The following is a 172,155-nucleotide window of genomic DNA, read 5'->3' as shown; positions in this document are numbered from 1 at the left end:
GCCGGTCAGCCACGACCTGGCGCACTGCCACGCCCGGCTGCCCGTGCAGTACGTGATCCGCCCGCGGACCGCCGAGCACCCCGACTACCGCGGCTACGCCGGCCAGATCGCCGCCGGCACGTTGCACGTCGGCGAGCCGGTGACCGTGCTCCCGTCCGGCCGCACCAGCACCGTCGAGGCCATAGACCTGCTCGGCCGGACCGTGGACTGCGCATGGGCTCCGCAGTCGGTGACCGTGCGGCTGCGCGACGGCATCGACATCTCCCGCGGCGATCTCATCGTGCCGACGGACGAGGCGCCCGCTCTCACGCGCGACGTCCGGGCGACCGTGTGCCATCTCGCCGATCAGCCGCTGACGGCCGGCCACCGGGTGCTGATCAAGCACACCACCCGTACGGTCAAGGCGATCGTCGAGGAGATTCCCTCACGTCTCGCCCTGGACGACCTCTCGCAGCAGCCGGCGCCCGGTGAGCTGCTCGCCAACGACATCGGGCGGGTCCGGTTGCGTACGACCGAACCGCTGGCGCTGGATTCCTACGCCCGGTCACGGCGTACCGGTTCCTTTCTGCTGATCGATCCGGCGGACGGTACGACGCTGGCGGCCGGCATGGCCGACGGCGTGCCGGACGGCAGTGCGGAGGGCGTCGGGTGAACCGCCCGGGTCTCACGATCACCCGCGGGGACGATCACCAGCAGGGACACCGCCGCGAAGCCGTGCGCGCATTGGAGAGGGGGCGTTGCGGGCTGCTCGTGGAAGCCCGCAACGCCCCCTGGCACTGGCCCGAGAGGCGGTGCCCCTCAGGAAACCGATGGGACCTACGAGTTGACCTGGGCGGTCACCTGCACGGAGAAGGTGGTCAGCCGGGTGTAGACGCCGGGGGAGCCGGCCGCCGCGCAACCGTCGCCCCAGGAGGTGATGCCGGCCAGCCGGCCGTCTATGAGCAGCGGGCCGCCGCTGTCGCCCTGGCAGGTGTCCACACCGCCGGAGGCGTAGCCGGCGCACACCATGTCGCTGCTGACGTAACGCGAGCCGTAGGAGCCGCGGCAGCTGGTGTCGGAGACGGTCGGCACGGTCGCGGTGCGCAGCTGGTTGGAGGAGCTGCCGCCGGAGGAGGTGGTGCCCCAGCCGAGGATGCGGGCGGTGGTGCCCGGCGCGTACACGGAGGTGTCGGAGGAGGAGACGTACGGGGCCGTGGCGTACGGCATCGAGGTGGACAGCGTCAGCACGGCCACGTCGTCGCCGCGGGTGACGCTCCGGTAGTCGGGGTGGATCCAGATCTTGCTGACCCTCGCCACGGTGCCGTTGGTGCCGTTGCGGTAGGTGCGCCCGCCGACCACCCGCACGCTGCTGGTGGTCTCGCCGACCATGCAGTGCGCGGCCGTGACCACCTTGGTGGGAGCCACCAGGGTGCCGCCGCAGAACTGCCGCTGCGAGGAGTCGGTGATCTGCATCATGAACGGGTACGCCGACGTGGTGGTCGTCGTACCGCCGACGATCGGCTGGGGAGCGGCACCGGCGGCCGGGGCGGTGAACAGCGCGGTGGCGGCGGCCGCGGCGGTCGCGGCGGCGAGGGCGGCGGTGCGTCTGGCGCGCGTGAGGCGGGACATGGGTCTCCTCAGGGGTTGCCGGTGGGGGGTCGCGCGGGGTGGGGGGTGGTGCACGAGGGCCTGGTCAACCGGCCCCCGTGTGCCCGGGCGAGCGGCACGCACTTACGCTACGACCTGGAGCGCGGCGCCCCAATGAGGGACTCCCCTAAGGGAGTTGTGGAGGGAAAACCCTATGTCCCGCCGGCCACCTCATGTTGATCACGTGTGCCCGTTCGTGGGGTACCCACAGCTGAGTCGGTGTCAGTTCCGGCAACGGTTCGGTGACTTCGGACCCCATGAGGCCGAGCCCGCCTCACCCGGCCGGGCCCGAACCTCACTTCGTGTTGCGCCCCGCCGCCAGCCGGACGATGTCCACCCGGGAGCGGATGCCGAGCTTGCGGTACACGCGGGTGAGGGTCGCCTCGACCGTCTTGACGCTGATGAACAGGCGCGCGGCGATCTCCCGGTTGGTCGCGCCCTCCATCACCAGCGCGGCCACCTGGCGTTCCATGGCCGCGAGACCGTCCAGCGCGGCCGGGGTCGCGGCGGGTGCCGCCTCCGGCTCCGGGGGGCCCGCGGCGGCCGCCGCCTCCACCTGGCGCAGCCAGGGCAGCGCACGGCAGCGCCGGAACAGCCGGGCCGCCTCGTCGTAGGCCGGCGGCCCCGGGCGCCGGGAGCGCAGCCGGGCCAGCGCGAACGCCGCCCGCGCCTCCTCGAGGCCGTAGCCCAGCTTGCCGAGCCGGTCCCGCGCCGACGCCAACTGCGCCTCGGCGGCGTCGTGTTCGCCGCGCGCGGCGCGCACCAGCGCCTCGGCGCGGTCCAGTACGGCGAGCACGCCCGCCCGGTCCAGGCGCAGCGCGTGCACCCGGGTGAAGTTGATCAGCTCATGGGCCTCGCCCGGCTCGCCGATCCGCACCAGCGCCTCGGCGAGGTCGCCCTGCCAGCGGCCGCGCGCCGGGTCGCTGATGCCCATGCCCTGCTCCAGCTCCCGCACCCGCCGCAGCGAACGCACCGCGGCCGCCGCGTCCCCGGAGACCAGCTGGGCGTAGCCGAGCGCGGCCAGGGCGCGCGAGAGGTACATCTGGTCGCCGTCCACCTCGGCGTGGTCCGCGGCCTCGCGGGCCAGCGCCAGCGCGCGGTCCACGTCCCCGCCGGACGCCTCGGCGAGCGAGGCCAGCATGGCGGAGGCGCCCTCGCCGATGCCGGAGTCGCGGGCCAGGCGCAGGCTCTCCCGGGCCAGGTCCAGGGCCCGGCCGCAGTGCCCGGAGCGCAGCTCGGTGTCGGCGAGGAAGCGCAGGAAGTGCACCTCGCTCTCGACCATGCCGCGCCGCCGCGCCTCGCGCAGCAGGGCGGTGATGGACATGCGGGCCTGGGACAGCTGATCGCTCATCAGCAGCCAGCGGAAGCGGGCCATGCCGGCGCCGTTGTGGTGGCAGGCGACGTACGGGTCCTGCGGCTCGCGCAGGGCCCGCTTGATGGTGACGGGGGCGTCGGGGTGGCCCATCAGCGTCTCGGTGGACGCCTGGAAGGCCAGCGACATCAGCTCGGTGCGCCGGTCCCCGCCCCGGGCGGCCAGTTCCGCCGCGTGCGCGGCCTCCCGGCGCGCCTTGTCGAAGTCGCCGTCGACGACCAGCTCCCGCCAGGCCAGCTGGTAGTGGACCAGCGCCAGCAGCCGCGGGTCGTCGCCGGCGTCGGCCAGCACCTGCGGGAAGACCGCGTCGACCTCGCCGAGCGCCTGCCCGGCCGCCTCGATGACCACCATCCAGGCCCGCACCCGCTCCGCGGGCACGGTGGCCCGGGTGAGCACCTCGCGGGCGATGTCCCGCGCCAGGTCCGCCTCGCCGGCGGTGATCGCGTCCTCCGCGGCCTGCAGCCGCCGCTCGTCCGGTCCGGGCGAGCTGCCGGCGGGGGTGTGCCGGGCGGCGAGCAGCCCCAGTGAGGCGGCGACCGAGGGCGCACCGCGGTCCCGGGCCAGCGCGGCGGCCTCCGCGAGCCGGGCCGCCACCTCCGGGTCGGTGCCGGTCGTCGCCAGCGCCAGATGCCGGGCCCGCTCGATCGGGTCGGAGGCGGCCCGGGACAGCGCGGTGTGCACCGCCCGCCGCTCGTGCGCCGGGGCCTCCGCGTACAGGGCCGCCGAGATCAGCGGATGCGCGAACCGCAGCGCCGGCTCCTCCGGGTCGGTCGCCAGCAGCCCCAGGGCGGCGGCCTGCGCGGTCTCCGCCTCGGCGTTCTCCCGGCCCGCCGCGTGCAGCAGCGCCAGCGTGGGACGGGCGCCCGCGCTGGCCACCAGCAGCGTGCGGCGCGCCTCCGCCGAGAGCATCTCCAGGCGGCTGAGGACCAGTGCCCGCAGCGAGGTCGGCACCGGCAGCGGCTCGCCCGGCCGGGGCCTGGTGGGACTCTCGGCGAGGGCACGGCCAAGCTCCAGCGCGAACAGCGGGTTGCCGCCGCTGGTGCGGTGGATGTCGCGGGCCGTGGAGCGGGACAGGCCGGTGTAGCCGCGGTGGTCGAGCAGCGCCGACACCTGGGCGCGGGAGAACGGGCCCAGCCGCACGGCGAGCGTGTCCGGCGGGCAGGCCCGCAGATGCCGGTCGTACTCCTCGTCCTCGGTGCGCACCGCGCACAGCATCTGCACCGGTGTGTCGCCGAGCCGCCGGGCGGCGAAGCCCAGCAGCTCGGCGCTGGCCGAGTCCAGCCACTGCAGATCGTCGGCGACCACCAGCACCGGCCCGTCGGCGGCGAGCGCGCGCAGCGCGGACAGCACCGCCAGGCGCAGCGCGAGCCCGTCCCGCTGCAGGGTGGACTCGCGGCCGGTGAGCGCCGACTCCAGGGCGGTGCGCTGGGCGGCGGGCAGCCGCGGGGCGACCCGGTCGAGGACCAGACCGAACAGATCGGCCAGCGCCAGGAACGGCAGATGCGATTCGGACTCGGTGGCCGAGCAGCGCAACACGGTGCGCGGCGCGGCGGCGTTTTCCGCCGCAAGTGCCCGCAGCACGGTCGATTTTCCTATTCCCGCGGGGCCGTGCAGCAGCACGCTGCCCCCGCGGGCCAGCTGCTCACGGGCGTCGGAGAACAGCTCCTCCCGCCCGATGACCAGGTCGGGGCGGCTCCTGGCAGGCTCCTGGAAGTCCCGTCGCACGGTCACCGCTCCCCTCCGTGTGGCGTGTCCCGGCCAATATTAGGCAACGGGCTGTTTATTTCGGACCGACGGTCTCGTGAGGGAAATAACAGCGGCCGCCGCAACGGGTAAATCCAAAACGCTCGTCGGCGGTAATCACGACCGTGCAACGATCGCTGACGGAAATCGCCGCAAACCTACGGCAACCACCCGGCCCGGCGGGCCGCCACGACGGCCTGGCCGCGGGTGCGGGCGCCCAGCTTCCGCATCGCGGAGCGCAGATACGCCTTGACGGTTTCGGCCGTCACGCCCAGCTGGCGGGCGGCCGCCGCGTTGGTCGCGCCGGCCGCCACACAGGCCAGCACGTCCAGCTCGCGGGGCGCCAGCCGCACCGGCGCCGAGGGGTCGGGCCCGGCCGTCAGCAGGGAGCACGCCTGCAGCAGCTCGGCCCGCAGGGCCGGGTCCGCGATCCGCGGGGCGAGCGCCCGCAGCGCCGCGTGCGCCTCCCGCACCTGCTCCCAGGCGGCCCCGGACGCCGCGTCCGGCCCCGGCTGCGGGCGGGCCGCCGCCAGCAGCTCACCCGCCTCCTCCCGCACCACCAGCGCCTGCTCGACGTCCCGCGCCGCCTGCACGGCCAGCCCGAGCACCCGGTCGCCGAGCGGCTGCGCCGCGCGCAGCGCCCCGTACAGCACGCCCCGCACCCGCCGCCGCACCACCACCGGGACGGCCACCACCGCGCGCAGGCCCTCGGCGGAGACCGGGCCGTCGTACTCGTGGCTGATCTGCCGCGACGACGAGTAGTCCGTCACCGCGCACGGGCGGGCCAGCGCCAGCGCCTTGCCGCCCAGTCCATTGCCCGAGGTCACCGCGAGCGAGCTCAGCGCGGGCGTGGCCGTGCCGCTGAGCTCGCTGATGCGCACCTGCTGCCGCCCGGGCTCCACCAGACCGCCGAAGGCCACCGGCAGGCCGGTGGTGCGCCGCAGCCGGGCCAGCGCACCGCGGATCTCGGCCGCGTCGTCGACCACCGTCATCCGGTCAGCTGTCACCTGTTCGCCCCTCCACCGCGGCTTCCTGCGGGCGCACCCCCCCTTTCGGGGGTAGTGAGACCTGCATCACGGATTACACGATGGCGACGAGCCGCTCGGCAAGGCTCCGGGACAGGCCGGGGAAGAGTCCGGGACCGAAGGAGGACACATGACGGCGACGGAGGAGTTCCGCAGGGCCAGGGACTTCCTGCTGGAGCACCGGGAGGACTACGCCACGGCCTACGAGGAGTTCCGCTGGCCCCGGCCCGAGCGGTTCAACTGGGCGCTCGACTGGTTCGACGTGATCGCCGACGGCAACGACCGCACCGCGCTCCACCTCGTCGAGGAGGACGGCAGCCAGACCCGGCTGTCCTTCGCCGACCTCGCCCGCCGCTCCGACCAGGTCGCCAACTGGCTGCGCGACCAGGGCGTGAGTGCCGAGGACCGGGTGCTGGTGATGCTCGGCAACCAGGCGGAGCTGTGGGAGACCGCCCTCGCCGCGATGAAGCTGCGCGCCGTCGTCATCCCGGCCACCCCGCTGCTCGGCCCCGCCGACCTGCGGGACCGTGTCGACCGGGGACGCGTGCGGCATGTGATCGTCCGGGCCGCCGACACCGCCAAGTTCGACCAGGTGCCCGGCGACTACACCCGCGTCGCCGTGGGCGAGGGCGCCGGTGACAGCTGGCTGCCGTACGCCGACGCCTACGGCTCCGCCGAGCACTTCGCGCCGGACGGGCCGACCCTCGCCGACGACCCGCTGATGCTGTACTTCACCTCGGGCACCACCGCACGGCCGAAACTCGTCGAGCACACCCATGTGTCGTACCCGATCGGCCATCTTGCGACGATGTACTGGATCGGCCTGAAGCCCGGCGACGTGCACCTCAACATCTCCTCGCCCGGCTGGGCCAAGCACGCCTGGTCCAATCTCTTCGCCCCGTGGAACGCCGAGGCGACCGTCTTCCTGCACAACTACACCCGCTTCGACGCGGCCCGCCTGATGGCCGAGATGGACAAGGCCGGCGTCACCACCTTCTGCGCCCCGCCGACCGTGTGGCGCATGCTCATCCAGGCCGATCTGACCCAGCTGCGCACCCCGCCCCGCGAGGTCGTCGCCGCGGGCGAACCCCTCAACCCCGAGGTCATCGAACAGGTGCGGCGCGCCTGGGGCGTGACCATCCGGGACGGCTTCGGGCAGACCGAGACCGCCGTGCAGGTCTCCAACAGCCCCGGCCAGGTCCTCAAGACCGGCTCCATGGGCCGCCCCAGCCCCGGCTACCGCATCGAACTGCTCGACCCCGTCTCCGGCGCGCCGGGCGCCCAGGAGGGCGAGATCGCCATCGACCTGTCCCAGCGCCCGGTGGGCCTGATGACCGGCTACCACGGCGACCCCGACCGCACGGCGGAGGCGATGGCCGGCGGCTACTACCGCACCGGCGACATCGGCTCCCGCGACGCCGACGGCTACATCACCTACGTGGGACGCGCCGACGACGTGTTCAAGGCCAGCGACTACAAGATCAGTCCATTCGAGCTGGAGTCGGCGCTGCTGGAGCACGAGGCGGTGGCCGAGGCGGCCGTGGTGCCCGCGCCGGACGAGCTGCGCCTGGCGGTGCCGAAGGCGTACATCGTGCTGGCGGAGGGCTGGGAGCCCGGCCCGGACACCGCGAAGGTCCTGTTCGAGCACTCCCGCGAGGTGCTCGCCCCCTACAAGCGGATCCGCCGGCTGGAGTTCGGCCCGCTGCCCAAGACCGTCTCCGGCAAGATCCGCCGCATCGAACTGCGCGAGGCGACGGCGGCCGGTTCGGACAACGAGTACCGCGAGGAGGACTTCCGGTGAGTGCGCTCTCCTATACCCACGGCACCGGCGGCACGGCGCTGCTGGGCGACACCATCGGCGCCAACCTGGACCGCGCCGTCGCCGCCTGGCCGGACCGCGAGGCCCTGGTGGACGTGCCGTCCGGGCGGCGCTGGACCTACGCCGAATTCGCCGCCGAGGTCGAGCGGTTGGCGTCCGCGCTGCTCAACTCCGGCATCGCCAAGGGCGACCGGGTGGGCATCTGGGCGATCAACTGCCCGGAGTGGGTGTTCGTGCAGTACGCCACGGCCCGCATCGGCGCGATCATGGTGAACATCAACCCGGCGTACCGCACCCACGAGGTCGAGTACGTCCTCAAGCAGTCCGGCGTCCGGATGCTCATCGCCTCCCTCAGCCACAAGACGAGCGACTACCGGGCCATGGCGGAGGACGTGCGCGGCCGGTGCCCCGAGCTGCGCGAGGTGGTCTACATCGGCGACCCCAGCTGGGACGCGCTGATCGCCCGCGCCACCCCGGACCCCGTCCACCCGGAGCTGTCCTGCGACGACCCCATCAACATCCAGTACACCTCGGGCACCACCGGCTTCCCCAAGGGCGCCACCCTCTCCCACCACAACATCCTCAACAACGGGTACTTCGTGGGGGAGTTGATCGCCTACAGCGAGCAGGACCGGGTCTGCATCCCCGTGCCCTTCTATCACTGCTTCGGCATGGTGATGGGCAATCTCGCGGCCACCTCGCACGGCGCCTGCATGGTCATCCCCGCCCCGTCCTTCGACCCGGCGGCCACCCTGCGCGCCGTCCAGCAGGAGCGCTGCACCTCGCTGTACGGGGTGCCCACCATGTTCATCGCGGAGCTGAACCTGCCCGACTTCGCGGACTACGACCTGTCCTCCCTGCGCACCGGCATCATGGCGGGCTCGCCCTGCCCGGTGGAGGTGATGAAGCGGGTGGTCGCCGAGATGCACATGGCGGAGGTGTCCATCTGCTACGGCATGACCGAGACCTCCCCGGTGTCCCTGCAGACCCGGCGCGACGACGACCTGGAGCACCGGACCGGAACCGTCGGCCGCGTCCTGCCGCACATCGAGGTCAAGATCGTCGACCCGGCCACCGGCATCACCCAGCCGCGCGGCACCGCAGGCGAGTTGTGCACCCGCGGCTACAGCGTGATGCTCGGCTACTGGGAGGAGCCGGAGAAGACCGCCGAGGCGATCGACGCCGGCCGCTGGATGCACACCGGCGACCTCGCGGTGATGCGGGAGGACGGGTACGTCGAGATCGTCGGCCGCATCAAGGACATGATCATCCGCGGCGGGGAGAACATCTACCCGCGCGAGATCGAGGAGTTCCTCTACGGCCACCCGAAGATCCGGGACGTGCAGGTCGTCGGCGTCCCGCACGAGCGGTACGGCGAGGAGGTCCTGGCCTGCGTCATCCCGCGCGACCCGGCCGCCCCGCCGACGCTGGAGGAGGTGCGCGCGTTCTGCGAGGGCCGCCTGGCCCACTACAAGGTGCCCAGCCGCCTGCAGATCCTGGACTCCTTCCCGATGACGGTCTCCGGCAAGGTCCGCAAGGTCGAACTGCGCGAGAAATACGCAGGGACGACCGCCGGTCAGGCCGTCGGCTGACAGCCGCCGCCGGGCCCCGGGAACGCGGCAGCCGGCCGCCGGTGACGGTCAGCCGGCCGGCCGCCGCATGCAGACCCGGGGCCAGAGGTCCAGGCCGATCCGCGCCTCATGGGCGCGGATCTCCCGCAGCCCCTCGGTGAGTTCGCCGTCCGCGAGGGTGCGGAAGCCGAGGCGCGCGTAGTACGGCGCGTTCCACGGCACCTCGGCGAAGGTGGTCAGCGTGAGACCGGCCAGCTGCTCCTCGCGCGCCCGCTCGGCGGCGTACGCGAGCAGCGCCCGGCCCACACCCCGCCGGGCGGCTCGGGGATGCACCGAGACCTGCTCGACATGCAGCGCCCCGTCCACGGGCTCGGCCATCAGATACGCGTCGGCGACGTCCCCGTCGTCCAGCACACCGACGGCCACCCAGAGCCGCCCGGCCCGCCGGTACCCCTCCAGCACATCGGTCCCGGGCGGTTCGTCCTCGGCGACCCGATCCATCCCGAGCCCCCGGAAGGCCTCACCGGCGGCCCGCTCGATCTCCTGAAGCCGGCCCAGGTCACCGGGTCCGGCGGGACGTATGCGCATCCGCCGAGTATCGCCCTGGTCAGCCCTGGCCGCCCCTCGTTTTCCGCGCGCTCCGCATCCGTTCGCGTGTCCTCGCAGCCGTTTCCGCGTGCCCCGCACCCGTGCTCCGCACGCAGGACCTCTGCTCACGCCCCGCTGCCGTCCAGCTGGTCCGCCGGGGGGTTGACGGGGGTGACCGTGCCGCTGCGTTCGAGGAGGAAGAGGGGGATGCCGAGGGTGTCCGCGCGGGTGTGGGACTCCTTGGTGTAGCCGGTGAGGGAGAAGTAGAGGCAGCCGACCGACTCCGTCATGGCCGTCAGCCACAGGCACTCCACGTCGCGCAGGGTGGCCGGGCGGGCGGAGGGGTCGACATGGGCGAGGACGCCGCGTCCGGCCAGGCCGATGCCGGAGGGCGGGCGGCGGTCCGCGCGGCGGATGCCGCCGTAGCCGAGCCGGTGCATGTAGAGCACGACGGCGGTGACCGCGTCGCGTGCCGTGCGGATGGTCACGGACGGCAGGGCCGGGCGTTCCGGGGCGTCGGCCGTCACCGGGATGCGCAGCACGGTGCCGCAGGGGCAGCCGAGCTCCGGGCGGGGCCACTGCCCGCGCCGCCCGCAGCTGCCGCAGGGCACCGTGATCCAGTCCTCCTGCCAGGCCCGGTGCACAACCCGGGTGGCCACCCCCTGCTTGTCCAGCGGGGGGACGACGGGCGCGCCGCAGGCGCAGGGGTACGAGGGTGCCGTGTAGCGGTGCGCACGCCGGCACGCGGGGCAGCGCACCGCCAGGCTCTGGGGCATGGCCCACTCCCGGATGTCTCTCGGCTCAGGGCAGCGCCCCCATGGTGCTCCACCGCCCGGGCGCCTGTCCGGCGCTTGGCCGCTCTCTTGACGGGCTTCCGCCTGCCCGCCTACATTCCTTTCAGATCGTAGAAACTGGTTTCCGTAATGCGGAAGTACGGAAACTCTGGAAGTTCACGGAGACAGCTCACCGCGTGGGCGCGACGGGAGTGCGAATCCGATGGCCGAAGCAGGAGTACTCGATGGCTCGAATGACCGCTGCCCGCGCGGCAGTTGAGATCCTCAAGCGCGAGGGCGTCACCGACGCGTTCGGCGTCCCCGGCGCGGCGATCAACCCGTTCTACGCGGCGCTCAAGGCCTCCGGCGGGATCACCCACACCCTCGCCCGCCATGTCGAGGGCGCCTCGCACATGGCCGAGGGCTACACCCGGACGCACCCCGGCAACATCGGCGTGTGCATCGGCACCTCCGGACCGGCCGGCACCGACATGATCACCGGCCTGTACTCGGCGACCGGTGACTCCATCCCGATCCTGTGCATCACCGGCCAGGCCCCGACCGCGGTGATCCACAAGGAGGACTTCCAGGCCGTCGACATCGCCGCGATCGCCAAGCCGGTCACCAAGATGGCCGTCACCGTCCTGGAGGCCGCGCAGGTCCCCGGGGTCTTCCAGCAGGCCTTCCACCTGATGCGCTCCGGCCGGCCCGGACCGGTGCTGATCGACCTGCCGATCGACGTCCAGGTGACCGAGATCGAGTTCGACCCCGACACCTACGAGCCGCTGCCGGTCTACAAGCCCGCCGCGACCCGCGCGCAGATCGAGAAGGCGATCGGCATGCTGAACGCCGCCGAGCGCCCGCTGATCGTCGCGGGCGGCGGCATCATCAACGCCGACGCGGCCGATCTGCTCGTGGAGTTCGCCGAGCTGACGGGCACTCCGGTCGTGCCCACCCTGATGGGCTGGGGCGTCCTGCCCGACGACCACGAGCTCAACGCCGGCATGGTCGGCCTGCAGACCTCGCACCGCTACGGCAACGCCACCTTCCTGGAGTCCGACTTCGTCCTGGGCATCGGCAACCGCTGGGCCAACCGCCACACCGGCAAGCTGGACGTCTACACCGCCGGCCGGACCTTCGTGCACGTCGACATCGAGCCCACCCAGATCGGCAAGATCTTCGCCCCGGACTACGGCATCACCTCCGACGCCAAGGCCGCGCTGGAGCTGTTCGTCGAGGTGGCCAAGGAGCTGAAGGCGGCTGGGGCCCTGCCCGACCGCTCCGCCTGGGCCGCCTCCGCACAGGAGCGCAAGGCGAAGCTCCAGCGGCGCACCCACTTCGACGACATCCCGATCAAGCCGCAGCGCGTCTACGAGGAGATGAACAAGGCCTTCGGCCCCGAGACCCGGTACGTCTCCACCATCGGCCTCTCCCAGATCGCCGGCGCACAGATGCTGCACGTCTACCGCCCGCGGCACTGGATCAACTGCGGCCAGGCGGGCCCGCTGGGCTGGACCGTCCCGGCCGCGCTCGGCGTCGCCAAGGCGGACCCCGAGGCACAGGTCGTCGCCCTCTCCGGTGACTACGACTTCCAGTTCATGATCGAGGAACTGGCGGTCGGCGCCCAGCACAAGATCCCCTACGTCCACGTCCTGGTGAACAACTCCTACCTGGGCCTGATCCGCCAGGCGCAGCGGGCCTTCGACATCGACTTCCAGGTCAAGCTGGAATTCGAGAACATCAACTCGCCCGAGCTGGGCGTCTACGGCGTCGACCACGTCAAGGTCGCCGAGGGACTCGGCTGCAAGGCGATCCGGGTGACCGATCCGAACGAGCTGGGCGAGGCCCTGGAGCAGGCCAAGAAGCTCGCCGCGGAGCACCGGGTCCCGGTCGTCGTCGAGGCCATCCTGGAGCGCGTCACCAACATCTCCATGTCGGGCACCAACGACATCTCCGACGTGGTGGAGTTCGAGGAGCTGGCGACCCGGCCGGAGCACGCGCCGACGGCGATCAAGCCGCTGAAGGTCTGACGCCCGCGCAGGAACGAGGGGCGGTCCCGCAGGGGGCCGCCCCTCACTGCCGTGTCCGGCCCCCGCACACTGGAGCAGCTCAGTCCCCTCCGCCTCCGCCGCCCCCGCCGCAGTAGTAGACGCCCCCGCCGTTGCCGGTGCCGCCCCTGGGGTGGTGGCGGAGCATCCCCCGGTCCCGCACCTCGGCCCGCGGCACCAGACCCGCCCGCAGGGCGAACCGCGGCACCAGCACCCGCAGCGCCGGCTCGCCGTGCAGGGCGACGGCGAGCAGCTTGGCGTGGTCCGGCAGACCGCGCCGGCTCGCGGGCACGGGGTACGCCTTGCGCAGCACCCGCAGCCGCCGGCGGGCCGCCCGGGTCGCCCAGAGCGCCGGCCACCCCACCAGGCCCGCCGCCGCGAGGCCCACGCGCACCTCGGCGACCGCCCATGTCACCACCGGGTCGCGCACCAACTCCCGCAGGCCGGACGGCTCATGGAGGCACTGATACACGGCGCTCTCCAGATACAGGGCCCGCCAGTCGCTCCCCACCGGGTCGTCCGGGAGGTCCGCCTCCGGGGCGTCCGGCAGCTCCTCGTCGGACGGCGGCTCTTCGTCGTACCCGGCCCAGGCCGCCTGCCCCAGCTCGGGCGGCGGGTCCAGGGCGACTCCCGGCGGCGGCAGCTCCGGCAGCGCGTCGCCCGCCTCGGACTCGACGGCCAGCATCGTCCCCGGGGCGCCCGCCACCACCGCGCCCCGCAGATACAGGGAGACGACGGCGACCGTGACCGCGGCGCGCGGGCCGCCGCGCAGCAGTGCGAGCTCGTGGGGCGTCCGGCGTACGCCGGGAAGCGGGTTCATGACGGCACCCCCCTTGGACACGGAGCCCGCCGCCCCCGTGTCGGCGGGCTCCGTGTGCCGGAAGTGTGCCCGCCCGAGGGGGCGCCCCAAGCCTCGCCGGCCCGGTTCAGAGATTGATTTGAGCATGCCGTAGGCGGGCTACGACGCCTGGCGTAGGTGCGCTCGCGGTATCACCGTCCCGGCGCCGGGGCCCGCCGTCCCTCAGTGCTCGTGATGCTCGTGCTGTTTCTCGTGCTGCTGGTGGTGGTGCTCGTGGTGCTCCGAGAGGCCCGGCCAGTCGTCGGGGCCGCCGCCCTGCCATTCGATGAAGTCGGCGTCCTCGAGGTCGGTGACGTACAGATCGGCCAGCCGCAGGATCTCGCTCACGTCGTCGGCGTGCGTGGCGATCCCCAGGGTCTCGTCGTCGTCCGTGGTGACCCGCCGGGAGCCGTCCATGGCCGGGGGATGCACCACGATGTGCGGATGCTCCGTCGGATGTGCCATGCCCCCAGACTGCTGCGCACCGCGCCGTTCCGCACGCCGGGGCCACGGCGACCGCCGGGAACGACGAGAAGCGCCCCGGACGCGGGACCGTCCGCGTCCGGGGCGCTTGCCCGATGAGGCCGTGAGGGTCGTCGTACGGCCGCCCTCGGGCTCTGGTGCCGTGCGGTGCGAGGCCGGCGCGACGGTACATTCGCGCCGCCGGACGGGGCCGGTGGGGGATCGGGACCGCGGCGGATGCGACGGCACCGGGAGTTCCTCCCCTCAGGTCGAAGGAGGAGACTCCGGGCCTGCACCACCGCACTGGCTCGCACGCCGCCGCGGTCCTCGCCCTGCCCGCCGTACCGGTCGACCACCCCTCATCCGGGTCGCCGGCACGGCGGGTCCGTGCGTCCGGTGCCGGGCCTCCCCGCCGGGCCCCGGACGCAGCTCATGGGGGCCAGTCCTCGCGCAGGGCGCGGACCGCCTCCTCCACGCGCCGGCCGTACTCGGGGTCGGCGGCGTGGAAGTGGGCCAGGTTCTTCTCGATCACGTCGTCGCGGCTGACCTGGGAGAGGCTGCCGGCGATGTTGGCGACCAGGCGGGACTTCTCCTCGGCGGACATCAGCCGGTAGAGCTCACCGGCCTGGAAGAAGTCGTCGTCCTTGGTGTGCTGCGGGGCGGCGTGCGTGCCGGTGTGGCCGGACACGGCGAGCGGCGCCGACAGCGGGCGGCCGGTCTCGAAGTGGTGGGCAGGCATGGTTCCCGGACGGCGCCGGCGCCTTGGGCGCGACAGGGACAGGTGTCGGCGCCGGCGCCGCCCGGAGCTCAGGGGCCGGGCCGGCCGCGGGTCGCCGGCCTCGGTCGGTCAGACCTGGGCGCCGGAGAGGCGCTCGACCGAGCGCAGCAGCGCGGAGTGGTCCAGGCCGCCGTCGCCCTGCGCGCGCAGGCTGGCGACCAGCTGGGCCACCACCGAGCCGACGGGCAGGACCGCGCCGACGTTGCGGGCGGCGTCGGTGACGATGCCCATGTCCTTGTGGTGCAGGTCGATGCGGAAGCCGGGCTTGAAGTCGCGGTTGAGGAAGTTGTCCTTCTTCCGCGTCAGCACGGTGGAGCCGGCCAGGCCGCCGTTGAGGACGTCCAGCGCGGCCTTGAGGTCCACGCCGGACTTCTCCAGGAAGACCACGGCCTCGGCGCAGGCCTGGATGTTGACGGCGACGATCAGCTGGTTGGCGGCCTTCACGGTCTGGCCCGAGCCGTGCGGGCCGCACAGCACGATGGTCTTGCCGAGCGCCTCGAAGATCGGCTTCGCCTCGTCGAAGTCGGCCTGCTCGCCGCCGACCATGACGGACAGCACGGCCTCGATGGCGCCGGCCTCACCGCCGGACACGGGCGCGTCCAGGACCCGGATGCCCTTCTCCTTGGCCGCCGCGGCCAGGTCGATCGAGGTCTGCGGGGTGATCGAGGACATGTCGATCAGCAGCGTGCCGGGCCGGGCGTTCTCCAGGATGCCGTCCGGGCCGTAGGCGACGGCCTCGACCTGCGGGGAGGCCGGAACCATCGTGATGACGACATCGGCGTCCTTGACGGCCTCGGCGACCGAGGAGGCGGGGGTGCCGCCCGCGGCGGCCAGCCTGTCCAGCTTCTCCTGCTCCAGGGTGTAGCCGGTGACCTGGTAGCCGGCCTTGATCAGGTTCTCGGACATGGGGGAGCCCATGATGCCGAGGCCGATCCAGGCGATCTTCGGAAGTGTGCTCATGGGGTGCCTCTCTGGGGCTGCTGGGTCTGCGTGTCGGTACGGGCCGGTGAGCGACCGGCCTTTCGGAAGTGCCCTCAGCGGGCGGCGCGCTGCTCGGCCGGCAGCCAGTCGAAGGACTCGGCGCTGCCGCGGTCGCCGGGCTTGTACTCCAGGCCGACGTAGCCCTCGTAGCCCGCCTTCCGCAGCTGCTCCAGCAGGTCCTCAAGGGGCAGCGAACCCGTGCCCGGGGCGCCGCGGCCGGGGTTGTCGGCGATCTGCACATGGCCGGTCCTCGCCGCGTACTGCTCGATCACCGACGGCAGGTCCTCGCCGTTCATGGACAGGTGGTAGAGGTCCATCAGGAAGCGCGCGTTGTCCAGGCCGGTGGCCGCGTTCACCTTGTCCACGACGCCGACGGCGGCGGGCGCCGACACCAGCGGATACAGCGGGGACTCGGGCTTGTTCAGCGCCTCGATCAGCAGGATCGCGCCGATCCGGTCGGCCGCCCGGGCGGCGAGGGCCAGGTTCTCGAGGGCGAGCGCGTCCTGCTCGGCCGGGTCCACGCCCTCGACGCGGTTGCCGTAGAGCGCGTTGAGCGCCGTGCAGCCGAGCGACTGCGCGAAGCCGGCGGCCACGTCGATGTTGGCGCGGAACCGCTCCGACTCCTCGCCCGGCACCGACAGGGCGCCCCGGTCGGGGCCCGGCAGCCGGCCGGCGTAGAAGTTCAGCCCGGTGAGCCGGACGCCGGCGTCCTCGATCGCCTTGCGCAGCGCGTCGAGTTCGGACTGCTCGGGGGTGGGCGTGTCGATCCAGGGCCACCACAGCTCGACCGCGGTGAAGCCGGCCGCGGCGGCGGCCGCGGGGCGCTCCAGGAGCGGGAGTTCCGTGAAGAGGATCGACAGGTTGACGTTGAAGCGCTGGTCTGCGAATCCCATCGGTCGCCGCGCTCCCTTCCGTTGAGCTATTTCCGTATTACGGAAGTTCGTTTCTGTGTAATGGAAGACTGCATGGAGGGTTCGCGCCTTGTCAAGAGAGGTCGGCGAGGTGACGTGCCGCGCGTTAGGTTGAGCGCGTGCGATTGAGAGTGGAGTTCACGACCGAGCCCTTCGACCTCGACGAGCCCCCCGCGCACGCGGTGGTGGCCCGTGAGGTGGTAGAGACGGCCGACCTGGACGCCGTGGACGTCGGCCCGTTCGGCAACACCGCCGAGGGGTCCGCGGACGCGGTGCTCGGTGCCGTGGACGCGCTGCTGCGCCGCACCCTCGCGGCGGGCGCGACCCGGGTCACCCTCCAGGTCAATGTCATCGGGGAGGACGAGGGATGAGCGGTGCGGGCGACGAGCCGTTCATCGCGGCCGTCAAGCCACTGGTCGACGCCATCGGCGGGCAGCTGATCCCGCCCGACGAGGCCGGCATCGACGACGTGGTCCTGCAGTGGGAGGGCGCCGACGCCGTCGCGGTGCGCCTGCCCCAGCTCGCGGACTCGCTCGACCACATCCTCGCCGCGCTGGAGCGCCGCAAGGGCATGCCGCTCGCCGATCTGGACCGCCGGTCGAAGCAGGAGATCGTACGCAATCTGGAGGCGCGCGGCGCCTTCGCGGTGCGCCACGGAGTGGAGACCGTGGCGAGCGCACTCGGCGTCAGCCGGTTCACCGTCTACAACTACCTCAACCGCGAGAAGGGCTCCTGAACAGCACTTTCGTGGTGTGCCTGCGGGCCGTCGCCCCCTGTGCGGGCGGCGGCCCGCACGGCATCGGGCGCATCCTGGAACCAGCCGGCGTGGGACTCATATGTGTTCCCCCGAATTTTCAACAAAGTGTTGACGTGCTGCCCGCGGCGGCGTTCACTATCGGCACGCCCGTCAGCACAAGGCCACGGAGGCTCCCGTGACGTCCACATCCACGCCGCCGGGCCTGGCCCGCTTCAACGCACTCGAGGAGTCCGCGGCCCACGCCGCGCTCCACGAGGTGTGTGCCTCCACGGCGTGGGTCCGGCGCCTGCTCGCCCACCGCCCCTACGCCGGCCCCGAGGAGCTGTACGCCGCCAGCGACGCCGCCATGGCCGAGCTGACCACGGCGGACCTCGAGGAGGCGATGGCCGGTCACCCGCCCATCGGCCGCCCCAGGCCCGGCGATCCCACCTCCTCCCGCGAACAGGCCGGCATGGCCGGCGCCCCGGAGGAGCTCAAGGCGGAGATGCTCGAACTCAACCTGGCCTACCAGGAGAAGTTCGGCCATGTGTTCCTCATCTGCGCCACCGGCCGGACCGGCGAGCAGATGCGGGACGCCCTGAAGGAACGCATCGGCAACGCGCCGGATCAGGAGCGCGAGATCGTCCGCACCGAACTGGGGAAGATCAACCGCATCCGCCTCGCCCGACTCGTCGAACAGGACTGACGCACGCATGAGCACCGAGACCACCGCTTCCGTGTCCACGCACATCCTGGACACCAGCGCCGGCCGCCCCGCCGAGGGCGTCGCCGTCCGCCTCTCCGCGCTGCGCGGCGCCGCCCGCTACGGGCAGGGAGGGGAATGGCAGGCGCTCGGCGGATCCGTGACCGACGCGGACGGGCGGTGCAAGGACCTCCCGGCACTGCCGGAGGGCACCACCCATGTCCGGCTCGACTTCGCCGTCGAGCCGTACTTCGAGAAGAAGCAAGCCGAGGCGCAGCAGGACGCCCCCGCGAATCGGGACAGCGGTGCGTTCTTCCCCGAGGTCGTGATCACCTTCGCGGTCACGCCCGGCGAGCACTACCACGTACCGCTGCTGCTCAACCCGTTCGGCTACTCCGTTTACCGAGGGAGCTAGCTATGCCGACCATCCTGGGACAGAACCAGTACGGCAAGGCCGAGAACCGAGTCGTCAAGATCACGCGGGACGGCGCCACCCACCACATCAAGGACCTCAACGTCTCCGTCTCCCTGTCCGGCGACATGGACGAGGTCCACTACTCCGGCTCCAACGCCAACGTCCTGCCGACCGACACCACCAAGAACACGGTGTTCGCGTTCGCCAAGGAGTACGGCATCGAGTCCGCCGAGCAGTTCGGCATCCACCTCGCCCGTCACTTCGTCACCAGCCAGGAGCCGGTCCACCGGGCCCGCATCCGCATCGAGGAGTACGCCTGGGAGCGGATCGAGACCTCCGACGCCAACAGCAAGTTCACCGGCGCCGACGAGGTCAAGCACTCCTTCGTCCGCAAGGGCCAGGAGATACGCACCGCCCAGGTCACCTTCGACGGAGAGAAGTGGGAGGTCATCTCCGGTGTGAAGGACCTGACGGTGCTGAACTCCACCAACTCCGAGTTCTGGGGCTACATCAAGGACAAGTACACCACCCTCAAGGAGGCCTACGACCGCATCCTGGCCACCGACGTCTCCGGCAAGTGGCGGTTCAACTGGACCGACGACGAGCAGAAGATGCCCAACTGGGAGAAGTCCTACGAGCAGGTCAGGAAGCATCTGCTGCAGGCCTTCGCCGAGACGTACTCGCTGTCGCTGCAGCAGACGCTGTACCAGATGGGCGCGCGCATCATCAACAACCGCAGTGAGATCGACGAGGTGCGCTTCTCCCTCCCGAACAAGCATCACTTCCTGGTGGACCTGGAGCCGTTCGGGCTGAAGAACGACAACGAGGTGTACTTCGCCGCCGACCGCCCCTACGGCCTGATCGAGGCCACCATCCTGCGGGACGGCTGCGAGGCGCGGATCCCGGTGGACCTCACCAACCTCTGACGCCTCACCCTCTCGGCACCGCGGCCGGGGAGACACGGCGCATCTCCCCGGCCCCGGCTCTCAAGGCTCCCAGGGTCCTGCCGTGCCCTGCCCGTGAACAGGACAAGACAGCAAGGGACGCACCATGGCAGCAGCCCCGCGCATCGTCATCGAGAACTGCGCGATCGCGACCGTCGACGCCGAGGACACCGAGTACGCGTCCGGCCATCTGGTCCTCGCCGGCAACCGCATCGAGTCCCTCGGCGCGGGCCCGGCCCCCGGGGACCTCCAGAACGTCGTCCGCCGCATCGACGCCTCCGGGCACCTGGCCACTCCCGGTCTGGTCAACACCCACCACCACTTCTACCAGTGGCTCACCCGGGGCATGGCCACCGACCACAACCTGTTCGACTGGCTCGTCGCCCTCTACCCGGTCTGGGCACGCATCGACGAACCGATGGTGCACGCGGCCGCCCAGGGCTCGCTCGCCATGATGGCCCGCGGCGGCGTCACCACCGCCATGGACCACCACTACGTCCACCCGCGCGGCTCCGGCGACCTGTCCGGCGCCGTCGTCCGCGCCGCCCGCGACATGGGCGTGCGCCTCACCCTCGCCCGCGGCTCCATGGACCGCGGAGAGAAGGACGGCGGCCTGCCCCCGGACTTCGCCGTCGAGACCCTCGACGAGGCCCTCACCGCCACCGAGGAGACCGTCGCCCGGCACCACGACCCCTCCTTTGACGCGATGACCCAGGTCGCCGTCGCCCCCTGCTCGCCCTTCTCCGTCTCCACCGAACTGCTGCGCCGGTCCGCCGGACTGGCCCGCCGGCTCGGGGTGCGCCTGCACACCCACGGCTCGGAGACCGTGGAGGAGGAGAAGTACTGCCACGAGCTGTTCGGCATGGGTCCCACCGACTACTTCGAGTCCACCGGCTGGCTCGGCGAGGACGTGTGGATGGCGCACTGCGTCCACATGGACGACTCCGACATCGCCGCCTTCGCCCGCACGAAGACGGGCGTCGCTCACTGCCCTTCCTCGAACGCGCGGTTGGCGGCCGGAATCGCCCGCGTCCCCGATCTGCTCGCCGCCGGCGTCCCCGTCGGCCTAGGGGTGGACGGCACCGCCTCCAACGAGTCCGGCGAACTCCACACCGAACTGCGCAACGCCCTGCTGATCAACCGCCTCGGCCCGCACCGCGAGGCCGCGCTCACCGCCCGGCAGGCGCTCAGGCTCGGCACCCACGGCGGCGCCCAAGTGCTCGGCCGCGCAGGCGAGATCGGCTCCCTGGAACCCGGCAAGCTCGCCGACCTGGTGCTGTGGCGGATGGACACCCTCGCCCACTCCTCCATCGCCGATCCGGTCACCGCGCTGGTGCTCGGCGCCCCCGCCCCGGTCACCGCCTCCTTCGTCGGCGGCCGGCAGATCGTCGAGAACGGCCGGCTGCTCACCGCCGACGAGGACACGATCGCCCGTACCACGCGTACGGAAGCGCAGCGACTGGCACGGATCGCCGCGCAGAACTGAACACCGAAGACTCCGGCCGGGAGGGACGGCTCCCGGCCGGTACCGCGGACCCGAGCGGGGCCCGCGGCGGCCGTCTCCGGGACGCGCGTGTGATCGAGCGCGCGCGTCCCGGAACGGTCACCCCGCACCCGGGGCACCCAGATGCGACCCATACGGGAACCGGATGCGGCCCACTCCGTCCTCCCGGTCCCTCCCCGACGCTCGGCCCCGCCCGAGCGGGAGGCACCCCACCCCGCCCCGCACCACCTCCCTGAAACCCGCGTCAGAGCCGACGCGCACCCGACCGGAGGAGAGCCGCAGTGGCCGACCACCCCGTAGACGAAACGCTTCCACCACTCAAGATGGCGACCACCGGCCTGCAGCATGTGGCCGCCATGTACGCCGGAGTCGTCGCCCCGCCCCTGATCGTCGGCGCGGCCATAGGCCTGTCCGCCACCGACCTGACCTTCCTCACCGGCGCCTGCCTGTTCACCGCGGGCCTCGCCACCCTGCTGCAGACCATCGGCATCTGGAAGATCGGTGCCCGGCTGCCCTTCGTCAACGGCGTCACCTTCGCCGGTGTCGCCCCCATGACCGCCGTCGTCGCCGCCACCCCCGACAAGGACGACGCCCTGCCGATCATCTTCGGCGCGGTCATCGTCGCCGGACTCCTCGGCTTCCTCGCGGCGCCCTTCTTCAGCAAGGCGGTCCGCTTCTTCCCGCCGGTCGTCACCGGCACCGTCATCACCCTGATCGGCATATCCCTGCTGCCCGTCGCCTTCGGCTGGGCGCAGGGACCCGACCCCTCCGCCGACGACTTCGGCTCCGCCACCAACCTCACCCTGGCCGCCGTCACCCTCGTCATCGTGCTGGTGCTGCGCCGCTTCACCTGGGGCTTCGTCAAGCAGATCGCCGTACTGCTCGGCCTGGTCGCCGGCACCCTCATCGCCATCCCGTTCGGCGTCACCGACTTCTCCCCGGTCGCCGAGTCGGCCGTCGTCGGCTTCCCCACCCCGTTCCACTTCGGCGCGCCGCAGTTCCAGCTCGCCGCGATCGTCTCGCTGTGCGTGGTGATGGTCGTCTCCATGACCGAGTCCACCGCCGACATGCTCGCCCTGGGCGAGATCGTCGAGCGCCCCGCCGACGAGAAGACCATCGCGGCCGGCCTGCGCGCCGACACCCTCGGCTCGGCCCTCAGCCCGGTGTTCAACGGCTTCATGTGCAGCGCCTTCGCCCAGAACATCGGCCTGGTGGCGATGACCAGGATCCGCAGCCGCTATGTCGTGGCCACCGGCGGCGGCTTCCTCGTCCTGATGGGCCTGTGCCCCATGGCCGCCTCCCTGATCGCCGTCGTCCCGCGCCCGGTGCTGGGCGGCGCCGGTGTGGTCCTGTTCGGCTCGGTCGCCGCCAGCGGCATCCAGACCCTGGTCCGCGCGGGCCTGGAGAAGGACAACAACGTCCTGATCGTGGCCGTCTCGCTCGCCGTCGGCATCATCCCGATCAGCGCGCCGCAGTTCTACCACGCCTTCCCGGAGACGGCCCGCATCGTCCTCGACTCCGGCATCTCCACGGGCTGCGTGGTCGCCGTCCTGCTGAACTTCGTCTTCAACCACATCGGCAACGGCCGCCGCGACGCCGCCGAGGTCACCCATCCCATGGAGACGGACGTCACCCATCCCACGGAGACGAACGCTCCTTCCACGGAGACGGACGCTCCTTCCACGGAGACGGAGGAGGAGATCACCGGCCCGGCGAAGACGGCCCGGACCACGCCATGAGGTTCGCCAGCAGCTCCGCCTGCTCGATGGCGTCGTCCAGTGCATGGTGCGTGTGCCGGCGCCGGGACAGCAGCTCCCGCGGCATCGTCCCCTTGACCACCGCCCGCAGCGGCAGCCCCGCCCGGGCGGCGTACAGGGTCTTCATGTCCAGGCATCCCGAGTGCCCGAAGGGGCTGGCCCCGGTGAACCGGATCAGATACCAGTACAGGAACGTCCAGTCGTAGGAGGCGGGGTAACCGCACATCACCGGCTGCGCGCCCGCCTCCGCGGCGCACTCGCGCACCCACGCGGTGAACTCGCTCATCGCCCGGCCCGGCTCGGCACCCTCGGTGCCGAGCCGGTCGCGGTCCAGCCCGCTGACCGCCAGCGCCTCCGGCACGAACTCGCCGCTGATCGGCTTCAGCTCCCGGTAGAACGTCCGCTCCTCGGGATCGGCCGCTGCGAACCCGTCGGCACTGTGCACCCCGGCCACGGCCGCCCCGAGGCTCAGCATCGAGTACGGCCCGGGGATCGGCCCGTCGGCCTCGATGTCGACGGAGATGTACAGGCTCGGTTTGAGGCGTCGTGGGGCCATGACAGCAAAGCATTCCAGGCCGCGAGGCCCCACCGCACCCGCGTTTCGCCCTACAGCCTGAACAGCGCCGGGTCCTTGGCCAGCTCCCGGAACACCTTGTCGGGCTCCGCCACCAGCCTGCGCTCCTTGAGGTCCAGCAGTCCGCCGACCGCGGTGATCTCGGCGGCCACCGTGCCGTCCGTCTTGGTGACGGCCTGCTCGATGCTGAACGTCTTGCCGCCGCCCCAGGTGAACACGCAGCTCACATCGACCTCGTCACCGGCGAGCAGCTCCCTGCGGAACCGGATCGTCGTCTCCAGCGCGACCGGCCCCACCCCGTGCGCCTGCAGCCCCGCCTGGGTGATCCCCGCCTCCTGGAGCAGCGACCAGCGGGCGTGCTCCGCGTAGTTGAGATACACGGCCTGGTTGAGGTGGCCCTGCACATCGGTCTCGTAACCCCGCACGGTCACCCGGACGGTAAACGGCTTGCTCACTGCGTCCCCTCACGCTGCTGTGCTCGACTGACCTGTCCGACGATCCTGACACGGCGCCTCAGACGCGACGCGGCGAGGCCAGCACATACCGCACCCGCGTCCTCGGCTCGGTGTACTCCCCGGCCTGCCAGCCGGCCCGCTCCAGCGTCGCCGCGCAGGCGCTCAGCTCGGCACCGTCGGGCGCGTACACCGCGACCGCCTCCGGCTGCGGCGTCTCCCGCACCCGGTAGCCGTCACCCTCCGGCCCGGCCGGCCGGTGCCCGGCCGCCTCCAGCGCCAGCGCGGCGGCCTGCACCAGATGCGTGCGCTCCCACGGGCAGGGCCGGTCCGTGGCACCGTCGGGGTGGGTCATGCGCCGCAGCTCCAGCATCCCCTGCCAGGCGCTGTGCACCTCCCGCCGCCGCGCCGGCCCGGACTCGGGAGCCGTCTCCTCACCCCCGGCCCGCGCGGTGAACACCCCGCCGGAGGAAGCGGCCGGCTCGGACGCGGGCGCCGGCTCGGGCTCCTTCTCCCGGATCCGGTGCCCGGCCGGTGTCAGGAAGTGGTCGTGCGGCGGCCGCGGATGCCGGAACGCCAGCCCGCTGCGGACCAGCGCGGCCAGCTGCGCCTCGGTGCCCTTCAGCCGCCCGGTGACCGGATCGGCGCTCTCGATCACACGCCGCTGCGCGGCGGTCGGCGGTCGCGACACGGCATGCTCCTTCCCTCTCCCGACGGCACCCGGAAACCAGGCCCCACCGGCTCGAAGCCTACGACCGGGCACCGACAGTCCGGCCCGCTCCGGCGTGCGGTGACCGGCGCGCGGGTGAGCTTGATCTCATGGACGCCCGGCAGCAGGCGAGGGGGCCGGGTGCGTGACCGGGCCGTGCCATGATGGATGCGCAGGGTTCGCATACCTGCACGTCGGAAGGCCGACACAGTACAGCGAGGAGTTCGCCATGGCCACCGGATCCGCAGACAGCCCTGCGACTCTCTACGGGCCCGTATCACTCGTTCTCGGTGTCCTCGCGCTGCTCACCGCGGTGTTCGCCGGCTTCATCGGGATCGCGTTCCCGCTCCTGTTCGGCAGCCTCGCAGTCACCTTCGCTCTGCTCGGCCTGGGGCGGAAGCTCAACCGGCGGCAGTGCTTCATCGGCCTCGTCCTGGGGTCCCTGAGCGTGCTCTACCCGATCGTCGCCACTGCTTTCGTGACCGCCTGATTCTGTGAGCCTGATTCTGTGACCGTCTGACGTCTCGCCGCCGTCGGTCGCGGCGACTCGTGCCTCGAGCCCTGGCATCGGCGATCCCCTGAAGGGCTCGGAAGTGTCATGTTCGTGACAAGCCCCTGCCCTTTGAGGCACTGCCTGACGGGGCACTGCCCGACAGGGCACTGCCCAAGGAGACACTTACGCCGCAATCCCCGTCCTTTCTAGGGTCGTTGGCATGCCCCCTGCCAGACAGAAGCTGTGGCGGTCAGCCACCTCGCACGGCCGTTGACGCCGTAGGCCTCACTCCACCCTCGTCCGACGCCGCGCGCCTGCCCGGATCCGATCCCTCGGCAGCGCGCTGTGCGTTCAGCTCTTTCAACCGCGCCGACCGGGCGTGCCTTCGCCTGCCGCAAAGCAACGGCGGATGCCCCTCGGCCACGCGGACCGGAGCGGTGAGGCCGGGAGCGCCTGGCAGGGAGGTGCGGGAACCGCCCGCGCCCATCGGATCAGCAGTGGCACGCAGAGTACGGAAGGACAACCCATGCACCTTTCTCGTTCCGCCAGGACGGCAGCCCTGTCCCTGGCGCCGCTCACCCTTCTCGCGGGCGGAGTCCACGCGGCTGCCGCACCTCAGCCCGACCCCCGGCCCGGCACCGCCGCGTTCTCCCTGTCCGCCGTGTCTGCCGACGGGCTGAAGGACGTGACCGGCGTCGGCAAGAGCAGCGCCCAGGGCAGGATGCTGGCGGCGCAGGGGTTCGGCGTGATGCGGGCGGACTCGGGAGAGACCGCCGTCGTCGACCGGTCCTCGGCGCGCGAGGGGATCGTCGCCGCAGCCGGCAGCTCCTTCGTGGAGCTGTCGTGGAAGGCGTACGCGCCCGACGCCCGTTATGTGGTGACCCGGGACGGCAAGGAGATCGCCCGCCTGGCCGCCGGGCAGGAGTCCTTCCGCGACACGGACGTGGTACCGGGCGCGGACTACCACTACCAGGTCGCGCCGGAACTGCCGGAGAACGGAGCCCCGGGAGCGAGGCTGTGGGGCATGAACGTTGCCGTCCCGGCCGCCGGGTCGGCCAGTGCTCTGCGTGAGCACGCCGTCTCCCGGGCCGCCGCCGCGGGCGTCGCCAAGACCTCCACCCTCTCCTGGATCGCTTTCATCCCGCAGAAGCGCATCGACGCCCCCCTCGCCGGCTGTGACTACGGCCGCAAATTCCAGTTCGGCGGCGACGGACGGAGCAAGTTCGACTGGAAGTCGGACAAGTACCGCACGGCCCTGCACGCGACCATCACCTGGAAGACGAAGAAGGTGCAGGGCAACAAGCACATCAACCCGACCAATGTGTATGTGAAGAAGACCGGCAAGAAGGTCGCCACCAAGACGGCCACCACCAAGCACATGTCGGTCAAGAAGCTCGGATCCGGCTCGAACTACGTCGACGTCCGGATGAATCTGCACGCCACCAACCCGTTCTGCAAGGGCCTCGGCGGTGTCAAGGGCGCCATCGACGGGGCCCTGACGATGAATCTCACCAAGAGCGGCAACTACACCATCCGCTCGGGCAAGCACCGCCTGATGCCCAATCACCACATCTACATCTACGACGGCGGCAAGGTCACCAACGTCTACACGCGGAAGTACGCCGACCCCAAGTGCCTCGTCGGTTCGATAGCCTGCCCCGAGGCCGATCTGACGGGCCGTTACGGCAAGTTCTGAGTCACGCGGTCGCAGGGGCCCGGCGCCCGGATACCGGCGTGCTCCTGTCAGAGCGGGCGGCTAGGTTAGGTCTTGATCGCTGGTGCCACCAGACCACGGGGGTCTGCTGGAGAGGAACCGCGATCAGGAGGGACCACCATGACCAAGCGGTCCGATGGGGGAATTGCGCCGTGTCCGTATCTGCGTACGGGACATGATCCCGGTTTCGGGGTGTGGCGGCTGGAGAGTCTCACCGACCGGGAGAGGGAAGTCCTCCTCCTGCTGGGCACAGGCCTGGGCAACCGGGAGCTGGCACGCCGACTGGGCATCGCCGAACGGACGGTGAAGGCGCACATCGCGAACATCGTGGAGAAGACCGGGCAGGAAACACGAACGCAGGCCGCGATCGTGTCCGCACTCGCCCATGACGCGCTGTGCTCGGACGACTCATGCACGCGGCACCTTGCCGGTGGATCCGGCCGGCGCCGGTCCAACGCCGCATGACCGAGAGCCTTGCGCCCGCACTCGACCAGTGCGGGCGCAAGGCCGCATGGGCGCCCGCACACATGGTCCGTGAAGCCCAATTCCCCTGCGCTGAAGGGCCCGTTGGCCGGGTACACCCGTCGGTTCAGTCCGGCTGGATGCACTGTGCCGTCTGCTTGACCGGGGCGACGAGCGCCGACAGTTCGATGAGTGCGGCATCGGGAGCGCTCATCGACCCCGTGAAGGTGACCTCCGTGGCCGGACTGCGGCCGTAGGTGGTGATCACCTTCTCGCCCTCGGTGCTCCTACTGTCGTCCAGCACCCAGTCGACTCCGTCGGCGGCGAAACACGGGTCGGTGGTGGGGCCGAGTTCCGGCACACCGCAGCGCAGGACGATCTCGTTGTCCCCCCAGACGACCACGCCGGGTATGCCCGTGCTGTGGTGCGGTTTTCCGGCCAGTCGGTCCGGGGCCTCCTCGACCATACGGGCGCAGTGGGCGTTCTGGGCCCTGGCGCCTGGCCGAATGTCGTAGTGAGGGTCCTTCGTCGCGATGAAAGCGAGCGCCGCGACGACGGCAAGGGCCGCGGCTGCCAGGGGCAGCGTCGTGCGTTTTCTGGGGATGCTCAACGGTCCATTTCCCGGCGAGTGGTGGCAGTGGTCGGATGCCACGCTATTGCATGCACCACGGCCGGCCGTACACCGGCCGGGCCCCTTGCCCCCTCGGGCAATGACCTTTTGGTCACCTCCCCAACAGACCTGGTGGGAGTTGGACTTCGAATCTAGCTTCGAGTGCGACGGTCGTCTTTCCGGTCATTCCATGAGGGAGTAATTGATGCGTAAAGCAGTCGGGTCGTTGGCCATGGTCGCGATAGCCGCGGGCTCGATGACGGTCCTGTCCGCGCCTGCGCATGCGGCCGCCCCGGCGAAGAAGGATCCGTACGCGCACACGCGGCTCGAGCGCGTCTGGGCGCCCGGCAAGTGCCTGTCGATGGGCGGCAGCAAGAAGAACAACGCGCGGTTGGTTCTCGGTAAGTGCGCCAAGAACGACAAGACGCAGCGCTGGACTCTGAAGCGGCTCTCCAAGAACAGCTCGGTGTTCACCATCAAGAACGACAAGTCGGGGAAGTGCCTGGCCGTGGGGGCCAAGAACCGCCTGGTGCAGTACACGTGCAGCTCCGGCAAGAAGAGCCACCAGTGGGTGCTGGGCGGTTCGAAGATCTACAGCAAGGCGAATGGCAAGGTCATCGCATCGAACTCGACGAAGGCCGGTTCGCACCCCTACCTGGAGAAGAGCGGTGGGTCCGACAAGGCGCGTGTCCGCCAGGAGTGGGGCCTTTCCTGAGCCGACGAGGGAGCCGAACGCCGGGAGGGGGAGGCCACAGCCAGTGGCACTGCTCCTCCCCGGGGCGTGACGCGCTGCCAGGGATGCGATGCTGACCTGCATGAAGAGCATGCGAGCCGCAACCACCGTCGCCCTTCTGCTCGCTGGGCTGGCGGCCTGCTCGGCACCCGCTCCCGCGCCCGAGGCGGACGCACCCGCGGTCTCCCCGCTGAAGCAGTACGCGCCCGCGAAGCGGGTCGCGATGCCGGAGCTGTCGGGGGAGACCGTGGACGGCGGCCGGGTGAGCATCGAAGGGCTGCGCGGCAAGGTCGTCGTGGTCAACGCCTGGGCGTCCTGGTGCGGGCCGTGCCGTGTGGAGGCCCCCGGTCTCTCGCGGGTGCACAAGGAGTTGTACGGCAAGGGCCTGCGGGTCGTGGGGGTGAACGCCGACACCTCGCTCGCCGACGCCCGCGCCTTCGAGAAGGAGGCGAAGCTCGCGTATCCGAGCCTGCACGACCCGAAGGGGCGTCAGCTGCTGCGCCTGCCGAAGGACATGGTGAATCTCACCGCGTATCCGTTCACGATCGTCGTCGACCCGGAAGGCCGGATCGCGGCGGCACGGATCGGGGCGATCGGCGAGAAGGAGCTGAAGCGGGTCGTCGCGCCGTTGCTGCCGTAGGGCGCGTGCTCATCCTGCCTGCGGACGCCGCACCACCCTGAAGCCCGTGTTCCCGCTGGAGCTGTCCGGTGGGAGCCGCCCTTGAGGACGCGGGTTCCTTGACCAGGGAGGCGGCCATGTCGACGCGGAAGCCGGCGAGGCCAAGGTCCAGCCAGTGCTCCATGATCTCGCGCAGAGCCCTGCGGTTGGCGCGCGGCCCTTCGGCGTCGACGGGCTGCCGCCAGGGCTCGTCCGGGTGGGGCGGACGTAGCCGGAGTTGAGGGCGGGCCGGCTGAGGAAGAAGTTCGGCAGGTACCAGCCGGGCCGGGTGCCGGGGGAGGGCTCGAAGCCGTCACCGGGGCGGGTACCGGTGTCCGCCCAGATGTAGCGGTGGTCCGAGGGGTCGTTCGCGGACGCCGTGAACCACGGGTGCTGGTCGGAGGTGTGACCGGCCACCAGGTCGAGCAGTACGCGGATGCCCCGGCGCCGGGCGCTGTCCACGAGGCGGGCCAGGTCGTCGTCGGTGCCGTAGCGGGGGGCGACGGTGGAGCAGCCGGAGACGTCGTAGCCGGCGTCCCGGAAGGGCGAGGCGAAGCACGGGTTGAGAAAGCACGGGTTGAGCCAGATCTCGTACGCGCCGGACCGGCCCAGGTCTCGTACGCAGGGAGCGGCCTGGCACTCATCGGCGCCGGGCCGCTCCCGCGAATCGTGTGCTGCTGTCCTGCTGCGGTGCTGTGCTGCTGTGGTGCGGTACGTGACGTCGGGCGCTGACTACCGGGCTGCGGCCACCTCCTCGCGCAGCCGGGGCAGCATGTCGTGGTACACGCCCGGGCAGAGGGTGGTGCCGTGGTCCTTGTGGCCGGTGATCTGCGCGGGGGCGATCCCGTACTGGGAGCAGACGTACGCGCACAGGGTCACCAGCACGTCCCACTGGGCGTCGGGCGGCAGTGCGCCCGCATGGTAGGAGCCCTCGTTGGCGATGCCGATGGTGCGGTCGTTCTGACCGGAGGTGTGCGCACCGAGCACGAAGCTGCTTCCGCCGGTCAGGGCCGAGAGGCTGCCGTGCCGCCCCTCGGTGATCCAGCCGCCCCGGCTGACCAGGAAGTGGTAGCCGGTGTCGGCCCAGCCGTTCTTGTCCAGGTGCAGATCCTGCACCCAGCGGGCGTGGGCGTGCGCCTGGGCGCGGGAGAAGTCGGTGGAGTTGGTGCTCGCCGTGTGGTGGACGACGATGCCGCTCGGCCGGTAGCGCAGCAGTGTGATGGTGCCCTGCGGGGCGCGGGCGCCCCAGGTGCGGGTGCTGTCGATGTCCGGCTGGACGGCACCCGCGCCCGCCCCGGTGCCCTGCGCGCGGGCCGTGCCCGGCAGCAGGGCGGCGGCCAGACCGGCGACTGAGGCCGCACCGGCGCGCAGCAGCCTGCGGCGGCGGAAGCCGGTCGGCTTGAACGGGCCGCCGGGGCTGTCCGTGTTTGCTGGGGCGGCCTGATTCGGTGGGGTCGCTGGTGTCACGAACACTCCTCGGGAAGTGGGGGGAGGGGAGTGAGGAGAGGCGGGGCGGGCGGGTGCCGTCCTGCGGCAAGCGGCTGGTGCGAGGGGCCGGCCTATGTGTTGTTGGCCAGCGCCAGCAGCCGGTCGCGCGAGCCGTTGAACTTGTTGCGGTCGACGTTCCCGGACACTCCGGAGACCGAGCCGGTGCTGGTGTACTGCCACACGGTCCAGGTCGGGAAGCCGACGGGGAGGGTCGGCGAGGAGGCCGAGGTCCAGTGCGCCACCCACAGCGGGCTCTTGGCGGACATGCCGGTCCAGTTGCCGGTGCAGGTGTTCCACCAGCTCGCGGTCGTGTAGATCACCACGTCACGGGTGGTCCGTGCCTTGTAGGTGGTGTAGAAGTCGTTGATCCAGTTGCGCATCTGGGTGGTGGACAGGCCGTAGCACATCGCCCCGTACGGGTTGTGCTCGATGTCCAGGACACCTGGGAGGGTGAGGTTGTCGCGCGACCACGCGCCGCCGTTGGACGCGAAGTAGTTCGCCTGGACGGCGCCGCTGGAGACGTCGGGCCGGGCGAAGTGGTAGGCGCCGCGGATGACTCCGGCGGCGTGCGCGGCCGGATAGTTGGTGTTGAACCGGCTGTCCTTGTAGCTGGTGCCCTCGGTCGCCTTGATCCAGGCGAACTGGATGCCGGCGTTGCGCACGGAGGTCCAGTTGATGGCGCCCTGCCAGTGCGAGACGTCGATGCCCTGGACGCCGTCGGTGGGGGCGAGGGCGCCGAGGGAGTCCTGGGCGGCCGGGACGTCCTGGTGCACCTTGATGCCGACGCCCATGTAGGCCTGGCCGGGGGTGACCCGGACGCGGTCCGGGTCGGGCGGCGGTGCCGCGACGGAGCTGCCGGCCGTGCCGGCCAGGAGGGTGAGGGCCGCGCCGAGGACTCCGGCCGCGGTGGCCGTGCGTCTGGCGGGACGCCTGAGCAGGGAACGGAACGCGAACATGTCTGCCTCCGGATACGGGTGGGGGGACGGAACTGGAGGTGACGTCGACGTTTCTTGACGTGCGCGCGTCATCAGTTACGCACGTAGATTCTCCGTGTGTAAAGGGCTTACAACCTTCTCTGGTGGTCTGGTCCACTGTAAGAGTGGATGGCCTGGAAGCTTGTGATTTGAGCGTGCGAAAGCTTCATCGGATGAAAATGGAATCGCGCGTCTGGAGCACCCTGAACGCGCGTCGGCAGCCGTGGTCGGGAGGGCGAGCCGGGGTGTGTCGGGGGGCAACGGAGTGTCAGGAAGCAGTCGGGGAGAGGTTTTTCACGGCTGCGTCGCCCAGTCGTCGCTGACGGACCATCACCGATCCGGCTGGTTCACGGCTTCGCACCGACTGCTGATTGCCCCTTGGCCCCGCAGCTCTGCAAGGCGCACAAGGTCGTCGTGGACCGAGTCCCGTTCCTCGGTGGTGAGCTGGGTCGCGGCGGCCTTGGTGAGTGTCGACGTCGCGGTCTCTTCGTCGCCGAGGCGCCTGGCCACATCCGCGCGCAGCACCAGGAGGCGCAGCAGTTGCTCAGGCGTGGGCCGCTCGTCCTCCCTGTGCAGTGCCTGGTCGAGGACCTTTGCGGCGGCCGCCGGGTCCTCCCTGGAGTCTGCGAAGAGTGAGGCGTAGTGAAGGGGCCGGGAGAAGGTCCTTCGGCGCGGGCCGGTGGTGCAGGTCATCGCTCATCGGCTGGCCGACTCGGATGCAGTTGCCGCCCGGGTCGGTCATCAGGAGGAGCAGGGCGCCTGCGGTGAGGACGGCTGAGAGCCAGGGGCGGTTGAGGGTGCGGAGGGTGATGAGCCAGACGGTGAGGGGGAGCAGGGCGCCCCCCAGGGCGATGAGCGGGAGGCCGATGTAGAGGACGCTCAGGTCGCGGTGTATCCCCTCGAAGCCGCCGTGGACGTTGACGCGTGCCTCCGGTGCCCAGGCGAGCGAGGTGGTGGCGGCGCCGACCGCGGCCCAGAGGACGGTCACGCAGCCGTTCGCCGCCTGGTTCTCGTGTCTCATGAAGCGTCGGGACGCCGGCGCCCAGCCGCTGGTTCCCCGGACCCCGGACCCCGGACCCCGGACCCCAGACCCCAGACCCCGGGCCGGGCCCTACTGCCGGTACCCGCTCAGGAACCGGCCGATGCGGCCGATCGCCGCCTCCAGGTCCTCCGCGTACGGGAGGGTCAGGATGCGGAAGTGGTCGGGGGTCGGCCAGTTGAAGCCGGTGCCCTGGACCACCTGGATCTTCTCCCGCAGCAGCAGGTCCAGGACGAACTTCTCGTCGTCGTGGATCTTGTGGACCTTGGGGTCCAGACGGGGGAACGCGTACAGGGCGCCCTTGGGCTTGACGCAGGTCACGCCCGGGATCTCGTTCAGCTTCTGCCAGGCCACGTCCCGCTGTTCGCGCAGCCTGCCGCCCGGGGCGGTCAGCTCGCGGATGGACTGACGGCCCCCGAGGGCCGCCTGGATGGCGTACTGGGCGGGCGTGTTGGCGCACAGGCGCATGGAGGCCAGCATGGTCAGGCCCTCCAGGTAGTCCTTGGCGTGCTGTTTCGGGCCGGTGACGACCAGCCAGCCCGAGCGGAAGCCGGCCACCCGGTAGGTCTTCGACAGGCCGCAGAAGGTGAGAACCACCAGGTCGGGGGCGAGGGCGGCGGCCGGGTGGTGGACGGCGTCGTCGTAGAGGATCTGGTCGTAGATCTCGTCGGCGAAGACCATCAGGCCGTGGCGGCGGGCGAGGTCGAGGATGCCCTCGACGATCTCCTTCGGGTAGACCGCGCCCGTGGGGTTGTTGGGGTTGATGATGACGACCGCCTTGGTGCGGTCGGTGATCTTCGACTCCATGTCGGCGAGGTCCGGGTACCAGTCGGACTGCTCGTCGCACAGGTAGTGCACGGCCTTGCCGCCCGCCAGGGTGGTCACCGCCGTCCAGAGCGGGAAGTCGGGGGCCGGGATGAGGACTTCGTCGCCGACCTCCAGCAGCGCCTGCACGGCCATCGAGACCAGCTCCGACACGCCGTTGCCGAGGTAGACGTCGTCGACGCCGACCTCCAGGCCCAGGGTCTGGTAGCGCTGGGCGACGGCCCTGCGGGCGGAGAGGATGCCGCGGGAGTCGGTGTAGCCGTGCGCCTGCGGCAGCATCCGGATCATGTCCTGGACGATCTCCTCCGGCGCCTCGAAGCCGAACAGTGCCGGATTGCCGGTGTTCAGCCGCAGCACATGGTGCCCCGCCTCCTCCAGCGCGTCGGCCTGCTCGATCACCGGGCCGCGGATCTCGTAACAGACCTCGTTGAGCTTGCTCGACTGCCGGAACTCCATGCGCCGCCACCTCTCAGGTCACTGGTGTTGCTTGGTTTTACCAAGTAGGCGCTTGGAAAGTCCAACAACTTGTCTAGACTGCGCCGCATGTCACCTCGCGCTCGCCGTAGCTACGACCAGTACTGCTCCGTCGCCCGTGCCCTCGACGCCGTGGGCGACCGCTGGACCCTGCTGATCGTCCGGGAGCTGCTGGCCGGCCCGCGGCGCTACACCGACCTGCACGCGGACCTCCCCGGTGTCAGCACCGACGTCCTCGCCTCCCGGCTGAGGGACATGGAGCGCGACGGGCTGTCCACCCGCCGGCGGCTGCCCCCGCCCGGTGCCGCCTACGTCTACGAACTGACCGCGCGAGGCCGGGAGTTGCTGCCCGTGCTGCAGGCGCTCGGGGCCTGGGGGCAGGACGCGCTGGGGGAGCGGCGGCCCACCGACGCCTTGCGGGCGCACTGGTTCGCCCTGCCGCTGCTGCGCTCGCTGGAGGGCGAGGGGCTGCTCGAAGTGCGGCTGGAGGAAGGGCAGTTCCATGTCCATGTCGGTGCCGAGGGCGGTCCCGTCTACGGCGACGGTCCGGCGCCCGCCGAGCCCGACGCCGTGCTGGTGCTCGACACCGCGACCTGCACCGCGATCAGCCGCGGCGAACTCCCGCTCGGCGAAGCGGTCGGCACCGGCCGGGTCGAGGTGACCGGCGAGGGCACCCTCGCCAAGCGGCTGCGGGAGAACGCGGCAGAAGGCACCGCCGGGGCGACGCCGGAGACCTGAGCGGACTGCCGGCGGCCGCTGGCAGGATGACCGGCATGACGATCATGAATGGGGCCCGGCACGAGGTCGGCGCGGCGGCCGTGGAGCGCGCGCTGACCGACATCGAGGGGCGGGCCTTCGGCCGCTGGCACCGGATGGAGTACGACTGCTACTCCGACGCCGAGTTGCGCGCCCTGCGCGACGACCTCCTGGATCACCTGGCCGCCCGCACGCTGTCCGACCCCCGGCTGCGCACCGAACGGGCCGTCATCGTCGCACGCACCGCGGCGGAGTGCGCCCTCGGCTATCTGGACCCGGCAGTTTCCCCGCCGGGGACCAGGAGATCCGTTTCCCGCTGATCGGGAAGAGCCTCAGCAGCGAGGACCACGTCTTCGAGCCCACGGTGGAGCACGCCTCCACCGCCGGCGAGCGAGCGGGCCCTGGCCGAGCGTCTGGACCAGTACCGGCAGAGCGTGTCAGCCGAGGCCGCCCCGCGCAGCCTGCTGCCGTACCGGACCGTGGCCCTGGCCGCCCTCGCGGTGCGGGTGCACGGATGGGACCTGCGGGTGCGTTCCCCCTATCTGCCGCCGGGGCTTCTCCAAGCCCCGGCTCACGCCGCATCGGTGTGAAGGGGGTTGGGCAGTTCGGTCCACAGGTCGCCGGGGGCGCGGGGTGACAGGCGCATCAGGGTGAGTGCCTTCGCCGAGATCGGTTCGTCGAGCAGCGCCGGCAGGTCCGCCGTGCGGGGCAGGTCGTCGGTCACGGCCGCCCGCAGCGCGGCCCCGAGGCGCCGTGCCGAGCCGGTGGTGCCGGCGAGCGACCCCGCCACCAGAGACCCGAACAGCTTGCGGCGCAGTACCCGTTCGTCGTCCGTGAGCATGCGGGCGGGCAGATCGGGGACGGGGATGCCGTGGAGGGTCAGCCGTGCTGGGCTCACTCGCAGGTCGGCCAGGTCCCGGTAGACCAGCCTCAGCGGCTCGCTCTCGCCGGACAGCACGACGAGGAGGTTCTGGCCGTGTGCCTCGAGGGCCACGCCCAGCTCCAGCAGCCGCAGACCGACGGTGAGCGCCAGCCGGGTGAAACGCGCCGACCAGGCGGGGGAGCCGGGCAGCCCGGTCGTCGCCAGGACGGCCACCGGGAGGACCCGTTCACCCGTCCCCGCGTACTGCTGCGGTGACTCGCGCAGCACCGCGGCGAGGTCGGGGGAGCCCGCCGCGGCCGCGCCCAGCGTGCGGGTGATGTGCAGCAGACCGCCGGTGTGCTCCGCCAACGCCTCCCCGAACCGCGACAGCTCCGCGGAGGCGATGATCGAGCCGAGCGAGATGTCCCGCACCGAGGACGTCAGCCGGGCGCTCAGCGCCGTCTTGACGTGCGGGCCGCCGCCGGGCAGCGCGAGGGTGCGCAGCGCCATCAGCGGATGCGCCCCCAGCCGCGTCTCGCAGCCGCGCTTGAGCACGTGCTCCTCCTGCCAGGGATGGACCGGGATCAGCAGCCGCTCACCGTCCCGCAGCCAGCCGGGCCAGTTGCCGCTGACCACGCATTCCCCGGCCGGCACCGGGAGCAGGCCCAGGCCGACCACCGGCCCGTGCTCGGGCGCGTAGGCCAGCTGCTCGGCCACCGAGAAGCCGGGCCGGGAGCGGCAGTTGGGGTGGAACGGGTGCCCGTCGGTCACCCGCTGCTCCCACTCCCAGTCGGTGTCCGGCCACTCGTCCGGGTGATCGTCGCCGGCCCGTGAGAGGGCCAACGAGGCGACGCTGTGGGCGAGTTCGGCCGCGAAGGCCGCCGACCGGGGTACGGCGAGATCGGTCATCAGCCGCGCCGGATCGTCGTAGTCCGTCTCCCCGAGCCGTACGACCGCGGCATACGCGTCCGTCGCGTAGGGATCCGCGCACGGGCCGTGCAGCCGGCGCCCGTCCGTCAGGTGCAGGGTGAGCCCGTCACCGCCGCGTTCCCGGCGGTCGATCCACGGCAGCGGCTCATGCGCGAGGCCCCGCCACAGCCGGGTCAGCACGGCCGCACGGGCCCCGGGCAGCTCCCGCTCGTACCGGGGCAGCAGGGCGGGCCGTACGGCGGCCAGCTCGTCGGCCACCGCGGTCTCGGCGGCGGAGGGACGGTGCACGGGCGGACTCCTCGGGGTACGCAGGGTGGACGGACGGGACGAAGGGGAGGTGCGCGGCAGACATACTGATCGTCTCCGCCCGGACAGACCGTAGGGAACCAGTGGAACGCGTTGACCGCATGCCCCCGCACGCAGACGACGACTCGGGGTTGCGCGCCGATCAGGCCGGGCGCGCCGACGCCTACGCGGCCGTGCCCCTGCTGAACAGCCTGCTGCGGGAGGTGGCCGAGCCGCTCCCCGGGGACGGCACCGGCGACCGCCGCACCTACCGGCTGCCCGGCACCGGGCGCCTGCTTCGGGTCCGGGGCAGGCGGCGCCCCACCGGACCCGAGGTGTTCACCGACGGCGCCTGGCAGCGCATCGGCCACGTCGAACTGGTGAAGCTCGCCGCCGAGGAGCTGCGCCGCCACACCGGTGTGTCCAACCACGAGCTGCCCGGCGAGATGATCGACAGCCGGGACGCGGTGGCCGCGCTGCTCGCCGCCCGCGCCGCCGCCACCCCGCCCGACGATCCCTACCTCCGCTCCGAGCAGAGCCTGGTCACCGGCCACACCCACCACCCGGCACCCAAGGCCCGCGGCGGCGGCCCCGCGGCCAGCTGGCTGCCGTACGCGCCCGAGGCGCACGCCCGGTTCCCGCTGACGCTGCTCGCCCTGCGCGAGGACGCCGTCGTCGAGGACGGCGACACCGCCGCGCTGGACCTCCTCGGCACTGCCCCGCCCGGCTACCGGCTGCTGCCCGCCCACCCCTGGCAGCTGGAGCTGGCGGCCCGCGATCTCGCCCCGGCCTTCGCCGACGGCCGGCTCCTCCGGCTCGGCACCACCCCGTTCCCGGTCTGGCCGACCGCCGCGATCCGCACCGTGTACGCGCCGGAGCTGGACCTCTTCTGCAAGTTCAGCCTCGATGTGCGCATCACCAACGACATCCGGCGGCTGTGGCGGCACGACCTGACCCGGCTGCGCGCCACCGACGACGCGGTACGCGCCGCCTTCGCCCGCTGTGCCGGGCCCGCCGTACCGGGCGCCGGCACGGCGGCCTGGCTCAGCGACCGCGGCCACCGCACCGCCGATTTCGCCTACGAGCAACTGGCCGTCGTCGTCCGGGACGGGCTGCGCGCCCATCTGCTGCCCGGCGCCACGCCGTATCTCGCCGCCGCGCTGGTCGAGGGCTTCGACGGCAGCCCGCTCCCCGCGGACACTCCCGGCCCGGACGCCTGGTGGCAGGCGTATCTGACCCAGGTGGTGCCGCCCGTGCTGGCCGTCTTCGCACGGCACGGAGTGGTCCTGGAGGCGCATCTGCAGAACACCCTGATCGCCGTGGACGGCAGCGGCACCCCCGTACAGGCCCTGTTCCGGGACGCCGAGGGCGTGAAACTCGTGCGAGGGGCTGCGGGGACACCGGGCCCGCCCGAGGTCTCCCGGGAGGCCGGCTGGGAACGGCTGGTGTACTGCCTGATCGTCAATCACCTCGCCGAGGTGGCCGCCGCCCTCGCCGACCTCCACCCCGGATTCGACCCCTGGCCCGCGGTACGTCATGAGGTCGCCCGCCACGACCTGCCCGAGGCCGCCGCCCTGCTCACCGCGCCCACCCTCCCAGGCAAGACGAACCTCCTGCTGCGCTGGACCGCCGCGGACGGCGCCGCCGCCCGCTACCGCCCCCTGCCCAACCCGCTGCGCGCGCCTGCCCCGGGCGCGCCTGCTTCAGGGGATCGTGGCCCCAGTTCATGAGCGAGTGACGCAGGTCGTGCCGGTGACATCGCCGCCCGGCCGCTGGGCGAGGTGCCGGTGGACGGTCCGCTCCGTGATCTTCTTCTTGACCCTGCCCGGCACGTCCTGCCCGTGACTGCTCCACGAGACCTTCTCGCCCCTGCTGAGGTCGTCCTTGTCCTTCTTCTCGGCCACGTTCCACTCCTTCGCCGGCACCGGAGGCCGGTCCTTCTTCAGGTTGTGGCACCACCTGCGGGACTGCATCAGGGCACGGAGGCGGCACGCGGGCGGACGCGGTCACGGCGGTAGAGGCGCTGGTCGAAGGTGACCCTCGGTTACGGCCCTCGGTTACCATGCACTCTTCGTGCCGAACGCCGGGAGTCTGGGAGATGCTGACCGAGGTCACCGCGACCCGCTATGTCGAGCCCCTGCACACCGGCGGCAGCGTGCCCGGTGTGGTCGAGACCGATGACCTGGGCACCTACGTCGTGAAGTTCACCGGCTCCGCGCAGGGGCGCAAGGCGCTGGTCGCCGAGGTGATCGTGGGGGAGCTGGCGCGGGCGCTCGGGCTGCGGTTCCCGGAGCTGGTGCTGGTGCACTTCGACCCGTCGATCGCCGGGGACGAGCCGCACCAGGAGGTGCGGGAGCTGCACGCCTCCAGCGCCGGGGTCAATCTCGGCATGGACCTTCTGCCGGGGGCGCGCGACTTCACCCCCGAGGTGGCCGAGGAGTTCACGGTCGACCCGGTGGAGGCCGGGCGGATCGTCTGGCTCGACGCGCTGACCGTGAACGTCGACCGCACCGTGCACAGCTCCAACCTGGTGCTGTGGCCGACGCTGGGCGTGGCCCCGCCCCGGCTGTGGCTGATCGACCACGGCGCGGCGCTCGTCTTCCACCACCGCTGGGACGGCAGCGACCCCGCGAAGGCGTACGACTTCCGGCATCACGCGCTCGGCCGCTACGGGCCCGATGTGCGGGCCGCCGACGCGGAACTCGCGCCCAGGGTGACCGAGGAGCTGCTGCGGTCCATCGCGGCCGAGGTGCCGGATGCCTGGCTGGCCGACGAGCCCGGGTTCGCCACGCCCGACGCGGCCCGCGAGGCGTATGTGAGCCACCTGCACGCGCGGGCGCGGGCCTCCGCCGCGTGGCTGCCGACCGACTTCCCCTCGGCCGAGGAGATCGCCGCGGAGAACGCCCTCCGCGCGGCACGGACACAACAGGGCCGCCCGGACTGGCTGAAGCAGGTGCCCGACCTGCACGGCCGGCCGGCGGTGGAACAGGACGGGACGGTGCACCTGCGATGACGACCGGCGACCGGCGCGTGGAGATCGAGTACTGCACCCGGTGCCGCCGGCTGCCCCGGGCGGCCTGGCTGGCGCAGGAGCTGCTGACCACCTTCGAGCAGGAGCTGACCGAGCTGGCGCTCAGGCCCGGCACCGGCGGCGTGTTCGTGGTCCGGGTCGGGGACGAGGTGGTGTGGGACCGGCGGGAGCAGGGCTTCCCGGAGCCCACGGCGGTGAAGCGGGCCGTACGCGACCGAGTGGCCCCGGGGAAACCCCTGGGCCACTCGGAGAAGTGAACCGCCCGAACGGCCGCGCCGGCCCTCGAGCCGCCGTCAGCCCTTGAGCTGCTCGTACGCCGGCAGGGTGAGGAAGTCGGCGTAGTCCTCGTCGAGGGCGACCTTCAGCAGCAGGTCGTGCGCCTGCTGCCAGTTGCCCGCGGCGAACGCCTCCTCGCCGATCTCCGCGCGGATGTTCGCCAGCTCCTCGGCGGCGACCTTGCGGGCCAGGTCGGCGGTGACCTTCTCGCCGTTGTCGAGGACGACACCCGCGTTGATCCACTGCCAGATCTGCGAGCGGGAGATCTCCGCGGTGGCCGCGTCCTCCATCAGGTTGAAGATGGCGACCGCGCCGTGGCCGCGCAGCCACGCCTCGATGTAGCGGATGCCCACCTGGACGGCGTTGACCAGGCCGTTGTACGTCGGCCTGGCGTCCAGGGAGTCGATGGCGATGAGATCCTCGGCCGTGACGTGGACGTCCTCGCGCAGCCGGTCCTTCTGGTGGGGCCTGTCTCCGAGGACCTTGTCGAAGGACTCCATGGCGATCGGCACCAGGTCGGGGTGGGCGACCCAGGAGCCGTCGAAGCCGTCGTTGGCCTCGCGGTCCTTGTCGGCGCGGACCTTCTCGAAGGCGACCTTGTTGACCTCCGGGTCGCGCCGGGAGGGGATGAAGGCCGCCATGCCGCCGATGGCGTGCGCGCCCCGCTTGTGGCAGGTGCGGACCAGCAGTTCGGTGTAGGCGCGCATGAACGGGGCGGTCATGGTCACCGCGTTGCGGTCCGGCAGCACGAACTTCGGCCCGCAGTCACGGAAGTTCTTGACGATGGAGAACAGGTAGTCCCAGCGGCCGGCGTTCAGCCCGGAGGCGTGGTCGCGCAGCTCGTAGAGGATCTCCTCCATCTCGTACGCGGCCGTGATCGTCTCGATGAGCACGGTGGCGCGGACGGTGCCCTGCGGGATGCCAAGGTAGTCCTGCGCGAAGACGAAGACGTCGTTCCACAGGCGGGCCTCGAGGTGGGACTCCGTCTTCGGCAGGTAGAAGTACGGGCCCTTGCCGAGGTCGAGCAGTCGCTGGGCGTTGTGGAAGAAGTACAGGCCGAAGTCGACGAAGGCGCCCGGGACCGGGGTGCCGTCGGCGTCGACGAGGTGACGCTCATTCAGATGCCAGCCGCGCGGGCGCACCACGACCGTGGCCAGCTCCTCGTTCGGGCGCAGGGCGTAGGTCCTGCCGGTGCGCTCGTCCGTGAAGTCGATGTTCCGGGTGAAGGCGTCGATCAGGCTGAGCTGGCCGAGGACCACGTTCTCCCAGGTGGGGGCGGAGGCGTCCTCGAAGTCGGCGAGCCACACCCGGGCGCCCGAATTGAGGGCGTTGATGGTCATCTTGCGGTCGGTGGGGCCGGTGATCTCGACGCGGCGGTCCTCCAGGGCCGGGGGAGCCGGGGCCACCTTCCAGGAGTCGTCCGCACGGATGGCGGCGGTCTCCGGGAGGAAGTCGAGGGTGGAGGTGCGGGCGATCTCGGCGCGGCGTTCCGCGCGGCGGGCGAGGAGCTCGTCACGCCGGGGCGTGAAGCGCCGGTGCAGCTCGGCCACGAAGGCGAGGGCCGGCTCGGTGAGGACCTCCTCCTGCCGGGGCAGGGGCTCGGCGTCGACGATGGCCAGCGGGGACGGCGCTGGTGCGGACATCAGCTGTCACTTCCTTACGCGTGCAGGGCGTGGCACCGGGTGCCAGTCGACCCGGGTACCGCTGGGAACGCCCGGAGACGGGCCGGGCCCTTCTGAGCAGTGGATAGTAGTTTCCTCATAGTGGAAGTTCAATGGTTTGTTGATGTCGAGATTCTCCGGGTCGAGCGAAGGTGGCGCTGAGTGCCACGCCGCTCACCCGGGGTGCGACTCGCTCAGGATGGGGCGGGCCGGTTCACTCAAGGTGCGCCAGGTCGGCCTCGGTGTCGATGTCGTGGGGATCGGCCACGTCCCCGCACTCGACGAGCGCGATCCGCTCCTCGTGCTCCTTCAGATAGGCGCGTGCCCCCCGGTCGCCGGCCGCAGTCGCGGCGATACCGGCCCAGTGCGCGGCGCCGAGCAGCACGGGATGCCCGCGGACCCCCCGGTAGGTGGCGGAGGCCAGCGAATCCGGTGTCTCGTACGCGGCGAGCACCCGGGCGACCGCCCGCTCGCCGATGCCGGGCTGATCGACCAGCGCGACCAGCGCTGCCCGGACACCGGTCCCGGCCAGCGACTCCAGCCCCGCCCGCAGGGAGGTGCCCATGCCCTGCTCCCAGCCGGGGTTGTCCACGAGCACACAGCCGGTCAGCGCGGCGCGCTCCCGCACCTCCTCCGCCCGCGCACCCAGCACCACATGTACGCGCGCACAGCCGCCCTCGCGCAGCACCCGCACCGCGTGCTCCACCAGCGGCCGCCCGCGGTGGGTGAGCAGCGCCTTGGGTCTCCCGCCGAGGCGGCGCCCGCCGCCGGCCGCGAGCAGCAGCCCCGCGACCGGGGCGCGTCCACCATCCGTCCCTTGTGTCGTCATGCCCCCTCCCTACCCCACGCTCGCCCGGACCCCGATGTCACGCTGCGGAGCAACTCGATGACGCAGCGGGCTGGCGCGCGGGGCACTGGGTGGCGTTTACTGACGCGCACCGAAACCGGCGGGGTGACGGAGTGCCGGGGGCGGCAAGCGCACAACGACGTGCCTGGGGGAGGACTGTGTTGCGGAGCGTGGAGCAGAGACGCGTGGCCGGCGGTCACGAGGATCCGCGGGTGACGGAGCTGCGCACGGCCGTGTCCCGGCTGTGCCGCCAACTCGCCGCCCATCCGGCGGAGTTCCCCGACCGGGGCATCGCGGAGGAGGAACTGGCCGCCCTGGACGCCATGGCGCTGAGCGGCACCCCCGACGTGCCCCGCCTGCGCCGTTCCTTACTTCTCATCGCCGCCGCGATCGGCTCCGTGAGCGCCCTGCGGGGCGCCCTCCGCGAGGTCCGCGAGGCGGTGGAACTCTTCAGCCCGTCATCCCGCAATTGACGCACACCTGTACGAGCCCTTTCGGGCGGGTGAAGCGGGGTGACCGTCGCCTACGCGGGGTGACCGCTCTCCCGTTTCAGGAAGCCTGTGTGTTTCAGGAAGCCTGTGTGCCGCCCGAGCTCGTGAGGACCTCGGAGAGTTCCGTGGCCACCTGCTGCAGGACCGGGACGATCTTGTCCGTGGCCGACTCGGTGACGCGGCCCGCCGGACCGGAGATGGAGATGGCCGCGGGCGTGGGGGAGTCGGGGACCGGGACGGCCAGGCAGCGGACGCCGATCTCCTGCTCGTTGTCGTCGATCGCGTAGCCCCGGCGCCGTACCTCCTCCAGGGCCGTGAGGAAGCCCTCCGGTGTGGTGATGGTCCTGTCCGTCGCCGCCGGCATGCCGGTGCGGGCGAGCAGGGCCCGTACCTCCTCCGGCGGGAAGGTGGCCAGCAGCGCCTTGCCGACGCCGGTGGAGTGCGGCAGCACGCGCCGGCCGACCTCGGTGAACATCCGCATCGAGTGCTTCGACGGCACCTGCGCCACGTACACGACCTCGTCCCCGTCGAGGAGCGCCATGTTCGCCGTCTCGCCGGTCTCCTCGACCAGGCGGGCGAGGTAGGGGCGGGCCCAGGTGCCGAGCAGCCGGGACGCCGACTCGCCGAGCCGGATCAGCCGCGGCCCCAGCGCGTAGCGCCGGTTGGGCTGCTGGCGGACGTAGCCGCAGGCCACCAGGGTGCGCATCAGACGGTGAATGGTGGGCAGGGGCAGCCCGCTGCTCGCGGACAGTTCGCTCAGACCGACCTCCCCGCCCGCGTCCGCCATCCGTTCGAGCAGATCGAAGGCGCGCTCGAGGGACTGCACGCCACCGCTGGGGGCGGCGGTCCGGGCGGAGTCGGTGGTGCTGGCGCTGGACGTCGGCACGGCGCGTTCCTTTCGGGACTGGCAGGAAGGGCCAAAGCCTACCCGGCAGCAGGTTGACTGCCCGTTTGTGCCTCACTACGTTCTGTGTGGCGGAATTCTATTTCCGTGTTGTGGAAATGTCCAGGGCTGCTGCCGGTGGGCTCCGGAGGGGAAGTGTGCCCTTGACGGGGCCGGAGCGGGAGTGAAGACTCCTTCAACAGAACGTTGAATTTCGCCAGGTGGAAAACCGTCAGATGGAGGGCCACCGAGCGGGAAACCCGCCGGGCCAGGCGGGAATCCGCTGGGCCAGGCGGGAATCCGCCGGGCGGCCACCGCGAACAGGTCAGGAGGGTCCGGGTGTCCGACGCCGAACTGGTGCTGCGCTCGACGCGTGTCATCACCCCCGAGGGGACGCGCCCCGCGACCGTCACGGTCGCCGGCGGCACGATCACCGCCGTCGGCCCGCACGACGCCCCCGTGCCGGCCGGCGCCCGCCTGGAGGACCTCGGCGACGACGTCCTGCTGCCCGGCCTGGTCGACACCCACGTGCATGTCAACGACCCCGGCCGCACCGAATGGGAGGGCTTCTGGACCGCCACCCGAGCCGCGGCGGCCGGCGGCATCACCACGATCGTCGACATGCCGCTCAACTCGCTCCCGCCCACCACGACCGTCGACCACCTGCGCGTCAAGCAGAAGACCGCCGCCGACAAGGCGCACATCGACGTCGGCTTCTGGGGCGGCGCCCTGCCCGGCAACCTCGCGGACCTGCGCCCGCTGCACGAGGCCGGTGTCTTCGGCTTCAAGGCGTTCCTGTCGCCGTCCGGCGTGGACGAGTTCCCGCACCTCGACCAGGAGCAGCTCGCCCGCTCCCTCGCCGAGATCGCCGCCTTCGACGGGCTGCTGATCGTGCACGCCGAGGACCCGCACCGCCTCGCCGCCGCCCCGCAGCAGGGCGGACCCAGGTACGCCGACTTCCTCGCCTCCCGTCCGCGCGACGCCGAGGACACCGCCATAGCCCACCTGGTGGCGCAGGCGAAGCGTTTCGGCGCCCGCGTGCACATCCTGCACCTGTCCTCCGGTGACGCGCTGCCGCTGATCGCCGAGGCGAAGGCCGAGGGCGTGCGCGTCACCGTGGAGACCTGCCCCCACTACCTGACCCTCACCGCGGAGGAAGTCCCGGACGGGGCCAGCGAGTTCAAGTGCTGCCCGCCCATCCGCGAGGCCGCCAACCAGGACCTGCTGTGGCAGGCGCTGGCCGACGGCACCATCGACTGCGTGGTCACCGACCACTCCCCGTCCACCGCCGACCTCAAGACCGACGACTTCGCCACCGCCTGGGGCGGCATCTCCGGCCTCCAGCTCAGCCTCGCCGCCGTCTGGACCGAGGCCCGCAGGCGCGGCCACACCCTCGAGGACGTGGTGCGCTGGATGTCCGAGCGCACCGCCCGCCTGGTCGGCCTCGACGACCGCAAGGGCGCCATCGCCCCGGGCCGTGACGCCGACTTCGCCGTCCTCGCGCCCGACGAGACCTTCACCGTCGACCCGGCCGCCCTCCAGCACCGCAACCGTGTGACCGCCTACGCGGGCAGGACCCTGTACGGCGTCGTCAGGTCCACCTGGCTGCGCGGCCGGCGCATCGTCGCCGACGGCGAGTTCACCGCACCGCAGGGCCGGCTGCTCACCCGCACCCGCTGACGACGCCCAGAAGACGAAAGGCAGGAACACACCACCGTGACGGCGATCGAGACCTTCACCGGCGACGCCAGCCCTTACCAGGGCGGCGACCCCTACGCGGACTACCGCACCGCCGACTTCCCCTTCACCCACTACGCCGACCTCGCCGACCGCCGCCTCGGCGCCGGTGTCATCGCCGCCAACGACGAGTTCTTCGCCCAGCGGGAGAACCTTCTGCTGCCCGAGCGCGCCGAGTTCGACCCCGAGCACTTCGGCCACAAGGGCAAGATCATGGACGGCTGGGAGACCCGCCGCCGGCGCGGCCGCTCCGCGGACCATCCCTGGCCGGCCGAGGACGACCACGACTGGGCGCTGATCCGCCTCGGCGCACCCGGCGTGGTCCGCGGGATCGTCGTGGACACCGCCCACTTCCGCGGCAACTACCCGCAGGCCGTGTCCGTCGAGGGCACCTGCGTGCCCGGCTCCCCGTCACCCGAGGAACTCCTCGGCGACGACATCAAGTGGACCACCCTCGTCCCGCGCACCCCGGTCGGCGGCCACGCGGCCAACGGCTTCGCCGTCTCCGTCGAGCAGCGCTTCACCCACCTGCGCCTCAAGCAGCACCCCGACGGCGGCATCGCGCGCCTGCGCGTCCACGGCGAGGTCGTCCCTGACCCCGCCTGGCTCCAGGCCCTCGGCACCTTCGACGTCGTCGCCCTGGAGAACGGCGGCCAGGTCGAGGACGCCTCGAACCTCTTCTACTCACCGGCCACCAACACCATCCAGCCGGGCCGCTCCCGCAAGATGGACGACGGCTGGGAGACGCGCCGGCGCCGCGACCGGGGCAACGACTGGATCCGGTACCGGCTGGTCGAGCAGTCCCGGATCCGCGCCATCGAGATCGACACGGCCTATCTGAAGGGCAACAGCGCCGGCTGGGCGTCGGTGTCCATCAGGGACGGCGAGGACGGCGAGTGGGTCCGGGCCCTGCCGCGCACCCGCCTCCAGCCCGACACCAACCACCGTTTCGTGCTGCCCGAGCCGGTCACCGGCACCCACGCGCGGCTGGACATCTACCCCGACGGCGGCATCTCCCGGCTGCGCCTGCACGGCTCGCTCACGGAGACCGGCGCCGGTCGCCTGACGGCCCGTCACCAGGAGCTGGGCGGCTGACCTTTGACGAAGTTCTGGAAAACTGACTGACCCTCACCGGGTCGTTGGGCGGCCGACCCGCATCGCTGACCGGTTGCGTGAGAAGGTCACGGTGCGGGCGGTCGCCGTGCGGCATCGCGGCCAGGCGCGCGGGCACGGGGAAGCCGGTTCCCGGCGCCCGCGCCTACCGCTTCTCCTCGGCCCCCACCGTGATGAACACCTGCTGCAGGGAGCGGCAGGCGCCGTCGAGATGGTCGCGCATCCGGGCGATCGCCTCGTCGGCGTCTCCGGCCTGGAGCGCCTGCAGTATCCGGCGGTGCTCGGCGACGATGCGATCGCGTCCCAGGGTGTGCCGGGTCTGCACCATGCACAGATGTATCTCGCCCTTGATGCCCCGGTACAGCCGGCTGAGCCGGGGGCTGCCGACGGCATCGATCAAGGACTGGTGGAAGCGCAGATCCGGTTCGACGAAGGCGCTGTGCGGCGCGTCCTCCGCCAGCCGGTCGAGGTCCTCGAGCGCGCGCTCGGCGGGGCCCACGGGCACGGTGCCGCGCTCGAGCAGAACCCGCACCACCTCGGTCTCCAGCGGAGTGCGGACCAGGAAGAGATCCTCGACGTCCTCACGGGTCAGGCGGGGCACATAGGCGGCCTTGTTGGCCTCGCGGTGCAGGAGTCCCTCGTACACCAGGGCGGTGATGGCGCTGCGGGCCGTAGGGCGGGAGACACCGTACTCATTCGCGATCTCGGTCTCGGCGAGGGTGGTGCCGGGCGGGATCTGCCCGTCGAGCACGCGGTCGCGCAGTGACGCGGCGAGGGCCTCGACGACCGAGACCGTGGACAGCCTGAGGGCGGCGTCCTGGGCCATGAACACCTCCGTGAAGGGACGGCCTCATTCTCCCATATGTCAGGTCAGACCCGTTGATGGACAGGGGTCATTGTCTGACAATCGCCGGACAGCGTGAAACGGGGGCCGTGCAGAGGCGCCCGTTGAGGCGAGGAGCTCGCCATGGCCGACTCCCCTTTATTGCCGTTGCCGATCGTGTCGGCGGCCCGGTCGCCGGGTCGCCCCGGAGGCGTGCGCTGTGTGCCGCGCCGTCCCTGCCGCTCGGCTGAGTCCGCCCCACGTCGCGGCTCTGAATCGCCATCTGTGACCCGCGAGCATGTCGTGCCGGATCCATTGACAGACAGGAGTCATTGTCAAACAATCAACCCGCCCTGAGGAGTGACGGGGGCCACAAGCAGCCCATCGAGAGAGGCAAGGATCTGCCATGACCGGTTACCAACAGGTTTTCGACCCTGTCGCCGGATCCCTGGGGTGGAGCGCGCTGTGCGCCGCACTTCCCCTGGTCACGCTGTTCGTACTGCTGGGCGGTCTGCGCTGGAAGGCATGGCAGGCCTCACTGGTGGCGCTCGCCGCAGCCCTCGGCGTCGCCGTCTTCGCCTACGAGATGCCGGTGGGCCAGGCGGCCCTGGCGGCGGGGGAGGGAGCCGCCTTCGGTCTGTTCCCGATCATCTGGATCGTGCTGAACGCCCTGTGGATCTACAAGCTGACCGAGCTCACGGGCTGGGACGCGGTGCTGCGGCGGGCGTTCGGCTCGCTCTCGGACGACCAGCGCGTCCAGGCCGTGATCATCGCCTTCTGCTTCGGCGCGCTCCTCGAGGCGCTCGCCGGCTTCGGCACCCCGGTCGCGGTCTCCTCGGTGATGCTGATGGCGGTCGGGCTGCGGCCCATGAAGGCGGCGGCGGTCTCGCTGGTGGCCAACACGGCGCCCGTGGCCTTCGGCGCCATCGCCGTCCCGATCACCACCCTTGCCAAGATCACCGGGCTGGACGCCGCGGACCTGGGCGCGATGGTGGGTCGTCAGACGCCGCTGCTGGCCCTGTTCGTGCCGCTGGTGCTGGTGTTCATGGTGGACGGCAGGCGCGGTGTGCGGCAGACCTGGCCGGTCGCCCTCGTCGGCGGATTCGGCTTCGCCGCCGCCCAGTTCGTCAGCGCCAACTTCCTCTCGTACGAGATCGCCGACATCGTCGCGGCCTTCGCCGGCGCCCTGGCCGTCGTGCTGATGCTGCGCGTCTGGCAGCCCAAGGAGACGCTGGCCGCGCGGGCCGAGACACCGGCCGCCGTCAGCGGTGGCTCCGCAGGCACGGGCGGCGCCACGGACTTTGGCTCCGACTCCGGCTCCGGGGGCTCCGGCTCCGGGGACGCGGGCTCCACGAACGCGGGCTCGACCGGCGCGAACTCCACGGACGCGGACCGGCGCAGGCGCACCGGTGAGGGATCCGCCCTGATGGCGTTCGCTCCCTACCTCGCCGTGGTCGTGCTGTTCGCGGTGGCCACCTTCGGACCGGTGAAGACCTGGCTGGACGCGCACTCGGGGTGGAAGTTCGCCTGGCCCGGCCTGGACGTGACCGACGGCTCCGGCAAGCCGCTGGCCTCCGCGACCTTCACCTTCAACCTGCTCAACGCCGGCGGCACGATCCTGCTGCTGGCCGGTCTGATCACCGCCGCGCTCTACGGCATCGGCGTCATGCGGGGCGTGCGGGCCTACGGCGACACCGTGCGCCAGTTCCGCTGGACCGTGGTCACGGTCATGGCGGTCCTCGCCCTGGCCTACGTGATGAACATGTCCGGCCAGACCGTCACCCTCGGCCTCTTCCTGGCCCAGACCGGCGCGGCGTTCGCCCTGCTCTCTCCCATCGTCGGCTGGCTGGGTGTCGCCGTCACCGGCTCCGACACCTCCTCCAACTCCCTGTTCGGCCTGCTGCAGCTCACCGCCGCCCAGAAGACCGGGATGTCCCCCTATCTGCTCGCCGCGGCCAACACCACCGGTGGCGTGCTGGGCAAGATGATCTCCCCGCAGAGCCTGGCCATCGCCGCCGCCGTGGTCGGGCTGGAGGGCCGCGAGGGCGAACTCTTCCGGCGGGTGGTCGGCTGGGGCCTCGGCCTGCTCGCCGCGATCTGCCTGCTGATCTACCTGCAGTCCACCCCGGTGCTGGACTGGATGGTGGTGCGCTGATGGACCGCACGGACCTGGCCCGGGACCTGGCCGCCATCGTGGGGCCGGACCACGTACGGGTGGACGACGGCGCGCTGGCCGCCTACGCACGCGACGCCACACCGCTCTTCCACTCCCTGCCGCAGGCGGTGGTGCTCCCCGGCAGCACCGAGGAGGTCGCCGCCGTCCTCAAGTACGCCACCGAGCGGGCCGTCCCGGTCGTGCCCCGCGGCGCCGGCTCCAACCTGTGCGCCGGCACCGTGCCGCTGACCGGCGGCATCGTCCTGGCCCTGACCCGGCTGGACCGCATCCTGGAGGTCAGCTCCGAGGAGCTGCTGGCCCGCGTCCAGACCGGGGTGACCACGGCCCGGCTCGCCGACGCCGCGGCCCAGGCCGGGCTGCTCTACGCGCCGGACCCCGGAAGCCGCACCGTGTCCACTGTCGGGGGCAATGTGGCCACCTGCGCCGGCGGTCTGCGTGGGCTGAAGTACGGAGTCACCCGCAACTATGTGCTCGGCCTGGAGGCCGTGCTGCCCACCGGTGAGATCATCCGCACCGGCGGGCGGCTGTGGAAGGACGTGGCCGGATACGACCTGACCCGGCTGCTGACCGGCTCCGAGGGCACCCTGGCGGTGATCACCGAGGTCACCGTGGCCCTGCTGCCCGCACCCGCGGAGACCGGCACCGGCGTCGCCTACTTCGCCTCCCTCGCCGACGCCTCCCGGGCCGTGGCGGATGTCATCGCCTCCGGCATCGTCCCGGCCACGCTGGAGTTCCTGGACCGCAAGTGCATCTCCGCGGTCGAGGAGTTCGCCGGGCTCGGCCTGCGGCAGGACGCCGGGGCACTGCTGCTGTTCGGCGACGACGGCGATGCCCGGGCCGTGGCCACCAACCTCGGCCGCATCCAGGAGGTGTGCGGCCGGGCCGGTGCGCTGGAGGTCACCCTCGCCGAGGACGTGGCCCGCGCCGACGCCCTGCTGGCCGCCCGGCGCTGCTCGCTGCCGGCCCTCTCCCGCCTGGGCTCGGTGACCATCCTCGAGGACGCCACCGTGCCCCGGCACCGGCTGGCCGAGATGGTCGACCGCATCGACGAGATCGCCGCCCGCCACGATCTGACGATCGCCACCTTCGGGCACGCGGGGGACGGTAACCTCCACCCCACCTGCGTGCTCGACCCCGACGACCACGAGGCCGTCGACCGCGCCCACGCCGCGTTCGCGGAGATCTTCGCCGCCGCCATCGCCCTGGACGGCACCATCACCGGCGAACACGGAGTGGGCGCCGCCAAGCTGCCGTATCTGGCCGACCGGCTCGGCGCCGACCAGGTCGCACTGCTGCGCCGCATCAAGAACGCCTTCGACCCGGCAGGAATCCTCAACCCCGGAAAGCTCGGCTCATGACCGATCCCACCAACGACCACGGCGCCGGGCCGGAGAAGAACGACCACGGCGCGGGGCCGGAGAAGAACGACCACGGCGCGGGGCCGGAGAAGAACGACCACGGCGCCAGCCCGGAGAAGAACGACCACGGCGCGGGGCCGGAGAAGGGCCGCGGCATCTTCGACAAGGACCTGCTGGACCGGTGCATCTCCTGCGGTTTCTGTCTGCCGGCCTGTCCCACCTACGCCCTGACCGGCGAGGAGACCTCCTCGCCCCGCGGCCGCATCACCCTGATGCGAGCGCTGGAGACCGGCCGCCTCGACGAGGACGATCCGACCCTCGCCGAGGAGTCGTCCTTCTGTCTGGGCTGCCGTGCCTGCGAGACCGTCTGCCCGGCGGGCGTGGAGTACGGGCTGCTGCTGGAGCAGTGGCGCGACCACCAGTGGCGTGGCCGCCACCGGCCCTGGCTCGCCCGCCTCCTGATGGCCCTGGTGTCACGCCCCTGGCTGCTGCGGCTCCAGGGCCTGGTACGGCGCCACGCCCGCGCCGGGGACAGCCCCGCCGGGAAGCCATCGGAGACACAGACCGCGGAAGAGCCCGCGTCCCTGATGCTCGGCTGCGTCGAACGAGGCCTGTACCCGAAGGTCTCGCGCGCCGTCCAGCAGCTGTGCCCCGAGGTCACCGTCCCGCCCGGGCAGGGCTGTTGCGGTGCGCTGCACGCCCACAACGGCGACTCCCGCACCGGCGCGGAGCTGGCCGAGGCTCTCGGCGAGCGGCTGCCCGGCACCATCGTGACCACGGCCGGCGGCTGCGCCGCCCATCTGGCCCACCACCTCGGCCGGGACCGGGTCCGGGAGCTGAGCGAGTACCTCGACCGGGACGGCCACCGGCCCACCGGTCAGGTCACGGTCGACGGGCGCAGGGCCAGGGCCACCCTCCAGGACTCCTGCCATCTGCGGAACGGGCTCGGCGTGAGCCGTCCGCCCCGTGACCTCATCGCCGAGGTCGCGGACTTCGTCGAACTGCCCGGCGCGGACCGGTGCTGCGGCGCCGCCGGCACCTACTCCCTGCTCCGGCCCTCCGACAGCCGTGCCGTGCTGGACCCGAAACTCGAGGATCTGGACCACATGGACGTCGACTTCATCGTCGCCGTCAACCCGGGCTGCCTGCGGCAGCTCCAGCAGGGACTGCGCCGCCGCCGCTCCCGGGTGCGCGCCGTGCACCTCGCCGAGTTCCTCGTGATGGCGGGCGCACCCGGCGCCGTGGGCGAGACCGGAGCTCAGGAGCCCTGAGAAAGCCGATGCCCACCGGTCAGGCTCCGGGCCGCGACCGCACTCGCGGCCCGGAGCCCGTGACGGCCGCAACCCGCCTCGGACTCAGGCCGCGTGGCCGCCGTCCACCGCGAACTCCGCGCCGATGCCGCGGCCGCCGCCGGTCACCAGGGCGGCCTTGCCGGTCAGGTCCGTTGTCACGTTCGTCCGTGTCTTCATGCCTCCATCCCAGCGGCCCGGATCCGGCGGCACCGGCGGCGAACGGACATCGAATCCCGCCGCACCGATGAGTTGCGGGCCCCGCCGCGGTCTGAGCTGATGACCGAGAGACCACACCGGAGAGACCGCCCCGGAGACAGCACTCCGGGAAGGCACACCGAGAAGGGCAGGCACCCGTCATGGGCAAGCTCGTTGTCACCACCTTCGTCACCCTGGACGGCGTCTACCAGGCACCCGGCGGGCCCGACGAGGACACCCGCGACGGCTTCGAGCACGGCGGCTGGAGCGTCCCGTACGGCGACGAGGACTTCGGCCGGTTCATGGGCGACGTCTTCTCGCGCGTGGGCGCCTTCCTCCTCGGCCGGCGCACCTACGACATCTTCGCCGCCCACTGGCCGAAGGTGACCGACCCCGAGGACCCGGTGGCCGGCAAGCTGAACTCCCTGCCGAAGTACGTGGCCTCCAGCACCCTCACCGACCCCGGGTGGTCCAACACCACCGTGATCGCCGGTGACCTCGCCAAGGAGGTCACCGCGCTGAAGGAGCACACCGAGGGCGAGCTCCAGGTGCACGGCAGCGGCGCCCTCGCCCAGTCCCTGTTCGCCGCCGACCTGGTGGACACCCTGCATCTGCTGACCTTCCCGGTCGTCCTCGGCGCCGGCCGCCGCCTGTTCCCGGAGGGCTCCCGGCCGACCGCCTTCCGGCACACCGGCGGCAGCATCACCAGCACCGGCGTGTCCATCCAGTCCTACGACCGGGTCGGCCGCCCGGAGTACGGCACCTACGAGCTGCCGGAGAACGCGTGAGCGCGCGGCTCCGGTGACGAGCGCCGCCGCCCGGCGCGGGGGACCGGGCGGCGGCGCGCGGTGAAGGACTTGCGACCGCGACTTGCCGATAGGGGGGAGAAACGGGGAAGGTCATGACGCCCAGCCTCGCCCGTGCCGGTCGCGTGCACATCGGCCGCCGGGCGGGAGGCGGAGCTACGGAAGAAGGCGTTCCGCGGCGGCCGGTGCGCCGAAAGTCTGCGTCGCCGCGACTTTGGTCGCCGATCCGGGCCGCGCGGCAGCTCAGCGACCTCGCCCTGCGTAGATTTGCCGACCGTGAAGTCAGACGAACAGGCCCCGGCCACCGCGGTGTTCCCGTCGCGGCGCTGGCTGCTGCCGTCGGCACTGGTCGCGGCGCTCGATCCGGAGTCGCAGCGGGAGGGCGGCCGGCGCCCCCGCCGCACCGTGCGCGACTGGGTCGTCGACCCGCCGCCGCTCAGACACGCGGCTTTCGCCGCATGGCCGTTGCTACCGCGGCAGGGGCGTGCCTGCCCGGCCGCCGCTCCCGCTACACGGCGGCTGTTGCTACGGCAGCAGGGGCGTGCCTGCCGCATGGTCGCCGTGCCCGCGGTACGGCCGCTGCTACCGCTGCACGGTCGCCGTTCCCGACGCACGGTCGCCGCTCTCGACGACCGTGCCGCACCCCTGACATCCGTCCCTCTCCGGACGAAGGTTCCGCAACCCAGCAGGCGCGGCCCCTCAACCGCCGTTCCGCAACCCCGAAGGCGGCCCCCAACGGCCGTTCCGCAACCCCGAAGGCGGCCCCCAACGGCCGTTCCGCAACCCCGAAGGCGGCCCTCGACGGGCGTCCCACAACCCCGGAGGCCGCGCCTCATCCGAAGGGCACCGGTGCCCCGCCCTGGATCTCCGCCAGCCGGACCGGGCGGTGCTCGCGCCGGGAGATCTCGCACGCCTCGGCGATGCGCAGCGCCTGCAGGGCCTCGCGCCCGTCGCAGGGGTTGGCCCGCTCGCCCAGCACCACCTCGACGAAGGCGCTCAGCTCCGCCTCGTAGGCAGGGCCGAACCGCTCCAGGAACCCGGTCCACGGCTTGTCCGCGGCCGGCGGCCCGGTCGGCTCGGTGGACGCGATCGGGGTGCGGTCGTCCAGCCCGACGACGATCTGGTCCCGCTCACCGGCCAGCTCCATGCGCACGTCGTAGCCGGCGCCGTTCAGCCGGGTCGCGGTGACCGTGGCCAGCGTGCCGTCGTCGAGGGTGAGCAGCGCCGCGCCGGTGTCGATGTCGGCCGCGTCCCGGAACATCGCGGGCCCGGCGTCGGAGCCGGTGGCGTACACCTCGGTGACCTCCCGCCCGGTCACCCAGCGCAGGATGTCGAAGTCATGGATCAGCGTGTCCCGGAACAGCCCGCCCGACTGCGGCAGATACCCGGCGGGCGGCGGCTCCGGGTCACTGGTCATCGCCCGCACGGTGTGCAGCCGGCCCAGCCGTCCCGACCGCACCGCCTCGCGTGCGCCCGCGTACCCGCGGTCGAACCGACGCTGGAACCCCATCTGCAGCACGGTCCCCGCCGTCTCCACCTCCCCGATCGCCTGCAGGGTGCCCGGCAGGTCGAGGGCGATGGGCTTCTCGCAGAACACCGGCAGACCGGCGCGCGCCGCGCGTCCGATCAGCTCGGCGTGGGCCGAGGTGGCCGCTGTGATCACTACTGCGTCCACACCCCAGGTGTAGATCTCGTCCACGCCCGGCGCCGCGGTCTCGCCGAGCCGGTGGGCGAGCGCCTGGGCGCGCTTCGGATCGGCGTCCGTGAGGATCAGCGAGCCGACGTCGCGGTGCCTGCTGAGCGTGTGGGCGTGAAGGGTGCCGATGCGGCCTGTACCGATGACCCCGATGCGCATGGAAACAAAGTGCGGGTCGCACCCCTCCCTGTCAATCAGTATGTCTGGACAATGTGACTTCACAACTTCCCGTCAACAGCTCACGGAGCTACGCTCGGGCCGTGCCGAAACCAGATGTCGACCCGACCGTGCAGCTGGAGCTGAGCGTCGACCGCAGCTCCCCCGTGCCGTTGTACTTCCAGCTGGCCCAGCAGCTGGAGGCCGCGATCGAACACGGCACGCTGACCCCAGGCAGCCTCCTGGGCAACGAGATCGAGCTGGCCTCCCGGCTCGGCCTGTCCCGCCCGACGGTCCGTCAGGCGATCCAGTCGCTGGTCGACAAGGGCCTGCTGGTCCGCCGCAGGGGGGTCGGCACCCAGGTGGTGCACAGCCAGGTCAAACGCCCCCTGGAGCTGAGCAGCCTCTACGACGACCTGGAGTCGGCCGGCCAGCGCCCCGCCACAAAGGTGCTGGTCAACACGATGGTCTCGGCCTCCGCCGAGGTCGCCGCCGCGCTCGGCGTGCCCGAGGACAGCGAGGTCCACCGCATCGAACGCCTCCGCCTGGCCCACGGCGAGCCGATGGCGTACCTGTGCAACTTCCTCCCGTCCGGACTGCTCGACCTGGAGACCGCCCAGCTGGAGGCCACCGGCCTGTACCGCCTGATGCGCGCCGCCGGTATCACCCTGCACAGCGCCCGCCAGACCATCGGCGCCCGGGCCGCCACCCCGGCCGAGGCCGAGCGCCTCACCGAGGAGCCCGGCGCCCCCCTGCTCACCATGCAGCGCGTCACCTACGACGACACCGGCCGTGCTGTGGAGTACGGCACACACACCTACCGCCCGTCGCGCTACAGCTTCGAGTTCCAGCTGCTGGTCAGGAGCTGAACCGCCGGGACACCCGCGCCCGCCCGGCACCCGGCCGCCCGGCACCCGCCCGCCCGGCACCCGGCCGTTCGGCACCCGGGGGAGCGGTACGGCAGAATCGCACCCGATGAGCACCTACCGCGACTTCACCGCCCCCATCGGCTCCCGGCGTGCACCGGTCCTCAGAACCGTCGGCACCCGGGAACGCCGGTCCCACCTGTCGGCACCCCGCGTCCCGACGGTGGGCATCGACATCGGCGGTACCAAGGTCATGGCAGGTGTGGTCGACGCGGACGGCAACATCCTCGAGAAGGTCCGCGCCGAGACCCCGGACAAGTCCAAGAGTCCCAAGGTCGTCGAGGACACCATCGTCGAACTGGTCCTCGACCTCTCCGACCGGCACGACGTGCACGCCGTCGGCATCGGCGCCGCCGGCTGGGTCGACGCCGACCGCAACCGGGTGCTGTTCGCCCCCCACCTCTCCTGGCGCAACGAGCCGCTGCGCGACCGCATCGCCGGCCGCCTCGCGGTGCCCGTCCTGGTGGACAACGACGCCAACACCGCCGCCTGGGCCGAGTGGCGCTTCGGCGCGGGCCGCGGCGAGGACCACCTGGTGATGATCACCCTCGGCACCGGCATCGGCGGCGCCATCCTGGAGGACGGCCAGGTCAAGCGCGGCAAGTACGGCGTGGCCGGCGAGTTCGGCCATATGCAGGTCGTCCCCGGCGGGCACCGCTGCCCCTGCGGCAACCGCGGCTGCTGGGAGCAGTACAGCTCCGGCAACGCCCTGGTGCGCGAGGCCCGCGAGCTGGCCGCCGCCGACTCGCCCGTCGCCTACGGGATCATCGAGCACGTCAAGGGCAACATCGCCGACATCACCGGCCCGATGATCACCGAGCTGGCGCGCGACGGCGACGCCATGTGCATCGAGCTGCTGCAGGACATCGGCCAGTGGCTCGGCGTCGGCATCGCCAACCTCGCCGCCGCCCTCGACCCGTCCTGCTTCGTCATCGGCGGCGGCGTCTCCTCCGCCGACGACCTGCTCATCGGCCCCGCCCGCGACGCCTTCAAACGGCACCTCACCGGACGCGGCTACCGCCCCGAGGCCCGCGTCGTGCGCGCCCAGCTCGGCCCCGAGGCCGGCATGGTCGGAGCGGCAGACCTGGCCCGCCTGGTCGCCCGCCGGTTCCGCCGGGCCAAGCGCCGCCGCGTCGAGCGGTACGAGAAATACGAGAAGTACGCACAGTTCCGCAGGACGACCCGGGAGGCCCTGTGACCAGTGACCTTCCCCGTCAGAGCGGCGTCCCCGAGCGGCCCCGGCCGCCCGAGGACCGCCGGCACATGATCCGCCGCCGGGCGCTCACCCTGCTGATCATCGTGCTGCTCATCGGCATCCCGGCCGGCTACCTGGTGATCTCCGCGAACCAGAGCCGCGCCAGCGGCAAGGACAAGGAGGCCAAGTACGCCTCCACCGGCCTCGCCGAGGGCTGGCCCTCCAAGGTGCAGCGGCGCATCTACGAGGTGCCGATCCCGCACCCCGCATGGTGGGTGGCCTACTACGAGACCAACAACTGGAAGACCAGCCGCCTCTACGTCGAGTTCGAGACCACCGACGCGGGCCTGGACGCGTTCCTCACCAGCATGGGCGTCACCGAGGCCGACCTGAACCGCGGCGACGTCACCATCGGCGAACGCGACCGCAGGATCACCGGCTGGCGCTTCGACGGCCCCGGCATTTGGTCCGGCCTGGTCCACAAGCAGAAGAACCCCAAGCCCACCCGGGAAGTCATGGTCAACCACAACAAGCCCGGCTATCCCAGGGTGTACGTAGTCTCGCGGACCGTGCCCTGACAGGGCCCGTGCCCTGGCGACGGACCATGCCCCGAGGGCGACCGCCCCGGCGGTGAACGGCGGCCGCTCGAGGCGGTGAAGTCCGGCGCGGCCGATCGGGCTCGTCCGCCGCCGACCGGCCGCCGGGGCCGGTTGTCAGACCCCGCCCGTAGAGTCGAAGACGACTGACCGGGCAGACGGGCGGGAGGTGACAGGGCGTATGACCGAAGGGGCCGCGGCGGCCGCGGTGGCCGAGCGTGCGACCACACCCCGGTCCGTGCCCGGGTCCACCGGCTCGGGCGGGCCGGACGCGCCGCTCCACCTCCCGGCCGTCTTCCAGCCCGCACCTCTCCCACGCGACGGACGCATCACCTTCTACGACCCCGAGGGCGACCCGCCGCCCGGCCCCGGAGGCGGAGGAGCGGAACGGGCCACGGAGCTGACCGTCGTCCGCCCCCACGGCACCGGAGTGCGGCGCCGCACCGTCCCCGCCCTCTCCCTGCCCCTCGACGAGGCCCTCCCGCTGCTGGTCCGGGCGCGGCACCATCCCGGCGCCCATCCGGCAACCGCCTGCTGGGGCGCCGCCGCCCTGCACGCCCTGCGGCTCACCGCCCGCGGCCGGCTGCTCCCCGGGCTCACGCCCACCGGACACGACGCCTGGCGGGCCGGCCCGCTGGAACCGGACGACGTGGCCCACCTGCGAGCCGTGGCCGCCGCCCTGCCCTACGAGGGACACGCCGTCCCGCTCCCCGGCCCCGGCCCGGTCCGCCTGCCCCAGCCCGAGGCGCTGGTGCGCGCCTTCCTCGACGCCGTCGCCGACACCCTGCCCCGCACCCCGGCCGCCCCCTACGCCGCCGGGCTCCCGTTCGCCGCGCGAGCACCCCAGCGGCTTCCCCAGGCGCGCGACTGGGCCGCCGAGGTCGCCGCCGGCATGGACGCGGGCGTCCGCATCTCCCTGCGCCTCGACCTGTCCGCCTACGACCTCTTCGATGAGACCGACCCCTCCGGTGCCTCCGCCGGCACCCGCAGCGCGGGCGCGGCGATCGTGCAGGTGCACAGCCTCGCCGACCCCACCCTCGTTGCCGACGCGGCGGCCCTGTGGGCGGGCGAGGCCGACGGCGCCTTCGGCCCCCGCGCCCGCGTGGACACCGCCCTCGCCGTCCGCCGGGCGGCACGGGTCTGGCCCCCGCTTGACCGGCTCTCCGACCAGGACGTCCCCGATGTGCTGGCCCTGTCCGAGGACGAGCTGAACGACCTGCTGGGCGTGGCCGCCACCCGCCTCGCGGCCGCCGGAGTCGCCGTGCACTGGCCGCGCGACCTGGCCCAGGACCTGACCGCCAAGGCAGTGGTCCGCCCCGCCCCCGGCTCGGCGACCGACGGCACCGGCTTCTTCGAGAGCGAGGACCTGCTGCGCTTCGGCTGGCAGCTCGCCCTCGGCGGGGACCCGCTCACCGACGCGGAGATGGACGCCCTCGCCGAGGCGCACCGCCCCATCGTGCGGCTGCGCGACCAGTGGGTGCTCGTCGACCCGGCGCTGGTGCGCAAGGCCCGCAAACGGGACCTGGGCCTGCTCGACCCGGTCGACGCCCTGTCCGTCGCCCTCACCGGGAGCACCGAGGTCGACGGCGAGACCGTCGAGGCCGTGCCGACCGGCGCCCTCGCCGCCCTGCGCGACCGCCTCACCACCGGCGTACGCCCCGCCGAACCACCGCCCGGACTCGCCGCCACCCTGCGCGACTACCAGCTGCGCGGCCTGGCCTGGCTGGAGCTGATGACCTCGCTGGGCCTGGGCGGCTGCCTCGCCGACGACATGGGCCTCGGCAAGACCGTCACCCTCATCGCCCTGCACCTCAAACGCGCCCGCAGCGAGCCGACCCTGGTGGTCTGCCCCGCCTCCCTGCTCGGCAACTGGCAGCGGGAGATCACCCGCTTCGCGCCCGGCGTCCCCGTGCGCCGCTTCCACGGCCCCGACCGCACCCTGGAGGACCTGGACGGCGGCTTCGTCCTCACCACCTACGGCACCATGCGCTCGGCCGCCCCCGAGCTGGCCGCCCAGCGCTGGGGCATGGTCGTCGCCGACGAGGCCCAGCACGTCAAGAACCCCCACTCGGCCACGGCGAAGGCGCTGCGCACCATCCCCGCACCCGCACGCGTGGCGCTCACCGGCACCCCCGTCGAGAACAACCTCTCCGAGCTGTGGGCCCTCCTCGACTGGACCACCCCCGGACTGCTCGGCCCCCTCAAGTCCTTCCGCGCCCGGCACGCCCGCGCCGTGGAGACCGGCGAGGACGAGGAGGCGGTGCAGCGCCTCCACCGCCTGGTGCGGCCCTTCCTGCTGCGCCGCAAGAAGTCGGACCCCGGCATCGTCCCCGAGCTGCCGCCGAAGACCGAGACCGACCACCCCGTGCCGCTCACCCGCGAACAGGCCGCGCTCTACGAGGCGGTGGTGCGCGAGTCGATGCTCGCCATCGAGACCGCCCGGGGCATGGGCCGCCGCGGCCTGGTGCTCAAGCTGCTGACCTCGCTCAAGCAGATCTGCGACCACCCCGCCCTCTACCTCAAGGAGGAGCCCACCAGCGCCGGCGCCGACCGGCTCGCGGCCCGCTCGGGCAAGCTCGCCCTGCTGGACGAGCTGCTGGACACCCTCCTCGCCGAGGACGGCTCGGCCCTCGTCTTCACCCAGTACGTCGGCATGGCCCGCCTCATCACCGCCCACCTCGCCGAGCGGGCGGTCCCGGTCGACCTGCTGCACGGCGGCACACCGGTACCGGAACGGGAGCGCATGGTGGACCGCTTCCAGTCCGGCGCCACCCCGGTGCTGGTCCTCTCCCTCAAGGCCGCCGGCACCGGCCTGAACCTCACCCGAGCCGGCCACGTCATCCACTTCGACCGCTGGTGGAACCCGGCCGTCGAGGAGCAGGCCACCGACCGCGCCTACCGCATCGGCCAGACCCAGCCCGTCCAGGTCCACCGCCTGATCACCGAGGGCACCGTCGAGGACCGCATCGCCGAGATGCTCCACTCCAAGCGCGCCCTCGCCGACGCCGTCCTCGGCACCGGCGAGTCCGCCCTCACCGAGCTCACCGACCGCGAGCTGGCCGACCTGGTCTCCCTCCGGAGGCCGTGATGACCGAGCGCCGCCCCTCCGACAAGGTCCGCGAGGCACTGCGCGCCGCCCGGGAGCGGGAGAAGGCCGAGGAGGCTTCGCAGCGGAAGGAGCAGCAGGAGGCTGCCCGGGAGCAGGGCCCGGCCGCCGCGGCCCGCGCCGCCCTCCGCGAGGCCCTCCGGGCGAACTCCGAACGGTCCGAACGGGGTGACTCCGAACGGGGTGACACGGACACCGACACCGAGGCATCCATCAGCGGTAGCCCTGGTGGGGCCGTCGGTGGCCCGGGCGCCCACGGGAACGACGCCGTTGCCGCACCGGATGCCCCTGCCGACGAGTGTGGTGCCGCCCCCGGTGCAGCAGCGGCCGCACCCGAGGCCCCCGCAGCCGCCGGCAAGCCCGGCCACCCTCCCGCACAGCGCCCCGGTGACATCGCCCGCGAGGCCCTGAGATCGGCCCGTGCGGCGGCACTGCGAGCGCGCAGGGCCGCCGAGGGCCACGGCACCGACGACACAGGGCGCGGTACGTCCACGCCGTCGGCCCTTCCCCGGACACCCCGCACACCCCGCACATCCCACTCGTCTCGCACGCCGAAGGCCGACCGCACCGCCGAGAACCGTGCGCGCGAGCTGCGGAGGCTGCTCGCCGACGCCTTCCGCATGCCCGCCTCCGCCGACGAACCGGACACCGCCGAGGAGCGGGGCACCGGCACGCGGGACACCGCACCCGCAGCAGACACCGCCCGTCCCCCGACGGACAGCCCCCGCCCCCGCCCCCGCCCACGGCCCGCCGGCGATGCGAAGCCCGCGGAAACAGCGGCAAGGCACGAATCCGCCCCCACCCCCGCCTTCACCGCCCCGCGCTCCATGGCCGCCCCCGCCCGCGACTCGGACGTCCGCCGGACCTTCCCCGCGTTCCCGGCCCAGCCCTCCGGCGAGGGGACACACAGGGGCACGTTCGCCGAGACCTGGTGGGGCAACGCCTGGGTCACCGCGCTGGAGGAGGGCGCCCTGGACGCGGCCCGGCTGGCTCGGGGGCGGACGTATGCCGACCAGGGGAACGTCGACGCGATCACCGTGACTCCGGGGCTGGTGCTCGCCTACGTCCGGGGCAGCCGGCCCCGCCCGTACCGGGTCCAGGTACGGCTGCGCACCTTCACCGACGCCGACTGGGAGCGCTTCCTGGACACCGCCGCCGACCGGCCCGGTCACATCGCGGCCCTGCTGGACAAGGAGATGCCCCAGTCCCTGGCCGACTGCGGCGTCCCCCTGCTGCCCGGCCCCCGCGACCTCGATCCGCACTGCAGCTGCCCCGACCGGGGCCACCCCTGCAAGCACGCCGCCGCCCTCTGCTACCAGACCGCCCGCCTGCTCGACGCCGACCCCTTCGTCCTGCTCCTCCTGCGCGGCCGGGGCGAACGCGCGGTCATCGACGACCTGTCCCGCCGCAGCGCCGCCCGCGCGGCCCGCGCCGCCCAGGAGAAGGAACCGGAGCCGCTGCCCGGCGTACGCGCCAGCGACGTCCTCGCACGAGGCGCCCGGCCTCCGCTCCCCGCCCCGCTGCCGCCGCCCCCGCACCCCGAACAGCCGCCGGCGTATCCGCCGGCGCCCGGCGGCCCGGACCCCTTCGCGCTGGACCAGCTGGCCAGTGACGCCGCCGCACGCGCGCATGCCCTGCTGACCACCGGCCGCGACCCGGTCGGCGGCCTCAGCCTGTGGCAGGACGCGGTGCGGCTCGCCGCCGCCCGCCCCGGCTCCGGCCTCACCGCGGCCACCCGCTCCCTCTACGCCTCCCTCTCCAAGGCCGCCGGCCGCAGCCCCGCCGAGCTGGCCCGTGCGGTGGCCGCCTGGCGGCAGGGCGGCCCCGAGGGACTCCGCGTCCTGGAGGAGCCCTGGGACCCGCCGGCCGGCCGCTTCGACCGGGCCCGCCCGCAGCTCCTCGCCGCCGACCTGCCCGCCTTCCGCCCCTGGCGCAACCGGCTCACCCACCCCCGCGGGCACGTCCAGCTCCGTTTGGGCCGCGACCATCTCTGGTACGCGTACGAGTCCGAGCCCGGCCAGGACGACTGGTGGCCCCGCGGTACCCCCGACTCGGACCCGGTCGGCGCGCTGACCGGCCTGGACACGCCGGGCGACCTGTAACAGGGCCGACGGAAAAGGCCCTCCGGCACCGCCTCCCGCGGCCGCCTAGAATGGTCACAAACAGTCACGGGTCACGTGTCCGGGCGTCCGCCACCGCGGAAGGAGGCAGGCCGATGATCACCGAACTGGCTGTGGAGCGTGTCGAGTTCACCTGCGGGCACTGCTGGCACAAATGGAGTGCCGACTACGACGTGCAGTACTACCGCGACGACAACGGCGACGAATGGGAGTACTTCACCCGCGACGGACTTCCCGTGCCGTCCCCCTACGACCCGCAGGGCGCGCCGCCCTGCCCGATCTGCGGCCGCCGCTGGGTGGGCCGCCTGATCGCCCGCAGGCCGATCCCGGTTCCGCCGGGCGACGCCGACACACCCCGGAGCCGGGTCACCGTGCCGCGCGACCAGCACCGCATGGACCGCTACACCGCGCCCCCGCTGGGAGCGGACGCTCACGACCAGCCTGCCCAGCAGGCCTCCGCCGGCTCAGCCGGCGACCACTGACCCGCCACTGACCGACGACCTGTCCCACCGCCCGGCGGCCGCGCCCACCCCGACCGGCGCGACCGCCGGGCGCCCACCACATCCCGTGACCGACCCCGCCCCGTCCCCTACCGCCGTGCGCGCCGCCACGCAATGATCAAGCCGAGCAGCGCGCCCACGAGCAGTGTCACGGTCAGGATCCCCCACATCGGCAGCGTCACGTCGGACACCCACAGCGTGACGGTGACCGAACCGGTGTTCGCGGCGATGAACCAGATGGCCACGGCGGCGAGCACGACGAACCCGATCGTCCGCAGCCGGATGTCCCGCCCCTTGACGGTCAAGGTCGACGGACCGTGCGCATGTGCGGCATTCCGGGCCATGAGGCCATTATCGTCGGGTTCAACAGGGCCGGCGACTTGGAGACATATCGAAGCTTGTCATTCCAAGTGCACGCGCTGGAGGGATGACTCCAAAAAGACGATGCCAGCCGGTGAACTTGCGAGGTTCCCCAAGGGAGAAAGCAGAAGGCGGCGGTTTCTGACAGGCCGTCAACCTTCAGGTTCACAGCAGAATTCGTTCACTGCGTCCGGTCGCCCTCTCGCGGCCGGACGCGACCCCTCACGCCGCGCTGTACATGCCCTGGAGTTCGCGCCCGGTGACCAGCTCCGACTCGATGCGGATGATCACCGAATCCGGCAGCGGCATCCAGGACGTGGGACCGGTGCCCGACAGCCGTTCCAGTTCGGCGGGGTCGGTCACCACCGCGGCCCGTCCGGTGACGATCACGCTCCAGCCGGTCCGGGTCACCGGGTCGAAGCCGTCCGCCTCGAAGGCGACCACGAAACCGTCCACCGCGCGCACCAGCTCGGAGCCGGGCGAGGTGCGCAGCAGCACGGAGGCGTCCGTGTCGAGGACGAAGTTGATGGGCAGCACGGCGGGCAGCGCGCGCAGGGTGTAGACGACGCGGCCCACCGGGACCTTGGCGAGGAACCTGAGGCACTCCTGCCGGTCCAGGGAGCGGAAGGCGTCGTCGGTGAACACGCCTTCATGCTTTCCGCGGCGGCGTTCGCCCGATAGGGCCGACAGGCCCCTCTCGCACCTTCGGGGCCGTCCGTCCGGTCATAGGGACCTACGACCCCTGCCCGCGCGGCGGCGAGACGCGGAGTGTGGTGACAGGAGGCCGCACGGCAGCCACATCGGCAGCACCGCTGCCGTCGGCGGCCGACCCGAGAGCACGGTCAGAGCACTGTCAAGGTCACCCACGACGCATGGGACGGACGAGATGGTCCAACCAGTGAAGTCCGAGCAGGGCAGGCACCCCTCGAAACCCGCGGTGCCGGGCCGGGCCTGGCTGATGCTGGCGCTCGCCACGATCGGCTTCGCCCTGAACTTCTGGGGCTGGGCGCTGCTCAGCCCGCTCGGTCCGCGGTTCAAGGACGACCTCGGCCTGTCCTCGTTCGAGCAGTCGCTGCTGGTGGCCGTGCCGGTCGTGGTGGGCTCGCTCGGCCGGATCCCGGTGGGCGCGCTGACCGACCGGTTCGGCGGGCGGGTGATGTTCCCGCTGGTGTCGGCGGCGACCATCGTGCCGATCCTTTACCTGGGCCTGGCGGGGCATTCCTCACTCGCCGCGCTGCTGGTGGGCGGCTTCTTCCTCGGCATCGGCGGCACCGCGTTCGCCGTCGGCGTGCCCTTCGTCAGCGCCTGGTTCCCGCCCGAGCGGCGCGGCCTGGCCAACGGCGTCTTCGGCGCCGGCATGGGCGGCACCGCCATCAGCGCCCTCACCACGGTGAAGCTCGTCGACGCCGGGAGCATGCCCACGCCGTTCCTGATCACCGCGGGTGTGCTGGCGCTGTACGCGGTCACCGCCGCCCTGCTGCTGCGTGATGCGCCGGGGCGTACCGTGCCGACGGAGTCGCTGGTCCGCCGGATGGCCGCCACTGCCCGGCTGCCGCTCACCTGGCAGGCCTCCGCGCTGTACGCGGTGGTCTTCGGCGGCTTCGTCGCCTTCTCGGTGTATCTGCCGACGTACCTCAAGACCGGTTACGGGCTGACGCAGGCCGACGCCGCCGACCGGATGGCCGGGTTCGTGCTGCTGGCGGTGGCGATGCGCCCGGTGGGCGGCTGGCTGTCCGACCGGCTGGGGCCGGTGCGGGTGCTGGCCGGCTCGCTGGCGGTGGTGATCGCCGGCGCGGCCGTGCAGGCGTTCAGCCCGGCTCTCATGCCGGTGGGCACCATCGCCTTCCTGTCGATGGCCGCCGCGCTCGGCGCCGGCAGCGGGGCGACCTTCGCGCTGGTGGGCCTGCTGGCCCCGGCGAACAAGGTCGGCGCGATCACGGGTGTGGTCGGCGCCGCGGGCGGCCTCGGCGGGTTCCTGCCGCCGCTGGTGATGGGCGCTCTGTACGGCGTGTACGGCACGTACGCCATCGGGCTCGCCCTCCTGGCCGTGGTGGCCGGCGCAGCCCTGGTCCTCACCCTGACCGGGGTCAGGGCGGCGGCCCGGGGCGGGGACACCGGGGGCCGGGAGACCGGCACGGGCCAGGGCGGACGCGGGGACGGTGGGCGGCTCACCGGCCGCGCCGGATCCACCGGCCGCGCCGGATCCACCGGCCGCGCCGGATCCACCGGCCGCGCCGGATCCACCGCCCGCGCCGGGTCCGGCGGCCCGCCGGGCCGAGCGGCGACGACGACGTCGGACCCGGCCTCGGGCACTGGCACCGGCACCGGCACGCAGTGAACCCAGCCCGAGGTGAACCGACCGAAGCCGACCGGCCCGAGGTCAACCGGCCCGAGTGAACCAGCCCATGAACAGCCCGGAGTGTGAAGGAGCAGAAGCCGTGTGCGAGTACTGCGGCTGCCAGTCGCTGACGTCGATCGACGAGCTGACGCGTGAGCACGATGAGGTGGTCCGGCTGATCAGCCATCTCCGCCCCGGAGAGCAGCCGGCCCGGTGGCAAGCGGGCGATCCTGGCGCCGCCGTCCGGGTTGCGTGGTGTCGCAGGCCCCGTCGCGGGGCCGTACGGCCGTAGAGTCGAGGCGGCCGTAACCGATCACAATTCGAACGGGTGTCAGGGCCCGGAGCGGAGTCGCGCGGTGAGTACGGAGACCGGTAAGCGGGCGCGGGCCGAGACGGGCACCGAGACGGGCATGGACGGTGCCCTCGCGGAGGCGCTGGTGAGCAGCCGCCGCTACTTCACCCGGGCGGAGGTCTCCGACGACCTGCGCACCCTGCACAAGAAGGGCGGCCGGCAGGGCGACGAGTTCTACCGGGACCGCTGGTCCCACGACAAGGTGGTCCGCTCGACCCACGGGGTGAACTGCACCGGCTCCTGCTCGTGGAAGGTGTTCGTCAAGGACGGCATCATCACCTGGGAGGCGCAGCAGACCGACTACCCGTCGGTGGGCCCGGACCGGCCCGAGTACGAGCCGCGCGGCTGCCCCCGCGGCGCCGCCTTCTCCTGGTACACGTACTCGCCGACCCGGGTGCGCTACCCGTACGTACGGGGTGTGCTGCTGCAGATGTACCGGGAGGCCAAGGCCCGGCTCGGCGACCCGGTGGCGGCCTGGGCGGACATCGTCACCGACCCCGAGCGCGCCCGCCTGTACAAGCGGGCCCGCGGCAAGGGCGGCCTGGTGCGGGCGAGCTGGGCCGAGGCGGCGGAGCTGGTGGCCGCCGCGCACATCTACACCATCAAGCGGTACGGGCCGGACCGGCTGGCGGGCTTCTCCCCGATCCCGGCGATGTCGATGGTGTCGCATGCGGCGGGGGCGCGCTTCTACTCCCTGCTCGGCGGGGCCATGCTCTCCTTCTACGACTGGTACGCCGATCTGCCGGTGGCCTCGCCGCAGATGTTCGGCGACCAGACCGACGTACCGGAGTCGGGCGACTGGTGGGACGCCGGCTACCTGATCATGTGGGGGTCCAACCTGCCGGTGACGCGCACCCCGGACGCGCACTGGATGGTGGAGGCCCGCTACCGGGGGCAGAAGGTCGTGGCCGTGTCGCCCGACTACGCGGACAACGTGAAGTTCGCCGACGAGTGGCTGTCCCCGCAGCCGGGCACCGACGGCGCGCTGGCGATGGCCATGGGGCATGTGATCCTCAAGGAGTTCTTCGTCGACCGGCCCACGCCGTACTTCACCGAGTACGTCAAGCGCTACACCGATCTGCCGTTCCTGGTGACCCTGGAGGAGCTGGGCGACGGCGTGTTCGCGCCGGGCAAGTTCCTCACCGCCGCCGATCTCGGCGGCGAGCACGCGCGGGCCGAGCACGCCGAGTTCCGTACGGTGCTGCTGGACGGTGCCACGGGCGCGCCCGTGGTGCCCAACGGCACCCTCGGCGACCGCTTCGGCGAGTCGGGCGCCGGCCGCTGGAATCTGGACCTGGGCGACATCCGGCCGTTGCTCTCCGCCGAGGGCGGCGAGGAGCCGCCCGTGATCGCCGAGTTGCCGCGCTTCGACGGCCTGGACGGCGGCGCGGGATCGCTGCGGCGCGGGGTGCCGGTGCGCCGGATCGGCGGCCGCACGGTGACCACGGTGTACGACCTGCTGCTGGCCCAGTACGGAGTGGTCCGCGAGGGACTGCCGGGCACCTGGCCGTCCGGCTACGACGACGCCTTGGAGCCCTGCACTCCCGCCTGGCAGGCGGCGATCACCGGTGTCGACGCGGGCAGGGCGGCGCGGATCGCCCGGGAGTTCGCGGCCAACGCCGAGGAGTCCAGGGGCCGTTCGATGATCATCATGGGGGCGGGCACCAACCACTGGTTCCACTCCGACACCATCTACCGCTCCTTCCTGACCCTGACCACGCTCACCGGCTGCCAGGGCGTCAACGGCGGCGGCTGGGCCCACTACGTCGGGCAGGAGAAGGTCCGCCCCATCACCGGCTACACGGCGATCGCCACGGCCGCCGACTGGAACCGCCCGGCCCGGCTGATGATCCAGACCGCCTACTGGTACCTGCACAGCGACCAGTTCCGCTACGACCCGTTCTCGGTGGACACCCTCGCCGCCGCCGGAGCGGGCACAGCCGGAGCGGGCACAGCCGGAGCGGGCACAGCCGGAGCGGGCACAGCCGGAGCGGGCACAGCCGGAGGGGGCGCTGCAGCGGGGGCCGGCCGGGCCGCTCCCTTCGCCGGGAAGACGACCGCCGACGTCATCGCGGCCTCCGCCCGCCTGGGCTGGATGCCCTCGTACCCGACCTTCGACCGCAACCCGCTCGACCTGGCCGACGAGGCCGAGGCGGCCGGCCGGAGCGTCGCCGAGCACGTGGTGGAGGAACTCAAGGCCGGGCGGCTGCGGTTCGCCTGCGAGGACCCGGACGCGCCCGAGAACTTCCCGCGCGTCCTCACCGTGTGGCGGGCCAATCTGCTCGGCTCCTCGGCCAAGGGCAACGAGTACTTCCTGAAGCATCTGCTGGGCACCGACTCCTCGCTGCGGGCCGCCGAGGCACCCCCGGAGGCCAGGCCCCGGGACGTGGAGTGGCGGGAGGAGGCCCCCGAGGGCAAGCTCGACCTGCTGCTCACCCTCGACTTCCGGATGACCAGCACCACCGTCTACTCCGACGTGGTGCTGCCCGCCGCCACCTGGTACGAGAAGCACGACCTGTCCAGTACGGACATGCATCCCTTCGTGCACGCCTTCGCCCCGGCGATCCCGCCGCCCTGGCAGACCCGCACCGACTTCGACATCTTCCGCACCCTGGCCGAGGAGTTCAGCCGTCAGGCCGCCCGTCATCTCGGGGTGCGCAAGGACGTCGTCGCCGCGCCGCTGCTGCACGACACCGCCGACGAACTGGCCACTCCGCACGGCCGGGTGAGGGACTGGAAGGCGGGGGAGTGCGAGCCGGTGCCCGGCCGTACCCTGCCGAAGCTGATCACGGTGGAACGCGACTACCCGGCGGTCGCCGAGAAGATGGGCGCCCTCGGGCCCCTGCTGGACACCCTCGGTGCCACCACCAAGGGGGTCACCTTCACGGTCGACCGCGAACTGGAGTATCTGCGGCACAAGAACGGCACGGTGCGCGGCGGGGTGGCCGACGGCAGGCCCTCGATCGCCCGCGACACGCAGGTGTGCGAGGCGATCCTCGCCCTGTCCGGCACCACCAACGGACATCTGGCCACCCAGGGTTTCCACGCGCTGGAGGCGCGTACCGGCACCCGGCTGGCGGATCTCGCCGCCGAGCACGAGGGCAAGCAGATCACCTTCGCCGACACCCGCGCGGCCCCCGTCCCGGTGATCACCTCACCGGAGTGGTCCGGTTCGGAGACCGGAGGACGCCGCTACTCGCCGTTCACGGTCAACGTCGAGCGGCTCAAACCGTGGCACACCCTCACCGGCCGCCAGCACTTCTACCTGGACCACGACTGGATCCTCGCGCTCGGCGAGCAACTGCCCGTCTTCCGGCCGCCGTTGCACATGGACGCCCTGTTCGGCGAGCCGGGCCTCGGCGAGGTCGGCGAACTCGGCGTCACCGTGCGCTATCTGACCCCGCACAACAAGTGGTCCATCCACTCCGAGTACCAGGACAACCTGTTCATGCTGTCGCTGTCGCGGGGCGGCCCGACGATCTGGATGAGCACCAAGGACGCGGCGAAGATCGGGGTGAGGGACAACGACTGGGTGGAGGCGGTCAACCGCAACGGCGTCGTCGCCGCCCGGACCGTCGTCTCGCACCGGATGCCGGAGGGCACCGTCTACATGCACCACGCCCAGGACCGCCTCATCGACGTGCCCCGCACCGAGACCAGCGGCCGGCGCGGCGGCATCCACAACTCCCTGACCCGGCTGCTGATCAAACCGAGCCATCTCATCGGCGGCTACGCCCAGCTGTCGTATGCCTTCAACTACCTCGGCCCGACCGGCAACCAGCGCGACGAGATCACCGTCGTCCGCCGCCGCGCCGACCAGGAGGTGACGTACTGATGCGCGTGATGGCCCAGATGGCGATGGTGATGAACCTCGACAAGTGCATCGGCTGCCACACCTGCTCGGTCACCTGCAAGCAGGCGTGGACCAACCGCACCGGCGTCGAGTACGTGTGGTTCAACAACGTCGAGACCCGCCCCGGCCAGGGCTACCCGCGCCGCTACGAGGACCAGCAGCGCTGGCGCGGCGGCTGGCAGCTGAACAAGCGGGGCCGGCTCACCCTCAAGGCGGGAGGCCGCTTCAAGAAGCTGGTCACCATCTTCTCCAACCCTGTCCTGCCGTCCCTGGACGACTACTACGAGCCCTGGACCTACGACTACGAGACCCTCACCAACGCCCCGCTCCAGGAGCACACGCCGGTCGCCCGCCCCAAGTCGCTGATCACCGGCAAGGACATGAAGATCTCCTGGTCGGCCAACTGGGACGACGACCTGGGCGGCTCGGAGACGACCAAAGAGAAGGACGTGCTGCTCGGCCAGGTCTCCGAAAGGATCAGGTTCGAGTTCGAGCAGACCTTCATGTTCTATCTGCCGCGCATCTGCGAGCACTGCCTCAACCCGTCCTGCGCGGCCTCCTGCCCCTCCGGCGCCATCTACAAGCGCGAGGAGGACGGCATCGTCCTCGTCGACCAGGAACGCTGCCGCGGCTGGCGGATGTGCATCACCGGATGCCCGTACAAGAAGGTCTACTTCAACCACCGCACCGGCAAGGCCGAGAAGTGCACCTTCTGCTTCCCGCGCGTCGAGGTGGGGCTGCCCACCGTCTGCTCCGAGACCTGCGTCGGCCGCCTGCGCTACATCGGCCTGGTCCTCTACGACGCCGACAAGGTCCTGGAGGCCGCCTCCGCGCCCGACGAGACGGACCTGTACGAGGCGCAGCGGCAGGTGTTCCTGGACCCGCACGACCCGCAGGTCGCCGAGGCGGCGGAGCGGGCGGGCATCCCGTACGACTGGATGGAGGCCGCCCGGCGCTCCCCGGTGTACGCGCTGATCAACACCTACCGGGTGGCGCTGCCGCTGCACCCGGAGTACCGGACGCTGCCCATGGTCTGGTACATCCCGCCGCTGTCGCCCGTGGTCGACGCGGTGCGCGAGACCGGCCACGACGCCGAGGACCACCACCATCTCTTCGCCGCCGTCGACGCCCTGCGCATCCCCGTCGACTACCTCGCCCAGCTGTTCACCGCCGGCGACCCGGCCCCCGTGGACCTGGTGCTGCGGCGCCTCGCCGCCATGCGCTCCTACATGCGCGACATCAACCTGGGCCGCGAACCGCAGGACGCCATCGCCGAGGCGGTCGGCATGACCGGGGAGCAGCTCTACGACATGTACCGGCTGCTGGCCCTCGCCAAGTACGACGAGCGGTACGTCATCCCGCCCGCCCACGCCGAACAGGCCCACCAGCTGGAGGAGCTGGCCACCGAGTGCAGCCTGGACTACGAGGGCGGCCCCGGCATGGGCGGCTCCGGCCCCTTCGGCGAGACCTCCGGCGGCGCGGCCCCCGTCGCCGTGGAGAACTACCGCGCCCTGCGCGACCGGCAGACCTCCGACACACCCCGCAGCGGCCCCCGCGTCAACCTCCTCAACTGGGACGGCAGAGGCACACCTCCGGGCCTGTTCCCGCCCAGAAGCACCGACGGCGACGACGACAGCGGAGGGGAGCCGAAGCCGTGAAGCGGACGATCAAGCCGGCGGCACGTCAGCGGATCGAGTCCTGGCATCCGTACGCCTGGCAGATCCAGTCACTGCTGCTCGGCTACCCCGACGACACGCCGTCCCGGACGGCGCTCGCCGAGCGTGTGGCACCGGTCCTGCCGGCGCAGGTGCGGGAGCCGCTGCTGCGCTTCACCGCCCACGTGCGTGCCGTCCAGCCGGACGACCTGGCCGCGGCCTATGTGGACACCTTCGACCACCGCAAACGCTGCTGCCCCTACCTGACCTACTACGCGCACGGCGACACCCGGAAGCGGGGCCTCGCCCTGCTGCGGCTCAAGCAGGCCTACGCCAGGGCCGGTTGGCGGCTCGGCGACGAGGAGCTGCCCGACCATCTGGCCGTGCTGCTGGAGTTCGCGGGCGCGGAGCCCGCCGCCGGGCACCGCCTGCTCACCGAGCACCGGGCCGGCCTGGAGCTGCTGCGGCTCTCCCTGCGGGACACCGGCTCGCCCTGGGCGCACCTGCTGGACTCCGTGTCCGCCACGCTGCCGCCCCTCGCGGGCGACCAGCGCCAGGCCGTGGCCCGGCTCGCGGCCGAGGGCCCGCCCGAGGAGCAGGTCGGACTCGATCCCTACGGCCTCGACCCCTCCGCACCGCCGCCGTACCTGTCCGCCCCGCAGGCTGGAGGTCCCCGATGAGCACCGCACCCGCGCACCCGGTCACCCTGGCGGTGGAGTCCGGCACCGGCGGGATCCTGCTGTGGGTGGCGCTGCCCTACGTCAGCCTCGCCGTGTTCGTGCTCGGCCACATCTGGCGCTACCGCTACGACAAGTTCGGCTGGACCACCCGCTCCTCCCAGCTGTACGAGAACCGGCTGCTGCGGATCGGCAGCCCCCTGTTCCACTTCGGCATCCTGATCGTGGCGCTTGGCCACGTCGGCGGGCTGCTGATCCCGGAGAGCTGGACCGAGGCGGTGGGCATCAGCGAGCGCACGTATCACGTCCTCGCCGTGGTCCTCGGCACGGTCGCCGGGGTCGCCACCGTCGGCGGCATGGCCATCCTCATCTACCGGCGCCGCACGGTCGGCCCGGTCTTCTCCGCCACCACCCGCAACGACAAGGCGATGTACCTGGCGCTGGCGGTGACCATCGGACTGGGGCTGGCGGCGACCGTCGCGGCGAACATCGCCGGCGGCGGCTACAACTACCGCGAGACCGTCTCCCCGTGGTTCCGCTCGGTCTTCTCCCTGCAGCCGGACCCCGACCTGATGACCGGCATCCCGGTCCTCTTCCAGCTGCACGCCCTCAGCGCCCTGCTGCTGTTCGCGTTCTGGCCCTTCACCCGGCTGGTGCACATGCTGACCGCGCCGCTGGGCTATCTGACCCGCCCGTACATCGTCTACCGCAGCCGCGACACCCGGCTCGGCACCCGCGCCCCGCGCCGCGGCTGGGATCGCGTGGGCTGACCGCACCCGACCGAAGGCGGCCGGCTCAACCGAAGGCGACCGGCTCACGCGCGGGCCGCGCGCACCACCGCGACCGGGCAGTACGCGTGGTGCAGCATGGCCTGGCTGACCGAGCCGAGCACCAGCCCGGTGAAACCGCCCCTGCCGCGGGCGCCCACGACCAGCATCCGGGCGCTCCGGCTCGCCTCGATCAGCGCCTCCCGGACACCGCCCCGCACCACCTTGCGCTCGACCGGGACGTCGGGGTGCTTCTCCTGATGGCCCGCCAGGGCCTGGGACAGCAGCTGCTCCTCCTCCTCGCGGAGCGCCCCCGGCTCGTGGGCGTACGGCTCCGCCGGGTCGGGCGGCGGCAGGGGAGCAATCCAGGTGCTCCAGGCGTGCAGGGCGAGGACCGAGGCACCGCGCAACTCGGCCTCGGTGAAGGCGAATTCGATGGCCCGCTGCCCGGCAGGGGAGCCGTCCACGCCCAGCACGATCGGGCCGTCGGGATCCGGCTCCCTGCGCACGACCAGCACCGGGCACTGCCCGTGCGCCGCCAGATGGATCGCGGTGGAGCCGACCAGCAGCCCCACGAAGCCGCCCATGCCCCGGGTGCCGACGACCACCAGCTCGGCCGCACGGGACTGGGCCTCCAGCACCGTCAACGGCTCCCCGGTGACCATCAAGTCGGTGACGTCCACCTCCGGCTCGGTGGCTTTCGCCCGCTGCACCGCCTCGTTCAGCAGCCGCTCGGCCATGTTCTGCAGGCCGCCCTCGGCCGGGCCGTAGGGCGACGGCCCCAGCGGCACATGCAGCGCCGGCCAGAAGAACGCGTGCACCACCCGCAGTCCCGCACCGCGCAGCCGCGCCTCGCGCGCGGCCACGTCCACGGCGGCAAGGCTCGACGCCGAGCCGTCCACGCCCACGACCACCAGTCCGCCGCTCACCGGAGCCTCCTCGTCTCATCGGACTTCCTGTCACGAAGCTCACGAAGCCCTGCCATCAAGCCTCGCCCGGACCCCTCAGTGCCGCCACCAGAGTCGTGCGGCGCGGTGCCGGGAGACCGTTCCGGTCTCAACCGGGTCTGCAGCCGCATCACCACATGGCCGAGGCCGGACAGCAGGAACGCGATCACCAGGTCGGCCGGCGCCAGCGGCTGAGTGCCCAGCAGCTCCTGCAGCGGGGGCAGATAGACGCCGGCCACCTGAAGGGCCAGCGCCGCGCCCACGGCGACCAGCAGGAACGGGTTGGCCAGGCTGCCGGGGCGGGCCCGCGAGCCGAGCGCCACACCGAGCTGTGTCGCACCGAGCACCAGGAACAGCATCGACTGCCAGGGGCGGCCCGTCTCCCGCGCCCAGACGCCCACCACCAGCGTCACCGTGGCGATGAACGCCCCCATGAGCAGGATCCGCGGCCACAGCCCGGCGCCCAGCACGCTCTCCTCCGTCGGGCGGGGCGGCCGGCGCATCGCGTCCGGGGCGACCGGCTCGGCGCCCAGCGCCACCCCCGGAATGCCGTGCGTCAGCAGATTGATCCACAGGATCTGCGCGGGCAGCAGCGGCAGCGGCATCCCCAGGAAGGGACCGAACAGCATCACCAGGATCTCCGCGGTGCCGCCGGCCAGCCCGTACAGCAGGAAGCGGCGCACATTGTCGTAGACCCGGCGCCCCTCCTCCACGGCCACCACGATGGTGCCCGGATTGTCGTCCGCGAGCACCAGGTCGGCCGCCTGGCGGGCGACCTCCGTGCCCCGGCGGCCCATCGCCACACCGATGTCGGCCCGGCGCAGCGCCGGGCCGTCGTTCACGCCGTCACCGGTCATCGCCACCACGTGCCCGGCGCCGCGCCAGGCCTCGACGATGTCCAGCTTCTGCTCGGGAGTGGTGCGTGCGAAGACCCGTACGCCCGTCAGATCGCCCGCCCGGCCCTCCCGGATGAGCCGGCCCGTGGTGACCTCTTCGTCGCGGGAGGCGATGCCGAGCCGCTCGGCCACGGCCCGCGCGGTGAGGGGGTGGTCGCCGGTGATGAGGACGGGGACGATCCCGGCGCGTTTGCAGGCGGCCATCGTCCCCGCCGACCTGCTGCGCGGCGGGTCCACGATGCCGACCAGGCCCAGCAGGGACAGGCCCGACTCCCAGGAGGGCGGCTGCTGAGCCGTTCGGCGTTCGGCGGAGGCGACGGCCAGCACCCGGTAGCCGTGCCGGGCGAGCCGTTCCGCCTCGGCCGCCGCCCGGCTCAGTGTCCCGGGGCCGTCGGACAGCACGTCGGGCCGCAGCAGTACTTCCGGGGCGCCCTTGCAGGCGATGAGCACTCCGCCGCCGGGTCGGCGGTGCACGGTCGTCATGCGCTTGCGTCCGCTGTCGAAGGGGATCTCGCCCACCCGGGGCAGCGTCCGGTCCAGCTCCTGCCGGTCGAGACCGAGACGGGCCCCCGCCACCAGCAGGGCCGCCTCGGTGGGGTCGCCCAGCGCGCTCCACTCGTCGGAGCCGTCCGCCACCGGCTTGCGCTCCGCGTCGCCTTCACCGGATGCGCCCCGCGGAGGCTGCAGCGCCGCGTCGTTGCACAGCATCGCCACCCGCAGCAGCGCCGCGAGATCGGGCGCGTCGTCCACGCCGACCGCACGGCCGTCGCGGAGCACCCCGCCCTCGGGCGCGTAGCCCTCGCCGGTCACGGTCGCCGCGCCGTGCGGCGTCCACAGCCGCTCGGCCGCCATGCGGCCCTCGGTGAGCGTCCCGGTCTTGTCGGTGGCGATCACCGTCACCGACCCGAGCGTCTCCACCGCCGGCAGCCTTCGGACGATGGCCCGCCGGTCCGCCATCCGCCGCGCCCCCAGCGCCAGCGCCAGCGTCACCACCGCGGGCAGGGACTCCGGGACGGCGGCGACCGCCAGGCTGATCGCCGCCACGATCATCAGCTCCACGGGCTGCCCCCGCACCAGCCCGAGCGCCAGCACCACGGCGCACAGCACCACGACGGCCGCGGCCAGCACCCGGCCGAACCGCACCAGGCGCCGCTGCAGCGGAGTGAGGCCGGGACCCGTGCCCATCAGCGCCGCGATCCGGCCGAGCGCGCCGGCCGCCCCGGTGGCGGTGACCTCCATCCGGCCCCGGCCGCGCACCACGACCGTGCCCGCCGACACCGTGCCGCGCGGGCCGTCGGCATCGGGAGCCTTCTCGACCGGTACGGACTCGCCGGTGAGCGACGACTCGTCCGCGAGCAGCTGCGCCGCGTCCACCACCTTCCCGTCGGCGGGGACGATGTCGCCCTCGGCCAGCAGCACCAGATCACCGGGTACTACCTCGGCGGCCGGGACGGAGCGCTCCGCGCCGTCCCGCACCACCCGGGCCTCCGGCGCGCTCATCGCGGACAGCGCCCTGACCGCCTGCTCGGCCCGCACCTCCTGCACCACACCGACGACGGTGTTCACGACGATCACCAGCAGGATCACGGCGGCGTCGGACAGGTCCCCGGTAGCGATCGTCAGGGCGGCGGCCACCAGCAGCACCAGGATCAGCGGATCGCGCAGCTGCTGCAGCACCCTCCGCCAGACGGGGGTGGGCGGCCGGGAGGGGATCTCGTTGGGACCGTGCACCCGGAGCCGCCGCGCGGCCTCGGCCGAGGTCAGACCCGTCGTCTCCATCACGAGCGGATCCGCCTGCCTGCCGTCAGCCATCAGCTGCTCCCTTCCGAAGACGCCGGCGCGGGCCGGGGCCGGGTCATCCCTCGATGTCGAGCACGTCCGGCACCGGGCGGCGCGGCGTCCTGGGGCCCTTGGGGCCTGGCAGCTGCGCGACCCGGTGTCCGGGACCGGGGTCGTGCAGGTCGTGCTGCGGCTCGGATACGGACACGGCGTCGGGGCGGGTCCAGCGGGCCAGGTCCTCCTCGCTGCCCTGATCGTCCTTGTTGCGGACCTCCGCCTCCGCCATGAGGTCCAGTACCTGCTCGAGGTGCCACGGGGAAGGGAAGGCCAGCCCCGCCCCCTCCTTGCGGGCGGCGTCGGCCAGGGCGGCGCGCAGCTCCTCGGGGAGAGGCGTCTCCTCGAACGGGAAGCGGCTGCTGTGCCGTTCGGGGATCGCCGGGTGCAGCGCGGCCAGTTCGCCGGGATCGCCGTCGCCGCTGTCGGCGGCGGCCGCTCGTACGGTGGCGAGCAGGTCCGGGTCGGACGGGTCGGGCAGCAGCCGGATCCCGGGGGAGCGGCCCAGGTGGGCCAGTGCCACCCGCAGATTGAACAGGGCGGCGCCGCAGCCCAGATGGAGGGCGCGGCGGTCCGGGTCGGCGTGCGGCAGGACCCGGTCCGGGTCGGCGCGCAGCTGGAACTCGCCGCTGCCGCGCAGATAGCGGAACCGCCACGGCTGGGCGTTGTGCATCGACGGGGCGGCACAGGCGTCCCGGACGAGGGCCCTCACCTGCTCGTCGGAGAGGCCCGGGGTGGTGGAGTGGTCCTGCTCGGACATGGTGGCCTCCCTCGTGAGGGCGGTGGTGCCGTTCACCGGTCGGCCGGCAGGATGCGGCGCCCGGTGAGGCGGGTGGGCCGGATCGACACCCACATCTCGCGCTCGCCGCCCGCCCACGGCGAGCTGCGCGCCCGTTCGGTGAGCCGTCGCACGGTCGCCGGCTCGGTGACCGGCTGGGCCGGGCCGACGGCGAGCACGCTCCAGCCCTGGCTCATGGCCTCGTCCAGGTGGTCCACCTCGAAGGCGACCTCGGAGCCGACGGCCTGTGCCGGGACGGAGTGCGGTGCGGTCCGGAAGACGATCGCGCCGTCGACGACGTCGTAGTTGACCGGGACGACGGCCGGGCCGTCCGGCGTCGTCACGGCGATGCGTCCCACCCCGTGGGTGGAGAGCCTGGCGCGGCACTCCTCGGGACTGAGGTCCCGCAGCTCGGGGTGGAGCAGTGCGGAGCCCCGGCCGGGCGGCAGATCCGTGCCGCCGCCGCGGAGGGACTGCACGTCGGTGCCGAGCGCGGCCGCCAGGCTGATCAGCGTGGCCAGGCTGGGCGCGGCCGGCTGCTCCTCGATGTAGGCCAGGTACTCCGGGGCGATCCGGGCCCGGCGGGCGGTCTCCTCCCGCGACAGCCCGAGCCGTTCGCGCTCGGCGGCCACCCGCCGCCCGATGTCTCCCGGATTGGGGCCGCCGTCCGGCGGCGCGGCCGTGCCGGACGCCTCGCCCGCGCCGTCGGTGGACGAAGGTGCTTGCTCAGCGGTGTCCGTGGCCTTCGCGGGCGAAGAGACCCGCCGGCCGGCGTCCGCGGCCTTGGCGGCCGAAGGCGGACGCTGCCCGGCGTCCGTGGCTCTCGCGGACGAGGGCGCCGGCTCCCCGGTGTCCGCGGTCCTCGCGGACGAGGGAGCCGGCCGCCCCGTGTCCGGCGCGTGACCCACGTGCCGGATGTGCGCGTCGGGCCCGGGGAACACCAGCGTCACCTCGTCGGTGTCCGACCAGCGCACGTCGTACGGAGGTGTGCCGTCTGCGTGGTGCAGCCCGACGATCTCACCGTCGCGCCGGACGGCGCCGGTGGCCGGACTCTCGACGACGAGTTGATCGCCGAGGTGTGCTCGCATGATCAGGCCCTTTCGTCGCGCCGCAGGCGCTCAGCCGCGGATCTCGATCCGCTGCGGCTTGCTCTTCTCGGCCTTCGGGACGCGCACGGTGAGGATCCCCTCGGTGAGTTCGGCACCGATGTGCTCCGTGTCGACGTTGCTCGGCAGGGCCATGCGGTAGTCGAACCGGCCGATGCGGCGGGTGTTCCGCCGGATCACGCCCGTGCGTTCCTTCTCCTTGATCTCGCCGTGGATCGCCAGCTCGCCCTCGCTGACCTCCACGGTGATCTGATCCTTCTTCACCCCCGGCAGCTCCAGCTCGACCAGGTAGGCGTCCTCGGTCTCCTCGACGTCGGCCGCCGGTATCCACGCGTCGGTCCCGCCGTTCTCGGGGAAGCCGGCTCCCGGGAAGGGGAAGGTGGTGCGCAGCAGGTGATCCATCCGCGCCTGCAGATCCTCCAGCTCCCGCAGGGGGTTCCAGACGGTCAGCGCGTTGTGCTGGGTGGGCTGCGTCATGTTTGTTCCTCCTCGTTCTCCTCGTTCTCCTCGTTCTCCTCGTTGCGAGTTGGCCTTCTCAAGGCCGGCTTGCAGGGGTACCGCCCGGGCCGGGTGCTCCCGGCCCTCACCGGTGGAAGCGCGCCGCCCATTCGGGCTCCACCGCACTCCACTCGGCCTCCCACTGCGCGTACCGCCGCCGGTCCAGTGCCGCGCGCAGCAGTGTCTGTGCCGCACTGGTCGCGGCCACCACGCCGAGCGCGGTCAGACCGCCCGTGAACGAGGCGTTGGTCACCGCCTGCATGTCGGTCATCGGCGGGCTGGTGACGTAACCGTCCCGGTCGACCCACACCTTCACGGTGGCCCCCTTGGGGGTGTCGGCGTCGACCAGGGCGGTGCCCGTACGGACGGTGCCGTCCTCCTCGGACCAGCGGACCTGCGCCTGCTGTTTGGCCCCGTGGTACGCGTCCACGGTGCCGGAGATCAGCTCGGCACTGACCTGCTGCCGATCGGCCGCCTGGACCCGCACGGTGTGCATCGCCCTTTCGTACGCCGCCGTGCCCGCGGCGATGGCGGCCAGCGGCATACCGGCGACGAGGACCAGCAGCAGGGCACGGCGGAACCAGGCCTCCACCCGGTCCGACGTCCGGATCAACGGGTTCCTGCCCCTCGGCGCGGGCTCCTCGGGCGGTGGCCGCCCGGACGCGTGCGGTGGCTGTGCTGCACTCATCGTCCGGCCTCCAGAGGAAAGCTGATCGTCCGGCCTCCAGTGGGAAACTGGCGGTTTTTCCTTTTCCACCACCATCGGACAGATGAGACGCCGGTCACAGGGCCGAAGGTCCCTGGCCGAGAGCCGGCCGGCCTCGGGGGTTGCCGTCCCGGCCGGGGAAGGGGACGGTTGAGACGAGGTGGCGAGGGAGTGAGCAGCGATGCGAGGACTCGTCTACCACGGTCCCGGGCGGATCTCCTGGGACACCGTTCCGGATCCGTCGGTCCAGGAGGCCACCGACGCCCTGGTACGTGTCGAGGCGGCCACCGTCTGCGGCAGTGATCTGCACATCCGCCGAGGCGAACTGCCCGAGGTGCGACCGGGGACGGTCCTCGGCCACGAGGCCGTCGGCGAGGTGATCGAGGTCGGGCGCGAGGTGCACGAGCGGCGGCCGGGGGACCAGGTGATCGTCTCGTCCGTCTCCGGCTGCGGACGCTGCGCGCCGTGCCGCGACTCCCGCTACGGGCAGTGCCGCGGCGGCGGGGGATGGGTCCTCGGCAACGTCATCGACGGGACCCAGGCCGAGTACGTGCGCGTCCCCTTCGCGGACCACGCCACCCACCCCCGGCCCGCCCACCTCTCCCTCGACGAAGCCGTCCTGCTCGCCGAAGTCCTCCCCACGGCCTACGAGGTGGGGGTCCGCAAGGGACGCGTCGGCCCCGGAGACACGGTCGTGGTCGTGGGTGCGGGTCCGGTGGGACTGGCCGCCGTGTCCGTCGCCCGTCTCTACGCACCCCGGCGGATCGTCGCCGTGGACCTGTCCGACGCCCGGCTGCGGGCCGCGCTGCGCCTCGGCGCCGACGCCGCCCAGCTGCCCGGACGGCTGCTCGCCGACCTCTCCGACGGGCCGGGAGCCGACGTGGTCATCGAGGCGGCGGGCGACCCCGACAGCTTCCTGCTGGCCACCCGCGCGGTCCGCACGGGCGGGCGCCTCGCCAACATCGGCCACCACGGCAAGCCGGCCACGCTGCACCTCGAGTGCCTGTGGCGCAGGAACGTGACGATCAGCACCGGCCAGGTGGACACCTCCTCCACGCCCTGGCTGATCGACCTGCTGTCCCTGGGGCGCCTGACGGTCTCCCCGCTGGTGACGCACCGGTTCGGCCTCGACCGCGCGGAGGACGCCTACGACACCTTCTCCAGCGGTCCCGACACCGGCGCGCTGAAGGTCGTGCTGCACCGGAGGGCGCCGGAGGCCGAGCGCCAGGAGACGGGACGGGAGCTGGCGTCTGCGCAGGGCCGGTAGCCGGCGTCGGCGTAGGGCCGGGCGGCGCAGGTTCGGTTCACGGGGTGTGGAGGCGGGCGGCGAGCAGGGCGATGTCGTCCTGCAGGTTGCCGGCGCGTTCCGCCAGCAGGGCGTCGCACAGGGTGTCGAGCGGGAGGACGGCGTGCCGGGCCGCGACATGGGCGGCGGTGCGCATGCCCTCGTCGAGGGACTCGCCGCGGTGTTCGATCAGCCCGTCCGTGTGCAGCAGGACGGTCGCCCCGGGCGGCAGGACCACCTCGTGATCGGGCCGCAGCAGGCCCGGATCGACGCCCAGGGGATGACCGCCCGCCTCGGCGTCCAGATAACGGGCCTCGTGATCCGTCGTGACCAGGAGGGGCGGGACATGGCCCGCCTGGGCCCAGCGCATCAGACGGCTGCCGTCGGCGGCGGGGGCCTCCAGACGCGCCACCACCACCGTGGCCATCGGTCCGCCCTGGATGTCGTGCAGGAGCTCGTCCAGACGCCCCAGGATGCGGCTCGGCGGCCCCTGCTCCTGGTAGGCGATCACCCGCAGGGCGTTGCTGATCCGGCTCATCAGAGTGGCCGACTCCAGGCCGTGGCCCATCACGTCGCCCACCATGAGGCAGGGGATGCCGCCGGGCAGATGGATCAGGTCGTACCAGTCGCCGCCGATGCGGGGCGCCCGGGTGGAGGGCTCGTAGCGGGCCCGCAGGCCGAGGCCCGGCAGATCGGACAGCGGGGGCAGCAGGCGGCGCTGGAACTCCTCGGTGGCCCGGCGCAGTTGCTCGAACAGGCGGGCGTTCTCGATGGCCACGCCCGCGGCGCTCGCCAGGGCCGTGACGATCTCCTCGTCGTCGTCCGTGAAGGGGCCACCGCCCTTCTTGTCGGTGAGGTAGAGGTTGCCGTAGACGGTGCGGCGCACCACGATCGGCACGCCCAGCAGCGTCTTCATCACCGGATGCCCCTCGGGGAAGCCCGCCGCCCGGGGATGCGAGCCGAGGTCCTCGACCCGCACCGGCTCGATATACCGGACCAGGTCACCCAGCAGCCCCGTCCCGTGGGGAAGCTCCGGGTCCCCCTGCTCCCGGTACTGGTCCGCCCCGAACCCGGAGGTGATCAGCTCGACGAACTCGCCCTCGTCGTCCAGGACGCCGATGGCGGCATAGCGCGCGTCGACCAGCTTGCAGGCCGAGTCCGTGATGGCGTTCAGCACCACGTCCAGTTCCAGGGCGCTGCCGATGGTCACCACGGCGTCCAGCAGCGACCGCAGGCGCCCGTGAGCGCGGGCCAGCCGCTCCAGCCCGGCCTGGAGCTGGTCCAGGGCCTCGTCACTCATGAGCGGCGGCAAGTCACCCATGGTCCCGTCCTCGCCGGCGGAAGGCGTCATACCCCTCTCCTCACCTGCCACTGCGCCCGGATCTCACCCGGCACGGCAGTCTCACCCGCGCCGGGTACCTGCTCACGGGCATCCGGCGCACGCGTGTGGGACGGCGGCTCTGGTGGGACCCTTAATCCAGTGTCCGCCGATCCGGCCGGCACGGCGAGCAGGGGAGCAGTACGTGGGACGAGGCAAGCGGTACGCCGTCGCCGCCTCCCGCCGGTGGACCGACGAGGAGGAGGGCCGGCGCAGACTGCCCGCCGGCGAGGTCCACGCCTGGGAGCCGGGGCGCAACGAGACCGTGTGCGGGCTGGCCCTCAGCCGCTCGCAGCTCACCCGCTTCTCGCACGTGACCTGGCCCGATGTCTTCCCGGAGTCCGGCGGCGCGGCCGACCGGGTGCAGCGGGTGTGCCGCCGCTGCGCCGCAGTCGCCGGGCGCCGGGGCGCCGACGCCCGCCCCCGGTGGCGCCGCATCCGCCCGCGCCCCTGAACAACCTGCGGTCGCTGTTGTGACAAGGTCGGGGTCGGATGGTGATCAGGGCACCCGGCCGGTGATCAGGGCAGGGTTCCCCGGCCGGTGATCAGTGCGGTGACGGCGGGCAGACCGCCCTGGGACAGGGCGGAGCGCTGCCGGTCGGCGCCCGTGCCGTTCTGCAGCAGCCGGTGCACCAGGGCCGTCACCTGCCGGGTGTCGTCGGCGGCGTCCAGCGCGGGAGTGACGTGGCGCAGCAGTTCGTACAGCATCTCCCCGGCCCGCCGCTGCCGGCCCGAGGGATCGACCAGGGTGGTGCTCAGGCCATGGCGGGCCGCGTGCCACAGGCTCGCCTGCAGCAGCTCCTGGTCGCAGTCGAGGACGGGCGCGTTGGCGGCGGTCTCGGCCAGCGCGGTCTCCACCAGGGCACGGGCGAGGCCGGCCACCATCACCGCGTCGTCCGCGCGCAGCTGCACATCCAGGCACCGCAGCTCGACGGTGAGATGCTCGGCGGGCAGCCGGGCCTGCCAGTACAGCTGCCCGGTGTCCGAGATCAGCTCGCTGTCCAGCAGCTGCCGCACCCGCCGGTCGTGGTCGGCGAGGTCGGCGAAGCGCGGGGGCATGCCGCTCACCGGCCAGCGGCCGGAGACCACGGTGCGCCAGCTGGCGAAGCCGGTGTCATGACCGTCCCACAGCGGGGAGTTCGCGGAGAGCGCGGTGAGGGCCGGCAGCCACACCCGGATCCGGTTCAGCACCTGCACCCCGGTCTCCCGGCTGGGGACGCCGATGTACACATGCATGCCGTTGACCAGCTGCTCCGCCACCAGCTGGGGCGCCCGGGCCAGCAGGGCCCGGTAGGGGGCCTGGTCGGTGACGGCCATGGGGTGCCCGTGCCGCAGCGGGGGTGTGCCGCAGGCCGCGATCCGGCAGCCGTGCGCCTCGGCGGCCGCGCCGACCGCGTGCCTGAGCCTCAGCAGATGCCCGCCGGCCTCCTCCAGCGTTCCGCACACCGGGGTGGCCACGCTCATCTGCGCCTGCAGCAGGTCGCTGTGCACCTCCTGGTCGGCCGCCAGATGCCCCAGGCTTGCCCCGGCGCGCACCTTGTCCGCCAGGGGTACCGGCAGACCCGTGACCGGGTCGAGCAGCAGGTATTCCTCTTCGACACCGATCGTCGTCATCGAGCCCTCATGTTCCGCCCGGCCGTGCCGCCGGACTGGCTCCCGATGCGCCCGGCCGGTGCATCGCACCGCGAGAACTCCTCACGGGAGTCGCCCGCGGCCCCCGAGTGCCGCACCCGGCCGCGCCGTAAACCCCGACCGGCCGCCGCGCAGCCGCACCGGGCGATCAGAGGGTGCCGTCCGCCTGCTCCTCTTGCGTGCGTGTGAGACGGGCCAGGCACAGCGAGGGCTCGACGAACGGCTCCAGCCGGTCCACCCTCACGGGCGCGCGCACCTCCTTCAGGACACCCCGCATCAGCCCCAGATGCAGCGAGCACACCACCTCGCGGTGCTCCTCGGCGATCTCGCGGAACGGGCAGTGGTGCAGCGGGATCACCGGGTCCGGCCGCTCCTGGACGGAGCCGGGCGCGAAGCCGGCGTCGGTGAGCACCCGGGTCAGCCGCCGGACTGCCTCGTCGTGGCCGACGCGCCGCGACGGCGGGGGAGTGTCGGCGAGATAGCGGCCCCAGGCCTCGCCCGCGGTGACCGCGGACTGCGCCGGCTGCGGCAGGGCCTCGGTGACCAGGCCGGTGAGCATCCGGGCGAGCAGACGGTAGCTGCGCCGGCCGGCCGGCGTCCGGGAGGCGACGGCGCGGTAGACGGCCCGGGGCCTGCCCGGCCGCCCGCCCCCCTCGGTGCCGCGCTCGGCGAGCCCCTCCTTGACGAGGGTGTCCAGGTGGAAGCGGGCGGTGTTGGCGTGCAGACCGGTCCGCTCGGCGATCTCCCGCACACCCAGGCCTCCGGGCGAGGCGCGCAGCACGTCGAGCACCTGCGCCCGGCTCTCACCCGCCACGGGCGCGCCGACCGGGTCCTGCAACGTCCGCTCGCTCACCCCGCCGATTTTACACAGCTGGATCGTAGAAACAGATCCCTGTCAAGCGGGCGCAGGGCCTCGCTCTCCCGCTCAAGGACCCCACCCGCGCGGCGAATTATTACAGGTATATTCGTAGAAACTCGGTTCCCGGTACGGCAGAGAGGCGACGCATCCATGAACACCACGTCGGCCGCGACAGCGGGCGCGGTCGTGTTCGTCTGGCTCGGCATGGTGCTGGCGATCTCCTTCCTGGAGGCGCCCCTGAAGTTCCGCGCTCCCGGGGTCACCCTCCGGATCGGGCTGGGCATCGGCCGCCTGGTCTTCCGCGCACTGAACCTCGCGGAGGCCCTCCTGGCCGCCGCCGTCGTCATCGCGGTGGCCGTCGGCGGTCCGCCGGCCGCGGTCGTGGCACTCACCGCGGTGGTGGCCGGGCTGCTGCTTGTGCAACTGGGCGTGGTGCGCCCCCGGTTGAACCGCCGTTCGGACCGGGTCCTGGCCGGCGAGGACGTGCCCCGCTCGCGCGCCCACTGGTACTACGTCGCCCTGGAGGCCGCCAAGGTCGCCGCTCTGATCGCCCTGGGGATCACGCTGCTCGCCCAGTAGCGCCGCCGCCCGGGAATTCTGATGCGTGCCGGCGTCACGCTCGGCAGACTCGCGGGCATGACCGAGAAGATCACGCGTATCAATCCCGAGCAACTGCACAAGACGCCCGGCTATCACCACATCACGGTGGTGGAGGCCGGGCGCACGGCCCACCTGGCGGGACAGTGCCCGCTCGACCGGAACGGCGACCTCGTCGGAGCCGGTTCCCTCGAGGAGCAGGTCGACCAGGTGGTGGCGAACGCGCTCACCGCCCTGGCCGCTGTCGATGCCCGGCCGCACCACGTGGTGCGGTCGGTGATCTATGTGCGGAGCGACGAGCGGGAGATGCTCGCGACCGCATGGCGCCGGCTCACCGAGTCCGAACTGGGGCCGGCGTTCACCACCGCCAGCACGCTGCTGGGCGTCGCCCAGTTGGGCTTTCCCGGACAGCTCGTCGAGGTGGACCTCACCGTGGCGCTGCCGGACTGACGTCGCGTCAGGTCCGGGGACGTGCCGAAGGGCCCGGCCGGGTGCGGGCCTGCGGGGGCGTCAGGGGACCGTGGTCCTTGCCGCACATGATCACTGCCTGGAGCGGTTCGCCGCAGTCGGCGTGGCGGACCTCCAGCGGCGGGCCCTCGGGGTCCGCGGCGTAGCGGTCGCCCCACTGCTTGAGGGCGATCATCGCGGGCCACAGGTCCCAGCCCTTGCGGGTGAGCCGGTACTCCCGCCGGGTCCGGCTGCCCGGCTCCCGGTAGGCGACGGTCTCCAGGATCCCGGCGGCCACCAACTTGCGCAGCCGGTCCGCGAGCACGGCTTCGGAGAGCCCGACGTGCCGCCGGAAGTCGTCGAAGCGCCGGACGCCGTTCATGGCGTCCCGGAGCAGCAGCAGCGACCACTTCTCGCCGACCAGCTCCAGCGTCCGCTGGACCGTGCAGTTCTCGGTGCTCGTCTCCAGCCAGTTCATGGGCATGGGCCCATCCTAGGCTGGCTTCGATATTGACAGCCAGCTTCCCGCCCATCTAGCTTCATATTCTGAAGCCAGATCGGCGGCGAGCGGAGGCGGGAGCGGGTATGCGCAGGTCACGGACGTACGACTGGGCGGACCCCACGGTCTCCGCCGAAGCCGTTCCTCATCACAGCGGTCTCGACTTCATCCGGAAGATGCTGGACGGGGAGCTGCCCGCCCCGCCGGTCGCCGCCACCCTGGGCTTCACGCTCGAGGAGGCCGAGTACGGCCGGGCGGTCTTCGCGCTGGTGCCGGGCGAGGAGCACTACAACCCGATCGGCAGCGTCCACGGCGGCGTCTACGCCACGCTCCTGGACTCGGCGGCCGGCTGCGCCGTGCAGACCGTGCTGCCCCAGGGCATGGGCTACACCTCCCTCGACCTGACCCTGAAGTTCCTGCGCCCCGTCACCGTCGACACCGGGAAGGTCCGCGCCATCGGCACCGTCCTCAACTCCGGGCGCCGCACCGCCCTGGCGCAGGCGGAGCTGCGCGACTCCGAGGACCGGCTGCTGGCCCACGCGACCAGCAGCTGCATGCTCTTTCCGGTCCAGGCGCGCTGAGGTGCCGTGCCTCGGCGAGGGGCATGTTGCTGTGCCGGATCTTGCGGATGGGCCGGCGGGCCGCGTTCAGCTCGGCCGAAGGGTCCGGCGGGCCGCGTTCAGCTCGGCCGAAGGGGCCGGCGGCCGGTGTCCAGCTCGGCCGAAGGGGCCGGCGGGTGGGTGCTCAGCTCGGCCGAAGAGTCCAGCGGGCGGTGCTCAGCCTGCCGTCAGGCGCCACAGCGAGGTGACTTCCGCCTTGCGGGCGTCGTGCAGCGGGTCGTCGGTGTCGTGGGCGCGGGGGTGCAGCGGCCGGGCGTCGAGGCGTCCCGCCACCGTCAGGCCGGTCCGGGTGAACAGGTCGGTCAGCTCGGTGGGGGCGCGCAGACCGAGGCGCTCGGCGAGGTCGGAGATGATGAGCCAGCCCTCACCGCCCGGTTCCAGGTGGGCGGACAGCCCGTCGAGGAAGCCATGGAGCATCCGGCTTCCGGGGTCGTACACCGCGCGCTCCAGCGGCGTCCGGGCCCGGCCGGGTAGCCATGGGGGATTGCAGACGATCAGCGAGGCCCGGCCATCGGGGAACGGATCGGCTTGGCGGATTTCGACGGTGGCGGACACGCCCAGGCGGTCGATGTTCTGCCGCGCGCAGGCCAGGGCACGGGGATCGAGGTCCGTGGCCACGACCTGCCGGACGCCGCGCCGGGCCAGGACGGCGGCGAGCACACCCGTGCCGGTACCGATGTCGAAGGCCGTGTCCCGCGACGGCAGCGGTGCCTCGGCCACCAGGCCGACGTATTCGCCGCGCACCGGGGAGAAGACCCCGTAGTGCGGGACGACCGACGCACCGAGCGCCGGCACGTGGACGCCCTTCCGGCGCCATTCGCCCGCCCCGAGGACGCCCTGCAGCTCGCGCAGCGACACCACATACGGTTCCTGACAGGGCCCGTACGCCTGCTCGCAGGCCAGTCGCACGTCCGGGGCCCGGCGCAGGGGGATCACATGCCCGGCCTCCACGGGCAGGAGCAGCATGCCCAGGATGCGGGCACGTCTCGACTGGGCCTGGCGGTAGAGATGGAAGCTCTGCTGCGGTGACGTTCCCCGTCTCGGGGGCTTCCGGTCGGCGCGCCGCGCCATCGCGCTCAGCAGCTGACGGGCGTTGTGGAAGTCGCCGCGCCACAGCAACGACGTTCCCTCGCAGGCGAGGCGGAAGGCGGTGTCGGCGTTCATCCGGTCGTCGGCCACCAGCACCTGTTTCGGTGGCGGTCCGCCGCTCTCCGACCGCCACCGGGCGCAGTGCTCCCTCCCCGAACCGTCGAGCCAGTGAATGCTCTGGTCGTCGCTCACCGCTTCATCATCCCCCGCGCGCCGCCGCCCGTTGACCATCCGGACCGACTGGTCCGTCCAGTCCGTCAGGTCCGTCAGCTCCGTTCAGTCCGTCAGGTCCGTCCGGGGCGTTCGCGCCGGACGGCCAGGACAGCCCGGTCGTCGGTCGCCGGCCCGCCGGTCCACCGTCGCACATCGGCCAGCACCGCGCCGACGGCCTCGCGCGCGGCGGAGTGCCGGTCCTGGTCCCTCGGTGCTCGACGGGCAGATCGCGACCATCCGCTCGGTCATCAACCCCGAAAAGCTCGGCCACCTCGGTCCGGTCGCCGACGCCTGGGCCGTGGACCGGGAAGTGAGGCAGGCCCGCAAGCAGAAGCAGTGACTTCCCGAGCAGCAGGGCCCCGGACGCGGGCGTGCAAAATGCCGGACGAAAACCGCCTTCGCACGGTCCGTCTGTACGATGCTCGGGCGTCATGCTTGACCTTCCTCGCCAGAGGCGGGGTGCCGGATCACCTGCTCGCCATGGGGGCCGGGCACACGAACGTGAAGTCGACGAGGAGCGACGAAAAGTTGTGCGTGAAGCCGGACGTGGCGGGCCTGCCTCCGGCAGCGGAGGCATGGGGAGGTCTCGCGGGGGACGTGTGACAGTGTGTGACAGATGAAGGTGTGAACCCGTGACCGAAGCCAGGACCGAAACGCTGCAATACCGCTTTGACGGGCCGGAACACCTCCCCGTACTGATCCTGGGCCCTTCCCTCGGCACCACCTGGCACATGTGGGACCGGCAGATCCCCGAGCTGACCAAGCAGTGGCGGGTCATGCGGTTCGACCTGCCGGGGCACGGCGGCGCCCCCGCCTATCCGGCCGACTCCGTCGGTGAGCTCATGGAGCGGCTGCTCGCCACCCTCGACGGGCTCGGCGTGCAGCGGTTCGGGTACGCCGGGTGCGCGCTCGGAGGGGCGATCGGGACCGAGCTCGCGCTGCGGCACCCCGAGCGCGTGGCGTCCCTGGCGCTGATCGCCGCCTCGCCCCGCTTCGGCACCGCCGACGAGTTCCGCCAGCGCGGGGTGATCGTGCGGACCAACGGCCTGGACCCGATGGCCCGTACCGCACCCGACCGCTGGTTCACCGGCGGTTTCGCCGCCGCGCAGCCCGCCATCACCGAGTGGGCCGTGCAGATGGTGCGCACCACCGACCCCGGCTGCTACATCGCCGCCTGCGAGGCACTCGCCTCCTTCGACGTCCGCGCCGAGCTGGGCCGGATCGGTGTGCCGACCCTGGTGCTGGTCGGCTCCGAGGACCAGGTCACCGGGCCCGCCGAGGCCCGCACCCTGGTCGCCGGCATCCCCGACGCCCGGCTCGCCGTGGTGCCCGGCGCCTCCCACCTGGTGCCGGTGGAGCAGCCCGCCGCCGTCACCGACCTGCTGGTGCGGCACTTCTCCACCGCCTGGCAGCCCGCCGTCGAGTACGGCACCGGCCAGACCGCCCTCCCCGCCGGCGCCGCCCAGCCGGCCCTGGCCGCCGTGCCGCCGCAGACCGGCCCGGTCGGCGAGATCGCCCCGGCCGCACCGGACCCGCAGACCTGCGGACGGCCCGACCCGTACGACGCCGGGCTCAAGATCCGCCGGGAGGTGCTGGGCGACGCCCACGTCGACCGCGTGCTGGCCGAGGCCGACGACTTCTCCGCCGACTTCCAGGAGCTCGTCACCCGCTACGCCTGGGGCGAGGTCTGGGACCGGCCCGGCCTCGACCGGCGCGCCCGCAGCTGCGTCACGCTCGGCGCCCTGCTCGCCGGCGGCCATCTGGACGACCTCGCGGTGCACGTCCGTGCCGCCCTGCGCAACGGCCTCACCCCCGCCGAGATCAAGGAGGTCCTGCTCCAAGGGGCGGTCTACGCCGGCATCCCGGCAGCCAGCCGCGCGTTCCGCATCGCCCAGCAGGTGGTCCTGGAGGAGACGACCCCGCAGGAGTAGCCGCCGGGCGGAGGGCAGACGGGGCCGGGCGCGGCCACCGGAGGACGGGGCGGCCGTGCGGACGTTCGGTCAGGCAACGCCCCGGAGGGCGATGCAGGATGGACCCATGAAGCTCACGAAGAAGTCGCACTCCTGCGTCCGGCTGGAGAAGGACGGACGGGTGCTCGTGCTGGACCCCGGAGGGTTCAGCGAGGAGGACGCCACGCACGGTGCGGAGGCGATCCTGGTCACCCACGAGCATCCCGACCACTTCGACGAGGGGCGGCTGCGGGCCGCGCTCGAGGCCGACCCCGGGGTCCAGGTGTGGACCCTGAAGGCCGTCGCCGACCAGCTCGCCCCGGCGTTCCCCGGCCGCATCCACACCGTCGGCCACGGCGACACCTTCAGCGCCGCCGGCTTCGACGTGCAGGTGCACGGCGAGCTGCACGCCGTGATCCACCCGGACATCCCGCGCATCACCAACGTCGGCTACCTCGTCGACGGCGGCGCCCTCTTCCACCCCGGCGACGCCTTCACCGTGCCCGACCATCCGGTGGAGACGCTGATGCTGCCGGTGATGGCCCCCTGGAGCAAGGTCGCGGAGGTCATCGACTACGTCCGCGAGGTGCGCCCGCGGCGCGCCTACGACATCCACGACGCCCTGCTCACCGACCTCGCCCGCCCGATCTACGACCGGCACATCGGCAACCTCGGCGGCGCCGAGCACTTCCGGCTCGACCCGGGCGCCTCCGCCGACCTCTGAGAAACCGCACGTCACCGGGTGTGCGGCGGGCGGTGGTCGAGCGTTGTCGGACCCTCCGGGTAGGTTGTGAGACATGCGCATCGCGACCTGGAACGTGAACTCGATCACCGCCCGCCTGCCGAGGCTGCTGGCCTGGCTGGAGAGCAGCGGTACGGACGTGCTGTGCCTGCAGGAGGCCAAGGTCGCCGAGGAGCAGTTCCCGGTCGAGCAACTGCGCGAACTGGGCTACGAGTCGGCGGTCCACGCCACCGGCCGGTGGAACGGCGTGGCGGTGCTCTCCCGCGTCGGCATCGAGGACGTCGTCAAGGGCCTGCCCGGCGACCCCGGTTACGACGGCTCGGTGGAGCCGCGCGCCATCTCCGCGACCTGCGGCCCGGTCCGCGTGTGGTCGGTGTACGTGCCCAACGGGCGCGAGGTGGACCACCCGCACTACGCCTACAAGCTCCAGTGGATCGAGGCGCTGAAGGCCGCCGTCGCCGGAGACGCGGCGGGCGACCGCCCGTTCGCGGTGCTCGGCGACTACAACATCGCGCCCACCGACGACGACGTCTACGACCGGGCCGCCTTCGAGGGCTCCACCCATGTCACGCCCGCCGAGCGGGCTGCCCTCGCCTCGCTGCGCGAGACCGGCCTGACCGACGTCGTCCCGCGTCCGCTGAAGTACGACCACCCCTTCACCTACTGGGACTACCGCCAGCTCTGCTTCCCCAAGAACCGGGGCATGCGCATCGACCTGGTGTACGGCAACGAGCCCTTCGCCAAGGCGGTCAAGGACGCCTATGTGGACCGCGAGGAGCGCAAGGGCAAGGGCGCCTCGGACCACGCCCCGGTCGTGGTGGACCTGGACGTGTAGCGGGCTACGGCCCGGCCGCCAGCTCCCGAAGGTCCACCGAGCCGGCCAGCGCCGCGTAGCCCGCGTCGCCCGGGTGCAGATGGTCGCCGCTGTCGTAGGCGGGCAGCATCCGGGCCGGGTGCTCCGGGTCGCGCAGCACCGCGTCGAAGTCCAGCACGCCGTCGAGGACGCCCGAGGAGCGGATCCACGCGTTCACCGCGACCCGCCCCGCGTCGACGGGGGCCGTGCAGCGCGACTCGCCCTCGCAGGGCAGCAGCGTCGTCCCCAGCATCCGCAGGCCCCGCTCCCGGCCGCGCTCCACCAGCTCGCGCAGGCCCTCGATCACCTCATCCGGCGACCAGCCCCACCGCAGATCGTTGACGCCCATGAACACCACCGCGGTACGGGCCGAGGTCTGGGCGAGGACGTCCCGGTCGAAGCGGTGCAGCGCGCTCACCCCGGCGACGTCGGAGGACACCCCGTCACCGGGATACCGGTCGGAGAGCACCCGGTTGCCGGAGATCCCGTGGTTGAGCACCCCAAAGCGCGGCACCGTGTGCTGGGCGCGCAGCCGGTCGGCCAGGACGTCGGTCCAGCGCCGGTTGGCGTCCGGCGTCGACCTGATCCCGTCGGTGATCGAGTTCCCGAGCACCACCACCGATCCCGGGCCGCCCGAGACGTCCACCCCGGTCAGCAGCGGCCAGGTGGTCACCTCGGGCCGGAACGCGTCGGGGGAGCGGTCGCCGGTGTGGTCGCCCGGCTCGCTCAGATACGACCGCTGCAGGGCCTCGGCGTGCAGGGGAGCGTCCCGCACCGTGCCCGGAAGGTGGAGGCTCACCAGCAGATCGGTGTCCGCCGGCACCTCGAAGCCCAGCGGGTCGCTGTACGCCTGCGCCCCGGCCGGCACCACCACCCCCGAGCGGCCCCGGAATCTCAGCCGCACCGGCTCCCGGCGGGCCTCGGCGCCGGACGCCCGCACCGCCACCGTCGCCCCGCCGATGCGCACCGGCTCGTCCGCGAAGGTGTTCTCGAACCGCAGCCGGATCCGTGACCCGCCCACCGAGGTGTGCACCACCAGCCGCAGCGTCCGGTCCGTCCACGGGCCCACGCTCGTCCTGCCGGACGTGGACGCCGCCCAACTGCCGCTCCAGCCCCGCGAGATGTCCCGCACCGACAGCGCGAACACATGCAGCCCGCGCGCCCGCGGCAGCCGCACGGAGGCCACGGACCGCCCCGGCAGCAGCGGCACCGTCCGCACATACAGCCGGGCCCGCTCGGCGAGTTGACCGTCCTCGGTGTTGACGTGCGGCAGTGCGACGGCCTTCTCGGCCAGGGGGCCGGTGCGCCAGTCGGGCGCCGTCAGCCGGAAGGAGCTGCGGCTGCCGTCGGTGTAGGTGACCGAGCCCGCACCGCCGGTCTCCCGGCCCGCCGTGCCCGCCACCAGGAAGGCGAGGGCGTCCCCGCTCCCGCCGTACAGGCGCACCCGCTGCCCGGCGGCCCGTACGTTGTCCGGCTCGCCCGGCCGGGACCGCGGCCAGGTCAGGCGGGCGCCCTGCACGGTGAGTTCCCGGCCCGGAGTCCAGTCGGCCGCGGTGAGGTCCCGCGCGGACAGGGAGGCGCCGAAGCCGTCGAAGTCCGCCTCGTCCGGGCGGGCGTCCTCGCTGACGGCCACGTTGTCGAAGAGCAGCTCCAGGGGTAACGGGGGCGGGTCGGACGCGGCCCGTACGACCGTCGCAGGCACCAGCCAGGCGCAGGTGGCCGCCAGGACCACGGCCTTCCGGATCCATCGGCGCACACCGGCTCCTCCCGTCCCTCCACCCGGCTTGCCGTCATCGGCGCCGGACGCGGACCGCAACGAGAAGCTAGACAGTGTGACCGGAGCGGTCAACGTGCCATGCGCCGACCGGGGGTGCAACGGTCCCGGAAGCCGCCCGGCCGGCGGTCCGCGCGCCTGTGGTGCGCGACACGGTCCGAATGACAGGCTGGAGGTATGAACATCCCTTTCCTGGGCCACCGGCGCCGGAAGGCGGGGCTGCCCGATCCCGAGGGCATCGCGGAGCTCCTCGCCGAGTGCGAACTGCTGCGCTCCCAGGCGTCCCGGGCGGGCGTCCGGCTGGACGACTCCCCGGCCTCCCTGGAGGCGCTGGACCAGCTGGTCCCGGGCTGGCGGGAGGACGAGGAGACCCTGACCTGGCTCGGCAACGACGCGGGCCTGTACCTCGGCACCGTCATCGTGCGCACCGTGCCCGGCGCCGCCTGGGAGATCCGCTCCGACGGCCAGCCCGTCGTGCGGCTGGCCTCCGGCCGGGAGTTCGACGTCGTGGACGCGGGACACGCCTGGGCCGCCAGCGGCGTGCCCGAGCTGTCCCAGCTGTACGCCGAGGTCTCGGAGACGTGAGGACGTGGGGACGTGAGGAGAAGCGCGCCGGGAAGCAGCTGACATAAATACGGCGTAAATACGGCTTATGCCGGAAAAGTGCGTGTCGCTTCGTCCACGCGATCTTGGCTGGATACGTTGCGGCAACCACCGCACGGCTGAGGATGAGTAGGGGTGGTCATGGCCGGCGATCCGCTGATCGAACTGCATGCTGTCAACAAGTACTTCGGTGACCTGCATGTGCTGCAGGACATCGACCTCACCGTGGACAGGGGGGAGGTCGTCGTGGTGATCGGCCCGTCCGGGTCGGGCAAGTCGACCCTGTGCCGGGCGATCAACCGGCTGGAGACCATCCAGTCCGGCACGATCCTGGTGGACGGGCAGCCGCTGCCGGAGGAGGGAAAGGCACTGGCGCGGCTGCGCGCCGACGTCGGCATGGTCTTCCAGTCGTTCAACCTGTTCGCCCACAAGACCGTCCTGCAGAACGTCTCCCTGGGGCAGGTCAAGGTCCGCGGCCGCAAGAAGGGGGAGGCCGACCGGCGTTCGCACGAACTGCTCGACCGGGTCGGCGTGGCCAACCAGGCGGACAAGTACCCGGCGCAGCTCTCGGGCGGCCAGCAGCAGCGCGTGGCGATCGCGCGGGCGCTGGCGATGGAGCCGAAGGTGATGCTCTTCGACGAGCCGACCTCGGCCCTGGACCCCGAGATGATCAACGAGGTCCTGGAGGTCATGCGGCAGCTGGCCGCCGACGGCATGACGATGATCGTGGTCACTCACGAGATGGGCTTCGCCCGCTCGGCGGCCAACCGGGTCGTCTTCATGGCCGACGGCCGTATCGTCGAGGACCGCACGCCGGACGAGTTCTTCACCCGTCCGGAGAGCGACCGGGCCAAGGACTTCCTCTCCAAGATCCTCAAGCACTGAGCGGCGTGACGCGATTCCATCCGTACCGCGGTTCCTCGACTACGATGAGCCTTTCGCCGCGGTGGGACAGGGCACTTCGCGACTCGGGCGGGGTCGCCGCCACCGGGCGGGGCCCACCGCCCCCGACCCGCGGGGCGGCGGACCGCATCGGCCAGTCCCGTCCGGCGGCAGCCGGAGATCACTGCTCGCGCAGCGGCACCGTCACATACGACGGGTCGTTCGCCGGCGAGGAGAAGGTCAGCTGCGCGCCGGACGGGTTGTGCTCGATGTAGAGCGGGTCCACCGTGTCGACGACCAGGGCGAGCCGGTGTCCGGCGGGCACGTCGTAGGCCGTGGAGAACAGCTCCAGGTCGACGCCGAACGGCTTGCCGGGCGTGCGCCCGTGGAAGGTGAACGGCGCGTTGCTGACCAGCTTGCCCAGGCCGAGCGGCCCCACGTCGTACAGATAGGCGACGAGGGTGCCGCTCGGCTTGGTCGGAGTGACGGTGGTGTGCAGCTTCGCCGCCCCCCGTATGTGCTGCGTCGTGCCGTAGCGCTCCGACTGCCAGACCGCGGCCCAGCGTCTGGGCAGCAGCGGCACGTACGTCATCGGCGGCAGCTGAGCCACCTGGTCGAGGATGCTGGAGAGGAACACGGTCCCGCCGTCGGCGCCGGAGTTGACGTTGGCGCGGATCGTGGTGGAGCCGGCGAGGTCGAACTTGCGGCTGGTGGCGGCCACCGACTTCCAGTCGGGGTAGGTCTCGTAGCCGCCGGAGGAGCGGGGCTTGAGACGGACGGGGGCCTCGCGGTCGACGCCGTTGGCGACGCCCCGCAGATGGTGGTCGAACCAGCGCCGGGTGTCCTGCCAGACGTCGTTGGGCAGCCCCAGCAGGCCGGCGATCTCGGGGGTGGCGTGGTCACCGGGGCGCATCTGCAGCCGCTTGGGGCCGGTGAGCTTCTCGTAGAAGTCGGTGTAGTGGTTGGGCGGGAAGATGGTGTCGCCCCAGGCGTTGGCGAGCATCACCGCCGTGCCGTTGCGGTTGAGCCGGTCCACATAGGTCCCGGGCGAACGCTTCTTCCCCCACTCGATGATCTCCTGCTCGCGCGAGAGGTTCGAGGCGTAGAAGTCGGCGAAGATGGACCGCAGTTCCTCGCTCTGCCGGCCGGTGACCCGGCCCGCGCCGTCGAGCACCGCGGCGGCCTGCACGGACTGGGTGCGCCCGGAGTAGATCGAGCCGATCAGATCGGCCCAGCCGCTGAGCGCGGCCACCACCTTGACCCGCTCGTCGTGCGCGGCGGCGAGCAGGCTGATCCCGGCGCCGTAGGAGACGCCCGCCATGCCGATGCGCCGCTCGTCGGCCGGGGTGTGGGCGAGCGCCCAGTCGATCACGCGTGAGGCGTCGGCCGTGTCGCGGGGTCCGGCGACCTCGATCTCGCCGCCCGACTGCCAGAAGCCGCGCACGTTGTAGGTGACCACGACGTATCCGGAGTCGGCGAGCTGCTGTGCCTGGGCCAGGTACTCGATCTGCGGGAGCCCCCAGCTGGTGGGGAGCACGATGAGCGGGTAACGGGTCCTGCCGTCGGCGCCCTTGGGGGTGACGACGTTGGCCTTGAGGACCGTGCCGCCGTCGCCGGTGATGTCGACGAAGCGGACCGGGTTCGGGGCTGCCTGGGCGGTGGGGGCGAGCTGGAGGGCGCTTCCGGCGATCAGGGTCGCCGACACGGCGCCCACGGCGGTCGTGCGCAGGGCCTTGCGGTGGGGTCCCACGGTCACTCCTCACTCGTGTCAGTGCAAAGTGACCAGACGGTAACCTTCTCGCCTTACCAGGGGTAACCCATCGGTAAGTTACGTGCCAGTAACGATTGTTGAATGGTGGCGGACGTCAGGATTCCGAGTGTGCCTTCTGTGCTTTCTGCGCCGCCGGAGCCGGCAGTGGCGTCTGCGCCGCCTTGGTCACGTCCCCGACCAGCTCCACCACGTCCGGGCCGTACGCCTGCGAGTTGACCACCTTCAGCAGCAGCACGAAGGAGCGCGCACCGTACTTGCGGGCCAGCCGCTCGTGGTGGCGGGCCAGATACCGGGTGGCGGCCTGGTTGGTGATCGCCCGCTGGCCGCAGAACAGGAACACCGGCCGCGCCTCGCGCCGCTCACCGGCCGTCAGACGGGCCAGGATCACGTACTCGGTGACGCCCGGCTCCAAGCGGTAGCGCTCGCCGCCGATCTGGAAGGCGCCCCGGTCCGGCCCCGCCTCCGGATCCGCATTGACCCGCACCCCCGGCAGCATCGCCGCCATGTGGGCGACCAGCCTCCGGTTCGAGCCGGGAGCGCCCAGGCAGAACTCCGTGCGCTCACCGAAGCCCTGGTGCACCGCGTCCTGCGTCACCACCTGCACATGCGCCCCGCAGTCCTTCACGATCGCGGCCAGTTCGAGCAGCGAGAACACGTCGAAGCGGTGCACCGCGGGCTCCGACGAGGCGGCATCGCGGTTGACGACGAGCAGCGACTCGGAGTTCTCCGGCAGCCCGAAGAAGGCCTGTTTGCGGCGGAGCTTCCGATTCCAGAGATATGTACGGGCCATCCAGCCCAGAACGGCACAGATGCCGGCCGCCACTGCGGCCAGAACGATGTTGCGTACGTCGTCAGTCATGGGCGCGCATGCTAGCGGCCCCACGCAAACTCGCGTTCGACCCGTACCCGGAATGATGCGAGCGGGGAACCGGGACGATGCCCGAGCGAGATGCGCGGCACGCCCGTCGGCCTTCCTGACGAGGGCATGGCGATGAATTAAGCTGCCCGGACGGTCCCTCACCGGAGGTGCGGATGCGTCGTCCTGTGGCACGGAAACTGGCGGTCCTGGCGGTCTCGGCGGCCGTGGTCTCGGTCGGAGCGGCGGTGCCGCCCGGCGGGCCCTCGGGCGGCACGGGCGGACCGGGCGGTCCCGGCGGCCCCGGCAGTCCTGTTCCCAAGACACCCGTGGCCGTCGGCTACGGCGGCGCGGTCTCCAGCGTCGACCCCGACGCCACCGCCGCCGGCATCGAGATCCTGCGCAGGGGCGGCAACGCGGTCGACGCGGCCGTCGCCACCGCCGCCGCGCTCGGCGTCACCGAGCCCTACTCGGCCGGCATCGGCGGAGGCGGCTACTTCGTCTACTACGACGCCCGCTCGCGCACCGTGCACACCATCGACGGCCGCGAGACCGCGCCCCTGACCGCCGACTCCGGGCTGTTCCTGGAGAACGGCAAGCCCATCCCCTTCGCCGAGGCGGTCAGCAGCGGCCTCTCCGTCGGCACCCCGGGCACGCCCGCCACCTGGCAGCGCGCCCTCGACAAGTGGGGCCGCAGCAGGCTCGGCACGGTCCTGAAACCCGCCGAACGGCTCGCCCGCGAGGGCTTCACCGTCGACGAGACCTTCCGCACGCAGACCGCCGCCAACGAGACCCGCTTCCGCTACTTCCCCGACACCGCCGAGCTGTTCCTGCCCGGCGGGCGGCTCCCGGAGGTCGGCTCCACTTTCAAGAACCCCGACCTCGCCCGCACCTACGCCGAGTTGCGGCGCAAGGGCGTCGACGCGCTGTACCGGGGCGACATCGGCCGGGACATCGTCAACACCGTCAACAAGCCGCCCGTCGACCCGGCCTCGGGCTGGAACGCCCGCCCCGGCGACCTGTCCCGCAAGGACCTCGCCGCCTACCGGACCAAGCTCCAGCGGCCCACGAAGATCTCCTACCGCGGGCTCGGCGTCTACTCCATGGCCCCCTCGTCCTCCGGCGGCACCACCGTCGGCGAGGCGCTCAACATCCTGGAGCGCACCGACCTGTCCCGCGCGAGCGAGGTGCGGTACCTGCACCGCTTCATCGAGGCGAGCCGGATCGCCTTCGCCGACCGGGGGCGCTGGGTCGGCGATCCCGCCTTCGAGGACGTGCCGACCGAGGAGCTGCTCTCCCAGAGGTTCGCCGACTCGCGGGAATGCCTCATCAAGGACGACGCCGTGCTCAGCAGCCCGCTCGCACCCGGGGACCCGCGCAGCCCGCGGCCGTGCGGGACGGGCGGCAAGGCGGTGCCGACCACGTACGAGGGGCAGAGCACCACGCATCTGACCACCGCGGACCGGTGGGGCAACGTCGTCTCCTACACGCTCACCATCGAGCAGACCGGCGGCAGCGGCATCACCGTGCCGAACCGGGGCTTCCTGCTCAACAACGAGCTGACAGACTTCTCCTTCGCGCCGGCCGACCCGGCCGTGCACGACCCGAACCTGCCGGGGCCCGGCAAGCGGCCCCGCTCGTCGATGTCGCCGACGATCGTCCTCGACCGGCACGACAAGCCGGTGGTGGCGCTCGGTTCGCCCGGTGGCTCGACCATCATCACCACCGTGCTGCAGACGCTCACCGGGTTCCTCGACCGGGGGCTGCCGCTGGTCGAGGCGATCGCCGCGCCGCGGGCCAGCCAGCGGAACGCGGCGCAGACGGACCTGGAACCCGGGTTCGGCGATGATGTGATCAGGCAGCTGGAGGCGAAGGGGCACAGCTTCAGGGCGAACCCGGAGATCGGTGCGGTCACGGGGGTGCAGCGGCTGCCGGACGGCAAGTGGCTGACCGCGGCGGAGAAGGTGCGCCGGGGCGGGGGATCGGCGATGGTGGTCCGTCCGGCGCGGTAGCGCCGGTGCGGTGTCGCTGCCGCCGGCTGCTCAGCCACGGCCGCCCATCTCCCCGGGCCATGTCGCGGTGATTCAGCGGTGATTCAGGTGTGGCGGTCGGCGCGGCGCAGTATGGCGGTCCGGAGGGCCTCGTCCAGGCGCCTGCTGTCGCCCGGCCGGGCCATGCCCTGCTCCAGACAGGCCTTCGCCGGCCTGTCGAGGCAGGCGCGGTGCTCCGGCTCGGCATCGGCTCGCCGCATCAGCCCGGTCAGCAGCCGGGTACGGGGAGCACAGCGCCGCACCTCACGGTGGTGCGTTCGGGCATGCCGTGGGGGCGGTGAGCAGCGCCCAGGCGCGTGTGCCGTCGCGGGTGTGGAGCACCGCGAAGGCCTCCGACATCGCGGCCACCAGCGCCAGGCCGCGTCCGCCCTCGGCGAGGTCGTTGGCCTTCGATTCCGCTCGAATGCGCCAGACACCGGTGTCGACGACCTCGATCCACAGGTGGGACACGCAGCAGCGGGCGAGTCGCAGGGTCACGTCCCGCGCCCCGCTGTGCGTGACCGAGTTGGTGACGAACTCCGAGACGATCAGGCTCGCCGCCTCGGCCGTGTCGTCCGCGAGCCGCCATGCCGCCAGCCGTTCCAGGGCGAACGCCCTGGCCCTCGCCACCGCCCGTGTCTCGGCGGGCAGCGTGCAGCAGGCCGCCGTCGTGGGGTTCCCGGGCCGGGGCGCCGGCAGCATCGCGAGCGGGTGACGCACCGCCGGTCCGGCGATCCTGCGCCGTACTGAGTGAAGGGCGGACTTCACTGCTCGACTCCCTCCTCGTTGCGGGGAGATGACTCTCGTTCCGGGGAGATGACTCTCCGAGCCTCACCGGGCCTCATCGGTCCTCCCCGGACTCTTCGACCACGATGAGGACTTCCAGCGTGCGCGGGCCGTGCACCCCCTCCACCCGGTCGAGTTCGATGTCACTGGTGGCCGACGGCCCGGAGACGAACGTCAGGGGCCGGGACGGATCCAGCACGGTGAGCGCCTCCGGCACGGACGCCACGATCTGCCCGGTGCGTACGACACACAGATGCACATCGGGCACCAGGGTCAGCGCGCGCCGGCCCTGGCCGGGGCCGCCGTCCAGGACCAGGGTTCCGGTCGAGGCGATGGCGGCGGCCGCGGTCGTCACCACCCCGCCGCAGCGGTCCAGTTCGGCGACCGGCAGGCGGGGTACGTCGGTCAGCACCCGGTCGGGATCCAGCGCGGACCGCCACTCGGGCGGGAAGCCGCCGGGGACCACGACCGGGCCGGCACCGAAGCCTGCCACGGACCGGGCCACATACGAGGCGACGTCCCCTTCGGGCACCAGCTGCGCCGAAGCCCCGTACTCGGCGAGCCGTTCGGCGAAGAGGTCCACGGTGGCCGTGGACCCGGCCGGTGTGGGACCGCTTCTTGAGTACTTCCGGGGCACGGGCACGTCCCCTGGGCGCTCGTTCGCGGGCACATCGGCCAGGGCACGCCGGATCCGGTCCAGTACCTCGGTTCGGGCGTTCATCACTGCCTCCTTCGGGCGGGCCCAGCGGGCCTATCGGTGCGTCCGCTTCCACCAGGCGCTGAACGACTCGGCGGCAGGGACGGGGGCGTCGCGGGTGTCGGTCCAGCGCGACAGCGGTCCGGGCAGCCGGCCCAGCCGGCCGCGCCGGGCCACCAGCCTGGCGGCGAGGGCGCCCGCGCGCTGGGCGGCCGACAGCCACGACGGATGGGTGAGCACCCAGCGTGCGGCCGTCATCGCCAGGCGCTCCGGCTTCGGCAGATGCCGCCCGCGTTCCTCCTCGACGACCCGGGCCCGCAGATGCAGCAGCACCTGGGGGATGTCGATCTTCACGGGGCAGACCTCGTAGCACGCTCCGCACAGCGACGAGGCGAACGGCAGGGAACGGTCCACTTCCGAGGCCGTGCCCCGCAGTTGGGGGCTGAGGACGGCGCCGATCGGCCCGGGGTAGACCGATCCGTAGGTGTGCCCGCCCACCCGCTCGTACACCGGGCACACATTCAGGCAGGCGGAGCAGCGGATGCAGTTGAGCACCTGCCGGCCGACCGGGTCGGCCAAGGTGTCGGTGCGGCCGCCGTCGACCAGCACCAGATGGAAGGTGCGCGGTCCGTCCTCGGCGGTGGTGCCCGTCCAGGTGGAGGTGTAGGGGTTCATCCGCTCCCCGGTGGAGGAGCGCGGCAGCAGTTGCAGATACACCTCCAGGTCCTGCCAGGTGGGTACGACCTTCTCGATACCGGTCACCGAGATCAGCGTCTCGGGCAGCGTCAGGCACATCCGGCCATTGCCCTCGGACTCCACCACGACCGCGGTGCCGGTCTCGGCGACCAGGAAGTTGACCCCCGAGACGGCGACCTTCGCCCGCAGGAACTTCTCCCGCAGATGGCGCCTGGCGGCCTCGGCGAGCCGTCGTGGATCGTCGTCCAGTTCGGCGGGGGCCGGGGTCCCGTACTCGCCCATGGAGCGCAGGAAGATCTCCCGGATCTCCGCCCGGTTGCGGTGGATGGCCGGGACCAGGATGTGGGAGGGCTGGTCGTGGCCGAGTTGCACGATCAGCTCGGCCAGATCGGTCTCGTAGGCGTCGATGCCGGCCTCGGCCAGCGCGTCGTTGAGCCCGATCTCCTGGGTGACCATGGACTTGACCTTCACGACCTCGCGCTCACCGGTGTCCTGCACCAGTCGGACGACGATGCGGCGCGCCTCCTCGGCGTCGCGGGCCCAGTGCACCTGGCCGCCCGCCGCGGTCACCTTCTCCTCCAACTGCAGCAGATAGTGGTCCAGATGGCGCAGGGTGCGTTCCTTGAGCGCCCGGCCGGTCTCCCGCAGCTGCTCCCAGTCGTCCTGCTCGCCGACGGCTGCCGCGCGCCGGGAGCGGATGGTGCCGGTGGCCCGGGCCAGATTGCCGCGCAGCTGGGAGTCGCGCAGGGCGTCGCGCGCGGCCACGGGGAACGCCGGCATGCCCAGGAACGTCGTGTCGCTCACGGAGTCTTCGTCCTTTCGATGGCACACCGGGCGGCGGGTGCGGTGGCCGCGGCCGAGGTGGCCGCATCGCCGTGGTCCGGTCCCGTTTCCGTGGACGCGAGGATCTCGGCGAGGTGCATGACGCGCACTCCGGTGCGCAGCCGGGACAGCGTGCCGCCGATGTGCATGAGGCAGGAGTTGTCACCGGCGCACAGCACATCGGCTCCGGTGTCCAGGACATGCCGTACCTTGTCCGCGCACATGGCCACGGAGGTGTCGGCGTTCTTCAGGGCGAAGGTGCCGCCGAATCCGCAGCACTGCTCGGCGGCGCTGAGTTCCACCAGGTCGATGCCGCGCACGGCCCGCAGCAGGGCGAGCGGCCGGTCGCCGACGCCGAGCATGCGCAGGGAGTGGCAGGTCGGGTGGTAGGTGACCCGGTGCGGGAAGTACGCGCCGACGTCGGTGACGCCGAGGACGTCGACGAGGAACTCGGAGAGCTCGTACACCGGCGGTGCCTCACGGACCGCGGCGGACAGCCGGGGGTCGCCGGAGATCTCGGCGACCCGCCCGTACTGCTCGCGCACCATGCCGGCGCAGGAGCCGGACGGCGTGACGACGGCGTCGTATCCGGCGAACACCTCGGTGAAGCGCCGTACCAGCGGCACACAGTCGCGCTGGTAGCCGGTGTTGAAGTGCATCTGGCCGCAGCAGGTCTGTCCCTGGGGGAACTCCACGCGGCAGCCCAGCCGCTCCAGCAGCGTCACCACCGCCTGTCCGGTGGCCGGGAAGAGCGTGTCGTTGAGGCAGGTGACGAACAGGGCGATCCGCATGGCTCCCTCGGAGGACGCGGCGTGCGACGGCAGGTGCAGGGGTGCGGGTGCGGTGGTCATGGCAGCATCCAGGCGAGGAAGCCGGACTGGGCGAGGACCAGGGCGCACAGGGCGAGCAGGAGCAGCAGGCTCCACTTGATGGCCGCCCGGAAGAGCTGGGACTCGCGTCCGATGAGGCCCACCGCGGTGGCGGCGATGGTCAGGTTCTGGGGGCTGATCATCTTGCCGACGACGCCGCCGGAGGTGTTGGCCGCCACCAGCAGCGTCGGGTCGAGCCCGGCCTTGTGGGCGGCGGTCTGCTGCAGGGTGGCGAACAGGGCGTTGGCCGAGGTGTCCGAACCGGTGACCGCCGTGCCCAGCCAGCCCAGGATGGGCGAGAGGAAGGCGAAGGCCGCGCCTGCTCCGGCGATCCAGGTGCCGATGGTGATGGTCTGCCCGGACAGGTTCATCACATAGGCGAGGGCGAGCACGGCGGCCACGGTCAGCAGGGCCCAGCGCAGTTTCACCAGCGTGGCGGTGAACTCCCGGGCGGCTGCCGCCGGGGTCACCCGGTAGACGGCGGCGATGACGGCGCCGCAGATCAGCAGCAGGGTGCCGGGCGAGGACAGCCAGGGGAAGGTGTAGACCGTGGTGGCGGACACCTGCCCGGCGGCGGTGAGGACCTCCCCGTCCAGGCCGGGCCAGCCGACCTTGACGTCGGAGGCGGCCAGGAACTCCTTGAGGGGAGTCCACAGTTTGGCGAGGGAGAAGACCGCGATGATGATCAAGTAGGGCAGGAAGGCCATCAGCACCTTGGACCGCTTGATCCGCTCGGCCGGGCCGGTGGCTGGGTTGGTGGCCGGGAGCGTCTCGGTGGTGACACGGGGATCCGTCTCGGTGGCGACACGCGGATCCGCTTCCGTGGTGACACCGGGATCCTGCGCGGTGCGTGCCGGGGACGGGGCCGAGGAGCCGCCGGCGCCGGAGCCGGAGCCGGAGTGGGACAGGGCCGGCGAGCCGTCGGTGCCGTCGCCGAGGCGGGACGGCTTCCCGTCGGTCCCCTCGGTCCGCTCCTTCCGAGCCGCCTCGAGGAGATCGGTTCGCGCCTCCTCGCCACCCTGCGGCTGCCACACGCGGAGGAAGAGGACGATGGCGGCGAGGCCCGCCAGCGAGGCGACGATGTCGGTGAGTTCCACCGACAGATAGGTGGCGCTGACGTACTGGGCGAGTCCGAACACCGCCCCGCACACCAGGGCGACCGGCCAGGTCTGCCGCACTCCGCGGCGTCCGTCGACCAGGCCGACCAGCAGCAGCGGTACGAAGAAGGCGATCAGCGGGGTCTGGTGGCCCACGTAGGCGCCGATCTCCGTGTACGGGATCTTGGTGAGGTTCCCGGCCGTGATGATGGGTGTCGCGATGGCGCCGAAGGCGACGGGAGCGGTGTTGGCCACCAGGACGGTGACGGCGGCCCGTACGGGGGCGAAGCCGAGGCCCATCAGCATCACACCGGTGATGGCCACCGGCGCGCCGAAGCCGGCCAGCGCCTCGAGCAGTCCGCCGAAGCAGAAGGCGATGATGATGGCCTGGACGCGTGGATCGGCGCTGATCAGCCCGAAGGCACGGCGCAGATCCTCGAAGCGTCCGCTGACCACCGTGAGCTGGTAGACCCAGATGGCGGCGACGACGATCCACATGATCGGGAACAGCCCGAAGGCGGCTCCTTCGCCCGCCGAGAGCACGGCGAGATCCGCCGGCATGCCGTAGGCGGTGACGGCGACGATCACCGCGACGGCCAGCGAGGCGAGCCCGGCCCAGTGAGCCTTCAGCTTCAGGCCGCCGAGCAGGACGAAAAGGGTGAGCAGGGGCAGCGCGGCGACCAGGGACGAGAACGCCAGGCTGTCGGCGACGGGGGAGAGATCTGGCTGGTACATAAACCCTCACAATTGGGGCTTGGTCAGACCATTGCTTGGCTCAAGCTAGGTACCTCACCTCCGCTTGTCCAGACTCTTGACGCAACAAAAGTGCTTGGTCTGACCAAGAAGTGGGCCGCTCAAGCTAAGATCAAGGCAAGCCGCCCTGGCCTGGGAACTCGGCGACGACGTGATGACCTGCGGAAAGGGCTTTCCATGGCTGACACGACCGCTGCCTGGGAGCCGGTGCCCCGCTCGCGCACTTTCGAGCTCGTACTGGCCCGGGTCGAAGAGCAGATCCTCGCGGGCAATCTGCGGGTCGGTGACCGGCTGCCACCGGAGCGTGAGCTGGTCGAGATGCTCGGCGTCAGCCGCGCCGCCGTACGCGAGGCGCTGCGGGTGCTCGAGGCGCAGGGGGTGCTCCGCTCACGCGTGGGGACCGGACCGGAGTCCGGCACCGTCATCGCGGCGATGCCGGACGCCGGCCTCACCCAGTTGCTGCGCCTGCACATCGCGCTGGCGAACTTCCCGATGGACGACGTCGTCGAGGCCCGCGCCACGCTGGAGCGGGCCAGCGCGCGGCTGGCCGCGGGGCTCGTCGCCGAGGGCGGCCTCGACCGCATCCGCGAGCCACTGCTGCGGATGGACGACCCCGCTCTGCCCAGGGAGCAGTTCAACGACTTCGACACCGAATTCCATGTCGCCATCGCCGAGGCGGGGGGCAACCGCCTGATGGCCGATATGACCGTCGCGGTCCGCAACGCGGTGCGGCACACGCTGCTGACGGTGTTCAACAGGCTGGAGGACGACTGGGAACGGGTCGCCGCGCGGCTGCGGGCCGAGCATCATGCGATCTACGAGGCGATCGCGGCCGGGGATGTGGATGCTGCCGGTGATCTCGTGGAGGCGCATGTGCGCGGGTTCCACCAGGACATCGTGAAGACGGTTCTCGGCGACTTGGGTTCCGCGGGGGCGTAGGGGTGTGCGGTTCCGTTCGTGCCCGTCGTTCGCTGACTGCTTGATCTGCGGGGCGCGGTGCGGGGTGCCGCGGTTTGCCGTCCGGCGGGTGCGGGTGGGGTGTGGCTGGGCGCGCCGTTCCCCGCGCCCCTGAGGAAGTCGGTGCCCGCGCACTCCGGCGCCGCTGAGGGAGTTGCCGTGGCCGTCAGGTCATGGTGCCCGGGGGCGGAGTCCCGTCGGTGTCGAAGGTCAGGGTGTCGTCGCGGGCGTCGACGGTGACTCGGGCGCCCTCCTTGACGCGGCCGTCGAGGAGGAGGCGCGAGAGCTGGTTGTCGACCTCGCGCTGGATGGTGCGGCGCAGCGGGCGGGCACCGTACTCGGGCTGGTAGCCGCGCCGGACCAGCCAGTCCACGGCCGCGTCGGTGAACTCGACCGTGATGCCCTGGTCCTTCAGCGCCCGCCGGGTCGACTCCAGGAGCATGTTGGTGATCTTGCGCAGTTCGTCCTCGGTGAGCTGGCGGAAGACCACGATCTCGTCGATCCGGTTGAGGAACTCCGGCCGGAAGTGCTCCCGCAGCGGACGCAGCACCTGTTCGCGGCGCGCCTCCTCGTCCGCGTCCGCCCCGCCGGAGGCGAAGCCGACGGTGGCCCCCCGGCGGGTGATCACGTCGGAGCCCAGGTTGCTGGTCATCACGATCACGGTGTTGGTGAAGTCCACCGTACGGCCCTGCGAGTCGGTCAGCCGGCCGTCGTCGAGGACCTGCAGCAGGATGTTGAAGACGTCCGGGTGGGCCTTCTCCACCTCGTCGAGCAGCAGCAGCGAGTACGGGTGCCTGCGCACCACCTCGGTCAGCTGCCCGGCCTCCTCGTGGCCCACGTACCCGGGCGGGGCGCCCACCAGGCGGCTGACGGTGTGCCGCTCCTGGTACTCGCTCATGTCGAGCCGCACCATGCGGTCGTCGCTGCCGAACAGCGCCTCGGCGAGCGCCCGCGCCAGCTCGGTCTTGCCGACGCCGGTCGGACCGAGGAACAGGAAGCTGCCGATCGGGCGGTCCGGGCTGCCGAGCCCCGCGCGCGAGCGCATCACCGCATCCGAGACGACCCGCACGGCCTCGTCCTGCCCGACGACCCGCTGGTGCAGATGCTGTTCGAGGTTGAGCAGCCGGTCCTTCTCCTCCTCGGTGAGCCGGCTGACCGGGATGCCGGTCTGCCGGGACACCACCTCGGCGATGGACTCCGCGTCCACCACCAGGTCCAGCCCCTCGTCCACCTCGGTGCTGCCGCCCGCCTCCTCCACCCGGCGCTTCAGCTCCGCGATCCGGTCCCTGAGCTGGGTGGCCCGCTCGTACTGCTCGTCGGCCACCGCCTGGTCCTTGTCGCAGGTCAGCTGCTCGATCTCGCGCTCCATGGCCTGCACGTCGCTGCCCTTGGTGCGGGCCCGCAGCCGCACCCGGGCGCCGGCCTGGTCGATGAGGTCGATGGCCTTGTCCGGCAGGTGCCGGTCGCTGAGGTAGCGGTCGGACAGCTCCACGGCCGCCACCAGCGCCTCGTCGGTGTAACGGACCTGGTGGTGGGCCTCGTAGCGGTCGCGCAGTCCGCGCAGGATCTCGATGGCGTCCTCGGGCGACGGCTCCGGCACCATGATCGGCTGGAAGCGGCGGGCCAGCGCGGCGTCCTTCTCGATCCGGCGGAACTCCTCCAGCGTGGTCGCGCCGACCACGTGCAGCTCGCCGCGGGCCAGGGCCGGCTTGAGGATGTTGCCGGCGTCCATCGAACCGCCCTCGCCGCCGGCGCCCGCGCCGACCACGGTGTGCAGCTCGTCGATGAAGACGATCAGCCGGTCGGAGTGCGAGCGGATCTCCTCGACGATGTTGTTCATCCGCTCCTCGAAGTCGCCCCGGAAGCGGGTGCCGGCGACCACGGCGGTCAGGTCCAGCGCGACCACCCGCCGCCCGATCAGCACATCGGGCACGTCCCCGTCGGCGATCCGCTGGGCCAGCCCCTCCACGACCGCGGTCTTGCCGACGCCGGCGTCACCGATCAGCACCGGGTTGTTCTTGCCGCGCCGGGAGAGCACCTCGACGGTCTGCTCGATCTCCTTCTCCCGTCCGATCACCGGGTCGATACGGCCCTCACGGGCGAGTTCGGTGAGGTCGCGGCCGTACTTGTCCAGCGTCGGCGTGCCGGTCGGCGGGCGGGGCCGTTCCACGCGCGGCGGCGCCGCGTCCGGCGCCTCCGGCGGCCGGGCGGAGGGCGGCCTGAAATGGGCGGCGTTCAGGATGTGGCCGGCGGCCGAGTCCGGGTTGGAGGCCAGCGCGTGGAGCACGTGCTCGGGGCCGATGTACCCGGCGCCGCTGGTCCGGGCCAGCTCGTGGGCGTCCAGCAGGGCGCGCTTGACGGCGGGGGTGAGGGACAGCGAGGTCGGCGGCGGGGCCTTGTCCGGCCCCTCCAGAGCGGGGCCCGACCGCTCGTCGATCTGCGAGGCCAGCGCGTCGGGGTCCGCGCCCGCCTCGCGGAGCAGACTGCGGGTCGGCTCGGTGGCGAGCGCGGCCCGCAGCAGGTGCTCGGTGTCCAGGTCCCGCCTGCCGTGCTCGGCGGCGTACTGGGCGGCGCCGCGCACCAGCTCCCGGGCCGGCTGGCTCAGCAGGCGGCCGATGTCGATCTGCCGGGGGCGGGGCCCGCCGAAGAAGCGGGCGAGGAACTCTCCGAGGGGGTCAGAGCCGTAGCCCTGCGGACCTGTGAACCCGCTGGTCATGGCCATCCGTTCCGGCGCCCTCGTATGGACCCTCCCTCGGCCGGACGGAGCCGGAACCTCCGAGGGGCCCGGGGCGCGCTCACTGCTCGACGTACCGGTCCGGACGCGGGTGCCCGACCGTCCCGCTGTTACACACGCACACGCCGCGTACCGCGCGTACGCGCCCTTGTGCCGCGTGAGGCGCACTCGTAGAACACCTTCGCACGATCGCAGTGGGGGAGCACCTCAGGCGGGGTGGGGGTGCGAAGCCGGCCGGGGCGGGCCGACGGGCCCCGTTCCGGGGCGCATGCCGCGCGGCGAATCGACGCGAGGCGAGGAGCGGGCGGTGTCCCGAGGGGCGGGCCGGGAGCCCGCGTATCTGACGGCGGCGTGCTCGCGTGCAGGGGCAGTCGAGGTTCAGGAGGGGCGGCCGGGCGGCGCGGCTCAGGCTCGGCGGGCCGTCAGGATGCGGGGGCCGGAGTCTGTGATGGCGATGGTGTGTTCCGCGTGGGCCGCGCGGGTGCCGTCGTTGGTGCGGAGGGTCCAGCCGTCGGGGGCGGCGTGGTAGCCGTCGGTGCCGCCTGCGATCAGCATGGGCTCGATCGCCAGGGCCATGCCGGGGCGCAGCGGCATGCCCCGGCCCGGACGCCCCTCGTTGGGGACGGAAGGGTCCTCGTGCATGTGGCGGCCGATGCCGTGGCCGCCGAAGCCGTCCGGGATGCCGTAGCCCGCCGCGCGGCAGACCGTGCCGATGGCGTGGGCGATGTCGCCGATGCGGTTGCCGACGACGGCCGCCTCGATCCCGGCGGCCAGCGCCCGCTCGGCCGTCTCGATCAGTCTCAGGTCCTCGGGGCGCGGAGTGCCCACGACGAAGCTGAGGGCCGAGTCGCCGGTCCAGCCGTTCAGCCGGGCGCCGCAGTCGACGGAGAGCAGGTCGCCGTCGCGCAGCCGGTAGCCGGTCGGGATGCCGTGCACGATCGCGTCGTTGACGGAGGCGCAGATCACCGCCGGGAACGGGGTCGGCGCGAAGGAGGGCCGGTAGCCGAGGAACGGCGAGGTCGCGCCCGCCTCGCGCAGCACGTCCCGCGCCACCTCGTCCAGCTCCCGCAGGGAGACGCCCACGTCGGCGGCCTCGCGCACGGCCGTCAGCGCGTTCGCGACGACCTGGCCCGCCTCGTGCATGGCGTCGATCGATGAGTCCGTCTTCAGCTCCACCATGCCAATTACTATACCGGTATTAGAATGGGTGCCATGGTGCGCACCCCTCTCACCCCGGAAGAACGCGAACGCGGCGAACGGCTCGGCCGGCTGCTGCGTCAGGCCCGCGGCGACCGCAGCATGGCCGAGGTGGCGGCGAAGGCCGGCATCTCCGCCGAGACGCTCCGCAAGATCGAGACGGGACGCGCGCCGACCCCCGCCTTCTTCACGGTGGCGGCTCTGGCGGGCGAACTGGGCCTGTCGATGGACCAGTTGGCCGCGCACTGCGCCGGAGGTGCCCCGCTCGCGGCGTGATCGTTCGCGACGCAACGACTCACCTCCGCACGGTGGTCTCCTGCGCACCTTGCGTCACTGCGGAAAACGCCCCGCAAGCGCCGCCGGGGCAGTGCACGGTTCGCCGGGGCGGTGGAGGAGGACACCCCGCCCGTGGTCGTGCCCGTGCTACTGGGACCTGGTGCACGCCCTCCGGGTCGCCGGCACGGCCTCCTGACGCCCGCCGCGATCACCCACAGGAGTGCGAATCGCGCTCGACCCAGCGGGTTGGCGACGATGGTCTTGGCAAGGACGTCCGAGAGGCTTACGTTCGTCCCTCTACGGCCGTTTCTACGGGCGTAGAGGCGCTGACGTCGCTCGAAGGAGCAGCTCATGGCCAACGTCGTACGTGCCGCTCTGGTCCAGGCCTCCTGGACCGGCGACACCGAGTCCATGCTGGCGAAGCATGAGGAGCACGCCCGCGAGGCGGCCCGGCGGGGCGCGAAGATCATCGGGTTCCAGGAAGTCTTCAACAGCCCGTACTTCTGTCAGGTCGAGGACCCCGAGCACTACCGGTGGGCCGAGCCGGTTCCCGACGGGCCCACCGTGCGCCGGATGCGGGACCTGGCCCGCGAGACCGGCATGGTCGTCATCGCGCCCGTGTTCGAGATCGAGCAGCCCGGCTTCTACTACAACACCGCGGCCGTGATCGACGCCGACGGAAGCTACCTCGGCAAGTACCGCAAGCATCACATCCCGCAGCTCAAGGGCTTCCGTGAGAAGTTCTACTTCAAGCCCGGCAACCTCGGCTGGCCCGTCTTCGACACCGCGGCCGGCAAGGTCGGCGTCTACATCTGCTACGACCGGCACTTCCCCGAGGGCTGGCGCCAGCTCGGCCTGAACGGCGCCCGGCTGGTGTACAACCCGTCCGCCACCCACCGCAGCCTCTCCGCCCACCTGTGGAAGCTGGAACAGCCCGCGGCCGCCGTCGCCAACGGCTACTTCATCGCCGCCATCAACCGCGTGGGCCGGGAGGAGTACGGCGACAACGACTTCTACGGCACGTCCTACTTCGTCGACCCGCGCGGCCGGTTCGTCGGCGACGCCGCCAGCGACACCGAGGAGGAACTCCTCGTCCGCGACCTGGACCTCGACCTCGTCGACGAGGTGCGCAAGACCTGGGCCTTCTACCGGGACCGCCGACCCGACGCCTACGAAGGGCTGGTGCAGCCATGACCGACGACCTGCTGGGCCGCCACCGCGCGGTCCTCCCCGACTGGCTCGCCCTCTACTACGAGGAGCCCATCGAGATCACCCACGGCGAGGGACGCCACGTCTGGGACTCCCACGGCAACCGCTACCTGGACTTCTTCGGCGGCATCCTCACCACCATGACCGCCCACGCCCTGCCCGAGATCACCAAGGCCGTCAGCGAGCAGGCCGGGCGGATCCTGCACTCCTCCACCCTCTACCTCAACCGGCCGATGGTGGAACTCGCCGAACGCATCGCCCAGTTGAGCGGCATCCCCAACGCACGGGTGTTCTTCACCACCTCCGGCACCGAGGCCAACGACACGGCCCTGCTGCTCGCCACCACCTACCGGCGCAGCAACACCGTGCTCGCGATGCGCAACAGCTACCACGGCCGCTCCTTCAGCGCCGTCGGCATCACCGGCAACCGCAGCTGGTCCCCGACCTCGCTGTCCCCGCTGCAGACCCTGTACGTGCACGGCGGCGTCCGCAGCCGCGGCCCGTTCGCGCACCTCGACGACCAGGGCTTCATCGAGGCCTGCGTCGACGACCTGACGGACCTGCTCGGCCACACCCGCCCGCCGGCCGCGCTGATCGCCGAGCCGATCCAGGGGGTCGGCGGCTTCACCTCGCCCCCGGACGGCCTCTACGCCGCCTTCCGCGAGGTGCTGCAGGAGCGGGGCATCCTGTGGATCTCCGACGAGGTGCAGACCGGCTGGGGCCGCACCGGCGAGCACTTCTGGGGCTGGCAGGCGCACGGCCAGAGCGGCCCGCCCGACATGCTCACCTTCGCCAAGGGCATCGGCAACGGCATGTCCATCGGCGGCGTGGTGGCCCGCGCCGAGATCATGAACTGTCTGGACGCCAACAGCATCTCCACCTTCGGCGGCACCCAGATCACCATGGCCGCCGGGCTCGCCAACCTCAACTACCTCCTCGAACACGACCTGCAGGGCAACGCCCGCCGGGTCGGCGGCATGCTCATCGAACGGCTGCGGGCCGTCGCCGCGCAGGTCCCCGCCGTGCGCGAGGTGCGCGGACGCGGGCTGATGATCGGTATCGAACTGGCCCGGCCCGGCACCGACGAGGCCTACCCCGAGGCGGCTTCCGCCGTGCTGGAGGCGGCCCGCGAGGGCGGCCTGCTCATCGGCAAGGGCGGCGGCCACGACACCAGCGCCCTGCGCATCGCGCCGCCGCTCTCCCTCAACGTGGCGGAGGCCGAGGAGGGCGCCGCGATCCTCGAACGCGCGCTGAGGAGCATCCAGTAGCAGCACACCGATCAAGGGAAAGCCGCCATGGTCAGCGTCTTGGATCCCTGGGAAGCCCCGGCACCCGCACTGTCGGTCCGTCAGGTGCTCGCGCTGGAGCGGGTGCTCGCCGGTGAGCCCGAGGTGGTGGCCGGCGAGCACCGGCTGGACCGGCCGGTGCGCTGGGTGCATGTCGCCGAGGCGGCCGACGTCGGAGTGATGCTCAGCGGCGGCGAGATGGTCCTCACCACCGGCGTGCTGCTGGCCGGGGACGAGGAGAAACAGGCCGAGTACGTGCGCTCCCTGCACCGCGCGGACGCCGCCGCGGTCGTCCTCGGACTCGGCCGCGCCTTCCCCTCCCCGCCGGACGCGATGCGGCGCGTGGCCGAGCGGTGCGGGCTGCCCCTGGTGGTGCTCCACCGGCCCTTCCCCTTCGCCCAGCTGACCGAGGAGGTCCAGTCCCGGCTGGTGCGCCGAAAGTTCGCCGCGGTCAGCCTCTCCGAGTCCGTCCGCACCGAACTGACGGCGCTCATCACCGCCGGCGCCCCGCTGCAGCGCCTGCTCGACGAGATCGCCCGGCACAGCGGCTGCCCCGTCGTCGTCACCAACCTCGCCCACCGCGTCCTCGGCACGGCGGGGGAGCGGCCCGCCGTGGACGACGTGCTGCGCGACTGGGACCGCATCGCCCGCCAGGCCGGCCGCACCGAGGGCGACGGCTGGATCCGCGCCGAACTGGGCGGGCGCGGCGAACGCTGGGGCCGGCTGGTGCTGTGCGGCTACCGCGGCGACACCGCGACCGGCCGGCTGCTCGCCGACCGGGCCGCCGAGGCCCTCGTGCTGCACCGCATGCTCGTCGGCGGCGCCGCCTGCTCCTGGGAGGAGCAGTCCGCCCAGAGCCTGCTCACCGACCTGATCAGCGGCGTCCTGCCCGCCCGGCAGCTGCTGCCCAGGGCCCGCGCCGCCGGACTGCCGGTGAACCGGCGCACCTTCGTGCCCCTGGTGGTCCGCGGCCGCAGTGCGGCCCGGCTGGACCGCGTGCTGCGCCTGCTGGGCCTGCCCGGCCTCACCGGCGAACTCGCCGACGGGGCGAGCGCCGTCCTGCTGAGCCTCGCCCGCGACCAGGACCCGCAGGCGCTCACCGCGCACTTCGCCGCCCGGCTGCGCGCCGAGCCGGGCCCCGAACCGGTCGTGGTGGCCGCCGCGGACGCGCGGACCGTCTTCGACGACGTGCCCGCCGGACTCCGCGAGGCCCGGCACGTGGCCGACGCCGCCGCCGGATCCGCCCCCGCCCTTGACCTGCCGCCCGTGGTCCGCCTGCGGGACGTCCATCTGCGCGGGCTGATCCGACTGCTGCGCGACGACCCGCAGGTGCAGTCCTTCGCCGAGCGCGAGCTGGACGGACTGCTGAGCGAGCCGGACGAGGACCTGCTGTCCGTGCTGCGCACCTATCTGGCCACCGGACGCAACAAGTCCCGCACCGCCCAGCTCCACCACGTCTCCCGCCCCGCCCTCTACCGCCGTCTGGAAGCGATACAGACGCGGCTCGGCGTGGACCTCGACGACTTCGAGCAGGCCGCCTCGGTCCACATCGCGCTCCTCGCGCACGACGCGCAGCACCAGTGAAGCGCGCCGCGCGGCACCAGTGACGCGCCCCGCGGGCGGCCCCGGTGACGTCTCGCGCGCCTCACCACCGACACATCACGAGCAACACCACTCGAACCCGCGACCACTTGCGACAACGGCGGTGAGACATGGGCCGGTTCAGCAGTGACACGGTGACACGCCGGGCCCCCGCAGACGTGACACCGTGTACCTCAACGCAGGCTCGCGCACTTCCTAGGCTCGCCGCACACCGAGCGACCGGAGGTTGCGATGAGCCGAGTGATCCGTGCCGCCGTCTTCCAGACCGCCTGGACCGGCGACAAGGAGTCGATGATCCAGGTCCACGAACAGGCAGCCCGCGACGCTGCCGCCCAGGGCGCTCAAGTGCTGTGCTTCCAGGAGCTGTTCTACGGCCCCTACTTCTGCCAGGTGCAGGACCCGGCCTTCTACGAGTACGCCGAGACCATCCCCGACGGCCCGATCGTCAAGCGCTTCCAGTCCCTCGCCCGGGAGCTGGGCATCGTCCTGGTGCTGCCGATGTACGAGGAGGAGCAGCCCGGCGTCCTCTACAACACCGCGGCGGTGATCGACGCCGACGGCTCCTACCTCGGCAAGTACCGCAAGACGCACATCCCTCAGGTGCGCGGCTTCTGGGAGAAGTTCTACTTCAGGCCCGGCAACCTCGGCTGGCCCGTCTTCGACACCGCGGCCGGCCGGATCGGCGTCTACATCTGCTACGACCGCCACTTCCCCGAGGGCTGGCGGGCGCTCGGACTCGCGGGCGCGGAGATCGTGTTCAACCCCTCCGCCACCTCCCGGGGCCTGTCCGGCTACCTGTGGCAGCTGGAGCAGCCCGCGGCCGCGGTCGCCAACGAGTACTTCGTCGGCGCGATCAACCGGGTCGGCGTGGAGGAGCTGGGCGACAACGACTTCTACGGCACCAGCTACTTCGTCGACCCGGAGGCCCGCTTCGTGGGCGAGGTGGCCGGCGACAAGGAGACCGAACTGGTCGTGCGGGACCTGGACATGGCCAAGCTCCGCGAGGTCCGGGACCGCTGGCAGTTCTACCGGGACCGCGCGCCCGCGGCCTACTCGCCGCTGACGGCGCCGTAACCGCCCGGACCGGGCGCGGGGCCGCGGACGGTCCGCGGCCCCGCCGCCACGGGGGTCCCCGATCGAGCGAGGCGAAGACCGGGGGAGCGACGAGCCCTCACACCACCCGCACGCACCCACAGCGAGGAGCGAGACGGACATGAGCAGCCGGACACTGATCCGCGGCGGCCTCGTCATCACCGCCGCCGACGAGACCCACGCCGACATCCTGATCGAGGACGGCCGTATCGCCGCCCTCGCCGCCACCGGCACCCCCGCGGCCGAGGCCCTCACCGCCGACCGTGTCATCGACGCCACCGGCAAGTACGTCATCCCGGGCGGCGTCGACGCCCACACCCACATGGAGCTGCCGTTCGGCGGCACCTTCGCCTCCGACACCTTCGAGACCGGCACCCGCGCCGCCGCCTGGGGCGGCACCACAACCATCGTCGACTTCGCCGTGCAGAGCGTCGGCCAGTCGCTGCGCGCCGGACTCGACGCCTGGCACGCCAAGGCCGAGGGCAACTGCGCCATCGACTACGGCTTCCACATGATCGTCTCCGATGTGAACCAGGAGACCCTCAAGGAGATGGACCTCCTCGTCGAGGAGGGCGTCACCTCGTTCAAGCAGTTCATGGCCTACCCGGGCGTCTTCTATTCCGACGACGGGCAGATCCTGCGCGCCATGCAGCGCTCCGCCGAGAACGGCGGCCTGATCATGATGCACGCCGAGAACGGCATCGCCATCGACGTCCTCGTCGAGCAGGCGCTCGCCCGCGGCGAGACCGACCCCCGCTACCACGGCGAGGTGCGCAAGGCCCTGCTCGAGGCCGAGGCCACCCACCGCGCCATCCGCCTCGCCCAGGTCGCCGGCGCTCCGCTGTACGTGGTGCACGTCTCGGCCATGGAGGCGGTCGCCGAACTCGCCCGCGCCCGCGACGAGGGCCTGCCGGTCTTCGCCGAGACCTGCCCGCAGTACCTGTTCCTGTCCACCGACAACCTCGCCGAGCCGGACTTCGAGGGCGCCAAGTACGTCTGCAGCACGCCCCTGCGGCCCAAGGAGCACCAGGCCAAGCTCTGGCAGGGCCTGCGCACCAACGACCTCCAGGTGGTCTCCACCGACCACTGCCCCTTCTGCTTCGTGGGCCAGAAGGAACTCGGCCGCGGCGACTTCTCCAAGATCCCCAACGGGCTGCCGGGCGTGGAGAACCGCATGGACCTGCTCCACCAGGCCGTCCTGGACGGGCACATCAGCCGCCGCCGCTGGATCGAGATCGCCTGCGCCACCCCGGCCCGGATGTTCGGCCTCTACCCGAAGAAGGGCACCATCGCGCCGGGCGCCGACGCCGACGTCGTGATCTACGACCCGCACGCCGAGCAGGTGCTGTCCGCCGAGACCCACCACATGAACGTCGACTACTCGGCCTACGAGGGCAAGCGGGTCACCGGCCGGGTCGAGACCGTCCTCTCGCGCGGCGTCCCGGTCATCACCGAGCGGGAGTACACCGGCCACGCCGGGCACGGCGTCTACACCCCGCGCTCCACCTGCCAGTACCTCGGCTGAATCTCACGCAAGGAGTCGTGCCATGGACTTCGGACTCGTCCTGCAGACCGACCCGCCCGCCTCGCGGGTCGTCAGCCTGATGAAGCGCGCCGAACGCAGCGGTTTCACCCACGGCTGGACCTTCGACTCCGCCGTGCTGTGGCAGGAGCCGTTCGTCATCTACAGCCAGATCCTCGCCAACACCACGAAACTGAAGGTCGGCCCGATGGTCACCAACCCGGGCACCCGCACCTGGGAGGTCACCGCCTCCACCTTCGCCACCCTCAACGACATGTTCGGCAACCGCACCGTGTGCGGCATCGGCCGCGGCGACTCCGCCATGCGCGTCGCCGGACGCAAACCCAACACCCTGGCCCGCCTCGGCGAGGCCATCGGCGTCATCCGCGACCTCGCCGAGGGCCGGGAAGCCGAGGTCGACGGCAGGCCGCTGCGCATCCCCTGGGTGCGCGACGGAAAGCTCCCGGTGTGGATGGCGGCGTACGGGCCGAAGGCGCTGGCGCTCGCCGGGCAGAAGGCCGACGGCTTCATCCTCCAGCTCGCCGACCTCTACCTCACCGAGTGGATGGTGAAGGCGGTGCGCGACGCCGCCGCCGAGGCGGGCCGGGACCCCGACTCCCTCACCATCTGCGTCGCCGCCCCCGCCTACGTCGGCGACGACCTGGCCCACGCCCGCGAGCAGTGCCGCTGGTTCGGCGGCATGGTCGGCAACCACGTCGCCGACCTGGTGGCCCGCTACGGCGAGCACTCCGGCATGGTGCCTCAGGCGCTGACCGAGTACATCAAGGGCCGCCAGGGCTACGACTACAGCCACCACGGCCGGGCCGGCAATCCGTCCACGGACTTCGTGCCGGACGAGATCGTCGACCGGTTCTGCCTCCTCGGCCCCGCCGAGGCGCACATCGAGAAGCTGCAGGCCCTGCGCGAGCTGGGCGTCGACCAGTTCGCCGTCTACGACATGCACGACGCACAGGAGCAGACGATCGACGCGTACGGCGCGGAGATCATCCCCGCGCTCAAGGGCTGACCCGCCCGCGCGTCGGCTGGAGCACCCATCCGTCCCCTCGCTCGACCGAGCACGAACCCGTCCCCTCGTCCGATCGAGCACGAACCCCTCCCCTCGTTCACCGACCGGTCCTCCCCGCCGAAGGGAACGTCCATGACAGCGACCGTCCCGCCCACACCTTCCGACCCCTCGATAACCGACCCGGCGGGACGCGTCGAGCTTCCGCCCGGCGCCGTCCCCACCCACAGCCGCTTCGTCAACGACGACCTGCTGCCCGTGCCGCTGGCCCGGCGCCGCTGGACGACGTACAACTTCTGCGCGCTGTGGGTGGGGATGGCGCACAACATCCCCTCCTGGCTGCTGGCCTCCGGCCTGGTGGCGCTCGGCATGGACTGGAAGCAGGCGGTGTTCACCATCGCGCTCGCCAATGTCATCGTGCTGGCGCCGATGCTGCTCACCGGTCACGCCGGACCCAAGTACGGCATCCCGTTCCCGGTGATGGCCCGCGCCTCCTTCGGGCTGCGCGGCGCCAACCTGCCGGCGATGATCCGGGCCGGGGTGGCGTGCGCCTGGTTCGGCATCCAGACCTGGATCGGCGGCCAGGGCATCTTCGTGCTGCTGGGCAAGATCTTCGGCGGCTGGGCCGAGGCGTCCGAGGTGGGCGGCCAGCCGTGGACGCTCTGGGTGTGCTTCGTGCTGTTCTGGGCGCTCGAACTGGCCATCATCTACCGGGGGATGGAGGCCCTGCGCCGGTTCGAGAACTGGGCGGCGCCGTTCGTCATCGTGGGCGCGCTGGTGCTGCTGGTGTGGATCGCCACCAAGGCGGGCGGTCTGGGCCCGCTGCTCGACCAGCCCTCGAAGCTGGGCTGGGGCGCCGACTTCTGGCCGGTGTTCTTCCCCTCCCTCATGGGCATGATCGCCTTCTGGTCCACGCTGAGCCTGAACATCCCCGACTTCACCCGCTTCGGGGCGGGCCAGCGCGCCCAGGTGTGGGGCCAGACCCTCGGACTGCCCACCACCATGACCCTGTTCGCGCTCCTTTCGGTGTTCGTCACCTCCGGCTCGCAGGCGGTGTACGGCGTCGCGATGTGGGACCCGGTGGCGCTCGCCGGCAAGACCGACAACGTCTTCGGGCTGCTCTTCGCCCTGGTGACCGTGCTGGTCGCGACGATCTCGGTGAACATCGCGGCCAACGTCGTCTCTCCGGCGTACGACCTGGCCAACCTGGCGCCGCGGTTCATCACCTTCCGCACCGGCGCGCTGATCACGGGCGTGGTCGGCGTGGTGATCATGCCGTGGAAGCTCACCGAGACGCCCGAGCTGTACATCTTCACCTGGCTCGGCCTGGTCGGCGGCCTGCTCGGCAGCGTCGCCGGCATCCTCATCGGCGACTACTGGATCGTCCGCCGCACCGCGCTGGACCTGCCCGGCCTGTACACCCCGGGCAGCCGCTACTGGTACACCTCCGGCTGGAACCTGCGGGCCGTCGTCGCTTTCGTGGTCGGCGGGGTGCTCGCGGTGGGCGGCTCCCACTCGGCGCCGGGCAAGGGACCCTTCCCCGAGGACGGCCTGATCCCGTTCCTGAAGCCCCTCGCGGACTACGGCTGGGCCGTGGGCCTGGCGGCCTCGCTGGTGCTGTACGTGGCGCTGATGGCGGGCCGCAGCGCCTCCGACCGGGCTGCGGCCCGCCTTCAGTGAGCGGCAGGTGATGACCCGGGACTTTGCGGACACCCCCTAGCGGGCGGTGCCGAAGTCCTGGGTCCAGTAGGTGCCGGAGCGGCCGACGCCGATCTCCTTGAAGTTGCAGTTGAGGATGTTCTCCCGGTGGCCGGGGCTGTTCATCCAGCCCTCCATCACCTGCTCCGGCGTGGAGTAGCCGTAGGCGACGTTCTCGCCGTAGGCGCTCCAGCTGTAGCCGGCGCGGGTGATGCGCTGGTCGGGGGTGGAGCCGTCGGAGCCGGTGTGCGACATGTTCCCGGTCGCCGCCATGTCCTCGCTGTGGTCCTGAGCGGCCTTGGTCAGCTTGGAGTTGACGGTCACCGCCGAGCAACCCGCCTTGGCGCGCTCGGCGTTGACCAGCTCCACGACCCGGGCGACGTCGCCCGTGGCGGTGGCGGAGGGCTTGGAGGTGCTCGGCGAGGAGGGGGCCGAGGAGGCGGGAGGCTTCGGGGCGGAGGTGGAGGGCTCGGCGCTCGGCGTCCTGGCCGGCTCGGAGGCGCGGGTGGTCTCGGCGGCCTTCGCCTTCCTCGTCTTCTTCGCCTTCTTCGCCTTACGGGACTTCTTGGACTTCTCGTCGTCCTTCTTCTTGTGCGTCTTCGACGGACTCGCCTCGGGCGTGGTGTGCGCCGAGGGGCCGTTGCCCGGGCGGCTGCTCCACTCGCGGTACCAGTTCGCTCCGTCCCACCGGTCCTCGGAGGCGACCGTGGTGGCGGCGGTGCGGTCGTGCCGCCCCTGATCGTCGCCGGGCCAGTCGGTACAGGCCATGGCGACGGACGGTATGCCTATGACGCTCGCGGCGATCGCGGCGACGACCGGCCGCCGGTAGCGCTGCTGGTGGCGATGCTTTGCCATGCGTGACCTCACCCTTGATGTCCGGAGGGTGGCCATTCTTGGGAGGTCCCGGCGCGCAGGGCAACGGGCGCTTTTACTACCCCGCCTCGTAGACCGGCGAGCCCCTTGCGGTGAGAGGCGGAGCGTGCCAGAGGGTGCGGGGAGGGGCGCCGGAGGGGCTGTCGTCACGTCAAGAGGCTTGCATCTGCGAAGAGACGGCGATGCCTGCCGGCGGAGGTGACCGCCGCTCACGCCGGCCGTCCCCACCCCGGGGGCAAGACGGACAAGTCGACTATGTCGTCGCGGCGGTCTCTACTAATGGCCCCGCATAGATCGGGAGAGGGGTGTGACGGATGTCACGGAACCGCGGATTCCGGATGTCAGTCCCGGGCCTTCTCCAGGGTCGCCATCGCCGCCTTGGCGGCCTTGATCGCGCCCTTGTTGATCTCGTCCGAGCTGGGCGCCTTCTTCGACTCGAAGTCGCTGCCGTTGTAGGTGACGATCACCAGCGCGTTGGCGGTGCGGGCCACGACCGTGCCCTCGCGGGTCTCCTGCTTGTCCTCGGTGGTGAGGTTCACGACGGAGTACGCCGCGTCACCCAGCCCGGGAACGGATCCGCCGCCGCTCTTCTGCTGCAGCCGCCCCTCGTACGACCGCTTCGCCGCCTCGTCGGAGGCCATCACCTCGAAGGACACATCCAGCCAGCGGTACTCGTACCCCTTGAGCGCGTTCCACGAGCAGGTGCGGCGCAGCTTGGCGTCGGTCGACGGTATCTCCTTGCCGGCCGTCTTGGCGTTCGGCACAAGGGACTTGATGGTGTCTTCGGGGATGCCGGTGCACGGTGCGGGGGCGGCGGTGTAGGTCTTCGCCTCCTGGGTCGCTGCCGGCGCGGAGGCGGACTGCGTCTGCGTCTTCTTCTCGGTGGGCGGCTTCTCGGCGGCCTGCGGAGCGGCCAGCGGGCCGGAGGACAGCGCCCACCCTGCAGCGGCGAGTACGACCACCGGGGACAGGCGCGCGGTCAGGGCGATCGGCAGAGGAAAGGAACGCACGGCGCACTTCTCGTGGGTCGGGGCGGAGGGGTCCACACTGCGGACGGGACGCCAGTGTCACACGCTTCCCTGTGGGGCGGAAGGGCCCAACTCGCTGCGTACTCGGGCGGTGACGGAGACGGGACGGTGCGTGCCCGCCGGCCTGAGTACCGCCCGGTCCCGGACTTCGCGACCGGGTGCGCAGCCCCCGGTACCCGGGCGAGTGGGGCGCGGCGGGACGACGTGCTCTCATGGAGACATGATCGACGCTCACAACACCATCGACGAGTTCCTCGCCCGCCGCGCCGCCGACGTGGAGGAGGCCCTGCGGGAGGCGGCGGCGCAGGAGATCATGCCGCGCTGGCGCCGGCTCGCCGAGCACGAGGTGGACCACAAGAGCGGCCCGCACGACCTGGTCACCGACGCCGACCGCAAGGCGGAGCTGTATCTGACCAAGACGCTCCCCGCCCTGCTGCCCGGCTCGGTCGTCGTCGGCGAGGAGGCGGTGCACGTCAACCCGGCCTCGTACGAGGCGATACGCGGCGAGGCGCCCGTGTGGATCGTCGACCCGGTCGACGGCACACGGCAGTTCGTGCGCGGCGAGCCCGGCTTCTGCACGCTCGTCGCACTCGCACACGGGGGAGTGGTGCACGCCTCCTGGACCTACGCCCCCGCCCGCGGCCTCCTTGCCACCGCCGTCCGCGGCCGGGGCGCCCTGCTCGACGGCGAGCCGCTGCACTCCGGCTCCCCGGAGCCCGGGAGCGAGCTGCGGGTGGCGGTCTCCCACCCCGACTACACCACCGAAGAGCAGAAGCGCGCCCTGCTCGGCCTGTGGACCGACGGCGTGGCCCCGCGCTCCTGCGGCTCGGCCGGGCTTGAGTATCTGGCGGTCGCCCGCGGCGAGTCCGACGCCACCGCCTTCAGCTGGGAGGCGGCCTGGGACCACGCGGCCGGGCTGCTGCTGGTCGAGGAGGCGGGCGGAACGCATCTGACCCGCGCGGGCGAACCGTTCCGGATCACCGGCGGCAACACCCTGCCGTTCACCGCCGCCCGCGACGCCGCGACCGCCCGCCGGGTGGCCGAACTGCTGTCCGACGGGTCCTGATCTCCCGAGCCCCGGTGATCCGGAGTGATCTGGCAGGCCCTGGTGATCCGGAGTGATCTGGCATGCCCCGCCGTCCGGCCCGCCACGGCGGGACGCCGCACGGCGGTGGCGCCGCGCGGCGCGGGCCGCGGACGATCACCTCTCGGTCCGCGACCGGGGGACGGCGGCCCGGCATATCCTGTCCTCCAGTGGCCACCGGCTGACAAAGGAGTCCGAAGGTGCCGTCGATGCTCGATGCGGTCGTCGTGGGTGCGGGGCCCAATGGACTGACCGCCGCCGTGGAGCTGGCCCGGCGCGGCTTCACCGTGGCGCTGTTCGAGGCCAGGGACACCGTGGGGGGCGGTGCCCGCACCGAGGAGCTCACCCTGCCCGGCTTCCGCCACGACCCCTGCGCCGCGGCACACCCCCTCGGCATCAACTCCCCGGCCTTCCGCGCCCTGCCCCTGGAGCGCTACGGCCTCGAGTGGCTGCAGCCCGAGCTGCCCATGGCCCACCCGTTCCCGGACGGCTCAGCCGCCGTGCTGTCCCGGTCGCTGGCCGAGACCGCCGCCTCCTTCGGCCCCCGGGACGCCGGCGCCTACCGCCGCCTGGTGCAGCCCTTCCTGCCCCGCTGGGACACCCTCGCCCGCGACTTCATGTCCCTGCCGCTGACCGCGCTGCCCCGCGACCCGGTCACCCTCGCCCGCTTCGGGCTCGCCGGGCTGCCGCCGTCGACCTGGCTGATGCGCCGCTTCCGCGACGAGAAGGCCAAGGCGCTCCTCGCCGGTCTCGTCGCCCACGTCATGGCACCCCTGAGCGGCTTCGCGACCAGCGCCATCGGCCTGGTCTTCGCCCTCGCCGCGCACGCCCGCGGCTGGCCCGTCGCCCGCGGCGGCTCCCAGGCCATCTCCGACGCGCTCGCCGCCTATCTGAAGGACCTCGGCGGCCAGATCCACACCGACTACGAGGTCAAGCGCCTGGACGACCTGCCGCCGGCCCGCGCCTACGTCTTCGACACCTCGCCCACCGCCCTGGCCCGCATCGCCGGCCTCGGCGACCTGTACGGCCGCTACCGGTACGGCCCCGGCGTCTTCAAGATCGACTACGCGCTGGACGGCCCCGTGCCGTGGACCGCGCCGGAGGCCCGCGTCGCCGGCACCGTGCAGATCGGCGCGAGCAGCCAGGAGATCGGCACCGCCCTGCGCGCCGCCTCCCGCGAGGGCCGCGCCCCCGACGCGCCGTTCCTGATCACCGTGCAGCCCGGCGTCGCCGACCCCACCCGGGCGCCCGAGGGCAAGCAGGTCTTCTGGGCCTACGGGCACGTCCCCAACGGCTGGACCGGGGACCTCACCGACGCCATCGAACGCCAGCTGGAGCGCTTCGCCCCCGGCTTCCGCGACCGCGTCCTGGCCCGTGCCACCGCCGGCCCGCCGGAGCTTGCCGCGCGCAACGCCAACTACGTCGGCGGCGACATCGCCACCGGCGCGGTGACCGGCCTGCAGGCCGTGCTGCGGCCCCGGCTGTCCCTCTTCCCGTACGCCACCCCGCACCCGTCCGTCTACATCTGCTCCTCGGCCACCCCGCCCGGACCCGGAGTGCACGGCATGTCGGGACACAACGCGGCCAAGGCCGTCTGGCGGCGCCTGCGCCAGACCTGACCGGCGCGTTCCCGCCGCCACGCGGCCCGGCTCCCTACGATGACGGGCATGACCACGATCACCCTCGTCCAGGGCGACATCACCCGGCAGAGCGCCGACGCCATCGTCAACGCGGCGAACTCCTCCCTGCTCGGCGGGGGAGGCGTCGACGGCGCGATCCACCGGCGTGGCGGACCGGCGATCCTCGAGGAGTGCCGCCGGCTGCGCGCCACCAAGTACGGCAAGGGCCTGCCCACCGGCCAGGCGGTCGCCACCACCGCCGGCGAACTGGACGCCCGCTGGGTCATCCACACCGTCGGCCCCGTGTACAGCACCACCGAGGACCGCTCGGACCTGCTCGCCTCCTGCTACCGCGAGTCCCTGCGCGTCGCCGACGAACTGGGCGCGAAGACGGTCGCGTTCCCCGCCATCTCCACCGGCGTCTACCGCTGGCCGATGGACGACGCGGCCCGCATCGCCGTGGAGACGGTCCGGGCCATGGACACGGCCGTGGAGGAGGTCAGATTCGTCCTGTTCGACGAGCGGGCCTACAACGCGTTCGCCGCCCGGCTGGAGGACGGAGCCTGAGCCGCCTCGGCGGTCCGTGAACCGGCTCCAGTGAGCTGAACGGCCTCAGCGGCCCTGATCCGGCCCCAGCGAACTGAACGTCCTCAGCGGTCCGTGAACGCCTGCAGGATCCGTTCCGCCGCCAGTGTGGCCGTCAACTCCCCGTTCCTGACCCGCTCTTCGAGCTCGGGGGCGAGGGACTTCACCGCCGGGTCGGTGTGCAGGCGGCCGAGGAGTTCGTCGTGGACCATCGACCAGGTCCAGTCGACCTGCTGGTCCCGGCGCTTGGCGGCGAGCCGCCCCGTCGAGTCCAGCAGCGCCCGGTGCTGCTCCAGCCGCTCCCACACGGTGTCCAGGCCGGTGGACTCGCGGGCGCTGCAGCTGAGCACCGGCGGGGTCCAGGCCGCGTCCTTGCCGTGCATCAGCCGCAGCGCGCCCGCCAGTTCCCGGGCGGCGGCGCGGGCGTCGCGCTCGTGCGGGCCGTCCGCCTTGTTCACGGCGATGACATCGGCCAGCTCCAGCACGCCCTTCTTGATGCCCTGCAGCTGGTCGCCGGTGCGGGCCAGGGTCAGCAGCAGGAACGAGTCGACCATGTTGGCCACGGCCGTCTCCGACTGGCCCACGCCAACCGTCTCCACCAGCACCACGTCGTATCCGGCCGCCTCCATCACCACGATCGACTCACGCGTGGCCTTGGCGACCCCGCCGAGCGTGCCCGCCGACGGGGACGGCCGCACGAACGCCGCCGGATCGACGGCCAGCCGCTCCATCCGCGTCTTGTCGCCGAGGATGGAGCCGCCCGTGCGGCCCGAGGACGGGTCGACGGCGAGCACCGCCACCCGGTACCCGAGGCCCGTGAGCATGGTGCCGAACGCGTCGATGAACGTCGACTTGCCCACGCCCGGCACCCCGCTGACGCCGATCCGCCGCGCCCGGCCGGCGTGCGGCAGCAGCTCGGTGAGCAGCTCCTGCGCCAGCGCCCGGTGCTGAGGACGGGTTGACTCGACGAGCGTGATGGCGCGCGCGACGATCGCCCGCTTGCCGTCGAGCACACCCTTCACATAGGCGTCGACGTCGATCACAGGGCGAGCCCCAGGTCGTCGGCGAGCCGCTTCACCAGGTCGTACGCCGCGTCGGGGATCACCGTCCCCGGCGGGAACACGGCCGCCGCGCCCATCTCCAGCAGCGTCGGCACGTCCTGCGGCGGGATCACCCCGCCGACGACGATCATGATGTCCTCGCGGCCCTCCTCGGCCAGCTGCTCCTTCAGCGCCGGGACCAGCGTCAGATGCCCGGCCGCCAGCGAGGAGACGCCCACGATGTGCACATCCGCCTCGACCGCCTGACGGGCCACCTCGGCCGGCGTCTGGAACAGCGGGCCGACGTCCACGTCGAAACCGAGGTCGGCGAAGGCGGAGGCGATCACCTTCTGGCCGCGGTCGTGGCCGTCCTGGCCCATCTTGGCGACCAGGATGCGCGGACGGCGGCCCTCGGCCTCCGCGAAGGCGTCCACCAGGGCCCGGGTGCGGTCCACCGAGGGGGACTCGCCTGCTTCGTTGCGGTACACGCCGGAGATCGTACGGATCTGGCTGGCGTGGCGCCCGAACACCTTCTCCAGGGCGTCGGAGATCTCACCGACGGTGGCCTTGGCACGGGCCGCGTTCACCGCCAGCTCCAGCAGGTTGCCGTCCCCGCCGGCCGCCCGGGTCAGCGCGTCCAGGGCGTCCCGGCAGGCGGTCTCGTCCCGCTCCTCGCGCAGCCGCTTCAGCTTGGCGATCTGCTGGGCGCGCACGGCGGAGTTGTCCACCTTGAGCACCTCGATCGCCTCGTCGTTCTCCACGCGGTACTTGTTGACGCCGATCACCGGCTGGCGCCCGGAGTCGATGCGGGCCTGGGTGCGGGCCGCGGCCTCCTCGATGCGCAGCTTGGGGATGCCGGCGTCGATCGCCTTGGCCATGCCGCCCGCGGCCTCGACCTCCTGGATGTGCTGCCAGGCCCGGCGGGCCAGGTCGTACGTCAGCTTCTCCACGTACGCGCTGCCGCCCCACGGGTCGATCACCCGGGTGGTACCGGACTCCTGCTGCAGCAGCAGCTGGGTGTTGCGGGCGATCCGCGCGGAGAAGTCGGTCGGCAGCGCCAGCGCCTCGTCGAGGGCGTTGGTGTGCAGCGACTGGGTGTGGCCCTGGGTCGCCGCCATCGCCTCGACGCAGGTGCGGGTGACGTTGTTGAAGACGTCCTGCGCGGTCAGCGACCAGCCGGAGGTCTGCGAATGGGTGCGCAGCGACAGCGACTTGGGGTTCTTCGGGTCGAACTGCTTCACCAGCTTCGCCCACAGCAGGCGCGCCGCGCGCAGCTTGGCGATCTCCATGAAGAAGTTCATGCCGATCGCCCAGAAGAACGAAAGCCGCGGCGCGAACGCGTCCACGTCCAGGCCCGCGTCCCGTCCCGCCCGGATGTACTCCACACCGTCGGCGAGCGTGTACGCCAGCTCCAGGTCGGCCGTCGCACCGGCCTCCTGGATGTGGTAGCCGGAGATGGAGATGGAGTTGTAGCGGGGCATCCGCTGCGAGGTGTACGCGAAGATGTCGGAGATGATCCGCATCGACGGCTTCGGCGGATAGATGTAGGTGTTGCGGACCATGAACTCCTTGAGGATGTCGTTCTGAATGGTCCCCGCCAGCTTCTCCGGCGGCACACCCTGCTCCTCCGCCGCCACGATGTACAGCGCCAGCACCGGCAGCACGGCACCGTTCATCGTCATCGACACCGTCATCCTGTCCAGCGGGATCCCGTCGAACAGCTGACGCATGTCGTAGATGGAGTCGATCGCCACGCCCGCCATGCCGACGTCACCGGTCACGCGCGGGTGGTCGCTGTCGTAGCCGCGGTGCGTGGGCAGGTCGAAGGCGACCGACAGGCCCTTCTGCCCAGCGGCGAGATTGCGCCGGTAGAAGGCGTTGGACTCCTCGGCGGTGGAGAACCCCGCGTACTGGCGGATCGTCCACGGCTGGTTGACGTACATGGTGGGGTAGGGGCCGCGCAGATAGGGCGCGATGCCCGGGTACGTCCCCAGGAAGTCCAGGCCCTCCAGGTCCTGCCCCGTGTACAGCGGCTTGACCGGGATGCCCTCCGGGGTCTCCCACAGCAGGTCGTCACCGCCGGCCGCCCGCTTGACGGCCGCACGCCACTCGTCGGCGCTGCCGTCCGGGGCCGGCGTCCCCAGTTCGATCCCGGAGAAGTCGGGGATTCCCATCAGGACACTCCCATGCGGTCGAGGGCGGCGGACAGGACGGCGACCGCGTCACAGCCCGCGAAGACATAGGCGTCGACCCCGGCGTACGAGGAGGGCCGGCCCGCGAGGAACACGTGCGAGGCGCCCTGCGCCTTCAGCTCGGCGGCGGCCTGCTCCGCCTGCTCCTCGTACAGCGCGTCGCTGGAGCACAGGCAGGCCTCGCTCGCGCCGCTCTCCGCGAAGGTCCCCTCGGTGACCGGCTCGATGCCGCCCGCCTGGAACAGGTTGGAGGCGAAGGTCAGACGCGCGGTGTGCGCGGCGGCCGGGCCGAGCGCGGCCAGGTAGATCCTCGGCCGGGACCCGGTGGCGGCCAGATGCGCGTCGGAGCGGGCGCGCAGCGCCTCGTACGCCTCGTCGCGGCGCACCACCGGAAGGCCGCCGGACGGCGGCTCGGGCGCGGGCTCGCGCACCACCGGCTTCTCGGCGAGCAGCGGGAACTCGCTGACCCCGGTGACCGGTTCGCGGCGCCCCGCCAGTTTGGCGGCGCGCACCGACCAGGTCTCGGCGAGCCGCTGCTCCACCATGCCGGACCGCAGGGCGGCGGCCTGCCCGCCGGCCCGCTCGATCTCCTGGAAGAACTCCCAGCTCGCGTGGGCGAGTTCGTCGGTGAGCCGTTCCACGTACCAGGAGCCGCCCGCCGGGTCGATGACCCGGGTCAGGTGCGACTCCTCGACCAGGATGGTCGCCGTGTTGCGGGCGATGCGCCGGGCGAAGGCGTCCGGCAGGCCCAGGGCGTGGTCGAAGGGCAGCACGGTCACGGAGCCGGCGCCGCCGACCCCGGCGGCCAGCGTGGCGATCGTGGTGCGCAGCATGTTCACCCACGGGTCGCGGCGCGTCATCATCACCGGCGAGGTCACCGCGTGCTGGACCTGCGCCCCGGCGGCCGGCGCACCCGACACCTCGGCCACCCGAGCCCAAAGACGCCGCGCGGCACGCAGCTTGGCGATGGTCAGGAACTGGTCCGCGGTCGCCGCGTAACGGAACTCCAGCTGCCCCAGGGCCTGCTCGACCGAAAGGCCGGCCTCGGTGAGCTGCCGCAGATACGCCACCCCGGTCGCCAGCGAGCAGCCCAGCTCCTGCGCCGCCGAGCCGCCGGCCTCGTGGTACGGCAGCGCGTCCACGGTCAGCGCCCGCAGCCCCGGGTACTCCTCGGCGCACAGCCGCGCGAGCGCGGTCACCCCGGCGGTGTCGTACGCCCGCCCGGTGCGGGCCTCGTACCCGAGCGGGTCCGCGCCCAGATTGCCGCCCGCCGCGTCCTTGGCGACGCCCCGCTCCTCGTACAGCCGCAGCAGCTCCTTCGCCGCGGCCTCGGTCTCCCGGCCCGCGTCGAGCACGACCGGCGCCAGGTCCAGGTAGACGCCCTCCAGGACCGGGGCGAGCGAGGACACCGGCATGCCGCCCTCACCGGCGGTCAGCCACAGCGAGGTGACACCGTTCTCCAGGTCCGCCAGCACCGCCGCGTTGTCGGCCGTCGTATGGCGCTGCCGCACGTCCCAGCCGGCCACGGTGTTCCCCTCGGCGCGACCGCCGCGCACAAAGGGAGCGAACCCGGGCAGACCCGGCTCGGGAGCGGCGTCGCGCGGCGTGTACAGGGGACGGGTCCGCAACCCGTCCTCCAGCGCGGTGGTCAGGGCTTCCTCGGCCGCGTCGCCCTCGACGTCCTTGCCCGCCTTGCGCAGGACACCCGCCACAAGGCGCTGCCACTGCTCGTGGGCTACGTCGGGGAATTCGGCGGCCAGTTCGAGCCCGTCGTCAGGCAGGACCGTCATGCTCGGATGTTAGGCCAGCGGCACAAAGGAGCTGCAGGGGAAACGGCTGTGACCTTGACCTCTTCGCGCCTGTGAGCTGCCTCTCCGGCTCCGTTTCCGCCCCCTCCTCCGGCCGCCCTCCTAGGCCGACCGGGACGATGGGCTCATGGAGACCACCGCCCCCTGGCATCGCATCCCGGCCCTCGGACCCTACTTCGCCGCCACCTGCGGCGAGCATCCGGACCCGGAGGGCTTCCAGCCGCTGACCTTGCTGTACGGCGATGCGGACGTGCTCGGTGAGCGGGTGCGGGAGGTGGCCCGGCGGATGGGAACCGACCAGACCCGGGTGGCGGCCTCCACCTTCCAGCTGGGCCTGGCCGCCCGGCTCTGGTCGGTCGCCCTCGCCTCCGCCGCGTTCACCGGGACCGTGCCCGACCTCGACCCGGCGCGGCTGTGGTGGCGCATGCCGCCGACGGGCCCCGTCGACCTGTGGCTGCCCGCGCCCCGTGCGCTGCCGTCCCGGCCCGCCGCCGCGCTCCTCGACGCGGTGGCCCTGCGCAACCTGGACCCGCTGAACACCGCCGTCCGGCGCCTGTGCGGACTGTCGCCCCACGTCCTGCGCGGCAACTCCGCCTCGGCGCTGGTCGGCGCGCTGCGCGTGCTGCTCGGCCACGCCCCGCCGCGACCGGCCACGGACCTCGTCCGCACCCTGCTCGACCGCGAACCGCTCGCCGGCGCCGGAATCCTCACCGTGACCGATGGCGGAGCCCTCTCCTTCCGCCGCCGCAGCTGCTGCCTCTACTACCGCGTGCCCGGCGGCGGCCTGTGCGGGGACTGCGTGCTCACGGGACGCAGCGCACCGCCTGACACCGGTTGCCAGGAGCCGACATAACGTCAAAAGTTATGGAGCTTCGGATAGTTGACGACAAAGCACGGTGAGTCCCGGTGAGCAGCCCCTCGGAACCATCAAGAGCGCACAGATTTCGACGGGGCGATTGCTTCGATACTGTTCGAGTCCTAGGGTGACCCTGGCTCAGTGGTTACTCCGTCACCACCAGGTGTGATCCGCGCCCGCAGCAACGCCCCTTGCCCTCAGTCCGCGCAGCTCTCTGTCGTACCGAGGAAGGCCACGCCATGCCGCACCTGCCCGTCACCCCCGTCAGCCGGCGCCGGCTGCTGGAGTCCGGTGCCGCCGCCCTCGGCGCCCTCACCCTCTCCGCCGCGCTCCCCGGCACCGCGCAGGCCGCCCCTCGGCGCCCGGCGGCCGAAACCCCCGAACCGGCCGACGCCCCTGAATGGAACGGCCGCATCTCCGTCTTCCGGGTGGGCACCGAACCCCCGCACGCCACCCTGATGCCGTACGCGGACGCCGACCAGGCCCTGGAAGCCGACCGCACCCGCTCGCCCTACCGGCTGAGCCTCGACGGCCGCTGGAAGTTCGCCCACGCCGACCGGCCCGACGACCGGGACCCCGACTTCCACCGCACCGACCTCGACGACAGCGACTGGGACACCATCCCGGTCCCCTCCTGCTGGCAGCTGCACGGCTACGACAGCCCCATCTACGTCAACATCAACTACCCGTGGTGGGGCCCCAACGGCCTGGGGGAGAACGCCCAGCCGCCCGCCGCACCGACCCGCTACAACCCCGTCGGCCAGTACCGGCGCACCTTCACCGTGCCCCGCGGCTGGTCGGGGCGGCGCACCTTCCTGCACTTCGAGGGCGTCAAGTCCGCCCACTACGTATGGATCAACGGCGAACTGGTCGGCTACAGCGAGGACTCCTACACCCCCGCCGAGTACGACATCACCGAGCAGCTCAGGCCCGGCACCAACCAGATCGCCGTGGAGGTCTACCGCTACTCCGACGGCGACTGGCTTGAGGACCAGGACATGATCCGGCTGAGCGGCATCTTCCGCTCGGTCTACCTGTACTCCACCCCGGCCGTGCATCTGCGCGACTTCAAGCTGGACCCCGTGCTCGGCGACGACTACCGCTCGGCCGAGCTCAAGGTCACGGCACAGGTGCGGGCTTACACGGAGGCGGCGCGGGAGACGGGGAAGCACACCGTCGACGTGCAGCTCTACGACGCCCGCGGCCACGCCGTCTGGTCCCGCCCGCTGCGCCGGACCGCCGACGTCACCTCCGTGCCCGCCGGAGAGGACGTCACCGTCGAGGCCGCCCAGGCCGTGCCCGACCCCCGGCTCTGGTCCGCCGAGGACCCCTACCTCTACACCGCCGTCCTCCAGCTCCGCGACCCCGCGGGCAAGGTCGTCGAAACCCTCTCGCACCGCGTCGGCCTGCGCGAATTCGCACTCAAGGACGGCCTGATGCGCATCAACGGCAAGCCCGTCTCCTTCCGCGGCACCAACCGCCACGAGATGCACCCCGAGCGCGGCATGTCCCTCACCCGTGACGACATGGTGAAGGACATCCGCATCATCAAACGGCTCAACATCAACTCCGTGCGCACCTCGCACTACCCGGACAACCCGCTCTGGCTGGAACTCGCCGACGAGTACGGGCTGTACCTCATCGACGAGACCAACCTCGAGACCCACGGCATCCGCGGCGAGTACCCCGGCGACCACCCCGACTGGACCGAGGCGTGCGTGGCCCGCGCGCAGAACATGGTCCACCGCGACAAGAACCACGCCTCGGTGGTCATCTGGTCCCTCGGCAACGAGGCCGGCGGCGGCAGCACCTTCACCGCCATGCACGACTGGATCCGCTCCTACGACCCCACCCGCGTCATCCAGTACGAGGGCGACGACCGCCCCGGCATCAGCGACATCCGCTCCAAGATGTACGAGAGCCCCTCCCGCGTCGAGGCCCGGGCCAAGGACACCAGTGACACCCGGCCCTACGTGATGATCGAGTACTCGCACGGGATGGGGAACTCCAACGGCAACTTCAAGAAGTACTGGGACGTCGTGCGCCGTTACGACGTCCTCCAGGGCGGCTGGATCTGGGACTTCGCCGACCAGGCCCTGCGCCAGCCGGCCCCCGCCCGCACCCTGTTCACCGAGTCCGGCCCCGCCGCCCTGCGCGGCGAGATCGTCAACCCCAGCGGCTCCTTCAGCCGGGACGAGGGCCTGTCCGGCGGCACCGTCTTCGCCCGCGACGAGCGCCTGGACCTCACCGGATCGCTGACGCTGGAGGCGTGGATCACCCCGAAGGTCACCGGCTACCACCAGCCGGTGATCGCCAAGGGCGACACCCAGTACGCGCTCAAACAGACCGACCGGCGGCTGGAGTTCTTCATCCACGGCGGCGGCCAGTGGATCAGCGCGGCCTGGAATCTCCCGGACGACTGGACCGGCCGCGAACACCACATCGCGGGCGTCTTCGACGCCGACGCCGGCACCCTCACCCTCCTCGTCGACGGCACCGTACGGGCCACCCGCGCCACCACCCGCCGCCCGGACAACAACACCGCGCCGCTCTCCCTCGCCACCGATGTCGACAACCCCACCCGCGAGTTCAGCGGCACCATCCGCAGGGCCCGCGTCTACGCCCGCGCCCTGACCGCCGCCGAACTCGCCTCCGACGCCCGGCGCCCCGGCGACGACGGCGTCCGCTTCTGGTTCGACGCGGCCGACGTCCACGTCACCCGCAAGCGGCCGAAGGACCGCACCTTCCTCGCCTACGGCGGCGACTGGGGCGACAACCCCAACGACGGCGCCTTCTCCGGCGACGGCATCATCACCGCCGACCGCCGCCACACCGGCAAGGCCGCCGAGGTCAAACGCATCTATCAGGCCGTCCACGCCCGCCCGGCCGACGGCGACACCCTCACCTCGGGCCGGCTGACCCTCACCAACGAGTACCTCTTCACCAACCTGCGCGCCTTCGACGGACACTGGACCCTCGTCGCCGACGGCAAGGCCGTCCAGCGCGGGCGGCTGACCCGCGAGCAGCTGAACGTGCCGCCGCAGTCGAGCAAGGACATCACCGTGCCCGTACGGCTGCCCCGCCACCCCGCACCCGGCAGCGAGTACTTCCTGCAGCTGTCCTTCACCACCAAGGAACGCACCCCCTGGGCCGACCCCGGCTTCGAGATCGCCGCACAGCAGCTCCCGCTCGACGCCGGCGCCCCGCCCGTGACACCCGTACCGCTGGACCGCGTCCCGGCGCTGCGCCACGACGAGAACGAGCAGAAGATCACCGTCACCGGCAAGGACTTCACGGTCACCGTCGACAAGCGCAGCGGCACCATCACCTCCTACGAGGCCCACGGCGTCCGCCTGATCACCTCGGGCCCGGTGCCCAACTTCTGGCGTGCCCCCACCGACAACGACCGCGGCAACGGCCACCACACCCGCAACCAGACCTGGCGCGACGCCGGGGCCCGGCGCAAGGTCACCGGGGTCGAGGTGCGCACCCTGCGGGACCGGGCCGTGCGGATCACCGTCACCGGCACCTTGCCGACCACCACCGAGTCGGCCTGCAGCACCACGTACACCGTCTTCGGCAACGGCGAGATCAAGGTCGACAACGCCCTGCACCCCGGCTCCGCCGCCCTTCCCTACATCCCCGAGGTCGGCACTCTGCTGCTCCTGCCGCGCGGCCTGGACCGGCTGCACTACTACGGCCGCGGCCCCGAGGAGAACCACTGGGACCGCGCCGACGGCACCGACGTCGGCCTCCACTCCGGCACCGTCGCCGGCCAGTGGACCCCCTACCTGCGCCCCCAGGAGAACGGCAACCGGACCGATGTGCGCTGGGCCGCCCTCACCGGCCGCGACGGCACCGGCCTGCTCGTCTCCGGCGAGCCCCTCGTGGAGATCAACGCCTCCCACTTCACCCCGGAGGACCTGTCCTGCGGAGTGCGCCACGACTACCAGCTCACCCCGCGGGACGCGGTCGTCCTCCGGGTGAACCACCGGCAGATGGGCGTCGGCGGCGACAACAGCTGGGGCGCCCACACCCACGACGAGTACAAGCTGTTCGCCGACCGCGACTACCGGTACACATACCGGCTGCGCCCCCTGACCGACGTACGCCGGGCGACCGAACTCTCCCGGCGGCCCACCGCGGAGGAGTGACACCTTCCCCTGCTTGACACCTTCCCCTGCTTCGTCGCCCGAAGGGCGACCCGGGTTGGCGCAGCCCACACCACCACCATGTCGGATTCCCGCCAGCATCGGCGGCCCAGGTCGCCGATGCTGGAGCCATGCACCAGGGGATGCACACCGAGACCGAGCGCTGCGTACGCGCCGTCCAGTCCAAGGACGCGCGCTTCGACGGCTGGTTCTTCACCGCCGTCCTGACCACCGGCATCTACTGCCGGCCCAGCTGCCCCGTGGTGCCGCCCAAGCCGCGGAACATGGTCTTCTACCCGAGCGCGGCGGCCTGCCGGCAGGCCGGATTCCGGGCCTGCAAACGCTGCCGCCCCGACACCAGCCCCGGCTCCCCGGAGTGGAACCGGCGCGCCGACCTGGTGGCCCGCGCCATGCGGCTGATCGCCGACGGAGTCGTGGACCGCGAGGGCGTCCCCGGCCTCGCCGCCCGCCTCGGCTACAGCGCACGGCAGATCGAACGCCAGCTGCAGACCGAGCTCGGCGCCGGCCCCCTCGCCCTGGCCCGCGCCCAGCGCGCCCAGACCGCACGCCTGCTGATCGAGACCACCGATCTGCCCATGGCGCAGATCGCCTTCGCCGCCGGCTTCTCCTCCATCCGCACCTTCAACGACACCGTCCGCGAGGTCTACGCGCTCGCACCGGGCGAGCTGCGCGCCCGCACCTCGCCCACCGGCCGCAACGGCACCACCGGCGCCCTGACCCTCCGCCTGCCGTTCCGCGCCCCGCTCAACCCCGACAACCTCTTCGGCCACCTCGCCGCGACCGCCGTCCCCGGAGTGGAGGAGTGGCGCGACGGTGCCTACCGGCGCACCCTCCGCCTGCCCCACGCCCACGGCATCGTCGCCCTCACCCCGCGCCCCGACCACATCGCCTGCCGCCTCACCCTCGGCGACCTGCGCGACCTCCCCGTCGCCATCAGCCGCTGCCGCCGCCTGCTCGACCTGGACGCCGACCCCGTGGCGGTCGACGACCAGCTCCGCACCGACCCCGCGCTGGCACCCCTGGTCGACAAGGCCCCCGGACGGCGCGTCCCGCGCACCGTCGACGCGGCGGAGTTCGCCGTACGGGCCGTCCTCGGCCAGCAGGTGTCGACCGCCGCCGCCCGCACCCACGCCGCCCGCCTGGTCACCGCACACGGCGAACCGGTCGACGACCCCGAGGGCGGCCTCACCCACCTCTTCCCCTCACCGGAACACCTCGCCGAACTGGACCCGGACGCCCTCGCCCTGCCCCGCATCCGGCGCACCACCCTGCTCACCCTCGTCCGCCGACTCGCCGACGGCACCCTCCACCTGGGCGAGGAGAGCGACTGGCCCGAGTCCCGCACCCGCCTCCTCGCCCTCCCCGGCTTCGGCCCCTGGACGGCCGACGTCATCGCCATGCGCGCCCTCGGCGACCCCGACGCCTTCCTCCCCACCGACCTCGGCGTCCGCCGCGCCGCCCACCACCTCGGCCTGCCCTCAACCCCGGCCGCCCTCACCGCCCGTGCCGAGACCTGGCGCCCCTGGCGCGCCTACGCCGTCCAGTACCTCTGGGCCACCGACAACCACCCCATCAACTCCCTCCCGGCCTGACCGAAGCGAACGCCCCTCCATGGACATGAAGCAGCACACCGTCATCGACAGCCCCTACGGCCCCCTCACCCTCGTCGCCGACGACGGCGTCCTCAGCGGCCTCTACATGACCGACCAGCGCCACCGCCCACCCGAGGAGATTTTCGGCGCCCGCGCCGACCACGCCGACACCCCCTTCGCCGAGGCCCGCGAGCAACTCTCCGCCTACTTCGCAGGCGACCTGACCCACTTCACCCTCGGACTCCGCCCCCACGGCACCCCGTTCCAGCGCCGCGTCTGGGCCGAGCTCACCCGCATCCCCTACGGCGAGACCCGCACCTACGGCCAGCTCGCCGCCGCCCTCGGCAACCCCAAGTCCTCCGGCGGCGTACTCGATCAGGGAGGGGCGCGGCCGGTGGTCCATGCCGACCGGCTTGCCGTCGAGCAGGAGGTCGGGGCGCAAGTCGGCCTCCGTGTGCCCGGCGGGTTCCGCCTCCAGGGAGGCCAGGGCGCGAAGGGCCGGCTTCGAGGTGGGGGTGAGGGGCTGGTCGGTGATGGAGACGATGTTGGGGAGGAGGTCCCCGAACTCGAACAGGCCGTACTCGCCGGTCGTGCACAGCAGCCGGCCGGCCGGTGTCGTACTGATCCAGGTGGCGAACGGGTCGCGCGGGCCCTCGTCACCCCGGCGGCGCGGCGCGCCGTGATGGGCCGTCACGGCGGTGAGGTCGGCGGTGATCAGGTGGGTGTGGTCTCCGGAGCCGGTGGCCGCGACGGTTCCGTCGGGGAGGACGCACAGGGCTTTGGCCCAGGCCAAGTCGTCGCCCGGCCCTGTCGTGGTCCCGCCGAACGTCGTGTGCTGGGGCAGGAACCCGAACTGCCCCGAGACCGCCGTGGCGAGAACGGTGCCGTCGGGCGCGTACCTGGTCAGCAGCGCATAGCCGAGGTCCGCCTTCGCCGGGTCGTGGGCCGACAGCGGCTGTGACCGGGCGTCAGCCGGTGTTCTCGGCGGCGATCCTGCGCAGCAGCTGGGGGAGCGCGGTGCCGATGGGGTCGCGGATCACCTCGTCCGCCAGGTCGTCGTACGGCGTCGGCTCCGCGTTGACGATGACGAGGCGGGCGCCGTGGTCGGCGGCCACGCCGGCGAGACCCGCGGCGGGCTGGACCTGGAGGCTGGTGCCGGCGGCGATGAAGACCGTGCAGGCCTTGGCGATGGCGAGGGCCTCGCTCAGCACCTCGGGGTCGAGGTTCTCCCCGAACATGACGGTCGCCGTCTTGAGGATGCCGCCGCACTCACGGCACGGCGGGTCGTCCTCGCCGGCCTCCAGCCGGGCCAGGGCGTCCGCCAGGGAGCTGCGGGCGTGACAGGAGGTGCACACCACGCTGCGGGCGGTGCCGTGCAGTTCGAGGACCTTGCGGTCGGGCATGCCGGCCAGCTGGTGCAGACCGTCGACGTTCTGCGTGATGACGCGCACCGGGACGCCGGAGCGCTCCAGTTCCGCGATGGCGCGGTGCGCGGCGTTGGGCTCGGCGGACAGGGTCCGGTTCTTGCGCCGCATCTGCCAGGAGCGCCGCCGGATCTCCGGGTCGCTCATGTAGTACTCGTACGTGACGAGCTTCTCCGCCTCCGGGTCGCTGCGCCACAGCCCGTTGGGGCCGCGGTAGTCGGGGATGCCGGAGTCGGTGCTGACGCCGGCGCCGGTGAGGAGGGCGACAAGAGGCTTGCTCATGGGGCGAGGGTAGGGCGGAGGGGAGCGGCACGGCGAGCGGAAATTGGCGGTGAGGTCAGGTCTGTACGCGGCCGGCTGGCGGTCAGTGCACCGGGTTGCCGTCCTCCAGCTCGGCGGTGCCCGCGCCGGTGTCGAGCACGTCGAGTGCGGCGAGGACACGGCGGCCGAGGGCCCCGGGAAGGTGAGCGGTCAGCTCCTCGCGCGGCACCAGCTTCCAGGACAGCAGCTCCTCCTCCTGGAGGCGGATCGCGGCCAGGTCCTTCTCGTCGAGCACCCCGCCGTCGTACAGGTAGGCCACCATCGGCGGCCGTCCCTCGCCGCTCACCCAGTCCACCGCCAGCAGCCGGCCCAGCTCCCGGTCCAGCCCGGTCTCCTCGGCCGTCTCGCGCCGCGCCCCCTGCCGCGGGGTCTCCCCGTCGTCCGACTCGATGGTGCCGCCCGGCAGCGCCCAGCCCTCCCGGTAGTTCGGCTCCACGAGCAGCACCCGCCCCTGCGCGTCCCGGAACAGGGCGGCGGCCCCGGCGAAGATGCGCGGGAGGGTGGCGAGATAGGCGGCGAAGTCCCGAGCGTCGTCAGTGGTGGCGTCAGTGGTGGTCATATCGGCAGGGTAACGGCGCGGCCGGGCCCACCTGCGGCGACGTCGCCTGGCCGGCCCGGGCGCACGGCAGCACACGCCGGTCCCGTGACCGGCATCGCGCGTCGCATGCGCCGGGGGCACGGACGGGACGAGAACACGGACCGATCCCGCGCTCAAGCACGGACCGATCCCGCGCTCAAGGTCGGGCCCTCGGCGGCACCACCCAGATGCCGAAGCCGTAGGAGCCGATGGCCTCGGCGATGCCGATGCACAGCAGGGCGTAGTGCTCCTGGCCGCGGGCCGTGGCGATGCCGCCGAGGTCCGTACGCCGTCGGTCCTACGCCTCGGGACCCTGCGCCAGCCGCAGGGTGCGCTCGGCGAGTTCGCTGATGCGGACGCCGTCGAAGCCGAAGACCGCGCTGCGCACGGTGTCCTCCAGCGGACCCTTCCACTGCTGGGGGATGGCCGCGGCGCCGCACAGGACGCCCGCCACCGAACCGGCGGTGGCCCCGTTCGAGTCGGTGTCGAGGCCGCCGCGGACGGTCAGGGCGATGGTGCGGGTGAAGTCGCCGCCGCCGTGGAGCAGCCCGGCGGTGATGACGGCGGCATTGGGGACGACGTGGATCCAGTTCAGCCCGGCCGTCTCCTCCTCCAGCGTGGCCAGCGTCTCCTCCCAGGACAGGCCCGTTTCGTGCAGGGAGGCCACGCGGCGGACCGTGCGGGCCAGGCGGCAGCTCGGCGGGATCACCGTGAGCGCATCCTCCACGGCGTGCCGCACCGTGGGCGCGGTGAACGCCGCCGCGATCAGCGCCGCGGCCCACATCGCGCCGTACACGCCGTTGCCGGTGTGGGACAGCACCGCGTCCCGGCGGGCCAGCGCGGCGGCGCGGCGCGGGGCGCCGGGGGAGGTCCAGCCGTGGATGTCCGCGCGGATCAGGGCGCCGATCCACTCCTGGTAGGGGTTGTCGTACGTGGCGGTCAGCGGGGGCCTGAGACCGTTGGCGAGGTTCCGGTAGGCGGCGCGTTCCGCGGTGAAGGTCTGCAGGTACGGCAGCCGCAGCAGCCACAGGTCGCCGACCTGCTCGGTGGTGAAGCCGAAGCCGTACGTCTCCAGCAGGTCCAGGCCCAGGACGGCGTAGTCCACGTCGTCGTCGCGGCAGCTGCCGTGGATGCGGCCGCGGACGCAGTCCCGCCACTCCGGGCGCAGGTCCCGGCCCATGCTCTCGGTGAGCGGCTCGGGGATGTAGTCGGTCAGGGGGAGGGCGCCGGTCTGCCGCAGATAGCGGTCGATGCGCTGCCTGGTCCACACATCGCCCCGCTCGACCGGCTTGCCGAGCATGTTGCCCGCGATCCGGCCGAGCCAGCCTCCGAGGATGCGGTCGGCCAGGTCCGGCATTCCTGCACCAGTCCGCGCAGCGGTCATGACGTCGGTCATGGCTTCGGTCTACCCGGTCCGCCGGATTCCGCACGCCGCCGCACGGGCCACGCCGCACGGTTCATGCCGCAAGGGCCACTCCTTACCGTCCACGCCGCACGGGCCACGCCGGACCGTCCACGCCGGACCCTCCCCCCCCCGTACGGGCGCGTCGTACGGTCCACGGGGCGGTCGGGGAATGACGGCGGCGGGGGCCGAAGGTTAAGGTCACAGCGGCGCGACTGGCCCGCGCACGGCGTGCGGGGCCCGAGTAGCGAGGGGAAGACAAGTGGCTGACGCAGTCAGCGGTACCTGGTCCGAGCAGTCGGCGCGGCCGGCTCAGCGGGTGCTCGTCGCCGCGGACAAGTTCAAGGGGTCCTTGACGGCCGTGGAGGTCGCCGAGCGGGTGACGGCCGGGCTGCGCAGGGTCGTGCCGGACGTCCGGGTCGAGGCGCTGCCGGTCGCCGACGGCGGCGACGGCACGGTGGCGGCGGCGGTCGCGGCGGGATTCGAGCGGCGGGAGGTGCAGGTCACCGGTCCCACCGGGGACGAGGTGACCGCGGCGTACGCGCTGCGCGACGGCACCGCGGTCGTGGAGATGGCGGAGGCGAGCGGCCTCCAGCGGCTGCCGGAGGGCGTCCTCGCGCCGCTCACGGCGACCACGTACGGCTCGGGCGAGCTGCTGCGGGCCGCGCTGGACGCGGGTGCGCGGACCATCGTGTTCGGGGTGGGCGGCAGTGCCACCACGGACGGAGGCGCGGGCATGCTCTCCGCGCTGGGCGCGCGGTTCCTGAAGGCCGACGGGGAGCCGGTGGCGCCGGGCGGCGGCGGCCTCGCCGACCTGGCGAGCGCGGACCTGTCCGGCCTGGACGAGCGGCTCTCCTCGATCGAGTTCGTCCTCGCCAGCGACGTCGACAATCCGCTCACCGGCCCGAAGGGCGCACCGGCGGTGTACGGCCCGCAGAAGGGGGCGTCCCCGGAGGACGTGGAGCGCCTGGACGCGGCGCTGGCGCACTACGCGAAGGTGCTGGAGGGGGAGCTGGGTGCGAAGGCCGCCGAGCTGGCCGCCTCGCCCGGCGCGGGCGCGGCCGGCGGCATCGGCTACGGCGCGCTGCTGGTCGGGGCGCGGTTCCGGCCCGGCATCGAGGTCATGCTGGACGTCCTGGGCTTCGCCCCGGCGCTGGAACGGGCCGACCTGGTGATCACGGGGGAGGGCTCCCTCGACCAGCAGACCCTGCACGGCAAGGCCCCGGCGGGCGTGGCCTCGGCGGCACGCGCGGCCGGCAAGGAGGTCGTCGCGGTCTGCGGCCGCCTGGCCCTGCCCCCGGAAACCCTCGGCAAGGCCGGCATCCGCAGGGCCTACGCGCTCACGGACATCGAGCCTGACGTCCAGAAGTGCATCACCGAAGCGGGCCCCATCCTGGAGCGCACAGCCGAACGCATCGCCCGCGACTTCCTGACCTGACGGGTTCCGCTCCCGCCCAGCGCACGGCGTCTCGGTCGGCTGCGAGGGCGCCTGGCCCTCCGGACGGACTCGGCGGGCAGCAGCACAGCAAAAGACCCCGGACCTTCTCAGGTCCGGGGCCCTAGCTCAGCTCACGGTCACGGCAGCTGTGCCGCCCGCGCCTCGCGGCGGTTGTCGCGGAAGTTGTTCACCCGGCGAGCCGTGGCGAACAGCGGGATCACCGCGCCCATCACCAGCTGCAGGGCGCACCCCGTCTGCAGCAGCAGCTGGCCGCTCGGGGCGTCGAAGGCCCAGGCCGCCAGGAGGCCCATGGACAGGACGATCCAGGTCAGCATGGCCACGGCCAGCCGGCCCCGCGGCTTCGGGTACTCGACGCGGCTCACCATCAGCCAGGCCGTGCCGAGGATCGCCAGCAGGGTCGCCACGAACGGCAGCTCCAGCAGCACGATCGACACGACCGTCAGCGCTCCGAACGGCGAGGGCATGCCCTGGAACGTGCCGTCCTTGACCGTCACGCAGGAGAATCTCGCCAGCCGCAGCACCACCGCGAGCAGGACGACGATCGCCCCGACCGCGGCCACCCGCTGGTGCGCGTCGTCCGCGACCATGCCGTAGACCAGCACGAAGTACGCCGGCGCCAGGCCGAAGCTGATCAGGTCCGAGAGGTTGTCCAGCTCCGCACCCATCGGCGAGCTGCGCAGCTTGCGCGCGACCAGCCCGTCGAAGAGGTCGAAGACCGCCGCACACAGCATCAGGATCACCGCGGTGGCAGCGCTGTGGCGGGCCATGCCCGTCTCCTGGCTCCCGGTGAGGTGCGGGATCAGGATGCCGGTGGTGGTGAAGTACACCGCCATGAAGCCACAGGTGGCGTTGCCCAGGGTGAGGGTGTCCGCTATCGACAGGCGCAGCGAGAGAGGCATCTCCTCCTCGTCGTCCTCGTCGGCCTCCGGCACCCAGCCGGCCTGAGTCTCCGGATCAATCACGGTCAATGCGAGTCACCCCAGCCACCGTCTTCTGCCCGACTTCGACCGCGACCTCCACGCCCTCGGGCAGGTAGAGGTCGACCCGCGAGCCGAACCGGATCAGACCGATCCGCTCGCCCTGCTCGACCTTGGTGCCCTGCGGCACGTAGGGGACGATGCGGCGGGCCACCGCGCCGGCGATCTGGACCATCTCGATGTCGCCGAGCTCGGTGTCGAAGTGCCACACCACCCGCTCGTTGTTCTCGCTCTCCTTGTTGAAGGCGGGAACGAAACCACCGGGGATGTGCTCGACGGACGTGACCGTGCCGGCCAGCGGCGCGCGGTTCACGTGGACGTTGAGCGGGCTCATGAAGATGGCGACCCGGGTGCGGCCGTCCTTCCACGGCATGATGCTCTGCACCACACCGTCGGCGGGCGAGATGACCCGGCCCTGGGCGATCTCGCGCTCGGGGTCGCGGAAGAACCACAGCATCCCCGCCGCCAGCGCGGTGGCGGGAACGGCGATGGCCTTCGCCGCGCCCGAGCGGCGGGCACGGAGAAGGCTGACGGCTGCGGTGGCGACGGTCGGCAGAAGCCACGGCGATGCTCCGCGCGCGAGGCGTACGCCGGCGAGGCTGTCGCGAGGTGCAGAGTTTTGGCTGTGGGGCATGGATGACCTTCGTAGCGGATGATGCCGCGCACTTGCGGGGGACGGCGGCTTTCCGGCGATCGTAGCGGCTCCCGGCCGCAACTGGGTAAGCCAGTCAGCCGAGTCAGCGCCAGAAACGTGCATACGGGGTGTGATCCTGTTCTCCAAGAAAACACCCCGTATCCGGACATCTAGCCCTGGAGCCGATACTCTTCGAGCAGTCGGCGGCCGATGATCATTTTCTGGATCTCGGCGGTGCCTTCACCGATCAGCAGCATCGGGGCCTCCCGGTAGAGGCGCTCGATCTCGTACTCCTTCGAGAAGCCGTAGCCGCCGTGGATCCGGAAGGCGTCCTCCACGACCTCCTTGCAGTACTCGCTGGCGAGGTACTTCGCCATGCCTGCCTCGAGGTCGTTTCGTTCCCCGGAGTCCTTTTTGCGCGCTGCGTTGACCATCATCGCATGCGCGGCCTCCACCTTGGTGGCCATCTCGGCCAGCTTGAACTGAATGGCCTGGTGCTGGGCGATCGGCTTGCCGAAAGTGTGACGCTGCTGGGCGTACTGGACGCCGAGCTCGAAGGCACGCTGAGCGACGCCGCAGCCACGCGCCGCGACATTGACCCGGCCGACCTCCACGCCGTCCATCATTTGGTAAAAACCTCGGCCGGTGACCCCGCCGAGCACCCGATTTGCCGGAATGCGCAGGCCGTCCATGATGAGCTCGGTCGTGTCGACGCCCTTGTAGCCCATCTTGTCGATCTTCCCGGGGATGGTCAGGCCGGGACGGACCTCGCCGAAGCCCGGCTCCTTCTCCACCAGGAAGGTGGTCATCGACTTGTGCGGCGGAGTGCCCTCGGGGTGTCCTTCGTCACTTCGCACCAGAACGGCGACCAGAGAGGACGTTCCGCCGTTCGTCAGCCACATCTTCTGGCCGTTGAGGACGTACTCGTCGCCGTCCCTGACCGCCTTGGACGTGATCGCCGACACATCGGAGCCCAGGCCCGGCTCCGACATGGAGAAGGCGCCGCGGATGTCGCCGGCCGCCATCTTCGGCAGGAAGTAGTCCTTCTGCTCCTGCGTGCCGTGCTGCTTGAGCATGTACGCCACGATGAAGTGCGTGTTGATGATGCCGGACACCGACATCCAGCCGCGGGCGATCTCCTCCACGCACAGCGCGTACGTGAGCAGCGACTCGCCCAGACCCCCGTACTCCTCGGGGATCATCAGACCGAACAGGCCGAGTTCCTTCAGCCCGTCGACGATCTGCTGCGGGTACTCGTCACGGTGCTCCAGCTCGGTGGCGACCGGGATGATCTCCTTGTCCACGAAGTCGCGGACGGTGGCGAGGATCTCCTGCTGAACGTCGGTCAGACCGGCGGTCTGGGCGAGACGGGCCATGGCCTACTTCTCCTGCTGCTTCAGTTCCGGGCGGCCCGGCTGCTCGCCGCCGCGCTCCTTGATGTACGTCTCCGTCGGCACCATGACCTTGCGGCGGAACACGCACACCAGCGTGCCGTCCTGCTTGTAGCCCTTGGTCTCCACGTGGACGATGCCGCGGTCGTTCTTCGACTTCGACGGCCACTTGTCGAGGACGGTGGTCTCGCCGTAGATGGTGTCGCCGTGGAAGGTCGGCGCCACGTGCTTGAGCGACTCGATCTCCAGGTTGGCGATCGCCTTGCCGGAGATGTCCGGCACGCTCATGCCGAGCAGCAGCGAGTAGATGTAGTTCCCGACGACGACGTTCTTGCTGAAGTCCGTCGTCTTCTCCGCATAGTTGACGTCCATGTGGAGCGGGTGGTGGTTCATGGTGAGGAGGCAGAACAGGTGGTCGTCGTACTCGGTGACCGTCTTGCCCGGCCAGTGCTTGTACGTCGCCCCGACCTCGAACTCCTCGTAGGTGCGTCCGAACTGCATGACGGTCAGGCCTCCGGGATCTCGAACTTCGACGTGCGCTGCATGCCGGCGGCGCGTCCCTTGCCGGCGATGACCAGGGCCATCTTGCGGCTGGCCTCGTCGATCATCTCGTCGCCGAGCATCGCCGAGCCCTTCTTGCCGCCCGCCTCGGACGTGTAGTACTCGTACGCGTCCAGGATCAGCTCGGCGTGGTCGTAGTCCTCCTGCGAGGGCGAGAACACCTCGTTGGCGGCGTCGACCTGACCGGGGTGCAGCACCCACTTGCCGTCGAAGCCGAGCGCGGCGGCGCGGCCGGCCACCTCGCGGAAGCCGTCCACATTGCGGATCTGCAGGTAGGGGCCGTCGATCGCCTGGAGGTTGTTGGCGCGGGCCGCCATCAGGATCTTCATCAGGATGTAGTGGTAGGCGTCCGCCGGGTAGCCGGGCGGCTGCTCGCCGACCACCAGCGACTTCATGTTGATGGACGCCATGAAGTCGGCCGGGCCGAAGATGATGGTCTCCAGGCGCGGGGAGGCCTGGGCGATCTCGTTGACGTTGTTCAGGCCCTGCGCGTTCTCGATCTGCGCCTCGATGCCGATGCGGCCGACCTCGAAGCCCATGGTCTTCTCGATCTGCGTCAGCAGCAGGTCCAGGGCGACGACCTGCTGGGCGTCCTGGACCTTCGGCAGCATGATGCAGTCGAGGTTCTGGCCGGCGCCCTCCACCACGGTCACCACGTCGCGGTAGGTCCACTCGGTCGTCCAGTCGTTGACCCGCACGACCCGGGTCTTGCCGGTCCAGTCGCCCTCGTTGAGGAACTTCACGATGGTGTGCCGCGCCTCGGGCTTGGCGAGCGGTGCGCAGGCGTCCTCCAGGTCCAGGAAGACCTGGTCCGCGGGGAGGCCCTGGGCCTTCTCCAGGAAGCGCGGGTTCGAGCCCGGTACCGCCAGGCAGGAACGCCGGGGGCGAAGTCTGGAGGTGCCGTCCCGCAGGGACGCCGTCTGAGGGTGGTGGTGGGAGACGGGCGGGCGGTTGACCGTAGTCATGCGGGGACCTCCAGGGGGTCGAGCTTGTTCGCTTTGCGGATCTCGTCGACGATGCGGCCGATGATCCCGGTGATGTCGAAGTCCTTCGGGGTGAAGACCGCGGCCACTCCGGCCGCCCGCAGCTGTTCGGCGTCACCGCTGGGGATGATGCCACCGGCGATCACCGGTATATCTGTGGCACCTGCCACATGCAGCCGCTGGAGCACGTCCGGCACCAGCTGGGCGTGCGACCCGGAGAGGATCGACAGGCCCACCGCGTGCACGTCCTCGGCGAGTGCGGCGTCCACGATCTGCTCCGGGGTGAGCCGGATGCCCTGGTAGACCACCTCGAACCCGGCGTCGCGGGCTCGCACGGCGATCTGCTCGGCGCCGTTGGAGTGGCCGTCCAGGCCAGGCTTGCCGACCAGGAAGCGCAGCTTGCCGACGCCCAGCTCCCGGGCGGTCAGCTCCACCTTGCGGCGCACCCGGGCCAGCGCGGTGCCCTCCTCGGCGGTGACCGCGACCGGCGCGGAGGACACGCCCGTCGGGGCGCGGTACTCGCCGAACACCTCGCGCAGGGCGCCGGCCCACTCGCCGGTGGTGACACCCGCACGGGCGCACTCCAGGGTGGCCTCCATCAGGTTCTCGGTGCCGCGGGCGGCCTCCTTCAGCCGCTCCAGCGCCTTGCAGGGGCGCGGGTGGTTGAAGGGCGGCTGGTAGCGGGTGTCGCGCCACCTCTGCAGCGACTCGATCACCCGTGCCTCCACGGCCGGGTCCACGGTCTGGATCGCGGTGTCCAGATCGGCGGTGAGCGGGTTGGGCTCGGTGCCCTCGAAGATGTTGACGCCGACGATCTTCTCCTCGCCGGACTCGATCCGCGCCCGCCGCTCGGCGTGCGAGGCGACCAGCTGGGACTTGAGGTAGCCGGACTCCACGGCGGCCATGGCGCCGCCCATCTCCTCGATGCGCTGCATCTCGGCGAGGGAGTCGGCGACCAGCTGCTCCACCTTGGCCTCGATCACCTTCGAGCCCTCGAAGATGTCGTCGTACTCCAGCAGGTCGCTCTCGTAGGCGAGCACCTGCTGGATGCGCAGCGACCACTGCTGGTCCCAGGGGCGGGGCAGGCCCAGCGCCTCGTTCCAGGCGGGCAGCTGCACGGCGCGGGCGCGGGCGTCCTTGGAGAGGGTCACGGCCAGCATCTCCAGCACGATCCGCTGGACGTTGTTCTCCGGCTGCGCCTCGGTCAGGCCGAGGGAGTTGACCTGGACGCCGTAGCGGAAGCGGCGGTGCTTGGGGTTCTCGATGCCGTACCGCTCACGGGTGATCTTGTCCCAGATGCGGCCGAACGCCCGCATCTTGCACATCTCCTCGATGAAGCGGACGCCCGCGTTCACGAAGAAGGAGATGCGGGCGACCACATCGCCCTTGCGCTCCTCGGGGATCTGGCCGGAGGCGAACACCGCGTCCAGCACGGCGATCGCGGTGGACATCGCGTAGGCGATCTCCTGCACCGGCGTGGCGCCCGCCTCCTGCAGGTGGTAGCTGCAGATGTTGATCGGGTTCCACTTGGGGATGTTGTTGACCGTGTAGCAGATCATGTCGGTCGTCAGCCGGAGCGACGGTCCCGGCGGGAAGACGTGCGTCCCGCGGGACAGGTACTCCTTGACGATGTCGTTCTGCGTGGTCCCCTGGAGCTTGGTGATGTCCGCGCCCTGCTCCTCGGCGACGACCTGGTAGAGCGCCAGCAGCCACATGGCGGTGGCGTTGATCGTCATCGAGGTGTTCATCTGCTCCAGGGGGATGTCCTGGAACAGCCGGCGCATGTCACCGAGGTGCGCGACCGGCACGCCGACCCGGCCGACCTCGCCGCGGGCGAGGACGTGGTCGGGGTCGTAGCCGGTCTGCGTCGGCAGGTCGAACGCGACCGACAGACCCGTCTGGCCCTTGGCGAGATTGCGCCGGTACAGCTCGTTGGACGCCTCGGCGGTCGAGTGACCGGCGTAGGTCCGCATGAGCCAGGGACGGTCCTTCTGACGCTCTGTCATGCCCCGGCCCTCAGACGTTCCGGAAGCGGTTGATGGCGTCGATGTGCTTGGCGCGCTTCTCGTGGTCCCGCACGCCCAGACCCTCCTCGGGGGCCATGCAGAGCACGCCGACCTTGCCCTGGTGGAGGTTGCGGTGCACGTCGAAGGCGGCCTGGCCGGTGTCCTCCAGGGAGTACACCTTTGACAGGGTCGGGTGGATCTTGCCCTTGGAGACCAGGCGGTTGGCCTCCCAGGCCTCGCGGTAGTTGGCGAAGTGCGAGCCGACGATCCGCTTCAGCGACATCCACAGGTAGCGGTTGTCGTACTGGTGCAGGTAGCCGGAGGTGGAGGCGCAGGTGGTGATGGTGCCGCCCTTGCGGGTGACGTAGACGCTGGCGCCGAAGGTCTCGCGGCCGGGGTGCTCGAAGACGATGTCGATGTCCTCGCCGCCGGTGAGCTCGCGGATGCGCTTGCCGAAGCGCTTCCACTCCTTGGGGTCCTGGGTGTGCTCGTCCTTCCAGAACCGGTAGTTCTCGGCGCTGCGGTTGATGATCATCTCCGCGCCCATCTTCCGGCAGATCTCTGCCTTCTCCTCGCTGGAGACGACACACACCGGGTTGGCGCCGCCGGCCAGCGCGAACTGGGTGGCGTAGGAGCCGAGGCCGCCGCTGGCGCCCCAGATCAGCACATTGTCGCCCTGCTTCATGCCGGCGCCGTTGCGGGAGACCAGCTGCCGGTAGGCGGTGGAGTTGACCAGGCCGGGCGCGGCGGCCTCCTCCCAGGTGAGGTGGTCCGGCTTGGGCATCAGCTGGTTGGACTTCACCAGCGCGATCTCCGCCAGGCCGCCGAAGTTGGTCTCGAAGCCCCAGATGCGCTGCTCGGGGTCGAGCATCGTGTCGTTGTGGCCGTCGGAGGACTCCAGCTCGACGGAGAGGCAGTGCGCGACCACCTCGTCGCCGGGCCGCCAGGCGTTGACGCCGGGGCCGGTGCGCAGCACCACGCCGGCGAGGTCGGAGCCGATGATGTGGTACGGCAGGTCGTGCCGCTTGGCCAGCTCGCTGGTGCGGCCGTAGCGCTCCAGGAAGTTGAAGGTGGGCAGCGGCTCGAAGATCGAGGTCCACACCGAGTTGTAGTTGACCGAGGAGGCCATGACGGCCACCAGGGCCTCGCCGGGGCCCAGTTCGGGCAGCGGCACCTCGTCGAGGTGGAGCGACTTGCGCGGGTCCTTGTCGCGCGTGGAGAGGCCGGCGAACATCTCCGTCTCGTCCTTGTGCACGGTGATCGCGCGGTACGACTCGGGGAGCGGCAGGTTGGCGAAGTCCTCCGACGTGGAGTCGGGCGACTGGATCGCGGCCAGGATGTCCTTGACGGTCACGGTGTTGCCTCCGGCGAAGAGCGCCCTGAGGGAGGGACGCTGAGGGTTACGTCGGTGCTGCTGAGGGTTCGAGGTGGTGCCGTCGGTTCGGCGGTGGTGCTTCGGCAGCGCTTTGTGGCGCGGGAGGTTGCCTGTGACGCAGGCGTCCGGGTCGCGAAGTGGCTCGCGGGGACACCCCGGACACCCTCAACGTATGACACCGCGTGTCACCCCGCAAGGCACTGAGTGCCAGAACTTGCTCTCAGATGAAATCTTTACGTAACAGATGAGCGATGATCGATCGAATCGGGGGTGCGAGCGGCACCAAAACGGGCCCTGACATGCCAAAACGGCCACCCGGTGGGATGGCCGTTGTCACAGCGGAGCGGTGCCCGGTCAGCGCTCCTTGAGCGCCTGCTCGATGGTCCGCATCACCTCGTCGAGCGGGGCGTCCGTGCGGGCCACGGTGACCAGCACCTCGCCCTGCCCGGTCGTCCGGGCGGCCGGCTGCTCCGGTGCGGCGGTGCGGCGGCCCGCCATGATGCCGCTGCCGAAGGTCTTGCGGACGATGGCGAACGCGTGGTCCAGCTGGGCCTCCACGTCCCCCTGGCCGCCCGCCCGCAGCCAGCGCCGCAGCACATGGTTGTGGGCGGTGACGACCGCGGACGCCGCGACCTCCGCCAGCAGCGGGTCGTCGCCCACCGTGTCGCGGTGCGCGTGCTCGTCGAAGTGGCCCAGGAGATAGCGGGTGAACAGCCGCTCGTAGCGGGCCACCGAGGCGATCTCCGCCTCGCGCAGCGTGGGCACCTCGCGCGTCAGCTTGTAGCGGGCGACCGAGATCTCCGGCCGCGCCGCGTACATCTTCATGACCTCCTTGATGCCGCGGCACACCGTGTCGAGCGGATGCTCGTGCGGAGGAGCGGATTTCAGCACCGCCTCGGCGCGGACCAGGGTGTCGTCGTGATCGGGGAAGATCGCCTCTTCCTTGGAGCGGAAGTGGCGGAAGAACGTGCGGCGGGCGACCCCGGCCGCGGCCGCGATCTCGTCGACCGTGGTGGCCTCGTACCCCTTGGTCGCGAAGAGCTCCATCGCGGCGGCCGCGAGTTCCCGGCGCATCTTCAGCCGCTGGGCGGCGGCGCGGGAGCCTGCGGCACTCTCCGGCGGCTCGGTCGTGGCGGGCGTACGTGCGGACTTGGCGGGCTGGGACATGCCCCGAACGTACTGCATGTGCGCAGCTCGGTGCGCATGACCGGCCCCCTCCCCGCCCTCGCAGGGCGGGGAGGAGCTGCTGCGCGCGGCAGGCGCGAGGCGGTCGGGGCCGAGCAGCCCGCCCCACTCCGCGCCTGCCTGGAGCCAGTCGCCGGGGCGCTGCTCAGCGCTTGGCATATTCGCGGAAGCCACGGCCCGTCTTGCGGCCGAGGCAGCCCGCGGCCACCAGATGCTCCAGCAGCGGCGCCGGAGCGAGCCCCGGGTCGCGGAACTCGCGGTGCAGGACCTTCTCGATCGCCAGCGAGACGTCCAGGCCGACGACGTCCAGCAGCTCGAAGGGACCCATCGGGTAGCCGCCGCCCAGCTTCATCGCGGTGTCGATGTCGTCCAGCGACGCGTAGTGCTCCTGCACCATCTTGATCGCGTTGTTCAGGTACGGGAACAGCAGCGCGTTAACGATGAAGCCGGCCCGGTCGCCGCAGTCCACGGCGTGCTTGCGGATCCTGCCGCAGACCTCGTGGACGGTGGCGTGCACGTCGTCGGCGGTCAGCACCGTGCGGACCACCTCGACCAGCTTCATCGCCGGGGCCGGGTTGAAGAAGTGCATGCCGATCACGTCCTGCGGACGCGAGGTGGCACGGGCGCAGGCCACGACCGGCAGCGAGGAGGTGGTGGTGGCGAGCACCGCGCCCGGCTTGCAGACCTTGTCCAGCGTGGCGAACAGCTGCCGCTTGATCTCCAGGTCCTCGGCGACCGCCTCCACCGCGAGATCGACGTCGGCGAAGTCGTCGTAGGAACCGGTCGGCCGGATCCGCCGAAGCGCCTCGGCGGCCGCCTCGGCCGTCATCCGGCCCTTGTCCACGGAACGCTGCAGCGACTTGCCGATCCGCGCCTTGGCGGCCTCGGCCTTCTCCGCGCTGCGCGCGGCCAGCACCACGTCGTAGCCGCCCTTGGCGAACACCTCGGCGATGCCCGACGCCATGGTGCCCGAGCCGGCCACGCCCACCGAGCGGACCGGACGGCCCTCGACCAGCGTGCCGCCCTCCAGCGGGGTGAGCGCGTCCCGGACGACCTTGCCGCTGCCCGGCGCCTCGTAGGTGTAGAAGCCGCGGCCCGCCTTGCGGCCCGTCAGACCCGCCTCGCTGAGCTGCTTGAGGATCGGGGCGGGGGCGTGCAGCCGGTCGTGGGAGGCGGCGTACATGGCCTCCAGGACCGTGCGGGCGGTGTCGATGCCGATCAGGTCCAGCAGCGCCAGCGGGCCCATCGGCAGGCCGCAGCCCAGCCGCATCGCGGCGTCGATGTCCTCGCGGGAGGCGTACTTGGCCTCGTACATCGCGGCGGCCTGGTTGAGGTAGCCGAACAGCAGGCCGTCGGCGACGAATCCGGGCCGGTCGCCGACCGACACCGGCTCCTTGCCCAGGTCCAGGGCGAGATCGGTGACGGCGGTGACGGCGGCGGGCGCGGTCAGCACCGAGGAGACGATCTCCACCAGCTTCATCTTCGGGGCCGGGTTGAAGAAGTGCATGCCCAGCACCCGCTCGGGGCGGGCGGAGTCGGCGGCGAGCCGGGTCACGGACAGGGCGTTGGTGCCGGTCGCCAGGATCGTCTCCGGGCGCACGATGCCGTCGAGTTCACGGAAGATCTGCTGCTTGATCTCGTACGACTCCGGGACGACCTCGATCACCAGATCGGCCTCGGCCGCGGCGGACAGCTCGGTCGAGGTGGTGATGCGGGCCAGGAGCTCGGTGCGCTCCTGCTCGGTGAGCCGGCCGCGCTCCACGGAACGGGCCGTGGAGGACTCCAGGGCGGCCAGGCTCTTGGCGGTCTGGGCCTCGCTGATGTCGATGCCGACGACCGTGCGGCCGGCCTGGGCGAGGACCTCGGCGATGCCGGTGCCCATCGTGCCGAGACCGACCACGGCGATGTTCTTCAGCGGGGACAGGGGGGTGTCGGACAGGGGAGTGGCCATCGAGGGACTCCAGGAATGAGGGTGACGACGAAAGAGGTGCCCGGGTGCGCCGAGGGCGCACCGGGTGCTCCATGAATGCGGGTGTGACCGGGCTGCAAGCGCACACGCCCGGTGCCGCCGCGGTCCGGGCGCGCACACGCCCGTCACCGGCGGCGGATCCGACCGGCCCTGTCCCGAGGCCGAGCCGTACAGGTACACACAGGTACCGAACCGACTGCGCTCACGGCGGCCGCGTCACCAGACCACCGTGAGAGATGCGAGTGGGTAACTCGCTCGTCTGAGCTTAACTTGCGGGTAACGAGCGCGCCAGCCCCAAGTCTGTGTGATGTACGTCCCTGACCGGCCCCACGCCCCCTACCCTCGAGACATGGACGAAGAGTTGCGATCGCTCACGGAACGCTTACGGGCCGAGTCCGGCGGAACGCCGGAGTACGAACGGCTCCGGGCGACACAGGACCTCGACGCGCTCGCCTCGGTGCTCACCGCCTCCGGACAGCCGCTGTGGGCCCGGGAACTCGCCGCCTTCCGGCTCGGACTGGCCGGTGACCGCCGCGCCTTCGAGACCCTGGTGCTCCTCCTCAACCACCGCGACCCCCCGCGCTGCGCCTCCGCCGCCCACGCACTGGCCCGCCTCGGCGACCCGCGCACCGTCCGGGCCGCCGCGGCCCTCGCCACCAACGAACTGCGCGCCGGCTACGCCCTGCACCCGGTGCGCCTGCTCACCGAGCTGCGCGCCCCCGAGTCCGTCCCCGCCCTGATCACCACCCTGCGCCGCCGCCTGCGCCCGCACGACCCCTACCGCAAGGTCGCCCTCGCCTGCGTCGAGGGCCTCGGCACCCTGGCCGACCCCCGCGCCGAACCCGTCCTCAACGAGGCCCTGGCCCACCCGGTCCTGGCCGAGGCCGCGGTCCACGCCCTCTCCCGCATCCCCCGCCCTCGCTCCCCGCACCCCCCGCCCGGCCGCCGCATCCCCGGCCCACGCTGACCTCAGGGGCATCTCGCTGCTCAATTGCTCAGCTGCGGAAGCCGAGCAGGTTGTGCAGGGTCGAGCCGCGGGCGGTGCTCGGTGCCGCCTTGGACGCGGGCGGGGTCGGGTCGGGGAGTGCCTCGCAGACCGCGTCGGCCTCGCCCTGGGCGCCGCGCGGGACCGTGCCGTCGGTCAGGTAGGCGGCCAGGTGCCGGTCCAGGCAGGCGTTGCCGCTGAGGGTGATGCCGTGGTTCCCGCCGCCCTGCTCGACCACCAGGCTGGACCCGGCCAGCAGCTGATGGACCGTGACCCCGCCCCGGTAGGGCGTGGCCGCGTCGTGCGTGGCCTGGAACAGCAGCGCCGGCGGCAGCTCGTCGTTGGTGATGTCCACCGTGCGCACCGCGTCCGTCGGCCAGAACGCACAGGGTGCGTTGTACCAGGCGTTGTTCCAGGTCAGGAACGGGGCCCGCTCGTACACCGCCCAGTTGTCCTTGCGCCACTGCTCCCAGTCGCGCGGCCAGGTGGCGTCCCGGCACTCCACCGCCGTATAGACGCTGTAGCCGTTGTCGTCGCCGTCGCCGGACGCGCCGAAGTTCTCGTACGCCTCGACCAGGGGCCCGTCGTCCCCGTCGTTCACATAGGCCGAGAACGCCTCCGCGAGATACGGCCAGTAGCCGTTGTAGTAGCCGCCGGGGATGTAGGTGTCCTCCAGCTCGGCCGGGCCCACCTTGCCATCGGCCGGCTTCTCGGCCAGCTCCGCGCGCATCGCGTACCAGCGCTCCTCGATCCCCTCCGGGTCGGTGCCCAGCCGGTAGTGCGCGTCGTGCCGGGCGACCCAGGCCATGAAGGCGCGGTGCCGGTCGTTGAAGGCGTGGTCCTGGCCGAGGTTGGAGTCGTACCAGACCTGGGTGGGGTCGACGACCGAGTCCAGCACCAGGCGCCGTACACGATCCGGGTACAGCTTGGCGTAGACCGCGCCCAGGTAGGTGCCGTAGGAGTAGCCGAGGTAGTTCACCCGCTCCGCATCCAGCGCCCGCCGGATCAGGTCCAGGTCGTGCGCCGCGCTGACCGTGTTGATGTACGGCAGCACGTCCGGGTACTTGGTGCGGCATGCCTCGGCGAACGACTTCACGCGGGCGAGGTTGGCCTGCTCCGCCCCGGCGCTCACCGGGACGGGGTCCGGGCGGACCGTGCGGAAGAACCGCGGTGCGCAGTCCAGGGCCGGGGTGCTGGCGCCCACGCCGCGCGGGTCGAAGCCGATGATGTCGTACTGGGCGGCCACCTGCTTCGGCAGGGACGACGCGACGAACCCCGCGAGGTTGCGCCCGCTGCCTCCGGGCCCGCCCGGGTTGACCAGCAGCGGGCCCTGGGACCGCTGCGCGGTGTGCGGGACGCGGGACAGCGCCAGGGTGATGGTCCGGCCCTCGGGGTCGGCGTGGCTCAGCGGCACCTCCACGGACGCGCACTGCAGCGTCGGGTACTTGTCGGTGCCGCACGCCTTCCAGGCGGGTGCCGCCACCTGGAAGGTCCGGTCGGCCCCCGAGGGGCCTGCCTCGGCCGTCCCGGCGGTGAGGCCCCCGGCGGCCATGACGACGGCGGCACCGCACAACGCGGCTGCTTTCCTCATGGTTCCTCCCAGGACGGGCGGGCGGTGACCGCGGAACTCACGGTCCACGCCGGATCGTCCCGGGGAACGGACCCCTGACGAACATGCCGGACGACTTCTTGACCCCTTTGGACCGCCGGATGCGCTCGAATGCTCGCGGAGGACCACGAGGGAGGGTGAGGCGCCTCAGAGCAGGGTGAGCTGGGTCGGCTCGGCGGCCTCGGGCGGGGGCCGGCGCCACGGCCGCCGTGCGGCGCGGCAGTCCCGTGCGGGTGGGGCCGGTGCCGTACTCCTGACGGGTGATCCGGCGCTGGTACCACTTCGGGGCGTAGGCGCCGTCCGCGTACAGCCGCTCGTAGCGGCCGACCAGATACGGGTGGTGCCGCGACAGCCAGGCCATGAACCACTCGCGGGCGCCGGGCCGCAGATGCAGCACCAGCGGCGTGACGGAGGTGGCGCCCGAGGCGGCGATCGCCCGCACGGTCGACCGCAGCTGCTCCGGGCGGTCGCTGAGGAACGGGATGACCGGGGCCATCAGCACCCCGCAGCCGATGCCGTGCTCGGCCAGCGTCCGCACCACGTCCAGGCGTCGCTCCGGGGCGGGCGTGCCCGGCTCCAGCGCATGACGCCTCCTCGGTAGCACTGGGCCACAGAATAGAACAAGTGTTCCCTTGATCGTGCGGGTGACAACTTCGGTCACCCACCCGATCACTTCCGGACTCCCGATTTGGGCGGCCGCCCAAGGGGGTGGTTGGCTTGCCCCGACCCCCGAGAAACCAGGTCCTGGAGGATTGCGATGGCGCAGGTCGAGGCCACTGCGGAGCGGATCGTCGCGGCGGACGCGGAGACGGTGTTCGACGCGCTGGCCGACTACGGCGGCACCCGGGAGAAGCTGCTGCCCGAGCACTTCAGCGAGTACGAGGTCCGCGAGGGCGGCGACGGCGAGGGCACCCTCGTCCACTGGAAGCTCCAGGCCACCAGCAAGCGGGTCCGCGACTGCCTCCTGGAGGTCACCGAGCCCGGCGACGGCGAGCTGGTCGAGAAGGACCGCAACTCCTCCATGGTCACCACCTGGCGCGTCACCCCCGCCGGCGAGGGCAAGAGCCGGGTCGTCGTCACCACCACCTGGAAGGGCGCCGGAGGCATCGGCGGCTTTTTCGAGAAGACCTTCGCGCCCAAGGGCCTCGGCCGCATCTACGACGCGGTGCTCGCCCGGCTGGCCGCCGAGGTCGAGAAGAAGTAGCCAAGGGGCAGGGCAAGGGGCAGGGGCTGCGACGGGCTGATGCCGGTCAGGAGCCCCAACGGGCTGACATGGAGGGGGTGTTGGCCCCCTCACCGGTTCGGGTGATCTCTTCGGCGTACGGGATTGTGCCGTAACTCGTCGTGCTTGCTCATAGTTGTCGCTTTTACGTGGGAATGGTGCGGCAGCACGACGAGGGGAGCGGTACGTGGGCGGGATCACCCTGACGCGACAGGCGCCGGAGACGGCCGCCGTGGCCGAGGAGCAGCCGCCCCCGCCCCCGGCGGCCGGGCCGCGGCTCAGCCCGCGCCGGGTGCGGCTGGTCTTTCTCGCGCTGATGCTGGCGCTGCTGCTCGCCGCGCTGGAGCAGATGATCGTCGCCACCGCGCTGCCGAAGATCGTCGGCGATCTGCACGGCCTGGACAAGATGTCCTGGGCGATCACCGCCTATCTGCTCACCGCCACCATCGGACTGCCGATCTACGGCAAGCTCGGCGATCTGCTCGGCCGCAAGGGCGTCTTCCAGTTCGCGATCGTCGTCTTCGTCATCGGCTCCGCGCTCGCCGGACGGGCGGGGACCATGGACCAGCTGATCGCCTTCCGCGCCGTCCAGGGCGTCGGCGCGGGCGGCCTGATGATCGGCGTCCAGGCGATCATCGCGGACATCGTGCCCGCGCGGGAACGCGGTCGCTTCATGGGCCTGATCGGCGCCGCCTTCGGCCTGGCCTCCGTGGCCGGCCCGCTGCTCGGCGGCTACTTCACCGACTCCCTGACCTGGCGCTGGTGCTTCTACATCAATGTGCCCTTCGGCCTCGTCACGCTGCTCGTGGTCGGGCTGGTGCTGAAGCTGCCCAAGCCCGCCGTCAGACCCCGGCTCGACATCCTCGGCTGCCTGCTGCTGACCGCCGGCTCCACCTGTCTGCTGCTGCTCAGCGCCTGGGGCGGCACCGAGTACGCCTGGGACTCCCGCGTCATCCTCGGCCTCGCCGCGGGTGCCGTGGCCAGCGCGGTGCTCTTCCTGGTGGTCGAGAAGTTCGCCGTCGAGCCCCTGATGCCGCTCAGGCTGTTCAAGGACTCCGTCTTCAACGTCACCTCGCTGGTCGGCCTGGTGATCGGCGTCGGCCTGTTCGGCGCCGCCAGCTACCTGCCGACCTACCTGCAGATGGTCGACGGGGCCACGGCCACCGAGTCCGGCCTGCTGATGCTGCCGATGATGGCCGGCATCGTCGTCGCCTCCGTCGTCACCGGACAGCTCGTCAGCAGCAGCGGCCGCTACCGGATCCACCCCATCCTCGGCGCCGCCCTGTCCGTCGTCGGCATGTGGCTGCTGTCCCGGCTGGACACCGGCACCCCGCGCCTGCACTACAGCATCTGGATGGCCGTCCTCGGCACCGGCATCGGCATGGTCATGCCGGTGCTGATCCTCGCCGTGCAGAACTCGGTGCGCCCCGCCGACCTCGGCACGGCCACCAGCGCCAACAACTACTTCCGGCAGATCGGCGGATCGGTCGGCGCCGCCGTCTTCGGCACCCTCTTCGCGGACCGGCTCACCGACGCGCTCGCCGAGCGCCTGCCCGCCCACGCGGGCCACGGGCTGCCCGACCCGGAGTCGATCACCCCGCAGCTCGTCCACGCCCTGCCGCCCGAGCTGCGCGAGCCCTACATCCAGGCCTACGCCGACGCCATGCCGCGCATCTTCCTGTACCTGGTGCCGGTGCTCGTCCTCGGCCTGCTCATCGCCTTCTTCCTCAAGGAGAAACCACTGGTGTCCCACAACACCCCCCTCGCCGACCCGGCCCAGGAAGCACCGCACGCCCCGGCGGCCGTGCCGCCGGCCCGCACCCCGCACACCGGCGGCATCCCCGTCTGCGGCACCGTGCAGCACCCCGACGGCACGGTCGTACCGCGCGCGGCGCTCACTCTCATCGACGTCGCCGGGCAGCAGATCGGGCGGGGCGCCAGCGGTGAGGACGGGCGCTACGCGCTCGCCACCCCCGGATCCGGTGCCTACGTCCTGATCGCAGCCGCCGGCGGCCACCAGCCGCAGGCCGTCTCCGTCACCGTCGGCGAGCGGCCCGTGGAACTGGACGTCGTCCTCGGCGGCGCCGGACGCCTCGCCGGCACGGTCCTCACCGCCGACGGCACCCCCGTACGGGACGCCACCGTCACGCTCACCAACGTCCACGGCGAGGTCGTCGCCAGCACCCGCAGCGGACGGGAGGGCGGCTACGTCATCACCGAACTCGTCGCCGGCGAGTACACGCTCGCCGCGAGCGCGCCCGCCTTCCGGCCGGCCGCCCTCCCGGTCACCGTCCAGGCGGCGCGGGAGACCCGGCAGGATGTCGAACTCGCGGGCGGCGCGGTGCTGCGCGGCACCGTGCGGGCGGGCGGCGGGCGGCCCGTGGAGGACGCGCGGGTGACGCTGCTGGACGCGGCGGGCAATGTCGTCGACACCCTCACCACCGGCCCGGACGGCAGCTTCCGCTTCGTCGACCTCTCCTCGGGCGAGTACACGGTCATCGCGGCCGGCTACCCGCCGGTGGCGACGGTCCTGCAAGTCGCCGGGGGAGGCCGCACCGAACGGGACCTGCAGCTCGGCCACCAGGACTGAGAGGCCCGCCCCGGCCGCCGCGTACACCAGAACGCGCGCCGGTGCACCCGCCGGTGGGCAATTCGCGTATTGCCGCACATCGCAACCGGCCGTGGCCGTACCGTGGTGACGGCGCTACAGATCTTGCCGAGCCGGGGGAGAGAGGGCCTGGGCCATGGACCGTGGCACCGAGCGGGAGGCACCTGCCAGCCACGCCGCCGGAGGGGAACCGGCAGCCGGCTTCAGCGGTGAGGGGCCGCCGGCCGGGCAGGGCGGCACGGGCCGGATCCCGCTCGCCGTCGTGGTGGTGGACCGGGAGGGGCTGGTCTCCCACTGGAGCACCGGCGCGCGGCGGCTGTTCGGGATCGCCAAACAGGACGCGCTCGGCAGGCCCGCCGTGGATCTGCTGCCCGTCTCCGGCGCGCTGCCCGAGGAGCCGCGCGAGGCACCTGCCGACGAGGGCTACGCCGCCTACGACGGTCTCGGCCCCGACCTCGAGGCCTCCCTGGACCAGGGCCTGTCCTACCCGGCCGCGGGCCGCGCCCGCCTCGCCGTGCCGGGGCCCGGCCGGGCCGACGTGCTCTGGTGGGCGTACCCGCTGGTCGGGCCGGGGCCGGAGCGGCTGCTGGTGCTGGCCGCGGACGCGCACGCGGTGCGTGGGGAGGGCACGGGGGCGTTCGAGCGGATCGCCCCCGGTTTCGCTCTGCACACCGACTTCCCCGGCTCCGAGGACCTCGCCCGCCGGCTGCCCGAGATCCTGCCCAGCATGAGCGTCGGCGACAGCGCGCGGATCGTCGCCCAGGTGCTGGAACTCGGCTACCCGATCCTGGAGTTCAGCCAGAACGACCGGGTGCCCGTGACCCCCGACTGGGGCGTGCCCCGGCGGGCCGAGCGCAAGGCGCGGCGGGAGCGGGCGGCCCGGGCACGGGCCGCCGGACAGCCGGTGCCGGAGGAACTGGCCGACGCCGAGGACGAGGACCTCGAGTACGCGGCCGTCCGCGAACGCCTGGAATTCCTCAACGAGGTCAGCTCCCGCATCGGCAGCTCCCTCGACCTGTCGCAGACCATCGTCGAGGTGAGCAAGGCCGTCGTGCCCCGCTTCACCGACGTCGCCGGCACCTATCTGCGCGAACAGGTCGTCGCCGGTGAGGGATTCGACGAGGGCGTGCCGGACACCACCACCATGTGGCACCGGGTCGCCGTCGAGCACACCGACGAACCGGGCCGCTGGGACGACGTGGTGCCCGTCGGCGAGGCGATGCCGTTCCCCGCGCACACGCCGTTCTTCCAGTGCATGACCACCGGCGAGCCCGTGCTGGTGCCGCGCATCACCGAGGAGATGGGCCACGCCATCGCCTCCCAGTTCGAGAAGCGCGACATCCGGCCACTGATCAGTGGACGGTCCATGCTCGTCGTGCCGCTCAAGGCGCGCAATGTGGTGCTCGGCTTCATGATCCTGCTGCGTCACCCGGAGCGGCCGGTCTTCAACGACATGGACCGCGTCACCGGCGCCGAACTCGCCGCCCGCGCCGGGCTGGTGCTGGACAACGCGCGGATGTACACGCACCAGGAGAACGTCGCCGAGACGCTCCAGGACAGCATGTTGCCGCACATCCCGCCGCACCGGGCCGGCTGCGACATCGCCACCCGCTATCTGCCGGGCACCCTGCTCGGCCGGGTCGGCGGTGACTGGTTCGACTCGGTGAAGCTGCCCGGCGCCCGCACCGGGTTCGTTGTCGGCGACGTCATGGGCCACGGGCTCAACTCCGCCGCCATGATGGGCCAGTTGCGCACCGCAGTGCAGACCATGGCCGGACTCGACCTGCCGCCCGCACAGCTGCTGCGCAACCTCGACGACCTCGCCCAGCGCCTCGGCGACCGCTATCTCGCGACCTGCCTGTACGCCGTCTACGACCCCATCGCGGGCGAGCTGCAGCTCGCCAACGCGGGGCACATCCCGCCCGTCCTGGTGCGCGCCGCGGACGGGCGCAGCGAGCTGCTGGAGCTGCCCACCGGCGCGCCCATCGGGGTCGGCGGGGTGCCCTTCGAGGAGGTCCGGGTGCCCGTGGAGCCCGGCGACCGGCTGGTGATGTGCACCGACGGGCTGGTCGAGGTGCGCGGCGAGGACATCGGTGTCGGGCTGGCCACGCTGTGCGAGTCCGCCGCCCACCCGGCCGCCTCCATGGACGACGCCTGCGACACCATCATCCGCGCGCTCAACACGCGCGGCGGCCGCAAGGACGACGTGGCACTGCTGATGGTGCGGCTCGGCGGCATCGAGCCGGAGGACGTCGCCGAGTGGCGGCTCGCCCTCGACCCCGTGGAGGTGGGCCGGGCCCGCGCCGTGGTCCGGGAGCAGCTGCACCAGTGGTCCCTGAGCGGGCTCGCCGACCACGCCGAGCTGATGGCGGACGAGCTGGTCACCAACGCCGTGCGGCACTCCCACGCACGGCCCGTGGCGCTGCGGCTGGTGCGCGCTGACACCCTGCTGTGCGAGGTGGAGGACGACGACCACGAACTGCCCACGCTGATCAGCGCCCGCCCGATGGACGAGAGGGGGCGCGGGCTCCGGGTGGTCAGCACGCTGGCGAGGGAGTGGGGCGCGAGCCGCACCAAGACGGGCAAGACGGTGTGGTTCGAGCTGACCTTGCCCCGGCGCCGGTGAATCCGGACTGAATCCAGGCCTGCTGGGACGCTGATCCCTCTCCCAGACTCGAACTTGCCGGAACGCTGATCCCTCTCCCAGACTCGAACTTGCCGGAACGCTGATCCCTGCCCAGGTGACGCCGGTTGCCGTCGGCGTTCCCGGCGGCCGTCTCCAGGGGGCGCGACAGCGCACGCGGAGGCGTGCGGCTTGTGAAGGTGCGCGCCGTGTGGTTGTCCGGGGGCGCTGCGAGCGGTAGACCGTACTGGCCCGTCGGTTGGTTCAATCCGCAACGCATCCTGGGGAGTTGGGCATGAGTGTGACCAGTCGGTACCGGGAGGCCTGGGAGGGCTTCTGGCGTGAGGCGCCGGACGAGCAGGGAGCCGTGTTCTGGGACGCGGAGCCGGCCCTGACCGTCGCCCGGCATCTCGCCCTGTTCGAACCGCACCTGACCGAGCCCGGCCTGCCCCTGGTGGACGTCGGCTGCGGCAACGGCACCCAGACCCGGTTCCTCGCCGACCGCTTCGGTCAGGTGCTGGGCGCCGACCTCTCCGCCGCCGCCCTGGACCACGCCCGCGCCGCCGACCCGGAGGGACGGGCCGCCTACCGGGAGCTGGACGCCTCCGACAAGAGCGCCGCGCAGACGCTGCACGCCGAGCTGGGCGACGCCAACATCTACATGCGGGGCGTGCTGCACCAGTGCGAACCGGACGACCGGCGGCCGCTCGCCGAGACCATAGCCACCTTGCTCGGTGGCCGGGGCCGCGCCTTCATAGTGGAGCCCTCCCAGGCGGCGGGAGCGATCCTGAAGGAGCTGGCCACCTCGCCCTCCGGCCCGCCGCGCAAGCTCGCCCCGGTGCTGCGGCACGGCATCGTGCCCGGTGCCGTCTCCGACGAGGCGGTGCCCGGGATCCTCACCGAGGCCGGACTGACCGTCCTGACGAGCGGCACCCTGCCCCTGGTCACCACCGAGCACACCCCCGACGGCACGCGCATCGAGCTGCCCTCGGTCTGGTACGTGGTGGGACGCGCCGGATAGTCCCAGGTCGGCGGCCCGCGCACCGGCGCTCCCGCGCCGGCGGCCGACCGGCATTGGTCTGGGCCGGTGAGAGTTTTCCACAGCCCTGGCAGCGCTTCGGGCGCAGCACGTAGCGTGGGCCGCATGAAGATCCTCATCAGCGCCGACATGGAGGGCGCCACCGGCGTCACCTGGCCGGCCGACGTGCTGCCGGGGACGCCGCAGTGGGAGCGCTGCCGCTCCATGTTCACCTCGGACGTCAACGCCGCCGTGCTGGGCTTCCTGGACGGCGGCGCGGACGAGGTGCTGATCAACGAGGCGCACTGGACCATGCGCAATCTGCTGCTCGAGCAGCTCGACGAGCGGGCGCAGATGCTCACCGGCCGGCACAAGTCGCTGTCCATGGTCGAGGGCGTGCAGCACGGCGACGTGGACGGGCTCGCCTTCGTCGGCTATCACGCGGGCGCCGGCATGGAGGGCGTCCTCGCCCACACCTACCTGGCCAACTCCATCACCGGGGTGTGGCTCAACGACGTACGGGCCAGCGAGGGGCTGCTCAACGCCGCCGTGGCCGCCGAGTACGGGGTGCCCGTGGTGCTGGTCACCGGCGACGACGTGGCCTGCGAGGACGCGCTCGGGTACGCGCCGGAGGCGCTGAAGGTCGCGGTCAAGGACCATGTGTCGCGCTACGCGGCCGTCTGCCGCACCCCGGCGCGCACGGCCGCCGACATCCGGGCAGCTGCGAAGCAGGCCGCCGCGCTGGCGGTGCGTCACGAACCGGTGGACGCGGGGCCGTTCACCGTGGCCGTGGAGTTCGACGCCGAGCATCTGGCGATGGCCGCCACCGTCGTGCCGGGTGTGTCACGGATCGGGGAGCGGAAGGTGGCGTACACCAGCGGGACCATGTACGAGGGCATCCGCACGTTCAAGGCGGTCACCACGATCGTCTCGGCGGCGGTGGAGGAGCAGTATGGCTGACGCACTGTCGCTGGACGAGGTCGTGACCTTCACGTCCGGACTCATCCGGATCGACACCACCAACCGCGGTGGCGGGGACTGCCGGGAGCGGCCCGCTGCCGAGTACGCCGCCGCCGCCCTCGCCGAGGCGGGCCTGGACCCGGTGCTCCTCGAGCGCACCGAGGGCCGCACCAACGTGGTCGCCCGCGTCGAGGGCAGCGACCCCTCGGCCGACGCGCTGCTGGTGCACGGGCATCTGGACGTCGTACCGGCCGAGGCCGCCGACTGGAGCGTGCACCCGTTCTCCGGCGAGGTGCGCGACGGCGTGGTCTGGGGCCGGGGCGCCGTCGACATGAAGAACATGGACGCGATGATCCTCGCCGTGGTGCGGGCCTGGGCCCGCGCTGGCGTGCGGCCTCGCCGTGACATCGTGATCGCCTTCACCGCCGACGAGGAGGCCAGCGCCGAGGACGGGTCCGGCTTCCTCGCCGACCAGCACCCCGAGCTGTTCGAGGGCTGCACCGAGGGCGTCAGCGAGTCGGGCGCCTTCACCTTCCACGACGACCAGGGCCGGCAGCTCTACCCGGTCGCGGCCGGGGAACGCGGCACCGCCTGGCTGAAGCTCACGGCACGCGGACGCGGCGGACACGGCTCCAAGGTCAACGGGGAGAACGCGGTCACCCGGCTCGCCGCCGCCGTCACCCGCATCGGCGAGCACCGCTGGCCGCTCCGGCTCACCTCGGTCGTCCGCGCCGCCCTCACCGAACTCGCCGCGCTCCAGGGCATCGAGCCCGACCTGTCCGACGCCGACGCGCTGCTGGACAAGCTCGGCAGCGCCGGCCGCCTCGTCGAGGCTACGGTCCGCAACAGCGCCAACCCGACCATGCTGGACGCCGGTTACAAGATCAATGTGATCCCGGGGCAGGCCGTGGCGTACGTGGACGGCCGGTATCTGCCCGGTCATGAGGACGAGTTCCGCGCCACGCTGGACCGGCTCACCGGGCCGGACGTCGACTGGGAGTTCGAGCACCGCGAGGTGGCCCTCCAGGCGCCGCTCGACTCGCCGACGTATGCGCGGATGCGGGCCGCCGTCGAGGAGTTCGCGCCCGAGGGCCATGTGGTGCCGTACTGCATGTCGGGCGGCACCGACGCCAAGCAGTTCTCCCGGCTCGGCATCACCGGCTACGGATTCGCGCCGCTGAAGCTGCCGCCGGACCTCGACTACCAGGCGCTCTTCCACGGCGTCGACGAGCGTGTTCCCGTCGAGGCGCTGCACTTCGGGGTGCGGGTCCTCGACCGATTCCTGAGGACGGCCTGATGAGTGTGTCGCAGACGGTACGGACCCTGACCCACGGATCCTGGCCCTCGCCCGTGGACGCGGCGCTCGCCGCCTCGCACGACGGCAGCCCCGAGTTCGCCGGGTTCGTCGGCGACGAGGTGTGGTGGACCGAGCCCCGGCCCGCCGAGCAGGGGCGGCGCGCCCTGGTGCGGCGGCACGCGGACGGCACCGAGGAGTCGGTGCTGCCGCCGCCGTGGAACGTGCGCAGCCGGGTCATGGAGTACGGCGGCGCCCCCTGGGCCGGGACCGTGCACGACGGCCGTCCGCTGGTGGTCTTCGCCCACTTCGCCGACCAGCGCCTCTACCGCTTCGAGCCGGGCGGTGAGCCGCGCCCGCTCACCCCGGACTCCGCGTCCCCGGCCGGTCCGCGGCTGCGCTGGGCCGAGCCGCTGCTGCTGCCGGACCGGGGCGAGCTGTGGTGCGTCCTGGAGGAGTACACCGGCGACGACCCCGACGACGTGCGCCGGGTCATCGCCGCCGTCCCCCTGGACGGCTCGGCCGCCGGGGACCGGGCCGCCGTGCGGGAACTCACCGACGACCGGCACCGCTTCGTCACCGGGCCACGGCTCTCACCGGACGGGCGGCGCGCCGCCTGGCTCGCCTGGGACCACCCGCGCATGCCGTGGGACGGCACCGAGCTCCTCCTCGCCGACGTCGGCCCCGACGGCACCCTGGGCGAACCGCGCACCGTGGCCGGCGGCCCCACCGAGTCCATCCCCCAGGCCGACTGGACCCCCGACGGGCGGCTGCTGTACGTCAGCGACCGCACCGGCTGGTGGAACCTCTACCGGGACGGCGAGCCCCTCTGCCCGCGCGAGGAGGAGTTCGGCGGGCCGCTGTGGCGGCTGGGCTGGCGCTGGTTCGCGCCGCTGGAGGACGGACTGATCGCCGTCGTCCACGGCCGGGGCGCCACCCGGCTCGGCATACTCGACCCCGAGACCGGCGAGGTCGTCGACGCCGCCGGGCCCTGGACCGAGTTCTCCCCGACGCTCGCCGTGCTCGGCGAGCGGATCGTGTCCGTCGGCGCCGGCCCGTCCAGCTCCCCCGAGGTTGTGGAGCTGGACGCCAGGACCGGCCGGGCCCGGGTGATCGGCTGCGAGCACCGGGACGCCGTGGACCCCGCCTACTACCCCGAGCCGGTCAGCCGCACCTTCACCGGCCCGGACGGCCGTGAGATCCACGCGCACGTCTACCCGCCCCGCAACCCCGGCTGCACGGCCCCCGAGGGGGAGCTGCCGCCGTATGTCATCTGGGCGCACGGCGGGCCCACCGGCCGGGTGCCGCTGGTGCTCGACCTGGAGATCGCCTACTTCACCTCGCGCGGCATCGGCGTCGCCGAGGTCAACTACGGCGGCTCCACCGGGTACGGGCGCGCCTACCGCGAACGGCTGCGCGAGCAGTGGGGCGTGGTCGACGTCGAGGACTGCGCGGCCGTCGCCCGGGCCCTCGCCGAGGAGGGCACCGCGGACCCCGCCCGCCTCGCCATCCGCGGCGGCAGCGCGGGCGGCTGGACCACCGCCGCCTCGCTCACCACCACCGACGTCTACGCCTGCGGCACCATCCTGTACCCGGTGCTCGACCTGGCCGGCTGGGGGCCGGGCGAGACCCACGACTTCGAGTCCCGGTACCTGGAGAGCCTGATCGGCCCCCGCGCCGAGGTGCCCGAGCGGTACACCGAGCGTTCGCCGCTCACCCACGCCGACCGGCTCACCGCGCCCTTCCTGCTGCTGCAGGGCCTGGACGACGGGATCTGCCCTCCCGTGCAGTGCGAGCGCTTCCTCGCCCGCCTGAAGGGACGCGGAGTCCCGCACGCCTACCTCACCTTCGAGGGGGAGGGGCACGGATTCCGCCGCGCCGAGACCATGGTGCGCGCCCTGGAGGCTGAACTGTCCCTGTACGCCCAGGTCTTCGGGCTCGAACCCGAAGGCGTGCCGCCCTTGGAGCTGACCCGGTGAACCGCCTCGAGCCGCTGACGCGTCCGCCCCGGCTCACCCCCGGCGCACGGGTGGCCGTGGTCGCACCCAGCGGGCCCATTCCCGAGGAGCGGCTGCAGAACGGGCTGGACGTGCTGCGCGGCTGGGACCTCGACCCGGTGGTGGCGCCCCATGTCCTCGACCGGCACGGCGACTTCGGCTATCTGGCGGGCAGCGACGCCGACCGGGCAGCCGATCTCCAGTCGGCCTGGTGCGATCCGTCCGTGGCCGCGGTGATCTGCGCCCGCGGCGGCTACGGCGCCCAGCGCATCGTCGACCTGCTCGACTGGACGGCGATGCGGGCGGCCGGGCCCAAGGTGTTCGTCGGCTTCAGCGACATCACCGCGCTGCACGAGGCGTTCGCCACCCGCCTCGGCCTGGTCACCCTGCACGGGCCGATGGCGGCCGGCGCCGACTTCGTCAAGAGCGCCCGCGCGCAGGAGCACCTGCGGGCCACCCTGTTCGCCCCCGAGGCGGTCCGCACCCTCACCTCCTCGGGCGGCGCGCTGATCCCCGGCCGGGCCCGCGGTGTCACCCTCGGCGGCTGCCTGAGCCTCCTTGCCGCCGAACTCGGCACCCCGCACGCCAGGGCCACCGCGCGCGGCGGACTGCTGTGCCTGGAGGACGTGGGGGAGGAGACCTACCGCATCGACCGTTACCTCACCCAGCTGCTCCGGTCCGGCCTGCTCGACGGCGTCTCCGGCGTACTGCTCGGCTCCTGGGTGGAGTGCGAACCGTACGACGGGCTGCGGGCGCTGCTCGCCGACCGGCTCGGCGGGCTCGGCGTGCCCGTGGCGGAGCAGTTCGGCTTTGGTCACTGCGAGGACGCGTTCACCGTCCCCCTCGGGGTCATGGCCGAACTGGACACCGAGGCGGGCACGCTGACCCTGGACGATCCGGCGCTGAGCTGAACGGCCCCCCTCCGCAGGCCGTCATAGGGTGAATGGATGCCGCACGACACCTCCCGCTACCTCGCCGAAGGCCCCCGGGTGGGGATACGCCACTTCACCTACGCGGACGGCCCGGAGTTCACCGCCCGGGCCCGGGAGAGCAAGGACCTGCACCACCCTTGGCTGTGCCCGCCCGACACCGCCGCCGCCTACTCCGCGTACGCCGGGCGGCTGATCCAGGACCCGGCGAAGGCCGGCTTCCTGGTCTGCGAGAAGGCGGCCGGCGGGGCGATCGCCGGCTTCATCAACATCAACAACATCGTCCACGGCGCCTTCCGGAGCGGCGCGCTCGGCTACGGCGCCTTCGCCCACGCCGCTGGGCGGGGGCTGATGCGCGAGGCACTCGGCCTCGTGATCAGCCATGCCTTCGGGCCGATGGGGCTGCACCGCCTGGAGATCAACGTCCAGCCCGCCAACACCGCCTCGATCGCCCTGGCCCGCGCGTGCGGATTCCGCCTGGAGGGTTACTCGCCCAACATGCTCTACATCGACGGAGCCTGGCGCGACCACGAACGCTGGGCCATCACCAAGGAGATGCTGCGCCCGACCCGGGAGGCGGATCTGACGGATCGTTGATCGCGTCCGAAAGATCGTTGAATCTGGAACACTTCGTCGGCGAGGATGATCACATGCGGAACATCGTCGTGATCGACGCCCCCAGCAACCTGGGATTGCGCCCGCCCGCCCCCGGCACGGTCCCCGGCTGCTACAAGCTCGCCGGCGCGCTGCGCGAACAGCGCATCGTGCAGCGGCTCGGCGCGCTGGAGGGCGGGGTGGTGGTGCCGCCGCGCTACGACCGGGGCGACTGGCAGGAGGGCGACGGCGTCTTCAACGCGGCCGCCCTCGCCTCCTACACCCGCAAGCTCGCCGACCGTGTCGAACACCATGTGCGCGCCGGGGACCTGCCCGTCGTCCTCGGCGGCGACTGCTCCATCCAGCTCGGCGCCTCGCTCGCCCTGCGCCGCATCGGACGCTACGGCCTGGTGGCGGTGGACGCCTCGCCCGACTTCCGCCACCCCGGCAACTCCGAGCACGTCGGCGCCGCCGGCGGCGAGGAGGTGGCGCTGGCCACCGGGCGCGGCCAGCAGGACCTCACCGACCTGGAGGGGCTGCGGCCCTACCTCCGCGACGAGGACGTCCGGTTCTTCGGCGTGCGTGACTACTTCGAGGACGAACGCGCCGAACTGGCCGCCCTGAAGATCCCCGTCGTCACCGTCGGCGACCTGCGCCGGTGGGGCGCCGCCGACCTCGCCCGGGGCGCCGCCCGCTCCTTCGAGGCCCCCGGTCTCGACGGCTACTGGGTGCACCTGGACGCCGATGTCCTCGACCCGGATGTCATGCCCGCCGTCGACAGCCCGGACCCGGACGGCCTGCAGCCCGGTGAACTCGTCGCACTCCTGCGGCCGTTGCTCGACTCGCCGCGCTGCGCGGGCCTCACCGTCACCATCTACGACCCCGACCTCGACCCCGACGCCACCGCGGCGGCCCTCCTCACCGACACGGTCGTCTCCGCCTTCGCCCCCTCCTGACCCGAGATACCGGCGAAGCCGAGCGAGCTCACCCCCGTCGATCCACGTACTCGTACACCATCCCGTCCGGATGACGGACGATCAGATTGCGCCCGCCCGGAGTCGGAACCGGCCCGGCGACGACATCGGCGCCCAGCTCCACCAGAGTCCTGTGAGCCTCCTCGACGTCCGTGACCGCGATCGTCGCCGCAACCTTGCGCAGCAGGTCCAGCTGGGACCTGGGCCCGCTCATCAGCAGGAAGCAGCCCACCGCCGCCACCTGCACACCGCCCCGCTCGAACCGCAGGGCCGCGGTGCCCGCCAGCCGCTCGTAGAAGGGGATCGCGGCCTCGAGGTCGTCGACGTAGACGCGCAGTGTGGCACCCAGAATCTCCATGTGCACGAGCCTAGTTGGGCGGTGACCGGGCTCTGGTGCCGTCCCCGGCGATCTCCACAGCACACCCCCGGCGGCGTTACGCCGCCCCGCCCGAGGGGTACCCGGGCGCAATGCAACGCTCCGAGCACCTCCAGCACTTGGACAAACACCTGGTCGACGAGCTGACCAGGTCGCCCGCGAGACCGTACGGGACGAACTGCGCACCCAGCCATTCGTCGGCGATCAGGCCGCCACCCTCAGTCTGATTGAATGGTCAAATTCCTTACATGCGTGGCGTGTTAACGTTTCCCGCGCCGATGATCAATGTTGGTCATCGGGGAAAACGGGAGGAACAAGAGAATCGAAAGCTGGCCGTCGGGATTCTCGCGACCGGAGTCTTCCTGACGGGCATGGGGACAGCATTCGCAGGCGCGGGCGGGGGAACCAGTGAGTTCCGGGCGCAGGCCGCGTGGAAGGGCATTCCGAAGCTGAAGAGCGGAGGGGTGGAGTTCTACCAGGGGCAGTACAAGTTCGAGCCTCAGCACGCCAACCGTGGAGCCTTCCACTTCAAGGGAAAGCTCAAGGACGCCAGCCACAGCGATGGCCACAACGTCTACATGCAGGTGAAGGTGGAGGGCTACGACTGGAATCGCTTCAACGGCAAGCAGAAGAAGACCGTCTCGCTGGACAAGCTGGTGTACGACGGTGCCGCGCTGCACACCGATGATCCCTGGATACGAGCCTGCCGCGACCGGGGCTCTCTGCGTCCGGACAACTGCTCGGTGACCAAGCACTACAAGCGCTAGTGACCTGAGTCGGAGATTCGTCGTTGGTTCGGTATGAGTCGTCCGGGTCCGAAGATTCCGCCGTTGTCGGTGACCGATGCCCAGCGGGCCGTGCTGGAGGGCTGGGTGCGTCGCCGCACGACGGCCCAGGCTCTGGCCCAGAGATCGAGGATCGTGCTGGAGTGCGCCGACGGGCACTCGATCATGGAAGTGTCGCGCCGGCTGGGTGCTTCTCCGGACACGGTCCGCACCTGGCGGCGGCGCTTCCTCGAACGAGGGGTGGACGGCCTGTATGACGAGCCGCGGCCCGGTGCTCCGCGGAAGATCAC

General features: G+C 72.1%; 145 protein-coding genes and 7 pseudogenes. 82 read left to right on the top strand and 70 right to left on the bottom strand.

The window, feature by feature from the left end:
* Positions 1-652: elongation factor 1-alpha C-terminal domain-related protein (locus tag ABD198_RS01735; RefSeq protein WP_425580395.1), on the top strand; the 652-nt coding region annotated here is incomplete at its 5' end.
* A gap of 164 nt (positions 653-816) precedes the next feature.
* Here the strand turns inward: ABD198_RS01735 and ABD198_RS01730 are convergent.
* The 3 genes from ABD198_RS01730 to ABD198_RS01720 all read right to left on the bottom strand — a co-directional run bounded on the left by ABD198_RS01730 (position 817) and on the right by ABD198_RS01720 (position 5,733).
* Positions 817-1,608 carry a S1 family peptidase gene (locus tag ABD198_RS01730; protein ID WP_343997486.1) on the bottom strand — a complete coding sequence of 264 codons (792 nt, stop codon included), beginning with the start codon at positions 1,606-1,608 and terminating at the stop codon, positions 817-819.
* A gap of 313 nt (positions 1,609-1,921) precedes the next feature.
* The gene (locus ABD198_RS01725; protein ID WP_343997484.1) at positions 1,922-4,729 is read right to left on the bottom strand and encodes an ATP-binding protein; all 2,808 of its coding nucleotides are present in this window, start codon (positions 4,727-4,729) and stop codon (positions 1,922-1,924) included.
* A 170-nt stretch (positions 4,730-4,899) separates the two neighbouring features.
* Positions 4,900-5,733, bottom strand: coding sequence for a LuxR C-terminal-related transcriptional regulator (locus ABD198_RS01720; protein WP_343997498.1), 834 nt, complete (start codon positions 5,731-5,733; stop codon positions 4,900-4,902).
* A 163-nt stretch (positions 5,734-5,896) separates the two neighbouring features.
* Here ABD198_RS01720 and ABD198_RS01715 point away from each other — a divergent pair, with 163 nt between their 5' ends.
* Both ABD198_RS01715 and ABD198_RS01710 read left to right on the top strand, forming a co-directional pair.
* Positions 5,897-7,567, top strand: a complete 1,671-nt coding sequence (locus ABD198_RS01715) for an AMP-binding protein (RefSeq protein ID WP_343997483.1) — start codon at positions 5,897-5,899, stop codon at positions 7,565-7,567.
* The gene (locus ABD198_RS01710) at positions 7,564-9,177 is read left to right on the top strand and encodes an AMP-binding protein (protein WP_343997482.1); all 1,614 of its coding nucleotides are present in this window, start codon (positions 7,564-7,566) and stop codon (positions 9,175-9,177) included. Before ABD198_RS01715 ends, ABD198_RS01710 begins: the two co-directional genes overlap by 4 nt.
* Positions 9,178-9,225: 48 nt before the next feature.
* Here ABD198_RS01710 and ABD198_RS01705 read toward each other — a convergent pair whose 3' ends face one another.
* Positions 9,226-9,744 carry a GNAT family N-acetyltransferase gene (locus ABD198_RS01705; RefSeq protein WP_343997481.1) on the bottom strand — a complete coding sequence of 173 codons (519 nt, stop codon included), beginning with the start codon at positions 9,742-9,744 and terminating at the stop codon, positions 9,226-9,228.
* Between the two features lie 125 nt (positions 9,745-9,869).
* Positions 9,870-10,520, bottom strand: coding sequence for a hypothetical protein (locus ABD198_RS01700; RefSeq protein WP_343997480.1), 651 nt, complete (start codon positions 10,518-10,520; stop codon positions 9,870-9,872).
* Between the two features lie 242 nt (positions 10,521-10,762).
* On the opposite strand from ABD198_RS01700, the gene gcl reads away from it, so the two are divergent.
* Entirely contained in the window at positions 10,763-12,547 is a 1,785-nt protein-coding gene (gene gcl, locus ABD198_RS01695; RefSeq protein ID WP_343997479.1) for a glyoxylate carboligase, read from the top strand.
* A 79-nt stretch (positions 12,548-12,626) separates the two neighbouring features.
* Here the strand turns inward: gcl and ABD198_RS01690 are convergent, their stop codons facing one another.
* From ABD198_RS01690 to ABD198_RS01670, 5 genes and pseudogenes are all read right to left on the bottom strand, one after another.
* Entirely contained in the window at positions 12,627-13,385 is a 759-nt protein-coding gene (locus tag ABD198_RS01690; protein ID WP_343997478.1) for a TIGR04222 domain-containing membrane protein, read from the bottom strand.
* 201 nt (positions 13,386-13,586) lie between these two features.
* A complete protein-coding gene (locus ABD198_RS01685) occupies positions 13,587-13,868 on the bottom strand; it encodes a hypothetical protein (RefSeq protein ID WP_343997476.1) in 282 nt (93 codons plus the stop codon).
* Positions 13,869-14,295: 427 nt separating this feature from the next.
* A pseudogene (locus ABD198_RS01680) lies at positions 14,296-14,586 on the bottom strand (catalase-related domain-containing protein); the annotation flags it as partial.
* A 126-nt stretch (positions 14,587-14,712) separates the two neighbouring features.
* Positions 14,713-15,603, bottom strand: a complete 891-nt coding sequence (locus tag ABD198_RS01675; RefSeq protein WP_343997475.1) for a 2-hydroxy-3-oxopropionate reductase — start codon at positions 15,601-15,603, stop codon at positions 14,713-14,715.
* A 74-nt stretch (positions 15,604-15,677) separates the two neighbouring features.
* Positions 15,678-16,517, bottom strand: coding sequence for a TIM barrel protein (locus tag ABD198_RS01670; protein ID WP_343997473.1), 840 nt, complete (start codon positions 16,515-16,517; stop codon positions 15,678-15,680).
* A gap of 137 nt (positions 16,518-16,654) precedes the next feature.
* Between ABD198_RS01670 and ABD198_RS01665 the strand changes: the two genes are divergently transcribed.
* The 7 genes from ABD198_RS01665 (at position 16,655) to ABD198_RS01635 (ending at position 22,576) form a co-directional block, all read left to right on the top strand.
* Positions 16,655-16,906 carry a hypothetical protein gene (locus tag ABD198_RS01665; protein WP_343997472.1) on the top strand — a complete coding sequence of 84 codons (252 nt, stop codon included), beginning with the start codon at positions 16,655-16,657 and terminating at the stop codon, positions 16,904-16,906.
* The gene (locus tag ABD198_RS01660) at positions 16,903-17,271 is read left to right on the top strand and encodes a helix-turn-helix domain-containing protein (RefSeq protein WP_343997471.1); all 369 of its coding nucleotides are present in this window, start codon (positions 16,903-16,905) and stop codon (positions 17,269-17,271) included. The genes ABD198_RS01665 and ABD198_RS01660 overlap by 4 nt, the downstream gene beginning before the upstream one ends.
* Before the next feature lie 196 nt (positions 17,272-17,467).
* On the top strand, positions 17,468-17,977 hold the full coding sequence (uraD, locus tag ABD198_RS01655) for a 2-oxo-4-hydroxy-4-carboxy-5-ureidoimidazoline decarboxylase (protein ID WP_343997470.1): 510 nt from the start codon (positions 17,468-17,470) through the stop codon (positions 17,975-17,977).
* A gap of 7 nt (positions 17,978-17,984) precedes the next feature.
* Complete coding sequence (uraH, locus tag ABD198_RS01650; RefSeq protein WP_343997469.1) at positions 17,985-18,389, top strand: hydroxyisourate hydrolase; 405 nt, start codon at positions 17,985-17,987, stop codon at positions 18,387-18,389.
* A gap of 2 nt (positions 18,390-18,391) precedes the next feature.
* Entirely contained in the window at positions 18,392-19,315 is a 924-nt protein-coding gene (gene pucL, locus ABD198_RS01645) for a factor-independent urate hydroxylase (RefSeq protein WP_343997468.1), read from the top strand.
* 124 nt (positions 19,316-19,439) lie between these two features.
* Positions 19,440-20,819 (top strand): 8-oxoguanine deaminase, encoded by a 1,380-nt coding sequence (locus ABD198_RS01640; protein ID WP_343997467.1) that lies wholly within the window; start codon positions 19,440-19,442, stop codon positions 20,817-20,819.
* 299 nt (positions 20,820-21,118) lie between these two features.
* On the top strand, positions 21,119-22,576 hold the full coding sequence (locus ABD198_RS01635; protein ID WP_343997466.1) for a nucleobase:cation symporter-2 family protein: 1,458 nt from the start codon (positions 21,119-21,121) through the stop codon (positions 22,574-22,576).
* On the opposite strand, the gene ABD198_RS01630 is transcribed toward ABD198_RS01635, so the two are convergent.
* From ABD198_RS01630 to ABD198_RS01620, 3 genes are read right to left on the bottom strand one after another with little or no spacing between them, the layout of a single operon-like run.
* On the bottom strand, positions 22,539-23,150 hold the full coding sequence (locus ABD198_RS01630; protein WP_343997465.1) for an exonuclease: 612 nt from the start codon (positions 23,148-23,150) through the stop codon (positions 22,539-22,541). The genes ABD198_RS01635 and ABD198_RS01630 overlap by 38 nt on opposite strands.
* Positions 23,151-23,200: 50 nt before the next feature.
* A complete protein-coding gene (locus tag ABD198_RS01625) occupies positions 23,201-23,623 on the bottom strand; it encodes an acyl-CoA thioesterase (RefSeq protein WP_343997464.1) in 423 nt (140 codons plus the stop codon).
* A 58-nt stretch (positions 23,624-23,681) separates the two neighbouring features.
* The gene (locus tag ABD198_RS01620; RefSeq protein WP_343997463.1) at positions 23,682-24,311 is read right to left on the bottom strand and encodes a hypothetical protein; all 630 of its coding nucleotides are present in this window, start codon (positions 24,309-24,311) and stop codon (positions 23,682-23,684) included.
* Positions 24,312-24,558: 247 nt separating this feature from the next.
* Between ABD198_RS01620 and ABD198_RS01615 the strand changes: the two genes are divergently transcribed.
* The 3 genes from ABD198_RS01615 to ABD198_RS01605 all read left to right on the top strand — a co-directional run bounded on the left by ABD198_RS01615 (position 24,559) and on the right by ABD198_RS01605 (position 27,001).
* The gene (locus tag ABD198_RS01615) at positions 24,559-24,819 is read left to right on the top strand and encodes a hypothetical protein (protein WP_343997462.1); all 261 of its coding nucleotides are present in this window, start codon (positions 24,559-24,561) and stop codon (positions 24,817-24,819) included.
* 529 nt (positions 24,820-25,348) lie between these two features.
* Positions 25,349-26,518, top strand: a complete 1,170-nt coding sequence (locus ABD198_RS01610; RefSeq protein WP_343997460.1) for a fibronectin type III domain-containing protein — start codon at positions 25,349-25,351, stop codon at positions 26,516-26,518.
* Between the two features lie 138 nt (positions 26,519-26,656).
* Entirely contained in the window at positions 26,657-27,001 is a 345-nt protein-coding gene (locus tag ABD198_RS01605; protein WP_343997459.1) for a LuxR C-terminal-related transcriptional regulator, read from the top strand.
* A gap of 124 nt (positions 27,002-27,125) precedes the next feature.
* Here the strand turns inward: ABD198_RS01605 and ABD198_RS01600 are convergent, their stop codons facing one another.
* Positions 27,126-27,608 carry a DUF3515 family protein gene (locus tag ABD198_RS01600; protein ID WP_343997458.1) on the bottom strand — a complete coding sequence of 161 codons (483 nt, stop codon included), beginning with the start codon at positions 27,606-27,608 and terminating at the stop codon, positions 27,126-27,128.
* A 205-nt stretch (positions 27,609-27,813) separates the two neighbouring features.
* On the opposite strand from ABD198_RS01600, the gene ABD198_RS01595 reads away from it, so the two are divergent.
* Both ABD198_RS01595 and ABD198_RS01590 read left to right on the top strand, forming a co-directional pair.
* Positions 27,814-28,323: an RICIN domain-containing protein gene (locus ABD198_RS01595; protein WP_343997457.1), complete on the top strand. Its 510-nt coding sequence runs from the start codon at positions 27,814-27,816 to the stop codon at positions 28,321-28,323.
* Positions 28,324-28,423: 100 nt separating this feature from the next.
* Entirely contained in the window at positions 28,424-28,981 is a 558-nt protein-coding gene (locus tag ABD198_RS01590) for a TlpA family protein disulfide reductase (protein WP_343997456.1), read from the top strand.
* A 94-nt stretch (positions 28,982-29,075) separates the two neighbouring features.
* On the opposite strand, the pseudogene ABD198_RS01585 reads toward ABD198_RS01590, so the two are convergent.
* From ABD198_RS01585 to ABD198_RS01565, 5 genes and pseudogenes are all read right to left on the bottom strand, one after another.
* A pseudogene (locus ABD198_RS01585) lies at positions 29,076-29,572 on the bottom strand (alpha-amylase family glycosyl hydrolase); the annotation flags it as partial.
* Between the two features lie 159 nt (positions 29,573-29,731).
* Positions 29,732-30,373 carry a peptidoglycan recognition protein family protein gene (locus ABD198_RS01580; RefSeq protein WP_343997497.1) on the bottom strand — a complete coding sequence of 214 codons (642 nt, stop codon included), beginning with the start codon at positions 30,371-30,373 and terminating at the stop codon, positions 29,732-29,734.
* Between the two features lie 185 nt (positions 30,374-30,558).
* On the bottom strand, positions 30,559-31,443 hold the full coding sequence (locus ABD198_RS01575; protein ID WP_343997455.1) for a lysozyme: 885 nt from the start codon (positions 31,441-31,443) through the stop codon (positions 30,559-30,561).
* 348 nt (positions 31,444-31,791) lie between these two features.
* Positions 31,792-32,221 (bottom strand): annotated as a pseudogene (locus ABD198_RS01570) (VOC family protein); the annotation flags it as partial.
* A 351-nt stretch (positions 32,222-32,572) separates the two neighbouring features.
* Complete coding sequence (locus ABD198_RS01565; RefSeq protein WP_343997454.1) at positions 32,573-33,781, bottom strand: pyridoxal phosphate-dependent aminotransferase; 1,209 nt, start codon at positions 33,779-33,781, stop codon at positions 32,573-32,575.
* A gap of 87 nt (positions 33,782-33,868) precedes the next feature.
* On the opposite strand from ABD198_RS01565, the gene ABD198_RS01560 reads away from it, so the two are divergent.
* The 3 genes from ABD198_RS01560 to ABD198_RS01550 all read left to right on the top strand — a co-directional run bounded on the left by ABD198_RS01560 (position 33,869) and on the right by ABD198_RS01550 (position 35,145).
* On the top strand, positions 33,869-34,537 hold the full coding sequence (locus ABD198_RS01560) for a winged helix-turn-helix transcriptional regulator (protein ID WP_343997453.1): 669 nt from the start codon (positions 33,869-33,871) through the stop codon (positions 34,535-34,537).
* 35 nt (positions 34,538-34,572) lie between these two features.
* Positions 34,573-34,875 carry a hypothetical protein gene (locus ABD198_RS01555; RefSeq protein ID WP_343997452.1) on the top strand — a complete coding sequence of 101 codons (303 nt, stop codon included), beginning with the start codon at positions 34,573-34,575 and terminating at the stop codon, positions 34,873-34,875.
* 81 nt (positions 34,876-34,956) lie between these two features.
* Positions 34,957-35,145, top strand: coding sequence for an Imm49 family immunity protein (locus ABD198_RS01550; RefSeq protein ID WP_343997496.1), 189 nt, complete (start codon positions 34,957-34,959; stop codon positions 35,143-35,145).
* Here the strand turns inward: ABD198_RS01550 and ABD198_RS01545 are convergent.
* The gene (locus tag ABD198_RS01545) at positions 35,127-36,635 is read right to left on the bottom strand and encodes an IucA/IucC family protein (protein WP_343997450.1); all 1,509 of its coding nucleotides are present in this window, start codon (positions 36,633-36,635) and stop codon (positions 35,127-35,129) included. The two genes, ABD198_RS01550 and ABD198_RS01545, sit on opposite strands and share 19 nt — an antisense overlap.
* 119 nt (positions 36,636-36,754) lie before the next feature.
* Here ABD198_RS01545 and ABD198_RS01540 point away from each other — a divergent pair, with 119 nt between their 5' ends.
* Entirely contained in the window at positions 36,755-38,362 is a 1,608-nt protein-coding gene (locus tag ABD198_RS01540) for an IucA/IucC family protein (RefSeq protein ID WP_343997449.1), read from the top strand.
* Here ABD198_RS01540 and ABD198_RS01535 read toward each other — a convergent pair.
* Complete coding sequence (locus tag ABD198_RS01535; RefSeq protein ID WP_343997447.1) at positions 38,357-38,605, bottom strand: hypothetical protein; 249 nt, start codon at positions 38,603-38,605, stop codon at positions 38,357-38,359. The two genes, ABD198_RS01540 and ABD198_RS01535, sit on opposite strands and share 6 nt — an antisense overlap.
* Positions 38,606-38,730: 125 nt before the next feature.
* Between ABD198_RS01535 and ABD198_RS01530 the strand changes: the two genes are divergently transcribed.
* Positions 38,731-39,645, top strand: coding sequence for a HipA family kinase (locus tag ABD198_RS01530; protein WP_343997446.1), 915 nt, complete (start codon positions 38,731-38,733; stop codon positions 39,643-39,645).
* On the top strand, positions 39,642-39,920 hold the full coding sequence (locus tag ABD198_RS01525) for an Rdx family protein (RefSeq protein WP_343997445.1): 279 nt from the start codon (positions 39,642-39,644) through the stop codon (positions 39,918-39,920). The genes ABD198_RS01530 and ABD198_RS01525 overlap by 4 nt, the downstream gene beginning before the upstream one ends.
* 36 nt (positions 39,921-39,956) lie before the next feature.
* Here ABD198_RS01525 and aceB read toward each other — a convergent pair whose 3' ends face one another.
* Positions 39,957-41,582 (bottom strand): malate synthase A, encoded by a 1,626-nt coding sequence (gene aceB / locus ABD198_RS01520; RefSeq protein ID WP_343997444.1) that lies wholly within the window; start codon positions 41,580-41,582, stop codon positions 39,957-39,959.
* A gap of 232 nt (positions 41,583-41,814) precedes the next feature.
* Entirely contained in the window at positions 41,815-42,429 is a 615-nt protein-coding gene (locus ABD198_RS01515; RefSeq protein WP_343997443.1) for a nucleotidyltransferase family protein, read from the bottom strand.
* Between the two features lie 179 nt (positions 42,430-42,608).
* Between ABD198_RS01515 and ABD198_RS01510 the strand changes: the two genes are divergently transcribed.
* Positions 42,609-42,920: a DUF5955 family protein gene (locus ABD198_RS01510; RefSeq protein WP_343997442.1), complete on the top strand. Its 312-nt coding sequence runs from the start codon at positions 42,609-42,611 to the stop codon at positions 42,918-42,920.
* A 94-nt stretch (positions 42,921-43,014) separates the two neighbouring features.
* Here ABD198_RS01510 and ABD198_RS01505 read toward each other — a convergent pair whose 3' ends face one another.
* A complete protein-coding gene (locus tag ABD198_RS01505; RefSeq protein WP_343997441.1) occupies positions 43,015-43,824 on the bottom strand; it encodes an IclR family transcriptional regulator in 810 nt (269 codons plus the stop codon).
* 336 nt (positions 43,825-44,160) lie between these two features.
* Here ABD198_RS01505 and allB point away from each other — a divergent pair, with 336 nt between their 5' ends.
* Both allB and alc read left to right on the top strand, forming a co-directional pair.
* Positions 44,161-45,501: an allantoinase AllB gene (allB, locus tag ABD198_RS01500; protein ID WP_343997440.1), complete on the top strand. Its 1,341-nt coding sequence runs from the start codon at positions 44,161-44,163 to the stop codon at positions 45,499-45,501.
* Between the two features lie 36 nt (positions 45,502-45,537).
* A complete protein-coding gene (alc, locus tag ABD198_RS01495) occupies positions 45,538-46,653 on the top strand; it encodes an allantoicase (protein WP_343997439.1) in 1,116 nt (371 codons plus the stop codon).
* A gap of 163 nt (positions 46,654-46,816) precedes the next feature.
* On the opposite strand, the gene ABD198_RS01490 is transcribed toward alc, so the two are convergent.
* Entirely contained in the window at positions 46,817-47,497 is a 681-nt protein-coding gene (locus tag ABD198_RS01490) for a GntR family transcriptional regulator (RefSeq protein WP_343997438.1), read from the bottom strand.
* Positions 47,498-47,900: 403 nt separating this feature from the next.
* Between ABD198_RS01490 and ABD198_RS01485 the strand changes: the two genes are divergently transcribed.
* The 4 genes from ABD198_RS01485 (at position 47,901) to ABD198_RS01470 (ending at position 53,303) form a co-directional block, all read left to right on the top strand.
* Entirely contained in the window at positions 47,901-49,649 is a 1,749-nt protein-coding gene (locus tag ABD198_RS01485) for an L-lactate permease (protein WP_343997437.1), read from the top strand.
* Complete coding sequence (locus ABD198_RS01480) at positions 49,649-51,028, top strand: FAD-binding oxidoreductase (RefSeq protein ID WP_343997436.1); 1,380 nt, start codon at positions 49,649-49,651, stop codon at positions 51,026-51,028. Before ABD198_RS01485 ends, ABD198_RS01480 begins: the two co-directional genes overlap by 1 nt.
* Positions 51,025-52,299 carry a (Fe-S)-binding protein gene (locus ABD198_RS01475; RefSeq protein WP_343997435.1) on the top strand — a complete coding sequence of 425 codons (1,275 nt, stop codon included), beginning with the start codon at positions 51,025-51,027 and terminating at the stop codon, positions 52,297-52,299. Before ABD198_RS01480 ends, ABD198_RS01475 begins: the two co-directional genes overlap by 4 nt.
* A gap of 377 nt (positions 52,300-52,676) precedes the next feature.
* Complete coding sequence (locus ABD198_RS01470) at positions 52,677-53,303, top strand: dihydrofolate reductase family protein (RefSeq protein WP_343997433.1); 627 nt, start codon at positions 52,677-52,679, stop codon at positions 53,301-53,303.
* Positions 53,304-54,153: 850 nt separating this feature from the next.
* On the opposite strand, the gene ABD198_RS01465 is transcribed toward ABD198_RS01470, so the two are convergent.
* Positions 54,154-55,176: a Gfo/Idh/MocA family protein gene (locus tag ABD198_RS01465; protein WP_343997432.1), complete on the bottom strand. Its 1,023-nt coding sequence runs from the start codon at positions 55,174-55,176 to the stop codon at positions 54,154-54,156.
* Between the two features lie 128 nt (positions 55,177-55,304).
* On the opposite strand from ABD198_RS01465, the gene ABD198_RS01460 reads away from it, so the two are divergent.
* The 6 genes from ABD198_RS01460 to ABD198_RS01435 all read left to right on the top strand — a co-directional run bounded on the left by ABD198_RS01460 (position 55,305) and on the right by ABD198_RS01435 (position 63,598).
* Entirely contained in the window at positions 55,305-56,042 is a 738-nt protein-coding gene (locus ABD198_RS01460) for a GntR family transcriptional regulator (RefSeq protein ID WP_343997495.1), read from the top strand.
* A 106-nt stretch (positions 56,043-56,148) separates the two neighbouring features.
* Positions 56,149-57,297 (top strand): ROK family glucokinase, encoded by a 1,149-nt coding sequence (locus tag ABD198_RS01455; protein ID WP_343997431.1) that lies wholly within the window; start codon positions 56,149-56,151, stop codon positions 57,295-57,297.
* Positions 57,294-57,872 (top strand): sugar kinase, encoded by a 579-nt coding sequence (locus ABD198_RS01450; RefSeq protein ID WP_343997430.1) that lies wholly within the window; start codon positions 57,294-57,296, stop codon positions 57,870-57,872. The genes ABD198_RS01455 and ABD198_RS01450 overlap by 4 nt, the downstream gene beginning before the upstream one ends.
* Before the next feature lie 199 nt (positions 57,873-58,071).
* Positions 58,072-60,978: an SNF2-related protein gene (locus ABD198_RS01445; RefSeq protein WP_343997429.1), complete on the top strand. Its 2,907-nt coding sequence runs from the start codon at positions 58,072-58,074 to the stop codon at positions 60,976-60,978.
* On the top strand, positions 60,978-63,098 hold the full coding sequence (locus tag ABD198_RS01440; protein ID WP_343997428.1) for an SWIM zinc finger family protein: 2,121 nt from the start codon (positions 60,978-60,980) through the stop codon (positions 63,096-63,098). The genes ABD198_RS01445 and ABD198_RS01440 overlap by 1 nt, the downstream gene beginning before the upstream one ends.
* A 113-nt stretch (positions 63,099-63,211) precedes the next feature.
* Positions 63,212-63,598 carry a hypothetical protein gene (locus ABD198_RS01435; protein WP_343997427.1) on the top strand — a complete coding sequence of 129 codons (387 nt, stop codon included), beginning with the start codon at positions 63,212-63,214 and terminating at the stop codon, positions 63,596-63,598.
* Positions 63,599-63,705: 107 nt separating this feature from the next.
* Here ABD198_RS01435 and ABD198_RS01430 read toward each other — a convergent pair whose 3' ends face one another.
* Positions 63,706-63,960 carry a LapA family protein gene (locus ABD198_RS01430; protein WP_343997426.1) on the bottom strand — a complete coding sequence of 85 codons (255 nt, stop codon included), beginning with the start codon at positions 63,958-63,960 and terminating at the stop codon, positions 63,706-63,708.
* A gap of 238 nt (positions 63,961-64,198) precedes the next feature.
* Positions 64,199-64,621, bottom strand: coding sequence for a pyridoxamine 5'-phosphate oxidase family protein (locus tag ABD198_RS01425; protein WP_343997425.1), 423 nt, complete (start codon positions 64,619-64,621; stop codon positions 64,199-64,201).
* Between the two features lie 241 nt (positions 64,622-64,862).
* On the opposite strand from ABD198_RS01425, the pseudogene ABD198_RS01420 reads away from it, so the two are divergent.
* The 5 genes and pseudogenes from ABD198_RS01420 to narI form a co-directional block, all read left to right on the top strand.
* Positions 64,863-66,098, top strand: a pseudogene (locus ABD198_RS01420) (nitrate/nitrite transporter); the annotation flags it as partial.
* Between the two features lie 626 nt (positions 66,099-66,724).
* Positions 66,725-70,501: a nitrate reductase subunit alpha gene (locus tag ABD198_RS01415; RefSeq protein WP_343997493.1), complete on the top strand. Its 3,777-nt coding sequence runs from the start codon at positions 66,725-66,727 to the stop codon at positions 70,499-70,501.
* Positions 70,501-72,177 carry a nitrate reductase subunit beta gene (gene narH, locus ABD198_RS01410; RefSeq protein WP_343997424.1) on the top strand — a complete coding sequence of 559 codons (1,677 nt, stop codon included), beginning with the start codon at positions 70,501-70,503 and terminating at the stop codon, positions 72,175-72,177. The genes ABD198_RS01415 and narH overlap by 1 nt, the downstream gene beginning before the upstream one ends.
* The gene (gene narJ, locus ABD198_RS01405; protein WP_343997422.1) at positions 72,174-72,854 is read left to right on the top strand and encodes a nitrate reductase molybdenum cofactor assembly chaperone; all 681 of its coding nucleotides are present in this window, start codon (positions 72,174-72,176) and stop codon (positions 72,852-72,854) included. Before narH ends, narJ begins: the two co-directional genes overlap by 4 nt.
* A complete protein-coding gene (gene narI / locus ABD198_RS01400) occupies positions 72,851-73,621 on the top strand; it encodes a respiratory nitrate reductase subunit gamma (RefSeq protein ID WP_343997421.1) in 771 nt (256 codons plus the stop codon). The genes narJ and narI overlap by 4 nt, the downstream gene beginning before the upstream one ends.
* A 44-nt stretch (positions 73,622-73,665) precedes the next feature.
* On the opposite strand, the gene ABD198_RS01395 is transcribed toward narI, so the two are convergent.
* The 6 genes from ABD198_RS01395 to ABD198_RS01370 form a co-directional block, all read right to left on the bottom strand.
* Complete coding sequence (locus ABD198_RS01395) at positions 73,666-74,547, bottom strand: universal stress protein (RefSeq protein ID WP_343997420.1); 882 nt, start codon at positions 74,545-74,547, stop codon at positions 73,666-73,668.
* A complete protein-coding gene (locus ABD198_RS01390; protein WP_343997419.1) occupies positions 74,544-77,273 on the bottom strand; it encodes a cation-translocating P-type ATPase in 2,730 nt (909 codons plus the stop codon). The genes ABD198_RS01395 and ABD198_RS01390 overlap by 4 nt, the downstream gene beginning before the upstream one ends.
* A gap of 43 nt (positions 77,274-77,316) precedes the next feature.
* Positions 77,317-78,054 (bottom strand): nitroreductase family protein, encoded by a 738-nt coding sequence (locus ABD198_RS01385; protein WP_343997418.1) that lies wholly within the window; start codon positions 78,052-78,054, stop codon positions 77,317-77,319.
* 32 nt (positions 78,055-78,086) lie between these two features.
* A complete protein-coding gene (locus tag ABD198_RS01380) occupies positions 78,087-79,160 on the bottom strand; it encodes a pyridoxamine 5'-phosphate oxidase family protein (RefSeq protein ID WP_343997417.1) in 1,074 nt (357 codons plus the stop codon).
* 30 nt (positions 79,161-79,190) lie between these two features.
* Positions 79,191-79,655, bottom strand: coding sequence for an Hsp20/alpha crystallin family protein (locus ABD198_RS01375; protein WP_343997415.1), 465 nt, complete (start codon positions 79,653-79,655; stop codon positions 79,191-79,193).
* A 106-nt stretch (positions 79,656-79,761) separates the two neighbouring features.
* A complete protein-coding gene (locus tag ABD198_RS01370; protein WP_425580394.1) occupies positions 79,762-80,364 on the bottom strand; it encodes an Rv1733c family protein in 603 nt (200 codons plus the stop codon).
* A gap of 199 nt (positions 80,365-80,563) precedes the next feature.
* Between ABD198_RS01370 and ABD198_RS01365 the strand changes: the two genes are divergently transcribed.
* Positions 80,564-81,649, top strand: coding sequence for an alcohol dehydrogenase catalytic domain-containing protein (locus ABD198_RS01365; protein ID WP_343997413.1), 1,086 nt, complete (start codon positions 80,564-80,566; stop codon positions 81,647-81,649).
* A 37-nt stretch (positions 81,650-81,686) separates the two neighbouring features.
* Here ABD198_RS01365 and ABD198_RS01360 read toward each other — a convergent pair whose 3' ends face one another.
* Positions 81,687-83,018 carry a PP2C family protein-serine/threonine phosphatase gene (locus ABD198_RS01360; protein WP_343997412.1) on the bottom strand — a complete coding sequence of 444 codons (1,332 nt, stop codon included), beginning with the start codon at positions 83,016-83,018 and terminating at the stop codon, positions 81,687-81,689.
* Positions 83,019-83,190: 172 nt separating this feature from the next.
* Here ABD198_RS01360 and ABD198_RS01355 point away from each other — a divergent pair, with 172 nt between their 5' ends.
* On the top strand, positions 83,191-83,499 hold the full coding sequence (locus ABD198_RS01355) for a hypothetical protein (protein WP_343997411.1): 309 nt from the start codon (positions 83,191-83,193) through the stop codon (positions 83,497-83,499).
* 65 nt (positions 83,500-83,564) lie between these two features.
* Here ABD198_RS01355 and ABD198_RS01350 read toward each other — a convergent pair whose 3' ends face one another.
* Positions 83,565-84,659, bottom strand: a complete 1,095-nt coding sequence (locus ABD198_RS01350; RefSeq protein WP_343997409.1) for a carboxylate-amine ligase — start codon at positions 84,657-84,659, stop codon at positions 83,565-83,567.
* A 166-nt stretch (positions 84,660-84,825) separates the two neighbouring features.
* Positions 84,826-85,530, bottom strand: a complete 705-nt coding sequence (locus ABD198_RS01345) for a helix-turn-helix transcriptional regulator (protein ID WP_343997408.1) — start codon at positions 85,528-85,530, stop codon at positions 84,826-84,828.
* A gap of 156 nt (positions 85,531-85,686) precedes the next feature.
* Between ABD198_RS01345 and ABD198_RS01340 the strand changes: the two genes are divergently transcribed.
* Entirely contained in the window at positions 85,687-86,115 is a 429-nt protein-coding gene (locus ABD198_RS01340; RefSeq protein ID WP_343997407.1) for a hypothetical protein, read from the top strand.
* Between the two features lie 57 nt (positions 86,116-86,172).
* On the top strand, positions 86,173-86,583 hold the full coding sequence (locus ABD198_RS01335; protein WP_343997406.1) for a RidA family protein: 411 nt from the start codon (positions 86,173-86,175) through the stop codon (positions 86,581-86,583).
* A 7-nt stretch (positions 86,584-86,590) separates the two neighbouring features.
* On the opposite strand, the gene ABD198_RS01330 is transcribed toward ABD198_RS01335, so the two are convergent.
* Positions 86,591-87,058, bottom strand: coding sequence for a winged helix-turn-helix transcriptional regulator (locus ABD198_RS01330; RefSeq protein WP_343997492.1), 468 nt, complete (start codon positions 87,056-87,058; stop codon positions 86,591-86,593).
* Between the two features lie 107 nt (positions 87,059-87,165).
* Here ABD198_RS01330 and ABD198_RS01325 point away from each other — a divergent pair, with 107 nt between their 5' ends.
* Positions 87,166-87,660, top strand: coding sequence for a PaaI family thioesterase (locus tag ABD198_RS01325; RefSeq protein WP_343997404.1), 495 nt, complete (start codon positions 87,166-87,168; stop codon positions 87,658-87,660).
* 195 nt (positions 87,661-87,855) lie between these two features.
* Here ABD198_RS01325 and ABD198_RS01320 read toward each other — a convergent pair whose 3' ends face one another.
* Positions 87,856-88,980, bottom strand: coding sequence for a methyltransferase (locus tag ABD198_RS01320; protein ID WP_343997403.1), 1,125 nt, complete (start codon positions 88,978-88,980; stop codon positions 87,856-87,858).
* A 232-nt stretch (positions 88,981-89,212) separates the two neighbouring features.
* Here ABD198_RS01320 and ABD198_RS01315 point away from each other — a divergent pair.
* The 4 genes and pseudogenes from ABD198_RS01315 to ABD198_RS01300 form a co-directional block, all read left to right on the top strand.
* A pseudogene (locus ABD198_RS01315) lies at positions 89,213-89,341 on the top strand (RNA polymerase subunit sigma-24); the annotation flags it as partial.
* Between the two features lie 292 nt (positions 89,342-89,633).
* Positions 89,634-90,932, top strand: a complete 1,299-nt coding sequence (gene pcaDC / locus ABD198_RS01310) for a bifunctional 3-oxoadipate enol-lactonase/4-carboxymuconolactone decarboxylase PcaDC (protein ID WP_343997402.1) — start codon at positions 89,634-89,636, stop codon at positions 90,930-90,932.
* A gap of 106 nt (positions 90,933-91,038) precedes the next feature.
* Positions 91,039-91,674 (top strand): MBL fold metallo-hydrolase, encoded by a 636-nt coding sequence (locus tag ABD198_RS01305; RefSeq protein WP_343997401.1) that lies wholly within the window; start codon positions 91,039-91,041, stop codon positions 91,672-91,674.
* Between the two features lie 73 nt (positions 91,675-91,747).
* Positions 91,748-92,527 (top strand): exodeoxyribonuclease III, encoded by a 780-nt coding sequence (locus ABD198_RS01300; protein WP_343997400.1) that lies wholly within the window; start codon positions 91,748-91,750, stop codon positions 92,525-92,527.
* A 4-nt stretch (positions 92,528-92,531) separates the two neighbouring features.
* Here the strand turns inward: ABD198_RS01300 and ABD198_RS01295 are convergent, their stop codons facing one another.
* Positions 92,532-94,301 carry an SGNH/GDSL hydrolase family protein gene (locus ABD198_RS01295; protein ID WP_425580393.1) on the bottom strand — a complete coding sequence of 590 codons (1,770 nt, stop codon included), beginning with the start codon at positions 94,299-94,301 and terminating at the stop codon, positions 92,532-92,534.
* Between the two features lie 195 nt (positions 94,302-94,496).
* Between ABD198_RS01295 and ABD198_RS01290 the strand changes: the two genes are divergently transcribed.
* Complete coding sequence (locus ABD198_RS01290) at positions 94,497-94,904, top strand: DUF6278 family protein (RefSeq protein ID WP_343997399.1); 408 nt, start codon at positions 94,497-94,499, stop codon at positions 94,902-94,904.
* 159 nt (positions 94,905-95,063) lie between these two features.
* The gene (locus ABD198_RS01285) at positions 95,064-95,807 is read left to right on the top strand and encodes an amino acid ABC transporter ATP-binding protein (protein WP_343997398.1); all 744 of its coding nucleotides are present in this window, start codon (positions 95,064-95,066) and stop codon (positions 95,805-95,807) included.
* A 178-nt stretch (positions 95,808-95,985) separates the two neighbouring features.
* Here the strand turns inward: ABD198_RS01285 and ABD198_RS01280 are convergent, their stop codons facing one another.
* Both ABD198_RS01280 and ABD198_RS01275 read right to left on the bottom strand, forming a co-directional pair.
* Positions 95,986-97,554, bottom strand: a complete 1,569-nt coding sequence (locus tag ABD198_RS01280; protein ID WP_343997397.1) for a CocE/NonD family hydrolase — start codon at positions 97,552-97,554, stop codon at positions 95,986-95,988.
* Positions 97,555-97,669: 115 nt separating this feature from the next.
* The gene (locus tag ABD198_RS01275; protein ID WP_343997396.1) at positions 97,670-98,434 is read right to left on the bottom strand and encodes a hypothetical protein; all 765 of its coding nucleotides are present in this window, start codon (positions 98,432-98,434) and stop codon (positions 97,670-97,672) included.
* Between the two features lie 173 nt (positions 98,435-98,607).
* Between ABD198_RS01275 and ggt the strand changes: the two genes are divergently transcribed.
* Positions 98,608-100,443, top strand: coding sequence for a gamma-glutamyltransferase (ggt, locus tag ABD198_RS01270; protein ID WP_343997395.1), 1,836 nt, complete (start codon positions 98,608-98,610; stop codon positions 100,441-100,443).
* Between the two features lie 83 nt (positions 100,444-100,526).
* Here the strand turns inward: ggt and ABD198_RS01265 are convergent, their stop codons facing one another.
* The 6 genes from ABD198_RS01265 to ABD198_RS01240 all read right to left on the bottom strand — a co-directional run bounded on the left by ABD198_RS01265 (position 100,527) and on the right by ABD198_RS01240 (position 106,163).
* Positions 100,527-100,724 carry a hypothetical protein gene (locus ABD198_RS01265; RefSeq protein WP_343997394.1) on the bottom strand — a complete coding sequence of 66 codons (198 nt, stop codon included), beginning with the start codon at positions 100,722-100,724 and terminating at the stop codon, positions 100,527-100,529.
* Position 100,725: 1 nt separating this feature from the next.
* Complete coding sequence (locus tag ABD198_RS01260) at positions 100,726-101,229, bottom strand: ATP-binding protein (protein WP_343997393.1); 504 nt, start codon at positions 101,227-101,229, stop codon at positions 100,726-100,728.
* A gap of 73 nt (positions 101,230-101,302) precedes the next feature.
* Positions 101,303-101,968, bottom strand: a complete 666-nt coding sequence (locus ABD198_RS01255; RefSeq protein WP_343997392.1) for a LutC/YkgG family protein — start codon at positions 101,966-101,968, stop codon at positions 101,303-101,305.
* A gap of 30 nt (positions 101,969-101,998) precedes the next feature.
* A complete protein-coding gene (locus ABD198_RS01250; protein WP_343997490.1) occupies positions 101,999-103,420 on the bottom strand; it encodes a LutB/LldF family L-lactate oxidation iron-sulfur protein in 1,422 nt (473 codons plus the stop codon).
* Positions 103,421-103,440: 20 nt separating this feature from the next.
* Positions 103,441-104,253 (bottom strand): (Fe-S)-binding protein, encoded by an 813-nt coding sequence (locus ABD198_RS01245; RefSeq protein WP_343997489.1) that lies wholly within the window; start codon positions 104,251-104,253, stop codon positions 103,441-103,443.
* Between the two features lie 56 nt (positions 104,254-104,309).
* Positions 104,310-106,163: an L-lactate permease gene (locus ABD198_RS01240; protein WP_343997391.1), complete on the bottom strand. Its 1,854-nt coding sequence runs from the start codon at positions 106,161-106,163 to the stop codon at positions 104,310-104,312.
* A gap of 195 nt (positions 106,164-106,358) precedes the next feature.
* On the opposite strand from ABD198_RS01240, the gene ABD198_RS01235 reads away from it, so the two are divergent.
* Positions 106,359-107,120, top strand: coding sequence for a FadR/GntR family transcriptional regulator (locus tag ABD198_RS01235; protein ID WP_343997390.1), 762 nt, complete (start codon positions 106,359-106,361; stop codon positions 107,118-107,120).
* 184 nt (positions 107,121-107,304) lie between these two features.
* Here the strand turns inward: ABD198_RS01235 and ABD198_RS01230 are convergent, their stop codons facing one another.
* Both ABD198_RS01230 and map read right to left on the bottom strand, forming a co-directional pair.
* Entirely contained in the window at positions 107,305-109,854 is a 2,550-nt protein-coding gene (locus ABD198_RS01230; RefSeq protein ID WP_343997389.1) for an ATP-dependent Clp protease ATP-binding subunit, read from the bottom strand.
* Between the two features lie 423 nt (positions 109,855-110,277).
* Positions 110,278-111,051, bottom strand: coding sequence for a type I methionyl aminopeptidase (gene map, locus ABD198_RS01225; protein WP_343997388.1), 774 nt, complete (start codon positions 111,049-111,051; stop codon positions 110,278-110,280).
* Positions 111,052-111,084: 33 nt separating this feature from the next.
* On the opposite strand from map, the gene ABD198_RS01220 reads away from it, so the two are divergent.
* From ABD198_RS01220 to ABD198_RS01185, 8 genes are all read left to right on the top strand, one after another.
* Entirely contained in the window at positions 111,085-111,345 is a 261-nt protein-coding gene (locus tag ABD198_RS01220; RefSeq protein ID WP_343997387.1) for a helix-turn-helix domain-containing protein, read from the top strand.
* A gap of 351 nt (positions 111,346-111,696) precedes the next feature.
* Positions 111,697-112,539: a nitrilase-related carbon-nitrogen hydrolase gene (locus ABD198_RS01215; RefSeq protein ID WP_343997386.1), complete on the top strand. Its 843-nt coding sequence runs from the start codon at positions 111,697-111,699 to the stop codon at positions 112,537-112,539.
* The gene (locus ABD198_RS01210; RefSeq protein ID WP_343997385.1) at positions 112,536-113,822 is read left to right on the top strand and encodes an aspartate aminotransferase family protein; all 1,287 of its coding nucleotides are present in this window, start codon (positions 112,536-112,538) and stop codon (positions 113,820-113,822) included. Before ABD198_RS01215 ends, ABD198_RS01210 begins: the two co-directional genes overlap by 4 nt.
* A 27-nt stretch (positions 113,823-113,849) precedes the next feature.
* A complete protein-coding gene (locus tag ABD198_RS01205; RefSeq protein ID WP_343997384.1) occupies positions 113,850-115,424 on the top strand; it encodes a PucR family transcriptional regulator in 1,575 nt (524 codons plus the stop codon).
* 249 nt (positions 115,425-115,673) lie between these two features.
* On the top strand, positions 115,674-116,516 hold the full coding sequence (locus ABD198_RS01200; RefSeq protein ID WP_343997383.1) for a nitrilase-related carbon-nitrogen hydrolase: 843 nt from the start codon (positions 115,674-115,676) through the stop codon (positions 116,514-116,516).
* A gap of 139 nt (positions 116,517-116,655) precedes the next feature.
* Positions 116,656-118,059, top strand: coding sequence for a dihydropyrimidinase (hydA, locus tag ABD198_RS01195; protein WP_343997382.1), 1,404 nt, complete (start codon positions 116,656-116,658; stop codon positions 118,057-118,059).
* Positions 118,060-118,081: 22 nt separating this feature from the next.
* Complete coding sequence (locus ABD198_RS01190; protein WP_343997381.1) at positions 118,082-119,083, top strand: TIGR03842 family LLM class F420-dependent oxidoreductase; 1,002 nt, start codon at positions 118,082-118,084, stop codon at positions 119,081-119,083.
* A 132-nt stretch (positions 119,084-119,215) separates the two neighbouring features.
* The gene (locus tag ABD198_RS01185) at positions 119,216-120,760 is read left to right on the top strand and encodes an NCS1 family nucleobase:cation symporter-1 (protein WP_343997380.1); all 1,545 of its coding nucleotides are present in this window, start codon (positions 119,216-119,218) and stop codon (positions 120,758-120,760) included.
* 36 nt (positions 120,761-120,796) lie between these two features.
* On the opposite strand, the gene ABD198_RS01180 is transcribed toward ABD198_RS01185, so the two are convergent.
* The gene (locus ABD198_RS01180; RefSeq protein WP_343997379.1) at positions 120,797-121,633 is read right to left on the bottom strand and encodes a CAP domain-containing protein; all 837 of its coding nucleotides are present in this window, start codon (positions 121,631-121,633) and stop codon (positions 120,797-120,799) included.
* A 359-nt stretch (positions 121,634-121,992) separates the two neighbouring features.
* Positions 121,993-122,661 carry a hypothetical protein gene (locus ABD198_RS01175; protein WP_343997378.1) on the bottom strand — a complete coding sequence of 223 codons (669 nt, stop codon included), beginning with the start codon at positions 122,659-122,661 and terminating at the stop codon, positions 121,993-121,995.
* 238 nt (positions 122,662-122,899) lie between these two features.
* On the opposite strand from ABD198_RS01175, the gene ABD198_RS01170 reads away from it, so the two are divergent.
* The 3 genes from ABD198_RS01170 to ABD198_RS01160 all read left to right on the top strand — a co-directional run bounded on the left by ABD198_RS01170 (position 122,900) and on the right by ABD198_RS01160 (position 125,949).
* Positions 122,900-123,745: an inositol monophosphatase family protein gene (locus ABD198_RS01170; RefSeq protein ID WP_343997377.1), complete on the top strand. Its 846-nt coding sequence runs from the start codon at positions 122,900-122,902 to the stop codon at positions 123,743-123,745.
* Positions 123,746-123,972: 227 nt separating this feature from the next.
* Positions 123,973-125,382, top strand: a complete 1,410-nt coding sequence (locus ABD198_RS01165; RefSeq protein ID WP_343997376.1) for a phytoene desaturase family protein — start codon at positions 123,973-123,975, stop codon at positions 125,380-125,382.
* A 48-nt stretch (positions 125,383-125,430) separates the two neighbouring features.
* On the top strand, positions 125,431-125,949 hold the full coding sequence (locus ABD198_RS01160; protein ID WP_343997375.1) for an O-acetyl-ADP-ribose deacetylase: 519 nt from the start codon (positions 125,431-125,433) through the stop codon (positions 125,947-125,949).
* Between the two features lie 83 nt (positions 125,950-126,032).
* Here the strand turns inward: ABD198_RS01160 and meaB are convergent, their stop codons facing one another.
* Genes meaB through ABD198_RS01145 form a run of 3 tightly spaced genes read right to left on the bottom strand, consistent with a single transcriptional unit; the run spans position 126,033 to position 130,989 of the window.
* Positions 126,033-127,010: a methylmalonyl Co-A mutase-associated GTPase MeaB gene (gene meaB, locus ABD198_RS01155; RefSeq protein WP_343997374.1), complete on the bottom strand. Its 978-nt coding sequence runs from the start codon at positions 127,008-127,010 to the stop codon at positions 126,033-126,035.
* Positions 127,007-129,181, bottom strand: a complete 2,175-nt coding sequence (gene scpA / locus ABD198_RS01150; protein ID WP_343997373.1) for a methylmalonyl-CoA mutase — start codon at positions 129,179-129,181, stop codon at positions 127,007-127,009. Before scpA ends, meaB begins: the two co-directional genes overlap by 4 nt.
* Positions 129,181-130,989, bottom strand: a complete 1,809-nt coding sequence (locus tag ABD198_RS01145) for a methylmalonyl-CoA mutase family protein (protein ID WP_343997372.1) — start codon at positions 130,987-130,989, stop codon at positions 129,181-129,183. Before ABD198_RS01145 ends, scpA begins: the two co-directional genes overlap by 1 nt.
* Positions 130,990-131,134: 145 nt before the next feature.
* Between ABD198_RS01145 and ABD198_RS01140 the strand changes: the two genes are divergently transcribed.
* The 4 genes and pseudogenes from ABD198_RS01140 to ABD198_RS01125 form a co-directional block, all read left to right on the top strand.
* Positions 131,135-131,860, top strand: coding sequence for a (2Fe-2S)-binding protein (locus ABD198_RS01140; RefSeq protein WP_343997371.1), 726 nt, complete (start codon positions 131,135-131,137; stop codon positions 131,858-131,860).
* Between the two features lie 242 nt (positions 131,861-132,102).
* Positions 132,103-136,017, top strand: a complete 3,915-nt coding sequence (locus ABD198_RS01135) for a glycoside hydrolase family 2 TIM barrel-domain containing protein (RefSeq protein ID WP_343997370.1) — start codon at positions 132,103-132,105, stop codon at positions 136,015-136,017.
* 128 nt (positions 136,018-136,145) lie between these two features.
* On the top strand, positions 136,146-137,627 hold the full coding sequence (locus ABD198_RS01130; RefSeq protein WP_343997369.1) for an AlkA N-terminal domain-containing protein: 1,482 nt from the start codon (positions 136,146-136,148) through the stop codon (positions 137,625-137,627).
* Positions 137,628-137,652: 25 nt separating this feature from the next.
* Positions 137,653-138,024: pseudogene (locus tag ABD198_RS01125) on the top strand (methylated-DNA--[protein]-cysteine S-methyltransferase); the annotation flags it as partial.
* Between the two features lie 571 nt (positions 138,025-138,595).
* Here the strand turns inward: ABD198_RS01125 and ABD198_RS01120 are convergent.
* The 3 genes from ABD198_RS01120 to ABD198_RS01110 all read right to left on the bottom strand — a co-directional run bounded on the left by ABD198_RS01120 (position 138,596) and on the right by ABD198_RS01110 (position 141,345).
* On the bottom strand, positions 138,596-139,333 hold the full coding sequence (locus ABD198_RS01120) for an SIR2 family NAD-dependent protein deacylase (protein ID WP_343997368.1): 738 nt from the start codon (positions 139,331-139,333) through the stop codon (positions 138,596-138,598).
* Positions 139,334-139,415: 82 nt separating this feature from the next.
* Positions 139,416-139,931, bottom strand: a complete 516-nt coding sequence (locus ABD198_RS01115) for an NUDIX domain-containing protein (RefSeq protein WP_343997367.1) — start codon at positions 139,929-139,931, stop codon at positions 139,416-139,418.
* A 316-nt stretch (positions 139,932-140,247) separates the two neighbouring features.
* Positions 140,248-141,345: an ADP-ribosylglycohydrolase family protein gene (locus ABD198_RS01110; protein WP_343997366.1), complete on the bottom strand. Its 1,098-nt coding sequence runs from the start codon at positions 141,343-141,345 to the stop codon at positions 140,248-140,250.
* Between the two features lie 325 nt (positions 141,346-141,670).
* Here ABD198_RS01110 and ABD198_RS01105 point away from each other — a divergent pair, with 325 nt between their 5' ends.
* Complete coding sequence (locus ABD198_RS01105; RefSeq protein WP_343997488.1) at positions 141,671-142,789, top strand: glycerate kinase; 1,119 nt, start codon at positions 141,671-141,673, stop codon at positions 142,787-142,789.
* 137 nt (positions 142,790-142,926) lie between these two features.
* On the opposite strand, the gene pssA is transcribed toward ABD198_RS01105, so the two are convergent.
* The 9 genes from pssA to ABD198_RS01060 form a co-directional block, all read right to left on the bottom strand.
* On the bottom strand, positions 142,927-143,742 hold the full coding sequence (pssA, locus tag ABD198_RS01100; RefSeq protein ID WP_167997911.1) for a CDP-diacylglycerol--serine O-phosphatidyltransferase: 816 nt from the start codon (positions 143,740-143,742) through the stop codon (positions 142,927-142,929).
* A gap of 22 nt (positions 143,743-143,764) precedes the next feature.
* The gene (locus ABD198_RS01095) at positions 143,765-144,421 is read right to left on the bottom strand and encodes a phosphatidylserine decarboxylase (RefSeq protein WP_343997365.1); all 657 of its coding nucleotides are present in this window, start codon (positions 144,419-144,421) and stop codon (positions 143,765-143,767) included.
* Positions 144,422-144,591: 170 nt separating this feature from the next.
* A complete protein-coding gene (locus ABD198_RS01090) occupies positions 144,592-145,797 on the bottom strand; it encodes an acyl-CoA dehydrogenase family protein (RefSeq protein WP_343997364.1) in 1,206 nt (401 codons plus the stop codon).
* Positions 145,798-145,800: 3 nt separating this feature from the next.
* Positions 145,801-146,313: a MaoC family dehydratase gene (locus tag ABD198_RS01085; protein ID WP_343997363.1), complete on the bottom strand. Its 513-nt coding sequence runs from the start codon at positions 146,311-146,313 to the stop codon at positions 145,801-145,803.
* A gap of 5 nt (positions 146,314-146,318) precedes the next feature.
* A complete protein-coding gene (locus ABD198_RS01080; RefSeq protein WP_343997362.1) occupies positions 146,319-147,338 on the bottom strand; it encodes an HpcH/HpaI aldolase/citrate lyase family protein in 1,020 nt (339 codons plus the stop codon).
* The gene (locus ABD198_RS01075) at positions 147,335-149,362 is read right to left on the bottom strand and encodes a protein meaA (RefSeq protein WP_343997361.1); all 2,028 of its coding nucleotides are present in this window, start codon (positions 149,360-149,362) and stop codon (positions 147,335-147,337) included. Before ABD198_RS01075 ends, ABD198_RS01080 begins: the two co-directional genes overlap by 4 nt.
* Before the next feature lie 10 nt (positions 149,363-149,372).
* The gene (gene ccrA, locus ABD198_RS01070) at positions 149,373-150,716 is read right to left on the bottom strand and encodes a crotonyl-CoA carboxylase/reductase (RefSeq protein ID WP_343997360.1); all 1,344 of its coding nucleotides are present in this window, start codon (positions 150,714-150,716) and stop codon (positions 149,373-149,375) included.
* A 375-nt stretch (positions 150,717-151,091) separates the two neighbouring features.
* Positions 151,092-151,904: a TetR family transcriptional regulator gene (locus tag ABD198_RS01065; RefSeq protein ID WP_343997359.1), complete on the bottom strand. Its 813-nt coding sequence runs from the start codon at positions 151,902-151,904 to the stop codon at positions 151,092-151,094.
* 163 nt (positions 151,905-152,067) lie between these two features.
* Positions 152,068-153,873, bottom strand: coding sequence for a 3-hydroxyacyl-CoA dehydrogenase family protein (locus tag ABD198_RS01060; protein WP_343997358.1), 1,806 nt, complete (start codon positions 153,871-153,873; stop codon positions 152,068-152,070).
* 367 nt (positions 153,874-154,240) lie between these two features.
* Here ABD198_RS01060 and ABD198_RS01055 point away from each other — a divergent pair, with 367 nt between their 5' ends.
* Positions 154,241-154,858 carry an adenylosuccinate lyase gene (locus ABD198_RS01055; RefSeq protein WP_343997357.1) on the top strand — a complete coding sequence of 206 codons (618 nt, stop codon included), beginning with the start codon at positions 154,241-154,243 and terminating at the stop codon, positions 154,856-154,858.
* A gap of 28 nt (positions 154,859-154,886) precedes the next feature.
* On the opposite strand, the gene ABD198_RS01050 is transcribed toward ABD198_RS01055, so the two are convergent.
* Positions 154,887-156,467 (bottom strand): alpha/beta hydrolase, encoded by a 1,581-nt coding sequence (locus tag ABD198_RS01050; protein ID WP_343997356.1) that lies wholly within the window; start codon positions 156,465-156,467, stop codon positions 154,887-154,889.
* Positions 156,468-156,632: 165 nt separating this feature from the next.
* A pseudogene (locus ABD198_RS01045) lies at positions 156,633-157,065 on the bottom strand (Rv2578c family radical SAM protein); the annotation flags it as partial.
* 177 nt (positions 157,066-157,242) lie between these two features.
* Between ABD198_RS01045 and ABD198_RS01040 the strand changes: the two are divergent.
* The 10 genes from ABD198_RS01040 (at position 157,243) to ABD198_RS00995 (ending at position 170,686) form a co-directional block, all read left to right on the top strand.
* Positions 157,243-157,689, top strand: coding sequence for an SRPBCC family protein (locus tag ABD198_RS01040; protein WP_343997355.1), 447 nt, complete (start codon positions 157,243-157,245; stop codon positions 157,687-157,689).
* Between the two features lie 205 nt (positions 157,690-157,894).
* On the top strand, positions 157,895-160,297 hold the full coding sequence (locus ABD198_RS01035) for an MFS transporter (RefSeq protein ID WP_343997354.1): 2,403 nt from the start codon (positions 157,895-157,897) through the stop codon (positions 160,295-160,297).
* A gap of 154 nt (positions 160,298-160,451) precedes the next feature.
* Positions 160,452-162,941, top strand: a complete 2,490-nt coding sequence (locus ABD198_RS01030) for an ATP-binding SpoIIE family protein phosphatase (RefSeq protein ID WP_343997353.1) — start codon at positions 160,452-160,454, stop codon at positions 162,939-162,941.
* Positions 162,942-163,233: 292 nt separating this feature from the next.
* Positions 163,234-163,959 (top strand): methyltransferase domain-containing protein, encoded by a 726-nt coding sequence (locus ABD198_RS01025; protein ID WP_343997352.1) that lies wholly within the window; start codon positions 163,234-163,236, stop codon positions 163,957-163,959.
* Between the two features lie 123 nt (positions 163,960-164,082).
* Positions 164,083-164,916, top strand: coding sequence for a M55 family metallopeptidase (locus ABD198_RS01020; RefSeq protein WP_343997351.1), 834 nt, complete (start codon positions 164,083-164,085; stop codon positions 164,914-164,916).
* Complete coding sequence (locus ABD198_RS01015) at positions 164,909-166,213, top strand: M20/M25/M40 family metallo-hydrolase (protein ID WP_343997350.1); 1,305 nt, start codon at positions 164,909-164,911, stop codon at positions 166,211-166,213. The genes ABD198_RS01020 and ABD198_RS01015 overlap by 8 nt, the downstream gene beginning before the upstream one ends.
* Positions 166,213-168,189 (top strand): dipeptidyl-peptidase 5, encoded by a 1,977-nt coding sequence (locus tag ABD198_RS01010; RefSeq protein ID WP_343997349.1) that lies wholly within the window; start codon positions 166,213-166,215, stop codon positions 168,187-168,189. Before ABD198_RS01015 ends, ABD198_RS01010 begins: the two co-directional genes overlap by 1 nt.
* The gene (locus tag ABD198_RS01005; RefSeq protein WP_343997348.1) at positions 168,186-169,118 is read left to right on the top strand and encodes a S66 peptidase family protein; all 933 of its coding nucleotides are present in this window, start codon (positions 168,186-168,188) and stop codon (positions 169,116-169,118) included. The genes ABD198_RS01010 and ABD198_RS01005 overlap by 4 nt, the downstream gene beginning before the upstream one ends.
* A 36-nt stretch (positions 169,119-169,154) precedes the next feature.
* On the top strand, positions 169,155-169,733 hold the full coding sequence (locus ABD198_RS01000) for a GNAT family N-acetyltransferase (RefSeq protein WP_343997347.1): 579 nt from the start codon (positions 169,155-169,157) through the stop codon (positions 169,731-169,733).
* A gap of 53 nt (positions 169,734-169,786) precedes the next feature.
* Positions 169,787-170,686, top strand: coding sequence for an arginase family protein (locus tag ABD198_RS00995; RefSeq protein WP_343997346.1), 900 nt, complete (start codon positions 169,787-169,789; stop codon positions 170,684-170,686).
* A 28-nt stretch (positions 170,687-170,714) separates the two neighbouring features.
* Here the strand turns inward: ABD198_RS00995 and ABD198_RS00990 are convergent, their stop codons facing one another.
* On the bottom strand, positions 170,715-171,062 hold the full coding sequence (locus ABD198_RS00990) for a VOC family protein (RefSeq protein WP_343997345.1): 348 nt from the start codon (positions 171,060-171,062) through the stop codon (positions 170,715-170,717).
* Between the two features lie 389 nt (positions 171,063-171,451).
* On the opposite strand from ABD198_RS00990, the gene ABD198_RS00985 reads away from it, so the two are divergent.
* Both ABD198_RS00985 and ABD198_RS00980 read left to right on the top strand, forming a co-directional pair.
* Positions 171,452-171,847: a hypothetical protein gene (locus tag ABD198_RS00985; RefSeq protein ID WP_343997344.1), complete on the top strand. Its 396-nt coding sequence runs from the start codon at positions 171,452-171,454 to the stop codon at positions 171,845-171,847.
* Between the two features lie 69 nt (positions 171,848-171,916).
* Positions 171,917-172,155 (top strand): helix-turn-helix domain-containing protein (locus tag ABD198_RS00980; RefSeq protein WP_343997487.1); only part of this gene is annotated, 239 nt, incomplete at its 3' end.

It is taken from the genome of Streptomyces thermocarboxydovorans (genome assembly GCF_039524635.1).
Taxonomy (GTDB): domain Bacteria; phylum Actinomycetota; class Actinomycetes; order Streptomycetales; family Streptomycetaceae; genus Streptomyces; species Streptomyces thermocarboxydovorans.
Note: the sequence above shows the minus strand (reverse complement) of the source record. Positions and strands in the feature narration are given on the sequence as shown.

Bases quoted from the DNA above. Each gene is read 5' to 3' on its own strand.
- ABD198_RS01730 (WP_343997486.1), bottom strand. From the start codon at position 1,608: ATGTCCCGCCTCACGCGCGCCAGACGCACCGCCGCCCTCGCCGCCGCG.
- ABD198_RS01720 (WP_343997498.1), bottom strand. From the start codon at position 5,733: ATGACGGTGGTCGACGACGCGGCCGAGATCCGCGGTGCGCTGGCCCGG.
- ABD198_RS01715 (WP_343997483.1), top strand. From the start codon at position 5,897: ATGACGGCGACGGAGGAGTTCCGCAGGGCCAGGGACTTCCTGCTGGAG.
- ABD198_RS01705 (WP_343997481.1), bottom strand. From the start codon at position 9,744: ATGCGCATACGTCCCGCCGGACCCGGTGACCTGGGCCGGCTTCAGGAG.
- ABD198_RS01700 (WP_343997480.1), bottom strand. From the start codon at position 10,520: ATGCCCCAGAGCCTGGCGGTGCGCTGCCCCGCGTGCCGGCGTGCGCAC.
- gcl (WP_343997479.1), top strand. From the start codon at position 10,763: ATGGCTCGAATGACCGCTGCCCGCGCGGCAGTTGAGATCCTCAAGCGC.
- ABD198_RS01690 (WP_343997478.1), bottom strand. From the start codon at position 13,385: ATGAACCCGCTTCCCGGCGTACGCCGGACGCCCCACGAGCTCGCACTG.
- ABD198_RS01685 (WP_343997476.1), bottom strand. From the start codon at position 13,868: ATGGCACATCCGACGGAGCATCCGCACATCGTGGTGCATCCCCCGGCC.
- ABD198_RS01675 (WP_343997475.1), bottom strand. From the start codon at position 15,603: ATGAGCACACTTCCGAAGATCGCCTGGATCGGCCTCGGCATCATGGGC.
- ABD198_RS01670 (WP_343997473.1), bottom strand. From the start codon at position 16,517: ATGGGATTCGCAGACCAGCGCTTCAACGTCAACCTGTCGATCCTCTTC.
- ABD198_RS01660 (WP_343997471.1), top strand. From the start codon at position 16,903: ATGAGCGGTGCGGGCGACGAGCCGTTCATCGCGGCCGTCAAGCCACTG.
- uraH (WP_343997469.1), top strand. From the start codon at position 17,985: ATGAGCACCGAGACCACCGCTTCCGTGTCCACGCACATCCTGGACACC.
- pucL (WP_343997468.1), top strand. From the start codon at position 18,392: ATGCCGACCATCCTGGGACAGAACCAGTACGGCAAGGCCGAGAACCGA.
- ABD198_RS01640 (WP_343997467.1), top strand. From the start codon at position 19,440: ATGGCAGCAGCCCCGCGCATCGTCATCGAGAACTGCGCGATCGCGACC.
- ABD198_RS01630 (WP_343997465.1), bottom strand. From the start codon at position 23,150: ATGGCCCCACGACGCCTCAAACCGAGCCTGTACATCTCCGTCGACATC.
- ABD198_RS01615 (WP_343997462.1), top strand. From the start codon at position 24,559: ATGGCCACCGGATCCGCAGACAGCCCTGCGACTCTCTACGGGCCCGTA.
- ABD198_RS01610 (WP_343997460.1), top strand. From the start codon at position 25,349: ATGCACCTTTCTCGTTCCGCCAGGACGGCAGCCCTGTCCCTGGCGCCG.
- ABD198_RS01605 (WP_343997459.1), top strand. From the start codon at position 26,657: ATGACCAAGCGGTCCGATGGGGGAATTGCGCCGTGTCCGTATCTGCGT.
- ABD198_RS01595 (WP_343997457.1), top strand. From the start codon at position 27,814: ATGCGTAAAGCAGTCGGGTCGTTGGCCATGGTCGCGATAGCCGCGGGC.
- ABD198_RS01590 (WP_343997456.1), top strand. From the start codon at position 28,424: ATGAAGAGCATGCGAGCCGCAACCACCGTCGCCCTTCTGCTCGCTGGG.
- ABD198_RS01575 (WP_343997455.1), bottom strand. From the start codon at position 31,443: ATGTTCGCGTTCCGTTCCCTGCTCAGGCGTCCCGCCAGACGCACGGCC.
- ABD198_RS01565 (WP_343997454.1), bottom strand. From the start codon at position 33,781: ATGGAGTTCCGGCAGTCGAGCAAGCTCAACGAGGTCTGTTACGAGATC.
- ABD198_RS01560 (WP_343997453.1), top strand. From the start codon at position 33,869: ATGTCACCTCGCGCTCGCCGTAGCTACGACCAGTACTGCTCCGTCGCC.
- ABD198_RS01555 (WP_343997452.1), top strand. From the start codon at position 34,573: ATGACGATCATGAATGGGGCCCGGCACGAGGTCGGCGCGGCGGCCGTG.
- ABD198_RS01540 (WP_343997449.1), top strand. From the start codon at position 36,755: ATGCCCCCGCACGCAGACGACGACTCGGGGTTGCGCGCCGATCAGGCC.
- ABD198_RS01535 (WP_343997447.1), bottom strand. From the start codon at position 38,605: ATGCAGTCCCGCAGGTGGTGCCACAACCTGAAGAAGGACCGGCCTCCG.
- ABD198_RS01530 (WP_343997446.1), top strand. From the start codon at position 38,731: ATGCTGACCGAGGTCACCGCGACCCGCTATGTCGAGCCCCTGCACACC.
- ABD198_RS01525 (WP_343997445.1), top strand. From the start codon at position 39,642: ATGACGACCGGCGACCGGCGCGTGGAGATCGAGTACTGCACCCGGTGC.
- aceB (WP_343997444.1), bottom strand. From the start codon at position 41,582: ATGTCCGCACCAGCGCCGTCCCCGCTGGCCATCGTCGACGCCGAGCCC.
- ABD198_RS01515 (WP_343997443.1), bottom strand. From the start codon at position 42,429: ATGACGACACAAGGGACGGATGGTGGACGCGCCCCGGTCGCGGGGCTG.
- ABD198_RS01490 (WP_343997438.1), bottom strand. From the start codon at position 47,497: ATGGCCCAGGACGCCGCCCTCAGGCTGTCCACGGTCTCGGTCGTCGAG.
- ABD198_RS01485 (WP_343997437.1), top strand. From the start codon at position 47,901: ATGACCGGTTACCAACAGGTTTTCGACCCTGTCGCCGGATCCCTGGGG.
- ABD198_RS01480 (WP_343997436.1), top strand. From the start codon at position 49,649: ATGGACCGCACGGACCTGGCCCGGGACCTGGCCGCCATCGTGGGGCCG.
- ABD198_RS01475 (WP_343997435.1), top strand. From the start codon at position 51,025: ATGACCGATCCCACCAACGACCACGGCGCCGGGCCGGAGAAGAACGAC.
- ABD198_RS01470 (WP_343997433.1), top strand. From the start codon at position 52,677: ATGGGCAAGCTCGTTGTCACCACCTTCGTCACCCTGGACGGCGTCTAC.
- ABD198_RS01465 (WP_343997432.1), bottom strand. From the start codon at position 55,176: ATGCGCATCGGGGTCATCGGTACAGGCCGCATCGGCACCCTTCACGCC.
- ABD198_RS01455 (WP_343997431.1), top strand. From the start codon at position 56,149: ATGAGCACCTACCGCGACTTCACCGCCCCCATCGGCTCCCGGCGTGCA.
- ABD198_RS01445 (WP_343997429.1), top strand. From the start codon at position 58,072: ATGACCGAAGGGGCCGCGGCGGCCGCGGTGGCCGAGCGTGCGACCACA.
- ABD198_RS01440 (WP_343997428.1), top strand. From the start codon at position 60,978: ATGACCGAGCGCCGCCCCTCCGACAAGGTCCGCGAGGCACTGCGCGCC.
- ABD198_RS01435 (WP_343997427.1), top strand. From the start codon at position 63,212: ATGATCACCGAACTGGCTGTGGAGCGTGTCGAGTTCACCTGCGGGCAC.
- ABD198_RS01430 (WP_343997426.1), bottom strand. From the start codon at position 63,960: ATGGCCCGGAATGCCGCACATGCGCACGGTCCGTCGACCTTGACCGTC.
- ABD198_RS01415 (WP_343997493.1), top strand. From the start codon at position 66,725: ATGGACGGTGCCCTCGCGGAGGCGCTGGTGAGCAGCCGCCGCTACTTC.
- narH (WP_343997424.1), top strand. From the start codon at position 70,501: ATGCGCGTGATGGCCCAGATGGCGATGGTGATGAACCTCGACAAGTGC.
- narI (WP_343997421.1), top strand. From the start codon at position 72,851: ATGAGCACCGCACCCGCGCACCCGGTCACCCTGGCGGTGGAGTCCGGC.
- ABD198_RS01390 (WP_343997419.1), bottom strand. From the start codon at position 77,273: ATGGCTGACGGCAGGCAGGCGGATCCGCTCGTGATGGAGACGACGGGT.
- ABD198_RS01385 (WP_343997418.1), bottom strand. From the start codon at position 78,054: ATGTCCGAGCAGGACCACTCCACCACCCCGGGCCTCTCCGACGAGCAG.
- ABD198_RS01380 (WP_343997417.1), bottom strand. From the start codon at position 79,160: ATGCGAGCACACCTCGGCGATCAACTCGTCGTCGAGAGTCCGGCCACC.
- ABD198_RS01375 (WP_343997415.1), bottom strand. From the start codon at position 79,655: ATGACGCAGCCCACCCAGCACAACGCGCTGACCGTCTGGAACCCCCTG.
- ABD198_RS01370 (WP_425580394.1), bottom strand. From the start codon at position 80,364: ATGAGTGCAGCACAGCCACCGCACGCGTCCGGGCGGCCACCGCCCGAG.
- ABD198_RS01365 (WP_343997413.1), top strand. From the start codon at position 80,564: ATGCGAGGACTCGTCTACCACGGTCCCGGGCGGATCTCCTGGGACACC.
- ABD198_RS01360 (WP_343997412.1), bottom strand. From the start codon at position 83,018: ATGACGCCTTCCGCCGGCGAGGACGGGACCATGGGTGACTTGCCGCCG.
- ABD198_RS01350 (WP_343997409.1), bottom strand. From the start codon at position 84,659: ATGACGACGATCGGTGTCGAAGAGGAATACCTGCTGCTCGACCCGGTC.
- ABD198_RS01340 (WP_343997407.1), top strand. From the start codon at position 85,687: ATGAACACCACGTCGGCCGCGACAGCGGGCGCGGTCGTGTTCGTCTGG.
- ABD198_RS01335 (WP_343997406.1), top strand. From the start codon at position 86,173: ATGACCGAGAAGATCACGCGTATCAATCCCGAGCAACTGCACAAGACG.
- ABD198_RS01330 (WP_343997492.1), bottom strand. From the start codon at position 87,058: ATGAACTGGCTGGAGACGAGCACCGAGAACTGCACGGTCCAGCGGACG.
- ABD198_RS01325 (WP_343997404.1), top strand. From the start codon at position 87,166: ATGCGCAGGTCACGGACGTACGACTGGGCGGACCCCACGGTCTCCGCC.
- ABD198_RS01305 (WP_343997401.1), top strand. From the start codon at position 91,039: ATGAAGCTCACGAAGAAGTCGCACTCCTGCGTCCGGCTGGAGAAGGAC.
- ABD198_RS01300 (WP_343997400.1), top strand. From the start codon at position 91,748: ATGCGCATCGCGACCTGGAACGTGAACTCGATCACCGCCCGCCTGCCG.
- ABD198_RS01290 (WP_343997399.1), top strand. From the start codon at position 94,497: ATGAACATCCCTTTCCTGGGCCACCGGCGCCGGAAGGCGGGGCTGCCC.
- ABD198_RS01285 (WP_343997398.1), top strand. From the start codon at position 95,064: ATGGCCGGCGATCCGCTGATCGAACTGCATGCTGTCAACAAGTACTTC.
- ABD198_RS01275 (WP_343997396.1), bottom strand. From the start codon at position 98,434: ATGACTGACGACGTACGCAACATCGTTCTGGCCGCAGTGGCGGCCGGC.
- ggt (WP_343997395.1), top strand. From the start codon at position 98,608: ATGCGTCGTCCTGTGGCACGGAAACTGGCGGTCCTGGCGGTCTCGGCG.
- ABD198_RS01255 (WP_343997392.1), bottom strand. From the start codon at position 101,968: ATGAACGCCCGAACCGAGGTACTGGACCGGATCCGGCGTGCCCTGGCC.
- ABD198_RS01250 (WP_343997490.1), bottom strand. From the start codon at position 103,420: ATGCCGGCGTTCCCCGTGGCCGCGCGCGACGCCCTGCGCGACTCCCAG.
- ABD198_RS01245 (WP_343997489.1), bottom strand. From the start codon at position 104,253: ATGCGGATCGCCCTGTTCGTCACCTGCCTCAACGACACGCTCTTCCCG.
- ABD198_RS01240 (WP_343997391.1), bottom strand. From the start codon at position 106,163: ATGTACCAGCCAGATCTCTCCCCCGTCGCCGACAGCCTGGCGTTCTCG.
- ABD198_RS01235 (WP_343997390.1), top strand. From the start codon at position 106,359: ATGGCTGACACGACCGCTGCCTGGGAGCCGGTGCCCCGCTCGCGCACT.
- ABD198_RS01230 (WP_343997389.1), bottom strand. From the start codon at position 109,854: ATGACCAGCGGGTTCACAGGTCCGCAGGGCTACGGCTCTGACCCCCTC.
- map (WP_343997388.1), bottom strand. From the start codon at position 111,051: ATGGTGGAGCTGAAGACGGACTCATCGATCGACGCCATGCACGAGGCG.
- ABD198_RS01220 (WP_343997387.1), top strand. From the start codon at position 111,085: ATGGTGCGCACCCCTCTCACCCCGGAAGAACGCGAACGCGGCGAACGG.
- ABD198_RS01215 (WP_343997386.1), top strand. From the start codon at position 111,697: ATGGCCAACGTCGTACGTGCCGCTCTGGTCCAGGCCTCCTGGACCGGC.
- ABD198_RS01210 (WP_343997385.1), top strand. From the start codon at position 112,536: ATGACCGACGACCTGCTGGGCCGCCACCGCGCGGTCCTCCCCGACTGG.
- ABD198_RS01205 (WP_343997384.1), top strand. From the start codon at position 113,850: ATGGTCAGCGTCTTGGATCCCTGGGAAGCCCCGGCACCCGCACTGTCG.
- ABD198_RS01200 (WP_343997383.1), top strand. From the start codon at position 115,674: ATGAGCCGAGTGATCCGTGCCGCCGTCTTCCAGACCGCCTGGACCGGC.
- hydA (WP_343997382.1), top strand. From the start codon at position 116,656: ATGAGCAGCCGGACACTGATCCGCGGCGGCCTCGTCATCACCGCCGCC.
- ABD198_RS01190 (WP_343997381.1), top strand. From the start codon at position 118,082: ATGGACTTCGGACTCGTCCTGCAGACCGACCCGCCCGCCTCGCGGGTC.
- ABD198_RS01185 (WP_343997380.1), top strand. From the start codon at position 119,216: ATGACAGCGACCGTCCCGCCCACACCTTCCGACCCCTCGATAACCGAC.
- ABD198_RS01180 (WP_343997379.1), bottom strand. From the start codon at position 121,633: ATGGCAAAGCATCGCCACCAGCAGCGCTACCGGCGGCCGGTCGTCGCC.
- ABD198_RS01170 (WP_343997377.1), top strand. From the start codon at position 122,900: ATGATCGACGCTCACAACACCATCGACGAGTTCCTCGCCCGCCGCGCC.
- ABD198_RS01165 (WP_343997376.1), top strand. From the start codon at position 123,973: ATGCTCGATGCGGTCGTCGTGGGTGCGGGGCCCAATGGACTGACCGCC.
- ABD198_RS01160 (WP_343997375.1), top strand. From the start codon at position 125,431: ATGACCACGATCACCCTCGTCCAGGGCGACATCACCCGGCAGAGCGCC.
- scpA (WP_343997373.1), bottom strand. From the start codon at position 129,181: ATGGGAATCCCCGACTTCTCCGGGATCGAACTGGGGACGCCGGCCCCG.
- ABD198_RS01145 (WP_343997372.1), bottom strand. From the start codon at position 130,989: ATGACGGTCCTGCCTGACGACGGGCTCGAACTGGCCGCCGAATTCCCC.
- ABD198_RS01140 (WP_343997371.1), top strand. From the start codon at position 131,135: ATGGAGACCACCGCCCCCTGGCATCGCATCCCGGCCCTCGGACCCTAC.
- ABD198_RS01135 (WP_343997370.1), top strand. From the start codon at position 132,103: ATGCCGCACCTGCCCGTCACCCCCGTCAGCCGGCGCCGGCTGCTGGAG.
- ABD198_RS01130 (WP_343997369.1), top strand. From the start codon at position 136,146: ATGCACCAGGGGATGCACACCGAGACCGAGCGCTGCGTACGCGCCGTC.
- ABD198_RS01120 (WP_343997368.1), bottom strand. From the start codon at position 139,333: ATGAGCAAGCCTCTTGTCGCCCTCCTCACCGGCGCCGGCGTCAGCACC.
- ABD198_RS01115 (WP_343997367.1), bottom strand. From the start codon at position 139,931: ATGACCACCACTGACGCCACCACTGACGACGCTCGGGACTTCGCCGCC.
- ABD198_RS01110 (WP_343997366.1), bottom strand. From the start codon at position 141,345: ATGACCGACGTCATGACCGCTGCGCGGACTGGTGCAGGAATGCCGGAC.
- ABD198_RS01095 (WP_343997365.1), bottom strand. From the start codon at position 144,421: ATGCCCCACAGCCAAAACTCTGCACCTCGCGACAGCCTCGCCGGCGTA.
- ABD198_RS01090 (WP_343997364.1), bottom strand. From the start codon at position 145,797: ATGGCCCGTCTCGCCCAGACCGCCGGTCTGACCGACGTTCAGCAGGAG.
- ABD198_RS01085 (WP_343997363.1), bottom strand. From the start codon at position 146,313: ATGCAGTTCGGACGCACCTACGAGGAGTTCGAGGTCGGGGCGACGTAC.
- ABD198_RS01080 (WP_343997362.1), bottom strand. From the start codon at position 147,338: ATGACTACGGTCAACCGCCCGCCCGTCTCCCACCACCACCCTCAGACG.
- ABD198_RS01075 (WP_343997361.1), bottom strand. From the start codon at position 149,362: ATGACAGAGCGTCAGAAGGACCGTCCCTGGCTCATGCGGACCTACGCC.
- ABD198_RS01065 (WP_343997359.1), bottom strand. From the start codon at position 151,904: ATGTCCCAGCCCGCCAAGTCCGCACGTACGCCCGCCACGACCGAGCCG.
- ABD198_RS01060 (WP_343997358.1), bottom strand. From the start codon at position 153,873: ATGGCCACTCCCCTGTCCGACACCCCCCTGTCCCCGCTGAAGAACATC.
- ABD198_RS01055 (WP_343997357.1), top strand. From the start codon at position 154,241: ATGGACGAAGAGTTGCGATCGCTCACGGAACGCTTACGGGCCGAGTCC.
- ABD198_RS01050 (WP_343997356.1), bottom strand. From the start codon at position 156,467: ATGAGGAAAGCAGCCGCGTTGTGCGGTGCCGCCGTCGTCATGGCCGCC.
- ABD198_RS01040 (WP_343997355.1), top strand. From the start codon at position 157,243: ATGGCGCAGGTCGAGGCCACTGCGGAGCGGATCGTCGCGGCGGACGCG.
- ABD198_RS01030 (WP_343997353.1), top strand. From the start codon at position 160,452: ATGGACCGTGGCACCGAGCGGGAGGCACCTGCCAGCCACGCCGCCGGA.
- ABD198_RS01025 (WP_343997352.1), top strand. From the start codon at position 163,234: ATGAGTGTGACCAGTCGGTACCGGGAGGCCTGGGAGGGCTTCTGGCGT.
- ABD198_RS01020 (WP_343997351.1), top strand. From the start codon at position 164,083: ATGAAGATCCTCATCAGCGCCGACATGGAGGGCGCCACCGGCGTCACC.
- ABD198_RS01015 (WP_343997350.1), top strand. From the start codon at position 164,909: ATGGCTGACGCACTGTCGCTGGACGAGGTCGTGACCTTCACGTCCGGA.
- ABD198_RS01010 (WP_343997349.1), top strand. From the start codon at position 166,213: ATGAGTGTGTCGCAGACGGTACGGACCCTGACCCACGGATCCTGGCCC.
- ABD198_RS01000 (WP_343997347.1), top strand. From the start codon at position 169,155: ATGCCGCACGACACCTCCCGCTACCTCGCCGAAGGCCCCCGGGTGGGG.
- ABD198_RS00995 (WP_343997346.1), top strand. From the start codon at position 169,787: ATGCGGAACATCGTCGTGATCGACGCCCCCAGCAACCTGGGATTGCGC.
- ABD198_RS00990 (WP_343997345.1), bottom strand. From the start codon at position 171,062: ATGGAGATTCTGGGTGCCACACTGCGCGTCTACGTCGACGACCTCGAG.
- ABD198_RS00985 (WP_343997344.1), top strand. From the start codon at position 171,452: ATGGGGACAGCATTCGCAGGCGCGGGCGGGGGAACCAGTGAGTTCCGG.